Here is a 230,686-nt window from a genome sequence, read left to right as displayed (position 1 = left end):
CTTGCTCTTTTTCCCATTTCCCGTGGTCATTGATTTCGGAAATTATAGAAAACCCTGCTTGTTTCAATTCTTTTCTCACATAATCAATTGATAACGAATGCGCTGCAACCTGTTCTTTTCTGGTTTTTCCCTTTATTTTATCCTTTAATTTTTCTAAAACCATTAATTTCCCGTTAGGTTTCAGCGCATTTTTTACGTGCTCAAGGATTTTTACATAAGAATCCATTTCATGATAAGTATCTATGATAAAAACTGCATCCAAACTGCCCGTAGGCAATTTTGGATTATCATAATCTCCTAATATCGTTATTATGTTGGAAATATTTCGCTTTTTCGCATTGGCTCTCAATTTTTCCAGCCGATCTTCACGTACATCTATAGCATAGACCTTCCCATTATGTCCAACCAAACTGGATAGACGGGTACTTAGATAACCTTCATGGCATCCAATATCTGCAACCACATCTCCAAAGGAAACATCTCCCATTTTCAATAATGTAGTGGTCTTCATCCATTCATCCCGTTCTGCCCAATCAGATTCTGTATATTGACTTTGCATCCCAATGACTGAGAACAAAAGAACTATCAAAATATTATTTGCAGAGTTCATGGTAAACTTTTAATCCTGAATCAGTCCCTGTCCTTCAATCCACGGAGCCCCAGCAGCCTTTAGCTCTTCTTCCAGATTGGGAAATGTATCATCCACTATTGTTTTTAAATCCCTCTTTAAACTATTCAGCTGATTTTGTGATCTTTGCATTGCCATTTTGTGGTTTCCTGTTGGGCCGTACGTATTTCCCAGTGCTACAAAGCCTATAAAACTGCCATCTTCTGGAGAGGGGTTTGTCTTCTCCCCTACCTCATTTTTGGCAGGATTGCCCTTCATTTGTCTGTTCAGTGCCAAAAGTTTTGTTCTGGCGTTATTGATTTTGGCATATAGTGCCGAAGATGGTCTTTCGGCTTCATCCAAAGCACGTTTCATGGCATTTGTTTTCTTTATACTTTTTTCCAATATGGAATTTGTAGCAGCCAAATCTTGTTGAAATTTTTGGAACATACCTCGAAAAGCATCGATTTCCGAAGTAGGTTTAGCGGGTAAGGCACCTTCCTTTAAGGGTTTTACCTGAAAAGTCTGGGTATTGGAAAGTTGTTGTAACTCTCCATCAACACGTTTATGCAACTCAACCGAATATGTTCCTGGAGTTGCCAAATAAGGGGATCCAAAAAAATCATCATCATCGCTTTTTGGCACTTCCAAAGGTATTCCGGACCTATTGGCATACGTTAAGTTCCAAGCAACACGATTGAATCCTTTCTTGTTGGTCCCTTGTATGGAATTCAAAACATTGCCTTCGTTATCTTTTATAATCAATATCACAGCAGAATCTTCTTGATTTTTTTCATCTTCCAAAGCATCCCAACCAGGAAAAGAAATATTACTTTTTTGTTTGTTAAGCGCTTTTTCTCTTTCTGTTCTGGTTTCTTTTAAGGTCTTTAATTTCTCTGGCAAATAATAGGTAAATGTTGCTCCAAAAGGTGGATTTTTTGCTACGAATTGTGTATTCCCCTGTCCGCGAAGGGCACTTTTCTGAATGTACCAATATGCAGGTTTCACTTTAAAGAGCACGGATTCATTCATCTTGGAAGCGTCAAAATCCCGCAATGGTGATATATCGTCCAAAATATAGAAACCCCTTCCGAATGACGCACCCACTAAATCGTCCTCTCTTCTCTGTATCGTAATATCCCTAAAAGGTATTGTAGGGAGTCCACCTTGAAGTTGCACCCAATTACTCCCCCCATTATTGGTGAAATAAATTCCAAATTCCGTAGCCGCGAATAAAAGCCCTTTCTTCTTGTGGTCTTGAACGATACGCCATGTAAGCAAACGCTCAGGAAGATTACCCTTTATTGAATTCCAGCTTCTTCCTTTATCAGTGCTTTTTAGGAGAAATGGTCTAAAATCACCTTCTTTATGGTTATCGAGTACCAAGTAAACTGTGTTCGCGTCGTAAAGGTCCGCCCTAACATCGTTTACGAACACTCTATCGGGAACTCCCTTTATAGTTCCCAACATAATCTTGGTCCAAGTAGCCCCACCATCTTCGGTAACCTGTAGAATTCCATCATCCGTTCCCGCATAAATGAGTCCTTCTTGTATTGGCGATTCTGCCAATGAGGTAATGGTATTGTAATTGGACATTGCACCTACATCCCAAGGGTTGTCCCAGCTTTGCTGTCTTCCCATAATCGGTAAAGCCAATCGCTCTTCATTTCTGGTCAAGTCTTTTGAAATAGCGGTCCAATCATCACCTCTATTCTCTGATTTCCAAACACGATAGGACGCGAAATACAACCGTTTGGGATTGTGAGGGCTTACCAAAATAGGAGCATCCCAATTGAAACGCTCATGGGGCTCACCCATTGCAGGTTGTGGCTGAATAAAAACGGTTTCGCCAGTAGTTTGGTCAATTCGCCATAGCCAACCTTCTTGGAACTCGCCGTACGTAATATCTGGGTTGCCTGGCTCTATGGCTGATTGATGTCCGTCTGCTCCAAGGGTTTTCCACCAATCCGAACTTAAAATTCCTGCTTGGTTCGTAGTTTGTGAAGGTCCACCATGGGACCCATTGTCCTGTGTGCCACCATATATATTATAAAATGGTTCCGTATCATCCACGGCCAGCTTATAATACTGGGTGATCGGAAGATTTTCAAAGTATCGCCAAGTCTTGGTCAAATCATAAGATTCGTACAAACCGCCATCTGTACCAAAAAGGACATAATCGGGATCGGAATCCTTAAAAGCGATGGCATGACTATCGCCATGCTTGGTTTTTTCGTTCATTTTTTCAAACGTTTTTCCATGATTATCGGAAATCAGAACAGTGTTGCTCATTAAATACAACCTACCCTCTTGATGTGGCGAAGCATAAAGCTCTTGATAATAGTGTGGTCCTGTACCGCCTGATACAGCATCAGATTGTTTGGTCCATGTCTCGCCCTGATTATTGGAAATAAAAACCCCACCTTTCTTTCGGTCCAGTTCTATTGCTGCATAAATGATTTCATTATCGAACGGAGAGATTGCCAATCCAATTTTACCCAAGTTGGATTTTGGAATACCTTCGGTCAGTTTTGACCAAGTTTCTCCACCATCGGTACTTTTATGAATTCCGGAACCTGGACCGCCGCCCATATAAGCTGCTACTGTTCGGTGCCTGTCCCAACTAGCAGCGTATAGAATATCCGGATTTGTATGGTCCATTATAATATCTGTAACACCTGTCCATTCATCATCCCCCAGGGTTCTCTTCCATGTTTTCCCACCGTCTACGGATTTATAGAAACCACGTTCCCCGCCCTTATTCCAAAGTGGACCTTGTGAAGCGACCCATATTGTATTTGAATCCTCAGGGTGCACTATAATTTTAGAAATATGTTCGGAAGTTGTAAGTCCCATATTCTCCCATGTTTTACCTCCATTATGGCTTACATAGATTCCGTCTCCAAAGCCTACATGCCTACCTCCCACATTTTCGCCTGTCCCTACCCAGATTGTATTTGGATTTGTTGGGTCAATGGTTATACAACCTATTGAATAACTGGATTCATTGTCAAAAATCGGTTTCCAAGTCGTCCCCGCATTTTTGGTTTTCCAAACACCCCCGGAACCGACGGCAACATACCAAATGCTTTCATTTTTTGGATGAATTGCAATGTCAGCAATACGACCAGAAGTAAAGGCAGGGCCTATACTTCTAAATTCCAATCCTTTATAGGTTGTTGAATCGGGTTGTTGGGCTGATACTTGAAAAAGAATCAAGAAAATGGTAAGAAAGCAAGCTTTTGAAATGAGTTTCATGTGAGGATTATTTTGGTTGAATTAGCATTGTAAGTTAACCAAAAGAGATAGGTTCAATTCCAAAAAAAATGTGAAAATGAGTGGTTTTCGCTATAAAACTTCTTACTTTCTATCTTTCAGTCGATAAACAAATTTTAAACCGCTCCAATTTTCGTCCACTGCAGCCACTTTTATATCTACCAGCCCTATTGAGAGAAGATGGTCGCGCACAGGTTCGCGCTTTAAATCGGTATCAATTTTAGAACTTCCCTTTGGCCAGCTCGCCCATAGCATACCATCTTTTTTTAAGGCAGCCTTATATTTTTTTGCAATGTCATGGAGTTCAGCTATAGAAGTACAAAAAATATGAATAAAATCAACGTTCTCAGTTCCTGGTTTTTTTTGAACAGAAATATTTTCCGGTAAATCTTCAAAAAGGCTCCAATAATGACTCGGCTCCTTGTAAACCAGAATTGAATGACCTTCCTTAATGCCCAGTTTTTTTGCTAAAGGTGTTCTTGAATAGCCAGCAGATTTCTTCAAAATATTGAAAATTAAACAATTGTATAAAATTAAACATAAATTTACTCTTTAAAAAGCAACCAAATAGTTGCGCTTTAAATTTATTTGATTAAATTAGCAACCTTATAGTTGCATTATTAATTAAATATATTATAGCAAAATGAAAGATGTAATCAGAAAAGAGCATTTTTTTGCTCATTCAATCAAAACCGTTTGGGAAGCAATTTCCAAGGAAGAAAAGCTTTCAACGTGGTTTGTGAAAGCAGATTTTAAGGCCGAAAAAGGTTACAAGTACACTTTTTCCAGTGATGATGAAGATTGTAAGGATATCATGGGAGAAGTAAAGCATGCAGAACCGTATACCTTAATTTATTCTTGGATTGTTGAGGGTACTGATGTTGAGACAATCGTGAAATGGGAACTTACAGAAACCAATGATGGAACTAAACTTTTGCTTGAACATTCAGGCATCTCTAATTACGCTAAAGATTCAGCAGTAACTTTTTTCTCAAATTTCGAATCTGGATGGAACAAGTGCATCAACGATCTTCAATCTTATTTGCCAAAAGAAGCCCATGCAAGATAATATTACAAATATTTTAAAAGCTGTTGCTGACCCTAAGAGGCGTGAGATTTTTCACGCCTTAGTCATTGCTTCCTCCGCCCTATCCATAACACAGATATCAGGTCGATTTGAAATGAGTCGGCAAGGAGTTACAAAACATATAAAAACTTTGGAGCAGGCAGGGTTAGTGGGCATTACTACTAAAGGAAGGGAACGTTTCTGCGCGGCAGACGCCAAACCTCTACAAAAAATTACGGAGTGGGTTAAATTTTACGAAAAATTCTGGGACAGTTCTTTAAAGAATCTGGATTCTTTCTTAAATGAGGGAAAGTCTTAGCTCGTTTGATTTTTCACGAAATTTTCTAGGCCAATTAGAGCTTTTTCCAAGTTTTTTTGGAATATTCTTTTTGCAACCAATGCTATCATCATCTTTTTGAGAGGTGACTTTGCTTTCCAATAAAGTTCCATTTCCAATAAACAGCTTTCCTCACCTATTGGTGTAAAAATATAAAACTGATATAATTCATCAACTGGTGGTGGACTTGTAGTATACTCACCATAAATTAAGCTCCCGGAGCTTACCTCTTTGGTTACTGTAACAAAATCTAAATGTTTCCCATTAATAACACATACATGCTCGGAACCTATTCTTGTTACTTCGTTCGCATTAAATTCAAATTTATCTACGCCCTCAATCCATTGATGCCTAAAAGAGTAGTTTGTCACGTACTCCATTAGTTGTTCTGCACTTACAGGAAACTTTTTTTGAATCATTAGTTCTGGATTTCGGTTAAAAACAACTTTTCTGGGTTCTGAAAAAGTCCTGAGGTTTAATTCCTTTGGATCAATAAGCGAATAAATATATGCTACCTCCCTATCATCGTAAACATCTGTACCCTGTCTGAAACGAAAGATTTTGCTGGAATAGTACGGTGAAAGCTGTACATGCAAAGCAAGAGTCCTGCTGATAAGCACATAATTATTGCTGTCAACTGAGTTTTTTAATAATCTATGTGCTTCTATGACCTGCTCGCCAAAGGGCTTTCGGTTTCCATGCACCTCAATATGTTGCAGATTACCGCTGTGAGCTATAACTTTTAGCTGAAGATTACTAGCGGTTGCGCAGGCATTGCAAGGACAAATCCTGTTCTTTTCCAACATTTTCAAATGGCTATAGAATGCTGTAAACATAGATTCAACTTGAGCCAATAAATTCTCTTGAGACGGGATTTCATTTTCTTTATAAAAGAAAAGCGCATCCCCTTCGATTTCTGCAAGTTTTAGTTCTTGGGTATTTGCATTTACCAATACCTCCAATAATTCCGAGATAACATGCTGGCTATGTTCAACTTCTGTGGTTTGGATAAATTTAGTATACCCGGAAATATCCGGAATAAACAATAACGATTTTGACATTTGTGATGGGCGTTGGTTAGTTGGTCAGCGAAATTTACCAAAACTTACTCCATCGTTACTTCCATATCAGTGAGCATTGTTTTGAATGCGAGAGCGACCCCATTGGTCCAACCAAATCCATCCTGAGTTTCATATTCACCTCCTCCTGAGAGTAACGTAAGGTCTTCTACATTATATTTTTCCATCATCTTGCCTGTATTTTTATATACTTTTTCATTGAGTGCGAGCCAGCGTTCCATAACCTCCTTTGCTTCTTCTTCATAACCGTAGTTAAGTAATCCATTTACTGCAATCCATTGCAAAGGTGCCCATCCATTAGGGGCATCCCATTGCTGTCCGGAATTTTTCAATGTAGTTACCAAACCACCATCCTTTAGAAATTTATCCATTAGCACTGTTTTGACCTGTTCTGCTTTCTCAGTTGATGATAGATTAAAATATAATGGAAAGGCACCTGCCAATGTCAATTCTGGAGTCATTTCATCCAAAGTAAAATTATAATCGTGATAGAAACCAGTCCCTTCGTTCCAGAAGTACTTTTCAATGGCCTTCTTTCTATTATTGGCCTTGGATTTGAATTCTTTGGCCGCCCCATCATTTCCATTGAATTTATATGCTTTGGCGATGGTCGATTCCATAAAGTGTAGTAGACAATTTAAATCAATAGGAAGTATATTCGATGTTTTTGTTGAACCAAAATCACCATTTTTAGTATACCATCGTGAGCTAAAATCCCACCCTGATGCTGCAGCCGACCTTAAATCTTGATAAAGCATTGCTTTTGAGCTATCCGATTGTAGTTTGTTTGCCAAATGCATGTCTTCCTTATAAGCTTCGGGGCGAGGTGTGTTACCTTTGTCCCAATACCGATTTAATGTTACATCTTCTTGTATGCGAACAATATGTTGCTCGCTCTCTCCATTTTCGATAATATTCGCACCATCCATCCAAAATTCATATTCCTTTAATAACTGTGGCAAATAATTTTTAAGCTGAGATGTATCTTTTTTGGCAAGAGCATCTACCATAAGCGTAAAAAAAGGTGGCTGCGACCGTGTTTTATAATAATTTCGTGTACCGTTTGGTATAAAACCGATACTATCTATCAAAAACGCAAAATTGTCAACCATATCCTTGGCCAAATCATATCTGCCATCAGCCAACAATCCCTCTATAGTAAAATAACTGTCCCAATAATAAATTTCCTGAAAACGACCGCCAGGTACCACATACTTATTGGGGAGTGCAATTCTTGATGAGTATGCAATAACACTGTCAGGGCCTCTCGTCAATTTATCCCACATTAAGCTAATGTGTTCATACATAGTCTTGGTGGTATCGGTTTCAAATTCCAATGTTTTCATGGACCTATCTTCAAAATTCTGATCCACAAAAATTTTTAAATCAAAATCATGCTTTTCTTTTTCCTGAAGGTATTTGGATTCCAGTTCAGAGATATCGATTTTGGGAACTAAATCGACAAAAGTCTTTGAATCCTTAAAAATTGCTGCCAATTGAACATCTTTAAAAATCTGGGATTCGTAAAGAACAATTTCCTTGGCGGGTTTTCTACTTTCCTCACAGGCAAGGAGAAGATAAAGTAAACAGAATCCAAAATACCATTTTTGCATGTCGCTATAGTTTTAAACAAGTTAAATATAAGTGTAATAACCCAAATTTTTATACGTTAAATCGTATACGATTCATACTCTAATGCTATGAAAGAAAATAGAATTTTGAGAAATCAAATAAGAAAGCATTTATTGGAGCAAATCGGTCAAGGTAAACTACAAATAGGAAAAACAATCAACCTCGCCTCCCTATCTAGAGAAACTGGCATAAGTGTAACTCCGATTCGTGAAGCCTTAAGCCAATTGGAGCAAGCACGTATTATAGAAGCCGTTCCCAATCGTGGTTTTGTAGTTTCTAAACTTCGCAAGGATGAAGCCCGAAACTTATATGAAACGATAGCTCAACTTGAAATCCTGGCCTTGGAAAATACTTCTTTTTCCGAGGAAGATGTTACGTTTCTAAAAAGGCAACAATCCAGATTGCGTCAATACAATTCCTTTTCAAACAGATTGACCGAACGGTTCGAATTTCATCGATTACTGGTGAAAAATTGTAAAAATCTTATTCTACTTCAAATTCTTGAGGATTTGTTTGCCAGATTGCTTTTCTATGAGCATGGTTTTAAACATGACATTATTTTTTTGGAAAAAGTTGATAGCCAAAATGAAGCTATAATACAGGCCATTGAAGAGGATAATGTTCCTACAGCTAGCTTAATTTTAAAGATGAATTGGATGACAATATCGGAGTTTATTGAAAATCAAATCAATGAAAACTAAGCAACGAAATCCTTTTTTAAGAATAAAGTATGGAATATTTCGTTTTTATAAAAATACTTTCTACATGCAATTTTTAAACAAGGAAATCGAGGCTTTGGCCAAACGTAAAAAATCCAATTCCCTATTGAAAAAGCAGATTTCATGTGGCATTTTTCAAGATTTGGAGTCTGATAAACTACGGGCCATTACCAAAAAAAGATTAAGTGAGAGCTTATTCCCCAAAAAGGGATTTATCAATTCCAGGAATTAAGTTTAACGCATTTTTATAATATACTTTCCTTAGGACTTCATCAGGTAAATCCAGTCCGTACATGGCCCAAAAAGCATGGTACTTCTTGTAATAAGGAAAATATTCATCGTCTGTTTCCAAAACCCTAAAATACATTGGGAACTCTTCTGGTTTCCAGCTATCCTTACCAAAAAGTATCCTGTCTTGGTATTTAATGAAAAAACGCTTGGCGCTTCTGGGCTGCCTACCAAGTTCCGCTATTATTGCCCCAATACCTACGGACATATTGGGCATTTCATCCAATAGCTCTCCTAGCTTATCCAAATTATTGGCATACCAGCCCATGTGTGCATTGATAAATTTAGTATTTGGATGTTTTTGAACATTCGGTGCTGTTCATCAATAATCTGTTGCCAAGGGGCGGGATCGCTATTGGAACGTTTTCTTCTGGGCCTAGTCTTGAGTTCCAGCCATCTTTCATTGTTTTTATCCATCGGGTCCCAAAATGATTTGGGGTCTGCTGCGTGTATAAGCACAGGTATTGCAAGTTCGGCACATTTTTCCCAGATAGGGTTCAACCTAGGGTCATCAATGGCTATCCGATTGCCATTTATATCTTTATTTCGCAATCCAAGGCTTTTATAGATCTTCAGTCCTTTCGCACCTGTCTTTACATCCAGTTCCAGTTGTGCCGCGGCTTGTTCACCCCAATTGGAATTACCTACACCATTAAAATCTACATTTGCAAAAATAACGAAGCGATTGGGGTAGTTGTCGTTTACGTTTTTCAGCATGGCCCTAAGACCCTGTCCGGAACCACCGCTTAGATTGACCATGACCCCCATGTTCATTTTGTCCATATCGGTAATCAGTCCAGTTAAATTTTGTGTCGCCATCTGAAACTGGTGGCTATGAACATCAATAAAGGTATATTTTGCACGCTCCTTTGGATTTTCAGATACCACCAATGTAGGTTTTGGATTATATTCCTCAAATCCCATTTCTTGAGCTTTTGAAAAACTAAAACAAAGAAATAGTAAAGTAATAGTGTAGATTTTCATATTTAAGTATTCATTTTTTCAATGAGTTGCGAATAATCATTAGGAGTGTCAATATCGATTTCTTTTCCATTAGGCTGGACTGTAATCGTTGAGCACCTATATTTTTTAATAATATTTTTTGCGCCAAAATCTTCATTTAGGTTCAGTAACTCGGGAAGAACTTTAAAAGTGAATATTGCAGGTACTCCAACCCTTTCTTCATAAGCGGTAGCCACTATTTTCGGATTTTCGTTAATGAACATATCCATTAGCTTTTTTAGATAGGATGTATCAAGAAGTGGTTGGTCTGCCAACATAATTAAAAGACCATCAATAACCTGATTTTTCTTCAAAACAAATTCTATCCCCGCCGAAATAGAACTTCCAATCCCTAATTTCCAATTAGGATTAAAAACAATATCTTCTTTAGGTATTGTTGCTTTTATTGTATCTGCGTTTGCACCTAAAACAATATAAATGTTATCGGTAATCAGCCTGGCTTGTTGTATTGCATGTTTCAAAAGGGTGGTATCTTTCCAGCGTAATAATTGTTTTATCCTTCCTTCCATCCTTTTGGAAGAACCTGCGGCCAAGATTAAAATTGGAATGGATTTGGACATCTTAGCTGTGGATTTTACCAATCTTATCCTTTAAAAGCATGGGGTCTTTGCTATTGACAACGGCCAATATCTCTGCCATAACAGCTATTGCAATTTCTTGTGGAGTTTCTGCCCCGATATCTATGCCTGCTGGACCATGTATGCTTTCAATAAATGTATCAGAAATATCAGGATATTGTTCGATTAAAGCATCAAATAATTTTTCCCTTCTTTTAAAAGGTCCCAAGAGACCAATGTAGGCAGCGTTTTCGTCTTTTAATGCCTTAATAAATTGAAGGTCTTTCACAAAACTATGAGTCATTATTATTACGGCTGTTTGTCCATCAAGTTTTGGTCTAAAGGATTCAGGTTCCACAATGAGCAGCTTATCAATACCTGAAAAATCCTTTTTTGTCTTTTCTTCCCTAGGATTTGTTACTATAGTTACTTCCCAACCCGTTAAAGCTGCATATTTGCACAACTGTACTGCATCATGCTCTGCGCCTATTATAACCAATTGAAAACAAGGTTGCATTTGCTGTTCGAAACATAAAAGATTATCTGCTTCTGAAGCAGTTCTATTATTGAAGGTCAATTCTATATCTCCAAAACGAAAAGAAGACCCAAAACCGCTATTGGTTCCGTGTTCCTTTTTATAAAAAGATTTTATGGAAAGTTTTGAGCGGTTCTGTATACTTTCCCAAAAGTATTCAAGGAAACCTGGGTTTGGCTCAAAGACTTCCAATAGGATATACAGAATCCCTTCACAGCCCAATCGATATCTGCCATCGTACTCCATAATCTTTGCAATTCCATCGACAAAAACGGATTGTGCTTGCCTCAAAATTTCTTTTTCAACGCAGCCGCCACTTACTGCGCCTACCATAGTACCATTCCCATAAATCAGCATACGTACCCCAGGCCTACGATAGGATGAACCCTCTAAGGCAACAACGGTTGCCATAACTGCTTTTTGGGCAATTGGCTCATGTTTCTGGTAATGTTGAATAATATTCTTTAGCTCGTGGATCATTTAAAAGGGTTTCAGATTTCAGGTTTACAAATTTTTACAGCTCCCGATCCTAATATCTAATTTTTGGGATTATTGCTACATTTTAAACATCAAAATTCTTTGTGCGTATAAATGGTAGTTCAGCTCCATCCCCGTTTATGACTTGATTTGGTTCCAATTTCACAAAACCATCGGACCGGGACAAGCTTAAAATATCTCCAGAACCTGAGGTTCTCAACATATTTGCACATAGAATACCTTCTTTGATTCTAGTGTTTACACCCATAAAAACAGTTAATCCAGTATTGTTTGCTATAGGGTTTTCTAAAAATACGGTAAATTGAGAGGATTCAATTCCCAACGATTTGTTTAGCCAAGGTATAAAATGAACATGGTAGTTTACAAAAGTTGAAACAGGGTTTCCGGGAAAGGAAAATACTATCGCTTTTCTGGCTTCGTCCTTTCCAAACCAAAAGGGTTTACCTGGTCTTTGCAATACTTTATGAAATATTTTTTTTACACCCAACTCATCAAAAGCGGCTGGTAAGAAATCATATTTTCCTTTGGAAACGCCTCCGCTCAATAGTAAAACATCATAATCCGCGAGTAATTTTTTTAATCGCTGCTTTAAAATCAATTTATCATCAACGAGATGAAAGGAATCTGCATGAATATTTTTATCCCTTAAGAGTGCAACCAAGGAATACGTATTCGATTTTCTAATCTGATATGGTAATGGTATTTCATTTACTTCTACCAACTCATTTCCCGTAGCAACAACGGCAATCTTGGGTAGCTTTTTTACCTTGACTTGGGATTTCCCCACTGTTGCCAAAACCCCAATTTCAGCTGCACCAATCTTTGTCCCAATTTGTAAAAGTTCTGATTTTTCACTGATATCGCTTGCTCTGTAGTGTATGTTTTGCCCCCTTTTTATTGATTCGGTAATGGTGAAATTTCCATTTTCCTGAACCGTATTTTCATACATAACCACTGTATCGGTATTTATGGGTACCATCGCGCCAGTCATTATCTCAATACATGCAGAATGGTCTTTCAATTCAAGTTGGGTGCTACCGGCTTGCGCAATTCCTTCTGATTTAAAAGATTGTTTTTTGGTTTGGACCACTTTAAATTTTATTGCGATACCATCTTTTGTTGCTCTATCAAAAGGTGGAAAATCCCTATCCGCCAAAATCTGTTCAGCAAGTATGCGACCGTTCGATTCCAACAGATTTACAGATTCGGTTCCATAGTCACCAGTATTTTCCAACACCTTATCGAATGCCGATTTAAATGAAATCATTAGTTTTAATCGCCTTTTAAGATGACATGGCCATCAGTTCATCTATTCCACCTAAAACACTAAAAAATGTCAATTTAGGATAGCTCTGTTGAAGTTTTTCTGCTGCTATAGCACTCCTCTTTCCTGATTGGCACAAAATATAAATCTTACTATTATTTTTGGTTAAGTTACTGTCCAAATATAAGTTATCCAAAGGTACGTTAATCGATTCTTTAATATGATTTTCATTGAATTCTTTTGATGACCTTACATCAAGCAAGATAATTTTTTCATGGGAATCGCGTAGTTTTTGGAAGTTTTTTGCGCTTATGTTTTGTATTGCTTCACAACCCGGAAACTGATAGCTGTCCTTGAGTTTCTTTATTTTCTTATTTGGTGGATATGACTTAAATTTAATTTTGGTCGTTTGCTGAATTAATCCATTATAAATCATCAGTGTGCCTGATAGTACCTCTCCTACTCCAGTTAGTACTTTCGCCGTTTCCAATGCTTGCAAAGTGCCTATAATTCCCGGTAGAACACCCAAAACACCATTTTCATTACAATTGGGTATTTCTTCCATGTTTGGCATTATCGGGTACAAACAACGGTATGTTGGACCGTTTTGGAAATTAAAAACAGATATTTGACCCTCAAAACCGTGCAAGGCACCATATATAAATGGTTTGTTCAGCATTACACAAGCATCATTGATGAGGTATCTAGTGGGGAAATTATCTGTGGCATCCACAATGACATCATAATTCTTGATAATTTCCAGCGCATTGTCCCTAGTAAGAAATGTGTCATGTAATGTAAAATTGGTATCAGAATTCTGACTAAACAATTTTTCATGGGCAACCTGAAGTTTCAATCTTCCCAAATCCTTTTCAGTATATAATACCTGGCGTTGCAAATTATGTAATTCGACTATGTCTTGATCTACAAGTCCTAAAGTTCCCACACCCATTGCATTCAAGTATTGTAAAACAGGAATACCCAAACCTCCTAGGCCTACAACCAATACTTTACCACTAGCTAGCTTAGTTTGGCCTTCAGACCCAAATTCTTTTAGACGGGTTTGTCTCGAGTATCTAGATTCCATTAATGGGCGTAATTTTGGATTTAATGTACTCATAGTCCCCAGTAGAATTGGCATTGTACAAAACTTCGTCCATTGCCGGGTGTACTAAATTTGTAGCGTTATTAATAAGAAATTTTCTAGGACAGCTGCTTTGGGCTGTTTTCAGGTAGTTTATCGCTTCTTTTAATCCTTTAGGCTCCCAAATAGTAATAAGCGGTTCCGGTAAATTGGTTTTTTTGGTGGCAAAAGATGTTGCCACTTTAGAAGGATCTCTACTTTCAACCAAAAAGCTTAAAGCCCGTAAATCAATTAACGGGAGATCACAGGCAAGAACCAGCCATGCAACTTCCGGATATTTGTTGTGGGCACTTAATATTCCATTGAACGGACCTCTATACTTATCGCTATCGATAATCGTATTGAACTTTTTGGATATCAGAATTTTCTGTTCTTGACGTATACTAAGAAAAGTCTCATCACAAATATTCTGCAAAAGTCCGTAGAGGTATTCCTGTTGTGGCATTCCATGATATGAAATCAATCCTTTATCAGTACCCATACGAGTACTTTTACCTCCTGCCAATACCAAACCATATATAGGTGTGTCTCTAATGGATCCTTTCATACAATTGATTTTATTAACCCCCTATTGAGGTCATAGAGCTATCGAACACTGTAGCAGCATGTTCATTTTGTGCATCAAAACCTGTTTTGGCCCTGCTTCCAACTGCTTGCAAAATAGCTTTTTTAATATTTTCAGAACTATCTGCTTCGCGAATGATATTCCTAAGGTTCGTTTTGGGTTTTCCATACAAACAAGTGACTACATCACCAGTAGCCGTAACCCGTAATCGATTACAGCTTCCACAAAAGGTTCTACTAAAGGAAGGTATTATACCAAACGTTCCAACGTGACCCGTGATTTTATAATTTATGGAGGTAGAAGTTTCAGGGGATTCCAATTTTTTATACTTAGGATATTGTTTTGCAATATGCTCCAAAATAGCCCTGTAATTCCATTTGATCATCGAGAAATTCTTTGACCCACCATTAAAGGGCATTTCTTCCAAAAATCGCACAGAAACATTATGATGTTTCATTACATCAAGAATTGGCAGAATGTCCTGTTCATTTTGCCCGTCCAAGACGATGAAATTGATTCTGACATTGAAACCTTCCGTAATAAGTTTGATGAGATTATTATGGACAGTATCGAATTGTTTCCTTCGGGTAATTTTTTCAAAAGTTTTCCGATTGATGGAATCCAAGCTAACATTAATATTCTTTATGCCCAATCTCTTCAATTCATCAATATGTGGTCCGATCAACGTGGCATTGGTGGTTACGGAAATATCTTCCAAACCTTTCATTTTTGATAATTCCCGTAATAAAACCATTAAGTCCTTACGGACAAAAGGTTCACCACCGGTTATCCGTATTTTATCGATTCCCTGCTCTACCAGTATTTTACTGACTTGGGTCAGTTCAGATATAGTAAGTAGTTTATCATTCTTAACAAAATCGATACCTTCTGAAGGCATGCAATAATTACAGCGTAGGTTGCACCGGTCCGTTACGGCAAGTCTTAAATAATTGATTTTCCTATTGTGATTGTCTATCAACATACGTGTTCGTCATAAAATCAGTTGAAAGATAGCATTTTCCCAAACGATTAACCTCCGCTAACGGGTGGAATAAGCGCTATTTCATCGTACGAATTGATAGTTTTACTGTCTGCTGCATAATCATTGTTGACCGCGATTGCTAAAGAAGACAATTTCTTCAATTCTGGATATGCTTCGCCCAAAAACTGCTTCAATTCTTTTACCGTTTTTGGAATTTTTCTACCTGTAATACTGGATGTGGGGACGGACAATGTTGAACTGCCTACAATGTCCTTAGTAACCCCGAACAATAATATCGTCATAAATCAACCTATAATTTCTTTTTCCTGTACTTTTAAAAGTTCCGGTGTTTTGGTGAATGGTTGTTTATAGAGTCTATTGCCCGTTGCGGCCTTGAATGCATTTGCCACCGCTCCCCCTGCCGGCGGCAAGGTCGGTTCTCCAAGTCCTGTTGGGGAATATTCGTTTTCAATAAAATACGTTTCCACTATTGGAGCTTCTTTCATACGTATCAAACGATATCTATCAAAATTATTGGCCAAGGGTTTTCCGTCCTTAAATTCCAATTCGCCATACATTGAATGTCCTACACCATCAATAACTCCACCTTCAATCTGGTTCAATGCACCAAGAGGGTTTACCACTATGCCACAATCTACCACACATGTAATCTTCTTGACAACGGGTTCGCCATTTTCAATTTCAACGTCGGCCACTTCAGCCACATGCGTATTATGGCAATAGTAATTTACAAATCCTTGGTGTACATTTTTGGGTTTGCTCCCCCATCCGGACTTTTCCACAGCCATTTTTATAACATCTTTCATGCGTTCGGGAGAATACTGGATCCGTTCATCTTCTTCTGGTTTTACCTTGTCCAGCAAGTCCAATCGCAATTGAATCTTATCAACTTCCATCAACTCGGCCAATTCATCAAAGAAGCTTTGCTCTGCAAATGCCAAAAAATTGGTGTATGGTGCTCTCCAAGCACCTGTAGTGATATTGCTATCGTACTTTGCCATATCAACCTGATAATTTTCAATGGCGCCTGCGGGGAAAAAATTTGGAATGAGCCCGTACATGTTATCGTTGATTGCCGCTTCTTTTAAGTGATAGGCCGTTATTTTTCCATCCTTTATACCAGCTTTGATTCGATATTTTATTGCTGGTCTATAAACACCTGTTTGCATATCGTCTTCTCTGCTATAGACAACTTTAACAGGTTTTTTAATGTGGTTTGAAATCTCGGCGGCTTCAATCACAAAATCACCGTAAAGTCTTCTACCGAAACCTCCGCCCATTCGCGTCATCTCCAAGTAAATATCACCTTCTTCCCGACCCAGCATTTTCGCAACTAAACCAGCTTTCCAAGCTGGGGTTTGGATAGGTCCCGCCAAATGTACTTTCTCTTCTGTAACATTGGCAAAGAAATTCATGGGCTCCATACAATTATGAGGTAAGAATGGTGATTCATAAGTACGTTCCAGAATATCATCTGCTTGAGCAAAACCTTTTTTAATATCACCATCGGAACGTGGCGTTTCAAAACTATCTCCGTCCAATAAGTCAGTAAGAATTTTATCGTGTTCTTCTGTACTTTCAATAGTGGTATCTTCTTCCCATTCTGCTTTTATTGCTTCTTTGGCCTTTAATGCTTGCCACGTGGAATTGGCCACGACAACCACCTTATCGCTGGATGAAATTTTACTAGAGAAACTTGGGTCTTCTTCCAATAATCCTCGCACTTTATCTCCAATTTTAAAAATATCCACAACGCCTGACATGGAACGAGCCTCAGTATCATCAAAAGAAATTAATTTATGCCCAAAAGCTGGTGGCCTTACCACTGCTGCATAGACCATTCCATCAACTTTATAGTCCAATCCAAACAATGGCTTGCCAGTGACAATTTTATCAATGTCCACATTTGATGCATCCTTTCCAATTATTTTATAATCTTTTGGCTCTTTGAGCGCTACATCTTCGGGTACTTCCAATAATGCTGCTTCCCTAACAACATCACCATAGCCTAAGGTCTCTCCTGCAGCATTGGTAATCACTCCTTCACTCACTTTTAGTTCAGATGCATCTACACCCCATTTTGCAGCAGCAGCATTGACAAGCATTTGTTTTGCCGTGGCACCCGTCTGTCTGAGCGCATCCCAGCCTTGCCGAATGGATTGGCTCCCTCCTGCTACCTGTCTGGTGTAGTTCTCCGTGTCTAGAACACCTTGCTTAACATAAACATCCTTCCAAGCCACGTCAAGCTCTTCTGCAATGATCATTGGCATGGAAGTCTTTACGCCTTGCCCTATTTCTGGATTGGGTGAAAAAATGGTAACGGCTCCATTGTCCGCAATTTGTATGAACGCATTGAAATCATTATAATTCAATTGGGCTAGGTCAATTGGTGGTGCGGCCTTGGGCTTACACGCCTGGAATAAGTTGAAACCAATCAGCATTCCGCCTCCTGCCAATGAAGATGTGCGCATAAAAGCTCTTCTGCTGAATGTTAGTGTTTTATTTGTTGACATTTTGAATGTTTTAGTTGAAAGATGTAAACGTTTTTAATTAGTCCATATTCTCGGCCGCGGACATAACTGCCTTACGAATTCTGGTATATGATGCACACCTACATATGTTTCCGTGCATAGCATTTTTAACGTCGTCCTCGGTAGGCTTTGGATTGCTTTCCAATAAAGCGGAAGCGGTCATAATCTGTCCAGCTTGGCAATAACCGCACTGAGGTACATCGACTTCCTTCCATGCCTCTTGAACAGGGTGCTTGCCATCTTTGGATAATCCCTCTATGGTAGTTATGGACTTCCCGTCCACTTGGTCCAAAGTCATGGAGCAGCTTCTCATGGCGGTTCCATCAACATGTATGGTACAGGAACCGCACTGACCGATTCCACATCCATATTTTGTACCCACTAAATCCAAATGATCTCGGAGTACCCATAAGATTGGAGTATCCGCTGCAACATCCACAGTTTTGGATTCTCCATTTACTTTAATTTGATACGTTGGCATAGTATTTTAGATTGATTGAAGTTTGATTTGTTTATATGTTGAAGTTACCAAAAATTGATTGGATTAATTTTTTTTTAACAAATGGTCATTTTTTTTAACTTTTCTTTAATGCAATTGTCCATTTTGAAGATAATTTTCATGGAAATCAAGCGTTTTGCATGAAGAACCTCAACTTTATAAAAATGAAATATATTTTCAAGCTTATTTTTTTAGTTTTCTCAATTTCTTTACTGTCCATTCTTTCTTCTTGCGGAAATTCAGATGATGATGTCAATTTCGACATTAATCAAGAAGAATTGGGTCAAGGTAAGGAGCCCGATGATTGCTTAGGATTTGAAGAAAATGAATTATTGCTTTCCATTCAAGACCAATTCACATCATTGCCGGGAAAAGTTTCTATTCTTTTTAAGGTTTCCGATTCTTCCGGTATCCCAGTATCGGGTTTAACTGCCGACCAATTCACGATATACGAACAGGGACGAAACGATGATTGTTTCAATACGATTTCTTCTTCTGAATCTTCTGCTAGAATATCATCAAATTCACAAATTTTCAACAATACTACTTTGCTGGTTTTGGATTTGAGCAATAGTGTTCTGGAAAGTAGTCTGGATGAGCTAAAAACAGCTTCTACAAGCTTTATCGCCAATGTAATCCCCTCTCCGGAAACGGATTCTTTTAAAATGGCGATTTATTGGTTTGATGGAGAAGATGAATTGCACTTATTAAATGAGCCTACATCCTCCGCTACAGAACTTACTGCTGCAATTGAAGGTATTACTACAGAAATCAGTAATGACCCATCAACCGATTTATATGGAGCTGTCATAAAGTCTACTGATATCGCAGAGGACAGAATCAAAGAGAATAACGATGCATCGATAATAGGTGCCGCTTCCATCGTATTATTCACGGATGGTACCGACCAAGCTTCACGGTTTACGGAAGAAGCTGCTTTAAGCGCGGTGAATAATGCTAATCGAAATATTTCTTTTTTCACCATTGGTCTTGGTTCTGAAATAGATACAAATGTATTAAGTGCCATCGGTAAAACAGCAAGTGTCTTTGCGGGAAACAAGGAAGAATTGGAAACAACGTTCACACAAATCTCCCAGCGAGTTTCTGAACAGGCCAATAGTTTCTATTTATTTGAATATTGCACACCAAAAAGAGATGGCAGCGGGGATAACAATCTGGTAATCCAACTGACAAATGGGGGGTTACAGGGAGCTGTCCAAACTAAATTCAGTGCCAATGGCTTTACAGCTGGTTGCGAATAATTACATATCTCAAAAATAGTTGTGACTTTCTGAGTTTCTATAATTACCATCCATTTGAATCTAGTAGGGTTTTCGGCTCGATAGTTGTTTTAGACATATAAACAACAACTAATTACATCCTTTCGAACTGATTTAATTCTAACCCAAAAAATTGCTATGGATGTAGTAAAAGAAATTATTCAGAACAGTGCTATTGGGCCTTTATCCAATTTGTCAAAAGGTTTGGTACTATCGCTATTTTCCTTTATTGTAGGATTACTTTTAATGATGTTAGGGCTTTTGCTCAAGCATGGCAGTCAAATAAGTATCCAATTTGGCTATTAATGGTAAATTAAAGCGTTGCCGAAATTTTGGTTTTCTATTGGTTTTGATAAATCTATTAAAAAACCATTTATTACCGCATGTGTCAGTTTGCCCTGTTTTTCCAAAAAGAACGTCGGGTTGACACCAGGCCTAAGATTAAATTCAGGCAACTTGTAATCTTTGGAAACAAAATGCCCTGGCATTTCAGTATAAGGAAATGGCGGTAAAAAATTGGTCTTAAAGTAACCATAACCAGATTTGAACGGACTGTTCCCATCGTTCCACAATGCTCTGGAGTTTGTATCCATACTTTTAGGATATACTTTTGGAGGTACTATTTTATACCCCGTAGCATCAAAAGTCTCATAACCATAATAGGTAGATAAATCTCCTTGGTCGGCAATCATGCTTCGATAATAAAAAGACTCGTGATTTTCATCATCTACTTCTTGCCGATGGATTCCCAAATCCAAAATATAGTCCTTGCCCAAAAGCTCATACGTCACATTTTCAATTTTGAGGTCGAAAAGCTTACGGTCGTTCTTTGGGATTTTTTCATAATCCGCTATAGAAATGTCTTGATAGCTCCCTTTGGCGATGGTATATATGGCGGACAAAATAGAAACATAATTTAACTTTCGTATTTCCTGTTTCTCCACATCATTCGCATATCCGCCTGATTCTATTAAAATAGTACTTGTACCCCATTTCTGGATATTGTCCCCAAAGGCCCTAGGCTCAAAATCGTCATTATAACGCCCAACTTGCCCAGGGGCATATTTCTGTATGATGTTGTTCATAAAGACAATTATCTTCATTGCATCTGAACGGACTTCATTGATGTCTTTTTCATAGTTGAAAGCTGGTGCCAAATATGAGATTGTCGCTGGCTTACTGGTCAGTTCCGCATTGTAATAAGTGCTCTGGTCATGGAGATTAAAACCAAAATTGGCATTTAGACTATCACGGATTCTTTTTAACGTTCTTCCCTCAGGGGATTGCAATCGTAGGGCATCTCTATTAATGTCTATTCCCAACATATTTCTTCGTTGATAAACTTCTGCCCCATCTGGATTTAGCATTGGGAGAAAGTGAAGTTTCAATTTTGAAAGAATCGCCTCCTTCTCGGTTTTGAAATCAGAAGCATCCAGAAAATTAAGGATATCAAAAATTGCCTGTGTTGCGGTCGGCTCGTTTCCGTGCATTTGTGACCAGAGAAAAACATTGATGTCTCCAGAACCTGTACTTATTAAATTAAGATCACGACCTTCTATGGATTTACCTACTTTATGTACTTCAAACTTGGGGTTTGCGTTAAATCGTTCAATTAAAGGTTTTAACTGTTCGTGCTTAATACGCCTTTTGTGCAAGGATGTTTCTTTATAGGAATCATAGGTTTCATATAATTTGGTAGTAATCGCTTCTTGGGAAAATGAAATCAGGCTAAAAAATCCCGCTATAAATAGTACTAGTGTCTTCTGCATGTTATTATTTTGTTGGAACAGGTTTAAAGTTAAATCTTTTAGTAGCTTTTCGCACCTTGCTCATGAATTCGGGTCCAGGGTCGGTTTTAGTGGTTCGATAACCCTCATCAACTTCCAACCAGAGTGGGTGTCCTTCAAATTGTGTGTATTCATGATGCCCTATCACATATTCAATATCATATTTGGTTGCTAAATATTCCACTAAAAAAATATTGGCTTGGAGCTGTTTTTTGGTCAAAGGGGTGTCTTTGGTACCTCCAACATTTTCAACACCTATGGCGCAATGATTTAAACCGATAACGTGTCTAGCCATAGTGGTTTCAGGCATCAATCTATAAATTGTGCCGTCTTGGTCTACCAAAAATTGAGAAGACACATTTAGGCCGCTTACACTCTCAATATCTGGTCGCCAATTTGGAAGGGTCGATTTCTCAAAAGCCTCAAAGGATTTTTTAAGTGTTGGGATAGCGGTCCAGTGGAGCACAATCATTTTAGGAACGATTTCTGGCGTTTCCTGTTCTATATTGTAACGTTGCGAAAGATATTCTTTAGTCAGGTTTACACGTTCTTCATCAAAAGTAATTGGTCTTTCCACTATCTCTTTTTGAACTTTACAGGATACTATTGCTATTGTGGCAAAAATCAATACGCCTATTTTTTTCATGCTTTTTTATTTGGAAGTAAATATAGTATCTAAAGGAATGGCATAATGGATTTGTAATTTCTTTTTTCCCCACTGTCTAGCTTTTTTTACATCTAGCCCCATGTAAATATCGATTCTGTTTTTCCATTTGCGGTTCATCTTATCCTTCACGTAAAAAGTATCTGGAAAAGTATCGATTTTCACCATAGTATTGTGTTTAAGGCCCAACGCTATAAGATTTCTGGATACTGCAATACTTTTCATGCCTGGCTTTAATGTATCGCCCCAAGCCGCAATATTGGGGTTTGTACTAGTAGTCTGCCAAGCAACCGAATTATAGGCTGAAGCTGTGACCTCTATGGTTTTCCATTCCCATTTGGGTTCAGGAACGTTTTGTTTACATGCGGCAAATATCAAAAAGCAAAACAAAAATTTCTTCAAAGAGGTCGTGTTGATAGATTTCTAAAGATAGAAAATCCTTTATTAATTAGTTTGGTAGCGGCACGTAGGTATTGTCATTCGTCATCATTGGGAAAGTTTTGTCTCTCCATGCTTGTTTCGCTTCTTCAATTTTATCCTTATTTGAGGATACGAAGTTCCAATAGATATGCCGTTCTTCTGGAAAAGGTTCTCCACCAAATAAAAGGATGTGTGAATTTGGTTTGAGCGTAATCTTACAAGCATCTTCAACTTTGGATACCAAAATGTTTCCCTTCCCTATTTCTTCCTCGCAAGCAGCTATTCCTCCCTCAACAATACAGATACCGATTTCGCCTTTGAGGTTTTCTTTTACATCGAGTTCGTATTCCGATTGGTTTTTTATTTCAACCATAAAAAGTGGTGAATAGGTAGGGACGGGAGATTTTTTTCCATAACCTTCTCCTGCAACTAATTTAAACTCAGCATTTCCATCTTTCCATTTAGGCAAATCATTTTCACCTATATGATGAAATGTTGGTTCCATATTCTCCAATTCCTTAGGTAATGCTACCCAAATCTGGTAGCCATGGGCCGTAAAAGTTTTTCCATTCCGCATGTCCTTAGGGCTTCGTTCGGTATGGGAAACACCTTTGCCCGCAGTCATCCAATTTACGGAACCTGGACTTATGCGTTGATTTGTACCCAAACTGTCCTCGTGTGTCAATTCGCCTTCCAACATAAAGGTCAAAGTGGAGAGTCCAATATGTGGGTGTTGGTCCACGTCCATATAATTGCTTGGGCCCAATTTGGTGGGGCCCATATGGTCAATGAAAATAAAAGGGCCTATCATTCGTTTTTTACGAAATGGAATGAGTCTACCCACTAGAAAATCACCAATATCCCGACTTCTTTCCTCTATAATCAATCCAATGTTGGACATATAGTAAATGTTTATATTTAGCCACTGAAAGTTACAATAAATCCGAATTCATGAAGCTGTTCAAACGTATTTTAATACTTTTTATAATTATCATAGGTACAATCGTTTATTTAAATTATCCCAAGCTAAACATCATATCCGGTTACGCTGCAAAAAGTATGGCATCTTCCATTTTTGTAGCTCAGCGTTCTGCAACTTCCGTAACCCAGCAGGACAATAATGTACCGCTCATTAAATTAGCGACTACAGAAATTGATGAAAAAACTGAATCTGCTACTGCATCGGTTTACGGGCTTATGAAACGCAAGGCAATTTATAGGGACGGATTGGGAACTGTTCTTATAAATGATGATTACAACGAAAATGATTTTACCCTTAAACCTAATAGAATTTTTTCTAGTGATACCATTCCGTACCCTTATGGACAAGCAAGCCCAAAGGATACTGTATTTCCAGAAATCAATGAAGAACAACTTAGCAAATCAATAGCTACCGCCTTTAGTAATCCTGAAATTCAAAAAACACGAACTGTCCTGATTTTATATAAAGGTCATTTGATTGCAGAAAAATATGCGGAAGGCTTTACCAAAGACACACCCGTTTTGGGATGGTCCATGACCAAAAGCCTATTGGCAACGTGCTATGGAGTTTTGGAACATCAAGGCAAACTGGAAATGTCATGGCCCGCTCCTATCACAGCATGGAAACATGACGAACGAAAGGACATTACCTTAAATCATTTACTTCGTATGCAAAGTGGTCTGGCATGGGAAGAAGATTACACAAAAATTTCGGATGTCACTAAAATGCTTTTTTTGGATAGCGATATGACCCAAGCGCAAAAAGATAAAAAATCAATAGCCATACCAACGGAAATATGGAACTATTCTTCAGGGACCTCGAATTTGCTATCCGGTATCTTACGGCAGCAGTTTAGATCGCATCAAGCCTACTTGGATTTCCCCTATATTGCCCTAATTGATAAAATAGGAATGAATTCTATGGTATTGGAAGCGGATATAGCGGGCAATTATGTGGGTTCTTCTTACTCTTGGGCGAGTACCCGGGATTGGGCACGTTTTGGTCAATTGTATCTGGAACGGGGGAATTGGAATGGAGAGCAAATTTTTAGCCCTAGCTGGGTAGATTATGTCACAGAGCCAACTTTACATTCCGATGGCACATATGGTGCACATTTTTGGCTTAATGCAAACGGAAAGTATCCTGATGTACCCAGAGACCTTTTTTCCTGCAATGGTTATCAAGGTCAGTATGTGTTTGTAATTCCATCTAAGAGCTTAGTAGTAGTACGCACAGGATTGGCAGAAAATCCAGTATTTGATGTCAATGCGTTCTTGTCGGAGGTCGTAAAAATTGTACCATAAATCGATATGACTCTTCTAAAATCGTAGAAAACCACAATAAACTGCCACTTCACAACAATAATTTCGCTCGGGTAACCTCTAGCAGTACATTTACAGTGTAATAATGAAAGACATACAATTTAAAGACAAATAAATTTTTTCATTTTCATATAGTGTTCTCGTAAAAGAGTCTTGACCATAACCGGCAGGGCTCTTTTTGGTTTCTCAGGGTTTTAGAGGTGAGATGGCAGACAATAGACGATAGACAAAAAAGATTTCAAATTAAAAATTGAGAATTGTCAAGTCTTGATTCAAATACAAACTCAAACTCAAACTCAAGCTCAAAGTTCAAGTTCAAGCCCAATCCCTTTTCGAATCTAACCCCAAAACCAAAAACGAGAACCTGAGAACCGACAACTGTCATCCGTCATTGGTCATTGGTCATTGGTCAACCAAACTACGGTATCCATTTATTCTCCCCAAAGTTGGGTTTACGTTTTTCCAAGAATGCATTTCTTCCTTCTTTGGCTTCGTCCGTCATGTAGGCCAAGCGTGTTGCTTCCCCAGCAAAAACCTGTTGTCCCACCATGCCGTCATCTGTTAGATTCATGGCAAATTTGAGCATTTTAATGGAAGTTGGGGATTTTTCCAATACCTCTTGTGCCCATTCGTAGGCAGTTGCCTCCAATTCGTTGTGTGGAACCACTGCGTTCACCATACCCATTTCATATGCTTCTTGTGCAGAATAGTTTCTCCCCAAAAAGAAAATCTCCCGTGCCTTTTTCTGTCCCACCATTTTTGCTAAATAGGCCGACCCATAACCACCATCAAAACTAGTCACATCAGCATCGGTTTGTTTAAATATGGCATGTTCTTTACTTGCCAAGGTCATATCGCAAACTACGTGCAAACTATGTCCGCCACCAACGGCCCAACCGGGCACTACTGCAATGACTACCTTGGGCATAAAACGAATAAGCCGCTGCACCTCCAAAATATTCAATCGATGCATGCCATCCTCGCCTACGTATCCTTTATGTCCCCTAGCCTTTTGATCACCTCCGCTACAAAAGGAATAGATACCGTCCTTGGTAGAAGGTCCTTCCGCAGAAAGCAGCACCACGCCAATGGAAGTGTCTTCTTGCGCGTCATAAAAAGCTTTGTAGAGTTCGCTGGTGGTTTTTGGGCGAAATGCATTGCGCACATTGGGACGATTAAAGGCGATACGGGCGACCCCATTACTTTTTTTATAGGTGATGTCCTCAAATTCCATTGCGGTCTGCCAATTGGGTAATTTCATAATAGTAGATTTATTCGAATACAAAATAAGGGAATTTAGTTGTATTGCCGTACCAAGCTTGTAGAAACCGTTCTGTTAAAAACTCCATAGCATCTCTGTCTGGAATTTCTTTACTTTGGAGGGAAATTTTGTAAACTTCGTTATCAGTCGATATCGCTCATTAAAACAGAACAATATCTTAAAATGTTAAAAGTAATTACTAAAAATATGCGAAAACTATTAATGTTCCTTTTTTGTTTTACGGTATTAAATTCTTGTAAAGAAGAAGAAATTATCACTTCAGAAAAACAAAAAACAGATTATACTCAGTTTGTCAATCCATTTATAGGAACCAGCAAAATGGGACACGTGTTTCCTGGAGCAACTGCCCCTTTTGGAATGGTGCAACTGAGTCCGCAAACCAATTTTGAAGTAATGTTCAAAGATGATGCTAGTTACAATCCTGAAACTTACAAATATTGTGCAGGTTATCAACATCGTGATTCAACAATCATTGGTTTTGCCCATACCAACTTTAGTGGTACAGGGCATGCTGATTTAGGTGATTTTTTGATTATGCCAACTGTTGGCAGTTTAGTGCTCGACCCTTTAAAAACTGCTGATGGCAACAAAGGGTTTTATTCAACATTTTCACATACTAATGAGGAAGCTATGCCTGGATATTATAAAGTTGATTTGGACAGCTACGGAATCAAAGCCGAATTTACAGCTAGCGAACGTGTGGGTTTTCACCAATATTCATTTCCAAAATCTGATAATGCGCATATTATTCTAGATATGGTCTATAATGTGTATCATCACAACAATAAAAATATCTGGACCTTTCTTCGTGTTGAAAATGATTCTACGATAACTGGTTATAGACAAACTAAAGGTTGGGCAAGAGATAAGAAAGTGTTTTTTGCAGCTAAATTTTCAAAACCTTTTAAAAGTTATGGTCATAAAAAATATGATGATGTTATTTATGATGGTTTTTACAGACGCTTTAAGCAAGATGAAAACTTCCCGGAAATGGCTGGGAAAAATTTGCGTGCTTATTTCAATTTTGATACCGATGATGGTGAAAAAATCAAGATTAAATTTGCACTGTCCAATGTAAGTTCTGCCGGTGCCATGAAAAATTTAGAAGCTGAAATTCCGCATTGGAATTTCAATAAAACTTATGAAGAAACCAGTTATAAATGGAATGAAGAACTTTATAAAATTGAAGTTGAAACGTTAACAGAAAATCAAAAAACGACTTTCTACACAGCTATGTACCACACCAATTTATCACCAATTATTTATGAAGATGTCGATGGACAATACAGAGGATTGGACCAAAATATTTATACATCAAATGGTTTTACCAACTATACTGTATTTTCACTTTGGGATACCTACAGGGCATTACATCCGCTTTTCAACATTACACAACCAAATCGAAATAACGACATGATAAAATCTATGTTGGCACACCATGACGAAAGTGTTCATAATATGTTGCCAATTTGGTCGCATTATGCAAATGAAAATTGGTGTATGATTGGTTATCACGCTACGTCAGTTATTGCAGATGCTATGATAAAAAATGTTGGTGATTTCGATTATGAACGAGCTCTTGAAGCTTCAGTGAACACTGCTTCCGTTAGATATTTTGATGGGCTGGGAGATTATATTGATTATAAATACGTGCCAGATGATAAGAGCCATTCTTCTGTATCAAAAACATTGGAATATGCCTATAATGATTGGTGTATTGCGCAAATGGCTAAAGCTGTTGGTCATACTTCAAAAGAAAAAGATTTTAAAAAACGTTCAGAATATTATATAAACGTCTACGATCCATCCATAGGTTTTATGAGACCTAAACTTTCTGATGGAACGTTTAGAAAAAACTTTGATCCAATGGATACACATGGACAAGGTTTTATAGAAGGCAATGCTTGGAATTATGGATTATACGTTCCGCAGAATATAGAAAAAATGGTTGATATCATGGGCGGAAAAGAGCGTTTTTCACAAAGATTAGATTCACTGTTTACAATGGAAATAGAAGAGAAGTACATTGAAAATCATGAAGATATTACGCGTGATGGCATTATAGGAAACTATGTTCACGGTAACGAACCTGGTCATCATATTCCGTATTTGTACAACTGGACAGGACATCCTGAAAAGACACAATCCCGTGTACGCATGATTATGGACAGTATGTATGCCTCAACTGTTGAAGGCTTATGTGGAAATGATGATGCAGGGCAAATGAGTGCTTGGTATATTTTTAGCAGTTTGGGTTTTTATCCCGTTACTCCCGGTTCTCCATATTACGCCTTAGGAAGTCCTATTGTTAAAAATGCCAAAATTCATTTAGAAAATGGAAAAACACTCACTATTGCTACGAAGAATCAAAGTAAGGACAATGTATATGTGCGAAGTGTTTCCATAAATGGAAAGGTATTGGATGGCATACTATTATCACATCAAGATATTATGAATGGAGGTGAAATTGTTTTTGAAATGAGTAATAATTATAAATAAGAAAAAGTAACTACACCTAACAACGGTTAAATCTTTATTAAGTAACCAAATCAACAGCGTCATTCAAATGTGTACTTGCAACCTGCCCCAACATGCCATTTTGTAAAGGTGGGAATTAACTATTGCACCAAACAATTGCTCATAAGCAAAACCATCATAAAACTGCTTTTAAAACAATTGTATTTAGTATACGGGATTCCGATATAAAGTTCTCTAAATCTTATGTAAAGTCTTTATTGTATTTTTGAGATCTCTATATCAGAGTAAACCTCAACTATTTATTTACCAATAATTTTTAAGCTTCCCTAGTAAGGGTAAGGGTATATTGTTTATTGATAACGTACAAAATTAAAGATGATACAGAAATACAAGTATTTATATTTAGGATTATTTGCCTTTTTTCTGTTGGGAATAATAGGTTGTATCAGTAATCGAAAATCTACAAATAACGATTCTTCTACAATTTCGGACGGTAATGAACCACATGCGAAAAAACATGATTTGAATCCTTCAAAAGCTACATCAATGTCAAAAAAAAATGAAAATCATACAGATTACGAGATACCGGATGGGTTTATTATAATCGAAAAGAAATATGGAGATTTAAATGGAGATGGACTAGATGACAGTTTGGTTGTTGTTAGGGATACAAATAAGGAAAATATTATTCAAGATGAAGATCATGGGGAAATAAATACAAACAGATATGGTATTGCTATTTATTTTAATAAAAAAGGAGAAAACGAATTGGTATCCCAGAATTTACACTGTTTCCCTGCAGGAAGTGATGCTGGTAGATTTTCTATTTCTCCAAAACTCTCTTTGAAAATACACAACGGAAATCTGTATATACATCATGACCATGGCAGATACGGCTATTGGGAGCATGTCTTCAAATATATAAATTCTGACTTTGAACTAATACGTTATGAATTAAGTGAAAATTATGGCCCGGTCGTCAATCGCAGAACGATTATTGATTACTTAACAAAGAAGAAATTAGTCCAGGAAAATATGAACAAGGACGCAACAGAAAGTGGAAACGAGCTTTTTAAAGAACAATTGGAAGATATTGATATGGACCAACGTATCAAACTGTCAGCTATTAAAGATTTTGAATCCCGTAAAATGTTTTTGTAAATTTTATTCTGTAAGATTAAAACCTGATAACTGTACCGTATTAAAATGCTTTCCAAAAATTCCATAGCGATTTTCAGAAACAAAATGTATAAATCCAATAGATAAAAACCTACCCCCTATTTTTCGCTTCGATCCACTTTGCCATATATTTTGTGCTTGCCAAAGCTTCTTGCTGCACTAGTTTTCCAATAATATTTTCGTTTCTGTGGTTATCCAGATTATTTGATACTGTTCCCAGATGTGTTTTTAACCTTTCATCCCAAAGATTCTTGACAAAAATTTCATTGATTATTTTTACCCCATTTTCTTGGGCTTTTTTCCATTTGGCTTTATTTGTATAAAGATCTACTGCGGCTTCTGCAAACCCTTCCCATTCCATACTTGAAGTGATAGTTCCGTTCCAAATACTATTTTCATTAATGCCCTCTGCACCAATAATTGTTGTTATGCTAGGAGTACCGTTTTTCATGGCATCGACCAACTTTCCTTTGATTCCGGCTCCAAAACGCAAAGGCGCTAGCAGAACCCGCGCATTTTGAAGCGCAGCCTCTAAATCTTCAATCCAACCCATGATATAAAATCCTTCTTTTGGATTGTGCATTTCCAAAACCTGTTGTGGCAGGTATGCTCCATACACAAAAAGTTTTGCTTCTGGCAAAGCTTTTTTGATCAAGGGCCATATCGAACCTTTCAAGACCATTAAAGAATCTACATTAGGTGCGTGTTTGCCATTGCCAACGCTTACAAAATCCTTTCGCGCTTCAAATGTTGGCCAATTGGCACGAGTCATACTAAATATTCTTTTCAAATGAAAAGGAAGGTAAAGCAACAGCTGTTCTGAAATATGTAACTCAGTTTTTAATATTTCGGTTTCGTAGGAAGAAATCAAAAGAGTAATATCGGAGCGGTAGATGCTAGCAACTTCACGTAAGGTTTTGGGATGATTCTTCCATTTTTCCATCGTGAACTGCTCCCCTTTTTTCACACATACTTCGCGTACGGTTCTAAGCGAGTGCAGGTCTTCGGTATTCAAAATCCGAACGGAAATAGGAGAAAACTCGGCTACGCGCCAACCAAACTGTTCTTCTATCATAAATCGGTCAAAAACAACAAAAGTTGGCTGTAAATCTTTTATTAAGGTATCAAAACTTGAATGGTTGAGCTTTAGGAAAACGGTTTTTACACCTAAGGAATCCAAATCAAAACTATGCTCCGTCCGTACGGCCGTAGAACCAACAGTGATTTGATAATCTTGGGAATTGAAGAAATGTATCAGCTGGAGCATGCGGTGCCCCGCCGCAGTGGTGTTTGGCTCTGGCCAAATATAACCGATAATAAATACTGTTTTTTCCATGATCAATATAAAAACAGTGCCAGAACAATTGCTGTTAGTTACATCATTGCCGCAAATTTTTTGGAAATACTGGAGCGCAATTTACGCTCGTAGTCTTCCTCTAACCATTCTTTGTAATTTTTGGTGTTGTTCATGATGCAATAGGAATATTGGCGAACTCTATAAGCAATTTCTTCTTTTAGTTCCTTGGCCAAAATACGGGCATCAAAAACATCCTCACTGTTTTCTACACAGATTTGGGCGTGTTGTTCAATGCTTTGCTCCAGCACCAATTTCGATTTTTTTCCTTGTGCAAAAACTTTTTTGTACGCTTCCTTTATATTGAAGGTAATGTTTTCGGATTTACTAAACTTGGCCCTAAGTTCTTCCGGCATTTCGTATACAAAATCACGCTCTATCTCTTCATCGTTCTTGATATTTTCCAAATAAAAATCCGGAAAATGGAAAATTTCCTGCCAATCCAACGGAGAATCCCAAGGTCCAAACCTAGCGAGGTTATTCCCCATATCAATTACCGCAAATTCATCTTTGTCAGGCAAAATCCGCGACCCGCGACCGATCATTTGAAAATATAGCGTAAGTGACCGTGTGGCACGGTTGAGAATTATGGTCTGTACACTGGGCTCATCAAAACCAGTGGTCAGAATACTTACAGATGTTAAAATTGCATCCGGGGTTTTGGCAAACCAATCCAATATTTCCCTACGTTCCGTGGCGGTATTCTTATTGTCTAAATGGCGGATGTCATAACCTGCTTTTTTAAAGGTTTCATAAACATATAAAGAGGTATTGATTCCGTTATTGAAAATCAATGTTTTGGTACCTTTTGCTATATCTTCGTAAGCAGACACCAGTTTCCCCAACATGCTATGGTTGCCATACAGCTCATCTGAGGATTTAACGGTATAATCACCATGAATGCCAAGTTTCAATGTTTTAAGACTAACATCATAATTGTAGAGATTTGCCTTGGCCAAAAAACGCTTTTCAATCAATGATTTGATGGATTCCCCAATTATCAAATGCTTATAGTTGTCCTTCATGGGGAGCTTGATGTTCGAGCTCAATGGGGTAGCCGTTACGCCCAATATTGTAGAACCTTCAAAATATTTGAAGAGTTTTCTGAAAGAATTGTAATGTGCTTCATCAATAATCACCAGTCCGATGTTGTTAATGGTAATTTTTTCTTCTTGGAGCCTGTTGTTCAAAGTCTCAACCATGGCAACAAAGCACATATACTCGTCCTGATCCTGTAACTCTTTTACTTCGCTGTTAATAATCTTGTTGGCCACACCAAAACCATGAAGCATTTTAGAGGTCTGCCTGCTCAGTTCGATCCTATGGGTAAGCACGATGACCTTTTTGCCCGTATCTTGTATATATTTTCTCGTGATTTCAGAAAAAACCACAGTTTTTCCTCCACCAGTGGGCAACTGGTACAAAATGTTGGTGCCCATGGGGAGTTTGTTAATGTGTTCAAAAATCTTCTTTAGATCTTCTTGCTGGTAATCGTATAATGTTTTTTTGCCTACTGCTTTTTCTATCTCCAAAGGAAAACGGGATATTAAATGTTCCAAAATATCAAACCTTACAAAATTAGACGTTTTTTACACTTCTATGGAGCTTTATTGAATCAATTCTATCAAAATACTATTAACAATCGTTCAAAATGGTATTTGTCGAGTGATTTTTTATCATACTCATAACATTTTGATAACAATAACACTCACGGTTTGGAAAATAGCCTTTTATGATGTATTATGTAAGCTATAATCATTTAGAAACGACTTACACATATGAGGCAGCTTAAAATTATCAAGCAGGTTACCAATCGAGAATCAAAATCCTTGGACAAGTACCTTCAAGATATCAGTAAAATAGATTTGATAACTGCCCAAGAAGAAGTTGAACTCGCACAGCGGATAAGAGATGGGGACCAATTGGCTTTGGAGAAATTGACCAATGCCAACCTAAGGTTTGTCGTATCAGTGGCAAAACAGTATCAAAATCAAGGATTGACACTACCCGATCTTATCAATGAAGGCAATGTTGGTTTAGTAAAAGCTGCCAAACGTTTTGATGAAACACGAGGGTTTAAGTTTATCTCCTATGCGGTTTGGTGGATCAGGCAGTCCATTCTACAAGCTCTGGCAGAGCAATCCAGGGTAGTCCGACTTCCTTTGAACAAAATAGGTTCCATCAACAAAATAAAAAAGACATTCTCTTATCTGGAACAAGCGCATGAAAGACCCCCTTCTGCAGAGGAAATTGCAAAAGAACTGGATATGACGGTAACCGAGGTAAAACAATCCCTAAAAAATACGGGCAGACATGTATCTATGGACGCCCCCTTAAAGGAGGGAGAAACATCCAGTTTATACGATGTCATGAATTCCAGTGAATCGCCCAAACCGGATAAAGAGCTAATGCACCAATCCTTGAATACAGAAATCAATAGGGCATTGGAAACACTTTCTCCACGTGAGGCAGATGTAGTTCGTTTGTATTATGGTATCGGTGACCAGCAATCCATGACACTAGAAGAGATTGGGAGTACTTTTGACCTTACCAGAGAACGTGTTAGACAAATACGGGAAAAGGCCATTAGAAAATTAAGGCATACATCAAAAAGTAAGATTTTAAAATCCTACTTGGGTTAATTCCAAAAAGGTTAAAATAAAAAGGGGGATGTCTTTTGACATCCCCCTTTTTTTGTGCTATGCACATTGGTTTTTAAGTACGGTTTAATTGATTTATGTTATAGTCGGTTAACATATCGTTCAAATCCTTTAGAAAGTTTAGGTAGGCCGTGTTTTCTTGACTTTGGTTTTTCATTGGTGATAGTTTTAAAATTTGGGGGACTATAAGTAATCCAATTCGGCTAGTTCGTTAATGCTCAAAATCTCATTGAGTTCTTGAAGAAAGGTCAAATATTCTTCTCCGTAGGTATCGTATAACATAATAATTCGTTGTTAATTATTTGGGTTATAATTATAACGTAAACCTATTCGAAAGATTACAGAAGGACAATAATTTGTGGTGAAATTCTAATTTGGAGTTGTGAAACACGAAAAAAATCAATCAACACGGATGCCGTCAATTCTTTTATTGATTGGAATACTTTTAAAAGTAATTTATTTTTGGTAATCAGACAGTTCTGTATCAAATACAGCTACTGAAAGTTCAAAGTCAAGATCTAGGTCGTCGTCAACTTTTGGAGGTTTTATATTGAATTCATCATAAAGGAAACAAAGACTCATTGGCATTAAATCTTCATCTTCAGAATTGGCTAGACCCAATTTGGCGATAAGTTTTTCCTTGATTTCAAATGCCTTGTTACTAAGTAAAAGTTCTGTACAGTTTTCCAACTCTTCCAATAGAGGAATTTCTTTTTTATCTCCTATTTCTAAAATCTCGTCCAATAGAATAAGTTTGGAGTCCGTATCAGATGCATATTCAAGCAGCTGATGAAAGATACTATGGCAATGGGCGGGTAAAAAGATATCTTCCATAATTAAAGGTTTTTGGATTCTACATATTTTTTAGTGCAGCGATTTCAAAATCTACCATTTCTTCAATTTTTGGATATTCCATCAAAAATTGATCATATAGAAAGTTAAGGTGCTTAATATCGTTGTCTGTTTTGCAAACACTTATAATTTGATTCGCTATTTCCAATAGACTAACAGTATTCATCATCCGCAGAGATGGCTGTATTTTCTTGCATGCTGATTCTATGTCAATAAAATTTCGTGCCTGTAGGTGGGTCTTAAAACTGCCAATAAACTCGAATATATTTTGCTTGTAAAGTCTTACCAGTTCTTCCAATAATTCCATTTCACCCATACATTCAACCAAAACGTGTTTTAGATTTAACTTTTCTGCATGAGAAATATTTTCAAAATCTTTTTCTATTGACAAATTTTGTGGGGTCTTGCTCCTCTGTATATTCTTTTCTCCAACCGATTGATGCACTTTTGTTTTGAGCAGTCGTTGATTTATTTTCTTTAGTGATTCTACAATCTGACGCTGTCTATTGGATAATTGCGTCTCTTGCAGGGAATCTATCAACGAAAACAGCAGTTTAATCTCGTTCAGCTGGTTTTCTGGATCTCTATTGGTTTGCTTTTCAATTCCCACTTCATCATAAATCCTATCCAATTGCTCTAATTCTGGAGCTCCAAAAACTTTTCCCTCTAATCCCGATTTAAAGTAATCAAAGGATTTTTTCAATTCACCAGCCTCAACCGTTCCAAGTTCCTCGTATGAAAAATTGCTAAGTCCAATTTCCAATTTTTCCAAATATGATAGTAATTCCCGTGTTCCCAATTGCTTTATAATTAGTTCTTTTTTAGTTTATTAAATTTGGTGATATCACTAAGGTTTTACAACATAATGTTCTAAAGCACATATATTTTGTTGTCAAATTGCTTTATTTGTAGGTGTAAATAAAAATTATGAGATATTTCTACTTAGTGTGTTTTACAATTCTATTATTTTCTTGTGCCGAAAAGACACCAAAAAAAACAGAAACCTTGAAAGAAAAAGCAAAACGTATTCATGATAAAGTGATTACCGTTGATACCCACAATGACATCAACGTCAAGAATTTTACGGACAGTATCAACTATACCCAGAATCTTGATACGCAGATAAATCTCCCAAAAATGGTCGAAGGTGGTTTGGATGTTACTTGGTTGATAGTGTATACAGGTCAAGACTCCTTGAATGCTGAGGGATATGCCAAAGCTTCTGATAACGCAATTGCCAAGTTTGAAGCCATACATAGGCTTTGTGAAGAATATGCGCCTGATAAGATCGAGCTGGCATTGACCTCAGACGATGTTAGGCGAATAGATTCAATCGGTAAAAAGGTAGCCATGATAGGTGTTGAAAATGCTTATCCTATAGGTGAAGACCTATCCAAATTTGAAGAATACCACAAGCGCGGTGCCAGATATATTTCACTTTCCCACAACGGCCATAGCCAATTTTGTGATTCCAATACAGGGGAAAAAGACAGTATCTGGTTACACAATGGCCTAAGTGATTTGGGGATAAAGGCCGTGGAAGAAATGAACAGGTTGGGAATTATGATAGATATCTCCCATCCCTCCAAAGAATCGATGAAACAGATGATAGCCGTTTCAGAAGCTCCTATTATTGCATCCCATTCGTCTGCAAGGGCACTTTGCGACCATAGTAGAAATCTGGATGATGAGCAACTGATGCTGCTCAAAGAAAATGGTGGTGTTGTACAAACAGTTGCATTCAGTTCGTATTTAAAAACGGATAAGCATGATGCAAGGGCTGCTTATATGAAAAAAATCCATGAGCAAATTGCTGATTCTTTAGAAATTGATTGGTATGAACGTTCACAATTTTCCTCATTGACGGATGAACAGCTTACGGAGTTTATGACAAACTATCGCAAGGTAAAAAAAATGGGGGATGAGATGGCAGCAAAGGATGAAAATGCTCCAGAAGCTGTAAATGTATCAGACTTTGTGGACCATATCGATTACATGGTAGAGCTTATAGGTATAGACCATGTTGGTATCAGCTCAGATTTTGATGGTGGAGGTGGTATTGAAGGTTGGTCAGACGCCTCCGAAACATTCAATGTGACCCATGAGTTGGTAAAACGTGGATATACTGAAGAAGATATTGCAAAGCTTTGGGGTGAAAATCTATTACGGGTGTTGGACGAAGTACAGGAGATTGCTACTGCTAAGAATTAAGAATCTTCGATTTCTTTTTTAGCCAATCTGTCCTTAACATATTCTATTTTTGTCTTTCCATGGGGTGTGGGATTTCCATTCTCATCAAGATTGACCATGATAATATTATCAACGGTAACGATGCTTTCGTGTGTCATTTTGTTTCGCACTTCACAGTTCAATGAAATGGATGTTGTGCCGAATTTGATGACCTCGATACCAATTTCAACGATATCCCCTTTCTTGGCGGTGCTCATAAAATTAATTTCGGACATATACTTTGTGACCACTTTTTTGCTTTCTAGCTGAACGATACTGTATAGCGCAGCCTCTTCGTCTATCCAGGCAAGTAATCTTCCACCAAATAAAGTACTGTTCGCATTTAAATCTTCAGGTTTTACCCATTTTCTGGTATGAAATCTCATTGTAAAGTAATATACGTTATCTTCTTTGCACAAAATTTAGCTTTTTAATCAAAATGGTTTATATACTTTTAAATTTTAACATAACAATTTCATATTTAATAATATATGTTAATCATTAAATAAACTTTTCTTAATTGTTTGGGATAAAAAATACAATACAGATAAATTGGAGTATCAATCAAAATCAAACAGCCAAGAATGAAAGCTATCTCTGATTATTATTCAGACCCCAGCTTTACAGTTTTTTCCGTACCTACTTGGAGAGCAAAACTTTATAAATTTCTCTCTGTGAACCTATGGGGCAATATTCCAAGCAACATTCAAAAAAGAGCATCTGCTTGGTATAGTTCGTTTTATAACAAGCCTGTTTCAAAAAAAATCATTAAGCCTTACATTAGAATCAATTACGCTGACAAGAATTATCTAGACAAGTTTAAACCGCCCAATGGCAAAAATTCCTTTGATAATTTTCAAGACTTTTTTATAAGGGAATTTAGGGTTTTGCCAGAAAGTAAAAGTCCTTATGTATGGCCATGTGAAGGTCTTTTATGTGATGAGGGAAAAGTTGGCAACTTAGGCGCTGTTCGCGTAAAGACAGATGTGAGGTCGGTTTCTACAATTTTTGGGTTAGTTCCAGATCAAGTTCCCAAGGATTACACCTTCACGAATGTATTTCTACATAATAAAAATTACCATCGTATTCATTCACCCATTAATGGAACAATAAAACGAATTCAACATATACCTGGTGACCTAGTAGTGCTCAGACCTTGGATATATAAGCAAAATCCTTCTTTACCAGCTTTCAGAAACGAACGTTACAACATAGATATTGTAGATAATCAAGGGAAGGTCTGGTACATTTCCATTATTGGCGGGCCTGCCGTTGGAACAATACATATTCCTGAGAATATCCAGATTGGATATAACGTTACTAAACTACAACAGCTGTCTTTATTCTATTTAGGCTCCACTTGCTGTATGGCTGCTCCTCTTTCGCCAAGATATCATTCCAAAAATACTTTTGTGGAAGTAGGTGTTCCCTATTAAAATAATGTATTTGGCTTATTTTTCAACAAAGTGCTCGGAACCGTAAGTTTGGTTCCCAATTTTTTGTTCAAATTTTCGATAAAATAAGCTGATAAAAGCGGGGATTCAAGTTCCAGATTTTGATGCACAAAAAAATGGATGTTTTTTAAGCCCATTGCTTTCCATTCGGCTAATTTATCGACCCAATCATCCAACCGGGCATAATCTGATTCGTGATTTGCGCCTACATACCTTATAAAGGCTTCATCATTGGTCAATCGCATATGCATTATATCCCTCCTACCTGCTGTATCCACTAGGACATTTGCGATGTTGTTCTCCTCCAATAGGTGGTAGAGTTCTTGGGCCACCTTTTCATCGGTGAACCAATCCGTATGCCGAAACTCCATTGCCAATGGAAATTCTTTTGGCCAGTAATTTACGAACTGTACTACCCTATCCCAGTTTTTTGGTCCAAAGTTGTTATGCATTTGCAAGAAAATGGTTCCTAATTTTTCCTTCAGCAATGTGGTAACCTCTAAATAACGATCTGCAATTTCATATACTTTATCGTTCAACCTGCGTAAATGACTTACCTCGTTCGTCATTTTTGGAAAGAACTTGAACCCTTCAGGAGTTTTATCATGCCATTTTTGATATTGTTCTGCAGGAAAAATCCTGTAGAACGTGGCATTCATTTCTATACAATTAAATTGGGATGAATAATAGACCAATTCGTCCTTGGTCCCTCTGGGATAAAAGTTTTTAAGGTCTTGCCTGTTCCATTTGGCGCAGCCAACATAAATATTTGATTCTCCTTTGTCCTCTTGTTCTGAGAGTAGTATTTCGGTGTCCGGATGATTTTCGGGCATGCTAAAATCAATTAATTCCGGGTGCTCAACTTTTCCAAATTTCATGGATCAATTTTTACATTTCAGCTACTAAGTTAAAGATAAATGAATCCTGTTCATAACATCGTTAAAAACTATTGGCACTTCAAAACATGTGCATTTTAGGTTTATGTAATTTTAATAAAACTTACAACCATGGATTCAAGATCCAAGAATCTTTTGGACAGTCGTCCAGAGATTATCCAAGCTAGACTACATGACAATATGAGTCCTGACGAGCGTTTTCAAAACAAAACATTAAGACCCGTAATCAAACTTCAAAACTTCTTATTGATAGAGGTTTTCAAGAACTATATTGATAAACACAAGGGCGCCTTTCATGATCTTTCTTTAGAAAAAAGATTGGAATTTATTGAAAAATCCATTCAAAAGGATATTAAATTCCGAAACTCCCTTAAGGGAATGATTATAGGTCAATTTACCGTGGAAGAATATCATATTTATATTCAAAATTCGTCTGCATTGAACAAGCGCATGATGAATATGGTCATAGAAAGAATCAAGGATCAAGTACAATTATTAGAAAATATTGTACTACTCCAATATTGACTCTCCATCTAAGTTGGTCGTTAAAATGTCGCTCATCAAATCGAAGTAGGGTCGTATTATCTTGAAAGATTTATCGATCTCATCGATAAATGAATCGGAGAGCACTTCTCTATCTGAAAAATTGCGTACGAAAATAAATTGCTTCTTTTTGATCAGGTCTATATTATCGTGTTCTTTGTCAAAATTTTTTGGAGCAGTTTTTACTTCCTCTCCCTCAAGTGATCCCCAAATGTCTTTGAAAGATTTTTTATTGATTATTTCCCTAAATTCCGATGCATCCATTTCCAGTTCTTTTCGTATTCGGAACAAATCATCCTTATTTGGTCCCCAAAAACCTGTGGCAGCAAATGTTTCGCCAGGTTTTATCCTTAAATAATACCCTCCTCTCAAATGTGCCCCCAATCTGGAAAAAGATGCGGCAAAATGTGATTTATATGGTGTTTTATCTTTAGAAAAGCGGACATCCCTGTAAATACGAAACATTTTCATTTTTTCGATATCATCATGTGCTTCCAAACGTAATTGGATACTTGAATAAAATTCTTTCACATGTTCCTCGTGTTTTTTAAAGATGTCCTTATTTTCCAAGAACCACTCCCTGTTGTTGTTTTTCGCTAACTTTTTTAAAAAATCGAGAACCTCTTTTGAAATTTTTGGATTATTCACGGGACAAAGTTGATGTGTTATTTTTAAGCTAAAGTTAGCTAATTTCATAACTGTGTGATAAGGATTTAGCTATTTTTAAATTTATATTTTAAGTATGGACAAACAGAAAATAATTGCCGAACTCAATAAACACAAAAAATTACCCCACTTAGACTATAGATTAAAAGAGAAAACAGAGAGTTTTACAAATACGCTATTCTATACATTATTTGATGTTAATACTCCTGTATCTGAAAATCTTACTATTTTGGAGCAAGAATTCAGTTTGCTTATGGATATGGCTTGTTGGGATTCCCATAAACCATGTTCCACAGTTTGGGAAAATTATATACAGAAATTGCCAGGAATCTTGGAAAAACTCAATTTAGACGCGGAGGCAATCCTTAATTGTGACCCTGCCTCTCTTTCAATTCAGGAAATTTACATGGCTTATCCCGGTTTTTATGCAATAGCCATTTATCGTTTGGCACATGAACTTTATAAACAAGGATTTCCTTTGGTGCCTAGATTGATGACTGAATACGCCCATAGACAAACAGGGGTCGATATCAATCCAGGTGCACAAATTGGCAAGTCTTTCTTTATCGATCATGCTACTGGAGTTGTAATAGGGGAAACAGCTCTTATTCATGATAACGTAAAAATCTATCAAGGTGTAACATTGGGCGCTCTATACGTAGCCAAAAATCTTCAAAAAGTCAAAAGGCACCCTACTATCATGTCCAACGTAACAATTTATGCCAATGCTACTATACTTGGTGGTGAAACTGTTATCGGGGAAAACTCTGTAATTGGTGGAAATGCTTGGTTGACAGCTTCTGTCCCTCCCAATTCTACAGTTTTCCATACTCCTGAAATAAAAATAAAAACAACGTCCAATGTTTGATAGTGTCCTCGATTTAATAGGCAATACCCCTATGGTCCAATCGAAAGTCTTGAATACAAATCCTAATGTAAGATTACTTTTTAAACTAGAAGGTCATAATCCAGGCGGAAGTGTTAAAGACAGACCAGCTTTAAATATGATAAAAGCGGGCATGGAGCGAGGTGAAATAACCAAGCAATCGAAACTTATTGAAGCAACAAGTGGAAACACGGGCATAGCACTAGCTATGATTGCAGGAATATATGGGCTTGATATAGAACTGGTTATGCCTGAAAATTCAACAAAGGAAAGGATTCAGACCATGAGAGCCTATGGAGCAAAAGTTACTTTGACTTCTTCAGATGTAGGAATTGAAGGAGCCCGTGATTATGCTGAGTCTAAAGTTAGAGCGGATGGATATTTTATGCTGAACCAGTTTGCCAATGACGACAACTGGAAAGCGCATTACAAAACCACTGGACCGGAAATCTGGAACGACACGGATGGAAATATTACACATTTTGTTTCGAGCATGGGTACCACAGGCACTATAATGGGCACATCTACCTTTTTGAAAGAAAAGAACCCTAATATTGAAATCGTTGGGGTTCAACCTACCGATGAAGCAAAAATTCCTGGAATACGAAAATGGCCCAAAGCATATTTACCAAAAATCTTTGATCCACAAAAAGTAGATAAAGTATTGGAGGTAAGCCAAGAAGAAGCTCAATCAATGGCCAAAAGGTTGGCCAAGGAAGAAGGCATTTTCTCAGGAATGAGCAGTGGTGGTGCAGCTACCATAGCATTAAAATTGGCAAAAACATTGGATAAAGGAACCATTGTCTCTATTGTCTGTGACCGCGGCGATAGATATTTATCCTCAGATTTGTTTGGATAAAATCATTGAAGCTCTTTTTGAATTCCTTTCCGAAAGTTTTCAAATTCAATCAAATTATTATGATTGCCATCTTCAATGGTGTAGAGTTTTTTATCGGAATGCGGTATAGCTTCGAAGAGTTTTTTGCCTGAATCATAGGAAACTACCTTATCGGCCGTTCCATGAAAAATTCGGATAGGAGCTTTTACATCTTGTACATACTCGTTAGAGGTCATCTTATATTTCAACAAATGCTTTAGTGGCAAAATTGGGAAACGATCTTGCGCTACATCAAGTAAATTGTAAAAGGGGGTTTCCAATATCAGTTTAGAAGGTTCGTTTTTGGATGCTAGATGTGATGCAATTGTAGCTCCCAGTGATCTCCCGTATACTATAATTTCGCTCTCATTATATCTTTTCATGGCATAATTGTAGAAAAGTTGTGCGTCGCCATATAAACCCTTTTCAGAAAGCACACCAGTACTTTTTCCATAAGTTCTGTAATCCATGACCAACACATCATAACCAAGCTCGGTAAAACCGGAAGCGATATACCCCCATCTGGATAAATCACCTGCATTTCCATGAAAATATAGAATGAGTCCCTTTGGTTCTTCAACCTTAAAATGTACAGCGTTTAATTTGGCACCGTCCTCATTGTTCAAAAATACTTCCTCAAAATCTTGGGAAAATGAATATTCATAGTCAGCGGGTAATTGTGAAGGTAAAAAAATGAGTCGCTCTTGAAGAAAATATATCATAAGTACAATTGAGAAAAAGAGGATTAAAATGCTTAATCCAAAACGCTTAAGCTTTTGCATTGGATTTTCGTGTAGCGTGTTTTACATTGATACTTGAACCCTCTGTATTTATTTTTTTAGGTCTCACCGTTATAATTTCGGCTAACATTTCATGATAGGATTCAAACGTGTTCAAATCTTTGTGCCCACCTCCTATTACGGTATACAACTTGGAAAGTTCAGGTTTTATTTTGGATAGCTTTACACTTGTTTTATAGGGTATCAACCTATCGTCCGTGCCATGTATAATATGAATTGGGCAGTTAACGTATTTCAACCATTTATATGTTGGCATTGGAAATTTTATCAATAAGGATAAGGGCATAAAAGGAATGAATTTTTTGGCAACTTTGCTTAAACTATAATATGGAGCATCCAGTATTAGCATTCTAGGATTGTTCATAGACGCCAATTTGGCTGCAAAGCCGGACCCCATGGAGCGACCATATAAAATGATATAACGCTCTGATACTTTTTCTTTCAACTTGTTATAGATTACTTGCATATCACGTTTGACCGCTTTTTGTGTTCTCCTTCCTGTACTCTTGCCAAACCCACGATAATCTACCATGATAACGTCGTACCCATGTCTTGTAAAATCCACTGCAAATTTGCCCCAACCCTTTATACTCTTTGAATTGCCCTTAAGGTAAAAGACCAATCCTTTTGATTGCTTGGCCTTAAAATGTAGACCATTGATGGTTTCGCCATCCCTGGTTTCTATATTGTATTCCTGTATTTCTTGATTGTCATAATGAAACTGAAAATCCTTGGGAAGTTTCTCGGGTTTAAATAGGAAATAATCTTGTAGAAAATAGAGCAATACACTTATTAGAACATACACTGAAAGTATAATAAGTAAAATGTAAAGCCAGTTTGGCATATCCCCGTATTTGTCCCAAAATACAAAAATCTAGTAACACTTTTAATTTAGATAAGTTTCCTTCTTTAAAAGAACATGCTTGCACCAATAAACAATTGTATTTTAAGATGTTTTTGTCAGATTATCCTACATAATTCACTTCATATCGATTTCTTTGGATTTATATAGTAAGTTATACTTTCCTTTATATGAGTTATGTAGAACCCAAATCTGAAAATAACATGAAACTACTTTTGAATACTTTAACATGGAAAAGAAATGCTATTATCACTTTAATATTATTGTTTTCTCTGATAATATTAAATTTTTACGGGCTGTACACCGATAAATTCAACTTTTTGAAGCCTGGCAATTATGTGTTTCCTGTATTAAGTTTAGTACACTGTTTGTACTTATATGTAATCTGGTTTAAAATAACGGAAGATGAACTCCCTGATCCAAAAATGAGAAATCTAGAATATATTCTGTATGCGATAATGATTGTTTATTTTTTCAAAATTTATGATACTGCTAGCATATTGAGTTCCGCTTCACAATATCAAGAACATATTATCCCTGCAAGTTTTAAACCTATTGGGGGTTTCACACTTATTTTATATTGTCTATTGCCACTATTTACATTGGTATCGTTCTGGCAGCGAAAAGACCATATTGGCCAATATAACTTTGAAAATTACAACGATAATTTGAACATTTGGCAGTAAATCAAATTTTACAGCCCTCGAATATAACTACCATAAAGGTCTTTGAATTGATATCCTTCGGTAAATCGGTTCTTAGTGAGTTTTTTATGCGCCACAAGCCCCCAAAGCAACAACTCTTTCATAAAGTAAGAATCCTCTTTTGAAACCGAGGGCTGGTGCTCGGCAATGAGTTTGCTCAAGGGTTTTACAGCATCCAATTTAGCCCTGTACTCTTCATCTTTATCCTCATCAAGCAACTCAAAACCATCACCATCAAAGAACCAATGAACTAAATCATCGTATGCAGTTTCTGCATCTTTGTGTTCCAGTTTTGCTATCTCTGGGAAATAGTTGGGGAACAAAGACTTTATGGCATCCTCAATAAGAATCTCTGCTACGGCGCCTGCACCTTCCTGTTCTCCTTCATAAACCAATTCTATTTTTCCCGTGATCGATGGAACTACGCCCATAAAATCGCTTAAACGTACCGTAGTTTGTTTTTCCCCAGACCTAACAATTCTCCTTTCGGCAGTACTTAGTAAATTTTCAAATGCCGTTATGCTCATTCTTGCACTCACTCCACTTTTGGCATCTACATATTCACTGTTTCTTGCTTCAAAACTAATTTGTTCCAAAACATCCATGGCAATTTCTGGAACATATACTTTATTTTTTTGCCTTTCGTCCAGTTGTGCTTCCTGTTTGGTGATTTTTTTGGCAATTTCCAATGAATCAGGGTAATGGGTCAATATTTGTGAGCCAATTCTATCCTTTAAAGGGGTAACGATGCTACCTCTATTGGTATAATCTTCAGGGTTGGCGGTAAAAACGAACTGTAGGTCCAAAGATAGGCGTAGTTTAAATCCACGAATCTGTATATCACCTTCTTGCAAGATATTAAATAAAGCTACTTGAATTCTTGCTTGAAGGTCCGGTAGCTCATTGATAACAAAAATACAACGGTTTGCCCGTGGAATCATACCAAAATGAATGACCCTATCGTCCGCATAGGACAGTTTTAGGTTAGCTGCTTTTATGGGGTCGATATCGCCTATCAAATCGGCAACGGTAACATCTGGCGTAGCCAATTTTTCATAAAATCGTTCATCCCTATGAATCCAAACAATCTGGGTATCGTCACCCTTTTCTTTGATGAGTTCAGTTGCATACCTAGAAATAGGCTGAAACGGGTCATCATGTACTTCCGAACCTTCTACAACAGGAATCCATTCATCCAATAGTTGGACCATCAATCTTGCCAAACGGGTTTTCGCCTGACCTCTTAACCCCAGCAAATTGATATTATGCCGAGATAAAATAGCTCGCTCCAATTCTGGAATCACAGAGTTTTCATATCCCCAAACTCCATGAAAGGTCTCTTCACCATTTGAGATTTTCTCCAATAGATTTTCTCTCAGCTCATCTTTTATACTTTTAGACCGATAACCGGACTTTATTAATTCACCTAAGGTTCTTATTTTTTTTGTGTCTATTTTCATTCCTTTTCAATCAATTTTTTATTGGATTTTATCCTTCGGCAAGCTCAGGATTTTAGTTTTTTTGGCACTTATGAAATTGTACCTTGCATTTTCAACTTCATACCTATTTAATCCTTTTTCTTCTGTTTTGTTCGTAATCCTCAAATATCATTTCGCCTAAACCTTTTAAACCCGTATAAAACGCTTTTCCTTTATTGGCCTGTGTAAATTGCCGTACAAATTGCATAAGGTAGGGGTCTTGAGCAATCATAAAAGTAGTTATGGGGATATGAAGTTTTCTGGCTTGCTGTGCCATTGCATAACATTTCTCAACAATATAATCATCCAGTCCAACACTGTTTTTATAATAATCCCCATTCGGAAGCCTTAAGCAAGATGGCTTTCCATCCGTAATCATAAAAATCTGCTTATTGGTATTTCGCTTTCGCCGTAGCATATCCATTGCCAATTGTAATCCTGCAACAGTATTGGTATGGTAGGGTCCCACTTTCAAATAGGGCAAATCTTTAATCGGGATTGGCCAAGCGTCGTTTCCGAATACCAAAATATCAAGGGTATCCTTAGGATAGCGTGTTGTAATCAATTCAGCCAAGGCCATAGCTACTTTCTTGGCGGGGGTTATTCTATCCTCACCATATAGAATCATACTGTGGCTAATATCGATCATCAGCACCGTACTCATCTGGGCTTTGTACTGCGTATCTTCAACAACCAAATCTTCTTCACTCAACGAGAAACTGTCCAATCCATGATTGATCTGGGCATTTTTAAGACTTTCCGTCATAGAAATATGCTCTAGGCTATCTCCAAAACGATATTCCCTAAACTCCCCTGTATGTTCATCTCCCCTGCCAGATTTCCCCGTTTTATGGTTACCGGAACCGCTTCTCTTGAGCTTACCAAATATTTGGTCCAAGGCACGTTGACGAAGCATACGTTCCAACTTCGCAGTTATCAAAAGATTTCCACCGCCATCACCTTCCTCTCCATCACCTTCTCCTTGGTCGGCATCATTATCAAGTTCTTCTCGAATGAATCCTTTTGCCTTCAAATCTTCTATAAAGTCATCAATGGTATAATCTTCATCGGTAAGCTCATATTCCTTATCCAATTCGCGTAGCCAATCCAACGCCTCTTCCACATCCCCAGAAGTATGCGTGATGAGTTCTTGAAAAATCTCAAAAAGTTTTTCGAACGGAGTTTGGTCTGGAGCTTCATAGGTGGTAAACCGAAATCCCCTTCTTGTATTCATAGCCATTACATAAAATTAACACATTCTAGCCTTATGATCATAGCTTTAATGAAAACTTAACTTTATGCAAAGTTCAAGTTCAAACTCAAACTCAAACTCAAAGTTCAAATTCAAACTCAAACTCAAACTCAAAGTTCAAATTCAAATACAAAATCAAATATAAAGTTTGAACCCAGGTACAAGTACTATTTTAAAATGGGATAAAACTCATATATGTAGTTCAAAATTGGCTGATTGCTCACTGAAACCGAATTATTGAAATTTGATATGCATCTTTCGGCTAAATTTGTTTGGATGGATAAAAGACTATGTATTGGCTTTTACAATACCTTCCCATTGTGGGTCAAAGAACAATTTGGAGTTTCCCAATTTGAATTTCCACAAATAGCAATAGCTCAATTTGAACCTAAACCTATTAACAAAGCTTTACGGCTCGGTCATCAAATGGAAGAAGTATTCGAACAGTTGTTAATGGCTTCTGAAAAATGGAAAATAATAGCAAAAAACCTATTGATAGATGAGGGCAAAACACGATTGGGCGAGCTTGATTTTATCCTTCAAAATACTAATACGGGAAAGGTTCATCACGTGGAGCTGGCCTATAAATTCTACATTATTGATCCTGAAATATCAGAACCTGTCCACCGTTTGATGGGACCGAATAAATGGGATATGTTCTTTACCAAATTGGACAAATTGAAGGAAAAACAATTTCCATTGCTATACCATACAGCGTTGAAAAACAAATTAGGGGAACTGCAAATAAAGCTGGATGGTATCAATCAAGAGGCTTGCTTTAAAACGCAGCTTTTTATCCCTTATAGCAATAGTAATGTGTCTATTCGCCCATTGAACAATAAATGCATTCAAGGGAATTGGATTCGATTTAATGATTTTAATTCTGAATTATTTAAACGATTTGAATATTACATTCCTTTTAAAAGAGAATGGGTCATTGCCCCATCAATGAATCGAAAATATACATCCCATTACATGACGCTCCTTGAAGTTAACGTGAGAATGCTAAAGGAAAATTCACCAATGCTCTGGCTTAAAAAAATCGATGGAACTATTGAAAAATTGTTTGTGGTTTGGTGGTAGCTTCGTTGTTCAAATGAAATGTTCAACCTTCAACTAAAAAAATCTTATAGCTTCTTACAGTAACCATCAACCTTCAACCATCAACCATCAACCGTCTACCGACCCCTGGCATCCAACAATCATCAAAATCAATGTCTGCTCTCGAGAACTTTTACAATGTCTTTCAGTGTATATCCTTTGGCCTGCAATAAAATCAAATAATGGAACAATAAATCCGCGCTTTCGTTCAAAAAAAGTTCATCGTTATCGTCTTTGGCCTCAATCACAGTTTCAACAGCTTCCTCCCCTACTTTTTGGGCTATTTTATTAATGCCTTTTTTAAACAATGACGCAACATAGCTTTTTTCATCATCCTGGTGTTCTTTTCGGGAAGTTATAATCTCCTCTAGTTCCGTTAGAAATCCAAAATTCTGTGTGTTGTCCCCAGCCCAACAGGTATCGGTTCCTTTATGACAAGTCGGCCCTTCTGGATTTACCATAACGAGTAGGGTATCATTATCACAATCATTTTTTATGCTCACTAGATTCAAGAAGTTGCCACTCTCCTCGCCTTTTGTCCATAATCGCCTTTTACTACGACTAAAAAAAGTGACCCTTTTGGTTTCTTGCGTAACATCCAATGCCTCTTGGTCCATATATCCTAACATAAGGACATTTTTTGTTTTAACATCCTGAATTATTGCAGGTACTAATCCATCGTTATTTTTGTTGAAGTCTATTTTCATATTTATAGTCTAACGGGAATTCCTTCTTTCCGCAATTGTTGCTTTAAATCCTTTATTTCTATTTCCTTAAAATGAAAAATACTGGCGGCCAATGCTGCATCCGCCTTTCCATCAGTAAAAGTATCAGTGAAATGTGAAATTGCCCCTGCGCCGCCCGACGCAATTATTGGGATATTAACCAAGGTAGATAGTTTAGCAAGGCCCTCATTTGCAAAACCACCTTTTGTTCCATCATGATTCATGGAAGTAAAGAGTATTTCTCCCGCACCGCGCTCTTCAACTTCCTTGGCCCATTCGAACAAATCAATGTCCGTTGGTACTTTCCCTCCTACTAAATGAACTTTCCAGTTTCCATCGATTTGTTTGGCATCTATGGCAACAACGATGCACTGCGAACCAAACTTGGCTACCAATTCATTAATCAATTCCGGTCTTTTGACGGCTGAAGAATTAATAGAAACCTTATCAGCTCCATTTTGGAGTAATACATCAACATCTTCAACAGATGAGATTCCTCCACCCACAGTAAATGGAATATTAACTTTTTCCGCGACATGATACACCAACTCCGCTAAGGTTTTTCTTTTTTCCTCTGTTGCCGAAATATCTAAAAATACCAATTCGTCAGCGCCTTTCTCCGCATATATTTGGGCAAGTTCCACTGGGTCTCCCGCATCCCTAAGGTCGACAAAATTTACACCTTTTACAGTGCGCCCATTTTTAATGTCCAAGCATGGAATTATTCGTTTTGTCAGCATATATCAAAGTTAGATATTAGAAGTAAAAAGTTTGAAGTAGAATATATTTTCATCTTATCTATGTTTGTGCGACCCTGAAACGAGTTCAGGGTGACGGGGCCCGTCCCAAAAAATCCAAAGTGTTCAATCGCTGTTCTTCCACTTTTCTTTTTGCGTCATTCTGAACTTGTTTCAGAATCTCATCCCCATTGTCCTCTTTCCAGCTGTGCAACCCTGAAACGAGTTCAAGGTGACGTAACTATTCATTCTTAACATTTAGATCAATCCCATCGTAAAACCCTAAATCGCTATTGATTAAAATTTTGGTCCATAGCGCTATTTGCCCCGTATGATATGACAGGTGTTCCACTACATGAATAATATTACCAATTCCAGAGAATTCGAATCCTTGTACCGACCTTTTCTTTATCAATTCATCGTTTGTTGCCGAGTTAAACACAAACTTGGCTTTTTCTACGGTTGAAACCAGTTTTTGAAATAGTTCGTCTTTGTCCAAACCGGATAAAGTCATAAATTCTTCATTCCGGTTCCTGTTATCCTCGGTACCTTGAATCGAAGAAATCCCATATTGTGTGATATTGCCACATAGATGTAAAATGAGATTTCCAATGCTATTTGTACTTTCATTGGGTTTTTGCCAAATTACTTTGTCTGAGAGTTTCTCCAAGCAGATTTTGATCATGCGTAGGTTTTCCTCCATTCTATAGTTTGCATTGAGTACTACTTCTGTTTGCCACTGTTTATACATTTTCTAAAATATAGTTCTCCAGTTGTTTTAAACTGATTCTATTCTCATAGATAGCTTTTCCAATAATAGTTGCTTCGCAACCAATTTCCTTAAGTTTTGGCAATTCTTCAAAACTGGAAATACCTCCACTTGCAATCAAACTAATACCTATGACTTCGCTATCTTCTACGCCACTCCCAGTTATGGAAGTTTCTGTTTTCATGGTATTGGACAGAATCTTTTTGTAAAGTTCAAACGAAGGCCCTTCCAACATTCCATCTTTACTTATATCCGTACAGATGATATATTTGACTCCATTTTTTTGATAGGATTGAATAAATGGAATCAATTCCTTATCTGATTCTTCCAACCATCCTGAAACTGCAACTTTCTCATCTTTGGCATCTGCTCCCAATATAATTTTTGATGTGCCATATTTTTGCAACCAGGCCAAGAATATCTCTTTCTCTTTTACCGCAATACTTCCGCCCGTAATTTGATCGGCCCCGCTTTCAAAGGCTATGTGTAAATCTTCATCTGTTTTTAGACCGCCCCCAAAATCAATTTTAAGATTGGTATGTGTCGCTATATTTTCCAATACTTTGTGGTTGACGATGTGCTTCGATTTGGCACCATCCAAATCTACCAAATGTAAATATTGAATACCATGGGATTCAAATTTCTTTGCAATTTCCAAAGGACTTTCGTTATAAATCTTTTTGGTAGCATAATCTCCTTTGGACAATCGGACACATTTTCCTTCGATAATATCAATGGCTGGTATAATTCGCATTTAAGTATTCTTTTTTAGCATCCAGGTTTCTGGATTCGGTATTCTTTCAAAACCAAATTGAGCATATAAAGCATGTGCATCGTTCGTTCTAAGCCCTATTACGTTTACATTTTTAAACTCTGGGTATTCAAAAATAAATTTTAAGAGTATTTTTCCAATTCCTTTTCCTTGATACGAATCAAGTATGAAAACATCCATTAGCCATGCAAACACCACTAAATCACTCACTACTCTGGCAAAGCCGATTTGGTTGTTACTTTTATCAAAAATCCCAAAGCAAATTGAGTTCTCCATTGATTTCAATACCAAAGATTTACTTCTTCCTTTCGCCCAATATGATTTAGTGAGATATTTATGAATTAAATCAACATCCATTCTTGATTTTTCGGTAGTGATATAATAGTCGTTGTTCATTTTAATTCTAAAAAATTTTGTAAAATCTTTGCTCCAATAGTACTACTTTTTTCAGGGTGAAACTGGGTTCCATAAAAATTGGCCTTTCCAAGTGCGGCACTGTAAGGCAAAGCATATTCCGATGTTGCCAGGGTTTCTTTTCCAATAGGCGCATAAAAACTATGTACCAAATAGATGTGTGATTTCTCGGGAATATTTCTGAACAAATCCGATTTTAAATCACCTATCTGGTTCCAACCAATTTGTGGCACTTTTACGGATAGCGGAAATTTCACGACATCCAAATCAAAAATCCCAAGACCTTTTGTATTTCCCTCTTCGGATGCATTGCACATCAGCTGCATCCCCAAACATATTCCCAAAACGGGTTGTTTCAAGTCAGGAATAATCATATCCAGTCCGCTCGCCCGTAATTTTCTCATTGCAGAGCTCGCCTCACCTACCCCGGGAAAAATAACCTTATCCGCATTTTTAATTTCCTCGACATCATTCGTCAAACGCGCCGTGAAACCCAAACGCTGAATGGCAAATTTGATGCTCTGGATGTTTCCAGCGCCATAGTCTATGATTACTATTTTCATTTTTTTCAGTTATTGGATATTAGTATTGAGATATGAGACATTAGAATTGAGTTTTAGATGCTATAAACATATACTCATTACTTACAGCTCAATACTTACTACTATATATCTAAAGCATTCCCTTTGTACTTGGCAAGATCATTTTCTCAACATCTCGCTTCACGGCCATTTTAATCGATTTTGCGAATGCCTTGAATATAGCTTCAATTTTATGATGCTCGTTCGTTCCTTCTGCTTTTATATTAAGGTTCGCTTTGGCTCCATCCGTAAAAGATTTAAAGAAATGATAAAACATTTCTGTAGGCATGTCGCCTACTTTCTCTCTTTTAAAATCGGCGTTCCAAACCAACCAATTGCGACCGCCAAAATCTATGGCTACCTGTGCCAAGCAATCATCCATTGGCAAACAGAAGCCATAGCGTTCTATTCCTAATTTATTTCCCAACGATTTTGAAAAAACTTCGCCCAATGCAATTGCAGTATCTTCAATAGTATGATGTTCATCCACATCCAAATCACCGTCGACTTTGATTTCCAAGTCCATTTGCCCATGCCGAGCCAATTGATCCAACATATGGTCAAAAAAAGCCAACCCTGTCTTGATATCGCTTTTGCCCGAGCCATCAAGATTTAGTTTAATCTCAATATCAGTTTCATTGGTTTTTCTTGCTATCCGCGCTACCCGATTTTCCAATTTTAAAAACTCATATATTTTTTCCCAATCATTGCTCTCTAGAGCAATAAAATCGTTTAAAGCTTCTTGCGCCGTTGTAATCTCATCTGTTCCCAAATTCGTTTGATCGTTAATAAAAATTCCTTTTGCACCAAGATTTTTTGCCAACTCTATATCCGTTAAGCGATCTCCTATTACAAAAGAATTTTCTAAATCATAAGTTTCTGAAAAATAATCGGTTAACAAACCAGTACCAGGTTTTCGGGTATTGGCGTTGTCTTTTGGAAATGTTCGGTCAATAAAAACTTTATCGAAAACGACACCTTCATTCTCAAAGGATTTTAGAATGAAATCATGTACGGGCCAAAATGTTTCTTCAGGAAAAATATCCGTGCCTAAACCATCTTGATTTGTAATCATAACCAGTTCATAATCCAGTTCTTTTGCAATTTTTCCAAGAAAGGTAAACGATTTCGGATAAAAAATCATTTTCTCGAAAGCATCTATTTGCTCGTCAGCAGTTTCTTTGATAATCGTTCCGTCCCTATCAATAAAAAGTACTTTTTTGCCCATTATTCAATTTCTTTTAAAATTGCTATCAATTTCCTGTTCTCGTTTGGTGTGCCAACGGTAAATCTGAGCGTGTTTTCACATAAAGGTTGGTTGCTTCTGTTCCTGACCACAATTTTTAATGCCAACAGCTCTTCATACCTTTTGTTTGCATCATCAACTTTCGCCAAAACAAAATTGGCATCTGATTTATAAATGTGTTCCACAAAACTTAGCTGTTCCAATTCTTTGGTTAGGATATTGCGTTCAATAAGAATTTTCTTCACTTCTTCTTGAACCAGGGTTTCGTCCAAAACCCGTTTCAATGCTTGGTATTGCGTAAGTTGATTTACGTTGTACGGTGGTTTGATTTTGTTTAAAATCCCAATGATTTCTTCGGAAGCATAACAAATTCCCAACCGAATCCCTGCCATACCATAAGCTTTGGACATCGTTTGCGTAACGATAAGGTTAGAATATTTATTTAACGATTTGACCCAGCTTTTTTCCGATGAAAAATCCACATAAGCTTCATCTATGACCACTATTCCTTGAAAGTTAGTCAACAATTTCTCGATTTTCTCTAGTGAGAATGCATTGCCCGTTGGATTGTTGGGAGAACAAATAAAAATAATTTTTGATGATTTATTGACCGTATTCAAAATTTTGTCTACATCAGGTTCAAATCCCGTTGTTAATAATACCTCCTTATTTTCTACGGCATTGATTCCAGACAATACCTTGTACATTCCATAGGTAGGTGGTAGCGTGATAACATTATCTTGATTTGGTTCGCAAAAAGCCCTGAAAATTAAATCCAATACTTCATCGCTTCCGTTGCCCAATAGGATATTCTTTTCCGATACTTGTTTTTCCTCGGATAAGAGTGTCTTTAAACTTCGTTGTTGCGGGTCCGGATACCGATTTAAACCATTTTCGAAAGGGTTTTCGTTGGCATCTAAAAAAATCATTTCAGAACCATCCGAAACATATTCGTCCCTGGCCGAAGAATATGGTTTTAAATCCTTTACGGTATCCCTAACTAAATCTTGTATATTGAACGTGTTCTTCATTGTATCAAAACCGCAACTTTATTTTATTTGGAACGCAGCCTAAAATCCTGGCTATGTCACTGATTCTTTAAACTATCCAATCTAAGTGTAACGGCATTTTTGTGTGCCTGTAATCCTTCTGCTTCTGCCATTAATTCGACAGCCTTACCAATACCTAAAATACCTTCTTTTGATATTTTTTGAAAGGTCATGCTCTTCATGAAACTATCCAAGTTTACACCGCTATACTGTTTGGCATATCCGTTTGTCGGTAAGGTATGGTTGGTGCCAGAAGCATAATCACCAGCACTTTCGGGAGTATAATTCCCTATAAATACCGAACCTGCATTTATTGTATTCTGAATATAGAAATCTTCATCGGCAACACAGACGATATAATGTTCTGGACCGTATTCATTGATGATGTCTACCGCTACTTGATTGTTTTCGACTAAAATAAGTCTACTATTTTCAATCGCACGTTTGGCAATTGCCTTGCGGGGCAGTGCTTCTAGCTGTATGCCAACCTCCTTGCCGACTGCATCCAGTAGCTGTTCTGAAGTAGAAACCAAAACAACCTGACTATCCGTACCATGTTCCGCTTGACTCAATAAATCAGAAGCCACAAAGGCTGCCTCGGCAGAATCATCGGCTACGACCAGTAGTTCGCTGGGACCTGCAGGCATATCGATGGCCACTCCATATTTGGTTGCCAACTGTTTAGCTACTGTAACGTACTGATTTCCTGGACCAAATATTTTATATACGCTTGGAATGGACTCAGTGCCAAATGTCATCCCCGCAATGGCCTGTATGCCGCCAACCTTAAAAATTTGGGTCACCCCACATAATTGTGCCGTATATAAAATTGCCGGATGTATTGCTCCATTCTTATTTGGTGGAGTACACAGTACAATTTCTTCGCAACCTGCAATTTTTGCAGGAACGGCGAGCATCAGAATGGTAGAGAACAAAGGGGCCGTACCCCCTGGAATATACAACCCGACTTTTTGAATAGGTCTTTTTTCCTGCCAGCAAGAAACTCCCGGCATGGTTTCCAATGCTGTTTTCCCTGTTTTTTGGGCGGAATGAAATCTTTCTATATTGTTTTTTGCCAGAGATATGGCTTGTTTTAAATCTTCTGAAACCAAATCAGTAGCTTCAAGTATCTCTTCTTCTAAAACCTTAAAATCTGTAATGGCAACCCCATCAAATTTTTGGGTGTATGTTCTTAGTGCTTGATCTCCTTCATTTTGAACTTTCTCAAAAACCTCGTCAGCAATCGGTTCTAAGGCATCAAATGTCTGTGTAGGCCTTGAGAGAATTTTAGGCCATTCCGACTTATCTGGATTTTTATACTTTTTCATATTCCCGAACTTTTTTTGAAGAAGAAAAACTCATCTCACACCTCTATGTTTCGTTACAATAGTCGTTTTGCAAGTCATGCTGAACTTGTTTCAGCATCCCACAACAATTTCAATATATTGATTTTATGATGTGACCCAGAAATAAATTCTGGGTAACGGTTACATTACGATAGGACATAGATAAATTTAATCTTAACTGATTCATTTCTTACTTTGTATTTCCAACTTAGTATCTCTGCCTCGTACTTTTAGATTACCATTTTTTCTATCGGGCATACCAGAATACCTTCTGCACCAGCTTCTTTCAACTCATCGATGACCTCCCAAAAAGTATCTTTATTTAGAACCGTGTGTACGGAACTCCATCCTTCTTCCGCCAAAGGAAGCACGGTTGGACTTCGCATGCCTGGCAATATGGATATGATTTCATCCAACTTGTCATTTGGAGCGTTGAGCAATATATATTTATTATTTCTTGCCTGTAGCACTGATTTTATTCGAAATTGTAGCTTTTCGAGAATAACGGTACATTCTTCAGAGATTTTTGGGGAAACCGCCAATACCGCTTCACTTTTCAATATAACCTCGACCTCCTTTAAATTGTTCTTGAACAATGTACTTCCGCTTGAAACGATATCACAGATACCATCGGCCAGTCCAATATTCGGAGCTATTTCTACAGAGCCATTAATAATGTGAAGGTCAGCGGTAACTCCCTTGGATTTTAGGTAATCCAATACCGTATTGGGATATGAAGTAGCGATACGCTTACCTTCAAAATCTTTGACAGAGTTGTACTTAGTGGATTTTGGAACCGCTAAAGAGACCCTGCATTTTGAAAAACCAAGTTTTTCAACGATTGATATATCCCTTCCTTTCTCTATTAATACATTTTCTCCAAGCACAGCAATGTCAACAATGCCATCCCTTAAATATTGTGGTATATCACCATTCCTAAGGTAAAGAACTTCCAAAGGAAAATTACGGGCCGTAGCTTTGAGTTGGTCTTTTCCATTATCAATGGAAATGCCACAGTCTTTTAAAATTTTTAGGGAGTCTTGGTTTAAACGCCCACTCTTTTGAACAGCAATTCTAATTTTAGTCATTATTACAAATTTTGTTTGGTTTCCAAACAGGCACAAAAATAAAACCCGCTTGATTTCTCAAACGGGTTTAGAATATATTTTAAAAACAACAATACATTTCTATCTCGCCTGAGTGCAAGGATAAAAATGGTGATGTGTGTTGTTATTTCTCATTTCGATATCAAAAGTAAAATTTATTTTTATATCAAAAAAGGTTTATTTAGTTATTTCCCAATATCAAAGGTAATCCAGAGTCTCCGCTACCAACAATGACCACTTTTGAATTTGGGGATTTTGAAAGTTCCAGAGTAGCATCTATTCCTTTATCTTGAAGTATCTTATCCGTTAGTGAGGCACTTAGAATTCGGTTGGCGTCCGCCTTACCCTGTGCTTCAATGGTTACTTTTTCGGCCTCTTTCTTAGCAGTTACCAGACGAAATTCATATTCCAATGATTCTTGTTCTTGTTTTAATTTGCGTTCTATTGCCTCTTTGATAGTTGGGGGAAGCGTGACATCCCTAACAAGCACTTCGTTCAATTGAATATACTGCCCATCCACAATTTTCTTTGTTTCTTCAAAAATTTCTTGTTGAATGGCATCTCTTTTACTGGAATACAATTGTTCTGGAGTATAACGCCCCACAACACTTCTTGCAGCTGAACGAATAGTTGGAAGAAGTATACGATCCACATAGGATTCCCCTTTTTCTTGGTGCAATCTTCCCAAATCCTCAAATTTTGGCTGAAACCATGCGGAAGCATCCAGTTTTATTTCCAATCCGTTTGAGGAAAGCACTTGCATTTTTTCAAAAACTTCTTGTTGCCTTACCTCATATATATAGACCCGGTTCCAAGGAGCCACAATATGGAACCCTTCACCAAGTGCTGGCTTGTCCGTTACCACACCGCCGCCAAAAGTCTTGTACAAAACCCCGGCTTCACCAGAGCCTATGGTTACGGCCGACTTTGAAATTAAAATAATCAATACGATAATGACCGCTATTACAGGTAAAGCAATCTTTGGTAATCTATCCATGTGTTATGTTTTATATTAGTCCGTTATATTTCCTGATAAACCACTCCAATGAAAGCGTTGCTATTATAAAGCCCAAAAGCAGTCGAAAATCGATTAAAGATACGACATTTTGCTTGCTCTTTTGAATAGGTACGAACTGCTCCGATGTTGACAAATGATCTATCAACTTATCAATTTCAATGGGAGTATATATTTTTCCATTTGTCCTTACCGAAAGCCTGTTCAGTTTTTCATAATTGGAAGATAGCAGTTGTTTTTCCAGATTAAAATCGAGAATCTTGAATTTACCGGAACGTTTTATATTTTCACCTTTAACGGTAGCCGTAAAGTTATATGCTCCAGCTTGTAAATTGCTTAAATCAGCTTCAAAAAAAGAACCTTTTAAAAGCATGGGATATTCTCTGGAAAAGTCATTATCAATCCCTTCAATTTTAATATTTATGTTCGCGTTGAAATCAAAGCTATAGCTTTTATCATAGTAAGCACCCCTAATCCTAGCTAAACTTGCATTGTCAAAAATCAACTTATAGTCGAGTTCCAATCTGCTTCGTTGATTATTGGCTGCCAAATAGCGCATGAGTGTTCCCATAAAATTGTCAAAAGCTTGGAAGTTTTGGTCATTGCGATATGTTTGGGCCCTCCATTTCCAAATATTCTCTCCAAAAAGAACAGCTTCTTTTTGTCCATCTTCTGTTAAAAATGAAAAGAGAGGCTTGCTCAAGTCCACTCCCTTAATTTGTTGAAACAGCAATGTTTCAGCATTTTCATTCATTTGTATGTCACCCAAACCACTCTCGAGGGGCGGAAATCCGGCCACATCAAAATTTTCAATATTAAATATATTGAATGCACTATTTAAGATAGGCTGTACATCTTCACTCTGGTTAAAATTTTCTTTCGAAAAACTTTGCTGTATTTGATTTAGAAAATTCCAATCAGTATTACTTCCGGTAATTGTAAAAAAATTTGTCTTTGTTTTCTTTACTGATTGGTAGATGTTCTTGAATTTGCTATTGGGTTGGTAGAATATAAAAATATCAATTTCGTTTAAATTGGCTATCGGTGTATTCGGTTTGAATATCTTGACCTTCCTTTGTTCGTTGGCTTCAATAGATTTTTTCAACGTGCCAATATCAGGATGAACGATGTCGGATACAATAGCTATAGTAGTTTTTTCATCAATGACCTCAATCGCCGTTTCCTTAATATTGTTAAATTTGTTCTTTTCATTTTCCAACGGCTGCACCGCTACCATTATTGATTGAACACCAACCCTTGTCGCCTCCACCAAGGTATTTATCGATCTACTGTTTTGGTTTGGGCCAAATTCCAGATTTTCTTGGTAAACCCTTCTGCCGTTCACAGAAATAGTTACGCTTCTTGAAATTGATTTTGAACCTTTGTATTGAATTGTTGCCTCAATGGGAAACTTGTTTTTTAAAAATGCGTAGGTATTGCTATTAACCAAACCAACTGAAATATCCTCAAAAGCAGTGGTGTCGCCAACTACAATGGGATATACTGAAATGTTCTTGTTCAAATCAATGTAATCATAGTCTCTGCCCAACGTTTGATTTCCATCAGTAGGAATGATTACAGACGTGCTCCTGTTGGAAAAGATTTCAGCTATTTTAGTAAGGGCATTTGAAATGTCCGTATTCTTTTGTCCAAAACCCACGGAATCTGTCTGATGGATATTGACTCCAAAGGAATATTGCTGTATGGAAAACCGATTGTTTAGATCATCATTTTTAACGATGGCATCGATTTTATTTTGCATTGAGAACCCATCCGAAGCATTTTTCATGGACTCGGAGTCATCTAGCAGAAGTACCAAATTTGCTTTTTCTAGATAGTAATCCCGCTTGGTGAGTTTTGGATTTATAAGAAGTAAAAGTGAAGCGAACAGTACAAAAAAACGTAATGTGGCCAAAACCCATCTTAAGGAACCGTGTCTTTTGTTCTTATAAAAATACTGGTAAAATACGATGGATAGCGCTACTATTGCTGCTAAAATTATAAGGAGTAAAGTGCGTATTTCCATTCATTTTTAGGTTAGCATTCCGCCATCCACGTTCAGAACTTGACCCGTTATATAAGCCGATAGGTCAGAAGCTAAAAATACACAAGCATTTGCAACGTCTTCAGGACTTCCTCCCCTTTTTAAAGGAATTGCATTCCGCCAGCCCTGTACCGTTTTTTCGTCCAGTTTATCCGTCATTTCCGTTTCAATAAAACCTGGGGCAATGGCGTTGCAACGTATATTTCTAGAACCTAGTTCCAAGGCTACGGATTTTGAAAATCCAATCATACCCGCTTTGGATGCAGCGTAGTTGGTCTGCCCTGCATTTCCTTTCACTCCTACTACACTGCTCATATTGATTATGGAACCTTTCCGCTGTTTTAACATGGTACGCTGGACAGCTTTGGTCATATTAAAAACAGACTTTAGATTGATTTCTATTACCATATCAAAATCTTCTTCGCCCATTCGCATCAAAAGATTGTCCTTGGTGATTCCTGCATTGTTAATCAGTACATCAATACTCCCAAAATCTTCCAGTACATTTTTCACCAATTCTTCGGATTCCGAAAAACTAGCTGCATTACTTTTATAGGCTTTGGCATTGACTCCCATTTCAGTAAGCTCACGTTCCAATTCTAAAGCGGGTGCTTCGCTGGAACTATAGGTAAAAGCAACGTTAGCTCCGTGATTTCCAAATATTTGGGCTATACCCTTTCCAATTCCCCTGCTCGCTCCTGTTATAATTACGTTTTTACCTTCTAAAAGTTTCATGTCTTTCCAAGTTTTTTGAATGGCCTTTGACCAAATATAGTTTTTGTTTTGTGTATTGGACAAAAAAATCCCGCATAGCACGGGATTTATAATACTTTTAACGGTTGGTTATCCTATAACCTCTTTTACCTTCACTCCAATTTTTGCTGGAGAATCTACTACGTGTATCCCGCATTCTTGCATGATACGCTTTTTGGCTTGTGCAGTATCGTCACTTCCGCCAACAATAGCACCGGCATGGCCCATAGTCCTCCCCGCAGGTGCAGTTTCGCCAGCTATGAAACCAACAATTGGTTTTTTGCTTCCACTTTCTTTGTACCATTTTGCAGCATCAGCTTCCAATTGACCGCCAATCTCACCGATCATTACCACACATTCTGTATCTGGGTCGTTTATTAAAAGTTCTACGGCTTCTTTTGTGGTTGTCCCTATAATGGGGTCTCCGCCAATTCCAATGGCAGTAGTGATTCCGAGTCCTTGTCTAACGACCTGGTCTGCAGCCTCGTATGTTAACGTACCTGATTTAGAGACGATGCCTACGTTACCTTTTTTGAATACAAATCCAGGCATGATACCAACTTTTGCTTCATCTGGGGTTATAACACCTGGACAATTTGGTCCAACAAGTGTACAATCCATATCTTTTATATAGTTATTCGCTTTGACCATATCAGCAACGGGAATACCTTCCGTAATTGTAATAATCACTTTGATTCCTGCACTAGCGGCCTCCATAATGGCATCAGCAGCAAAAGCGGGCGGTACAAAAATGATAGTAGTGTCAGCCTTTACTTGTTCAACCGCATCTTCAACGGTATTGAATACAGGTTTCCCCAAATGTTCTTGACCTCCTTTTCCCGGTGTTACGCCACCTACCACATTGGTCCCATACTCAATCATTTGACCGGCATGAAACGTACCTTCACTTCCTGTAAAACCTTGGACAATTATTTTTGAATCTTTGTTGACTAGAACACTCATATTTTTAGTTTATTGTAAAAGGCAAAAATATACTTTTACCCCTGATTTTTAAAGTAAATTAATTGCTATTTCCCTTAGCTTTTTTAAGCAACGATGGAATGCTTTTAATAATTGACAATTCTTTCATTTTTGCCCTCGCTTCTCCAGCCGGACTTCCAAAATAGTTTTTTCCGCCTTCCAAACTTCCTGCAACACCTGATTGCGCATAAACGACCGCTCCTTTGCCAATGGTTATTCCGCTGATAACACCTACTTGCCCCCAAAGCGTAACTTCATCTTCAATAACAACGCAGCCCGCAATACCTGTATGGGAGGCAATCAGACATTTTTTACCAATAATGGTATCATGCCCAACCTGTATCTGGTTGTCCAATTTAGAACCTTCCCCAATGATTGTGTTTGCAGTTACGCCCCTATCAATAGTACATGATGCTCCTATATCTACATTGTTACCAATAACAACACTCCCACCCGACTTTAATTTATCAAAACCTTCTTGTCTCTTTTTATAATAGAAGGCATCCGCGCCGAGCACTGTACCACTATGAATGGTCACATTATTTCCGATGGTACAATTATCATAAATGGATACATTGGAATGGATAATACAACCACTTCCAATTTTTACATCATTACCAATAAAGACATTGGGCTGAACAATTGTTCCTTCTCCTATTTGTGCAGTTTTCGCAATTGCGCTATTCGCACTATTGAATGGCCTAAAAAATTGGGTGAGTTTATTGAAATCCCTAAAGGGGTCATCTGAAATCAATAATGCTTTACCAGGCGGGCAATCTACTTTTTTGTTAATGAGCACGATGGTTGCCTTGGAATGGATTGCCTTATCATAATATTTTGGATGGTCCACAAAAACAATATCCCCATTTTCCACCACATGGATTTCATTCATTCCAAAGACTGGAAAATCTTCATCTCCAATATATTCAGAATCAATGATCTTTGAAATTTCTTTTAGGGTATAAGGTTTTGGGAATTTCATTTAATCCTACTCTTTTACCCTTTCCATATAATCACCCTTCTCTGTGTCCACTTTGATTTTGTCCCCTTCATTAATGAACAAGGGAACATTTACTCGGGCACCGGTTTCCACTTTTGCCGGTTTTGTGGCATTGGTAGCTGTATTTCCTTTAACACCAGGTTCCGTATGTGTGACTTCCAAGATTACGCTAGCGGGCATGTCGACGGAAAGCGGCATGTTGTCCTCTGTGTTAAAAAGAATGGTCACTACCTGACCTTCCTTCAATAAGTCAGGTGCATCCAAAGAACTTTTCTGCAACGAAATCTGATTGTAATCATCAGTATTCATAAAGTGAAACGTATCACCCTCAGCATATAAATATTGGTATGAACGGGTCTCAACCCTTACGTCTTCTATTTTGTGACCTGCGGAAAACGTATTGTCAATAACTTTCCCCGTAGTGACGCTTTTAAGTTTTGTCCTTACAAAAGCTGGTCCTTTGCCCGGTTTTACATGAAGAAATTCCACTATTTTAAAAATATCATGATTGTATCTAATGCACAATCCTTTACGTATATCTGAAGTACTTGCCATAAATCTAATTTGAACTAAAATATCCTTTCATTATTCCACGCTGCGAATCCCTGATAAACTGAAGTATTTCATCGCGCTCGGGGGTTGCCTCCATCTCAGCTTCTATTATGGATGCTGCCTGTGAGTTATTATAATTTCTTTGGTAAAGTATACGATAAATATTTTGGACTTCTCTAATTTTTCCCGCTTCAAAACCTCTTCTTCGCAGCCCTATGGAATTTATACCTACATAAGAAAGTGGCTCCCTTGCCGCCTTTACAAATGGAGGAACATCTTTTCTAACCAGAGAACCTCCTGTTACAAAGGCATGATTCCCTATTGAAACGAACTGGTGTACAGCGACCATTCCGGCAAGTACAACATTGTTGCCAATGGTAACATGACCTGCCAATGTGGAATTATTGCTGAAAATACAGCCATCTCCTATAAAACAATCATGGGCTACATGGCAATAGGCCATAATCAAACAGTTTTTACCAATGACAGTTTTCATACGGTCTGACGTGCCCTTGTTTATGGTAGCACATTCTCGTATGGTCGTATTATTTCCTATATGAACCGTAGTCTCCTCACCCTTATATTTTAAATCTTGTGGAGTTGCAGAAATTACCGCACCTGGAAAAATATTGCAATTCTTTCCTATTCTGGCACCTTCCATTATAGTTACATTGGAACCGATCCAAGTTCCTTCACCAATGGTGACGTTGTTATGAATTGTTGTAAATGGTTCAATCACCACGTTTTTGGCAATCTTAGCTCCAGGATGAACATATGCAAGAGGTTGGTTCATTTATTACTAAATTATTATTTTGTTTTTACGATTTGGGCCATTAATTCAGCCTCTGATACCAATTTCCCATTTGCATATGCATAGGCTTGCATGTGACAGATTCCTCGTCTTATGGGTGATATTAAATCGCATTTAAATATTAATGTGTCTCCAGGAACAACCTGTTGCTTGAATTTTACATTATCTATCTTCATAAAAAAAGTAAGATAATTTTCTGGGTCAGGAACAGTACTTAATACCAAAATTCCACCTGTTTGGGCCATGGCCTCAACTTGCAAAACACCTGGCATTACAGGGGCGCCTGGAAAATGGCCTACAAAAAAAGGTTCGTTCATGGTGACATTCTTGACACCTACAACATGAGTGTCTGATAGCTCCAAAATCTTGTCAACCAATAAAAACGGAGGCCTGTGCGGCAACATTCCCATTATTTTGGTCACATCCATTAAGGGAGTTTGGTTCAAATCATAACTTGGTACCTTGTTTCTTTTTTCTATTTTGATGATTTTAGAAAGCTTTTTGGCAAACTGTGTGTTTACGTAATGTCCAGGCTTGTTCGCGATGACTTTTCCGCGAATTCTTGTTCCCGCAAGCGCCAAATCTCCTACTACATCCAACAATTTATGACGAGCGGCCTCATTTGGATGGTGCAATGTCAAGTTATCCAGAATACCATTGGGTTTTACGGAAAGCTTCTTTTTGTCAAATGCCTTTTCCAATTTTTTCATGGTGGATTCCGATATTTCCTTATCTACATAAACAATTGCATTATTGAGGTCTCCTCCTTTTATAAGCCCGTTTTCCAAAAGCATTTCCAATTCATGGAGAAAACTAAAAGTACGTGCATCGGCTATTTCATCTTTAAAATTTGAAATATTTTCTAGCGTGGCATTTTGTGTGCCAAGAACCTTAGTACCAAAATCGACCATAGTGGTCACTTGATATTTGTCTGAAGGTATTACAGTAATTTCGCTGCCGGTTGCTTCATCTTTATATGAGATGACGTCTTTTACAATATACTCCGACCTATCATGTTCCTGTTCCACTATGATGGCTTCTTCAAGTGCTTTTACGAAAAACTTTGATGATCCATCCATAATTGGAGGTTCAGGAGAATCCAATTCAATTAAAATGTTATCTATACCCAAACCAACCAATGCTGCAAGCACATGTTCTGAAGTTTGGATTTTGACTCCATTCTTTTCCAAATTTGTGCCACGTTGAGTATTTACCACATAATTGGCATCCGCCTCTATTATAGGTTCACCTTCAAGGTCTACCCGCTTAAATGCAAAGCCGTGATTTTCCTTTGCGGGAACAAACGTCATGGTAACGTTCTCGCCCGTATGCAATCCTACTCCTGTTAGCGTGACCCGATTTTTAATTGTTCTTTGCTTAGTGCTAATTTTTTCCACCCTCAACTTTTTTTTCTATGTTGGAGATTTTATCTACCAGTTTTGGTAAATTTTTAAAATGTACGTATGATTTATTATAGTCACCATAATTTAATGCTGGTGATCCTTGAAGTACTTCATCATCTTTTACGTTTCTACCGATGCCGGACTGTGCTTGGATCTTAACCCTGTCACCAATAGTAATATGGCCAACTATACCAACTTGCCCTCCAATGAGACAATTTTTGCCAATTTTCGTGGAGCCGGCAATTCCAGTTTGTGCTGCAATTGCAGTGTGTTCACCAATCTCAACATTATGTGCTATCTGAATTTGATTATCCAATTTTACACCTTTCCTAAGCATGGTTGATCCTAATGTAGCCCTATCAATAGTAGTTCCTGCACCTACATCTACGTTATCTTCTAAAATTACGTTCCCTGTTTGTGGTACTTTAGTGTATTCCCCTTTATCGTTTGGGGTAAATCCAAATCCATCAGCTCCAATAATTGCACCACTGTGAATAACGCAGTCATTCCCTATGATTGATTCAGAATAAATTTTTGCCCCTGCAAAGACAACGACATTATTTCCAATGGTTACGTTATCACCTATATATACGTTAGGATATATTTTAACATTTTTTCCAATTTCCACATTGTCGGCCAGGTATGAAAAAGCGCCTAAATAAAACCCTTCGCCATATACTACACTTTCAGCTATAAAAGAAGGAGATTCAATGCCTATTTTATTGTTCTTTACTTGATTGTAATACTCCAACAACTTAGAAAAAGATTTGTAAGCATCCTCTACTTTAATCAATGTAGTGGATATAGACTGTTCTGGAACAAAATCCTTGTTTACAATGGTTATTGAAGCTTTTGTGGAATATATATATGATGTATATTTTGGATTTGCCAAAAAGGTTAAAGAACCTGTTTCGCCTTCTTCGATTTTAGAAAGCTTATGAACAGCAATCTGAGGATTTCCGTCAACTTCTCCCTCTAAAATTCCTGCAATTTGGGTAGCTGTAAATTTCATTTCTGCAAAAGTAACAAAATTTGTTAAACGGTTTCTTTTGGGTAGCAGCTATAATATTTCGTGACTGTTTTGGACAGTGCCTTTAAACTCAGTTGGTCAGATTCTTTGAGAACATCCGTTACCTTGCCGTTTTTTTTAAGGATGTTTATAGCTTGTTCGTCATTATTATACGCTTTGTTTGATATTTCTCCTTTAAAAACAAAGTATGATGCTTCTTTGTTCGAAATAGCATAGAAATCCGCTACTTTTTTGAGTTTTAAAAGGATTTTATCAGGCTCTATGGTCCTGTTCTTTATTTTAACATTCAATAACTCTCTATTCAAGATCATTTTGCACAACTTGGAAAGAACAAAATCGCTATGGAATTGCCAAGATTTAATGGCGCTTAAAATATCGATGTCATCCAACCTAGAAAACTTTTCAAGTATTTGTGGGCCAAAAGAAATGGTTTCATCCTGTTTTAAAAAGAATAGGAAAGCATCAGTTCCTTCCAATTCTTGCTTCATTGATATGAGTTCCCGTGCTCTCCGCATGATTCGAACCAATATCTGTTCTGCAGCAAGACTTGTTTTATGCAAATAAACTTGCCAATACATAAATCTCCTTGCCATCAAGAATTTTTCGACCGCATAGATTCCTTTTTCTTCCAAAACTAAATTGCCGTCTACAACATTGAGCATGGAAATAAGCCTTTCAGAGTTGATGTTGCCTTCCGTTACCCCGGAATAAAAACTGTCCCTTTTTAGATAATCCAATCGATCCATATCCAGTTGACTTGATACCAATTGATTCATAAACGGTTTATGGTACTCCCCCTTAAAAATTGAGATAGCGGTTTCTAGACGTCCTTCAAATTTTGTATTGAGGTCGATCATGAATTCCAATGAGAGCCGCTCATGGTTTAAATCGTTTATTATAAAGCCTTCAAGTGCATGGGAAAAAGGACCATGACCAATATCGTGCAATAGAATTGCACAAAGCAAACCCGTTTCTTCATCATCTGTAATAGGAATTTCTTTCCATTTTAGCACCTGAATTGCCTTTGTCATCAAATGCATGCTGCCCAATGCATGATGAAATCTTGTATGGTGCGCACCGGGGTAAACCAGATAGGACATCCCCATTTGCGAAATCCTGCGGAGTCTTTGAAAAAAAGGATGGGCTATAAGACTAAAAATAAGTTCGTTTGGAGTTCCAATAAAACCGTAAATTGGATCGTTGAAGACTTTAAGCTTGTTGGTTAAGACCAATGAAGTTTGTTTTAATTCCACAAAGATAACTACTATATGAACAAGATAACAATTCTGTGGGTCGATGACGAGATCGACCTCTTAAAACCCCATATTCTATTTCTTGAGAAAAAAAACTACAAGGTAGTAACGAGCCAAAGTGGGCAAGATGCACTTGAGGAGATAAAAAATACTTTTTTTGATATAGTTTTTTTAGACGAAAATATGCCCGGTATTTCTGGTCTTGAAACCTTGACCGAGATAAAGAAATATGATGCTTCCATACCTGTTGTAATGATTACAAAAAGTGAGGAAGAATTTATAATGGACGAAGCCATAGGCTCTAAAATTGCAGATTATTTAATAAAACCTGTTAATCCCAATCAAATACTGCTATCCCTAAAAAAGAGTCTGGACAACTCAAGATTGGTTTCAGAGAAAACAACTTCCAATTACCAACAAGAGTTCCGAAAAATAGCTATGGATTTATCCATGGTAAATAGCCACGAAGAGTGGGCCGATCTATATAAAAAACTCATTTACTGGGAAATGCAACTCGAAGAGATAGAAGATTCAGGGATGTTCGAGATTTTGGAATCCCAAAAAGTAGAGGCAAATGCTCAATTCAGCAAGTTTGTGGATAAAAATTATAGCGATTGGTTTCAAGATAATGATGGCCCTGTAATGTCCCATACACTATTTAGAAAAAAAATTCAACCGGAACTGGAGGGAAACAAGACCTTATTAATCGTTATAGATAATTTACGCTATGACCAATGGTTGGCATTTGAAGAAACACTTTCGATTCATTACAAGAAAAAGCACGAAGCTTCATATTACAGCATTCTACCAACAGCTACCCAATATGCAAGAAATGCCATATTTTCTGGATTAATGCCTTTGGATATGGAGAAACAACACCCAAATTGGTGGAAAAACGACACGGACGAAGGAGGAAAGAATTTATTTGAGGCCGAATTCCTGGGCGCGCAATTAAAAAGGCTAGGATTAGATCTAAAATGGGAATATCATAAAATAAGTAATTTACGACAAGGAAAACATCTTGCCCAGAACTTTAAATCCCAAAAGGACAATGATTTAACCGTATTGGTCTACAATTTTGTTGATATGCTCTCACACTCCAAGACCGAGATGGAGGTCATCAAAGAATTGGCTTCTAACGATAAAGCCTATCGTTCCTTGACATTGAGTTGGTTTAAAAATTCGCCCTTATTGGAAATTATTCAGCAAGCACAGGATATGGGTATGAAATTGATATTAACGACCGATCACGGGACCATTAATGTAAAGCAACCCTCCAAGGTAATCGGGGATCGAGAAACCAGTCTTAATTTAAGGTATAAAACGGGGAGGAGCCTTACTTATGAAAAAAAAGATGTTTTGGAAGCTAAAGACCCCCAAAATGTGCATTTGCCAAACATAAATCTTAGCAGTTGCTTTATTTTTGCCAAGAATGATTTATTTTTCGCATATCCCAACAACTATAACCACTATGTTGGGTATTACAGGAATACGTACCAGCATGGAGGTGTTTCGCTCGAAGAGATCATTGTTCCCTTTATAGTTCTGGACGCAAAATAGACTTGGTTTGAAAATAACATTCACTATAGATGAATTACAGCGCATAGCCAAAAAAATTCTATCAGATACCGATAGCAAGACAATTTGCTTTTATGGAGAAATGGGCGCTGGTAAAACTACCTTGATAAAAGCTTTGGTAAAAGAATTGAAAGGCAGCGATATTGCCAGCAGTCCAACATTTGGTTTGGTAAACGAATACCATGACAAACAAGGGAATCCACTGGCCTATCATTTTGATTTTTATAGAATCCAAAGTGAAACGGAAGCACTTGATATTGGATTGGAGGATTACCTAAATTCAGAGGCATGGCTTTTTATGGAATGGCCAGAAAAAATAAGTTCCCTTTTGCCAGAAAATACTGCATCCATACAATTACAGCTTATCGATGAAAAGACCCGTTCAGTCGAATATAGTGGTTCATAAGACGATTTAAACTTATATTTCTCTAGAATTCGATAAACGGTAAATTCTTCGATAAATGGCATATTTTTAAGATAAAGTGCATTTTTTATCGGTGAAATGCGTCATAGGTCAAGAATTTTTCCTACATTTGTTATCGAAATAAATTGATTTATTAACCGAAAAATTTTTTACGATGAACACTAAAAAAGTTTTTTATGGTTTACTTGCTGTCGCATTTTTGGCAATGACTGCAGTATCCACAACTACAATTGACACGGACTCTTTAGAAGATGCTCCAAGTATTGAAAAAAGTAGAATTAGAAAATTGTAGTATTACTGATTTTAATTTAGGAAATGACCTTATAGCTATAAGGTCATTTCTTTTTTGCAATAAATCCTGCTTTTTTTTGTTATGTTGAGTAATGAGTGATAAAAAAAATATAAAGAAGAAATTTATTATAGAGGGATTATTTGCTATACTAATCGCTGTAACTCCAATAATATTTTATTGGTATAAGTATCTTCCTGCTGATTCTAAAACTTGGTCTTTATTGGCTATTGAATTTGGTGCTAACGGTTTCGATGACATAAGTGAGGCCTTTTATTATTATTGTACAAAAGTCGTTCCATTATTACTACTAATAATTTGGTTTATAACCTGTAAGAACTGGTGGTACTACGCTATACTCATACCTATTGCCATGTACAGTTTTCAATTGTTTGCTGTACTCACCTTTGAATCTAAAATAGTTGACGAAAACGAAATTTTATATGTCATTGCTGTGACAATGGTTGTTGTTCCTGTTGTCTATTTTATAAGGGTCAAATTAGTGGATAAACATGTTCATGGTATTGATTTAAAAGCAATGGATACGGAGCTTCAAATCCTTAAGGAAAAAGAAGAACTCCGGAAAGAGCGCGAGAAACTGGAACAAAGCCAAAAGACCCTTTCAAAAAAAATGTAAATTTGTTTCTTTACCGTTCGGTATAACATTCAGATGTACATTATATGAATCAACCATCCTCTCCCTTCAGCAAACAGCAACTACTACCGCAAGAGGAAACGTTGGAAATTCTAAAACAAAAAGGGGAACTTTTTATAGGTATTCCAAAGGAGAACCAATATCAGGAAAAACGGATTTGCCTTACCCCGGATGCAGTAAATGCCATTACGGCCAATGGACATCGAGTCCTTATCGAATCCGGCGCTGGGGACGGTGCCAACTTTTCAGATACTGATTATACGAATGCAGGAGCGGAGATTACCAGGGATACCAAAAAGGTTTTTTCCTGTCCGTTGATACTAAAAGTGGAGCCCCCTACCCTTTCGGAAATTGACCTAATAAACCCGCAAACCATCATAATTTCTGCTTTGCAGATCAAAACACAATCCAAAAAATACTTTGAGAACCTGGCAAAAAAACGCCTAACGGCCATAGCTTTTGAATACATAAGGGATGAGGACGGAAAGTACCCTGCGGTTCGTTCCCTGAGCGAAATTGCGGGAATTTCCTCAATTTTAATAGCTTCGGAATTAATGGCGATTACCAATAAGGGAAATGGATTGATGTTCGGCAATATTAGCGGCGTTCCCCCTGTAGAAGTTGTAATCATTGGGGCGGGTACCGTTGGTGAATTTGCTGCCCGTTCCGCTTTGGGACTTGGCGCCAATATTAAAATATTTGATAACTCCATTACCAAGCTACGGAACATTCAGACCAACCTTAACCAAACAGTTTATACATCCACGGTTCAGCCTAAAAATCTTTTGAAGGCATTAAAGCGATGCGATGTCGCAATCGGTGCAACAAGAGGAGAGGACCGCTCTCCCGTTGTAGTATCCAGCACCATGGTGGAAAACATGAAAAAAGGGGCCGTTATTATCGATGTCAGTATCGATATGGGCGGATGTTTTGAAACTTCGGAATTAACAACACATGCAAAACCGACTATTGAAAAATTTAACGTGACCCATTACGGCGTTCCTAACATACCCTCCAGATATCCCAGAACCTCTTCCATATCCATCAGTAATATTTTTACGCCCTATCTTTTAAAAATTGGTGAAGATGGCGGTCTGGAGCATTCCCTTCGTTTTGACAAAGGGCTGCGCAACGGCCTTTACATGTACCATGGTATTTTGACCAATAAATCCGTCGGGGATTGGTTCGGTTTAACGTACAACGATATTAATTTTCTTATTTTTTAAACAGGCATGGCATTTTTAAAGCGTTTGGGATGGTACCTGGTAGGGCTATCCATTGGAATTGTATTTCTTGTATTTTTTCTAAAGAAAAAATCAGGGGAGAACGGTATTGACTTTTGTTACTTTCCCAATTGTAGGGTATTAAAGGATATGCGTTCCAAGCCATTGGTATTTTCTGATAACGTTGGAAAAACTAGCAAGGACTCACTTTTGATCAAATCATTTTTAAGGGATGGAAATATAGATTTTGGCAATAGCGATACGAAGACCAAGCCCTGTAAGACGTATTTGATTGAATCAGAAATTGATGGTAGGGATTGGGTTTTAACCGCCAAGAACTGTAATGATAAAGTAATCATCGAAAAAATCAAACGTAAGGATTAACCATTTACTTTATTTCTCCTCTCTCCGCTTTCTTTCTTTTTTTATCAAGTCCAGTTCACGAGTCGTTTGTCCTGCAACAGAGGTGTTTTCCTCGGCTCTCCTGATCAAATAGGGCATTACATCTTTTACCGGGCCGTAAGGAATATATTTTGCTGCATTGTAGCCCGCTGCGGTAAGATTGAATGTAATGTGATCACTCATTCCATAAAGTTGTCCAAACCAGATACCATTATCAGAAGTTTTAATGGATGCATCGCTCATTTGCGAGATAAGTTTTAAACAGCTTTCTTCATTATGGGTTCCTGCAAAAATGGAAATCCTATCCAGATGCATCATCATATAGGAAATTGCCGCATTAAAATTTTCATCAGTTGCATTTTTGGAGTTACAGATGGGGCTCTGATAATTGTATTCTTCAGCTCTTTCGTTTTCCTTTTCCATATATGCACCTCGTACCACCTTTAGACCGATTTTAAAATTTTGCTTTACAGCAGTTTCGTGCAAGGTTTTGAGATAATCCATTCTATCCCAACGGTACATCTGTATCGTATTGAAAACAACAACTTTTTCTTGGTTGTATTTATTCATCATTTGCGTGGCAATGGCATCTGCGGCATCTTGCATCCAGCTTTCTTCAGCATCTATCAATAATGCCACATCCAAATCATGGGCTTTTTTGCAGACTTGGTCATATCTATTTACAATCCTGTTCCATTCTGCAGATTCATCTTCATTTAAATCCTCGCCCAAACTGACCTTTTCGTATAGACCAAAACGTCCAAACCCCGTGGGCTTAAAAACAGCAAAGGGGATTGCCTCCTTTTTCTTTACAAAATCAAGTACTTCCAAAACCTTTCCCAAGGTAAAATCGAACTGGTTTTCAATTTTCTTGCCTTCCACCGAATAGTCCAGAATGGAGCATACGCCTTTTTTGTACAAGGTATCGATTATGGACATACAATCCTCTTCGTTAACCCCTCCGCAAAAATGGTCAAAAACAGTGGCCCTTATAAGACCTTCCACTGGTAAATGCGCCTTTATGGCAAAATTGGTAACCGCCGTGCCTATTCTCACCAAAGGCTCATTGGCAATCATTTTAAAAAGAAAATAAGCCCTTTCTAGCTGCGAATCTGTTTTTAGCTCAAAGGCAATTGCGGTATTCTCAAAATCAGGAAGCATTTTTTTTAATTCATTAAAGATTCAAATATAAGTAGTGATTTTAGAACAATATCAATGAAAATAGTCTTTATTTATCATTGTATATTTGATTATGGAATCCATTAAATCCCATTCGTACGAAGTACATCTCAAAGAACTGGCGGAAGCTGCTCTTAAACAGCATATTGCGAAAAATGATTATTCCCAAGTTTTTGTTTTAGTAGATGAAAACACAAAAAAATATTGTTATCCTGTCTTCCTGAAAAAGATGGATAGTGAAGTAGGCTGTGTTTTGGAAATCCCATCTGGTGAAATACATAAAAATATTGCTACCTGCACGGAACTCTGGGAACAGTTATCCAAAAACGATGGGGACAGAAAAAGCCTCTTGATAAATTTGGGAGGTGGTGTCTTGACCGATTTGGGGGGCTTTGTAGCCTCTACGTTTAAAAGGGGCATAGATTTTATAAATGTCCCCACTACCCTACTCTCAATGGTAGATGCATCCATTGGTGGTAAAACAGGCGTTGATCTAGGGGCACTTAAAAATCAGATAGGGGTCATCAACCAACCGCAGATGGTACTAATTTTTCCAGAATTTTTACAAACACTTGAAATTAGACAGGTAAAGAGCGGATATGCAGAAATGTTGAAGCATGGGCTTATCAAAGATGAAGAATATTGGACGGCCCTGAAAGATGAAAAGAATTTTACCGATTCAAAATGCATCAAAAAATCCATTTCCATAAAAAACGAAGTAGTATTACAGGACCCGACCGAGCAAGGAATAAGAAAAATCCTGAATTTTGGCCATACACTGGGGCATGCCATAGAATCCTATTTTCTGGACAACCCCAATAAGATAACTTTACTGCATGGAGAGGCCATAGCCATAGGAATGATATTAGAAGGATATCTTTCCCATGAATTAAAAGGGTTGTCCAAATTATCCTTACAAGAAATAAAAGAGGTTTTTTTAAAACATTTTAACCGTGTTATCTTGGATGAAGAAGATATAGTCAGCATTATTGAGCTTTTGAAATATGACAAAAAGAATTCGCATGGCGATGTCAACTTTGTGTTGCTCCAGACGATTGGAAAAGCTGTTACCGATGTGAAAGTTCCGGACAATCTCCTTCATAAAGCTTTTGCATACTACAAAGAACAATAGGTTCAAGTACAAATAATTACCATTTACAACTCTTTGTCTCCGACCAGTATAAAAAATTTATAGTTTAGGATAGTAATTAAAATATCCTTTATTATGAAACGTATACTAATCGATTACAAAAAATTGGACCATAAGGTCGCAGCGATTCTAATAGATTCCTATCCCCATGGCTATGGTGATGAAGATATCATGACACTGAAGAAACCAAGTGGTGAAATCATTGAGGCTGTTGAAGTAAAAACCAACGACACCATTTATTTGGTCAAAATAAGTAAAAGCCTTTCAAATTTTATATCAAATTTTGAAGAGATCATTGAAAAGGAACTGGAAAAGAGCGATGGTGTTAAAGATGATTTGAAAAGTGATTTACCCGTTAATCGTGAGTTTGAGACGGATTCTGATATTGAAATAGAAGGCCTATACTAAAAAATTACTTGTTAAAATTTATAAATAGCGTTCGCCGATTATCTTTAGATGATGGGTCTGGTGGCCACATATAATAAACCCCATTGCCCTTACACTCATTCCAGAACCACTGGCTGTTCCCATTCGCTTTAATACAATGTCATCAAAGGAGGCAAATAGCGAAATAGTGGCTTCGCGAACTGTACGGTACTCATTTAGTATTTCTTTTTTCGTTCGTATATCTGCCGTAGATTCCAAAACAAAATTGTCCTGTTCAAATCCTACCAATGGAGTTTTGTCGTTCCTTGCAAAACGTAATGCTCTATATTGAAATATTCTTTCCGCATCTACAATATGCATCAATACTTGGGCAACAGTCCATTTCCCAACAGCATAAGCATAATTTAATCGTTCATTTGGAATTGTCCCAACAAAAGATAAAAGTTGCTCTTTACCATCTTTTAGCTCATCCATAAGGGCTACATCTGGCAAAGCAAGAATATAATTATGATAATACGAATTGTATTCAGAGGTTGATAAATCTGACCGTAGCAAAAGAAAAATGCTTAAAGTTCATTAAAAATTGTATGCATTAAACGTTTTTTGTCGTTGATGCTTTCTTCCAATGAAATCATGGTTTCCGTTCTGCTAATACCATCTATATCATCTATTTTGAAGATTATATTTTTGGCATGTGTAGTGTCCTTGGCCCTGATTTTACAGAAGATATTGAACTTTCCTGTTGTAATATGTGCAACGGTAACGTAAGGAATTTGATTTAAACGCTCTAAAACAAACTTAGTTTGGTGGGTCTTTTCAAGAAAAATACCAACATACGCTATGAAAGAATATCCCAGTTTAACATAGTCCAAGGTTAGTGAAGAACCTTTTATGATTCCCGATTCTTCCATTTTCTTTACCCTAACATGGACAGTTCCAGCGGAAATCAATAGTTTTTTGGCAATATCCGTGAATGGAGTTCGGGTATTGTCAATCAACATATCCAATATTTGGTGATCTATTTCGTCAAGTTTTACTTTACTCATTGCGTTATTATTTTCATCAAAATTAGTTAATTAAGAAAAAATATTTAAAAAAAACGCATTTTTTTTAAATAAAATGTAAGAATTTAATCTAATTGTCCATCTAATCCTTCGCAGAAAGGATTAAATTTAAGATATCCGGACGTTTGGTTAACCTTTGATAATCTTCCGTTAGCGTACAATCAAATGTCTGATGACCAAAGAAACCTTCTAAATGACCTACTGAGGTTAGTTCTGGTTGAAAAACAATGGTGTTGTTATTCAAAACTTCTTTAAATCTTATGCCAATTCTATCTTTTTCCATTAAATTTTGGTTGATTACCTTGGGATTTGCTATTAAGATATCAAAAAATTGTTTTTTGTTTTCTGGAATTTGGAAATAATCCGCTGTCTTGAAATTGTCGATACTGTCGGTGGCAATAATCTTCAAAGCGTCTATAATAGTCAAGAAAATAAGTTCCCGTGTTTTTTCTCTTTGGTAATCTTCTGGAAAATGTCCAGCTTCAATAAGTATGGTGGGCACCCCCTGCATCTGAAAAAAATCCCCAACACAATTATCGTTGAAGCCGTCATCATACCTTCCCACCTGCCCTGGAATCTTTTTCTGTAGTAATTCGTTCATCGCAACAATTATTTTCATTGCTATAGATCTTGTCTTATCAACACTGCGTTCTAAATTGGTGGAAGGTGACAAAAAGGATACCGTTGCGGATTTATTTGTGTTGCCGACAGAAAAAAGCGTTCGTTGATCATGGAGGTTAAAGCAAAAGTCAGGTTTAAAATCGCTAAAAAGCTTGTTTAATATTTTGCTTTCAGGCTGTGATCGCAGTTTTGCATCCCTGTTTAAATCCACGTTATTTGCATTATTCCTTGTATATGCTTTTGCGCCATCGGGATTAAGGATTGGTATTATCAATAATGTACAATTGGTCAAGATTGATTTTGCCAAAATTTCATCACTCTTCAAAAAGTTTATTGCGTCCAGTACTGCTTTTGTCGTTGTGGATTCATTCCCGTGCATTTGGGACCAAATCAATACACGCCTTTTCCCAAAACCAAGTTGGACCGAGAATATGTTTTCACCAAGCACAGAACGCCCTTCATATTTGATAAGCGACATATCCAATCCATCCATCCATTCTTTTTGAAGTTTGTCGAGATTTACATATCGGCCTTTAACTGATTTTTCTTTGTGTAATAAGTGCGCTATCATTTTAAGACTAGAAGATGTTTTTACAAAAGTAAATTTTCTTTAGGTTACAATTGTAACACATCGGTACATAGATTTAATTACATTTGTACTATAAATCATATATTAATTTTACAGATGTAAATAATTTTTATGGATATTTTTTATCAATACTTTAAATCTCTATAAAACAGTATTTTAAATACAGTTACTTCAATTATAAATTTGTATTTTAAGTATTGTTCTGAAGTCAATTTTCATAAATTCTATTTTTAAGATCAATACTTTTAGTGTTTTAATCAATTACAATTGTGAGTGAACAAATTAAAGAACGTATTAAGATAATTATTGACCATTATGGTCTAACGGTTTCTATATTTGCAGATAATATTGGGGTTCAGCGTTCGAGTATTTCCCATATTCTAAGTGGTAGAAACAAACCTAGTTTGGATTTTGTGATGAAAGTTATCCAAACGTATCCATCAGTAAATCTCTATTGGCTATTGAACGGTAAAGGACATTTTCCTGCCAAGGAGGAATCAAAGGAAAATTCCCCTACCCCAAATCCCTCCATGACAACCAATACCGATTCAAAAAATAAAATTCCAAAAATTTCACCACTAAAGGACAATATTCTAGAGCCCGTTAAAATTGTGATGTTCTATGCAAACGGAACTTTTGAGGCATTTGAGGTAAAAAAATAATGTGAGCCGTTTAACTATTTCGGTTCTTTACATTTACTTTGCAACCATGATCAAACAACTATGCCTTGCATTGCTAGCTATATTGTGTCTAAATTGCAGCGCACCACCGCAACGTAATTGTAAGGATTTTAAAACGGGAGAGTTTTCATTTACGAGCGTTATTGACGGTGAAAAAAAACAAACAACTTTTTCTAGAACAGAAGAGATTGAAATTGATTATTTTGAAGGAAAAAAAGACACATCTTCCATCAGATGGATAAATGATTGCGAGTATGTCCTGAAAAATATCAATCCCAAGAGTAAGGCAGAGGAAAAGTCCATACACATTAAAATATTGACAACCTCAGATTCTTCTTATACATTTGAATACAATGCCATTGGCGACAAACGTAGATTTAAAGGAACTGCATTTAAAACAAACTGACCATGCTTGACATTTTTACAAGTCCAGATGCCTGGATGGCATTACTTACGCTAACGTTCTTAGAAATTATCCTTGGAATAGACAATATCATCTTCATTTCCATTGCAGCTGGAAAACTCGAAAAAAAAGATAGGAAAAAAGCAACCAATCTTGGATTGATTTTGGCCATGGCCATGCGTATACTTCTTTTGTTCGGTATAACGTGGTTGACAAAAATGAAAAAGCCCTTTTTGGTTTTAGACGAATCTTGGGTAACAGGTGGGATAAGTTGGCAAGCAGTTATTTTGTTTTTGGGAGGACTCTTTCTGTTGTACAAGAGTACGAAAGAAATCCATGAAAAAATCGAGGACAGGGGCCATGACGAACGTGAGGTTACCAAGTCCCGCTCTTCATCCCTAACAAATGCAATTATTCAGATTACAGTAATCAATATTGTTTTTTCCTTCGATTCTATTTTAACAGCCATCGGCATGACCAATGGTATTTCTCCAAATCCTATGGATGCTCTGATATTGATGATAACCGCCGTTGTTATATCCGTGGTTATAATGATGGTGTTTGCAAATCCTGTCGGCGAATTCGTCAATAGACATCCTTCCGTTCAAGTGTTGGGACTATCTTTTTTGATTTTGATAGGCTTTATGCTCATTACAGAAGCAGCTCATTTATCACATCTTGTAGTATTTGATAATGAAGTCGGGGCTATTCCAAAAGGATACCTTTATTTTACGATAGCTTTCTCCATTATGGTGGAGTTCTTTGACCTGAGAATGAAGAAAAACAAGAAAAAAGCTACTGAAGTGAGTCAGGAATAGTTTTAATTAGGTCGATGAAAAGCCAATTCTGGATTTAGCTTTTTTTGTTGGTAATGTAATTTTTGCTGTTGCTTTACCGTTAGGGTGCTGCCATCATGGCTCCATCCCGGAGGTCCAAAAACATACATCAGTTTATGTGATAGTTTTTTCGATTTCTTCATATCGTTCCAAATATCCTTGAACTCATGCGTAAGTATTACAACAGGATTATAGGATTCCGGCGAATGGATTACTCCATATTTTACATCTATATCATCGTCCAATTCTTTCCAAGTTCCAAAAATCTTATCGAAGATATTTAGAAATCCACCATGATTTTTATCCAAATACTCAACATTCTGGGCATGGTGCACTTGGTGCATTGTATGGGTATTAAAAATTTTTTCCAAAAAACCCAGTTTGGGAACGTAAACCGAATGTAATTGAAACTGCCATAAAGCTTCAATTCCCAAACAAACGACTACCATTTCCGGTGGGAAACCAATAGCGGTCATCCACATATAAAAAAGTGGTTTGTACAAAATTGTAAACCATCCATTGCGTACCGCCGTTCCAAGATTAAAATTATCAGAGGAATGGTGTACAATATGTGCAGCCCATAAAAGTCGGATTTCATGATTCGCCCTATGAAACCAATAATACGTGAAATCATCTGCCAGTTGACACAAAATCCATACATACCAAGCATAACCGAAAGATTCATACCCTAAAAAGTTTTGGCGCACTCCGTCTACCAAAGGATTGCATAACTCATAAACTCCTTCAAAAAGCACTATAGCGAATATTACCTTAAACAAAGGACCCAATATTGCCGACCCTACTCCCATAAAACCGCTCGCGGCCAAATCCTTCCAATTGTATAAATGATTATCACCGTGGGCTTTGCTGTATGTAAGCTCGAATAGGATAAAAGCAATAAAAACGGGCACTCCGTAAACTAACGGGTTGGTGAAATCCATAAAAAATAATTAAGTAATGGGTTAGCGTGTATAATACATGAACGGTAAAATAGGTAGAATAATGCACTAAAACAAAGTTGTTTGATCAGAACCTTCATCTTTTGAATCTATACTATTATCGGTATTACTTATAGACTCTTCATCAACCACCTCAATCTCATTGGTTGGTCGTGTTTCCGGTTCTTCAAACGGCAAGGATTCCAAAATGTTAATATTTTTGATTTTTTCAGCGGTCAACTGATTCCCTAAGGCTTTTATTCCTTTTACCGTAATAAAGCTTTCCACATCCACCTGCTGATTTGGCTTCGCATCTTTACCCCTTGGTTTTGGAAATTCAATTTCAATAACGGGCCGCCAATCTGTAGAGACCAATTCCAAATAGGATTTTGGATGCTCGGATATTACCAATTCTTCCTTACCGGGATTCTCTATCAAAAAACGTTTAATGTAAAACCTGTCCTTTTCACCTTCATAGTGTACTATGGATATAGGTTTTTTTGGGTTCCATTTTTCCAGTACGATCATATCATCGCTAAAACGGGCCAATAGCTCGGGAAGTATGGTCTTCACCATTCCTTTTTGATCAATGACAAGCAACAAATCTTCAGCTTTGAAATCACCTAGCAATTCTCCCCTTCCATCAACATTCAATCGTCCTACAATTTCATCGAACCAGATTTTTCTTGGTTTTAGGGTAGATAGTCCTTTTTCTTTTAATTCGATTCGCTTTACGGGGTATTTAGTAACAATATTTCCTTTAGATCCCCTGCCCTTAATGAGAACATCGGCGAAATCTATATCCCATTTCAATTTCTTTATGCTCCCGGATTGACGCAAAAGCACAGTGATTACCTCGGCCTCCCCATTTGGATTTGCCGAAAAATAGAGAACATCCGAATTGGCTTTTCCGCTTGTTAGATTATACGTTTTGTCTCTGGTGATACTGGTGACATTAAATCTTTTAATATAGCTTGGTCCACCCCTGCCGTCCTTGTAGACCATATTGTAAATGGTTCTATTGTCCTTTTTCTTAAAAACTGCAACATGGATGATGTTCTTCCCAACAAATGTTTTTGAATCGACTTTTGTTATCATCATTTCTCCAATTTTGGTAAAAACGATAATATCATCAATGTCACTACAATCCGTTACATATTCATCTTTTTTGAGTGAGGTTCCTACAAAACCCTCTTCTCGATTTACATATAGTTTGGTATTTCTGATCACTACTTTGGTGGCCTCAATATCATCGAATACCTTTATTTCCGATTTACGCTCCCGCCCTTTTCCGTATTTCTTTTTAAGTTCTTTGAAATAGTCTATAGCATAATCCACCAAATGCTCTAGATGGTGTTTGGTCTGGGCAATTCTTTCATCCAAGCTATCGAGAAGCTGCTGTGCTTTTTCTAAATCGAATTTGGATATACGTTTGATGCGGATTTCGGTCAAGCGAACAATGTCATCTTCCGTTACGGCTCTTTTCAGATTTTCTGTGAAAGGCTTTAGACCTTTGTCAATAGCAGAAATAACCCCTTCCCAGGTTTCCTCTTCTTCAATATCCCGATAAATCCTGTTCTCGATAAAAATGCGTTCCAAAGAAGCAAAATGCCATTGTTCCTCAAGTTCACGAAGTTGTATCTCCAGCTCGGCCTTTAACAGTTCAACCGTATAGTCCGTAGAACGCTTAAGCATTTCCTTTACGCCTATAAACAAAGGTTTGTTATCCTCAATGATACAGCCCAATGGCGAAATGGAAGATTCACATGCCGTAAACGCGTATAGTGCATCTATGGTTTTATCCGGCGAAATTCCACTGGGTAGATGCACAAGAATTTCAACCTCTGCTGCGGTGTTGTCTTCAATTTTTTTAACCTTGATCTTACCTTTGTCGTTGGCCTTTAGAATGGAATCTATCAATGAAGATGTATTGGTTCCATACGGTATTTCGTTTATGACCAATGTGTTTTTATCAAACGTTGAAATTTTGGCCCTGACCCGAATTTTACCTCCTCGCATGCCTTCATTATAGTTGGTAACATCAATAATTCCGGCTGTGGGGAAATCCGGGAAAATCTGAAAACGTTGTCCTTTCAAATGTTTTATGGAAGCATCTATGAGCTCATTAAAATTATGGGGCAATACTCTTGTGGATAGTCCAACAGCGATACCTTCGGCTCCTTGCGCCAACAACAACGGAAACTTTACGGGAAGGCTTACGGGCTCTTTTTTTCTCCCGTCATAAGAGAGCTGCCATTCCGTAATTTTTGGACTGAAAACAACTTCTAGACCAAACTTTGAAAGTCTTGCCTCTATATATCGTGATGCGGCCGCACCATCTCCTGTTAAAATATTTCCCCAGTTGCCCTGCGTATCAATCAGCAAATCTTTCTGTCCTATCTGGACCATGGCATCTGCAATACTGGCATCTCCGTGCGGATGGTATTGCATAGTATGGCCTACCACATTGGCAACTTTGTTGTACCTACCATCATCCAGTTCTTTTAAGGAATGCATTATTCTGCGCTGAACAGGTTTAAAACCATCTTCAATGGCAGGTACCGCACGTTCCAGAATAACATAGGAAGCATAGTCCAAAAACCAGTCCTTGTACATTCCGGTCACTTTGGTAAGCGTATCTTGGGAACCGTTTTGGTTTTCTAGACCTTCATCATTCAAATCTTCATTCTCTTCCATTTAGAAGGATGTGCGTTTTAATTGTTTTGCAATTGGTTTTCGTCTATTAAATCAAGTTCTACTTTAAGGTTGTTTATTATGAATTCCTGTCTGTCAGGCGTATTTTTGCCCATATAAAATTTTAAAAGGTTATCGATACTCATGGCCTTGTCCAACATTACAGGCTCCAATCGGATATCATCTCCAATGAAGTGTTTAAATTCATCAGGGGAAATTTCCCCCAAACCCTTAAAACGGGTAATTTCCGCTTTACCGGTAAGCTTTTCAATCGCTGCTCTTCTTTCTTCTTCGCTATAGCAATAAATGGTCTCTTTTTTATTTCTTACCCTAAACAATGGGGTTTGCAAAATGTAAAGATGGTTTTCCTTTATCAGCTCAGGGAAAAATTGCAAAAAGAATGTAATTAATAACAATCTTATGTGCATTCCGTCAACATCGGCATCCGTGGCGATCACAATATTGTTGTAGCGCAAATCTTCCATTGATTCCTCGATGTTCAATGCCGCCTGCAACAAATTGAATTCCTCGTTCTCATAGACGATTTTCTTGGACATACCATAGGAATTCAGTGGTTTTCCCCTTAAACTGAAGACAGCTTGAGTATTGACATCCCTAGATTTTGTGATGGACCCTGACGCGGAATCGCCCTCCGTTATAAACAGCGTGGATTCCAATCTCCTATCCTTCTTCATGTCTTGAAGGTGAACACGACAATCGCGCAATTTTTTATTGTGCAAACTTGCTTTTTTTGCACGATCCCTAGCTAATTTCCGAATTCCTGAGAGTTCTTTTCGTTCTTTTTCCGCTTGTACGATCTTTCGTTGTATGGCGTCTTTTGTATCTTGGTTTTTATGCAGATAATTGTCCAGATATTTGCCAATAAAATCATTGATATAAGTACGGACCGTTGGTAAATTTCCTCCCATATCCGTAGAGCCCAATTTTGTCTTTGTCTGACTTTCAAATACGGGCTCCATAACTTTTATGGCTATAGCGGAAATAATGGATTTTCTTATATCCGAAGCATCATAGTTTTTTCCATAATGTTCTCGAACCGTCTTTACCAATGCCTCCCTAAATGCGGCTTGATGTGTTCCTCCCTGTGTGGTGTGCTGACCGTTGACAAAAGAGTGGTATTCTTCGCTATATTGTGTTTTGCTATGTGTTAGGGCTACTTCGATATCATCGCCCTTTAGATGAATGATGGGATATAGAAAGTCCTCTTGATTATTGTTGTCCTCCAATAAATCCTTCAAACCATTTTCAGAATGGAATTTTTCGCCATTGAAGACAATGGTGAGGCCAGGATTTAGATATACATAATTTTTGAGCATGCGCTCCACATACTCGTTCCTATACTTATACTTTTTGAAGATTGTTTCATCAGGAACAAAACTTACTTTGGTACCTCTCCGTTTCGAAGAATCCTCCAATTCCTCGTTCACCAGGTTTCCAGCCTTAAATTCGGCGATTTTTTGTTGGCCATCTCTAATAGAAGCTACTTTGAAGGAATTTGAAAGTGCATTTACAGCTTTTGTACCAACACCATTGAGGCCAACGGATTTTTTAAAAGCACGGGTATCATATTTTCCGCCAGTGTTCATTTTAGAGACGACATCCACGACTTTTCCTAAGGGGATTCCCCTACCATAATCACGAACGTTGACGGTATTATCCTTGATAACAATTTCTATGGTCTTGCCGGCACCCATGACAAACTCATCGATACAATTATCGATGACTTCCTTTAAAAGAATATAGATGCCGTCATCAGCAGAAGAGCCATCTCCCAATTTACCAATGTACATTCCAGGGCGCATACGGATGTGTTCCTTCCAATCCAGGGAACGGATATTATCCTCAGTATACTTGGTTTCTGCCATTAGATAAGGGTTAGCTTCGCTAATATAGAATTTAGACACAAAAATAAATGGACAGCCGCAATAAAGTAATTAACAAATACTGTTGATATGATAAAGTATTAGAGCTTTACACTAAACATTGAACCTAAAGTGCATGACATCACCGTCTTTTACTACATATTCCTTGCCTTCAACACGCATTTTCCCTGCTTCTTTCACTTTGGACTCGCTTCCGTAAGCTACATAATCATTATAGCTTATGACTTCTGCTCGAATAAATCCTTTCTCAAAATCCGTATGGATTACACCTGCTGCTTGAGGGGCTGTAGCGCCAACGGGAATCGTCCAAGCTCTCACTTCTTTGACTCCGGCAGTAAAATAAGTATCCAAATTTAACAAAGAATAAGCTCCTCGGATTAATTTGGCCGATCCCGGCTCTGAAAGCCCCAAATCCTCTAAAAACATTTGACGCTCTTCATAAGTTTCCAATTCTGTAATATCGGCCTCGGTTCCTACTGCTAGGTAGATTACTTCAGCATTTTCTTGGGCAACAGCGTTCTTTACTTTTTCAACATATGTATTGCCATCAACAGCAGCACCTTCGTCTACATTGCAAACATACATTACCGGTTTATCCGTAATCAACTGTAAAGGCTTAACATATTCGGTACGGTCATCTTCGCTGATTGTTATTGCCCTAACGGAAGTCCCAGCATCCAAACCTTCTTTTAAAGCAGAAAGAACAGCTGCTTCTTTCTGTGCTTCTTTATTTCCTGTTTTTGCGGCTCTTTTAACTTTATCAAGCTTCTTTTCAACACTTTCCAAATCTTTCAATTGGAGCTCCATATCAATTGTTTCCTTATCCCGAATAGGGTCAATTGAACCATCAACATGTACAATATTGTCATTATCAAAACAACGGAGCACGTGAAGAATAGCATCTGTTTCCCGAATGTTTCCCAAAAACTGGTTTCCAAGTCCTTCGCCTTTACTGGCACCTTTTACCAATCCTGCAATATCTACGATTTCAACCGTAGCTGGAATTACCCGTTCCGGATTCACCAATTCTTCCAGTTTTTCCAAGCGGGCATCCGGAACACTAACAACCCCTATGTTAGGTTCGATAGTGCAAAATGGGAAGTTGGCACTTTGAGCTTTTGCGTTGGACAAGCAATTGAACAAAGTCGATTTTCCTACATTGGGCAATCCTACAATACCGGCTTTCATATATTATTTGGATTTGAGATATTAGAATTAAGATATGTGATTTTATATACGAGGATTGACATTTCAAATTTTATGTAAAATATCAACCAACAATTACTGACTATTGACCACTAACCACTAAATTACTGACTACTGATTTTCAGCGTGCAAATATAAGTTGAAGTTTTGATGGTAACATGATTCTTTTAATACAAAATCTGACGGACAAAAAATACGTACAGCGCATATCCAATACTGGCCATAATGGTAAGGATTGCAATTAAGGAGAGGAAGCAACCCGCCTTTTTCCAAAATCCGTTATATATTTCTTCTTTTTCTTGCATAAAAAAGAGGCTGTCTAAAAAGCCTTTCCACAGTCAGTTAGAGCGGAGTCGAGAACTTTAACATATTGATTTTGAATACATCTCCATTCCGCTCGATGTGAAAGTTAATTTAAGATATATCTTTTTAGACAGTCTCCCAATTTAAAAGACTTTTATTCTTATTCCTCAGGATGCATAAATTTCTGTTTTCCTAGCAGTTCTTCTTCCGTTTCTACAATATCTTCATCCGGGACACAACAATCCACAGGACATACCGCAGCGCATTGCGGTTCTTCATGAAAACCCATACACTCGGTACATTTATCTGGGGATATATAATATATTTCATCGCTGATGGGAACTTGAACATCATCGGCATTAACAGCCTTTCCGCTGGGAAGAACCACATCTCCGGAGAGTGAAGTGCCGTCGCTATAACGCCACTCATCTGCTCCCTCATAAATTGCGGTATTTGGGCATTCAGGCTCGCAAGCCCCGCAATTGATGCATTCGTCTGTTATAATGATTGCCATAATTTTCTTTTTCTTGGTACGCCGTAATTATTTGGGCATGCTTACTTTTACACAAAAATAAACCCTAGTGGTTTAGTGTACAAATATAATGACGGCACATAAATCAATATTGGAAGCTTTTGTTAAACTTGGAAATTATATCCATGATCACTGCGATAATCACAATATAAAAACCAATAATAAATACAATGATTTGAATGATGTTATCATTCGAGCAGGACAGCAAAATGGTTGGTTTACCAAGGAAAGTGTATTATTCTCCCTTGAGCAGTGGTCAAAGCAATTGACCCATGAAAATTTGACCAAATGGTTATCAAAGTACAAGCAAAATCGAACAAGTGAGCCAAAAACTGTTGGTGTCATTATGGCCGGCAATATCCCTTTGGTAGGGTTCCATGATTTTCTATGTGTATTATTAACGGGCAATAAAGTTTTGGCAAAACTATCCTCAAATGATACCGTATTACTTCCCTATTTTGCCAATTATTTAATTGAGCAGGAACCATCCCTAGTAGACAAAATAGTATTCACAGAAGGAAAATTTGAAAACTACGATGCAGTGATTGCCACCGGAAGCAATAACACCGGTCGATATTTTGAGTACTATTTTGGAAGAAAACCAAGCATTATTCGAAAAAATCGTAACGCCGTTGCTGTATTGACAGGTAAAGAGACTAAAAATCAGCTTCGGGAATTAGGAGAAGATATTTTTAAATATTTCGGTCTTGGCTGTAGAAATGTTTCAAAAATATACGTTCCCAAAGCATATAATTTTGATGAATTCTTTAAGGCGATTTTTGGTTTTCAAAAAATTATATATCATCATAAATATGCGAATAACTATGATTATAACAAAGCCGTTTATTTGATGAGCGAGTTTAAGATTTTGGACAACGGATTTCTGATTTTAAAAGAAGATACGAGCCTTTCATCCCCTATTGCTTCCTTATTTTACGAATATTATGATTCACTTCCAAGATTAAGGGAACAAACAAACATTCAAAAAGAAGAAATCCAGTGCATAGTTTCTGAAGGATTATTTTCTAATGAAATACATTTTGGCGAAACCCAAAAACCAAGATTAAACGATTATGCCGATGGTGTTGACACTATAGATTTTTTATTACAGCTCTAAAAGATTTCAAATGCTAAAAGCTGTTTCTATATCAAAGATTTTTTAAGACCTTTATTGCTTGATTAAATTACAGAACACTGACTCAATTTTTATTTGAACTAATGAAATTTACTATTGATAAACCAACATATGAAAAAGCACAATTTTAGCGCAGGGCCTTGTATTTTGCCACAAGAGGTTATGCTGAAAGCTTCCGAGGCAGTTATGGAACTGGATGGAATAGGTCTTTCTTTGATAGAGATATCCCATAGAAGCAAGGAGTTTGTGGCAATTATGGAGAAAGCACGTTCTTTGGCCCTGGAACTTTTGGATTTAGAAGGAAAAGGTTATCAGGCGTTGTTCCTTCAAGGGGGTGCCAGTATGCAATTCCTTATGGCCGCTTATAACTTATTGAACAAGAAAGCAGGATATGTAAATACGGGAACCTGGAGTTTAAAAGCTATCAAAGAAGCCAAATTGTTCGGTGAAATAGTCGAAGTAGCTTCTTCACAGGACCAAAATTTCAATTACATTCCAAAGGGCTACTCGATTCCCTCAGATTTGGACTACCTCCATCTTACATCCAACAACACTATTTTCGGAACCCAGATAAAGAAATTTCCAAAAACCGATGTTCCTTTAGTTTGTGACATGAGTTCTGATATCTTCTCGCGTCAAATGGATTTTTCAAAATTCGATTTGATATATGCAGGTGCTCAAAAGAATATGGGCCCTGCAGGAACTACACTTGTTGTCGTTAAAGAAGATATTCTTGGGAAAGTTTCAAAAAAAATACCTTCCATGATGGATTACGGAGTACACATTGGTAAGGACAGCATGTTCAACACGCCACCCGTTTTTGCTGTTTATGTTTCCATGTTGACCATGCAGTGGCTAAAAGACCTTGGTGGTATTGCGGCAATCGAGGAAATCAATGAAAGGAAAGCCAATCTCATTTATTCTGAAATCGAACTCAACCCTGTTTTCTCAGGCTTTGCCGCCAAGGAAGACCGTTCTATCATGAATGCAACTTTTAATATTACAGATGACTCCCTAAAAAATATTTTTGAGGAAAAATGCAAAGAAGCAGGAATCAATGGAATCAACGGGCATCGTTCCGTAGGCGGTTACCGTGCATCCATGTATAATGCCCTACCCCTTGATAGCGTAGGGGTGTTGGTGGATATTATGAGTGAACTTGAGAAGAAAGGGTGATCAATCCATCAGTTTTAAGTGCAAAGTGTTAAGTTTTGAGTATTGATAGAAGAAAAGAGACAAGTCTACAAGACAAGCTTATACATAACAAAAGAGCAAGAATAAAGAAAAGAGAATTAAGAATAGAGAACCAAGAATTCAACACTTATGAAAATACTGGCCAATGATGGCATCGCTCAATCCGGAATCGATTTACTTGAAAAAAAAGGTTTTGAGGTCATTATGACCAAAGTTGCAAAAGAACAACTTGCCAACTTTATCAACGAACATAAAATTACAGTATTATTAGTGCGAAGTGCGACCGAGGCTAGAAAATCCTTAATAGACGCTTGTCCCACTCTTAAGTTGATTGGCCGAGGTGGTGTAGGCATGGACAATATTGATGTGGATTATGCAAGATCAAAAGGCATCCATGTAATCAACACACCTGCTGCTTCCTCGGAATCGGTTGCGGAACTGGTCTTTGCCCATTTATTGAGTGGAGTGCGTTTTTTGTATGATTCCAACAGAAACATGCCTTTGGACGGTGACAGTAAATTTAAGCAATTAAAGAAAAGCTACAGTGGAGGCTCAGAGCTCAAAGGAAAAACATTGGGAATCATAGGCTTTGGAAGAATTGGTCACGCTACAGCTAAAATAGCCCTGGGTTTGGGAATGAAAGTTCTTTTTAACGACCATCATACCACAGAACACACCTTGGAACTCTCTTTCTATGATGGACAAACCGTGAAGTTCACCCTAAAAAACTGTGAATTTGAGACGTTGCTCAAAACTTCCGACTTTATAACAGTTCATGTGCCATCACAAAAGAAATATGTATTGGGCAAAACGGAATTCGATAAAATGAAAACAGGTGTGGGAATAATTAATGCCTCTCGCGGCGGTGTATTGGATGAAGTGGCTTTAATTGACGCTTTAGATAATGAAAAAGTGGCTTTTGCAGGGTTGGATGTCTTCGAGTCTGAACCCAGTCCCGAGATTAGAATATTAATGCATCCAAAAATATCCTTGACACCTCATACGGGAGCTTCAACTGAAGAAGCCCAAGAACGTATCAGCTTGGAGCTTGCCCATCAAATAATAGATTTATTAAAGTAGTCCATTTTTGGTCAAAGAGCTTTTCTATAGGTTCTTTTTTGTATTTTGTGCTATTAACTAAACACTATAGAAATGTCAGGATTAATGGATTTATTAACTAGCCCAACGGGCAGACAATTAATTAACGGAGTTTCCAATCAAACGGGACAATCAGAAAATAAAACTGCAGAAGTTTTGAGCATGGCCATGCCCTTGATCATGGGAGCCATGAAAAAGAATGCAAATACTACCAATGGAGCACAAGGTTTGATGAGTGCTTTATCATCAAAGCATGATGGCAGCATTCTAGACAATTTGGGAGGTTTGTTTGGTGGAGGTGTCGATGATAGTGTCATAAATGACGGGGCAGGGATCTTGGGCCACGTTTTTGGCAATAAACAACCACAGGTGGAAAATGCGCTGAGCAATAAATCAGGAATTGATTCTGGTTCAGTTTCACAAATATTGAAAATTGCCGCTCCAATTTTATTGGGTTATTTGGGCAGACAGACAAGACAACAAAAAATAAGCAGTCCTGAGGGACTAAATGGGCTTTTAGGCGGATTGATGGGCGGTAATACTGCAGCTAACAAACAGCAGTCACTAATAGAAAGTTTTTTGGATTCCGATGGAGATGGCAGTATAATGGATGATTTGGCGGGAATGGTTCTAAATGGCGGAAATAAAAAAAGTAGTGGCCTCGGCGGTGTGCTCGGAGGACTTTTCGGCAAATAAAGCATCTTAACAATAATTAACAAAGCCATTTGGAATTCTGAATGGCTTTTTTTGTAAATTATAATCATGAAAAGAAAAGAATTACGCAAAATCATTATTTTTCTATTGATTCCGATAATAGTGGTATCATGTTCTACACATAAAGAGGCCATTAAAGTTTCAGAAGATGAACAAGCGTACTTTGATATGGAAGAAGGTGAGGCCGTGGAAATCAAGGATGAGGAATCTGAATATGAAATTATTATTTTGGAACCAGGTTTCAATGCTTGGCTGTTAAGTGTTGCACAGCCAGAAGGTTATTATTCCCAGAACTTTCTTGAGAATAGAAACGATATTTTGGTCATTAATTGGAACCAAAGAGTAATGCAACCACAACTGTTCGATCCAAATTTATATATATTTCAAATCGACTATGATCCCAATATTGATTACGGATACGAAGTAAATTATAAGCTTTACAATTATTTTATTTATTTTCAGAGAAAATACAATCAGCGGTTGGGACCTTTCTTTCCTAGAATTTAATATGCTATTTTTGCATTGAATAGCATTTGATGGAAAAATTAAAAAAACGCTGGGGCATTGAGTCCAACTTTCAAATAGTCGTCATTTTCATTGTCTTTGCCATAACAGGAAGTTGTGCAGCAAAATTGGCCGCTCCCTTAACTGATTTAATAGGGTTACAAAAAGGAAACGTTTCCAATTGGATTTACTGGCCCGTTAGAATCCTTTTGATTTTCCCAATTTACCAAGTTCTACTGGTTTTTTTTGGATGGCTTTTTGGCCAATTTCGATTTTTCTGGGATTTTGAAAAAAAGATGCTCAAACGCATGGGCTTGGGTTTCTTAATCTCTTAAATTATATTTTTATTAACATTATTTAATCTGTCAATTTGCATAGATTTGTATCATGTTGCAGATGAGAAAGATTATTGGTCTCTTGCTTTTTATCTTTTTGATGCTTATCAAAGTATCGGCTTTACATGTGTATGCCCATCAAAGTAATGATTGCGACACTATTGAAAATTGCGATATCTGTGACATCGCACTTGAAAATCAATCTTCTGATTTGGAGATTCCTTCCTTACCTATCCTCTCTAGTTCCAAAGAGATAGTACAAGTTAAACGATTTACAGAAAAGGCTCAAGTATTTTTCAGGGAGTCCAATACGTATCAACTCTTCTCTAGGCCCCCTCCTCTTTTATAAGAATTTATTAAAATTACCTAGTATCTAAATTTAGGACTGGGATAATTAGATCTTTTACAAAGATTCTTAAAATAGCTCTTTCAAGTTAATTTATGGTTTTTAATATAGAATTCGTCAACAACGTGAATTACAATAGTTTCATTGAGAACTATAACCATTCTATAAAAGATCATAAGACTGCTCAAACTCCTTTGTATAATAAAATATAATGAAGCTAAGGCCTTTATTGTTTTTTCTATTTATTTCATTTTTGACTATAGCACAAAATAAACCGTGTACATACACAATCAGTGGCAAGGTGCTGGATGCTGAAACCAAAGCAGCAATACCTTATGTGACCGTGAGGGTAAATGGCACAGAAAAATATGATCTGACCAATAAAGATGGTGCGTTTTACATTGAAGGACTATGTTCTGATACAAATACGCTAACAATTTCTTGTCTAGGATATTCTGATTCAACACACGAGCATAATCATGAACATGGTGCACTGCCCCATATCTTTTTAACACCAAAAGTGGTAGGGTTGGACGAGGTAACTATTCAAGCAGAAAAAAATAGGGAAAAAGGCACAAAATCAATTTCACAGATTACTTTGAATAAATCAGAAATCAATAGTGACTTTACCCAATCTTTAGCAGCTGTACTAGCAGAGCAGCAAGGCGTCACATTTGCCTCGACGGGTACTAATGTGCAATTACCTGTAATACATGGTTTGTTTGGAAATCGGATTTTAATCTTAAATAATGGCTTCAAGCATGGTTTTCAAAATTGGGGAACAGACCATGCACCAGAAATAGATATTAATTCTGCAAATAGTGTTACCGTCATCAAAGGCGCTTCAGGGGTCCGTTTTGGACCAGAAGCACTGGGTGGTGCCATTATTGTTGAATCCAATCCGTTGCTGCTCAACAATCCATTGTATGCCAATGTAGGAACTGGTTATCAAACCAATGGTCGTGGAATTAATGCTAACCTGGAAATAGGTAAAGGCTCTAAAGAGTGGAGTTATTTTTTAAATGGAAATTATACGAAAATCGGTGACCGTAGTGCCCCCGACTACAATCTTACCAATACAGGAAAAGAAGAGAAAGCTTTTAGCTTTGGCGTTTTACGCCATCTTAAAAATTGGGACTTTAAAATATACTACAGCTTCGTAGATCAGAATCTGGCACTTTTACGTTCATCCGTAGCAAGCAGCTCTAACGCTTTTATAAGAATCATCAATTCCGATGAACCTATCATTATCAATCCCTTTTCTTATGATATTAATGAGCCCAAGCAAGAAACCCAACATCATTTGGCCAAAGCGGAAATAAACTGGTGGTATTCCAAAGAAGGTAAACTTACCTTTCGTGGAGGAGTTCAACTAAATAAAAGAGATGAATTTGATGTAAGAAGAAATGCTGAGCTGCCTATTATCGACCTTGATTTAATGACCTATGATTATCAACTGGAATGGAAACATCCCAATTGGAACGGATTGGAGGGCTTGCTAGGCATCCAATACTTTGGTCAGAACAACGATAACAATCCAGGTACCCAAACTACTCCATTCATCCCAAATTACAATACAGATCGGTATAGTGCCTTTATAAGTGAAAGCTTGGAGTTTGAAAAAAATACTTTGGAAGCAGGCCTTAGGTTCGATTTTGAATCTAATGATGTACGAGGACGCGAAACCAATCAAGATATTTTTAGGGACAATTATAATTTTACCAACCTTACGGCATCTATCGGTTTTGTAAGAGAACTGTCTGAAAACAGTACTTTTAGAACAAATTTAGGTACCGCTTGGCGTACACCCAATGTAGCGGAACTTTTCAGCTTTGGACAAGAGGGCTTCAAGACTACCTTTGGACTACTTCGGTTTACCGATATCGATGGCGAACTTAGTACAGATGAAGTAACGCCTTTAAGTGAGAGTCAGGTCGACCCAGAAAGAGGATATAAGTTCATCAATGAATTTCAGACATACAAAAATGGCAATTTCCACAACCTGACCGTTTACTCACACTATATTGAGAACTACATTTTTGATAGACCTTTAGGTGTGTTTGGAACGATTAGAGGTCCTATGCCCGCATTTATTTTTGATCAAGCAGATGCATTGTTTCTTGGAGCTGATTACAGTTGGAAAAAAGATTGGACCAAAACCATCTCGGGAACTTTTGGATTCAGTTATCTATGGTCAAGAAATATAGGTGAAAACGAACCCTTGATAAACCAACCCCCTATTTCAACAAGTTTTGAATTACAATGGGACCAAGGAAAACTTTGGGAGTTTGAATCTTCAAAGTTTATGATTAGGCCAAGTTATACCTTTCAACAATTTCAAGCACCTCGAAGGGTTTCTCCAGAAAGTTTGGTCGATGGTTCTGTTACCATTACCACACAATCAGAAATCTTTGATTTTATAGATGCGCCTGAAGGTTATTTTCTGCTTGACCTTAGGTGGAGTTTTAAATGGAAAAATCTTAACGGAAGTATTACCGCCCAAAACCTTTTGAATACTGGTTATCGCGATTATCTCAATGAAATGCGATATTTCGCTGATGAACCTGGCAGAAATATTCTCTTTGTGTTGAATTATACCTTTAAAGCAAATAATAATGATTAAGAAAAATGCCCCTAAAACTAGGTCCACCACAACCAGACCTCCTTGATTTTTTTAAAATAAATGAAACCGTTATAAATAATTAAAAACAATTAAAAAAAAGTAAAAATGAAAACAATTGAAAAATTTATAAATTATCGTTTACTAGTACTTCTATTCGCCACTTTCGCTATAAGTAGTTGTAGTGATGATGACGATGCACCAGAAGAAGAAAATGATGAAGAAGTGATTACTAATGTAACCCTTATTTTCACCAATGATGCTGATCCCAACGATGTGGTTCGGGCAACAGCAGTTGATCCCGACGGAGAAGGTATAGCGGAATTAGCAGAACAAGATGAAATTACGCTTTCCGCGGATACTCAATATACTTTAACTTTTGAAATTTTGAATGCATTGGACCCAACAGATGTAGAAGATATTGGTGATGAAATTTCGGATGAAGACGATGAACACCAGATTTTCTTTAGTTTCACCACCGATGCTTTCGACAGTCCAGGAGGAAATGGCAACATAGATACAGCTTCCGATCCGATCAATTACAATGACCAAGATGAGAATGGAAATCCCGTAGGTTTGTCAACTTCTTGGACTACACCGGCCGCAAGTACAACAACAGGGGGAATATTTACTGTCAGACTTCAACACCAACCTGATCTAAAATCAGCTACAACAGGAGCTAACGATGGTGATAGTGATTTTGACTTGGATTTCGTTTTAAATATTCAATAAATACGTAAACTTAAATTAATTGAATTATTGGGGGTGGAGTTCATCCACTCCCTTTTTCTCATGAGAAGCAAAAGGACAAAAAAACGGTTTGGAATACTATTGACAGTGATACTCCTGTTTCAATTGTCATATCATACCGTACATCATGTCTTTGTTCAACATGATATTGGTATTCATGTTGAGCATAACGCTCATGATACCCAAATTGATAAAACTTCCCTAGCCTGCGAACTTTGCGCTAAATTATTGGGCCAAACCCTATACTTCTGGGTGTACCCTGCAATTTTATTAGGATTTGCGTGTGCTTTAATGCGTGTGAATTTTGATAAATCAGTTCTTAATCAGAGAGCGAATACAAATTATCTTCTTAGAGGTCCACCCTCGTCCCTAACCTAAAGACACTACTATTTCTTAAGGCAGTACGCCTTGACTTTAAAAAACGACGCTTTGTATATAAGTTCTATATATCAAAGTGATTGTAGTATCCTATCATTTAAAAATTTTAGCCACCATGATAATAACGACTGATCTTACAAAAAAATACGGTGATCAAACTGCACTTGATCATTTAAATCTAAAAGTCGATGAAGGCGAAATCTATTGTCTTCTCGGTGCCAACGGAGCTGGAAAAACCACTACCATCAATTTACTGCTTGGCTTTGTTGCACCCACGTCCGGGAGCGCTTTTATCAATCAGCTCAACGTAGCAAAAAAACCAAAAGCCACAAAACGTTTTCTGGCCTATATCCCTGAAAACCTAATGCTATACCCAAGCCTAACAGCTGTAGAAAATTTGGATTATTTCTCTGGAATTGCAGAAAAAAAGCTTTCAAAAATTGAATTAAAAGAATTTTTGGAAGACGCAGGCCTGCAACCGGAAGCCTTTAATAAACATATCTCTACTTTTTCCAAAGGAATGCGACAAAAAGTGGGCATAGCCATTGCTCTGGCAAAAGATGCCAAAGTATTACTGTTGGATGAGCCTACTTCAGGATTAGATCCCAAGGCCAGCAATGAATTTGGTCAACTACTTCAAAAATTACGTTCCAAAGGCGTCGCCACTCTAATGGCTACACATGATTTGTTCAGGGCCAAGGAAGTAGCGACTCGCATAGGTATTATGAAAAATGGCCTCCTGAAGCAAGAACTGATTGCCAATGATATATCCCTCGCATCATTGGAGCAGGCATATCTTGACACGATGAACTATAAAGAAGCGGTATTATGATTTTTAAAACATTCATCAAAGAAACCAAGGAATTTATGCGCGAAGGCCGTGTACGCATTGCTTTTGCCATTGTTTTATTGCTGCTTTCCATTGCAGTTTGGATCAGCGCAAAACAGTATCAAAATGTAAACGAACAATATGCCAGGGCCAAAACTACCGAGCGTGCTGTTTGGGACAATCAAGGAGAAAAAAATCCACATTCAGCGGCACATTATGGAACCTATGCCTTTAAACCAAAATATCCTCTTTCCTTAGTAGATCAAGGTGTAGATAAATATGCAGGAACTTCAATTTTTCTGGAGGCGCATAATCGCAATGAGGCACAATTCAGTGCAGCCGCAGATCAGACAGGTTTGGCTCGCTTTGGTGATTTGACCCCTGATTTCATTTTGCTGTTTATCATCCCCCTACTTATTGTTCTTTTAGGATATAACAGCTTTACAAAAGAGCGGGAAATGGGAACCTTGACTCTACTAAAAAGTCAGGGAATATCTAATTGGAAATGGCTAATAGGAAAGTGGACGGCTCTTTTCCTGCCAATTTTTATTATCACGGCGGTATTGTTTTTATTGGCAGGGGTTCTTTTGAGTAACCTAGATGACTTTGGAGTGCTCAATTGGAACGCGCTGCTTTTAATGTTTTTGATATATATAGGATATTATATGATTTTCACTAACATCGTTTTGATCATTTCCTCTAAAACTAAAAAATCCGGTATTTCTTTGGTCGCCTCTTTATGTGTTTGGATCATTGCTTGTTTGGTAGCACCCAAAGCAGCCAGTAACATTGCCGAAAGCAAGCATCCGTACCCGACCAGACAGGAGTTTGCTGCCAATGTGCTTCAGGATAAAAAAGAGGGGCTGGACGGGCATAATCCATGGAGCAAGGAATCCAAACTGTTGCAAGAACAGGTTTTGAGGGAATATGGCGTAGATAGTTTGCATCAACTGCCCTTTAACTTTGATGGATATCGTATGCAAAAGGGCGAAGAACACGAGGCCGAGGTCTATTTTAAGCATTATAATCATCTTAAGGACCAATACACCCAACAAGCAAGTGTCTACAAGAGTTTAGCTTTGATTTCACCTTATTTGCCCACACGGTTTCTAAGCATGGCCATTGCTCACACCGATTATGCCACACATTGGGATTTTGCAGATGCGGCAGAGGAATACCGTATTGCGACTCAAAAGTTTTTGAATAAGAATTTTGCTGAAAATTCGTCCTACGGGGACTGGAGCTATCAAGCGGATGCTGATGTTTGGGCAACATTGCCTGCTTTTGAGTACGACCCTCCTGAACTAGGTTCCATACTTTCCCGGAATACGTCCAACCTCGGAATCTTAGGAATTTGGCTTATAGCTTCCTTCGGCTTTTTATTCTTCACCACAAAAACTATCTGATCATGCTATTTTACAATTTTAAATATGAGTTAAAACTATTGCTGCGAAGCCGCTGGATACAGCTTTTGAGCATCATTTTGTTATTGCTTTTTGGTTTTGCCGCACGCAACGGTAAGGAAAAAGTGAACAAACGAACAGATAATATCGTTGCGGCCCACGAAGAAGTTAAAGAGAACGATGAAATGATGCTGAAACTATTGGATTCAGTGGAAAAAGGTTTAGAGGTAAGTGCATCGCCCTGGACCATTCCCACCAGTCCAATGGCAGTGGGCAATTACCACCCCAGGGTGGCAGCCATGGAGCCACAGCCCATGGCCTTTGTTTCTGTAGGGCAAGCGGATCTTTTTACGCACTATGTAAAACCAAAAGTATCGGGAGACGATTTTGCACTAAACTTTACTGAAATGACTAGTCCGGTTCAACTGCTCTTCGGCAGTTTTGACCTGGCATTTGTTATCGTCTACTTATTGCCATTGCTTATTATAGCCTTTTCATATAATGTACTTTCCTCCGAAAAGGAAAGTGGGTCGCTACGACTTTTGGCGGCGCAGCCTATTGGCATTCAGAATTGGGTGCTACAAAAATTTGGTCTCCGCTTTTTCTGGCTCTCCGTATTGGTCATTGGAGCGCTGATCTTCGTTTGTTTTGTATTTGGATACAATCCCTTTGCGCAGATAAAGGTGTTCTTCGGTTTGGTAGGAATCATATTGATTTATATGCTCTTTTGGTTTGCCCTAGGATTTTTGGTAAACCTTTGGGTAGGAAGTTCAGCAAAGAACGCCGTTGCACTATTGGGGCTATGGGTGATTTTCGTCCTGCTGGTACCTTCAGTGCTTAACCAGTTGGGCAATACATTATATCCTATGCCCTCGCGTACATTAATGATTAACGATATGCGTGCTTTAAAGGCAGAATCCACCAAGAAAGCAGATGAAATCTTGGATAATTACTTGCGAGACCATCCCGAATATGCACTGAATGATACTACCCAGTTTAGAGGATTCTACCATCGGTACATGGCTTCACAAAAATTAATAAGGGAAGAACTGGCCCCCGTGGTCAATACTTACGAAGAACAATTACAAAAGCAGCAAGATTGGGTGAGCAAGTTCAAATGGATTTCACCTGCCATCATTGTACAGGAAACCTTGAACCGAATGGCGGGTACTTCCACCAGAGACTATGAAAGTTATAGAAAACAAGTAGTGGCCTTTGCCAATAGTTGGAGGGAGCATTTTATGCCATTTCTTTATAATAATAAAGATTTCTCACAAAAAGATTATCCTGATTTGCCCAAGTTCACTTACATACCGCAAATTGCCTCACCCTCAATGGGAATGATAATTATACTGGTACTTTCCATTGTAGTATACCTCATGGGGATTATTGTTTATAGCAAGAAAACAAAAGCAAATATCATAACAACTTAGTAAGATGGACAAATTTAAAAGCATGCTATTAAAGCTATCACTCGTTATTGGGATGCTATCAGCATTTCAAACAGTGTTTGCACAGCAGTCTTTTCAAGGCAAAGTAATCGACGGGCTGAGCCAAGCACCATTGATGGGGGCATCTGTTTCAATAATAGGAGCAGAAAAAGGAACAGTAACCGATGGGGACGGAAACTTCGAGCTAAATGTACCCTCCTTTCCAGTAGCTATTGCGGTGTCCTATATTGGTTATGGAGCAGTAAGTATAACTCTTGAAACCAATCCAAAGGAAATTGTTATTCGTATGACAGCTGAGACCTTGAACCTGGACGGGGTGACCTTAACAGCATTGGAAGGTACAAGACGACTTTTGGAGACGCCTGCATCTGTTTCCCGTATTACTTTCGCCGATTTGGAACGTTTCGATTTTCGTTCTCCCCAACAGGCCCTAAGCACAATGCCGGGGGTTAAGGTGGAATCCACTACTATAGGTAGGTACCGAATTAGGATACGTGGGGGTAATCTGGGCATTGTTGGCCATAGTGATAGCTATAAAATGTATTGGAATGGGATACCATTAACTTCCGCAGGTGGTTTTCCACCCTTGGCCTACTTGGATATGGGTGCAGTCGGAAGCTTGGACATTATCCGTGGTCCTTCGGGGAGCATTTACGGAGGAGGTCTTGCGGGCGTTGCTTTATTTGAGAACAAAGTTCCCGAATTTGGAAAGACACAACTAAACTTAGATGGTTTTTCGGGGTCTTATGGTACTACTAGAGCTGGCATATCTTTCGCAACAGGTGGTAAAAATGGCGATTTAAGGTTGCAATACTCCAATGTGGAAACCGATGGGTATCGTGAGGAAGCATCATCTTCAAATGAATTTATCAATCTCTTCGGAAGAGTATTTCCCAACGATAAACAGACCATATCCATTGTTGGGATTTTTGGAGATAGAAGTTATGGCATTCCAGGCAACTTAACAGCGGAACAAGTAGCAGAGAATCCTAGACAATCCAATTTTTCACCAGAATTGGATAATGGATTAATCGGTCAACTTTTGATGATTGGAGCTGGGCATCAATATCGCTTTAACGATAAATGGAAGAATAATACCACATTCAACTATCAAGTATTGGAAGGATCCTTTCTTATAGGAAATGATTTTTTTGTTTCTGCCGATCAAAACACTACGACTACATTTTCACTAAGATCCGCCAACACTTATTCATTTAAACCGTTCAATTTACCGACAGATTTAGTTTTTGGAGTTGAGTATACCCGTGGTCTTGGTGATGTCGATGTATTCTCAAATGGTTTTGAAAGTCCAATAGTAAACAGTCGGGAAATCATCAATGAACTTGTTTTGGGCTTCGTCCAGGCCGAGATAAAACTTCCAGCAAGAACAACATTGACCATTGGTGGCAGCTACAATAATTTTAGATTGGATTTTCAGGAATTTCTAGATACAACTGGAATTCAGGAATTTGAGCGTAAGGTAAATGACTTTTCACCAAGAATAGGAGTGGTCAAACTACTGTCCGAAAAAATTGCTGTTCAGGGGAACATAAGTAAAGGTTTTGCACCACCACCTAGAGGCGCTTTTGAAAACAACAATCGCACAGTAAACAATGATTTGCAATCCACTATCGGTTGGAACAAAGAGTTGGGAATCAGGGGTTCCGTATTTGACGACAAGTTAAACTTTGACCTCACTTTTTACCGTATGGATGAGAATGATGTCATTGTACCACGAGTAGTGGGCACTGCGGGTAATCTTGACTTTATTGAAAATGAAAATGCAGGAGCCATTGACCGCCAGGGTATAGAATTGGCATTGCTATACAACCTGTTTGATGAAGAAAATTCGCTGTTCCCAAAAAGTCGGATATGGGCCAATTACAATTACATGGACCATACCTTTGAATCTTACAATTCATTGACCGTTGATGGAGAGGGTAATACAGTGCAGGTGAATTTTGATGGCAATAGGGTCCCTGGAATACACTTGCATAGCATTGTGGGAGGTTTAGATCTTGCTACAAAATGGGGTCTTTATTTTAATGGCACCTATAACTTCTATGATGATATATTCCTTAACAACGAAAACAGTACCAAAGACAATTCTTATCAATTGTTAGACCTTAAGCTGGGATACACCCAAGGACTGTTAGAGGGAATTCGTTTAAATGTATTTGTAGGTGTCAATAATGCCTTAGATGAAAAATATAGTCAAATGCATGGATTGAATTCGGGATTTGGTGGCTTTTTTGACCCTGGGATGGACCGGAATTATTACGTGGGAACTCGGATAGGATACACTTTCTAAATCCTCAGGAATATGCAATAATTCATAGAAATGATAGCAATTGATTTGAAAATTAATCTAAAGTATTGGATAATCAAACCTACTGATTTATGAACCGTTACAATCAATCAGAAAATATGATTACAAGTAAATATTATCGGCTTTTTTTGCTTTTCTTGTTTCTACCTGCTTTATGTGGAGGAGCTACTTTATTGGCTCAAGAAAAGGAAACTGACAATTTCCCTCCACCCGAAATACCCAGAACTATTTCAGCCACAAAAACTATAGGAAAGTTAATGATTGACGGTCGCTTAGAAGAAGCGGACTGGGAACGTGCCGAACCAATCACCAATTTCTTTCGGGTAGAGCCTGTTCAGGGCGGTCCTATAAAAAACCTGACTACGGTTAGGGTACTTTATGATGAAAAAAACCTATATGTGGGGGTATTTGCGGCAGACTCCTTAGGAAAAAAAGGAGTACGAATGCAAGATTTACGCCGTGATTTTGACAATGGGGAAAATGATGTCTTTGGCATACAAATCGATGCACAGAATACCAAACAATATGCTGTTTCCTTTCAGACCACGCCGCATGGAAATCAATTGGATTTGCAGAGTTTCAATGATAACAATACTGATGAGGACTGGAATGCTCTCTGGCGTGTACGTACCCAACGCACCGATAAAGGGTATTATGCCGAATTCGCAATTCCTTTCAAGTCTATTCGCTATGATAAACCCATTGAAGGCAAAGCTGTTGAGTGGGGCATTACATTTTATCGCCTGGCTAGAAAAGATTTCGAAAAAACAGTCTTCCCTGCTATTCCACAGTCCTTTTCTGAAAACCGGATGGTCTATGCCGCTAAACTTATAGGTCTTGAAGTGCCACCACCATCGGCAAATATTAGGGTAGAACCCTATGCGCTCTATCAATACGACGAAAACAAAACTGGAGAGGTCCTTACAGAAAAATTGAACGAACCAAAGATTGGGGGTGATGTAAAATGGGCCATAAACCCCAATGCAGTGTTGGATTTGACCATTAATACAGATTTTGCCCAAGCTGATGTTGATCGGGCCGTCAACAACCTTGAACGCTTCAATATCTTTTTCCCCGAACGGCGACAGTTCTTTTTGGAGAATTCCGGTATTTGGGCTGGAGGCGGAAATTTTCAGGTACGGCCTTTTTTCAGCCGAACCATCGGCTTGGAAAACACCTTTAATGCAGCTCCCGCACCATTGGACGCAGGGGCACGATATACCGACCGTAACGAAAATAGAACGATTGCGGCTTTGGCCGTTCGCCAAAGGGAAACCGACAACAGTACGGGCAGTACTTTTGGAGTAGCGCGTTATACCCAGAACTATGGTAAAGAAAATAACATAGGGGCGATGATCACATATCGACTGGATGATTCCTTTGATAATCTGGGTATTAATAGTCGAAACAATACCACCATCTCCATTGACGGATTGATACGGCCGAAAAGCGAGATTACCCTATCCTATTTGGTCTCCACTTCATTGGATAGTGAGACCGGGGATACAGGATTTTCGGGACGCCTCTTTGCAGGTAAACGTACCAACAATTATTATATGGGTTATCTCAATGCCTTTGTCAGTGAAGATTATGCACCTGATATGGGTTTTGTATTTCAAAAAGATGTGATGTACCATAGTCCAGGGGGTTATGCAATTCTCAGACCAAAATGGCTTCCCTTTGTACGCCGATGGGATCCTGGGGCTTTCTTTAACTATTACCATGATTTTGAGGATTTTGGTAATTTTCAGCAATCAAGCCTTTACATCTTTCCCATTTTTACTTGGTTTAAGGACAACAGTTTTGTAGAGGCCTCCTTTACCCCTACTTGGCAAAATATTAATTTTGATTTTGCACCACTCGGACTTCAAATTGCACAAGGCGATTACAGTTACACGCGATATGTTTTGAAATATAACACCGACCAGTCCAAGAAATTCTCGGGGTCTATCGGTTACGATTTTGGTGACTTTTATAATGGTACAAGAAATACTCTTGAAGGAGGTTTGCGATATGCCCCTTTGCCCCATATTGCGCTGACCGCCGATTATGAGTACAATAACATTAATAATGTGGGAGTGGCAAGCAATGACCTGGATACTCGATTGTACACTGGAGGACTGCGCGTAGCACTCAATCCAAGGGTACAACTCTCTACCTTTTACCAGTACAATAGTTTTGATGAACAAGGCCGCTGGAACGTACGCTTTAGTTGGGAATATATGCCCTTATCTTTCATTTATCTGGTATTTAATGATACCCAAACGGATTTATTCGACCCTATTCAGCAGAGTACACAATTTATCAGTAAAATCACTTTTTTAAAACAGTTTTGAGATGAATGTACGCGAACTTAGCTATCTGGTGATAGTACTGTTGTTGACTTCTTGTCAAGAAAAGGTCCGGAAAAGCTACGATGCTTCAATCGTTGATCGAGAGAAAATCGATGAAGCTTTTAATCATAACGTATCCCAAGTAAGCTTCAACCATTTGTATGTTGTCTTGGATAGCGTTACCTACAGCCAATTCACACAACATGATTTTTTAAAGGAGACTTATTCCTCCATTGATGGTGGATTACCCGATTTTAAGGCTGTTGACGACCGCACGACCTCGTGCTACCTCAGGGGGCATAAGCATTTTATAGAACTTTTGGGACCAAACAATGAATATAACGAGCCTGTGGGCAAAAGTGGAATCGGTTTTGCCCTTCGTAACAAAGGCGAGCATTTTCACTTAGGGGTGACACCTAAATTGAAACAAACGGGAAAACCATATTTAAATTTTTCCGAAACAGTTGAAGTGCCACTTCGGAAAGAAAACATTACGTGGTTCAAGGCTTTTTATTCCCCAACTTCCAGAACCTCTCTTCACACTTGGTATGCATTTTACAATCCAGCATTTTTGGATGGTCTACACCAAAAGGAACATCGAGAATACTCTCGGGAAGCCTTTTTAAAAGTATCCTATAGCAAAAAACAGTTATTTGAAGGTATCACCGGCATCATCATGACTTGTACGCTCAAAGATTATAAACGAATTGCTCAAGAAATGCGCCAACTGGGTTGCAAGCTACTATCAAAGAAAGACAAATCATTGAAGATTGCAAGTGGGGATATCTCCATTACTATCACACCTTCCGATACCATAGCATTCAGTCGTATTAACGAGATTCATTGCAGTTTAAATACCGCTGATACCAGTATCACCAAACTGGGCAACCTCACAATTTCCAATATGGGCAACCAATCTATATGGAACTTGAAAAACCTTTATAAAGATTATCCTTAAATACAATTCATAATACTAAAAACAACAAAAATGAAAATGAACACACCACAGATTTTTGCAATGCTACTTTTATTTGCCGCAACCATTTCTTGCAAGCAGCAGAAAAAGGATACCGTTGATAAGAAAGCTGCCGAGCAATCCCTTAAAGTTGCGGACGAAACCACAAATACAAGTATTGAATTGGTAAAACTAGAAGGCTCCCCGGCCTATGAAGATGCCACTTTGGAGCTGCAATCCCTGAGTGACGGCACGATTGCCAAAGGCGGAGAAGCCAAATTTGACTTTATGGTAAGTGACTATGAACTGGGCGCCCAAACGGATGGTCCCAATGCCGAACTATTAGCGAATTCAGGTAAGGGACAGCACATCCACTTTATTTTGAACAACCAACCCTATTCCGCACACTATGAACCTACATTTTCAAAAGAAATCCCTGATGGAGTGCATCATCTAGTGGCTTTTTTAAGCCGCTCTTACCACGAATCGGTAAAAAACGAAAATTCGATGGTCGTAAAAAAATTGGAAGTTGGTGAGAATCCAGTTGATTCTAATGGATTGGATATGGATGCCCCAACACTTATCTACAGTCGGCCCAAAGGGGAATATTTGGGAGCCGATACAAAGCGTCTGCTATTGGATTTTTTTGTGCTCAACACCACCCTTTCAGAAGACGGGAATAAAGTAAGGGCCACCATCAACGGTGAAGAATTTGTGATTACGGAATGGGCCCCACATATCATTATCGGGTTGCCGATGGGCGAAGTTATCATTCAATTGGAATTAATCGATTCACAAGGCAATCCTATTCCAGGCCCTTTCAACAAAGTCGTAAGGACGGTCACATTAAAGTCATAAAAAACACTTTCAAACAAACAATCAAATCAGATGGCCATTTCATTAAAATTTTCCGCTCAGTCAGACACATGGGGTTCTTTTGCCAGTAGCTTGTGCCTTGTACATTGCTTGGCCACCCCTTTTTTATTTGCTGCACATACAGGTCACGTGCAGGGTCATCACAGCAGTCCATTTTGGTGGGGGTTTCTGGATATACTTTTTATAATTATATCACTTTTAGCGGTGTTTTGGTCGGTAAGAAACACTTCAAAATACTGGATGAAATTTGCCTTATGGGTTTCTTGGATATTTCTTGCAACGGTTATCTTGAATGAAAAGCTGGAACTGGTTCTGCTTGCCGAGGAAATAATCTACGTACCCTCCCTCGCTTTGGTGGTATTGCATCTTTATAATAGAAAATACTGTCAATGTGGAAATAATGGATGTTGTGCCAATGCACTACCAACCAAGAATGAATAATAAAAAAACCGGCGGTCTTTGACTATTATAAAAGACCGCCGGTTTTTTATGTTAAGTGTAGCCTTTTTTATTCAGAAGTTTCTACACTATCAAGCTTACTCATCAATGTTTCATGGTCATCCATAATAACACCATGTTCATTTTCCATTTTTGAGTGTTCATCCATCATTGTTTGATGGGCTTTTTTCATTTCTTCAAGTTGTGCCCTCATTTCAATCGCAGTCATATCCCCAAAGTCAGATTTTAAATCTTTATGGGCTTTTATCATTTTATCATGACCAGCCAAAACTGCATCATGCTGTTTCAAAATCACTTCATGACGAGCAACATCTTCCAAAACAGTGGAATCCTTAATTTCCATGTTGTTTAGTTTAGATTTGAATTGTTCGTGCTTGTCCATCATCTGATTATGGGTGGACTGAAATTCGCTATGGATTTTTTCAATACTGTCATTTTGCATTTGTAACTCGTCCAATTGTTCTGAAAGCACTTTCTTTTCGTCGTTGCAGGCGGCGAAAACAAATAGAACCGTTAATGTGTAAATTATTTTTCTCATTGTTTTAATTGTTTATGTTTTGGGGTAATTTATAAAAAATTATTGAGTCGGCTTGCTCTTATGAAATTATGTTTAATTGATATAATAATCATACTTTACTTCTTTTCAATGAGATAAGTATAAATCCATGTAAGGGTAAAAGTGGGAATAATATCCAGGCCAGGTACTAATTCTTCAACAAAAGTAACTGCACCTGCTGCCTGACCAACTTTGCCCTCATACATTCGCGTCATAATCCAAGCTGCCAAGGGAGCCCAAATTACATCAGAAAACTCACCAATTCCAGGAATGGCAAAAGATAACATTCCGATGCCATCAAACAATAATCCTAAAAGAAGGTTTCGATACTTTAGGTTTTTTTCTATTGCCATTGAGGAAAAATAGCAAATAGGAACGACTTGAAAAAATTAACTAGGATAAATCCGATCCAATAAGTTTAAGAAACTCGTTCCTCGTTTCTATTTTTTCAAACTGTCCCCTAAATCCTGATGTGGTCGTAACGGAATTCTGTTTCTGTACGCCGCGCATCATCATGCACATATGCGAAGCCTCGATAACGACTGCAACACCTTTAGGTTTTAGTGTATTGTTGAGACATTCCAGAATATCATGTGTCAAACGTTCTTGCACCTGTAATCTCCTTGCAAAAACATCTACGATTCGTGGAATTTTGCTCAGTCCAACAATATGTCCATTGGGTATGTAAGCCACATGGGCTTTACCAAAAAATGGGAGCATGTGATGTTCGCACAAAGAGTACAGCTCAATATTTTTTATAATAACCATATCGTCGTATTCTTCCTCGAACATTGCACCTTTTAAAATCTCTGCTGCGTCTTGTTGATACCCCTGTGTTAAAAACAGCATCGCTTTGGCCGCACGTTCTGGGGTTTTTAAAAGTCCATCACGGCTGACATCCTCCCCTATCTCTCCGATAATTTTTGAGAAACGTTCTTTGATATCATTGGTAATAGTGATATTATATTCTTCCATGTTTTGATATGGTGCCATAGATCTATTTAACAGTATTTAGTTTATTTGAAAAATATTTATTCAATTTCTTGATTTTAGGGTCGATTATGAATTGACAATAAGGTTGATTTGAGTTATCATTATAATAATTCTGATGATCCTCCTCAGCTAGGTAAAATTCTTTTTCTTCAGAAATTGCAGTTACTATTGGAGAACTGAATACATTTTCCCTTTCCAAAAGTGCTATAAACTCCCCTGCCTTTTTTTCTTGCTCCCTATTTGTGTAAAAAATTTCGCTTCTGTATTGTGTGCCAACATCATTGCCCTGCCTATTTAGTGTGGTAGGGTCATGTGTGGCAAAAAATACTTCTAACAGCTCCTCATAAGAAATTAAAGTAGGGTCAAATTCTATTTTTATAGCTTCGGCATGGCCGGTCCTACCTGTGCATATTTCTCTGTATGCAGGATTTTTTATTGTTCCGCCCGTATAACCGGAAGTTACTTCTTGTACCCCATTAAGTCTTTGGAAGACAGCTTCAGTACACCAAAAACAACCACCAGCGAATATGGCGGTTTCTAAAGAATCTTTATTTTGTTCATTCATTTCAATGTAAAGTTAAACAAAGTTAGTGATTTCACTGCTCAAAAACTATGATAAAATTTTATAAGTAGTCGCACTATCACACTAAAACTTTAATTAAAACTTCCGATTTTTGTTTGTACAGTCGCTAGGGTTCATACCACAGCATTAAAAATACTTATGATAAAGGCCAGCAATATTAAAAAAAGTTACGGAAATCTACAGGTTTTAAAAGGTGTTGATCTAGAAATAAAAAAAGGCGAGATCGTATCTATTGTAGGAGCTTCAGGGGCAGGCAAAACAACTTTATTACAAATTTTGGGCACGTTGGATGCACCAATAAATATGGAGGACAGCTTTTTGTCCATCAATGATATTATTGTTACACAACTCAATGATAAAAATCTGGCACGTTTTAGAAATGAACATATCGGTTTCATTTTTCAGTTTCATCAATTATTACCGGAATTTACCGCATTGGAAAATGTTTGTATCCCCGCATTTATAAAGAGGACTCCAAAGACGGAAGCAGAAAAAAGGGCAAAAGAGCTTTTGGATTTCTTGGGGCTATCAGATAGATATCATCATAAACCCAATGAATTGTCAGGTGGTGAGCAACAGCGTGTGGCCGTGGCCCGTTCTTTGATCAACAACCCTTCTGTAATTCTTGCTGATGAGCCAAGTGGTAATCTGGATTCTGAAAGTGCGGACAATCTTCACAAACTTTTTTTTGAGCTCCGTGATGAATTTGGACAGACCTTTGTTTTGGTCACTCATAATCTGGAGTTGGCGGATATGGCCGATAGAAAGTTGACCATGGTAGACGGTTTGATCGTTTCTTGATTTTATATTATGACCAAAACTGAACTAAAGACTTTTTTGGACGAAAAGGTAGCACAATACAATCATCCCAAGTTTTTAGAAGAAGACCCGCTACAAATTCCACATCGCTTCTCCAAAAAAGAGGATATTGAAATCAGTGGTTTTTTAACCGCAACCATAGCTTGGGGAAACCGAAAAAGTATTATTAATAATGCGTCAAGATTAATGGAACTTCTGGACAATGCCCCCCATGATTTTGTACTCAACCATTCAGAAACGGATTTGGAAAAATTGATTCCTTTTGTGCATAGAACCTTTAACGGTCATGATTTACAGTATTTTATAAAAAGTCTTCAAAATATCTATATCAATCATGATGGCCTGGAATCAATATTTGTAAAACATCAGAATACAGACTCGCTACAATCTGCCATATCCAATTTTAAAATCCAATTTTTTGAATTGCCCCATGAGATTAGAACCATGAAACATGTTTCTGATCCCATTAAAGGCTCAGCAGCAAAACGAATCAATATGTTCCTGCGATGGATGGTAAGGGATGGAAGCACGGGCGTGGATTTTGGTATCTGGAAAAGTTTAAAACCAAATCAACTCTCATGTCCGCTGGATGTTCATTCTGGCAATGTTGCCAGAAAACTAAAATTACTGCGACGAAAACAAAACGATGCCAAGGCCCTGGAAGAACTCGATAGAAACTTGAGAAAACTAGATCCAATGGACCCGGTTAAATATGATTTCGCACTTTTTGGACTTGGGGTGTTCGAAAAATTTTAGTACTCCTCTCCTATTTCAACATCGGTTAGCGTTTTCATAAAAACAACTAGTGCCTTTTCTTCTTGTTTTGTCAATTGAAGGTTATCAAATGGAAGGGTTTGATAGGGCAAATCGAAACCTAGTCCTCCACCCCCGCCAAGATTGTAAAAATTCATGACTTCTTCCAAGGTATTATATACTCCATTGTGCATATAGGGTGCTGTAACTTCAGAATTCCTGACTGTTGGTGTTTTAAACATCCCCTTGTAGACTTCCAGCTGTGAATTTGGCAATAAATAAAATCCCAAGTCATCATCCAATTCATTATTGGCAGCAGTTTCAGGAACACCAATAACTTCTTTTTCATGTTCTGAAAAGAAAGGTGGAACGGTACCATTGGTCAATGGAATAAAATGACAGGTGGCGCATAATGCTTTTCCCATATACAAATTGAAACCCAATTTTTCTTGTTCAGTAAAAGAATCTTCTTCACCACGGATGTTACGGTCAAACTTGGAATTAAAACCTTTTAGTGTAGCAATATAAGAGGAAATGGCACGAACTATAGTTGTGTTTTTTGTTCCAATACCTCCATAGGCCTCTTTAAATAGTTCTGCATAAGTGGAATCGATTAAAATTTCTTTTGAAAATTCATGCACCGAACTATTGAACTCTTTTTTATTGTTAAATACCGCATTTATTTGATTCAGAATTGTTGGGGCCCTACCCTCCCAAAAAAAACTTTGTTGATATGCTGCATTGATCAACGTTGGTGTATTTCTTTTCAATGGTTTGCCAATATTGTCTTTGTTCACTACCATTCCGTCCGCCCAACCTTTTTTAGGATTATGGCAGGTAACACAGGCCATCTTTCCACTTTTGGATAAGTTGGCGTCAAAAAAGAGTTTTTTTCCTAGGGCAATTCGTTTTTCGGTAGGATTTCTATTTACGGGAGGTGTAAAAAATTCAACATTGAACGAATCTTCCTCAAAAAAGGTCGGCGCATCAAAATTAAAGGGCTTACTATTAACAGGTTTCCAGATATCTGCTGTTTTTCTAATTTCTACCCAGTTTCGGGTAATGGGATTCATGAAATCCCGAATAAAGGTAAATCTGTCAAAAGTTTCAAAGTTTGGATTGGCATTAAGATAATTTACCGCTTTATCAATATTTTTATGAAATGTGCTGTCAAGTTTCTGATTTTTGGCTGTTACAAGACTCCGAATACTGCTATTGTAAATCTCTTTTAGGCTTTGCAGAGAAATTGTTGTTTCACCTAGGCCCAATTGACTAACAGGAGTGTCGAATCCTGAAATTCCCAGACTTATTATCCGCATTAATTGTTGATGTGTAGCTATAAAAAAACGTTGTGGCGTCAATTCCCTTTTTTGAATATTTTTCTTAAGATTTTTGAAAAGACCGTGGGTAAGTCGTATTTCTTTTTGATATTGCTCTTTACTTTCTCCACCTTCATAGATGCTTTCCTCAATTTTTTGAAGTCCAAATGGGCGCAGAACTTTCTGGGTATCATCCGTTACTATGGGCAATGCCGGACCGTTGGCCCTATGCCCTACTTCAGGGTTTAGGTAAGAGGCATAAGGTTCAGCCCTTTTAAAAGCTTGTCTGGTTTTTATAAACCATTTTTTAGCTTGGGGACTGTCTGATTCAAATTTTGCAAGACTATCCAGATAAGACATTGCATCAGTCATGTTTTGTAGGTAGTGTGCCTGTGCCAAAGACCAATTTATTTCAACTTTAGAGGAAGTTTGTTGATTGTCTACCAGTGTGTATTTTTGCTCATTTTTACATGAGCATAATAGTATGCAAAGTGTAAGAATGAGAGCAATCTTTTGAAATGTCATTGTCTAGTACTTAATATTTGGTAAGCATGAAAAGACCTCCACCAAGTGAAGGTCTCTTTATTCAATAATATCGTTAAGGAATAGTTATCTAGGCAATCCTTTAAGCAGAACTATTTGTCCACCTTGGTCATCTTCACGGCCATTGACCAAATCCCCTGTCAAACCAGTTTTTGTTCTCCAATCATGACCATCAACGTTTTGAAAGTCAGGGCTCTCCCAATAATGGGGCTGAAGATTAAGAATAAATGTATTTGGCTCTCCAATTTTATCTGAAATATCTTCTAAATTGCCATATTCACCACTAAAGCCTGTGCTTCCTGTAGGATCTAAATCTTGTCGAACAACAAATTCGAGAACTTCTTTAATATTGTTCCCATTTAAATCCGACTGATAGATATAAGCTGAATGTCCTCTGGAAAAAGAATTTGGGTCTTCTTGGACATATACAAAATTTTCCGTGACACAGATATTGTCAGGGCTCTGCAAGCTTGCCAAGTTACCATCCATGTTGTTGGTATCTGTATTGCCACTGATAATCTGGGTCAATTTACCTGTTAAGGGAGAGTCCTCATCCAATTCCAGTTTGTAAACGGTACCCCAATCATTATAAGTATCCCTGCCCGGACCTCTACCGGTAACCGCGAAAAATACATTTCTGGCATTTTCATCAACTCCTTTTTGATAATCAACATCTTCTACTCTCATAAAAGCAGAAGCATTTATGTCTATACATGCTGTTTCCATTTCATCCTTGGTCAAGGATGCACCATTTTCTATTTTAACAAACTCTACGTCATAAGTAGTTCCTAAATCCAGATTTTCTTCGGTATAGATTGTACCGTCCAATGCATTCATCGTACCCCCTGCACCATCGGAAACTTGCTTAAACCTTAATACATAGATTTCACCACCCGTTAAGTCTGCATTACCATTTTTAGAATAATATAAAGTCACCTGACCTTCTGAACCGCTGGAGTCATCATCACCACCGACGATGACCGTTTTTCCAGAGTAGGTGTTTTTTGGCAATGGAACCGCATTTTCCCATGCAAATTCACCTAAAGCGTCCAAGCCAAAGTCTGCTGTTGGAGTGGCGGCTGCGTAAGGATCTAAACCTTTAACGTCATAGTGAAAGCGCTCCGACGCGGAAAGAAATAAATCTGATGAGCCACCATGTATATCAGCTTCCCACATGGTTCCTGAACACTGGCGTGCAAAATCTTCCACTCCCGAATTTAATATCCATTCTCCTTCGGTCGGGTTCATGTACTCATCAAAATAAATACGGGAAATTGCATAATCATCCTCGGCATTGGCAAGATAAATGTATCCCGACCCTGATGGGTTTCGTAAAAAACCACCACCATCTTGTGCACCTACCAATTTGAAACCATTACTGAGAGTTTCTGTTGAACTGATAAGAGAATAAGCTTGTACAAAATTGAACTGTGGTTTCATTGCGACCAAAGGTTCCAACTCAGACTTGTTTTCGAAAATGGTGCCTTTTGGTTCGTCGTCGTCACCGCCGCCTACAAAATCATCAATTTTGTCACAGGATGTTACAGCGACCAGGACTCCCATTAGTACTAAATTTTTAAGTGTTCTCATTTGTGTTTTAAGGTTTAGAAGTAAATTTTATTAAAGGATTCTTAACAAAAATACCACTGAGGACACCTAAGCATCGTTAACTAAATGTGGTCATAATCGAAACTAAACTTCATTATAATGTTAAAAAGTTAAGGAAGTGTTATTAATTAGACAAAGTCTTAATAGTGAGGAAAAATCATCCTCCAAAACCATATTCAGGTTTAAAATCAAAATCAATTTTCTTTCCACCCTGCGCGATAGACTCATAAATCGCCTCTACGATTACCATATCCCTTCTGCCCATTTCGCCTGGCGCCCTATTTGGTTTTCCGTACAGAATATGTTCTGCAAAGTCATCCATTTGTAGCTTTTGTTGGCTTTCCTGTGGAAATTCGAGTTTTCCATTTGAAGTTCTTCCTGCCAAGGGAATATAGGTGGACGCAGGGTCCAGCTCAAACCATCCATGATCACAAGAAGCATAAAGTCGGTTAGCCCGAGCATTATGCGAAGTCATGATATTTCCAACCGCGCCACTTGGGAATTCAAATTGGGCTGTAATGGTCTCATCGGTTTCTTTAAAGTATTCAGGTCGCGTACTAAATTCTTGAGCAGAAACTGAGTTCGGATTTTCCCCTGTTCCATAAATAATACTTTGAATGGCATAAACACCCATGTTCATTAGCGCTCCACCACCAGATAATTTTTTGTTCAAACGCCATTGGTCAGGGTTAGAAGAGGACCTGTATGCGGCATCCGCCGTAATATAATTGACAGCACCGAATGTTTTTTCCTTTACAAAACGTTTTACTTCTTGGGTATATGGTTCTGAATGTAAGCGATACCCCATGCCAAGCTTTACATTAGCTTTTTTACACGCATTTATGATGGCGTCGCATTCTGGAACGGTAATGGCCATAGGTTTTTCACAAATAACATGTTTTCCTGCTCTAGCGGCACGGATGCAAAAATCAGCATGCATACTATTCGGTAATACCACATATACAATATCGATAGTATTATTCTTGGCGATAGTATCAAAATTCTGATAGTTGTATATATTCGCTTTTGGAATAGCATAATTGTCTGCCCAAATCTGTTCTTTTTCTGAAGTACCTGTAACAATTCCCGCCAAATAACAATGTTCCGTATCCAATAAAGCAGGTGCAAGTTGATATGTACTATAGCTTCCTAGTCCAACTAAAGCAATACCTAATTTCTTTTTGTTTTGTGCATTACCCATTGCACATGCCATTGGAGTTGTAGCCAATAGGGCAGCACCTCCAACTCCTTTCGCCAAGGTTGTGCCAAAATCTCTTCTTGATATTTGTTTCATGGAAAGTTTTTTTATTGATGATCAATAAATTTAAAAAGAAATATGGTTAGCCGTCTTAAGACGGAATAGTATACATCGACCTAGACTCGCCTACTTTCCCTTTGGAGTGCTTTTAAGATGATATTGGAAACAATATTCAATTCATAAAGGAATATTCGTGAAGTCAATGAGTTGAAATAAAGGCAGATTTCAAAACAGTCGTAATTCTATACGTATAGGAAGATTGTCACACAAAATCCCTATTTTTAAGTCCATGCTAATTCAAAATATATATGAAAAAAATCAGCCTTACTCTTTGTGTTTTATTATGTAGTGCAATTACTGTTGCACAAAACAGGAAACTACCGATTGACACGACTATTACCACACAGCACAATGTAACTATAAACGGAACAAGTTTTGGTTATACCGCTACCACGGGAACCCAGCCTGTTTGGGATGAAATGGGAGAACCCACAGCTTCGTTGCATTATACCTATTATACAAGGAATAACGTTAAGAATAGAGCCGAACGACCCTTGTTGATTTCCTTTAATGGTGGACCCGGTTCAGGTTCGGTCTGGATGCATCTTGCGTATACGGGCCCACGTACACTTAAGATTGATGATGAGGGCTATCCCGTTCAGCCCTACGGTGTAAAAGAAAATCCATTTTCTGTTCTTGATGTTACGGATATTGTATATGTAAATCCAGCAAATACAGGGTATTCACGAACAATACCTGAAAAAGGCGAAAAGGTGGATAGGGACAAATTTTTTGGAATCAATGCGGATATTAAATATTTGGCTGAATGGCTTAATACATTTGTGACCAGAAACAACCGCTGGCGTTCACCTAAATATATTATTGGGGAAAGTTATGGAGGAACACGTGTCATGGGACTTTCTTTGGCGCTACAAAATCAACAATGGATGTACCTTAATGGCGTAATTATGGTTTCGCCTGCCGATTACAAGGTGATACGTGTTGGAGGACCCGTATCAAGCGCTTTGAATTTGCCCTATTATACCGCAGCAGCATGGCACCATAAGGCATTGCCGTCAGATTTGCAAAGCAAGGATTTGTTGGAGGTCTTACCCGAGTCTGAAGCATATACCATCAATACACTTATTCCTGCAATCGCAAAAGGTGGTTTTATTTCTGATGCAGAACGTAACAGTGTGGCTAAAAAAATGGCGCAATATTCCGGTTTGAAAGAAAAAGATATCCTAGATCATAATTTGGACGTACCTACCCGATTTTTCTGGAAGAACCTGTTGAAAGAAAAAGGTGGGTATACCGTTGGGCGATTGGACAGTAGGTATTTGGGAATGGACAAACAGCTTTCCGGAAACAGCCCGGATTACAATTCGGAAATTACATCTTGGTTACACAGTTTTACACCCGCCATCAATTATTATCTGCAAGAAGAGCTCAACTTTAAAACAGATATAAAGTACAATATGTTTGGGCCTGTTCATCCTTGGAACAATGAAGATGATGAGACCAGAGACAATCTTCGCCAGGCCATGTCACAGAACCCTTATCTAAATGTTTTGGTGCAATCAGGCTATTATGATGGTGCCACTACCTATTTTAATGCCAAATACACTATGTGGCAGGTTGACCCAAGTGGTCGCATGAAAGATAGGTTCGAGTTTAAAGGCTATCGCTCCGGACATATGATGTATCTGAGACGTGAAGATTTGCAAAAGGCAAATGATGATATAAGATCCTTTATTTTAAGGACTACCACAAAAGGAAAAAGTGCAAAATATTAAATATAAAGAACATGAGCAGGTATATTTTAACAATGACCAGTTTATTATTTATTTTTCAGATGGGATTTTCACAAGAAATTCCTTCTAAAGAATGGCAGATAGAAACAGCATTAATGGCAGTCCCGCTCGATTATAAAAAAGGTGCCAAAGTCTATGGATATGATGCCAATGGAAATTTCGTATCCTTACGTGAAGGAACCAACGATTATATTGCCTTGGCAAGTGATCCAAAAAAAGAAAAATTTTCTACGGCAGCTTATCATAAGGATTTAGACCCTTTTATGGCGAGAGGACGCGAACTGCAAAAAGATGGGAAAGACGGCAAGCAGATTTTTGATATTCGGGAAAAAGAAGTAAAATCCGGTCAGCTAAAAATGCCGGACAAGTCAACCTTATGTGTGTTCACGGGAGTTATTAATTCCGAAACAAAAGAAATAGAGAATCCGTACGTACGCTATGTTTTTTACATTCCCTTTGCAACCGGCGAGTCAACAGGCTTGCCCACGACACCTACTCCACCTGGCCATGCCTGGATTATGGATCCCGGAACGCACAAGGCCCATATTATGATTACACCACCGAAAAGTAAGTAGGATGAAAGTTTTATTGATAATCCTATGCTTGTCGGGTTTAACGGTGAATGCCCAAGACTGGCCAAACCTCTCCAAATATGAAAAACAGAATGATTCCTTAAAAACTATGGATGCTAAAAAGCCCCAACATCTTTTAGAAAAAGAAAAAAGGGTTGTTTTTATGGGTAATTCCATTACAGAGCTTTGGTCTAACAAAAGTCCTGGCTTTTTTGAGAATCCTTTATATGTGAACAGAGGAATCAGTGGACAGACCACACCCCAAATGCTGTTACGCTTTAGACAAGATGTAATTGATTTGAAACCTAAAATTGTTGTTATTTTGGCCGGCACAAATGACATAGCTGGCAATACAGGCCCAATGAGCCTAGAGCAGATCAAAGACAACATTCTTTCCATGGTAGAATTGGCAGAAGCAAATCATATAAAACCTATTATATGTTCCATACTTCCCGTTTTTGACTATTCATGGAGGCCTGGACTCAATCCCGATATTAAGATTCCAAAACTCAACAGCATGCTCAAAAATTTGGCAGAAGAAAAGAAAATTTTCTATCTCGATTATTTCAGTGAAATGGCCGACAATAGAAATGGACTTCCATTGGAGCTGGCAGAGGATGGCGTCCATCCGAATGCAAAAGGATACAAAATCATGGAAATTTTGGTTGAAAAAGCAATTAAATCTTTGGAGTAAGGATATGAGAATTTCAAGGACAAGCATCAAGTTCAAGTTTAATAATAGAGCCTAGTGCTTAGAGCCTAGAGATTGGAGATTGGAGATTGGAGCTTAGAGTTTAAAGCTTAAAATATTATAAAAACAGCTTCTAATTTAATAAGCTTCCCATTTCTAAAATCGATAATTTGCAAACAACTAGTTATTAGCCCCTCGCTATTAAATTATCTGCATGCAAAACTTTTTGGTAAGTATCCTAATTCCATTTAAAAATACTGCTCTCTTTTTACCTGAATGCTTGGATTCTATCATAAGCCAAACATATCAAAATTGGGAAATTATCGCAGTTGATGACCACTCGGAAGACAATAGCTTGGAATTGCTCATTTCTTATGCGAAAATAGATGAAAGAATAAAAGTTATCAAAAACACGGGGCAAGGAATCATACCTGCGCTGCGAACAGCATATTCTCAAAGTTCGGGTATTTTAATTACCCGAATGGATTCAGATGACATCATGAAACCAAGTCGGCTTAAAACCATGGCCGATTCTTTAGCTAAGACCGGTGTAGGAAATATAGCGGTTGGACAAGTGCGGTATTTTTCTGGTACGGGAATTAGCAATGGGTATGCTCGCTATGAAGCTTGGTTGAACCGATTGACCGAAAAGGGAACCAACTATAGTGAAATATATAAAGAATGTGTCATTCCGTCTCCATGCTGGATGGTATTCCGAAAAGATTTTGATGCATGTGGTGCCTTTAGTCCCAATCGATATCCTGAGGATTACGACCTTACTTTTCGGTTTTATGAAAAAGGATTAAACGTTATTCCATGCAGTGAAGTTCTACATTTGTGGAGGGATTATAATACCAGAACCTCCCGAACGAGCGAACATTATGCCCAAAATTATTTTCTGAATCTCAAACTATATTTTTTTTTAAAACTAGATTACAAAACCAAACGCCCTTTAGTCATTTGGGGTGCAGGATTTAAAGGGAAGAATGTTGCCAAATATCTTCTGAAAAAGGATGTCGATTTTGTCTGGCTATGTGACAATCCAAAAAAAATCAATAAAAAAATCTATGGACAAGAACTATTTCATTTTTCAGTATTAAAGGAATTGGTCAACCCACAGAGTATTGTAACTGTTGCCAATGAACAAGCCCAAAAGGAAATCAAGGAATATTTGAATGAGCTAAACCAAATTGCAATGCAAGATTACTTTTTCTTTTGTTAAGTAGCGTTGTTTGTTGTTTGTTGTTTGTTGTTTGTTGTTTGTTGTTTGTTGTTTGTTGTTTGTTGTTTGTAAGAAATAAAAAATTGAACCCAAAGTCAAAAGCCCTAAGCCCTAAGCCCTAAGCCCTAAGCTTAAAATATTATGCTTCACCCTTGACCCTTCAAGAATATCATCCAGATTCGTCCCCTGACCATTAACTATAATTTTAATCCCTATATTTGTTCAATCAAAGTTGGGAATGCAGTTTAAACATCCAGAAATCCTTTGGGCTCTAGTTCTTCTAATCATTCCTATTTTAATCCATCTATTTCAATTACGAAGATTTAAGAAAACTCCTTTCACCAATGTGGCCATGCTGCAAAAAGTGGTTTCGGAATCCAGAAAAAGCAACACTCTAAAAAAATGGTTATTGCTTATGGTAAGGCTGTTAATGCTTACAGCCATTGTTTTTGCATTTGCACAGCCTTTTTCTTCCAAAAAAACTGCACTGCAACAAAAAGAAACCGTGGTTTATTTGGATGACTCTTTTAGTATGCAGGCTAAGAGCAACGGTCTTTCACTATTGGAGAAGTCTACCCAGGAACTGATAAAAAATATTGATTCAGAAAGTGTTTTTAGTCTGTTCACAAACGAAAAAACCTTTAAGGATATAACCATAAAAGATATTCAGAATAATTTATTGTCGCTCCCTTATTCGCATAAACAATTGGATTTTAACGGTATTGCACTAAAGGCCAATACATTATTTTCAAATTCGGATGCCTCCATTAAAAATTTAATCCTATTATCAGATTTTCAGGAGCGAATGTATGCTTCAAATAGCACCTTGGATTCCACAGTCACTAACTATTTAGTGCCCGTTCGACCAAAAGAGGCCCAAAACATTGCAATAGATTCAGTTTTTTTAATTGAAAACCAAGCTACTCCGTCTTCGCTTTCTGTAATGCTATCAGGGAATAACGACAATGAAAATGTTCCCATATCACTTTATAATGGCGAACTTTTAATTGCCAAGACTTCTGCTAAATTCGATACCAATGGAAAAGCCAAAGTAGTATTTACTATACCGGACAATCAGCCATTGGAAGGAATTTTAAAAATTATGGACAATAGTTTAACCTATGATAATCAATTCTTTTTCAATATCGATAAAAAAGAAAAAATAAAAGTATTGGCAATAGCTAATTCCAATGATGATTATTTGGACAGATTATTTACGCAGGAGGAATTCATATTTAAAAAATATTCGCTTGGCCAATTGGACTATAGTTTTTTAGATGAACAAAATGTTATAATCTTGGATAATTTGCCATCTATTCCCAAAAGCTTGCAGAAAGTATTGAAGACTCTTAAAGAAAATGGCGGGACCGTAATCGTTATCCCCTCTTTGGAAAGTGATCTGACATCCTATAATCAATTTCTTTCAGGTTTTTTTGCAACACAACTGAATCAAAAATTGGTTGTCGATAAAAAAATAACCAATATTTCTTTTGAACACCCTCTTTATAAAAATGTTTTTGAAAAAAAGGTATATAATTTTCAATATCCCAATGTAAAACAGTTCTTCAAAACAAAATCTACGGCATTGAAGATTTTATCCTTAGAAGGAGGCGATGCATTTTTATCAGGTACCGATGGTTTTTATTTTTTTTCTGCTCCGCTGGAACGCGATAACTCAAATTTTAAAAATTCCCCATTGATTGTTCCTACATTTTATAACATGGCTACATTCGGCCTTAGGGTTCCTAGAACATACCACACCGTAGGAAGGCCAAATACAATTGATGTTCCAATAGATTTGGGAAGCGATGATATCTTGAATGTTTCAAAAGAAGGATATGAATTTATTCCCCTGCAGCAAAGTTTTCCACATAAAGTAAGAATCAGTTTTAGTGATAATCCCACAGTTGATGGTATCTTTAATATTAAAAGAAGTGGAAAACCCATTAAAAAAATAAGTTTTAATTATCCTAGAACCGAGAGTAAGTTAAATTATCTGGATTTGAATAACATAAATAGTTCCATCAGACAAGATTCAATTACATCATTATTTGATTTTCTTGAAGCTGAAAACAGTATAACGGCATACTGGAAATGGTTTATTATTTTAGCACTACTTCTGGCACTTATTGAAGTAATCATTCAAAAATTCATAACATGAACATTCTGCTGAAGTCCGCAAAAATAATATGCCCTGAAAACGGCTCCCTACATTTAAAAAAGCGCGACATTCTCATAAAAAAAGGAATCATTGAAAAGATTTCAACATCTATCGAGGTAAATTCCAATACAAAATGTATAGATTATAAAAATCTTCATATTTCCTTGGGTTGGATTGACAGTAGTGTGAGTTTTGGAGAACCCGGATTTGAAGAACGAGAAACCATAGAGAATGGTTTGGACGTAGCTGCACGAAGCGGGTTTAGCGATATTTTGTTGAACCCCAATACAAATCCATTGCCGGATACCAGTTCGGATATTGTTTTTTTGAAAGAAAGAGCTAAGAATAGTACAACCAACCTCCACCCGCTGGGATGTTTAACCATAAACTCCGAAGGAAAGGATTTGGCAGAGCTATTTGATATGAAGAATGCCGGTGCAGTAGCTTATTACGATTTTAAAAAGCAGATTTCAAATCCCAATATTCTTAAAATTGCATTGCTTTATGCTGAAAGTTTTGATGGACTTATATTTTCCTATCCGCAAAATGGTGATATTGCAGGTAAGGGTATTGTTCATGAGGGAGAGGTTTCTACTGCTCTAGGACTTAAGGCAATTCCTGCTCTAGCGGAGGAGTTACAGATTTCCAGAGACCTGTTTATTTTGGAATATACTGGTGGAAAGCTCCATATTCCTACAATTTCAACAGCAAATTCCGTTAAGCTTATTGCAAATGCCAAAAAAAGAGGGCTGGACGTAAGCTGTAGTGTTGCCGTCCATAATCTAATTTTTACCGATGAAAGCTTAAAGGAGTTCGATACAAATTTTAAGGTATCACCTCCCCTTAGAAGTAAATCAGATTGCAAAGCACTTATTAAAGGTTTAAAGGATGGTATTGTAGATTTTGTAACCTCGGACCATATTCCAATTGCTATAGAAGAAAAAATGGTTGAATTCGATAATGCGGTGGACGGAAGTATTGGATTGGAATCCGCCTTTGGAAGTTTAAACCATATTCTTGGTTTAGAAAAAACCATCTCGTTATTGACAAAAGGACGAGAGCGTTTTGGATTAGGGCAAACTGCCATAAAAGAAGGTGAAAAAGCTTGTATTACTTTGTTTGACCCTGATGATGAAAATGTTTTTATGGAAAAACAAATTCTTTCCAATACAAAGAACAGTATGTTTTTAGGAAGCCGATTGAAGGGAAAGGTTTATGGTACAATAAATAATGATAAACTTTTAATCCAATAAATTGGGAGAGGAAAAAAAAGGTAGAACAACGGCAATAATTAGCTACATTACAATAGTGGGGTGTCTTATAGCACTAACTATGAACATGGAACCAAAAAATTCGTTTGCACGTTTTCATATTCGCCAGGCATTTGGGGTTCATGTAATGTACCACGCATTGGCAATCGTCCTGACTTTCACCAATATCGCTCAAGCCGCTTTGGGACTATATTTTCTATATCTGGTTCTTGCTCTATACGGCTTTTTTGGGGCGATTAATTCAAAAAAGCAATTACTGCCCTTGATTGGAGCGTATTTTCAAAAATGGTTTACCTTTATTCCATAATTAAGAAAAATGTCCCCCACCCCATTATCTTTAGAATATCTCTATCGTGCACCAGTAACTAAAAAAGAAAAGAGTCCATGCCTTTTTATGTTTCATGGGTATGGCAGCAATGAAGAAGATTTATTTTCCTTCGCTTCTGAATTGCCGGGTGAGTTGGCCATATTATCCGTTAGGGCACCTTATGACCTAGAACCTTTTGGTTATGCTTGGTACGCTATTAATTTTGATGCAGAACAAGGTAAATGGAGTGATGATGAACAGGCACGTACCTCTAGAGATAAAATAGTTGCTTTCATAGATGAAGCTTGTAATGCATTCAATTTAAATATTGATAACATTACGCTTTTGGGATTTAGCCAAGGTACTATTTTGAGCTATGCAGTAGCGCTTTCATATCCTGAAAAAATTAAAAATGTTATAGCGCTTAGTGGATATATTAATGAAGGGATTTTGTCTGAAGGGTATGAAACCAAAGACTATAGGAATTTAAATATTTATGCTTCCCATGGTCAGGTAGATCAAGTGATTCCTGCGGAATGGGCACAAAAAATACCGGATTTTTTAAAACGTCTTGGAATTAACCATAAATATGAAGAGTTTCCTGTTGGTCATGGCGTATCTCCCCAAAATTTTTATTCGTTTAAGGAGTGGTTGATCCAACATATCTAATTACTTCTAGTATACAACAAATGGTCCACTAAGGTAAAATCTACGCCAAGGTCATTCTTGAGTTCGTATTTAATGATTAAATCGCCCCAATATTTTCCATCTGAAAAATCTGCCAACAACCATTTATGGTTGATAATCTTGATTTTGTTTATCTTAAAGTCACTTTCCATCCCCTCGTAGGGAATGAGTGGGTTGTCCCCTCTTTTTTCATTGGTCTCCAATAGTTTATCCTCAATATATCGCGTAGGGTTCTTAAGGTTGAGGTGGTCATAGTATGCAAGGGCATCGTCATTGTTCTCCAAAGAAAAATACTGCATGTCCAACATTTTAAGTTGGGATTGTTGCAAGGAATCTTTTAAATCCGAAATTTCATCTTTCAAACTTTCTGAATCGGAATAAAATGATTTTTGCATGTTGTTTGTACTTACAAATTGGTACAATGCAATCAACGCAGCGAAAATAAATAGGTAAAGAAAAATTTTACTTTTCATGTTTAAATCTTCAATTGTAAATTATCGTAGGCCAAAAGAATATTTTTGGGCAATTTTTTCTCAACTTCTTCATGAAATCCCAACAAATGGCTAATATGTGTAAAATACGTTTTATCTGCTCCCACCCTTTTGGCAAAAGCTATGGCTTCATCCAGATTAAAATGTGAATGGTGTGCTTCTTCCCTAAGTGCATTTACTACCAAGACCTTTGCTCCCATCATTTTATTCATTTCATTTTCATCAACACGTTTTACATCGGTCAGGTATATGAAATCGTTGAAACGATATCCAAAAACCTGTAAACGGTTATGGAATGCCTCAATGGGGATTACTTGTAGACCGCCCAAAGGAATAGTTTTATTGTTGACGACTTCCGTAACTTTTACCGCCGGGGCTCCAGGATATCTGTCTTCATCGGCAAAAATATAATCAAATCGTATCTTGAGGGATTCAATAACCCTTTTGTGGGCATAAACGGGAATATCTCCTTGTCTAAAAAAGAAAGGGCGGATATCATCGATTCCAGCAGTATGGTCGGCATGTTCGTGCGTAAAAAGAATTCCATCCAGTTTTGTGACGGAGTTTGTCAACATTTGTTGTCTAAAATCCGGTCCACAATCTATCACGTAATTGAAATTTTTCCACGAAATCAATACGGAAACCCGTAGTCTTTTGTCTCTTGGGTCGTTGCTAAGGCACACTGGATGATTGCTTCCGATAACAGGAATTCCCTGAGAGGTTCCCGTTCCTAAAAATGTGATGGTCATCATATCATCCATTAAAACCAAAATTATAACTTATTTATTTAATAGATTGAACTAAGAGTGTAACTTTGCTCATATAAAATACTGGTTATGTCCACCGCTACAAACAGCCAATACGCTTTTGAGAACATTCCTTCCATAAAGGCAAAAACCCTGAGGATAAATTTAAATTCCAACATCTATGGCACCTTTGCCGAAATAGGTGCAGGACAAGAAACGGCACGGCAGTTTTTTAGGGCAGGTGGCGCTTCGGGTACTATAGCCAAGGCTATGAGTGCCTATGATAAATCTTTTAGCGATGCAATTTATGGCACTGAAAAAGATGGCAGGTATGTTACACAGGCCAGGTTAAAACGAATGCTCGCTTATGAAATGCAACTGGTGGAAGAGCGTATAAGCCGTGAAAATAATCCTGATTATTTGTTCTTTTCGTTTGCCAATACCGTTGCAACCATAGATTTTTCAAAAAGATATAAGGGGCATGGGTGGATCGGTATTCGATTTCAACTTGACCCAAAGCAAAAGGAGTATGATGAAATTGTTCTACATATTCGCTTTAAACAAAATGAAGCGAGGCTACAGCAAGAAACTTTGGGAACTCTTGGGGTAAACCTTATTTATGGAGCATTTTTTAAAAACCACAAACCAAAAAAACTCCTAAAATATCTTTATGACCATATCGATAAGGATACTATCGAAATTGATATGGTAAATTTTACTGGTCCTCATTTTAAAGAGGTTGATAATAGGCTCATGAGCTTACAGCTTATTAGAAATAATATGACCGATGCTGTGATGTTTGGCCCAGATGGAAACAATTTACTACCTGCAGCAGTCCTTTATAAAAAGAATATTCTTGCGCTGCGCGGAAGTTTTAGGCCCGTTACCAAGGTCAATATGGATATGTTTCAAAAGTCATACGATATTTTTATACGGGAACAGACCGTTGAATATGAAAACACTATAGTTGTCTTCGAAATCACTTTGTCCAATCTAAAGGCATCTGGAGAAATTGACGAACAGGATTTTATGGACCGCGCGGAACTTTTAAGTTCGCTGGGGCACACGGTTATGATATCTAAATTCCAAGAATATTATAAGCTGGTCGAATATTTCAATAATTACACAAAAGCCAAGATTGGACTCACCATGGGGGTCAATAATTTGGTGGATGTTTTTGATGAGAAATATTACAGGGATTTGAGTGGCGGTATATTGGAAGCTTTTGGGAAACTCTTCTTCAAAGATCTTAAGGTGTACTTATATCCAATGAAGGATGCAGATACAGGGCAAATAATGACCAGTAACAATGTTAAGGTCCATCCAAGAATGAAGGAGCTGTACAAATTCTTCAAGTACAATGGAAAGGTTATGGACATTATTGATTATGATCCCGATATTATGAATATTTTTTCCAGAGAAGTATTAAAACGTATTATTAACGGAGAAGACGGATGGGAAGAAATGTTGCCAGAAGGAATTGCAGAAATAATAAAGGATAAAAAACTTTTTACCAGAAAGTTACTTAAAGAAAAAGAAGAGGTTTAAATCTCCAATACATTCTAAACAAAAACGGCACTTTCCATCATGGAAGTGCCGTTTTTGTTATTACTAAATATTTAATCCAAAAGCTGTGCAGCGTGGTCTTTTGTCTTTACTTTTTCAATCACCCTTTCAATGGTACCGTTCTCATCGATTACAAACGTGGTTCTGTGCAACCCATCGTATTCCCGTCCCATAAATTTTTTCGGTCCCCAAACACCAAATGTTTCAATTACTGTATGGTCTTCATCCGCTAACAACGGAAATTGAAAGTCATACTTATTTCTAAAATTGCTTTGTTTCTTTTCGGAATCTTCGCTAACACCCAAAATTTCATAACCTTGCTCCTGTAAAAGTTTATAATTATCTCTTAAGTTACAGGCTTCGGCCGTGCAGCCAGGGGTGTTTGCACGTGGATAGAAAAAAACAATCAATTTTTTTCCCTTATAATCATTGAGATTAATAACGTTTCCATCTTGGTCTTTTGAAGAAAATTCAGGTACTTTATCCCCTACTTTTAGCATATTCATAAATGTAAATCTTTAGATTTATTGTTTAACTTATTTTTTATAAAATTAAACAAAAATGACCAAACAGGATAAAGTAAATTTTGTTATCGATACTTTGGAAAAACTTTATCCTGTGATTCCTGTACCGCTCGATCATAAGGATCCATATACTTTACTGATTGCCGTATTGCTATCTGCCCAAAGTACAGATGTGCGGGTAAATAAGATTACGCCCCTACTTTTTTCAAAGGCAAACAATCCGTTTGATATGGTAAAGCTTACAGTAGATGAAATAAGGGAAATTATTAAACCCGTGGGTCTCTCCCCAATGAAATCCAAAGGTATTCATGGATTATCAGAAATCTTGATTGAAAAATATAACGGAGAAGTACCCAAAGAAATGGAGTTATTGGAAGAATTACCTGCGGTTGGTCATAAAACTGCCAGCGTTGTGGTTTCACAGGCATTTGGTATTCCGGCATTTCCTGTGGATACACACATTCATAGACTTATGTACCGTTGGGGATTCAGTAATGGAAAAAATGTTGTCCAAACTGAAAAGGATGCCAAACGTCTGTTTCCAGAAGAACTTTGGAACCGATTGCATCTACAGATTATTTGGTACGGAAGGGATTATTCTCCTGCAAGAGGTTGGAATCTGGAAAAAGATACGATTACAAAAACCATTGGAAGAAAAACAGTGATTTCTGCATACCATAAAACAAAAAAGAACCGCTGATAGCGGTTCTTTTTTGTAAAATAATAAGATAGATGTGTTTTAATTTAACACAACTTCAAATTTGTGATTTTTGTAATCAACTACTTGCATCGATTTAGAGTAGCTCAATAAGAAATCTACAGTTTCTTTACTTGCTTTTACCGTTTTTACGGTACTTTGTTCTTCAGAGTAAATGTTTTCCATATTCTAGCATTATTGTTACATTTAGATAACGCCACTAGTATGGAAATATTGCTATGTTCGTCCTAATGCAGATTAATTCGTTAAAACGATATTATTTCGCTCAACTATTTTTCTAAGGTTTATCAAGGCGTATCGCATTCTGCCTAAAGCGGTATTTATGCTTACTCCCGTGTTTTCAGAAATTTCCTTGAAACTCATATCCTTATAGATACGCATTATCAATACTTCTTTTTGATCGTCCGGCAATTCTTCAATAATGAGCGTAAGGTCACTGTCTATTTGATTTTTTATAATCTGTTTTTCAGCATTGAGCTTATCATCATGAATGACCGAGAAGATATTGAAGTCATCGCTTCCTTCAAACTTGGGCATTCTTTTGTTTTTACGAAAGTGGTCTATAATAAGGTTATGCGCTATTCGCATTACCCAAGGCAAGAATTTGCCTTCTTCACTATATGAGCCCTTTTTTAGAGTTTTGATTACCTTAATAAAGGTATCCTGGAAAATGTCTTCTGCGACATCCCTATCCAATACTTTGGAATAAATAAAGCTGGAAATTCTTTGGTTGTGCCTGTTAATGAGTTTTTCAAGACATTTCTCATCACCTGCAATGTAGTTTTTTACTAATATCGAGTCATCAATCTGTAGTTCCATACAAATTACTTTTTTTTGGTTAAAGTCCCAGCCCTCCCTTAACGAGAAAGACTCAGAGTTATAAGTTTTAATTTTAAAAAAGTAATTATTTCTGTATAGGCCTATCAGCTTTTTAATTACACATCAAATATAGAAAAACGGGATGCCCGTGAAAAAACTATGTTGTGATCTGTGCAATTTTAGATGTTAACTGATACAATATACGTATTAAGTGTGGTGTAGCGTATCTTTGAAGTTCAAATTTTAACATATGGCGACTATCAATAAGGTTGATTCAAAAGAGAATATTATCATTAAAGGAGCTAAACTACACAACTTAAAGAATATAGATGTTATAATTCCCAGAAATAAACTCGTCGTCATCACCGGGCTTTCAGGTTCTGGCAAATCCAGCCTTGCATTTGATACGCTGTATGCAGAGGGGCAACGTCGTTATGTTGAAAGTCTTTCTTCGTACGCACGTCAATTTTTGGGGAAATTGGACAAACCAAAAGTAGATTATATTAAAGGTATAGCTCCCGCCATAGCCATAGAACAAAAAGTGAATTCCACCAATCCTAGATCAACGGTAGGAACAACAACGGAAATATATGATTATCTAAAATTATTATATGCTCGCATTGGAAAAACAATATCGCCCGTATCTGGCAATGAAGTAAAAAAAGATACGGTCACCGATGTTATCGATTATATAAAGACCTTAAAAGAAGGGAGCAAGCTTTTATTATTGGCACCTATTACAATTACCAAAGAAAGGGAGCCTTTAAAATCTTTGGAGCTTTTTTCCAAACAAGGATATGCCAGGATAAAATACAAAGGGGAAGTGCTGCGAATTGACAATGCTCCTAAAAATATAAGCAGAAGTTTTGATTTAGTGGTAGATAGAATAATCATAAAAGATGATGAAGATTTTTATAATCGTTTGGGGAATGCGGTCGATAATGCTTTTTTTGAGGGGAAAGGGCAGTGTATCATAGAGAATTTGGAAAATGGACAAACCAAAACGTTCAGTAATCAATTTGAGCTGGACGGCATAAAGTTTCTAGAACCCAACGTACACCTTTTCAGCTTCAACAACCCTTATGGCGCATGTCCTAAATGTGAAGGCTACGGTGATGTTATAGGTATTGATGAAGACTTGGTGATTCCCAATACTGCTTTATCGGTTTTTGAAAATGCCGTTTTTCCATGGCGAGGCGAAAGTATGGGCTGGTATCGCGATCAATTGGTCAATTCAGCTTATAAATTTGATTTTCCAATCCATAAACCATGGTTTGAATTATCTGAAAATCAAAAGCAGTTGGTATGGGAGGGCAACGAACATTTTATAGGAATCCACAAATTTTTTCAACAACTTGAGGAAAAAAGCTATAAAATCCAAAATAGGGTCATGCTTTCGCGTTACCGCGGAAAAACAAAATGCTCGGTCTGCAAAGGAAAAAGGCTTCGTGAAGAGGCAAATTATGTAAAAATCGATGGCAATTCTATGTCAAATATAATAGAACTACCCATTAAAAAGCTGATTCCATTTTTTGAAGAGTTGACACTTTCTGACCATGATACCACTATTGCAAAAAGGTTATTAACAGAGATTACGACCAGACTGGGTTATTTAAATAAAGTAGGTTTAAGCTATTTGACATTGAACCGAAAATCCAATACCCTATCCGGTGGAGAAAGTCAACGAATCAATTTGGCAACATCACTGGGGAGCAGTTTGGTAGGTTCCATGTATATATTGGATGAGCCAAGTATTGGCCTGCACCCCAAGGATACCGAAAATTTAATCGAAGTGTTACTATCGCTTCGAGATTTGGGCAACACCGTTATAGTGGTTGAACATGATGAGGATATTATGAAGGCCGCGGACGAAGTCATCGATATTGGCCCAGAGGCAGGAACATTGGGCGGCGAGGTCGTAGCTACCGGAAATTTGAGTCAAATCTTAAAATCAAATTCCTTAACGGCCGATTACTTAAATGGTAGCAAAAAAATTGAGGTGCCAGCGGAACGTAGAAATTCCAAGCACTACATAAAAATAATAGGAGCCCGGGAAAACAACCTTAAAAATATAGATGCCATCTTTCCTTTAAACGTACTTACAGTTGTGACCGGTGTTTCAGGAAGTGGAAAAAGTACTTTGGTCAAAAAAATACTATACCCAACAATACTAAAGGAAGTAGGTGGTTATGGTGAAAAGGCAGGTCAATTTACCAAAATAGAAGGCAAGTATGGCCATGTTAAACATGTTGAGTTTGTGGACCAGAATCCAATAGGTCGCTCATCAAGATCCAATCCGGTTACTTACATTAAAGCTTATGATGATATACGTACCCTTTTTTCATCACAAAAGCTGAGTAAATTGAGAGGTTACCAACCGAAACACTTTTCATTTAATGTAGACGGTGGTCGTTGTGAAAAATGTAAGGGCGAAGGTGAGATTACCGTAGAAATGCAATTTATGGCCGATGTACATTTAGAATGTGATGTCTGTGGGGGCAAACGTTTTAAAAAAGAAATTCTAGAAGTACAGTTTGAAGGTAAGAATATAGATGATGTCTTGAGTTTAACCATTGATGAAGCCATAGAACATTTTAAAAATTATAATCAGAAAAAGATTGTAACCAAATTACAACCGCTCCAAGATGTGGGTTTAGGATATGTAACCCTAGGACAGTCCTCCTCCACCCTATCTGGTGGCGAAGCGCAGCGCATAAAACTAGCATCATTTCTGGTAAAGGGGAATACAAAAGAAAAAGCACTTTTCATTTTTGACGAACCTACCACGGGACTTCACTTCCATGATATCAAAAAATTGTTGAAATCCTTCGAGGAACTTATTGCAAAAGGACATTCCGTAATTGTAATCGAGCATAATATAGAATTGATCAAGTGCGCAGACTACATCATTGACCTTGGCCCCGAAGGTGGAGAAAATGGCGGATATCTTATTGCAGAAGGCACTCCTGAAGAAATTGTTCAAAATGAAAACTCTTTTACTGCTCAATATTTAAAATTGAAAATTTAAGGAATTCGGCAAATTTTGAATCTATCTAACTTTAATATCCTCAAGAAAAAATACTTCTTTTCCTTCCATTTTTAAGTATCGTACACTTACTGTATCTAAAAAAATAGTATTGGCGCTCAAAAGCGATTTCTCTTTTTCATTGAATAAAGTGTAGAAATTAACCTACAAACGTACTTTGTTCGTGAACTCAAATGGGCAATCCGTCAATTAGTTTGCTTGGTTCATGAATTTCCCCACTTCAATATTGTAAACAAATTCCAAATTTGCGCATCTGAAAAATCTGTTTGACCAATAAAGATTGTGTGTCGATTAATGATTCATATCAAATTCAAACGTAATAGATTTTTTAATTAATAAATATTAACTCTTCTATAAACTATTCCTCAGTTGAAATTGGGTGTTTATGGGTGAATGCATTTTTTCTGACCGATCATGATTTTCAACAACTTATTAGTTCAATTAGAATTCAAGAATTTTTTTCGGACATCAATTAAGGTCTAAATATGTATAAACTCAAAAAACTATAATATTACCTAAAGCTTTTCAACAAATCCAATAAATAATCCAACATATATGTATTTAAACAACCATTGTTCATCAAGAAATAAAAAAAAGGGATTTTCGCAGCTTATATACTTTTTTATTTATTTGAGTTTTCTGTGTACATCAGATATTCTAGCGTTTGATATAGGAAAAGAAAAAATAAATGAGAAAGTTTTTGGTAATAGTTATACAACAACACCTCTGGTTTCTTCAAAAGAAAATCTATCCCGTAGTAGATTAGAAAATTTTGTTGGTGGAATTGGGCTTGTTAAGACCGGTTCTGCATCTGATTCCGCTGGAGTTCCTAGTTGTGCCACAATACAATACACATATACTGTAACCAATGAAAGTACAGAAAATGAAGCATTGGAAAACATCATAGTTACTGATGATGTGCTTGGCGATATTCCAGGCCTTCCCGCTGGGGATGTTGGCAATGATGGTATTTTGAGTGTAGGTGAGATTTGGGTTTTTGATGCTGAATACAATATTACGCAAACCGATATTGATGATGGACAAGTTGAAAGCAGTGCTACTGTACAAGCTAATGTGGTTGGCGATGCAGCAAACATTGTAAGTGACATTTCAGATGATGAAAGTGTGTTGGAAAATGACCCAACCATAATTAACATTGAAGAATGCCAGCCTAATATAGGACTGATAAAAACTGGGGAAGCATTGGATTTTGCTGGGTCACCCGGGTGTGAAATTATACAATATACCTTCACACTTACAAACGAAGGAGGAGGGCAAATACTTGAAAATATTGTTCTTACCGATCCACTTCTTGGAGCAGATCCAATTCTAGGACCAAACTCTGGAGATGACAATAATGATACTTTTTTAGACCCAGATGAAATATGGATATACACAGAAAACTATATTATTACTCAACCTGATATAACTAGTGGTGAAGTAGAAAACCAAGCAACTGTAACTGCAGATGTCCAAGGACAACCAGGGGATTCCGTAAGTGACCTCTCTGATGATAACAGTATCTTGGAAGATGACCCAACTATTGTTGATCTTTCCGCATGTCAGCCAAATATTGGTCTTATAAAAACTGGAGAATTAGGAGTAAATGCAGATGGATCTCTTGGATGTGAAGTGATTAATTATACTTTCACACTTACCAATGAAGGCGGTGGACAAGTACTTGAAAATATTGTTCTTATCGATCCACTTTTGGGAGGCATCATTCCCGGACCTGACTCTGGAGATGATAACAATAACACATTCTTAGATCCCGGTGAAACATGGATATTTTTTGCAAGTTACAATATTACCCAAGCTGATTTAAATATTGGAGAGGTAGAAAACCAAGCAACTGTAACCGCAGATGTCCAAGGACAACCAGGGGATTCCGTAAGTGATGACTCCGATGACAACAGCGTGCTCGAGGATGACCCAACTATAGTTGACCTCTCTGATTGTCAAGAACCTAATATTGGGCTAATTAAAACAGGTGAACTTGTTGACGTTGATGGGGATGGCTGTATCGACAGTATACTGTACACCTTTACTGTTACAAATACGGGCAACGTTGACCTAGAGAAAATCGTCCTCAAAGACGTTCCGTTGTTTGGCAATATTGAGATTTTTGGCCCCTTAGAAGGAACTGACGTAGGTGAAGACGGTATACTCTCCGTTGGCGAGACATGGACCTATCAAGCGCTCTACGGTATCACTCAAGAAGATATCGATAATACTATAGTGGTAAATCAAGCAACAGTTACAGGCTTCCTGTTGGAATCTGACGCATCGGTTTCTGATTTCTCGGACGATGATAGTCTATTCGAGGATGGGTTCACTAGAACAGAAGTTCCGGATGATGCCTGCCCTAACGGATCGGCGGATATTGGACTTATCAAGGAAGGTGAACTTGTTGATGTTGATGCGGACGGTTGTATCGACAGCATATTGTACACCTTTACAGTTACCAATATAGGAGATGTTGACCTCGAGGAGATTTTTCTCGAAGATGAACTGCTCGATGGTGAGGTGCCCGGTCCAGTACAAGGAACTGACGATGGTAACGATGGTATACTCTCCGTTGGCGAGACATGGACCTATCAGGCAATTTATACTATTAATCAAGTGGATATCGATAATGGCATAGTGGAAAACCAAGCCCAGGTTAATGGATTTCCAATAGGATTCGACGCAGCTGTATCTGATCTTTCAGATAACGATAGTCTATTTGAGGATGGGTTCACTAGCACAGAAATTCCGGATGATGCATGCCCTAACGGTTCTGCCAATATTGGCCTGCTAAAAACGGGTGAACTAGTGGATGTTAATGCGGACGGTTGTATCGACAGTATACTCTACACCTTTACAGTGACCAATAACGGCGATGTAGACCTAGAGGAGATTTTTCTCGAAGATGAACTGCTCGGTGGTGAGGTGCTTGGCCCCATAGAGGGAACTGACGTAGACAATGATGGTATACTCTCTGTTGGCGAGACATGGACCTATCAGGCAACCTACGATATTGAACAACCGGATATTGATAATGGCATAGTGGTAAACCAGGCGCAGGTTACTGGATTTCCAATTGGATTTGACGCGGCTGTATTTGATCTTTCAGATGATGACAGTTTCTTTCAGGACAATCCCTTAAGAACAGAAGTTCCAGATGACGCATGCACCGAAGGGTCTGCAAATATAGCTCTGATCAAGGAAGGTGAGCTCGTGGATATTGATACGGATGGTTGTATCGATAGCATACTCTACACTTTTACCGTGACCAATAACGGCGATGTGAATCTGGAGGAGATTTTCCTAGAAGATGAACTTCTAGGCGGTGAGGTGCCCGGCCCCATAGAGGGAACTGACGTTGGAAACGATGGCACACTCTCCGTTGGCGAGACATGGACCTATCAGGCATTATATGGTATTACCCAAGAGGATATCGATTTTGGTTCGGTAGTAAACCAAGCTTTGGTTACAGGGGCTCCAGTCGGTTTTGATGTGGTAGTGTTCGATTTCTCTGACAATAACAATTTCTTTGACAACAATCCTACAAGGATAATTGTTCCTGATGATGCATGCCCGAATAGCTCTGTTCCCATAGCTTTAATTAAAGAAGCTATTGTTCTGGACTTGAACAATGACGGGTGTGATGATACAATCAGATATGATTTTAGGGTTTTCAATGGCGGTAGTGCAAGCTTGGAGAATGTGGTTATCATTGATGAGCTCTTAGGAGGCGAAGTTGGTGGATTAGTCATAGACAACGAAAGTGAAGATGGGATTCTTGCAGCTGGTGAAGAATGGACATACAGTGTACTTTACGATGTTACCCAAGATGACATTGACTCAATTTTTGTTGAAAATCAAGCACGAGTCACTGCAAGCATTGTTGATTTTGATGTTCTAGTATTCGACGATTCTGACGACGATAGCTATTCAGAAGATGACCCGACCATAGTCGATGTTACAGGTTTCTGTGCAGATGGAGGTGGTGATTTTGAAATCTTCAATGGTATAACTCCAAACGGTGACGGGTTCAATGACTATTTCCAAATTGTAGGTATTGAAAATTATCCCAATAATAATGTTAAAATATTCAATCGTTGGGGTGTAAAAGTGTATGAGACTGATAATTATGGTCAAGGAAATAATCTTTTCAGGGGTATATCCGAAGGTAGAAATACTATAGCTCAAGATAGAGAGCTGCCAAGTGGAACCTATTTCTATACATTGACCTTCCCAGCTGAAAATCCAGGTGAGGATAGTTATAACGGATACCTATACATCAACCGTGATTAGAAAGCCAAGAAAGTCGATCATGAAAAAGCAACGTTTTTTGAACAAGATAATAATCAGCATGCATAAAAATCATTTCATAGCAATTGTCCTTGTGCTACTGGGGGTCTTTTCCTCCAGTGCGCAACAGGATGCACAGTACACGCAGTACATGTACAATACCCAGATCATTAACCCGGCCTATGCCGGAAACCGGGACGCCTTAAGTTTTGGCGTCTTGGGAAGAATACAATGGGTCAATTTTGAAGGCGCGCCCAAAACGGGAACCTTTACGGTAAACTCACCCATAGGGTTGTACGATAACATGGGACTCGGTCTTTCTATCGTTCATGATGAAATCGGGCCTGCGTCGGAATCCAATCTTACCGTTGACTATGCGTACAGCATCGAAGTTTCCCGTAACAGCGAGCTTTCCTTTGGTCTGAAAGCTGGAGTGGATTTATTAAATGTGGACTATACTAAGTTGAATATACTCGATGACGCGGATATTCTATTTCTAAATAATGTCAACAACAGATTGCAACCACAGGTTGGGGCGGGACTCTACTTTAATACCGATAGATTTTACATGGGAGCTTCGGTTCCAAATTTTCTGAATACCAAGCATTTTGATGAAGACACACTCAATGATTTAGAGGATTTTGACGGAGATGGCGTAGCCATAGAGCGTTTACATTATTTTTTGATTGCAGGTTACGTTTTTGATTTGAACCCAAACTTAAAGTTCAAGCCCGCTACCCTTTTTAAAGCGGTAAGTGGCTCTCCTTTACAATGGGATTTTTCCGCAAATTTTATGTTCAATGAAAAGTTCACTTTTGGTGCATCTTATCGTTGGAGCGCCTCGGTTAGTGCCATGGCTGGCTTCCAGGTTTCAGATGCTATTTTTATTGGCATGGCTTACGATTACCAATCTACGGATATAGAAGATTATAGTGATGGGTCATACGAAGTTTTTTTACGATTCGATATTTTCAAAAAAGCAGACCGAATATTAACCCCAAGATTCTTCTAAAAACATAAAGACACATACTATGCTACAAAAATTGAGAATATGTTTACTGTTTATATGCATTACAGGAAGCATTTTTGGACAAAAGGATAAAGTAAAAAAAGCGGACGAGGAATTTGATACCTACTCCTATATAGATGCCAGAAAAATATACCTTAAAGTTGTTGAGGATGGATACGAATCCGCACAGGTATTTAAAAAGTTGGGCGACACTTATTATTTTAATAGCGAATACAAGGAAGCATCCATATGGTATAAAAGACTATTGGAAAAATTTCCAAACGAGGTAGAACCTATCTATAAACACAGAGCCGCTCAATCTCTTAAAAGTATTGGAGCCTATGAAGAGGCTAATAAGATAATGGGTTCTTATGCCGATGCGGCACAAAATAGTTCAATAGCCGAAAGCTATCAAAAAAATAAATATACACTGGATAGCATTATCGATTTTGAGTCAAAGGAATATAAAGTCCTAAATGCTTCAAACGGATTGTCCAGTTCGGACTTTGGCCCTTCATTTTTCGGAAATAGTATCGTATATGCTTCAACTTCCAAAAACACACAAGGCGATAAAATCCATGATTGGAACGGACTGCCCTACCTAGATCTATATGTAGCGGATTTGGACGAAAATGGGCTATTTTCCAAGTCTGCATCGCTTAAAGGTGATATCAATACGCCATACCATGAGTCTTCGGCCTGTTTTACAAAAGATGGTAGAACCATGTACTTTACTAGAAACAACTATATAGACGGAAAGAAAAAAAGAGGAAAAAATAAGTTGGTAAGCCTAAAAATTTATAAAGCTACCAAAAGCACGAACGGTAGTTGGGGCAATGTAAGCGAATTGCCTTTTAATAGCGATTCGTATGCCGTGGCCCACCCTGCATTGAACAGGGATGAAACCAGACTTTACTTTTCTTCGGATATGCCGGGCACTTTGGGAATGTCAGATATCTGGTATGTCGAAGTACTGAAAAATGGAAGTTACGGGAGTCCAGTAAATTTAGGTTCCAGAGTAAATACCGAGGCAAGGGAAAGTTTTCCTTATTTGAGCGATAACAACAACTTATATTTTTCAAGCGATGGACACGTAGGCCTTGGTGGATTGGATGTTTTTGTCATATCCTTGAACAATCCAGGTACTTTTAAAGCAGTAACAAATCTAAAAAAACCTATTAATACAAATCAAGATGATTTCGGTCTCATTATCAACGAAGAAAAACGGTTTGGATATCTGTCTTCCAATAGAAATGGTAATGAAGGGAGCAAGTCAGACGACATTTATAGGTTTGCTGAAAGCTGTTCCACTCTAATCAAAGGATTGGTCGTGGACAAGGACACAAAAAAAATCTTACCTGGCTCAAGAGTTATGCTGCTTGATAAGAATAATAATGTAGTTTCACAGACCGTAGCCGATAGTAAGGGTTCATACAATTTTGATGGAATCTCAGATTGTAACAACCAATATTCTGTTAGAGCTACGAATAGTGAGTTGGATTATCAACCAGATGAGAAATTGATCAACACTCCTGTAGGTTCTTCAACTTTAGAGGTTAATTTGGAATTAACACCCCCCGATTGTCCAGTAAACGATTTAGGTTGCAGACTTGATTTACAGCCCATCTATTTTGATTTTGACAAACACAACATTAGGCCTGATGCAGAAGTGGAACTTGCCAAAATTCTTTCGGCCATGAAGGAGTATCCTCAATTGGTCATACATATAGAATCCCATACAGATTCCAGAGGAAATGATAGGTACAATGAACTTCTTTCGGATAGGAGAGCTAAGTCTACATTAGAATGGCTGGTTAAGAAGGGGATAAATAGAAGTAGACTATCTGCTAAAGGTTATGGTGAATCCCAGCTTCAAAATGAATGCTCCAATGGCGTGAAGTGTTCAGAAAAAGCACATCAACTCAACAGAAGATCTATGTTCATTATAAAAAATTAATTTCTTTAAGTTTATTAAAAAATGAAATAAGTTCCTGATAAACAGTTGTTTATCAGGAACTTTATTTTTTTGGCACGCTGTTTGGTATTAAGTAAATGGAAAGTAAATAGTTACTTCCAGAACTTAAAACCTTATAGTATGAAAAAGTCAGTACTTATTATTGCAGCGGTTTTTTTTGGTACAGTTTTTACCAAGGCCGCAACGGTTGAAGATAAGGTTGCTACCGTCAATTATCGTTACGGAAATTCGTTCATTTTTATTGAGGATGGCGTAACGTTTTCAGTTTATCCTGACGGGGAATTCGATTTTTACGTTGATAATCGCGTTAATGTAGGTATCGGTGCCCAGGTTGGGAACGTCGGTATCACCTTTAATTCAGGTTTCGATTATAATCCTTTTGTTCAGTTTGATGATTTTGGAGCTGTAATCCAAGTTGAAAATACTCCAATATTTTATGATTTCTATGGTCGTGTTTCTCAAATTGGTAGTGTAGATGTATGGTACAGGAATGGTAGGGTCAGAAGACTTGGTGGATTGAATGTTTTTTACAATGGTGGAGCTTTTAGTCATCATACGGGATTCATTAATATTTATAACAGACGTTATGTGTATAGACCATTTCACAGATGGTTTGCCAGACCTGCAGTAAATTTTTGCAATGTTTGGACCACTCCTTATAGAAGATATTATGCACCTGTAAGATATACATGGCACAGACCATATAGGAACAATGTTCGTAGAGCTTACGCACAAGTTGGAAGAGAATATAGATTTAATAGAAATAGAAGATCTGATATCTATAGAAATGATAGAAGGGTTGCAGTAAGAAATGACAATAATGTAAGAAGAGCGGGTGTTGCATCCAGAAGCAATAGATCTACAGGTCGAAATGTCGGTAAGTCTAATAACAATAATAGGTTTAGTAGTGCAAACAGAAGTTCTACTACACGAAGGTCTGTAGCTCAAACAAACAACAGACGAGGTACTACCGCAAATCGTTCCAGTAATACTGTAGCTAGAAATAATAGAAGTACTAGAACAGTAAAACAGAGTGATTATAGAAGAGGAAATGTTGCATCTAGGAGTAATACCAGTAGAACGGTAACCAAGAAGGAGGTTGCACAAAAGCCAAACAGCAGGACTGTTACCAGAAGACAGGTTACCTCTACACCAAGAAGTAAAACAGTGACTCGCAGTACTAAAAATACGTACAAAAGGCCAGAGGCCAGAAAGAGCACAAGCAGTAGGTCGGTTGCAAGCAGAAGTAGTTCTCCCAAAAGAACTGTTTCCAAAAGCACAAGAACTACTACAGTAAAAAGGAGTACTGGAAACAATAGTTCTAGAAGAAGTAATACTTCAAGTACTAGAACAAGAAGTTCTAGAGTTCAGTAAATTTTTGGGATAGCCCCATAAATTAGTGAGATAACCATATAGTATTATCGAAGTAAGTTTCGGAGCTTTTAAATCTCGATTATCGAATAACGATAGTTTTTAGGTTGGTTAGTTGTTTACCCCGTAGTTGGATTTATCCGCTACGGGGTTTTTCTTTAAAGGATGGTTTAATAGTTCAAGATTCCCCTAAGCCCAATTTTGATTACACCCCTTATGTCAAACCCTGGAACGAAACAAGTGTAAGGTTTCAAGTGTTAAGATGCAGGAACCAAGAACCATTACAAAAAATCCAGCTTCTTTGTCCTTTTAGCAAAGCGACCTTGATTCTTCAAATACTTTGATCGCCCTGTTCATCTACTCTTCCCTCCTTTTCAACCACTTCGAAAGAATACCTGATACATCCTCTGAGATTTGAAAACGGAACAAAATACCCAAATAGGTCACAACGATTAAAATCGATTTTATCATGATATTGACTATGGGATGAAACGGAAACTGTATGGTATAGAATAATACGGCCAAAAACACAAGCGTTACAAAAATCTTGAACGTAGCGTGCGTAAACGGCAAAAAACCGAATTTTACCTTTACGAAAATCAGTTTTACCAAATTGAAAATAAATATCGAAATAAAACTGGCCAATGCTGCACCTTCAAGACCCAATACAGGTATAAGAATATAATTGAGAATAATGGTCAACAACGCAAGACAGACTCCAAAAATTAAAACCGTCCTATAATGTTTTGAATTGTATAAAATAGAATTATTGTTACCAAGCACAGAATCGAATACCCTGGCAAGTCCGATCAAGCATACAATGTAGAATCCATTTCGATACGCTTCGGGCAAAAGTAGGTACAGATCGTTCAGATTCAGTAGTATTAAAATAAAAAGAATACCAGAAGCAATAAATAGGGTCAGCGATGTTTTCTTGTACAAGATTTCCAGCGCAAAATGATTTCCGGAATTCAAAAGTTCGGCGGTCAATGGGTACGTTATTTGGTGCATTGCCCTAGAGGGAACAATAATAACAGTGGCGATATATGCAGCTACTCCATAGTAGGCCACATTTTCAATTTTAATAAATTGATTGAGCATTACCTTATCTATTTCCACTAATATCAATGCGGCGGAGCCCCCAAGAATGATTAAAAAAGTGTATAAAAGAATCTCCTTTGTATTGGACGGAAAGTTGAAATCCAACCTGAGTTTACGAATACTAAATGCATAAATTTTAATGATAACAGCTCTCAAAAGATATAGACCGACCAAGAGTTTAAAAAAGATAGCCAAAGAAATTACCTCATAATACAACAGCAGCAACAATACGGAAACCCCTATCCTACCAAAAACTTCTTTCATGAAATTTCCAAAAACAGATTTAAGATGCACTTTGCACCATGCGTAGAACACCTCAAAATATCCCATGGACAAGCCTACAAAAAACACATACCAGATATAGTGTTTGACCATCGGATTAACTTTTGAAACCAGATCTCCGATGGCATTATTAAAAAAAAATGTAATCAAAGCCAGAGGTATGATGGCCAGCAAGGGAGTCAACAGCATCAGCGTTAAAAAACCATCCTTTTCCTTATCTTGATAGTTACTGTAAAACTTGACCATTGTGTTTTGCACACCGAAGGCCATAAGTGGCATTAATATCGCACCCGATGCTAGGATAAATGTCACCAGACCATAATATTCATCAGGTAGAATTTGAGTGTAGAGAAAAAGCGTATTTACAGCTCCAAAAGCAAAGCCCACATAGGTAATCGTTATATTTTTTAAAGATTGTTTTAAAACGATTCCCATTAGATATAATTTGCCAATACTTTGGTTAATTCTCTTCTGTGATATTGCTCTATCTTACTAGAACTTATTTTTAGTTCTCCGTTTTCAAAAGCGGAGAACCATTTTAAAAGTACATCTTTTAAGGCATCTTCGTTTTGTTGTAGAAAAACTGCTCCTGCCTTGGAGTCTTCAACAATTTGTCCAGCTTCCCAACCTTGGGGGCCAATGGCCAGGATAGGCCGTTTCGCGTTCAAGTATTCAAATAACTTTCCTGGGATGATACCCGTGGTTTCTTCCGAATCGATTTCCAATAGTAACAGTACTTGTGATTTTTGCTGCACTTTTAATACGTTGTCATGGGAGAGATAGCCCAGACATTCAACATACGGACGCAAACCATACATGTGAATAGATTCCATTACCTCTTTCCCTACTACACCGGCTAATTGAATCTTTAATTTCCTTTGAAAAGAATGGTTTTCATTGACAAGACTTTTTAAGACCTTCCAAAGTACCATTGGATTTCGTCCTGTTAGCAGCGAACCAATATGTGAAATCGTAAAATCGGAATCCAATTCGATTTCATTGAGTTCATTATCAAATCCATTCGTAATGACCTTAATCGGTTTACTAGTAATTTCTTCAAATTCTTTTTTGGTCGTGGCACTGGTCACTATTATTTTATCCGCTGATTTTAGAACCGTGCGTTCCAGATTTTTATGCTTTTCTTGAGAGGACTTTGATAATCTTAACTTGTTGTGGTACCCTATGGATGTCCATGGATCTCTAAAATCGGCTATCCACATAATTTCAGCTTGTCTTTTTTTTAATCCCAATCCAATCAGATGAACACTATGTGGTGGCCCAGTTGTAATTACGGTATCGATTTGTTGTTCTTCCAAGACACCCAACACATACTTTATTGATGGCTTTACCCAAAATACACGTGCATCCGGAATAAAAAGATTACCACGAATCCATAAAAGCAGTTTCTCTATAAAGGAGGGTTTCTTTTCTGGGATGATTCCAGAACTGATGGTCTTTGTTTTTCTTTTTGATAACAATGAAGCCCAGGCATAAGGTTCATGAATTGGCTGTTTTAAAACTTGTATGCCATCGGGGACTTCTTTCACCAGATTCGTATCGGTAATGGGATAGCTAGGGTTTTCAGGCACGTAAACGATAGGTTCAATATCAAAATCCCTCAAATATTTTACGAATTTCAACCATCGTTGTACACCTGGCCCGCCAGCTGGCGGCCAATAATAGGCTATGACCAAAACTTTATGCATCAGGGCTTGGTTTTAGCTTTTTTGGAACGGAACGAAAATCCTATGCCACCAACAATGATAAGTCCCAATAAAATGCAACTGGCCAAGGAAATCTTGCTTCCCGTCTCAACGACTTTTGGTGTAAACTTGAATTCTATTTCATGTTTTCCCGCGGGAACTTTAAGTCCTCTCAATGCATAGTTGACTTTGTAATGCTCCTTTAAATCCCCATCTATATAAGCTTTCCATCCATTTGGATAATGCATCTCGGAAAAAACGGCAAAACCATCGTTCGCGTTATCGGTTTTGTATTTAATATAATTGGGCCGATGGTCGACCAAATCGATAGTAGCCAAGGAATCTATATCATAACGAAGTTTGGTCAGGGTCGGATAGGAGTTTGTATTGACGACCGCCTGTAATTTTGAATCAAACCCCTCAAGTTTCTGAATTTCTTCGTTGGCGGATTTTACCGGGATCAAACGTTCCACAAACCAAGCATTTCCGTTTGCGTTATCATTTACTGCAGGAAAACTATTGCCCTCCTCATCTTGCTGAATGATGTACTTAACATTCAACATATTCAAAACCTCTATATTATTTTGATATAAATGATATTCAAAAAGATTTTGCAACTGCCTCGGTTTTGCGGCATGGTATCCTCCAATGGATTTATGGAAATACGAAGTTCTTGCCCCATTCAGACCTTCCTGCGGGTCAAAGACCCTAAATGTTGTGTTATCTTGCTGGATCATTTGATCTAACTGACTGGTCTGGAACGGTGTGTTTACGTTTCGTTGGCGTACAAAATCACCTTCGTTGACGTAACGTAGGTTCACTCCTATTAAATCGAACAAAATCAAAGCGCCAAGAACAAGTACCACTAAGTTCTTTCCTATTTTCTCTTTTATTAAAAACCAAAGTGCCATTGCCGTCAAAATGACAAACAGCAATGAACGAATCGTATCGCTAATATATACTGCTTCACGATCACGATGAATCATTGTCATTAATTCATCTCCAAAATAACCTCTGTAGGTTTCATCCCGTAAGCCCTCAAAATCAAAGAAACCTTTCAGCAAGAAAATCAAGATACCTAGGCCAAGGGTAATGAAAAAGCTAAATTTCAATGCCGTTAGTTTTTTAGTCGTATCTACTTTCGATTTGAATAGCTCCCGTATTCCCAAGATTGCCAATATTGGGAAACAAAGTTCCAACACCACTTGAATAGATGATACTGCTCGGAACTTATTATACAACGGAAAGTAATCGATCATAAAATTGGTCAGAGCAGGAAAATTTTTGCCCCAAGATAAAAGCAATGCCAGAATTGCACCCGTTAATATCCACCATTTCTTTTTTCCTTTCACCAAGAAAAGCCCAAGCAAAAACAAAAAGAAAATAATGGCACCAATATAAGCTGGTCCTGCTACTATAGGCTGATTTCCCCAATATAAAGGGATTCCACTAGAAAATTCCAATGCTTTGGAAGGCGAAAGCCCTTGCTCGATCAAATACTCATACGCTTTAGAATTTTTTCCTAAATCTTCACTGCCTGAACCACCAAATAATCCAGGGACAAACAAATTCAACGATTCTGCAATACCGTAACTATACTCTGTAATGTACTCTTTATCAAGACCCGCTTGGGATGTTTTGGCACTACCATCAGGATTAATGGTCAATTCAGATGTGCCCCGTGTACTCCAATCCGCATATTCTTTGGTAGCCATCAGCCCTGTTGCATTGGTAGCAATGGACAACGCGACGGCGGCGAGCATGATTGCTACAGAGACAAAATAATGTTTTAGCTGTTTGTTTTTTATGGCATAGATGAGGTAGACCAATCCCAATACCAAGACCAACAGCATAAAGTAATAGGTCATTTGGTAGTGGTTGGCACTTATTTCCAAAGCCATGGCAAGTGCTGTCAGTATAAATCCAAGGATATATTTCTTTCGGAATACGAGAATGATTCCTCCCAAAACCATAGGGATGTATCCTAAAGCATGTGCCTTCGCATTGTGCCCAACACCAAGAATTATGATTAGGTATGTAGAAAAACCAAAGGCCAATGCACCTAAGATGGCGAGTCGGTAGTCGACCTTCATGCAGAGCATCAAAATGTAGAATCCCACCAAATACAGAAAAAGATAATCTGCGGGCCTGGGCAAAAACCGTATGAGCCTATCTAGCTTTTTTATGTAGTCATGGGGGTAATTTGCACCTAACTGATATGTGGGCATGCCTCCAAAAGCACTATTCGTCCAGTAAGATTCCTCATCCGTCAATTCTTTAAAGTCATTTCGCTCTTTGGCCATACCTTTATACTGCGCAATGTCCGATTGGAAAATGGCCTTGCCCTGAAGGACGGGATAAAAATAAACCAAGGAGGCAAGGATAAAGAAAGTTATAACACAAATATGGGTGATAATCGCTTTTGGAGAAAGATTCATGGATTGATTTTGAATAGACAAATATTAGTCAATTTCTTCAAAATCTATATATTCTCCAACTTTTTTTGAAGGGTTGGATTTTTTAAATGGTTTTTTAAAAATTTTGGTCTCACCTTTTTGTTCGGGTCTGGGTCCAAAATCCTGATGATTACCGAATTGTTGTCCAAAGCGTTCCTGTGTTTTTTTTATTGCATAACTGAAAAGCTTAGGAACCAACCATTTCGCCAGTAATTTAATAGTGTAGTATACTAATACAAGTATTAAAATCGTTTTTAATAAAACCATATAATAAAAGCTATTGCGTCAAAATTACATTGTTAGTCCTTTAAAAACCTTGAAAGTATCTTAAAATAGTATTAAAATCAGTTATATGGGTTTCCAAAACATTAAAAAATGTCTTCTAATAATTTTAATTGTGCCGCTGTTTTTAAATGCACAATATACGGATGTCATAAATTCCAATAGACCTGGAAGAGCTGTCAGTGCTTATGCCGTGGGAAAAAACGTTATACAGGCTGAAATAGGAATCCTTTACGAGCAACAGGATAATGCTAATTTTAATTCTGACTCTAATATTTTTGGTTCTGATTTTGCTTTTAGATACGGTTTGCTTTTTGAAACTTTGGAAATTAAATGGGAAGGATCTTTTATCAACCAAAATATTACGTTTCCAGATTTAGATACCGAAGAAACAAGGACAGACTTTTCAAGAAACCGATTGGGTTTGAAGTATTTGGTTTTTGACCCTTTTAAAAATCCAGAAAACAATAAGCCAAATCTTTACAGCTGGCGTGCAAACAATAAATTTCAATGGAAAAATCTGATTCCAGCAGTTTCGGTGTATGCAGGGGCCACATTTAATTTAGGTGAAAACCCCTTTTATCCCACTGACCCAACTGTATCCCCAAGAGCTGCCATAGCGGCACAAAGTAGATTAACTCCCAGATTTGTTTTAATTTCCAACATAGCCTATGACCGAATCGGCACAGATTTTCCTGAATTGAGCTATGCGGTCTCCCTTACCCATTCGTTTAGAGATCCCAAATGGAGCGTTTTTATTGAAAATCAGGGTATATCAAGTGATAGATATTCCGATATTCTTTTACGTACTGGCGTGGCCTACCTTTTTAATCCCAACTTTCAAGCAGATTTTCATTTAGGCTCAGGATTCAAAGATTCGCCTTCACGTATTTTTGCAGTATTGGGTGCTTCGTACCGATTGGATTTCCATAAGGATAAGCTGGTTGCCATTCAAGATCAAAAAGCAGGCGAAAACGGAAGTATCCCAAGAAATGCCCAAAAGAAAAAAGAAAAGAAAAAGAAGAAAAAGGGCAAAAAAAATAAAGATGATGTAGACTTTTAAGTTTTGACCGTATCTATTTTTCTTCTGAACAGAATATTCCTAATATTGACCTTTCAAAAGTTGATGCATGGTCACCGTAAAAGAAGTTCAATCCAAAGTTGATTTAAAGAAATTTGTCAAGTTTCCCTTTTCGCTATATAAAGGTTCCCCTTACTGGGTACCTCCCATAATCAAGGACGAACTGGAATCTTTTAATCCAAATAAAAATCCAGTTTTTAAAAATGCCGAGGCCACTTTCTTTCTGGCATATAAAAATGGAAAGATTGTGGGGCGGGTCGCGGCAATCATCAATTGGTTGGAAGTAAAAGATCAGAACCTTAAAAAAATGAGGTTCGGTTGGTTTGATTTTGTAGATGACTTTGAGGTGTCCCAAGCTTTATTGGAAAAGGTGGCCGATATTGGAAAGAGCCATCAATTGGATTATATGGAAGGCCCTGTTGGTTTTTCCAATTTGGACAAAGTTGGCGTACTTATAGAAGGGTTTGACCATATTGGCACCATGATTACGTGGTACAATCATCCATACTATCAATCCCATTATGAAAAACATGGCTTTGTAAAGGAGAAGGAATATTTGGAGAACAAGTTTTTGGCGTCAAATGCAGACCCAAAACTATTTGTAAAAGCCAATCTTTTAATTAAGAAAAGATATGGTCTACGAGAAATGAATTTTGAAAAGAGTACGGAAATTATGCCCTGGGTGGATAAAATGTTTGATCTTTTCAATAATACGTATTCCAGTCTTGCTTCTTTTGTAAAGATAACAGATGTTCAAAAGGAGTATTTTAAAAAGAAATACATCAGCTTTATTAATCCGGAATACATAAAGTTCGTAGTAGATGCACAAAATGAGTTGGTAGCCTTTGCCATTGTAATGCCCTCTTTCTCAAAGGCATTGCAAAAAGCAAAAGGGAGATTGTTTCCCACCGGTATTTTTCACCTCCTGAAAGCAAAAAAACAAAGCAAAGACGTTATTTTTTATCTTATCGGTATACATCCTGATTACCAGAACAAAGGGGTTACCGCCATTATCTTCAACGAATATCACAAAACCTTTTCAGAAAGGGGCATTGTTAATTGCATCCGTACCCCAGAATTGGAAGAGAATACGGCCATACGGCAAATGTGGAAACACTTTGACCCCATTATCCACAAACGTAGGAGGACCTACAAAAAGGAACTTTAAACTTTCAATGAAAGAACGAAGCTTATGTCCTACTAACCTTTCCCCACTCTCTTTGATGATTTAGTATGATAGTCAAAACAAAAATCGGCACAATTGAATACAGCGATTTAGGTAAAGGGAAACCAATTCTTTTCTTGCATGGAGGACATAGCAATTGTGATGAAACACTTTGGCACAAAGGTTTTGATTTAGATGAATTCAAATTGATTACACCTTCAAGACCTGGCTACGGAAAAACACCATTGTCAACTTTTGAATCACCTAAAGAAGCTGCAGGTCTGGTCATCTCGCTACTAGACAAAATAAAAATAGAAAAGGTAGTGGTCATCGGTATATCCGCAGGAGGTCTTACAGCTCTTGAGTTGGCGGCAAATTATAAAGACCGTGTGAAGAAATTGATTCTATTATCCGCGGTAACCAAAAAATGGTTACAGCCATCGGACGCTTTATACAGAAAAGGGAAAATTTTATTTTCCCCTGCCATGGAGAAGTTCACTTGGACAATGTTCAGAATTTTTTTTAAGTTGACGCCCCTAACAATGACCAAAACCTTGTTCAAAGAGCTTTCTACCGTTAAAGGCGCTAGCTTTGACCGGAAAGAAATAGAAACCATAAAAGAGATGACTTCCAAGCAAAGTTCGGGTAATGGATTTGTAAATGATTTAGAGCAAGATATAACCAGTGGGACACACTTGAAAATAGAATGTCCTACTTTGATAGTGCATAGCAAAAATGATAAAACGGTTTCTATAGCTATGGCATATCACGCTAAAAAAAACATACTTTGTTCGCAACTAAAACTTTACAACAATAAATGGGGACATTTACTTTGGGTCGGTACGGATAGCACAGAACCTATAACGGAAACCCTCATATTCATTAATAAAGCACAGAACCAAATTTATCGACCATGAAAATTAGCATCCTAGCTCTATTAACAGCTTTTATTTTCACAAACACCTTAATCGGGCAATTCATGGAAGAATCAATTACGTTGACAACGGAAAAAGGAGCTATAGAAGGGACATTATTGATTCCGGAATCATCTGGTAAGATTCCTGTGGTATTGATTATTGCAGGGTCAGGACCTACGGATAGGGACGGAAATTCTCCAATGTTCTCCAATAACTCCTTAAAAATGTTGGCAGAAGGGTTACACGAGGACGGAATTGCGTCTTTACGTTTTGACAAACGTGGTATTGGTGAAAGTAGAAGTGCCGGATTGGTTGAGGAAAAGCTACGATTTGAAAATTATATAGAAGACGTTATTGACTGGATATCACTTTTAAAGAAAGATAAAAGATTTAGTGATTTAATTGTATTGGGACATAGTGAAGGTTCGTTGATAGGAATGATTGCTTGTGAGAGATCCAAAGCAACTAAATTCATATCCTTGGCGGGAGCTGGGTTTCCAGCAGGCGAAATTATTATGAATCAACTAAATGCAGAACAACCTGAATCTCTTATAAAACAGGTATCTCCGATAATAAAAAGTCTTGAAAATGGTGAAACCGTTGAAGATGTCCCTCAAATACTGTTTTCACTATTTAGACCAAGCGTGCAACCCTATATGATTTCTTGGTTTAGGTATGATCCGGCTCAGGAAATTTCAAAATTAGATTGCCCAATTCTAATTATTCAAGGAACCACGGACATCCAGGTTAAGGTAAAGGATGCTGATATGTTGGCAGGAGCCAGTAAAAATCCAGAAAAAATTATCATTTATGGAATGAATCATATCCTGAAATCAGCTAAGTTGGATAAGATGGAAAATATTGCTACCTACAACAATCCGGATTTACCTTTAAATGAAAAGTTGATACCAGAAATTACGGCCTTTATTAAATCTGAAAACTAACTTAGTAAAAGCTTAGGAATCAAGACTCAAGGCTTAGAACTTAGGACTTAGTAAAAATTATTCCCCCATAGCCGCAGCGACGGCAGCAGATAACCTTTTATAAGTGCCATTTTGTAAACGCTCCCTAATCGCCGAAAACGCATCCAACGTTTCAAGAATATCTTGCATGGTGTGCGTTGCTGTCGGAATCATCCTGAGTAGAATCAATCCTTTAGGTATAACTGGGTAAACCACTATGGAACAGAATATTCCGTAATTCTCTCTAAGATCTTTGACCAATGCCATTGCTTCTGGAATACTCCCATTTAAATAGACAGGTGTTACACAACTTGTTGTAGTCCCAATATCAAAACCACGCTCTTTTAGACCGTTTTGTAACGCATCTACGTTTTCCCATAGCTTAGCTTTAAGCTCGGGCATGGTACGCAACATATCCAAACGTTTCAATGCTCCTTTTACATAAATCATAGGTAATGACTTAGCGAACATTTGTGACCGTAGATTGTATTTTAAATAATCAATGATTTCTTGGTCGGCTGCTAAAAAAGCTCCAATACTTGCCATTGATTTTGCAAATGTGGCAAAATATACGTCAATATCATCTTGAACGCCTTGCTCTTCTCCTGCCCCAGCACCTGTTTTTCCAAGAGTTCCAAAACCATGGGCATCGTCGACCAATAACCTGAACGTATATTTCTGTTTTAAAGCAACAATTTCCTTTAATATTCCCTGCTCTCCGCGCATACCGAAAACACCTTCGGAAATAACCAAGATTCCACCGCCTGTTTGCTCGGCCATTTTAGTGGCACGCTCCAAGTTTTTTTCAAGACTTTCAACATCATTGTGCTTAAAGGTAAATCGTTTACCCATGTGCAAGCGAACGCCATCAATAATACAGGCATGTGAATCAACATCATACACGATGATATCATCTTTGGAAACCAAAGCATCAATAGCGGACATGATTCCTTGATAACCAAAATTCAGTAGATAGGCCGCTTCTTTATTTACAAATTGAGCCAATTCTTGTTCCAATTGCTCATGATGGTCTGTGTGCCCGCTCATCATACGGGCCCCCATTGGGTAGGCGGAGCCGTATTCGTAGGCAGCATCACCGTCTACTTTTTTAATTTCTGGCAGATTCGCGAGTCCCAAATAGTCATTGACACTCCAAGTTATGACATCCTTTCCTTGAAATTTCATTCGATTGGAGATTGGACCTTCAAGCTTTGGAAATACAAAATAACCCTCTGCTTGTGACGCCCATTTTCCCAAAGGACCTTTGTTTTCAATGATTCTATCAAATAAATCTCTCATCTACCCTTAGTTTGATTCAATTGCAAAAATATAGATTTTTGCCAACCTCACATAATGAATTTACCATATAAAAAAGCGGCAATGATACACATTGCCGCTTTTAGTTGGTAATCGAGTTTTAAATGCTCCGATTTTTATCTTGGTATTTTGATGCTTTTATTAAAAAAGACTTATAGGCTTGCCATGTACTTATTTACTTTCAATATAAATACTATAAACTACTCAATGTATTCTATTTCTTCTGGAACCTCGGCATTTTTGGTATCAAAAAATCCTTGGTTCTCCATCCATTCATTGCTATATACCTTACTCATATATCTTGAACCATGGTCTGGAAAAATAACCACAATATTGCTATCTTCTGAAAACTCGCCTTCTGTATCCAATTGATAGATTGCTTGCATGGCGGCACCACTGGTATAACCTACAAACATACCCTCTTTGTGTGCTAATTTTCTAGCCATATGTGCACTTTCACCATCCGAGACCTTAACATAGCGGTCAATGGTTTCAAAATCAGTAGCGGTAGGAATAAGATTTTTCCCCAATCCTTCAATTCTGTATGGATAGACTTCATTATGGTCAAACTCACCGGTTTCATGAAACTTTTTGAGTACTGAACCATAGGCATCCACACCAAGAACTTTAATATTTGAATTTTGCTCTTTTAAATATCGTGCAATACCGGAAATTGTTCCTCCAGTGCCACTACAAGCCACTAAGTGGGTTATGTTGCCATTGGTTTGATTCCAAATTTCAGGACCAGTGGTTTTGTAATGGGCTTCAATATTTAATGCATTGAAATATTGATTGATGTAGATGGAATTATTTGTTTCGCTATGCAATCGTTTAGCTACCTCGTAATAAGACCTTGGATCATCTGCACTTACGTGCGCAGGGCACACATAAACCCTTGCACCCATAGCGCGAAGCATATCTATTTTATCCGGTGAAGACTTTGAACTAACGGCCAATATACATTTATACCCCTTAACGATGCTTACCATGGCGAGACTGAATCCTGTATTTCCAGATGTTGTTTCAATGATAGTACTACCTGGCTTAAGAATACCTTTGCGCTCAGCTTCCTCAATGATATAGGCTGCAATCCGATCCTTTGAAGAGTGTCCTGGATTAAAGGACTCTATCTTTGCGTAGAAATTTCCTGTGAGGGGCGCTGTAATCTTGTTAAGCTTAACTAAGGGGGTATTTCCAATTAAATCTAGAATATTGCTATACGCATCTATCTGTTTTCCCATAACTGGTTTTAGGTAAGGAACAAACCTTAAATTGTTCAAAATTTATTCGGTGCAAAAATAACATTTTTTTATTTTACAGGAATTTTACCTTCCAAATCTAAAATAAAGGTATATTCCTTTACTGTTTCCCTTAATGCTTCGAAACGCCCTGAAGCACCTCCATGCCCTGCATCCATATTGGTATCCAAGAAAAGAAGGTTATTGTCCGTTTTGTGCTCCCTTAGTTTAGCGACCCATTTTGCCGGTTCCCAATATTGTACCTGGGAATCGTGCAATCCTGTTGAAACATACATGTTTGGATAATCCCGTGCTGTAACATTATCATAAGGGGAATACGATTTCATATAATCATAATAGGTTCTGTCGTCTGGATTCCCCCATTCATCATATTCGCCTGTAGTCAAGGGAATGGTCTCATCCAACATCGTAGTAACAACATCTACAAAAGGAACAGCCGCAATTATACCTTTGTAAAGTTCTGGAACCATATTAATGATGGCTCCCATCAATAATCCCCCTGCAGAACCTCCACTGGCATACAAATGTTCGGGACTTGTATACTTTTTTTCAATCAAAAACTTGGAACAATCGATAAAGTCCGTGAAGGTGTTTTTCTTGCGCAGTAGTTTGCCGTCTTCGTACCAAGGTCTTCCTAAATACTCCCCCCCTCTTACATGTGCAATGGCAAAAACAAAACCTCTATCCAACAAACTCAGACGAATCGACGAAAAATAAGGGTCGATGGTACTACCATACGAACCATAGGCATATTGAAACAAAGGGCTTGTTCCATCCAACTTCGTGTCCTTATGGTATACAAGTGATATGGGAACTTTTACCCCGTCACGCGCTATGGTCCACAAACGTTCTGTCCGATAATTCTCCTTCTTAAAAGTACCACCCAAAACTTCCTGCTCTTTCAAGATTGTTTGGGTTCTGGTTTCCATGTTAAAATCGATGATAGCATAGGGAGCTCCCATTTCATTATAGTAATAGCGGAGTTCTTTAGTATCAAAATCTACATTTACCGATGTACCCGCTACATACGTTTCGCTCTCAAAAGGTAGATTATAACTGTATCTGCCATCCCATTTGGTGATTCTCAATTTATTCAGTCCGTTTTCCCGTTCGGAAAGTACGTAGTAGTCCTTGAATATTTCCACATCTTCCAGCAGAACATGCTTTCTGTGTTTGATGAACTCCCCCCAGTTATCGGATGTAGTTTTATCCTCGGAGGTTTTCATCAATTTAAAATTGGTGGCATTGTCCTTATTGGTAAGTATATAAAAATTGCCATCGTAGTGGGCAATGGAATATTCAACCCCAATTTCTCTAGGGGAAAATATTTTGAAATCCTTTTCGGGCGTGTCCGCATTCAATATCTGGTACTCAGAAGTCAACGTACTGACAGAGCCGATTACGATAAATTTTCTCGATTTGGTCTTGTACACAAATGTATTGAAGGTTTCATCTTCTTCATGGTGCACCAATACATCTTGCTTCGATGGAGTTCCCAGCGTATGTCTATAAATTTTATTCGAGCGTAGGGTTACGGGGTCTTTTTTGGAATAAAAGAGTGTTTTTCCATCATTTCCCCAAACCGAATTTCCCGTCGTCTTTTCGATCTTATCCGGGTAGACCTGTCCTGTTCTTAAATTTTTGATTTGGATATCATACTCTCGCCTAGATACGGTATCCACACCAAAACATGCCATGGAATTATCAGGACTTACGGAGATTCCTTTAAGATTGAAATAATCGTGTCCCTTTGCCAGTTCATTGCAGTCGAATACTATTTCATTCTCGGCATCCATACTTTCCCTTCTTCTGGAATAGATGGGATACTCTTGCCCTACTTTATATTTGGTTATGTACCAGTACCCGTTGTATTTATATGGAACCGAAGAATCGTCTTCCTTTATCCGAGACTTCATTTCTTGAAAAAGTTTTTCCTGAAATTTTTTGGTATGCGCAGTCATCTTCTCATAATACGCATTCTCGGAATTTAGATAGTCGATTACCTCTTGATCTTCCCTATCGTTCATCCAATAGTAATCATCTATTCTAATGTCGCCGTGTTTTTCCAATTTTATTGGTTTTTTTTTGGCTATCGGGGCTTTTATGTTCATTGATTCTTCCTTCAGGATTTATTAAGAGGCTGCAAAAGTACGTGATAATGTAAAAAGGACAGTATATAATGATTCAGTTAAAAGATAGAATATATTTCAATTCATTAATTTTGAATCTTAGAAATCAATACCACAAAAATATGTTTGGAGATATGATGGGAATGATGGGCAAACTGAAAGAGACCCAACAAAAAGTAGAAGCCACAAAAAAACGAATGGATACGGTACTGATCGATGAAGCCTCTTCGGATGGTCATCTTAAAATAACTATCACCGCAAATAGAGAGATAAAATCCATAACGATCGATGATACTTTATTGCAGGATAAAGAACAGCTCGAAGATTATCTTGTTATTACGTTGAACAAGGCCATTGCAAAAGCTACGAACGTCAATGAAACAGAGTTGGCCGCAGTTGCAAAGGAAGGAATGCCGAATATTCCTGGTATGGATTCAATGTTCAAGTAATGTATTGCCAATTCAAAATAACCAATAGCATTCATGCCTTTCATTGAGCGTAGTTGAAATGAGAGTTAGGTACTTCGGCTACGCTCAGTACCCGCTTTTGGTCAAGAGCAATCAACCTATTTTTTGCAGAATTTTAAGAAAGTGCTTGTGCATCTGCGCTGTGTAATCCAAGTGCGTCACAATACGTAGTTTGCCTTGTCCCATTCCAATGATCGAAATATCATTTTCTTCTAGCTTGGACAGGAAAACAGCTGAAAACATTTGGGATTCATCCAGCTCAAAAATGATAATGTTGGTTTCAATAAATTCTACTTTTTTGATGAATTCCAGTTTCCCGAGCACACTCCCAATTTCCTGCGCTTTTTTGTGATCTTCGGACAATCTCCCGATATTGTTTTTTAGGGCATACGAACCAGCTGCCGCCAAAAAACCGGATTGGCGCATCCCTCCACCCAGCATTTTTCTTACGCGTAACGCATCAGAAATCAATTTTTCATTTCCTATAAGAACCGAACCTACTGGACACCCAAGACCCTTGCTAAAACAGACACTAATGGAATCGAACAAGTTTCCGTAGTCCTTTGGGTTTTCATTCTTAGCTACCAATGCGTTCCAGAGTCGTGCACCGTCCAAATGATACTTTAATCCATTTTCGTCACAGACCTTTTTTATTTCTTTTAGTTCATTAAAATCCCAGCAGGCACCTCCGCCCTTATTTGTTGTGTTTTCAATACAGACCAAAGAAGTCAAGGGACTGTGATAAAAATCGGGAGGATTAATGGCCTCCACAACTTGTTCAGCGGTCATCATGCCCCTATTTCCATCGACCAATTTGCACGAAACACCACTGTTAAAGCTTACACCGCCTCCTTCATAATTATAAATGTGTGCATACTTATCGCAAATCAATTGTTCCCCAGGCTGTGTATGTAACTTAATGGCGGTTTGGTTTGTCATGGTACCACTAGGAAAGAACAATGCGGCTTCCATACCAAAATAACGGGCAACTTCTTCTTCAAATGCGTTAACGCTAGGATCATTCTTAAAGACATCGTCCCCTACTTTAGCGTTCATCATGGCATCTAACATACCAGCACTCGGCTGGGTGACCGTATCGCTTATCAAATTGATTTTCATAAAATGGATATGTCTTTAGTTCATACAGTCCATACCGATAGGGGAACCATCTGGAATTTTAGGTGCAGGAATTACCTTAAAGCTAGCTGGCGCCTTTAGGAAAGCGTCTATCCTTCTAACCATTTCCGAAGCTATCACATCATCTCCAGTATTGTTCAGAGCGGTTTTTAATTTCTTTAAAAATGCATTTGCGATGGCATTCACCTGCGGATGAACGTCTTTATGCGCTGCAAGATTCATAATATGAAACAACACCCTAAAATTTATAGTTTGCTGAACTTCGTTTAGATAAGAATCCTTATGTGAGTTTTCAATCGTGGTTTTTCCCAAGGCTGTAAAAACCTGTGCCAATCCAACTTGGTTTTTATCCAGGCTCTTTTGCTGTACCAATCGCGATGCACGTTCTGGATGCAGCAATAGTCCCAATGTCATATCAGCGGAAGTTTCAGCTGCCGAAAGCGCATCAAAACTAATACCCGTCCTTCCCTTTATGGACTCGCGAGATCTGCCATATCCTACCGCTCTTGGTGGAAAAAGGTCAAGCTTGTTTTTGGGTATCGCTATTTCCGATGCATCCAAAGTAGTTAAAATAGTTTTTAGCGCATTTTCTTGTTCAGCACGGTTTATTGGAGCTACCGTTTGTTGTCCATCTCCTTTTACGGCATAGTTATAATCCAATCCTCCGATCATTTTGGAAACTGCTTCTGTTTGGTACCTATGAAAAAAGTATAAAGGTGCAAATACATCTTCAAGAACCGAATTGGGCTCTCCGTTACGTATGTTATCCACAGAAAAATTATCGATTGCTATCTTTCGTATTTCCAGTACTTTTTTCAACTCCTCTGCTGCATTTGCCCCATTGTCCCAAAGATGGGCCAGTGCGTGTGCACTTCCCATTGGTCTGGCATCTTGGTCCGCCATATACCTGAGACCCGCCGATTGTGCTTTTTGAAGAATTCTATTCAATCCTTCCGCTTCTTTGGCATCATTCGGGAAATCAGTATAAGAATAGGCAACCGTTATTTTGTCCCATTCCCCTATTCCCGTATCATAGGCATTTGAAAAGTCTATCGTATTTCCCTTTAGTTCAAATTGTGGATGTGGGTAATCCATTACGGAGGCCCTACCATTGGTACTTGCTGCAAAATTGTGCGCAAAACCCAGTGTGTGTCCTATTTCGTGTGCAGACAGTTGTCTGATTCTTGCCAAAGCCAGTTCCAACATAGGCTGGTAGTTATCATCACGCTCGGCAAAAGGTTTGTCCATCAATGCTTGGGCAATCAGGAAATCCTGACGTATCCTAAGGCTTCCCAGACTAACGTGGCCTTTCATGATTTCCCCTGTCCTGGGGTCGGTGATACTGCTACCATAACTCCAACCTCTCGTTGAACGATGTACCCATTGGATAACATTATAACGCACATCCAACGGATCGGCGTCATCCGGTAAAATCTTTAATTGAAAAGCATCTTTATAGCCAATGGACTCAAACGCCTGGTTCCACCATCTGCCACCTTCAAGGAGCGCGGAACGAACAGGTTCCGGGGTACCATTGTCCAGATAGTAGATTATGGGCTCCACAGCTTCGCTTACTGCCGCTCCAGGATTTTTCTTCTCTAAACGGTGACGTCTAATAAATTGCTTCAAAATAGGTTCCTGTACTGGTGTGGCATAGTCATAATAGGTAATGGGATATGAACCGCAGCGAGGATCAAAAACGCGTTTTTTATAATCATTATCGGGTAATTCTATTAAGGAATGATGCTGGGCCACGGTAACCAATGATGGATTCGGTACTACGGAACGGATGTAATCGCCCTCGGGAGTTCCCGAAAAGGTTAAGGTAAGGTCAAATTCCACATTTTTTGGAAAAGCTCTGGTACGATCGAATGCCATGGCACTTTTGGATTTGTCCAAACTGTAAGTGCCCTGTTTGGTACGTTTCAATCTGGCCGAGACACCATGGGCATCCCGCATTAGAAAATCCGTAATATCGATTAAATAACTCCCATTCGATTCTTCTTCAATCTTAAATCCGTGCAGCACGGATTTTGCGAATGCTTGTTCCACAGATTTTTTTTCCAATTTATTTTGGGTGAGCGCCCTAAATTTCAAGTTGGGCTGAATAAGCAGTAATTTGTTTCCAGCCTTTCTAAAGAAAACTACTTGTTCGTTCCCCAATTGCCCCCTATCCAATCCGATATCGTTACTCCCTATTCCGCTGCTAAGCGAATACACGTACAGAAATTCTTTTTCAAGCTCTTCCACTTCAAGATAAATCTTATCCGTATCATCATCATAGTAAAAATTGAAATACCCATTGAATTTTTGAAATTCCTTTGTCCTATCAAAACTTTGAGCGGATACGAAACAAATACAGAATTGTACGACAAGAAAAAAATAAAGATTTTTCATAGTGTTGGATTAGTCCTTAAAAATAATGAAAACATCGCTAAAAAATGTATGCACATGCGATTGCATAATACATATTTATATGCTGTCTGCTCTGCGAAAAATTATTTTATCTGTCTTATTTTTTATAGAATAACTAGTGTTTTTACTAAAAAAATGTATTAATTTTTAGGAATGGCAATAAATACTGACGCAAACCATCAAATTTTTTCCTCATACCTTAAGAAAGAAGGTTTGTTCGATGAAGTTTTCGATACCAATGGAAAAGTAAAATCCATTTATACAAAATTGTTCGACCTATACGGCGAACATTCCGTAGAGGATTATGTACATCTCAATGGTAAGGCCAAAGCATCGTTCTTTAACCAAGGAATAACTTTTCAAGTTTATGGCGAAAAGGAAGCAAAGGAAAAAATTTTCCCTTTTGACCTGTTTCCAAGAATAATCGACGCGACAGAGTGGGAAACCATTGAAACCGGTTCAATACAAAGAAGCAAGGCCCTAAATTGTTTTCTGTGGGATGTTTACCATGACAAAAAGATTATTAAGGATAAGGTTGTTCCTCTGGAACTTTTAAGCTCTTCCTCCAACTACCTGCATCAAATGGTAGGTGTAGACCCACCCAATGGAATATACAACCATGTTTCTGGAATCGACATCATCAAACATTCCGATGGAAAATACTACGTGTTAGAGGATAACATTAGATGCCCTTCCGGGGTTAGCTATGTTATTTGCAACCGTACGGCTTTAAAAAGAGCGCTTTTTGGAGTTTTCAATCATTACCAAGCACATACTGTAACCAATTATGCCGAAAATCTGTTGAAAGTTTTGGAGAGTGTAAAACCTCATGGTGTCGATATACCAACTTGCGTGGTCATTACTCCGGGAATGTTCAATTCTGCCTATTACGAGCATTCGTACTTAGCCAAGGCCATGGGCGTTGAGTTGGTAGAAGGACGGGATTTGTTCGTGGAGAATGATTTCGTCTATATGAAGACCATTAATGGCCCAAAAAAGGTAGATGTGATTTATAGAAGGATAGATGACCTTTTTATGGACCCCATGGAGTTTAATCCAAATTCCACTTTGGGCTTACCTGGACTCTTTGCTGCTTACAAAAAGGGAAATGTATGCATAGCCAATGCATTGGGCACAGGTGTTGCGGACGATAAGGCGATTTATACGTATATGCCCGAAATTATTAAATACTATCTAGGTGAAGATCCTATTCTCAGCAACGTCCATACCTATCATTGCAGTAGACCCGATGAACTCAACTATGTTCTTGAAAATGTAGATAAACTTGTCGTTAAACCAGTAGATGAAGCTGGCGGGTATGGAATATCCATTGGTAACAAGTTGACCAAAAAAGAGATTGAGGTTGTAAAAAAGCAAGTGAAGGAAAATCCAAGAAAATATGTGGCGCAACCTATATTATCCCTATCCGTACATCCCACCTATATAGAACAAAAGGATTCTTTTGAGCAACGTCATATCGATTTGAGGACCTTCACCCTATTGGGAAAGGATAAGGAATTTGTTTTAAAGGGCGGCTTGACCCGAGTTGCCTTACAGGAAGGAAACCTTATAGTGAACTCTTCGCAAGGAGGTGGCTCTAAAGATACATGGGTACTAAAAAAATGACATATGCTGGCAAGAGTCGCTAACAATCTTTTTTGGATGGGACGCTACATTGAACGTTCCGAACATATTGCAAGATATCTAAGTGTAAATTACTTTTCTTCTTTGGACGCTCCCAATGAGCTTTCCCAATCAAGACAGTTCGTTTTAAAGTCCATGTTGTTTATGGTAGGGCAGCCAGTTAATGGAACAAAAATCGTTGCGGAAGAAATGGTGCTATTCGATATTGGTTTGAACAAGAATAACCCCATGTCCATCATCAATAATGTAAAAGCTGCAAGGGAAAATGCCAATGGGGCAAGGGACCTGATCTCTACGGAACTCTACGAATCCATAAATCGTTTTTATCACTTTGTAGTGAATTACGATACGGATTTTTTTGTTAAAAAGGGACTTTACGATTTTACCATAAAGGTAACGGAACGTTCGGCCATCCTTAGAAGTAAAATAAGAAGTAGTTTGTTGCACGATGAGATATACGCCATAATCATGTTGGGCATCAATATAGAAAGGGCGACCCAAATCATCAGGATTATCAATGCCAAATACCACGATTCCCTCGAAGCTAAAGGAAGTCATAGTGATATTGCCAGCAGTTTTGAATGGTCCACGCTATTGAGATGTGCCGAAGCTTACGATATGATGCGACGCTACTATAAAAAACCGCCCGAGAGTATTTCTACCTTGGAATTTTTAGTGCTCAATCCAGATTGTCCACGTTCGGTCATGAACAGCTTGAACCAAATATGTAACCATATGCAGGTTTTGGACCAGTCTAAATATCCACAGAAAAATTCTACTTTTTTTTTAGTAGGAAAACTTAGGGCAAAGTTCAGGTTTATGCAGGTCGAAGAGATTCAAGAAGATGTACAAGGCTTTATCGACAAAATTTTGGAAGACCTCTTTAAAATCAGCAAAAGAATGGAAGAGGAGTTTTTTAATTACTAATTTTGCTTTGTATTCGTTAACAAGTCAATCCAATTTAATATGTCCCTTGAATATACGGTCACGTACAGTGCCAAAAATACTTATGAGAATAGCGTATTCAAGGCTTTTTGGCAATTTTGTATTATTCCGGAAGACAATGGCACACAGCAACTTGTGCATTGGAATTTTGAAAATAGCCTCAACGTATTCAATGGTTTGTCAATAAATGGTTTAGGTTTTAAGGTGATTCGGGTGCATCCAGAAGTAAGTTTCAAGACCATTTCGTTCAAAGCGAAATTCAAGGTCATCAAACAAGAGATCAATCCTTTTAATTTTGAAGTCGATCAAGATATTGCCAAAGGTTATAAAAGTATTCTGGAGATAGCCTTTAAAACAGAACACGAACCTTTCTTAAGAAAGACGAGGTTTACCAAACTGCCCCTAAAAAATACGTCATTGTTCAGTTTTGATAAAACGAAATCGATTTTCGATAATTTAATCGAACTGAATACTTGGACGTTCGAGTATATAGATTTTAAAGCTGGGGTTACCGACGTAGATACTACACTGGACACTATAATTCTAAAGAAAAATGGCGTCTGCCAGGATTTTAGTCACCTATTTTGCGCCATAGCGCGGGAGAACCACGTTCCAACACGTTACGTTTCTGGATACTTACATCAAGGCAACGGATATTTTGGAGATTCCCAAATGCATGCATGGGTAGAAGCATTTGTTCCAGATGTTGGTTGGATAGGGTTCGACCCAACAAATAATCTTTTGGTGAACGAGAATCATCTTAAAGTGGCGCATGGAAAAGATTATTCGGATTGCCCTCCAATTAAAGGTGTGGTTTATTCGAACGGTTGGAACGAAACGGAACATAGTGTGGAAGTGCAAGCATCACAACAACAATAGACACTACATATATCCATAAAGAAGCGTATTTTTGCCCAAAATTTTATTGAATGATAACTACAGATCAGCAGAAGGGTCTTATTGAGCGCCTTGGTGCGTTAAGGAGGTATCTTTGACATTGATGCCAAACTTATTGAAATAGAGAACGAGGAAGAAAAGACCCTTGCCCCAGGGTTTTGGGACAATCCGCAAGAAGCACAGGTACAGATGCAGGTACTCAATTCCAAAAAAAAGTGGGTAGAGGACTTTAACGCTGCCAAAACCCTGATTGCAGATTTGGGTGTATTGCTGGAATTTCAAGAAGCTGGGGAAGTTTCTGAAGAGGAAGTGACCCAACAACACGATAAAGCGGTTCTTGCCATCGAAAATCTCGAGTTCAAGAACATGCTTTCGGACGAAGGCGATGAACTCACCGCAGTTTTACAGATAACGGCTGGTGCCGGTGGTACAGAAAGTTGTGATTGGGCCGCTATGCTCATGCGAATGTATCTAATGTGGAGTGAAAAAAATGGCTATAAGGTAAAAGAACTCAACTACCAAGAAGGCGATGTGGCAGGCATAAAAACCGTTACGCTTCAAATTGATGGTGAATTTGCCTTTGGTTGGCTAAAGGGAGAAAATGGTGTACACCGTTTAGTACGAATCTCTCCTTTTGACAGCAATGCCAAGAGACACACCTCTTTTGCCTCTGTTTATGTATATCCATTAGTTGATGATACTATTGAAATTGATGTAAATCCGTCTGACATTGAAATTACGACTGCACGATCCAGCGGAGCTGGTGGACAAAATGTGAACAAAGTAGAGACCAAAGTACAGTTGGTCCATAAGCCTACGGGCATTCAGATTTCCTGTTCGGATTCACGTTCGCAACATGACAATAGAGCTACCGCAATGAAGATGCTAAAATCTCAGTTATATGAAATTGAGCTACGCAAAAAACAAGAGGCCAGGGCGGAAATCGAGTCCTCTAAAATGAAAATCGAATGGGGCTCACAAATCAGGAACTACGTAATGCACCCCTATAAACTTGTTAAAGACGTTAGAACGGCAGAGGAGACCGGCAATGTCGATGCCGTTATGGACGGTGATATAAATGCGTTCTTAAAGGCATTCCTTATGATGATGGGGCAGCGCGACGACTAAATATAAAAGCTATGATAAAAATTTACCATAATCCAAGATGTAGAAAATCCAGGGAAGGGCTGGAAGTTTTAGAAAAATCCGGTCAAGAATTTGAAGTGGTACGGTATTTGGAGAATGTTCCATCGAAGGAAGAATTAAGGGAAGTGATACGTTGTTTGGAAATAACACCTGAAAATTTGGTCCGTAAAAACGAAACAATCTGGAAAGAAAACTATAGAAATCGTCTCTTGTCTGATGATGAAGTACTGGATGCCATGGTAGCAAATCCAAAATTGATTGAAAGACCCATTATCGTAAAAGGAGAAAAAGCTGTGATTGGTAGACCGGCTGAAAAAATCAAAGATTTGCTGTAAAATGCGCTTAACATAAGTTTAACCAAATTGGATCAAACCTTCACTTAACTTTAAAGTCATACTCAAGATCAACATCATGAAAAATGTACATTCTGTTTGCATTATCACATTTTTATTGGCAGTTACCTATACCTCGACCGTATCCGCACAGTTTGGGAATAGATTTGGCAGACAACAACAGCGAAACCCCATTCCACAAGCACAGCAAGCACCGGAAAAACCGGAACCCCTTACCGCTGAAGAAATGGTGGAACAGCGTATGCCTTCTATTACAGAAGCATTGGAACTTGATCCATTTGAAGAAGCAGTAGTCAAAACTACGTTAGTCAAATATGTTCAGCAGCGTATAGAGCTTCAAATATTGAAATTAGAGCCTCAAAAAATGAGGGAAGAATTGGAGAAAATCGGTAAAAGCCAGAACGAAGAAATTAAGAACGGACTTCCAGAAGAAAAGTACGAAGCTTATTTAGACCTTCAAGAAAACAAGTTCAAGGCCAAAAAGAAAAAAAAGAAAAAGAAAAAATCCAAAGACTGAAATGAAAAAACTGCTATTGTCCTTTTTACTGCTAACCACATTTTTAACAATAGCACAAAGACCACAAAGACAGGGCAGCCGACCTTCCCCCATAAAAATAACAGGCAACGTCATAGATAAGGATACGGGACAATCTCTAGAGTATGCAACTTTGGTATTACAACGAGTCGGAAACCCTGAAAAAATAACCGGGGGAATTACAGATGAGTCCGGCCGTTTTGATATAGAAATATTTCCAGGCGTTTTTAATATACGTGTAGAATATATTACTTATAAAACTTACGAACTCAAATCACAAACATTAAGAACCTCTACCGATTTAGGCACTATAGAACTCACTATTGATGTAGAGCAACTGGAAGACGTAGAAGTTGTGGGCGAGCGTACTACGGTCGAGCTTCGTCTGGATAAAAAAGTATATAATGTTGGGAGCGACCTTACCGTAAAAGGCGGTTCCGTAACTGATGTACTGGACAACGTACCTTCCGTTACCGTAGATGTTGAAGGAAATATTAGTTTAAGGGGCAATGAAAGTGTTCGGATATTGATAAACGGAAAACCCTCTGCCCTATCGGGCCTAAGTCCAGATGCGTTACAGCAATTGCCGGCAGATGCCATTGAAAAAGTCGAGGTCATCACAAACCCTTCTGCCCGTTACGATGCGGAAGGCACGGCAGGTATTCTAAATATTATTTTAAGGCAGAACAAAACTGCTGGACTTAATGGTTCTATAAATGCGTTTGCAGGATATCCAGATAATTTCGGAAGTGCCTTGAGCTTGAACCTTAGACGTGATCGTTTCAATATTTTTACCACTACCACGTACCGCTACAGAAATGCTCCCGGAAATGCCCAGTTTCTTCAAGAAAATTTTGATGCAAATGAAAATACGGAAAGCTTTCAAGATGAGTTTAGAGAGTACCAACGTGAAGATGACGGAATCAATACAAATATTGGTTTTGAAATATTCCTGGATGAAGACACGCAAAGCAGTATTACAAATTCATTCGTATACCGAAGGTCAAACGGCGATAATACGGTAGACGTAGATTTCTTCAATTTTGATGCATTACGAAATCCGACCATAGAACGTAATCGTTTCACCAACGAAAATGAATTTGACGAGAATATCCAATACTCCGTAAACTATCAGAAAAAATTTAAAAGAGACGGAAAGTTATTGACCGCCGATTATCAATATTCCAAAGGATTGGACATTGAAAACTCGGTTATCAGGGAAGTTGTACTTGGTGATAATATCCAGCTCCCAACGGAACAGACCATAAATGATGAAAGCCAGATAAACCAATTGGCACAATTCGATTATGTACATCCTTTTGGTAAGGACAACGAATCACAGTTCGAGGTAGGCTACAGAGGTACTTTCAATACCTTCACCACCGATTTCGTTTTTGGTATTCTAGATGATGATATATTGAACCCCGATCCTGATTTTAGCAACGAACTCATCTATAAGGAATATGTGAACGCTGCCTATGCCCAGTTGGGAACCAAAATTGATAAGTTCAGTATTCTTGGGGGTATGAGAATGGAAGCTTCAGATATCGGTATAGCGCTGGTGAATACGAACGACGTATCCGAAAAAGACTATATTGATTGGTTTCCCTCTTTGTTTTTTGGTTATGAACTATCAGAATATGAGCAATTTACCGTCAGTTATAGCAAGAGGTTAAGAAGACCTCGCTCTAGATTTATAAATCCTTTTCCTTCGCGATCCAGTAATACAAATCTATTTCAGGGAAATCCAAATCTGGACCCAACATATACCAATGTGTTTGATCTAGGATATATAAAACGATGGGATAAAATCACATTGACGACTTCTGGATATTACAATCGTTCTACGGGGGTTTTTCAATTTATTACCCAAGAAACGGGAGATTTTGTTGAAATCGAAAACCCAGATGACGCGGCAAACCCTATAATTGTTCCCATACAGGTGCGAACCCCCATCAATCTGGCCACCGATACGAGATTTGGTGGTGAATTGACAACGACCTATACTCCAAAAAAGGATTGGCGGTTAACTTTGAACCTGAATTTATTTCAACAACAGCTACGGGGCAATTTCACATTTACAAACTTTTTGGGCGAACAGGTTTCCCAAAATTTCGATGCGGATAACTTTACGTGGTTTAGCCGCTTGAGTGCTAAAATACCGTTTCCTGGAAAAATTGACTTTCAGACCAATGCACTATACCGTGGAAGAAGAGTCGATGCACAGAATGTCAACAAGGGGATATTGAGCACTAACCTGGCACTCAGCAAAGATATCGTAAAAGATAAGGCCACACTTTCCTTGAATGTGAGTGATGTTTTTAATTCAAGAAAGCGTATTACGGAAACCAGAACGGAAAACGTTTTAACGGATAGTGAGTTTCAGTTTAGGGAAAGACAGCTAACGCTATCGTTTTTGTATAGGTTCAATCAAACCCAAAACGAGAGAAATAGACGGGAAGGCCGAGGTAGAGGTGACGAGGATATGGAATTTGATGGATAAAAAGAAAGAGGCAAAAAGCCTCTTTTTTATTCGTTGCGCGCAGCTCTTTTAGCTTCACGTCTTTCTTTGTACATCTCCATTAAATTCCCGAACAACCAATAAGGTACTACAAATGTCAATAAGAAAATCATTAACCAAAAACCTATTGTCAAAATAGTCAAAAAAGCTAAAAAACCTAAATATTGGTCAAATTCAAACATGTTTTTTCTTTTGTTGTACAAAGATAGTTTGAAATCCTCAAAAAAAACAAATCTCAAAATAAAAAATTTTGGTTGCCGATTGTCGTCGAGAACGAAAATTTTATATGGTACCTTACCCTAAGCTGCCTAAAAAGTTAGTTCCCACTTCTCCCTAGGAGAGGTAAATCAGAAATCCCGAAGTAGAGTCTTCGAAGAAATTTTCAAATAAAAATGTACAAATGTAAAGATGTCATAAAATTTTAACGTACAACACCTAACTTTGTACATATAAAATTTGAGAAATGAGCTTTAGAATAGAAAAAGATACGATGGGCGAGGTAAAAGTGCCATCTGATAAATACTGGGGAGCACAAACAGAGCGTTCCCGCAATAATTTTAAAATTGGTTCTCCTGCCTCTATGCCCTTGGATGTAATCTATGGTTTTGCCTATCTTAAAAAAGCGGCAGCGTACACCAATCACGAGCTTGGAGTACTTACTGTGGAAAAACGGGATTTGATAGCTAAAGTATGTGATGAAATTCTGGATGGGCAACATGACGAACAATTTCCCTTGGTGATTTGGCAAACAGGCTCGGGTACGCAAAGCAATATGAACGTCAATGAGGTAATAGCGAATAGGGCCCATGAAATATCAGGCAAAAAAATTGGTGAAGGCGAAAAAACCATTCAACCCAATGATGATGTAAATAAAAGCCAATCTTCCAATGATACCTTCCCTACAGGAATGCATATTGCTGCATACAAGAAGATTGTGGATTTAACGATTCCGGGAGTTGAACAGTTGCGGGACACAATGAACAGGAAATCGAAAGAATTTAAAAAAGTGGTCAAAATTGGCCGCACCCATTTAATGGATGCCACTCCCCTTACCTTAGGACAGGAATTTTCCGGTTATGCATCTCAATTAGACCACGGGTTAAAAGCATTAAAAAACACTTTGGAGCATTTAAGTGAGTTAGCACTCGGGGGTACTGCAGTAGGAACTGGATTAAATACTCCTGAAGGATATGATGTTATAGTAGCCAAGTATATAGCACAGTTTACCGAACTTCCATTTATTACAGCAGAAAACAAATTTGAAGCATTGGCAGCGCATGATGCTATTGTGGAAAGCCACGGAGCTCTTAAACAATTGGCCGTTTCCCTAAATAAGATTGCCAATGATATACGTATGATGGCCTCTGGGCCACGTTCTGGAATCGGTGAGATTATTATCCCCGCAAACGAGCCTGGCAGCTCCATTATGCCCGGTAAAGTAAATCCCACGCAATGTGAAGCTTTGACCATGGTATGTGCGCAGGTAATGGGTAATGATGTAGCCGTAAGTGTTGGCGGTACTCAAGGACACTACGAACTCAATGTCTTCAAACCGATGATGGCGGCAAATATTTTACAATCAGCACAACTTATTGGTGATGCCTGTATTAGTTTTGATGTCAATTGTGCTATTGGAATCGAGCCAAACCACGAAGTAATCAAAAAACTCCTCAATAATTCTTTGATGTTGGTTACCGCGTTGAACACTAAAATTGGATATTATAAAGCAGCTGAAATTGCCAATACCGCTCATAAAAATGGTACTACTCTGAAAGAAGAGGCTATTAATTTGGGCTATGTTACCGAGGAAGAATATGAAGCGTGGGTGAAACCTGAAGATATGGTCGGTAGTTTAAAATAACCGCTAATTCCTATTAAAAGAAAAAAGCCCAGTTTATAAAAACTGGGCTTTTTAATTAAATGTGGATAGTGTATATTATTTTAAAGCGAACTTTGAAGTTCCCAATAATTTTAAACCGCTATCATAAACATTTACCATGTAATTTCCTTTCTGGAAATCTGAAGCAGGTTTGTTAACGTAATCACATACATCCAAAGAGCTGTTTTCATAGTAAAAATTAGTTCCTTTACTATAGGTAATCGAAGATCCTTCTTCGCTTGACTTTGTAAAGCTGTCACCCATAACGTTGCCCTGCGGATCAAGTACTTCAATAAAGAATTCTCTGTCACCGGCCTCAGCAATTACATTGTCAGCTATAGTAAAACATACTTTAAACTTATCAGTTGACTTGGCTCTGGACGTAGAAACCAATTTGCCATTGTTTCTTTCTTTAACAGCGTCAACAGTAAATGTAGAAAGACTCAAAGCAGAACCTCTTTCAACTGCATCTGCGAGTTGTGTATTCTGTACGACCAAAGAATCATTGAATACTGTTTGTTTTTCCAATTCAGTGAAAGTACTGTCTCTTTGCATGGCCAAAAATGTATTTGAAGTAGTCAAGGAATCTACTTGCTTCAATAATTTTTCTCTTTCAGCTTTTAGGACACTTACTTGTCTTCTATATCTGGAAAGAGAAGCAATATCAGCTTTCATGCCCTGTACAGAATCGATATATTTAGCAATATTGTCCCTTGCAGCTACCAATTCTTCATTTGTGGCATTACTTTCCAAAATAGCCTTATCGTATTCAGATTTTAAGCTATTTAAGTCTTCTACAACAAGTTCCTTTTCTTGGGTAAGTGCATTAGTAGTCTTTTTCTTATCTTGGTATAAGCTCACAGTATAGATAATGGTTCCTAAAAGAACTACACCAAGCAAACCAGCTATTACCTTTAATCCGTTGTTACTTTTTGTTTCAGTCATAACTTTTTAATTAATTGATCTATTCGTTAAATGTTTTAATCAATTGAGTTTAGGTTATATACGCAACAGATTTTATTTTGGATTTTTTCAGATCAAATATTGTTAAAAAATTACGCTCACATTGTTACAAAGCTTAATTTTAAAGGGCTCAATAAAAACTACTCGGCATGAAAAAAAAATATATTTCTATAATTTCTTGTTTGTTACTTCTTTTTGGATGTAAAAATATTAATAGCCAAAAAAGTAAGGATGACTCGAATAAATATAATTTAAATAGCATAACGGTTATTCCTATAGAACATGCCACAGCAGTTCTGGAGTGGAAAGATATTACCATATATATAGATCCCGTAGGTGGCAAAGAAGCATTTAAAGGCCAAAAACTTCCTGATCTGATTCTAATCACAGATATACATGGTGATCATTTTAGTTTGGAGACACTTCAAGAACTTAATACTGAAAAAGCAAAAATAATAGTCCCACAAGCTGTGGCCGATAAAATGTCCGAGGACTTTACTCCTCAAATCGATGTTTTGAACAATGGTGATTCTAAAGAGCGTTATGGTATTACGGTCCAGGCCATACCCATGTACAATCTACGCGAAGAAGCTTTAAAGTTTCATATAAAGGGGAGGGGTAACGGTTATATATTGAACATGGGGGATAAACGAATTTATTTTTCAGGTGATACCGAAGATATTCCTGAAATGCGGGAATTGGAAAATATTGATAAGGCATTTGTGTGCATGAACCTTCCCTACACGATGACCATTGAAAGTGCCGCTGATGCCGTTTTGGACTTTAATCCAAAGGAAATATACCCCTATCATTATAGAGGAAAGCCCGAGGTCAGTGATGTAGCCAGGTTCAAATCCCTGGTGAACAATAAAAATCCAGATATAAATATTGTACAACTTGATTGGTATCCGAACGATGAATTTTGATCAAATGAAATATTGAGGCATAATTAGCGTTACTACTAAAGATTCAAACCAAATCATAACTTAACCATGGTACCCAAATCCTATGTGTTGTTTTTATATGTGTGCATTTTTGTCACAAATATCTCTTTTTCCGGTCAATGCGATAATTTTTACGCAAAAGTAACTTACGGTCTCAACCATACTAAAAGTGCTTTAAAAGCAACTAATTTTGAACATCAAACCTATTATGCAGAAAGGGCTTTGATAGCTCTGGAAAAGTCAAAAGCATTTATGGAGGAGTGTGGTTGTCCAAAAGCAAAAGATAAAACTCTTGATGCCATGGAAGCCTTGAAAAAAGCAATCGATCCCGTCGACTGGGATGCAGGAAGGTATTTTTCAAAAAAATCCAAGGGTATCATCAATGAACTGATTACCATTTTAGATGAATGTACTCTAGGTATGCCCCAAACGGTGGTGGTTGAAGATAATGCTGAAAGTACTATAGAAAATGAAGCATATGCCAATACCGAAGAAAACGAACAGGTATCCATGGAGGCAGAAATGATCAAGGTTTTTGATAAACATTCCGCAGAGCGGTTGTCCTCACTAGAAAAATCCATAGAGCAAATTACGGTACTTTCAAAATCCTTTGTTTATGACCCCACAAAAAAAGAAAGTGACCCAAACAGTTTGGAAGCACACCAAAAAGCATACTTGGCAGAAGCTAGGCGCTTGCTGGAAAAAGGGCTAAAGGAACTTGATAGATAAAATATCGAATTTATCGAATCAGTTTTTTGTATTTGATTCTTTTAGGCATAATATCGGTCCCGAGACGTTTCTTTTTGTTCTCTTCATAATCAGAAAATGAACCTTCAAAGAAATATACTTGCGAATCTCCCTCAAAAGCTAAAATATGGGTGCAAACCCTATCCAAGAACCACCTATCATGAGAGATTATGACAGCGCAACCGGCAAAGTTTTCGAGGCCTTCTTCCAATGCCCTTAGCGTGTTTACGTCCAAATCGTTTGTGGGTTCATCAAGCAAGAGAACATTTCCTTCCTCTTTAAGGGTCATGGCCAAATGCAGTCGGTTTCTTTCTCCGCCAGAAAGCATGTTGACTTTTTTGTTCTGCTCGCTTCCTGAAAAGTTAAAACGGCTAAGGTATGCTCTTGAATTTACTTGTTTCCCTCCCATCATTACCAACTCCTGTCCGTCGCTAAAATTTTCCCAAATGGTCTTGTCTGGGTCTATATTGGAATGACTTTGGTCTACATAGGCCAATTTGGCCGTATCTCCTACAACAAATCCTCCTTTCTCCGGAGTTTCCTCCCCCATAATCATTCTAAAGATTGTTGTCTTACCTGCTCCATTTGGACCTATAATCCCGACAATACCTGCTTGTGGAAGATTGAAATTTAAATCTTCATACAATAACTTATCACCATAAGCTTTGCTTACTCCCTTGGCTTCAATAACATTGGTGCCAAGCCTAGGACCGTTTGGAATATAAATTTCCAGTTTCTCCTCCAATTGTTTTTGATCTTGGCTAAGTAGCTTGTCATAATTTTTTAAACGTGCTTTTTGTTTGGTCTGCCTTCCCTTGGCACCTTGCCTTACCCATTCCAACTCACGTTCAAGAGTTTTTTGACGTTTAGAAGCTTGTTTGCTCTCTTGTGCCAGACGTTTTGATTTTTGGTCCAGCCAACTTGAGTAATTTCCTTTCCAAGGTATGCCCTCTCCCCTATCTAGTTCAAGAATCCACCCAGCTACATTATCTAAAAAGTAACGGTCGTGTGTAACGGCAATTACCGTTCCCTTGTATTGGGCCAAGTGGTGTTCCAACCAATGAACGGACTCTGCGTCTAAGTGATTCGTTGGCTCGTCCAGCAATAGCACATCGGGTTCTTGCAATAATAATCTACACAGTGCCACTCTTCTTTTTTCACCACCGGACAGTACACCTATTTTCTTATCAGATTCCGGAGTGCGAAGCGCATCCATGGCAATTTCGAGCTTAGTGTCCAGTTCCCAAGCATTTGAAGCATCGATTTGATCTTGTAATGCAGCTTGTTTATCCATCAGCTTTTGCATTTTATCTGCATCTTCGTAAACTTCTGGCAGCCCGAACATATCGTTAATTTTGTTATACTCGTCCAAAATGGCGACTGTTTCCGCTACTCCTTCCTTTACAACTTCTAGAACGGTTTTACCGTCGTCCAACTGTGGCTCTTGCTCTAAGTATCCTACTGAATATCCAGGAGAAAATACCACGTCCCCCTGATAGTTTTTATCGACACCTGCAATTATTTTTAGTAAGGTCGACTTTCCTGATCCGTTAAGACCTAAAATCCCGATTTTGGCCCCATAAAAAAAGCTTAGGTAAATATTCTTTAAAACAGGAGTATTGGCAGTTTTGAACGTCTTGGTTACCCCTGACATTGAAAAGATGACCTTTTTATCGTCTGACATTTATATGTTTTTTGAATAGGTGGAAAACTATACTCTACCTTTTAAAGCGTTAAAGACCCAGGCAATTGCAAAGAAACCTACACCGACCGCCGCAAAGCCCCATCCGGCAATATCATCGTACTTAAATGCACCTAATGCTATCATACCCATTCCCACAAAAATCATAATCCATGTAGCCCATGCCAGCACTGTATTTTTATTCATTACCATATAGTTAGTTAGTATAAAATCAAATATCGTAAAAAATTGATATAATCATAATCCCAAAACAATAGATTATGCCTCAAAAGGATATACAACTCCCGTTTGGAGTCTGATTTTATCTATAAGACTTATTAAATCCAAACTATTTTGATGGCTCCATAGATCGCTTTCAAATTTCCCCGTTTTGAGACAATCATGGACTTCCCTTATCTCATGGACGAAACCATTACCCTCCATAGAAAGTTTAAAATCTATGGATCTTGAGTTCTTTGTCAGGGAAAAACCATTGGCTTCATGCCATCTTGGATGTATAAAAAGTTCTCCTTTCTGCCCCGAAATTTCAGCCTCCATTTTAGACTGGCTAGTCAATCCCGAATATAAAACAGCTTGGGCATTCGCGTATTGAAATATTATAGAAGTTTGAATCTCTGTACCATTGGAATGAAAGTTTGAAAACGCACTTATTTCTTTAGGATTACCTAAAATAAGATAGGCTAGAAAAATAGGATAGATCCCTATATCCAACAAAGACCCGGATGCCAAGTTTGGGTTAAGAATCCTAGAATCCTCTCCCCTATCCAAACCATAAAAAGCAAAATCCGCATGCAAATATGATACGTTTCCTATTTCGCCATCATCAATCAATGCTTTTATCTTTTTAATGGACGGGTTAAATCTTGACCATAGGCCCTCCATTAAAAAAACTTCATTTTTTCTCGCAACGGTTATCAGCTCTTCTACCTCAGACCTGGAAACTCCAAGAGGTTTTTCGCATAGAACGTGTTTGCCATGCTCCATGGCCATTATAGCCAAATCTTTATGAAAATTATGTGGAGTGGCAATATAAATGATATCCGCGGTTTTGGCCTTGAAAAGTTCATCGTAGTTTCCGTATGCATTTTCAATTTCATACTTGTTGGCGAACTTTTGCGCTTTTGCCAAACTTCTTGAAGCTACGGCCCCAATTTCAACATCGTCAAAAAGTTGAAGGTCTTCAGTAAATTTTTTGGCAATGTTTCCAGGGCCTATTATCCCCCATCTAATTTTAGTTTTCATATCAAATCAAAAGTAATGATTATAACTTCTTATCTTTAACCATCAAGATAAAACCGGTTTAATAGTTATGGATATTAACTTCAATAAAAATGAAGACCACAATAGATTAAAGCTTTCAGAGCTTCGGAAAAAACTAACTGAAGTAAAACTGGGAGGAGGCAAGAAACGGATAGAAAAACATCATGCCAAAGGCAAGATGACTGCTCGCGAACGTGTTGAATATCTGTTGGACCCCGATACAGAATCGATAGAAATAGGTGCTTTTGCAGGTGATGGAATGTATGAAGAACATGGAGGATGTCCATCAGCGGGAGTTGTTGTCAAAATCGGCTATATTCAAGGCAAGCTGTGTGTTGTGGTTGCCAATGACGCCACAGTAAAAGCAGGCGCATGGTTCCCCATTACAGGAAAAAAAAATCTGAGAGCCCAAGAAATTTCCATTGAAAATAGATTACCAATTATTTATTTGGTTGATAGTGCTGGTGTTTACTTGCCCATGCAGGATGAAATTTTTCCCGACAAAGAACATTTTGGACGGATTTTTAGAAACAATGCTGTTATGAGCAGTATGGGTATTACTCAAATATCTGCTGTTATGGGTAGTTGTGTAGCCGGAGGCGCCTACTTACCTATCATGAGCGATGAGGCTCTAATAGTAGATAAAACGGGAAGTATTTTTTTAGCTGGCAGTTATCTTGTAAAAGCAGCCATTGGTGAAAGCATAGATAATGAAACATTGGGCGGTGCGACCACACATTCTGAAATTAGTGGTGTTACGGATTACAAAGCCAAAGACGACAAAGATGCCCTAAATAAGATAAAGAATATCGTTTCCAAAATCGGTGATTTTGATAAAGCGGGTTTTAATAGAATTGAAAGTAAGAGTCCTTCAGAAAAAATCAACGATATCTATGGAATTCTTCCAGCTTCGAGGGGAGATCAATATGACATGTTGGAAATTATAAAACGTTTGGTCGATGATTCGGAATTTGAGCAATATAAAGAAGGGTTTGGTAAAAGTATTTTAACGGGCTATGCACGGATCGATGGTTGGGCGGTCGGTATCGTTGCCAACCAGCGGAAAGTTGTAAAGACCAAGAAAGGCGAAATGCAGTTTGGCGGGGTTATTTATTCCGATTCTGCCGATAAGGCGACAAGATTCATTGCCAACTGCAACCAAAAGAAAATTCCATTGGTTTTTTTACAGGACGTAACTGGTTTTATGGTCGGCAGTAAAAGTGAGCATGGTGGTATAATTAAGGATGGAGCCAAAATGGTAAATGCCGTAAGTAACTCCGTAGTGCCAAAATTTACTATTGTAATTGGTAATAGCTACGGGGCTGGAAATTATGCCATGTGCGGAAAAGCTTATGACCCACGGCTTATCGTTGCATGGCCAAGTGCTGAACTTGCCGTTATGAGTGGAAATTCTGCAGCAAAAGTCTTAATGCAAATTGAAAAAGCCTCATTGGAGAAAAAAGGAGAAAAGCTCGATGCCGACAAAGAAAAGGAGCTATACGATGAAATTAAAAAGCGTTATGATAATCAGATTTCGCCATATTATGCTGCTTCACGTCTATGGACAGATGCTATAATAGACCCTTTGGATACTAGAAAATGGATTTCTATGGGAATTGAAGCAGCCAACCATGCACCTATTGAGAAGCAATTTAATATGGGGGTTTTGCAAGTATAAAGAGGTCATGGCAGTGATGAATACTTTGATTTTAACTTTACATTTAAAGTAAGTCTTCTCTTGACTCTCCAGCTAGCATTAAAATAGCCTTTTTTTGTAAATATTAATCTATCAGTTGGTCTAGCATGCAATGTGTACCTGCCGTTTTCATTTGTTGTTGTCCATTCCTTTGTTCTTAGGTTGCGTACCGTAACATTTGGAACCATCCTTCCATTCTCAATCACAAAACCCGAAATTATCGGAAGTCTTTCTTTTCTTCTTTTTTCCCGTTTTCTTATCCTCTCCGCTTCTTTTACTGGGACGAAATGAGCGGTTTCAAGAAAAAATGCCAAACTTTTATCAGATACCTTTTCCCACTTATCTTGACTTGCGTATCTTCTAAAAGAACCATTCCCAAATGATACCCCAGCCAACGCCATTCTAGGCTCTTTTTTACCATATACTTGGAGAAGTTCAACGGATACTATAAAATCATCTCTTACAAAAATGGAATAAGGCATCAAATCGATATGGGCGAACATATCATTTTCTTTGATGGTATGTAGCATATTCAGTCCAGATTCATTTAAATTGTTTCCAGGTAACCCGAATGAGCCGATATCATAGATATTTATCCGGAGCAACACACTATCGGAAACATTTTCCCAAACTTCGAATCCAAACGATTTTAACTGTCTTAAACCTTTGGCAACACGGATATGGGACGCCAATTCACCACCAAGCGCAATATTGTCCTTCCAATACCCGTATACTGGTTCACCAGTATTTTTATACCCAGCGGATTTTTGGACAAATTCTCCTTTTTTATCCGTTACAACGACCTCGTTCAATTCTAAAATCGATGGGTTCAGTTTTAGAATAGGATACTCGTTATAAACAAATTTCAAATCAGATATAGGAATCTCCAGTTTTTCATATCCTAAAGAAGAAAACAAGACGACATCACTTGATGCGTACAGGTCAGGATTAAATTCCAGATGAAACATACCTTCCTCGTCACTAACGGTACCTATGCCCTTTTCAACAATTCCAACATTTACGTACGGTATAGGATGACCACTTTTCCCATCGATGATTTTACCCTTATAATCAAGTTGAGCAGCTAGAATGTTTGAAAAAAATATACTACATAGCCCAAAAAGGCCATAGAACCATTTCATACTATTTTGAGGCCACGGCGACATTCTTTGTTATCCTGAAAAGTTCCCTATTTGCATTTTTGACATCAAGCTTAAACACTTTTGTTTCGCTATATTGGGATTTCTCCCCATAATTATGGTAAATTTTTGCCTTTAGATAGGTCGGTGTCAAACTTTTGTTGCCCAGATACTTTATATTAACTTTCCATGTGCCTGAAAGCGATTCATCAATCAAATATTCAGAGCATGAATACCCTAAATTCTTTTCCGTGGCAATGGTATCCGGATTTGCTTCCAAACTATGGTTCCATGTATAGTATTGGCTATCTGGGTTTAGGAATTGTAAATCGAACTCGGCTTCACTATCGTTCCACTCAAATACCAATCGAGTTCCTTTAAAATCATCATCCTCCACTTTTATTTTTTTACCAGCGGAACGATTCATCATATCGGTTTTTTCCAAGGCCAACAAGTTATTGAACTCTCTATTTATTATCTTGGAAAAGCTGCTCGTATCCACTTTCATAAAGTTTTCATCCAACAAATAAAAGTAACGGGCATACATCATAGCGGCTTTCTTGGGCTCATTTACGGCTCTATTGCTAAGTGCCAAGTCCCTATAGGATTGCGCATAGTTCGGTCTAAGTATAAAGACTTCTTTATATATTTCATTGGCAAGTTCATAGCGTTTTTGCGACTCATAAATATAAGCCAGTGCCTTTAGATGGAGGGGATTATTGTCCAAAACTGTAAAACCATCTTCAATAATTGCATCTGCATACGCTTCTTTATTCCATTTTTCAAAAAAATATTGGTAAGAATCTAAAATAAAATATGATGAATTTTTATATTTTTTGAGGTTGAATTCATAAATGGATTTAGCCTCTCCGAAAGAATCGGCACTCTTTATTTCCTTTAAATAATTGGGTGCATTTTCAGAAATATCTTTATCTGTAAGTACCGTTCCCCTATAATAATTATTTGAGAGCCTTGCACTATCCATGATAAGATTGTTCTTGTCCCGTGGAAAAGTCGTTCCTATTTTTGTATTAATTACGACCACGCCTCCGCTACCTATACTTCCGTAACGAACAGTTCCTGTTGCCGATGCAATTACTGCAATACGCTCTATGTTTTGAACATCTATAAAATCAGGGAAATCAGTTAATATTTGACCATCAATGTCGAATATGGCCTTTTTTTCCCGTATTAGAACCCTTTTGCCATTTGATTGTGTATTCACAGAATTAAACTCCGGATTACCTGGGATGGACAGTACTCCAACATTGGAATTCCTTAAAACCGAAACACCCGCAAACCTTCCTCGCAAAATATTTACCAAGTCATATTCTCCAGGTAGAATAGTATTACCGTCCAAAATACGCATAGAGTAGGATACCTTATCTTTATTCAAATATCCAAATGCCGTTTTAATAATATTTGGATTACTGGCATAGTCCATTTCCAGCTCTTTTTGACTATTACGCCTTTTTTTGGTCACCGTTACATTTTTCAATTTCTCAACTCTCGGAAACATTTCCAAATTAAGTGTTCTGGTTACATCCTCTGCCCGTATTTGAACAGATTCCATTCCTGGAGAACTATAAAAAAGAATATCTCCTGGCGATGCAGCTATTGTGTAATATCCATTTTCATCTGAATTTGTGGAAACATCTTGGTTTATAATTTGGATTTTTACGTTTTGGAGAAAGTTATTGTTCCCATTGGTAATTTTTCCGGTAATCAATCGCTCCTGCGATAAGGCAACTGTAACAATAAAAAAAGACAAGAAACCAGTAAATAGTATTTTCATAGCATGTAGATTTAAGAAATCTCTTTGGATTGTTATTAACCAAAGCTTACATAGAACTCATCTTAAGTTCATACTGTAATTTACTGAAAAGCAACTATTTGAACAATATTAATTTCCTAAATGTTCCTTAATTCTCGGAATCAACAGAAGTTCCGTTTGCCTTCCGTTCACATAGCGAAATCCATCCTCACCAAAAAATCCCGCCTCTTCTAGCATAATTCGAATATCGCGTTTCCATTCTGGAATTGTAATCGTAGTATTCAGCTCAATAGCGTAAACCGTATTGGGATTTAATGGATAGTTATCGCCGTCATCTTTCATTACGCCGCCCTGTGAATCCCACATCCCAATCGTTGTACCTGCGGAATGTCCATAGAGTCCAAGAGGATGGGTATAAATAGCAGGGCGTAAACCAGCATCTTTAGCTTCTTGCAGAGATTTGGCCAAAATTTCGTTCCCTGTTTTTCCCTTTATCATATTTTGTGTAAGAAAATCTTGAACACGGTTTCCGTCTTTCAATCCATCGACCAAGAATTTGGGTGCAGCTTTTTCATTCGGTTTTAGCACATAAGCCAGTTCTTGACAATCTGTGTTCAACCGTAAATAGGTTATCCCAAAATCGCAATGCAAGAGATCACCTGGCTGGATAATCAAATCGTCCGGTCTACCGGAGAATGAATACAAGTGTCCCACCAATTCTTCACTGGTTCTTTGTACATCTACCGTTGGATGAAACCATGTTTCCAACCCCAAATCCGTTACTTTTTGGCGCATCCACCACTCTACTTCCGTTGTTGTGGTGACTCCAGGCGTAATTATTTTTTCCGAAAACGCTTCTGCAATAATATCATGGGTAATATCCACCAATTGATTGTAGATAACCATTTCTCTCTCTGTTCGAGTTTCAATCCAGCGTACCGCCAATTGCTCTGCTGAAACGATTTTGGATCGGTATTTTTTAGGCAAATTGGCCATAAATTCATCATAATCCGTTTTGTCCAAGCCATCCGCAATATTGTGGTCTTTGGAAAAATTAAGTCCTATTTTTGCAGGGTTTCGCTCTTCTATAAGCTGCATTAGGCGTTTCCATTGATTTGGCTCTTTTTCTTTATCCCATGCCGATTTAATACTTTTTCCAACATTATAACGTGCCACTGCCAGTTTATCAATGGAATCATCGCTTTTGTTTCTGTAGAAAAGTAAAATAGTTCTCCTACGGGCATTCAACCAAGTAGCGGGAAGCATCGTTTTTATGACAGGATCTTCATTGTATTCCCTGGAAATCACGACCCACATATCTATTTCCGTATCGTCCATAAGTTTTGGGAGAAGATTATTGAAGCGTTCTTCCAATATTTCGTCCACTACTCTGGCACGTTCAACTTCAGGTAAAATTTGCTGGGAATATGAGATAATAGAAAGAAGAGCAAAAAGGTAGAGTAACGTTTTTTTCATGGATATTTTATTTACTCTTTGAATTTACGAAACTTAACTTATTTCAAGTAGTGTTTTTTTTCGATCTATTTTACCGCTGGGAGTTTCAACAAAAGGTTGAAGGCTGTAGATTTCCTTTGGAATTTCATACTTTCCAAACCCTTCTAAAGCTTTTATTTTATGAAATAGGTCTTGATTATCGGTCGATATATCTTCCACAATCAATATCAATTTTTGCCCTAAGGATTCATCTGGGATACCAGCAATAAAAAAGCGATGTCCAATTAGGTGGGATAATTTCTCTTCAATCTGTTCCGGAATTAATTTGATACCGCCCGAATTGATTATGGAATCGTACCTGCCCAACCATTTAAACTTTGAATCATTCAATAACTCCACAATATCATTGGTTACGATTTTACTATCGGAGATTTTGGGGGCATTTATCACCAAGCAGTCCCTAGCATCTTGATAGACCGATATATTGGGCAATGTTTCAAAATAAGTCTCGACTGCGCTCGACTTGACTTGGGCACTACCAATTTTTTTCATTGCAATATGGGTAATGGTTTCGGTCATGCCATAAGTCTCAAAAACAGTACTCACAGATTGCTCCAAAGCTTTTCGAAGGGAAGTGGATATAGGTGCGCCACCAATTATAATAGTATTGATTTGAGAAAGCTGTGTTAGTGATTTTTCAGCCTGTAGGGGAACCAGTGCTACAAAATCATACGGTTTACGGGTAAATGCCAATGGCGTTGCCGATGGTTCCACATAGTCAAGTTCCAAACCCAAGACCATAGCTCTGACCAGCATCATTTTACCTGCTATACTCGAACAGGGCAGGCAAAGTAAGGAAGTGTCACCAGCTTTTAAACCAAGATATTCTCCTGTAGCCTGTGCAGAATTTACCATGTGCGCTTTCTTAAGCGTAATTTTCTTTGGATTCCCAGTTGAACCCGAAGTGAAGACGTTGACTGTTGGTGTATCACTTATCCAATCCAATAAAAAGTCACCTATCGAATTCTCGAAAACCTGACCTTCTTTGATTAGGCTGTATCCGATTTCCGATAATTCCGCATGGGAACATGGAACCCCGTTTAACTTAAAATCTGTATGTATTTTACGCCACGTTGGATTCATTTTCATTGAGGGCTACAAATTCTTCTTTGGTCATTACACGTCCAAATAATTTTTCTTTCCAATTTCTCCAATTGTATTTTTTGGAAAAAACAAATAACAAGATTGGAAATATGATAAAAACAGGAATAAGAACATCCCAACCTAAAACAGGTTCCGAAATGTCTTTATATATGGAATTGGTCTGAAAAGCGGTCCATTCCGCAGTGACCAACAAAGCAGTAATCAGGTTATTGGCAGCATGAAAACCGAGTGCTAACTCCAATCCCTCGTCCATCAATGTCAAAATGCCAAGAAAAAAACCTGTACCTATATAAAAAATCATGATACCATAACCTAGTTTTTCTACTTCTGGATTAGCAATATGCATAATGCCGAATAAAATTGAGGTCACTACTAGGGGAACCCAACGGTTCTTTGCCAAAATCCCCAATCCTTGCATCATATGCCCCCGAAATAAATATTCCTCAAAACTTGTTTGCAATGGTATCAACAAAATTCCGATGAAAGCCAATATCAAAAACTTTTTTAAATCAAAATTGAGAACATAGTCATCTGGAGAAAAATATATATCAAGGGCAGTTAGGAGAATAGTTAAGCCGCCCCAAAGGGTAAATGCAAAAAAAATACGTTTCCAATCGATTTTTTTTCTTGATGTTGTCAGCGAAGTGATCGATTGTTGGTGAACAAGCCATGTCCAACCTAAAACCACAAAAAGGCCTACTGCCAATGGGACCAACAAAATAATCAATACAATATTGGAACCTAATTGATCAATTAATTGTTGCATGGTATCTTCAATGCTTACCGGAGAGTTTATGGTGAGAATATAATTGATTACCATAAAGCCCATGAATGCCAATGGAATGATAAAATATTTCCAAATCCCTATATTTCCTTTATACCCTTGTTCTATATACATATTAATTTATTAAGTCTATTTCCCAGTTTTTGGTTTTTCTATAAAAAAGTTTTCCATCGGCGACATCCAAAGGACTGTCAATGTTGTTTATGAACAAGCTCCCAGTACCCAAGCCTTGGGGCATTTTTGATTTTAAGGTGAAGGTCCACTGCGCTATGGCATTAAGGCCTACATTGCTCTCCAAAGCGCTGGTTATCCACCAACCTATCCCAAATTTTTTAGCTATATCAATCCATTCTTGACTGGAGGCATACCCCCCTATTAAACTAGGTTTTAATATGATGTACTGTGGCCGTATGGTTTGTAGTAATTCTTGCTTTTTTGTTACACTGTGTATACCAATAAGTTCCTCATCCAAAGCTATGGGCAAAGGTGTAGTTTGACATAGCTCTGCCATTGTTTCCCAATTGTTTTGTTTAATGGGCTGCTCAATGGAATGTATTTTATATTCGGATAGCTGTTTAAGTTTGTTTAATGCCCCATCTTTGGAAAATGCCCCGTTCGCATCAACACGCAGTTCTATTTCATCTGCGGTGAATCTAGAGCGAATAGACCTTAGCATACCAAGTTCAGTTTGAAAATCAATGGCACCAATCTTCATTTTGATACATTTGAAACCTTGCGCCAATTTTTGTTCTACTTGTGCAAGCATAAAGGCTTCATTGCCCATCCAGATAAGACCGTTTATCGCAATCGGGGATTCGTTCGCAATAAATTTTGAAGGGTATAATATAAAAGGATTATCAGATTTTAATGATAAAAATGCCTGTTCAAGACCAAATTGAATCGACGGGAATCCTACCAGTTGCCTCAGTAGTGCTGTCTTGCCCAAATGTATGTTATTACAAGTCCACGAAAGTTTCGATTCGTATTCAGGCACATCATCTATACTCAATCCCTTTAACATTCCGCACTCCCCTATTCCATATTTACCATTACTATCCAACAAGAGAAACCAAGTCTCTTTCTGGGTCATAATTCCGCGTGAAGTGCCGCTGGGCTTTTTAAAATTTAGTATATGCTTTTTATAGGTAGCTTTCATCCAATGGTCTCAAATTTAGTTATATTTTAAAACTAAATAAGAGTTGCTAAAAAAGTATCTCACAAAATGCTGAACACTACTTTCAAAAGTTTAGTATTGGAAAAATTACGCAATCCGATTAATTAAAATTGAACCAAAAGCGTACGCCTTCGCTCTCTTTATCAATATTCAGTTTGGATTGCAATTGATTTACGAGCCTGTTCATTAAGCGTATGCCCATTGAAGAATGTGTACGTTCTTCGGTATCTTCAGGAAGCCCTACGCCATTATCCGTATATTCAAAATAGCCCTGATCACCATTTTTACGGAGATGAATATATATTTTCCCGTTCTCGTCATTTTCAGGAAACGCATATTTAAAGGAGTTGGATACCAGTTCATTTAAAATCAGTCCAAAAGGAATTGCACGATCTATGTCCAATTCTGTTCCTTCGGCATCTATGGTAATACTGATATTATGTCCTCCTTTTTTATAAACGGATTGTACACTGTTTATAAGACTTTCTATATAACCCTGCATCTCTATAACAGATAAATCATCATTCTGGTAAAGCTTTTGATGAATCAGTGCCATGGCCTTTACCCTGCTCTTGCCTTCTTCCAAAGCGACTATGGCAGCTTTGCTACGGGTGTTCTTGGTTTGTAGGCTTAAAAGGCTGGAAACCATTTGCAGGTTATTTTTTACTCTATGATGAATTTCCTTAAGTAAAGAATCCTTTTCAACAAGTGCGTTTTCTATAATGTACTTCTGATCAGCGATCAAACGTTGGTTTTTTATACTCTTAAGATAAGCGTAGACCAAACCTGCAAAGCCCAATAATGTGAAAATTAATGAAATGAATACTAAATTGATTCGTTCATCCTTGGCTTTCATTTCATTACGGGCCAGCTCGTTGATTTTTTTCTGCTCATCTATTAGACGTTGGGAATTCTCCAGGTCTTCATTGGCGACTATCGTTACCAACTGCTGTTTTATGATGGACGACTGTTTTTCGTTTAAGGAATCTTTGATTCGCTCGTTACGTTTATAGTAGGTAGCAGCATTTTTAAAATTTTCGACCCTATCATAATAGGCAGCCAACAAACTATTTCGTTTAATGTTCTGTAGCGTGCCCATATTATCAAAATCGATGTCCAAGTTTTTTTTGGCCTTGAAAAATCTTTCCAGTTGTAGATTGGCATCTGCCAGGTATAGGGTATTTTCAATAACTTCACCTCTATAGTTGTTGTTTGGTGATGTTTTTAGAACCTCGATACTGTTTTCAAGAAGTGGAATCGCCTCTTCGTACTCATTAAGAAGAACGTGACATTTACCAATGTTACCTTCTATTTCAGCTTTTAATAAATCACTTTGAAAAAGTTGTTCTTCTGTTTTTTGTATTGAGATATCGTTTATGAACACATCTAAATAAGCTTTTGCCTTTTTAAGCTCGCTTAGTGCTGTCGGTGCAGAGTTATCCAGCCTTAGATAGTTCCCTACTTTACTGTGATATTTTGCCAAACCATAAGAATCATTATCGGCAATGGTCGGCTTTACTTCCATTATGTATTGGTTTCTAGCTTTTCTATGCAATCCTAAATTGCTATAAATATCGTAGAATGCAACATTTTCCGTTAAACCCAGTTCCCTTTTCTCCTTTCGTATCTCTATTTGTTTGTCGAACAACTGCAGATTTGCATAATTATCATCCAAAACATTTAATACAATTCTTCTTGAAGTAGAATCCAATGAATCCTTGGAAGCGTAAAGTTCTTTGGCAAGTGTGGTACTCTTATCATATTCCCCCAAATCATTATATACCTGGGTTTGCATTACCCTATATAATTTTGAGGCCAAAGTATCATTGGTTTTTTGGGCATTGGAGAGATAAATCTTAATAGTGTCGAGCCAATCATAGGCTGAATTCACATTATATCTATCAATAGCATTGAAAAAAAAATTGAATCGCTCTTGGGGAGTATTGGTATTTTGGAACTGTTTTAATGAAGTAGTTTCCTCACCTTCTTCTGACTGTGCCGACACAACCAATAAAAAGAGAAAACACAGTATGGATAAAACATTTTTGAGGTTGTGTATCATTAATTTTATAAGCGATAATTATATAGGAAACAATGGATTTATATTCGTATTCTATTTTTAGCCCCTTATCCTATATCTTAAAGGTTATATATTGATAACGCAGCTTTATCCACAAAATTAAATCCAATCTGATGGATTTGTTCAGTATTGTTGTGAAAGTGCATATTTCTGTTGTGAAAATTATATAACCATATGTGAAATAGCCTTTTGTCGATGTTTTGTGTATTTCATGGACATTCAATCATGCCTATTATTTAAAAACATAAAAAAAGTCCTGTCAAATTTGACAAGACTCTTTTACGAGAACACTATATGAAAATGAAAAAATTACTTTCTGAATTATTTACACTGCTAAAGTATATGCATGCTTTGGAACAGTAAAAATATTGTTGTGAAGTTGGTCAAAGTTGTGGTTTTCTGCTTAAAACATATCGATAATAAAAAAAGGTGCCTTCCGGCACCTTAATATTTTATATTATTTCAACAACATCTACTAGCTGTTCATAGAAGAAATAATAAACTCTTTGAAATCCTTTGAAATAGGAATTAAATTATTGTTTATCATTATATCTTTTGAGTTGATCGCGTCTATATGGTCCACATTAACGATATAGGATTTATGGGCCCTATAGAACTTGTTTTTGGGTAATTTTTCCAAATAGTCTTTTAACGGTGAACGCACCAAGAATTTCTTATCGACGGTATTCACCTCCAAATAAACATTGTCTGCTTTTATAAATTGGATATCACCAAACTGTATCCTGTAATATAGATGTTGTTTTTTTACAAAAATGGAATCCTTCAAAACAGAATTCGAGGTAAAAGCATCACCTTCTGTACCCGCAATTTCTTTACTATTCTCTTTCTTTGAATAATTGAAGTTTGAAAGAGCGATTTCTATTGAGGTATATAAATCCTGCTGCTCAAAAGGCTTTACCAAATAACCGTCTGGCTTTACTGTTTTGGCATTTTCAACAGTGGCTCTATCTGAATTGGAGGTAACAAAAATAAATGGAATGTTATAAGCTTCCCTAATATGTTTTCCAAGGTCTATGCCTGTTTTATCAGAGGCAAGGATAATGTCGATGAGCACAAGGTCTACCTGGTTGTTCTTTAAAACCTCAACAGCTTGTTCATACACTATTACGTTGTCAACAATCTCATAACCTATCTCTTCTAGCATGGATTGCATGTCATCTGCAATAATTACATTGTCCTCTACAATAAGAATTTTAATGGGTTGTTCCAAGTTTTGAAAGGTTTAGTATGTTGCCTATCAAAATTACAAAAAATTATTAACTGTTAAATAAAATAAAACAGAGAGAAGAAAAGTGCTGAGTGCCAACTTTTTAAGCTCTCCGTCCAATTTGAAAGGCTCCTTGGTGTCCCTGACTTTCTTTAAATGGATGAAAATTGGTACGAAAGCCAGCAAGTAGAATGAACGCAATATATCACTTACATCAAGCCAAGCATAGCTGAGTAGACATAAAAAGGATATTAATAGTAAAGAGGAATGATAGTATTTGCCATTTTCGAATCCCATTTTGACGACCAAAGTATTCTTGCCGTATTTTTTATCTGAAAAAACGTCCCTTAAATTATTTAAGTTGAGTACGCCAACGCATAACAATCCAATGGATACGGCTGGTAACACTGAAACCAAATCCAATGATTTAGTATATAGAAACATACTGCCCAAAACGCCAAGTAAACCAAAGAACAGGAACACAAAAATATCACCAAGGCCTTTATATCCATAAGGATTGGAACCCATGGTGTACTTTATTGCCGCCCAAATACTAAAGGTGCCCAACACAAAGAATACAAGAATATATGCAAAGCTTTCCCCCTTAAAAGATATATAGATAAGCCCGATAGCGAGCAGCATGCTAATAATTACTGAAATTATAATGCCCTGCCTAAGTTTTGAAGGTGTTAGCAATCCGCTTTGTAAAACTCTTGCCGGTCCTACCCTATCCTCATTATCGACTCCTTTAGTGCCATCCCCGTAATCATTTGCAAAATTGGAAGTGATTTGAAATCCGATCGTAGTAAGTATGGCCAAAACAAATATTGAAATGTCGAAGAAACCTTGTTTTCTTGCCAACGCAGAACCAACTATTATTCCTGATAAGGATAATGGCAATGTTCGCAATCTTGCAGCTTGTACCCAAGCCATTAAAGCAGCCAAATTAGAACGGGTCTTCTATTTTGACTCTTTTTCCATCTTGGTAAGAAGCTACAAAAGCATCCTTAAAACCCATATCGACCAATTGTTTTCTAAATGATTGGGCTTCGTCCAAAGTCTCAAAAGTACCCAGTGAATATGCGTAAAAAGGATTTGTTTTAACAAATAATGTGTTTGTCAATGCTTCAGATGCCAAGGTCATATTATTATCAACAAAAGATTTAACTTGAACGGAATAAATAGTTTCCTTATCCAAAAAAGCTTTTGCAAGGTAAAATTCCTTTACCAAACTTAACTCTTCATTTTGTAGTCTTAAATTATCGATTCTATTCTTGATTGCATCCAAGCTGTCGATGGAAACCAATAGATTATTTTGATTTTCGAATGAGTTCTTGCTACTAAGGCCAGCAGTGAAAGAAGTTATCGCCAAAATGCTTATTACAAAAAGTGCAGTAACACCAAGTAGTATGTTACGTTGCAACTTTACCTTGTTCAAATCCTTATTCTTGAACTTTATTTGGTCCAAAAGTCTTTCATTAATAATTTGGGCCTTGTCAACGTCCTTGTGCAGATCCAGTAAATCACTCTCTTCAATAAAAGGCATATTAGGTGGGTTGAGTTTATTGATATTTGTCTAAAAGCGTAAATCTCAATAAGTTAATATACGATTTCTACAAATGTAAAATTTTTGTAGTAAGAAAAAAATTAACCTTATTAAATATTTCAGATTAGTACCATTTTTAAAATAGTATTGAGGGAATTTAATTACAATAAATATATTCCGTCATCCTTGATTGCTATTTTTCGTTCTTTGTAGAGTGTTCCAATAGCTTTTTTGAATGACTTCTTGCTCAGTTGTAAGCCGTTTTTGATTGCTTCTGGAGAAGATTTATCGTGCAAGGCCAAAAACCCGTTCTGTTCCTTCAATTTTTCAAAAATCAATTTAGCTGTAGGTTCCAACATTTTGGCTCCGATGGGCTGAAGGGAAATGTCTATTTTATGGTCTGGACGAACATTTTTGATATATCCTTTTAGCTCGTTCCCCACAGCAATAGATTTAAAAACATCGCTTTCAAAAATCAATCCTTTGTATTTATTTTCGATTATTGCTTCCCAACCCAACGGTGTTTTTCTACTTACCAGTAGATTCACTTCGCTGTTTAAATCAATATCAAAATTTTCATTGGATAAAAATCTTTTTATTCTGCTGGAACCTGTCAACCTAAAAGTTTCTTCGTCCAAATAACAATGAACAATGTATTTTTTTCCTTCTTCCATTTCAACCGCTTGTTCCCTAAAAGGCACAAGTAAATTCTTTTCTAAGCCCCAATCTAAAAATGCACCATATGGCCCAACCTCGACTACTTTTAAAAAAGCAAAACCATTGCGAACTATGAGTGGTTCAAGTGTAGTAGCGACTGGTCTTTCACTGCTATCCAAATAACAGAAGACCCTTAAATCATCATCTATCTGAAAATTTTCCGGAACATATTTGTTGGGAAGTAGAATTTCTGTATCCTCATCATCGCCCAAAAATAATCCTACACTGGTACTCCTAAGGACTTTTAATGTATTGTAATTTCCCAATTCTATCATGTGGCAAAAGTAATGTGAAATATGAGTATAAAAAAAGCCGCTAAAAAGCGGCTCTAATAATATATTGATATTTATTTATAAACGGCTTCTTTGTTAAAATGCTTTGCCAGCATATAATAAATAACCGCACGGTGCTTGTTCTTGTCCGATCTTCCATATTTGTCGATTACACTATTAATGGCATCCATTAAAGAAGGGCTATCTGAAAGACCCAATTTTTTAACCAAGAAGTTATTCTTTACAGTCTCCAGCTCTTTTTCGGAAGATCCTGAAACTTTGGAGGCATCCAAGTTATAGATAGCAGGGCCTAATCCAACAGCGACTTTGGTCAATAGGTCCATATCTGGATCTTCACCAAATTTTTCCTTAATGTCAGCAGCATACTTTTCAATTAATTCATCTCTTTTACTCATGGTTGTTAGTGTTCTATAGTGTTAAAAATTAACTTAGCTTCTAAGATATAAAATCAAAGTAAGTAAGCAAAATTTTGTCGTTCTGGGTTTGTGGTGTAGCTATTTCCAATATTTTAGGTTTTTTTGAAGCCTCATAAAAATCTGGAATGCAGTCACTAAGCTGTTGTTCATCTGTAACTTTTAAATATTCAAAATCGAACATCTTGGCTAAATGCTCGCCCGTAAGTTGATGTGCTGTCTCAAAAAAGGTAGCAAACGCTTCAGTATTTTCTTTACCTGGCAAAATCCTAAAAATACCTCCGCCAGAATTGTTAATGAGTATTATTCGAAAATCCGGCCTTATGTAATTGTTCCAAAGTCCATTGCTATCGTAAAAAAAGCTTAAATCGCCCGTAATCAGCAAAGTAGGCTGCTCAAAATTAATCGACGCTCCAATTGCAGTAGAGGTGCTACCATCTATTCCACTTGTTCCGCGATTACAATATACTTTTAAAGATTCATCCATGGGAAATAACTGGGTATATCTAACGGTAGAGCTATTGGCCAAATGAACCTGATATTTCTTTGGGATTGCTTTTTGTATTTGATTGAAAGCCATGAAGTCTGAAAAACCAATCTGTCCCAAATATTCTTCTCGTTTAGCTTCATAAACTTCCTTTATCTTGGCCCAATGTTTTTGATAGTTGCTTTTGACTACCAATTTTGAAGTGTAAAGTGTTTTAAAAAAAGAACTTGGCGCCATTTTTACATGCTCCCTTAAACAAAAAAAAGTGTCATAGGCTTTTTTCGTATCGATATGCCAATGAAATTTGGGTGGATATGTTCTTAAGAAAGCCTTTATTTTTTTGGAAACAATCATTCCACCGAAAGTTACCAATACATCAGGTTGAAGCTCCGCAAAAAGTTCTTGACGGTCATCGGATTTTTCAATGGGCGCTATGATGCTATCTATACTGGGGAAAAAGTTTGGATGGTGAAGATTGGAAGTAGTTTCGGTAAAAACCAAAACACTACTATCATTTGCCAATTCTTCTATAACCTCTTTTTTAATTGTGTCAGGGTTATTTACGCCCACTAAAACCATTTTGCGGTCATGGTTGTTCCAAATGGATATAAACTCTTCCCAATTCTCTATTTCGTTATGTTTATCAACAAAATTTTCTGAAACATTAATTGCCACGTCCAGATTTTCTACAGTTCCATACAGCGGTTCTTCAAAAGGAATATTGATATGGACCGGGGAATTCTCGTGAATCGCAATTGCTAAAGCCTGTGCAATTTTTTCTTGGTTATACTTTTGAATGTCTTCTTGGGTTTCTTTTCCGTATCCATTGTCAAAAAATTGAACCGCATCTACTGCATGTGTGATATCTTGTTTTAAATTGGCAGAATAGCCAATATGTGCATCAAAAATGTTCTTTTGTCGAATGGTTTGACCATCTCCGACATCGATTTTATAGCTAGGTCTGTCCGCCGATACAATGACCAAGGGGATATCACTATAAAATGCTTCTGCAACTGCGGGATAATAGTTTAAAAGTGCACTACCGGATGTACAGATTACAGCCACAGGTTCGCGTAACTGTTGCGCCATGCCCAAAGCAAAGAAAGCCGCACACCTTTCATCAACAATACTGTAGGATTTAAAAAACGGATTTTTTGAAAAGCTGATGGTCAGCGGAGCATTTCTTGACCCCGGTGAAGTCACAATATTTTTAATTCCCCTAGATTTAAAGTATAGAACAAGAGTTTGTGCCGAGGGAATATCCGAATACATCATGGAAAACAAAAATACGTATCAAAAATATATTCTTCGCACATTATGAAGTATCAAATTAAATGATAGAAAGCATTGTTTTGCTTTTGTTCTGGGTTTCGGTCCATTCACTTTCCGGTTCTGAGGCCGAGGTTATTCCCCCGCCAACAAAAATGGAAGCCATGCCGTCACATATTTTCATACAGCGCAAGTTCACGAACAAATCAATATTTCGTTTTTTTTCCAAATCTAATTCGCCCAGAAAACCCGTGTAAAAGGTACGCTCGTAACCCTCATTATTTTTGATAAAAGACTTTGCTTCTTTGCTAGGTATCCCACAAACTGCAGGAGTTGGGTGCAAGCTATCGATTACCTGTTTTATTGAGGTTTTTTCAGATAAAATTCCACTTATCGTTGATTTTAAATGCCAAAGTTTCCCAGCCTTTACTGATTCCAATTCGCCAATATCAATACTTTCCAAACTGCTTCCCAATGTCTCTTTTATATATCGCGTAACCATAGCTTGCTCTTCGAATTCTTTACTTCCCCAACCAGGTGACGAGCTTTCTTTTATTGGCAATGTTGCCGCCAAAGCCATTGTACGCAATTGTCTGTCTTTAATTTGAACCAAAGTTTCTGGCGTGGCCCCGCACCAAACTCCTATTTGCGGATGAAAAAACAAGTAACAGAAGGCATTTTGATAACGCTCCAAAAGGTTTTTAAAAATTAGCGAAGGAGAACTCGAAACTGGCCTTGAAATTTTTCGTGATAAAACAACTTTCTTCAGGGAGCCTTCCTTAATTTCATTCAAGCCTTTTTTGATAAGTTCAATGTGAAAATCCTTTCCTGAATCTTTAAGTTCAACTTCTGTATAAATATTTTTGGTTTCAGGAAGAAAATCAACTTCTGCCAATTCATCGGCCTTTATCAAAACAATGGCTCCATTGTCATCAAATGGGGCGAAAACAAATCCTTTCTCTTCAAAATTGATTGCTGTTTTAAGTTTGTCGCCAGATTGAAAAACACCTTTTACTTTATTTTCCAAAGGTTTTCTATAAATAGAAAATGGCATTCCCGTTTTTAGACATGCGTCAACTTTTTGAAGAAGTCTGTAAAAGTTTTTATTTTTTTGGTAAGGCAATTGTAGTCAATTTACAGTTGGAAATTAAATCACCCTTTTCATTTGTAACTTTTATTTCCCACAGTTGCGTTGTTCTTCCTTTGTGAATGATTGAAGCTTTGGCATAAACATATCCTTCACGTATACCCTTAACATGATTTGCAGCAATCTCTATTCCCCTAACATAAAACTCCTGTCCATCCAGAAAAATATAAGAAGCTGCACTACCAACACTCTCCGCCAAAGCAACGGATGCGCCGCCATGTAACACACCATCAGGTTGATGCACTTTTGGGGTAACTGGCATTCTTGCCACCAAAAAGTTGTCCCCTACGTCTACATAACTAATATCCAGGGTTTCCATCAAAGTCCCTTTGCAGATACCATTGCATACGGATAGAATTTTCTCTTTATGTTCATTCATCCTTCATTTTTTTGTAAAATTACGTAAAGGTTCATCAATACCGAACCAAATTGGTAAACAGCATATTTTATATGGAAAAAACAGTATCATATACTACGCAAAATACGTACGCTACCTTAAACATCAAATCTGCAAAGACAAAAAACATATGGATTGTCTTTCATGGTATCGGATATTTGAGCAAATATTTCATCAAATATTTTGAAAGCCTCAACGCTTTGGAAAATTATATCATAGCACCACAGGCGCCATCCAAATATTATTTAAAGAACGAGTACAAATATGTAGGTGCAAGTTGGCTAACAAAAGAAAATACATTAATGGATACCGATAATTTGCTCAACTACTTGGATGCTGTTCTTGAAATGGAACAGATTACCAGTGATTCAAACCTCATCCTATTTGGATTCTCACAAGGCGTATCTATCTCCACTAGGTGGATGACAAGAAGGAAATTTAAATGTAAAACCTTGGTTTTATATGCGGGAGGCATTCCCAACGAATTGGAAATGAAAGATTTTGAATATTTGGATTGGGATTTCACCAAAATAAAAGTGATTTATGGTGACCAGGATGAATACTTGAACACAGAGAAACTAAAGCATGAAGAAATGAAAATCTCAAAACTTTTTCAGGGAAATGCAGAAATCATCACTTTTAATGGTGGGCATGAAATGAGACCAGAGATTGTACGAACGCTAGCATAAATTTATGGTATCCCAAAGAAAAACCAAGGAAAGAAAGTTATGGAACCATGGTCGTTTTTAAAGATTTATACGGGAACTTATGGGATATGTTGCAAAATCAAAACGTAAAAATGCATTAAATGAAGATAGGCCTATAAAATATATAAGGTTTTTTCATACGGGAAATAGTAGATATGAGCATAGGAATAAAAAAAATACCCAACAGAAAACCAGTAAAATTTTAGTTTTTTAAAAAAATGGTGATAAGCAAAAACTTACCAAACTATTAAACTCGATAAAAACTCTATCCCTCTTCAGTTTCATCATCAATATAGTAGGTTATTTTACGCGTAGTGTACGTATTGTTCGGAGTAATGATTTGCTTGATCCAGTTTTTTTCTTCGCTACTATCAAACTGAAAGATGTACTCTTCAACAGCTTCTGAATTTTTTGTTTTTGTAGTAATCTTATTCAACATGCCATCTGAATCATAGGAATAAAATAACTTTTGTTCCATTACAAATTTCTTCTGGTCCATACTGTGCCTAAAAACTTCTTTGGAAACCAGTTTATCATCTGCATTGTAAATCTCCTCAACGGCCCTATTCGGCTCTCCATCAATATACTCCTTAGTGAGCACGACTTTTTGGGTTCCATTTTTCCCCTGTCTTTTGGAGGTCCTTATTGATTTTTCTATAACTGAATTAAAGAAGAAACTGATTGTAAGTTCATTTTTGTAGGGTGTATATTCAACAGTAGTTTCGTCAACCCCATCTTCATTCGATGTAACAATTTTGGTCAGCCTGTTTTTGTCGTCGTATTGATACTCTTGTTGTTCCAAAAACTCCTTGTCATAAGAAATGATTTTTTCCAATATTTTTCTTTGTGGAACTGTATCTATAGTGTAGAAGTTCGCCATTGAAGTAGAAGCGTCCAAAACATTGTTTTTGTAGCTTTCCATGCGCTTTTCCAATAATTCACCATTACTATATTTGTAATAGGTAATATCTTGGTCGGTATCATTGTACTGGGTTACTGTTTTTGCCAAATATCCATTCTCATTGAACTCAAAAAGTTCTTTACCATAATCGGTAATTACCAAGCATGTCTTTACCTTCCCTTTTAGATCAAAATCCTCTACGGTAAATATTTGTATTTCTTGCGACTGCAATACAGTTGTAAGAAGAAAGAAAAAAGAAAGAAATGTACCGTAATTTTTTACCATACTGCAAAATTACTTCTAAATGAGGCAATTAAAAAAATAAAAGTAACCCTAAAGTTGAAATTAATTTAAAGGAAAACTCCAATTAAAATTTTCTCTGGGGATTAAAAGGAGTAATATCCATGGATAATTTCTTTTCTGAAATCATCTCGGAAATCAATTTGCCCGTAGCAGGTCCCAAACTCCATCCCATCATTGCATGACCAGTCGCAAAAATAAGGTTCCCATATTGTTGGGATTTTCCAATATAAGGTAATCCATCCGGTGTTACTGGCCTCAACCCACATTGCGCATTAGTTTTATCTTCGTCCGAAATCTTAAGCCCTTTATAATAGCGCTCTGCACCTTTTGCAATGGCCTCAACACGTTCTTTTCGTATTATTTTATTGATTCCGGAAAATTCCATTGTTCCTGCAAAACGTGTAAATCCTATCATTGGGGTGACGGCCATTTTCGCTTCCATCAAAATAGCTGGCATAACAATGTTTGTAGCGTTCTCAACATTTATTCTGTAGCCCTTGCCTGCTTGTAATGGTAAGTCAATATTCAATTTTTTAGATAATTCTGAAGTCCATGAACCCGCAGCAAATACAACGTTATCTGCTTGATAGGAAGATTTATTCGTTACGATACCAGTAATTTTATCTGTATTGATTTCCACATCCAATAACTCTTCACTGGTTTTTATATCGACACCCACTTTCCGCAGATAGCCTACCATACGCTCCATAAATTGTGAAGGGGTTGTATGGCCATCGCATTCATAATGGATAGCCCCTAAAGCATCCACTTCAATGTGAGGCTCTATATTTTGTAGGTCCGTACTATCCAAATAGTTTACTTCTAGACCCAGATTACCTGCTTTTTGGGCAATTTCCATTTCATGGTCTCTAGCTTTTTCTGTTTTATAAAGCATCAATAATCCTTTCCGCTCCAAATGGAAATCTCCCAAATCGCCAGAAGTTTTTATGCTTTCGTAAAGTTCCCTGCTCAACAAATTAATGTCGCGAATAATGGGCATTGCCCTCTCAACTTTGGCCTTTGTTGAGGATTTTTTGAAATACCATGCCCATCTCATGAAATCCAGATTCAACCTTGGTTTCATATAAAAAGGACTGGACGAGTCAAACATGTACTTGATGCCTTTGGAAATCATTCCCGGAGCCGCCAAGGGAACAATATGGCTGGGGGTTATGTATCCTGCATTCACAAATGACGCTCCAGAAGTAATATTGCTTTTATCCACAACGGTGACCTTGTATCCTTCTTTTTGTAGAAAATATGCAGTGGACAAACCAACGATACCACCCCCGACAATTAATATACTTTTGCTCATTTTATATTACTTGAAATCCATAGGCGTAGGGGTCATCGTCCGTATCAATTGTTATGGTGTTTGTACCGTATATTTTAGCCCAACCTTTAATACTGGGGATGATGGCCATTTTACGCTTGATGGTTGTTTCGGCTTCGATTTTCCCGACAAATTTAGAACCAATATAACTCTCATGTACGTATTCTTCGCCTATTTTCAATACTCCTTTTGTGAATAATTGCGCCAGTCTTGCCGAGGTTCCCGTGCCACAAGGAGATCGGTCAATTGCCTTTTCGCCATAAAAAACTGCATTCCTGCCCTGTGAGCTTTTATCAATGGGATTTCCTGTCCAAAGAATATGGGTAATTCCGTTTATATTCGAGTTTTCTGGATGGATGAATTCGTTGGGGTATTTGCGATTGATCTTTTTACGTATTTCTTGTGACAAATGAATCAATTCACTAGCAGTATAATCATGAATTCCAGAGAAGTTCTTTTGAACATCGACAATGGCATAAAAATTCCCGCCGTAGGATACATCAAAATATAAATCCCCCAATTTTGAAGAATTAATCGTAAGGCTTTCAGCTGCCAGATAACTTTTAACATTGGTCAACTTTACCCATTCCACTTTATCTTTCGGTTTGCAATAATCTATTTCCACCAGACCAGCCGGGGTTTCCATTTTGACTTTTCCCTTTATTTTGGGCTGAAACAAATTTTTTTCCAAAGCAATTGTTATAGTTCCAATAGTGCCATGGCCGCACATGGGCAGGCAACCGCTTGTTTCAATAAAAAGAACTGCGATATCATTTTCGGGATTATGGGGCGGATAAAGGATACTTCCGCTCATCATATCATGTCCACGCGGTTCAAACATTAATCCTGTACGAATCCAATCAAACTCCTGCAAAAAATGCTGTCGCTTTTCCTCCATTGTATTGCCTTCAAGCCTTGGTCCGCCCTTGACAATCAATCTAACAGGGTTTCCACAAGTATGTGCATCTATACATTCAAAAATATGTGAAGCCATTTATAGTAGTGGTATTTTAGGTCTCGTCCTCACTCCTTGTTCAATTATAGCAAGTACCCTTTTGCGCTCTTTTCCTTGTAAGGGCATTCTTGGCAATCTCACAGGTTCCGTTCCTATCCCAGTGGCTACCTCGGCCAATTTTATATTCTGTACCAATTGTGGGTTTATGTCCAGTTCCAATAAAGGCATAAACCATCTGTAAATTTTAGCAGCCTCTTCTACCCTTCCCGCCTTTACCAACTCGTAAATAGCAACTGTCTCTCTTGGGAAAGCACAGACCAGACCTGCCACCCACCCTTCAGCGCCCATTAGAAGACTTTCCATCGCCAGGGTATCTACACCGCATAAAATTTTCAATCGTTCTTCAAATCTGTTCTTTATGCGGGTAATGTTGGTAAGGTCTCTCGTTGATTCCTTTACCGCTTGTATGTTTTTATTTTTTAGAAGTTCCTCAAACATATCTAGTGTCACCTCAATCTTATAGTCGACAGGATTGTTATAAATCATTATTGGAAGGGAAGTACTTTTAGCAATTGAATCAAAATAAGCCAGTGTTTCATGATCCGTTGCCTTATATTGCATTGGAGGAAGAATCATTAGACCGGATGCCCCATTGTTCTCTGCACTTTCAACAGGAAGAATTGCATTTTTTGTCGTCTTTTCTGCAATGTTCATTATAACTGGAACCTTTTCTTGGACAAAGTCCACCGTATGTTCAATCAATGCTTTTTTTTCTTCTTTTTCCAACGTGCTTGCCTCGCCCAATGACCCTCCTAATATTATGGCATGTACACCTGCATCCAATTGGGCTTGAATGTTTATCGAGAACATCTCCAAGTCCAGTTTATCATCTTTTGTGAATTTTGTCGTAACTGCGGGCATTACACCTTTCCATTCTATTTTCATGTATCGAATAAGGATTGATATTGAATTGAAAGATACATAAAAGGGTACAAAAAAGTAAACCGGGTCAATATCATTTCTTTAGTTATCTTTTGATTATTTTTGGGAAATTTTGAAATTTTTACCATGAAGAAAATTAGCTTTATTGCTATAGGTTTGGTTTTGTCTTGCAATACTCAGCAAAAAACGATTTCTGAACCTTCACAAAAGGCAAAAGAAATTAATCCTGCAACATATGCACAGACCATAACGGAAGAAGAGCTTAAAGAACATTTATACATATATGCCTCTGATGATTTTGAAGGACGGGAAACAGGAAAACCAGGGCAAAAAAAAGCTGTTGACTACCTAAAAGCCCAATACGAAGAAATTAACGTTCCCGCTGCAAAGCAGGATGGCAACTATTTTCAGGAAGTACCTTTGGAAGTTTCGAAAGTTCCCCAAGGAACTCTCGCCATAAATAATACAAGTTTCAACTTAGGTGAAGATGTTTTAACCTTCACGGCCGCTGAAGGTGAATACACTTCAATTGTTTATGTTGGCTATGGTATAGAAGATGGAGATTATTCAGATTATAACGATTTGGACGTTAAGGACAAACTGGTACTCATCAAATCCGGTGAACCTGTAAAGGAAGATGGAAGTTTTGTGCTTTCGGGAACCCAAGAAAAATCGCCTTGGAGCAACATGTCGGAAGCTATGGGAAAAAAGTCAAATCTTGCCATTGAAAAAGGCGCTAAAGGTGTTCTATATTTCGATACACAAAATTTTGCCAGATTCAATAAATATTTTGAATTCATGAAGAATAACAATAGTGGAAAAATGGCTCTAAAAGCAGAGGTAAACGACAACTTTATCGTGCTTCTAAACCAAAATGCCGTATCCGCTTTAAAAAGTGATATTGAAAATGACAATACTCCATCTTTGATTACTGCTGATATAGCCCTGAATATAACCAGTGGCAATGATAAAGTGAACTCTGAAAATGTTGTCGCCATATTAAAAGGCTCTGAAAAACCCAATGAATATATTGTAGTTTCATCACATTTAGATCATATAGGCGTTACTGCAGATGGACAGATAAACAACGGAGCGGATGATGATGGCTCAGGTACCGTAGCCCTCCTTGAAATTGCCGAAGCTTTCAAAAAGGCCGCTGAAGCTGGTGAAGGACCAAAGCGATCTATCGTTTTTTTGCATGTTACCGGGGAGGAAAAAGGATTGTTGGGTTCAAAATATTATACAGATTACGATCCCATTTTCCCATTGTCCCAAACTGTTGCCAACCTCAATATTGACATGATTGGCAGAATTGACCCAAAGCGTGAAGGTGATAGAAACTACCTTTACCTTATCGGTTCTGATAAATTAAGTACAGAACTACACACTCTTTCCGAAGAAGTCAATGAAAAGTATACCAATATTGAATTGGATTACACCTATAATGATGAAAACGACCCCAATAGATTTTACTACAGGAGCGATCATTACAATTTTGCCAAAAATAACATTCCCATCATTTTTTATTTTAACGGCACCCATGCGGACTATCATCGCCCCGGAGATACTCCTGATAAGATAAATTATGATCTATTGGAAAATAGAACAAGACTTGTTTTCCATACTGCTTGGGAATTAGCAAATAGAGATGCTAAAGTAGTTGTAGATAAAGCTTCTAAATAGATAACGATCAAGTCATAAAACAAAAGAAGCCTTCCAAAATGGAAGGCTTCTTTTTGGGTGGAAGACGGGATTCGAACCCGCGACCCTCGGTACCACAAACCGATGCTCTAACCAACTGAGCTACAACCACCATCATTTAAGCGGAGGCAAAAATACTTTTTTTTATCAATTCAATCAAATGAAATTGAACTTTACCCAATTAAAAATTTAAAATTTACAAGAGGCAGATATATACGTCTTGAACTGAAGAGCCCAACCAAAAGCTTTGTTTGCTAAAATGAACAAAATCCATTTTTTGATTATTGGTTGGATTTAGTATAAAACATCGATGAAATACATCTTTTCGAGATAAAACACACAATTTTCAACGATTCACAACATTTAATTCTCAAAGGACAAAACCAAAACTATTTTTACATATCAATATTTTTATATTGTATGCCTCAAACAATCGACCTTTTTAAATTAAAAATAGTACTGAAAAATGTAGTACTTGTTTTCTGTGCTTTATTTTTAGTTGCAAATCTTCAGGCCCAAAAAAATAAAAAGGATAGCTTAACATATAGATTACGGTTGCTTGAGTCTACGAACCAATTTGATGCAAAAGACAGTACACACATAAAATTGTTGATAAATCTGGCCCAGGCTTACCGTTTCATTAATAAAGATAGCCTTTATACTATTTCGAACAGAGCCCTTGATTATAGTAATGAAATTGGCTACAATACTGGAAAGATAATGGCTTGGGAAGCAATGGGTTGTTATTATTCCGATGAAGGCAATACCACCGAATCATTGCAATGGTTTAAAAAAGCGTTAACATTGGCAAGAGCCAACAATAATAAAAAACGTGAACTCAATATCATCAATAATTTGGCTTATGACTATAAGTATGAGGGAAACTATGCCGAAGCTTTAAGTCTATTTTTAAAGGGTATCGACGTAGCCGAACAAACCGATGATAAACTGATGTTATCTATACTAAATGAAAGTATAGCAAGTTTATATGCAGAACAAAAAGACTTTAAAAATGCATTCGCTTTTTATGACAAGGTGCTTATTATAAATAAAGAACTAGGTAATGAAATAACCAGTGCCGAAACGCAGAGTAACATCGCCACGTTATATAAGGACGCTAAAAATTTTGAATATGCAATGTTCAATATTAATAAAAGTATTTCAACATTTGAAAAACACAAGATATATGATTGGTTGGCATACGCATACGAAGTAAAAGGTAGCATTTACTTAGCACAAAATAAATATCAATGGGCATTATATTGGTATGACCAAAGCAACCTGTTACATGAACAAAGGCTTGATGATGAGAGGGAAGAAATACAATTGCTCAATGGTATGGCCAAGGTTTATTTGGGTCTTGAAAGAGACAGTATCTCCTTACAATATGCAAAAGATGGTTTTAGATTGTCCAAAAAAATAAAATCACTTCAGGGTCAAAAAGACTGTTCGGAAACTCTGTACAAAATCCATAAAAATAAAGGAGATTTTGATAGTGCGCTCGGATACCTTGAGGTTTTTAAAAAACTTTCTGATACATTATCCAAAGATAAGAGCAAACAGAGTCTTTCGCTGTTGGAAACAAAATTAAAGTACGAAAAAGAGAAGCAGGACCTCATCGCTTCCAATAAGACAGCTCTGGCAAAACAAAGAAATTACATCTACCTAGGTTTGGTACTTTTATGCATATCATTGATAATTACTTTTCTTGTAAAACGTAGTGCGCGGATACAAAAGAAATTGAATAAAGAGCTTAAAGAGAAATCAAAGGTAGTTATTGAAAGAGAATCCGAATTGCACGAAATAAACAAGACCAACACAAAACTTTTTTCAATCATAGGACATGATCTAAGAGGTCCTATAGGTGCTTTGCAGGGTATTTTAAAGCTCTTTACAGATGGAGACATGGCCAAAGAAGAGTTTCTTTCATTTATTCCAAAATTGAAATCTGATGTTGATAATATAGCATTTACGCTAAATAATCTGCTGTCATGGGGACAGACACAGCTCAATGGGGTCATTACAAAACCAAAAAGGGTTTCTTTGGAAAAAATTGTATCCAGTAACATACAGCTACTATCAGAAATAGCCTCAGGAAAGTCCATAAAGATTATGAATCAACTTCCTGAAAATCCTCTCATTTTTGCCGATCAAAATCAAATTGATATTGTTGTTCGAAATTTATTGAGCAACGCTATAAAGTTTACCCCTGAAAATGGTCTGATTACAATTGAAGCTCAGGAAAAATCTGATATGTGGGAAATTATAATCAGGGATACCGGTATTGGCATGAATAAAGAAATCCAGAATAAAATTTTTAAGAATACGACCAATATTACTACTTACGGCACCAACAATGAAAAAGGTACTGGACTCGGACTTTCCTTGTGCAAGGAAATGATTCTTAAAAATAAAGGTCAAATTTGGGTAGAAAGTATATTGCGCAAAGGTTCATCTTTCCATTTTACCTTACCAAAAGCGGAAAAAAAGTATCAACAAGCAAGCTAATCAAATCAAATCATCCAAATTATCTACGGCTAAATGCCTTTCCGCAGTAAACCCTTCCGCATGTTCCACACCTATTAATCGCCCTAAATCCCTAGCTCTGTAATTTACACTGTCTATAAAATTTTTGCTACTTATGGGAGTTTCCGGTTCATCACTGTCCGGGTCAAAAAATTGGGAACTGTATGCAAGGATGGAGTCTGTTTTTTTTTCGATAAAACCTGAAACATCGACTGCAAAATCAGGTTCTATATTTTTCCATTGTATGTAATGATAAACAACCTTGGGACGCCATGCATTCTGCCATTCTTCATCACCGTCCATTTTAGTATCAATTTTCACCAAACCGCTTAAAAAACAGGCGTCACTGACCAATCGACTCCCCTTTGCGTGGTCGATGTGGCGATCATCTATTGCATTACAGAGCACAATATTGGGGCGGTATTTTCTTACCATTTTAATGATTTCAAGTTGATGGGCTTTGTCATTGACAAAAAAACCATCGGAGAATTCCATATTTTCCCGGACAGTAACACCCAAAATTTGACCAGCTCTAGTAGCTTCCTTATCTCTAATCTCTGCGGAACCCCTTGTTCCAAGTTCACCACGTGTTAAATCAATAATTCCAACTTTTTTTCCTCTGGAAATTTCTTTTGCGATGGTTCCCCCGGCACCCAATTCCGCATCATCAGGGTGAGCACCAAATACTAAAATATCTAATTTCATAAATTTCTTTTATACAGGTACAGATATTGATTTTACCTTGGCAATAGCTTGTTCAATATCTTGAATCAAATCCTCCATTTCTTCAATCCCCAAGGAAAATCTTATAAGTGTGTCCTTAATGCTTTGTTTTTCCCTGTCTTCAGGGGTCATTAATGCATGTGATGTCTGTGTTGGTGAAAGCATTGTACTTTCTATTCCTGCCAAGCTCATTGAAGGTTTTACGAGTCGAAGATTTTTAAAAAATAAAGATGCATCGATACTGGAATCCAATTCAAAAGAAAGCATTCCACCAAATCCCCTCATTTGTGATTTGGCCAATTCGTGGTCTGGATGGGTTTCAAGACCAGGATAATAGACATTTTCAACATCTCTGCTTTCACTTAGATAAGTGGCCATCTTCATGGCATTTTCATTTTGGGCCTTGACCCGAATCGCCATAGTCTTGATGCTCCTTTCCAAAAGCCAAACCGTGTAATCACTTAAACTGCCACCGAAACAGATTGCCGTCTGAAAAATCATATCCATGTTTTCTTGGGACGAAGCAATTACTCCTGCACAAATATCCGAATGTCCGCCCATATACTTTGTAGCACTGTGGAGTACTATGTCAATCCCAAAATCAATCGGGTTTTGGTTTATGGGGCTTGCAAACGTATTGTCTATCATGGATAATATACCATGCTTTTGTGCCAACTGACCAATTCCTTTTAAATCTGTTATCGTCAATAATGGATTAGAAGGGGTTTCTATATAAATCACTTTCGTATTCGGTTTGATTTCTTTTTCAAAATCAGCAACGGTCCATCCATTGGTAAAAGAATAGCTTATCCCATATTTTTCAAACTGGGTAACGGCAAAGTTGTAAGTTCCTCCATATAACGTTTGCTGGAGCACAATATGATCATCCGCTCTTAAAAATGCCATTAAGGCCGTGCTGATCGCCGCCATTCCACTACCAAAAATCAAAGCGGCTTCGGCATGTTCCAAAGCCGCTAATTTTTTACATAGTGCTTCTTGATTGGGTGTGTTGAAATATCTTGGATATCGTTTTATAGCTACATCTTCAAATTGATACGAAGTACTCATATACAGTGGAGAAACAGCCCCTTTAAATTGTAGATCTTCCAACTCTCCCGTATGGGTACACGTGGTATTTATACCTTTTTGGTCCATAATAGAAAAACTTTAGGTTAAATATACAAAACACCTACACTTGTACCTGCTTCCAATTTCCTTTTTTAAACCATATAATTGCCATAATGGCCAATAGAACCTCGGCCGCCGTTATTGCGACAAAAACACCCATCGCTCCCCAATCCAAAACTATGGCCGCAATGTATGCCAAAGGCAACTGGAACATCCAAAAAGAGAAAAAATTGATTTTTGTGGGGGTCTTGGTATCGCCAGAACCATTAAACGCTTGCGTCACCACCATCCCATATGCATAGAATACATATCCTATTGCAATTACCTGAAGACATAAAGCTCCATTCGCTACGACACTTGGTGTTGCATTGAACCACGAAATAATACTCTTGGCAAAAATCAAATAAACTAAGGAAACCAATCCCATGAAATAAGCATTATACTTTCCTGTTTTCCAAACAGATACTTCAGCCCTTTCAGGCTGTTTGGCTCCAAGATTCTGTCCTACCAATGTTGCAGCAGCATTGCTCATTCCCCATGATGGCATTAGTGTAAACATCATCACTCTAATGGCAATAGTGTACCCTGCCAGAACTTCACTACCAAACTCGGACATTATCCGCATTAAAAATACCCAGCTTGAAGTTCCAATTAAAAATTGTGCAATACCTCCCAACGAAACCTTAACTAAATTGACCATGACCTTCATATCGAGTATCAGGTCTTTCAAAACGAGTTTTATCTTGCTCCACCCAAAGAATAAAATTCCCAATTGGAAAAGTACTGCTGTTCCACGGCCTATATTGGTTGCAATGGCAGCTCCCATTACTCCATATTCCGGAATAGGTCCCCAGCCAAATATAAATATTGGGTCTAAAACTATATTTAAGCCATTGGAAAGTACCAAAGCCCACATTGCTATTGAGGCATCTCCTGCTCCCCTAAAAATAGCATTGATCATGAACAATAGCATAATCGTAATGTTACCGCCAATTAAAAATTTAGTGTAGCCGTAGCCTTCTTCGATTAAATCGGGCTCACCCCCCATCAATGCCAGAATCTCCTTGGCATAAAATATACCCACTATGCCCAGCATAATTGAAATAAGAACCCCTAGACCAATGGCCTGTACTGCGGCCACTCTAGCACCTTGAACATCCTTCTCCCCTATTCTGCGGGCAACTATAGCGGTAGCAGCCATGCTTAGGCCTATTGCCAACGCATAAACCAATGTAATTACGGATTCGGTCAAACCTATGGTAGCTACAGCGTTTACACTGACCTGTGAGACGTAGGCAATGTCCACAAGAGCAAAAATGGATTCCATCAGCATTTCCAGAATCATGGGAATGGAAAGCATAAAAATAGCTTTGCGTATACTCCCAGTAGTAAAATCTGTTTCTTTCCCAGAAATAGCAATCCAGAAATAGCGAAGTGATTTTTTAAAAAAAGATATATTGATATGTGTCATTATAAAAAATTATGTGTGAAAAAAGAATAAAAATGTCATGTAGTCCGAAAAGTTTTTCGGTTACTTTCTTGGCTTTAAGCCCATGACATCTATAGTGTACATAATTCTTATAACTTCATGATGGTACAAATAAAGTAAAAAAATTTGAAATAGGCTTTGGTATGTGTCTTTAGTTCAAAATTTTGTACAATCTTACAATATTCGTAGTTTAATGACCAAACCAAAGAACCGCTGAGCATGCGATATACTCCAATATTTTCTTTTTTTGTTTTGATAGCCCTAATTTCCTGTAAAAATACTGCTGGACCCATCACTAAGGAAAGTACTGATGCACCCTCAGGCTATCAAGGACAAGGAAAAAATCCTATTGTCCCTACCGTGAACAAACCTGTGCAAAAGCAATGGAAAGGTGTTTGGTCTTTTGATAATGATACTACATATTTTACCAATGATTTTGATGGTGCCCGTTTGAACGGGGTCGCTGCCGATGGGAACGACCATTACACTATATGGATTACCGCTGAGAACACTCCGATCAACGTTAGTCCATGGTATGCCTTTAAAGTTTGGACGAAAAATCCTAGGGAAATCACCATTAAGCTTTCTTACCAAGATTCCCGAAGCCGTTACTATCCCAAAATAAGTACCGATGGTATCAATTTTAAACCTTTGGACAGTACTGATTTCAAAGCTATAAACCCGGGCGAAGGCGATTTTGGTATCAAGGCCGTTCCAGAATTTGTTGAACTCAAAGTTCGAATTGACCAAGAACCAACTTGGATTACAGCACAGGAACTTTATTCTTCAAAACGTGTAAAAAGCTGGATAGATTCCCTTGCAACAAAACCTTTTGTTACTTCTTATGAGATTGGAAGAACTTCAGAGAAACGCCCTTTACACCTCATGGAAATAAGTAAGGACAGTACCGCGAAAAAGGCCTTGATGATCATATCCAGACAGCATCCACCAGAGGTGACAGGTTTTATTGCCATGAAATCCTTTATTGAAACTATTGCCGGGGAAAGTGCACAGGCCAAAAAATTCAGAAAGAGCCATTCCATTTTTGTTGTTCCATTAATGAACCCGGATGGTGTGGATAATGGACATTGGAGACATAATATGGGCGGGGTCGACCTAAATCGCGATTGGGAAAACTTCAATCAGCCAGAAACTAAAAGTGTTCGCAATTTTCTAAATAATAAAAGTAGCGAAGGCTATGAATTTGTTTTTGGAGCAGATTTTCATTCCACGTGGGATGACATTTATTATCCCTTGGATACTATCGCTACTGGAAGCAAAGGTAAAATTGTATTCGATTGGATTGAAAATATTAGCAAAAGGCTCCCCCAGAAAAAGAGTAACGTAAAACCCTCCGGCCAACTGGAACCTACCATGGTTTCACGAACCTATTTCTTTGTGGAACACAAAATGCCTTCCATTGTTTTTGAACTGGGCGATGATACTCCACGGGATTTCTTAAAATTAAAGGGACGGGTTGCGGCAGAAGAGCTGATGCGGCTTTTAGATATTGATTAATCTTATGGGGGTTGATTTAAAATGAGAGTAGTATAGTACCTAAATTACTTGACATAGTTCACCCGATATCTCCAAAAGCTCACTCCTCCTAAAATAAATACTCCCAAAACGGTATACCAAATAAAACTTGGTGTTATTACCTGGTCGCCACTGGCATAGCTATGTAAGCCAACCAAATAAAAGTTAACTCCAAAATAAGTCATCATTATACTGGCAAACGCAATGATACTGGCAAAACTAAAGGTCCATTTCCCTCTTAATCCAGGCACTAGACGCATATGCAACACAAAGGCATAAACCATTATTGAAATCAGCGCCCAAGTTTCTTTTGGATCCCAGCCCCAGTAACGCCCCCAACTCTCATTGGCCCATTGCCCTCCCAAAAAGTTACCTATGGTCAACATAATAAGACCTACGGTAAGCACTAACTCGTTTATGATGATTAGCTCTTTTATGTTAAGGTCCATTCGTTTCTTGTTCTTTTTTGTAGTGAGTATAATCAATAATAGCGATACAACACCTAAAATCATTCCTACGGTAAGCGGACCATAACTTCCAACGATTACAGCAACATGAATCATAAGCCAATAGCTGTCAAGAACAGGCTGCAAGTTTGCAATTGAAGGGTCAATCCAACTTTGGTGGGCTATCCACAAAAGCATGGAGGTAACAAATGCGCTTGCGGCAATGGTCAGTTCACTTTTTCTACCAAACGCCAAACCCATTGCCATGGTGGCCCAAGAAACATAAAGAATACTTTCATAGGCATCGCTCCAAGGTGCGTGTCCAGAAATATACCATCTTAGAACAAGCCCTGCGGTATGCCATAGAAAAAATAGAATAATTATACCTTTTAAAAAGTATGAGGAGGCCTTCCAAATCTCTCTTTCCTTGAAAATCCTAAATATTAAAACAAATAATAGGAAAGCTCCAACCATTGCGTAATATTTATAAAGGCGATTAAAAATATCGAGCTTATTATAAATAATCTCCGTTTTCACTTTTTGTTCGCTCGGTAATACTTCAGAACCATGATTTTTTTGATTTTGTTTAAAAGCTTCCAATAACTTATCAGCTTGTGAATAGTCACCTGAAGCAATGGCGGTTTGGAGCGATCTTAAATAATAAGGTATCGCATTTCTAATGAAATTGGCATATAAGGAATCTGAAACCTGATATTGTCCTCCGCGATACTCCACAGCGGATATCCATTTGTTATTTTCATGATTCAATAACGGAAAAATCTTAATGATTTTTCCGCTCAAGGCTTGATCCAGAAGATTTAAGCGAATATTGGCATCTTTTAAATCCTGTTGAAATTTATTCGGATTAAGTGCTTTGGTTGCTTCATCTAAAAATGGCCCCAACTTATATACACCCCTGTCATCAAAAAAGTCAGTTGCTTTAATAAATTTTTGATCTTTGGGAATACCCAAAACATTGCGAATGCTATCGTTCTGTCCTTTTTTATCTACCGCAATAAATTCAGTATTGTACCAAATAGGTGGATTGAGCATCATAGATAAAAAAACCTGGTCAGGATTCATATCCCCGAACTTGTCCTTTAGACTCAATTTTCGGAGCATCTCAGAAGCGAAAGTATGTATAGGCTTCATACGCCCTCCTTCATCTTGAATGACCAAAGCACCAAATTTTTCTGCGTGCTCCTCGTCTACCATTGTAGTATTTATCATGGAGTCGACTTGGGTCTGGTTTGGAAGATTTACATGTAGATGCTCCTCGGAAGCGCTTTCTTGTGCTTCAGCAAAAGCCGTCATAAAGAAGAAAGCAACAGCTGTTAGAGTAGCTTTCTTTGCTTTTACTTTTTCCAAAGATTTTGCCAGATCTTTAAAACGAGTTTTCCCAAAGAACATGATACCCATTAAGCCGAGATACAATAAAAAGTAGCCTATATAGGTAATCCAAGTTCCCCAAAAATCATGGTTTACCGATAAAACCGTTCCTTTTTCATCAGGATGGAAACTAGATTGAAAAAATCGGTATCCCCTATGATCCAAGACATGGTTCATATAAATGTCATAATCAAAAGGCCGTTCGTCATCCACAGTAATTTTACTCATGAAAGATGCATAGCCCGCTTCGGTACCGGGATATTTTTCAGCAATAAAGTCATTTAATTGAATAGAGAACGGAAGTTCGTATACTTTGGAGCCATAACTCAATGAAAAATCCAATCCGCCTACCCGTATTTTATCAGAAAAATTGGAAGTCCCCTGTCCACCCAATAATTTTTTTTCAACCGTTTCCCCATTTGCTGATATGGCAACTACCAGAGCATCTTGGGTAGCGTCGGTAATTTCTTCTTCCGGCACCTTAACAACTCCATAACTTCCTTTTATTAGGGGTTCTGGGATAACAAATTGCATTCCCGCCATATTATAAAGGGAGCGCAACTGCAACGTCTGCAAACTGTCTTTACTAACCTCTCCTTTAAATTGGTCGGCCATACGCATAAAATCTCCTGCAAAAGGAGATTTGATTTGATAATTATTCCCGTTGGTATAGAAATTTATTGCTCCATCCGTTTCATTGTTCAAAGAAAATAACACATTGTGAATGCTGGCGACCTTACCATTTTCCAAATAATGCTCATGTCGTTGACCATCACCCGCCTCTACGATTTTTAGATACTCCCCTCCATTTTCATTTGGAACAAGCCCTTCTTTGGCACCATCTATGAAATCCACATAAGCAATGGAAAAAGGTTGACCATTAAAATCTGATTTCCATGGCAAACTAGATCGCATTCCTTCCGGAGTGACAATTATATCATCTTCCAAAATCCTACGCTTGGTTTCACCACCAATATCGCCATCAACAAAAGCAGTTAAATATGTTTTATCGGAGTAAAATCGCTTTTCGGTGTTTCCTTCACGTATGGGCATCATTCCCTCATAGCTAATATATCGAGTTACAAAAGCTCCGATAATGATTAGAATCCATGACAAATGCAGCATTAGCACAGGCCATTTTTTAAAGCTGAAAAGATTGTACCGAAACATGTTGCCGATAAAATTGATGACGAAAAAAACCATTATAGCTTCGAACCACGTAGCGTTGTATATATAAATTCTAGCTGTTTCCGTGCTATAACTACTTTCAACAAAAGTCCCTATGGCCATTGCCGCAGCAAAAACCAAAAAAAGAACCGCCATAAGTCTTGTGGAAAAAAGAGTTTTTTTAAGAGTTTCTATCATCTAACTGAAGATGGGTTTTCAGCACGCAAAAATACCACCTTTTTACGATTTATTGATGTGGCTTTGCTTAGAAAAGGTTAAACAAAATTGTTAATTATTACAAAACATATCTACTGCTAAATTTGTAGTTTTGATGATGCTTACTGTCGTAATTTTAGGTACAGGGAACGTGGCCGAACATCTCTTTGTCGCATTCACACAATCCGAGAAGATCCATGTTGCACAGGTTGTTGGCCGAAACATGGACAGGTTGAAGGAGTTTGCAAACAATACATTGATATCCGATAATTTCAATAAAATTGTTGATGCCGATTTTTACATCATAGCAGTAAAAGATGATGCTATACCGCTCGTTTCCCAATATCTTTCAGATAAAGAAAATATTGTAGTGCATACTTCCGGTGCAATATCAATGGACATTTTAAAACAAAAAAACAGCGGTGTGTTTTATCCTATACAAACTTTTACAAAAGGTAAAAGCCTAGATTTTAATTCTATCCCAATATGCATTGAAGCCAAACAGCAATCAGGACTCCAAATGCTTCACAAATTGGGAAGCTCTATATCAAATAAGGTTTACGAAATATCATCGCCCCAAAGAAGAAAACTTCACCTTGCTGCAGTATTCGCCAACAATTTTGTAAACCACCTTTATTACGTAAGCGAGAAGATATGTGCTGAAGAAGATTTGCCCTTTTCCCTTTTGCATCCCCTTATCAAAGAAACCGCCGATAAAATAAATTACTTTTCCCCTTGTGAAGCACAGACAGGCCCTGCTTTAAGAGACGATATAAAAACTATGGAAAGTCATTTACATCTATTGAAAAACAAAAAACAAACCGAACTTTACACCTTATTGAGTGAGGCTATAAAAGAGGAACATGAAAAAAAATTATAAAGAATTATTAAGTGCTATCAACACCTTTGTTTTTGATGTGGACGGGGTTTTTACGGACGGTTCCATATTGGTGACCAGTAAAGGTGAAATGCTCAGGAAAATGAACGTTAAGGATGGTTACGCCCTAAAAACCGCTTTGCAAAAAGGCTACAATGTCTGTATAATCTCCGGTGGCACAAATGAAGGTGTCAAAGAACGGTTAAAAGGTTTGGGAGTTACGGATATCTACTTGGGTGCACATCATAAACAGGAACCTTTAGAGGAGTACTTGGATATTTATAATATTGACCCCGTGAATGTTCTTTACATGGGTGATGACCTACCTGACATCCCTCCCATGAAAATGGTTGCTTTGGCAACTTCTCCACAAAATGCGGTAGCTGAAGTAAAAGCTATTTCAGATTACGTATCCCACAAAAATGGTGGTGAAGGGTGTGTCCGGGATATTATTGAACAAGTTCTAAAAGTAAGAGGGGACTGGAACGATAATTATAGCGCAAAGAATGATTAAGGATAACCCTTTGAAAGAAAAGCTGAAAGGTCATAAGCTGATTCTGGGTTCAGGTTCGCCACGGCGCAAAAAATTCCTTGAAGAAATGGGGTTGGATTTTGAAGTAAAGACCAAGTCCATCGATGAAATCTATCCAGAAAAACTTCAAGGCAAAGATATATCGAATTATTTGGCCCAATTAAAAGCTGTGCCTTTTAAACGGGAACTAAAAGATAATGAAATTGTGCTTACTTCGGATACAGTGGTATGGCATAATGAAAAGTCACTTGCCAAGGCTTCGAATGAGATAGAGGCTTTTCAAATGTTGCGCACACTATCCGGGGATTGGCATGAAGTGATTACATCGGTTTGCTTCACAACCAAGACCAGTCAGAAAACTGTTTGTGAAAAAACTTCAGTAAGTATTATGGATTTTACCGATGCTGAAATAAAATATTACATAAACAACTACAAACCTTTTGATAAAGCGGGAGCCTATGGTATTCAAGAATGGATAGGAATGATAGGTATTTCCGGGATAAGGGGGTCATACAATAATGTAGTTGGCTTGCCCACACACTTAGTTTATAAAACGTTAACGGATATGGTTTCTTAGCCCATGATGCTTAATTTTACAGAAACCTTACTTGCCATGAAAAGAGTATTTCAAATTAAGATATATGCTTTTACGTTATTCTTAGTGTTATTGGCTCTAGCTTCTTGCGTAAAGAAAACTGATGCTTCCAATAAAGAGCTTGTCCTAAACAATGAAGAAACTAAAGAAAAAACAGCGCTTCCTAAAAAGCAACTTTCAGAAGATTTTAAAACATACTGGTATGCTGGCGATGCAGAGATCACTTCTTACACATTGGAGCAAGCAAGATATGGTGAAATAAGGAATGGGAATTCGGTTTTGATTTACGTTACAGAACCTTTTTTAGCGGGAAAGCAAGTAAAGGCCGATAGAAGTAACCCCGATAATATCCCCGTTTTAAAACTCAATGCCACTAAGAATTATTTGACCGGTATTTACCCCTATTCTGTAATGGGCAGCACTTTTTATCCGGTTTATGATAATCAACATGCCATAAAGACCAGTTTATCAATTCAGGAATGGTGTGGCCATGTGTACTCGCAAATCAACAACAGGGATACATTTGAGTTTACTTCCCACTCTTATTTTGAAGGAGAAGCCGACCAAAATTTGACTCTGGATAAAAATATGATGGAGAATGAAATTTGGACAAAAATCAGAATAAATCCGAACGATTTGCCGATAGGAAAATTGAAGATGATCCCCTCATTGGAATTTATTCGGCTTAGACATAAAGAAATTAAGGCCTATGATGCAAATGCATCATTAAATTCCAAAGACGGAATTACAACCTACGCTATCAACTATCCCGAACTAAAAAGAACACTCAATATAGATTTTTCTACTGACTTTCCATATACTATTGAGGGTTGGACAGAAGATTTTACAAGTGGGTTTGGTCCAGGTGCAAAACAAATGACAACAAAAGCTACAAAATTAAAATCTTTAAAAACTCCCTACTGGGGCCAAAATTCAAACAAGGATGTAATATTAAGAGATAGTTTAGGCCTTTAAAATCAGTTATTCCCTGTTAAAGATGTTCTAAAAATATCCTGCGTTATTTGAATCTTTCTATATTTGGTGCAACCACTAAAAAACTTCCTATGCGAAACTTTTGGATCAGCTTATTTGCTGTAGTAGCCTTCGCTCCAAATTCTTTTGCACAAAAGCCAAGCAAACCATCATCTACAGAAATTCATCATAACCTACAAAAATTAAATTTTTTGGGAACAGCGCTTTACATTGCAGCACACCCAGATGACGAGAATACAAGATTGATTTCCTATTTATCCAACCATAATAAAGCACGCACCGCTTATCTATCGCTTACGCGAGGTGATGGGGGACAAAATCTTATTGGTTCTGAGCTGAGAGAACTTCTTGGTGTTCTAAGAACGCAAGAGCTATTGGCGGCCAGAAGAATAGATGGTGGGGAACAATGGTTTACCAGGGCCAATGATTTTGGGTATTCAAAGCATCCTAAGGAAACACTTAAAATATGGGATAAAGATGAAGTTTTGGGTGATGTAGTTTGGGCCATCAGAAATTTAAAACCAGATATCATCATAAATCGGTTTGATCATAGAAGTCCTGGTTCCACTCATGGTCATCATACCTCTTCTGCCATGTTAAGTATGGAAGCTTTTGATTTGGCTAACGATTCCAATGCCTACAAGAAACAGTTGGACTTAACTTCGACCTGGCAACCCAAAAGGATTTTCTTCAATACATCATGGTGGTTTTATGGAAGTAGGGAAAACTTTGAAAAGGCTGATAAATCAAACCTATTGAAATTGGATATCGGTACTTTCTATCCAGAATTGGGTCTTTCCAATAATGAGATAGCATCAATGGCGAGCAGTCAACACCTATGCCAGGGTTTTGGTAGATTGACCACTCGTGGTTCAGAGGATGAATATGTTGAGCTTTTAAAAGGTGAATTTCCTTCCAATGGCAACCTTTTCGATGGCATTGATACGACTTGGTCAAGAATAAAGGGAGGTAAGGCAATTGGTGATATTTTATATAAAATAGAAGATAACTTTGATTATTCCGACCCTTCAAAACACATTCCCGAACTAATAAAAGCTTATCAATTATTACAAAATATTGATGACGAGCACTGGAAGAAACTAAAATCCGAAGAATTGGCGTCCATCATTCTAGACTGTGCAGGAATGTATTTGGAACTAAATGCGGAATCACCTTCAACAACTCCTGGAAGCATTGTTAATGTGAACGTAGAGGCATTGAACAGAAGCCCCCGGAATATCCTTCTCAAAGAAATAAGAATTGATGGGGCAAATGTAACTATTACCCCAAATAAAATTCTTGGAAATAATAACAGGGAAGACTTAAAAATGGAATTTTCTGTTCCAACTTCCTTTAAAACTTCAGGACCATATTGGCTAAACGAAACAGGTAGCTTGGGAATGTACAGTGTAAAAGACCAAAACATGATTGGTAAAGCTGAAACACCAAATGCATTCAATGCATATTTTATTCTTGATTTTAGCGGCACCGAGATTACATTTAAAAAGCCAGTTATCCACCGCTATTCAAAACCGGACAAAGGTGAACTCTACGAACCCTTTGTTGTTTTACCATCGGTCACTACGAAGATTACAGAAAAAGTCTTGATTTTTTCTGATGAAAACACCAAAAATGTAACTGTAAACATTAGGGCGGGCAAAAACGACATTAAAGGTAAAATAGAACTAAGACACCCAATGGGCTGGAGTGTAGTCCCAGAAAGCATTGACTTTTCAATTCTTCAAAAAGGACAGGAACAATCCGTTACATTTAAGGTTACTCCGCCTTCAAACGATAGTGAGGGTAAACTATTACCAATAGCAACTGTTGATGGTAAAACCTATACTCGTGAGCTTGTGGAGATTACTTATGATCACATTCCAAAACAATCGGTCTTATTGCCCTCTGAAGCCAAGGCAGTTCGTATGAACATTCGGAAAACCGGGGAACATATCGGTTACATTATGGGTGCAGGTGATAAAGTTCCAGAAAGTTTGGAACAAATAGGATATCAAGTCCACATGATTGATCCTAGTTCTGTTCAAAAAGGAGAACTGGAAAAATATGATGCCATTGTAGTCGGAATTAGGGCTTACAATATCGTGGACGACCTAAAATTTAAGCAACCTATTCTTTTTGACTATGTTGAAAATGGCGGAAATCTCATTGTACAATACAACACCGCCGGTAGATGGAGCAAGCAATTTGAAAATATAGCTCCGTATGGTCTGACCCTATCAAGAAATAGAGTAACTGATGAATCGGCAGAAGTAAATATCATCGCGAATGATCACGCCTTGGTAAATTTCCCAAATACCATCAACAAAGGTGATTTTGATGGATGGGTCCAAGAACGAGGATTATATTTTCCAAAAGAATGGAGTCCGGAATTTACACCTATATTATCCATGAGCGACGAAGGTGAAAGTCCCACAGAAGGTAGCCTTCTGGTCGCGCCATATGGAAAAGGACACTATATTTACACGGGTTTGAGTTTTTTCAGGGAACTGCCCGCTGGAGTATCAGGTGCCTATAAACTTTTTGCCAATATGCTTTCCATAGGTAAGAGTGAAGTTAAAAATGAAAGTAATGTCAAAGGATAATATAAACGATAATAAAGCAGATTGGAAGAAAGAATATACCATCGTCCTTTTGCTGAACATTTTTTATATTTTGGTCTTTTACTTCATCATGATACTAAATAACTAAACCTTAATGGGTATACTTGATTGGATTATTCTTGGTAGTGCACTGCTGTTTATCGTTGTTTTTGGTGTTTGGAAAACCCGTGGAAGCAAAAATGTAAATGACTATGTGCGTGGCGGAGATGATACCAAATGGTGGACCATTGGGCTTTCGGTAATGGCTACGCAGGCCAGCGCCATTACTTTTCTGTCCACACCAGGGCAAGCTTTCCATGATGGGCTGGGATTTGTTCAATTTTATTTTGGCCTGCCCTTGGCAATGATTTTTATATGTTTGGTATTTATTCCCATCTACAAGAGACTCAAAGTATTTACTGCATATGAAATGTTAGAGGGAAGGTTTGATTTAAAGACCCGTACCCTAACTGCCATCCTCTTTTTAATTCAAAGGGGGCTTGCGGCTGGTATCACAATTTTTGCCCCATCCATTATCCTATCTGCAGTATTGGGCTGGGATTTGAGAACCTTAAATATTATTATAGGTGTTTTGGTAATTATCTATACCGTATCCGGTGGAACAAAAGCAGTAAGTGTTACACAAAAACAACAAATGTTCATTATTATGGTGGGCATGTTCTTTGCCTTCTTTTTTATATTGGGGTCACTGCCCACAGAAGTTTCGTTTGGCGACGCATTGAAAATAGCGGGAGCGAACGATAAATTGAAGATTTTGGATTTCAGCCTTGATACCAATAACCGCTACACATTTTGGAGCGGTATAACGGGTGGATTCTTCTTGGCCCTTGCTTATTTTGGGACCGATCAAAGTCAAGTACAGCGTTATTTATCCGGTAAGTCCGTTAGGGAGAGTCAACTGGGATTGGTATTCAATGGTATTTTTAAGATTCCCATGCAATTTTTTATCCTATTGGTCGGTGCCATGGTTTTTGTTTTCTATCAGTACAATTCATCGCCATTGAATTTTAACCCTGCTGCAACAAAAGCTGTAATGGAATCTGAATATGTTGAAGAATATAGGGCACTTGAACTGGAACATCAATCTTTGGAAAAAGAGAAGAAAATGGCCCAAGATGCTTTTTCGGCAGCATTGGAACTAAAGGAGTACAATGCCGTGGAACAGGCAAAACAAGATATTGTCAAAATCAATCAGAAGGAAAGAGCCAGTAGGGATACTGCCAAAATATTGATAAATAAAGCTGATGATTCAGTTGAGACAAATGATAAAGATTATGTGTTCATCCATTTTATCTTAAACAATTTACCAACAGGTCTTATCGGGTTGCTGCTTGCGGTAATTTTATCTGCAGCAATGTCATCTACAGCTTCTGAATTAAACGCACTGGGAACCATAACTGCATTGGATTTATATCGGAGGAATCTCAAAAGAGATATGGACGAAAAACATTTTGTAACAGTTACAAAAATTTTCACGCTCATTTGGGGAATTATAGCTATACTAATTGCCTGTGTGGCCAATCTATTTGATAACCTTATACAGTTGGTAAATATTATCGGTTCTATTTTTTATGGAAATGTACTAGGTATTTTTCTATTGGCATTCTTTTTAAAATTCATTAAAGGAAACGCAGTTTTTATTGCTGCATTGATAACTCAGGTTATCGTAATCCTTGGATGGTATTTAGATTGGATGTCTTATTTGTGGCTCAACGCTTTTGGATGTATCTTGGTCATTTGTTTGGCAATACTCCTACAAAGTTTTGATAGTCTCAGCAAGAAATCTGAATTAAAAACATAAAAAAACCCACTGGTAAGTGGGTTCTTGAATTTTGTTTTACAACTCTTAGAGAGCTCCCCATTCCTTTAAGGAGTCTTTATTCATTTTAACGTAATCATCATTACCGGCCGCCTCTGCTGCAGTAAGAGATTTTTTTGCCGTTTCTATCGCTGCTTTTTTATCTCCTGCCTTTGCATATATCAATGACTGCTGACGTAATTGCCAAAATCTAGGTTCTTTTGTCATGGACATTGCTTTATCCATCCATTCTTTGGCTTTGGAAATATCCTTGTCCTCATCCAAATAATAGACTGCCGCAGTGTAGTAATCGCCAGCACTTGGACCTGCCATTGTTGACTCGATATCTTTCATCACAGTAGTATCCGTAGGAACGGTGAAAGGAATGCCAACATATGTTTTTTCCCACATCATTCCTAAATTCGCGCCGTTGTTCGTTAAATCATCAATACTTATGGTGAATGTCTCAATATCCATTGGTATAGGATACGTTTGAACTGTGGTTTTTGCGGCTACTTTACTCTCATCCCAATCTCTTGGAGTTCCACCACCTTGGGTATCCGTATAAAAGAATACTTCCCAGTTGGATGCGGTCGGTTTTGTAAAAATAGAATATTTTCCCGCTTTTAGCTCTTTTCCATCTATGGTCACATCAGTGCTAAACTCAATCGTAGTGTACGCATTGGCACCCGTTCGCCATAATTTGTCATAAGGAACCAAATTGCCAAAAATAGTTCTTCCACGCATTGAAGGTCTAGAATAATCCACAGTAACATCAGTTAAGCCAACTTTTTGCTCAATTTTTGAAGCAGGACTAGGTGCAGGAGTCGTAATCTGTGCATTCATGCTGAATGATACAGATACAACACATAATAATAAAATTAATTTTTTCATTTGAAAGTGTTTTAGTATTGTTAGTAGAGCAAAACTAAATATAAAGGCATGTTCGCTTTGTTAAGAAACCCTTAAAAGAAAAATCTGTTATCGAACAACAAATGGCTTCGCCACTCTTTCTTTCTGCAAATAAAAAGATATGAAGTATACAGATGGTCTTAAAATAGAAGTATCAATCGCACCGGTTTTCAAAAAACTTTGTGGATTATAAAGGATATTCTTGCCAGTACTATCAAAAACACCATACCCAAAAGAATTATCTTCCGTAGTTAATAGATAATGTAAAGTATGAGTTTCAGGTTGATGGTACAATAATAATTCAGTATTTGAATTTGAACTTTCAGGTATTATTTTTGGTTCAAACTCAAAAAAAAAAGACGTGACGGAGATTCAATTTGAAATGAAGAATTCACATATTTTTCAGATGTAAAAAAATAGGTGTTTTCAAAATGTGCAATGGATTCTACCTGTGCAATGCCTAGATTGAATGAAGTTTTTGAAACAACTCCCGAAAAGATAGCAGAATCGCTCAAACCCGTTATCTCTACAAAAAAAGGCAACAACAATCGTGAATAACCTACCAAGACCAAACGTTGTTGGATGTCACTATAGGTTGCGCCTGTGATCAAACCCTCAACCTGATAAGAATCCAATCTTTCGGCCACATAGTTTCCAGAAGTTTTAGGCAATTTGTATGCAACTGTTCCTGCACTTTCCCACTGTTTGGTCAAAATGATGAGTGTATTTTCAAAAACAAAGAACGCTTCTGCATCCCAATCACTATTTGGCATGTTTGCAAAATCTGATTGGTCTTCATAGTTGAAAGAAATTGTTTCAGCAATCACATCATCCGAACTTATATAGTCTGTCTTGGAGATTCTATAAATTCGTAAATCCCTTCTGTTTCCATTAAAATTTCCAAAATCTCCTATATAAATATAATCTTCATCTTGGGCAAGATCCTCCCAATCGGTGTTTTCAGCATTGGTAATAGTTACAGTCCTTAAAATTCTGCCGTCCATAGGGTCGATTTCAAAAAGCTCGGCACTGTTTCCAGAATCGTTATGTGTTATCAATCTTCCATCCAGATAAATCAATCCTGATGTTTCTTCAATTTGTTCTTCTAAATTGGAAACCTCAACAACATCAGTTTGGGCATAAATACCCGTACCAATGAAAAGAAACATTAGAGAGATGCTTTGTACTATATTTTGCAAAAAGTTGTGCATGGTTTCAAAGTAGCGATAAAACCTGAGACTATGTTCAAAAAATATTAGCTAAAATGATTATGTTTAACTTCTTTAGTTTTTTGTTAAACAATTTGAAAGTATATTTGTAAAAACTGTTCAATGAAATTATATCAATTGCACGCTAAGCAACAATTACCCATACCCAAGACCACAGCATGGGAATTTCTATCGGACCCAAAAAATCTAAAGGTCATTACACCTGAAAAAATGGGATTCCATATTCTATCTGGAGCAGATAGACCCATGTTTGAAGGACAAATCATTCAATATAGCGTTTCCCCGTTTCTTGGTTTTAAAACAAAGTGGGTATCGGAAATTACTCATGTAAAAGAAGGGGAGTATTTTGTGGACGAACAGTTATTTGGTCCATACGCACTTTGGCACCATAAACATTTTATATATGAAATTGAGGGTGGTGTAGAAATGGAAGACATTATCGACTACAAAATACCGTTGGGCTTTTTGGGACAAATAGCACACCCATTATTGGTAAAAGGTCAGTTGGAGTCAATTTTTACATTTAGAGAGCAAAAATTAACAGAATTATTTGGTTCTATTGCAGGTTCCAAAACAGACTTACAATTTAAATCATTTTAATCTATGGAAAAGAATATTCTTTTAATAGGAGGATCACATGGTATCGGTTTTGCAATGGCAGAACGGTTACAAAAAGCAAATAATGTGTATATAGCTTCACGTACCAACGAGGAAATGGGAAATATAAATGTGACCCATATTCCTTTTGACGTGACTACGGATACATTGGATGTCTCCAAACTCCCTAATGAAATACACGGGTTTGCCTACTGTCCCGGTAGCATAAACCTAAAACCTTTTAAAATGATGAGTTTGGAGACTTTTCAAGAAGATATGCAGCTGAATTTTTTTGGTCTGGTAAATACAGTAAAGAATATTATAGGAAGAATGGCAGATGACAGTAGCATGGTATTTTTTAGTACAGTTGCGGTTGGTACGGGTATGCCTTTCCATACTAGTGTAGCTTCCGCTAAAGGAGCTATTGAAGGTTTTGCAAAGTCCATGGCCGCAGAATATGCCCCAAAAATCAGAATAAATGTTGTAGCACCTTCATTGGTTGACACGCCATTGGCAAAACGTCTGCTCAGCAATGACAAAAAAGTAGAAATGATGTCGCAAAGACATCCACTAAAAAGAGTGGGGAAACCTGAAGATATAGCAAACATAGCTTTGTTTCTACTTGGGGAAGAAAGCTCATGGATGACAGGACAAATTGTAGGTGTGGATGGCGGAATGTCCACTTTAAATATTAGCTAAAATGGATAAAGAAGTTTCAGTTTTTTGGTTTAGAAGGGATTTACGGCTAGATGACAATGTCGGCTTTCTTGAAGCCTTGAAAGGAGATTTCCCTGTTCTTCCAATTTTTATTTTTGATTCGGAAATTCTGGACAAACTTCCCCAGGATGATGCCAGGGTCACATTTTTGCATGAAACACTTCAAAAAATGAGAAACGAGCTTCAAGACCAATACAACAGTTCCATAGCGATATACCATGGAGACCCAGAAACTGTTTTTAAGAAATTAATAAATGATTTTACAATTAAAACAGTATTTACAAACCATGATCACGAGCCCTATGCCAAAGAACGCGATGAACAAATAAAAAAGCTGCTTTCCAAGAAGGACATCGAATTCAAAACTTATAAAGATCAAGTAATTTTTGAAAAAGATGAAGTTGTTAAAGACGATGGAGATCCCTATGTTGTTTACACCCCTTATAAAAATAAATGGAAGTCAATCTTTAAAGAGGATAACCTAAAAATCCACTATACAAGCCAGTATATGGATAATTTGATAGAACATTCGCGCTTGCCCAATCTTTCACTTTCGGATATTGGTTTTAAGACTTCTTCGATCAAAGTTCCCGACTATACCGTTACCCCTACCCTTATTGAAAACTATGAGGATACCAGAAATTTTCCCGCAAAAGAAAACGGTACTTCAAGATTGGGGCCACATTTGCGCTTTGGAACGGTTTCTATCCGCAAAATGATTAAAAAAGCAATTGCGGAAAAAAATGAGGTCTTTTGGAGCGAACTTATATGGCGTGAATTTTTTATGCAGATTCTTTGGCATTTTCCACATACGCAGGAAGAGGCATTTAGACCAAAATATGATCGTATTGAGTGGCGTAACAATGAGAATGAGTTTGAAAAATGGAAGAATGGTGAAACAGGCTATGCGTTGGTCGATGCAGGTATGCGGGAATTAAACAAGACCGGATATATGCACAACAGAGTACGAATGCTCGTAGCAAGTTTTTTGTGCAAGCACTTATTAATAGATTGGCGCTGGGGCGAGGCCTATTTTGCCGAGAAGTTGTTGGATTACGAAATGAGTTCCAATGTAGGCAACTGGCAATGGGCAGCAGGTAGCGGTGTGGATGCTGCTCCCTATTTTAGAATATTCAACCCAATGACCCAAGTAGATAAATTTGATAAACAGAAGGAGTATATCAACAAATGGGTGCCTGATTTACAGGAAATGACATACCCTGATAAAATGGTAGACCATAAAGAGGCAAGGGAACGCTGTTTGAAGGTTTATAAAGAAGCTGTAGGGTAATTTATACAAAGTCTATTTGGAGAGTTGTCTTTCTATTTCTTGGTGATCTGCTACTCTCCTTCTCAGAATATTGATATAACGAAGACCTTCCCTAATCCCAAAATCAGAGTAGGATTTAGAAGCCCAATCAATGGCTTTTTCCAGATTCCCATTAATTTCATTGATTATCGCCATGTTATAATGGGCTCTTCCAGCGATTTTTCTTTTTGGATGTTCCACTTCTGTATTCCATAAAGCTGCTGCACCATCCCAGTCGCCTGTTTGTGCTCTTCTTTTGGCAATAACAAAGTTATCCGTGCCTCTAACAAAATAATCTCTTGCAACCCTTCTGCGCATTTGTCTTAAATTGAGCCCATAGTTATTCCCCAACTGGTTGCTAAGCTGTATAACAGCCTCTTTTCTTGCCATTACAGCTTCAATAGCTTTTACAGGATTGATTCCCTCACCAGTGGAAACTATCTGGTCTTTGGAAATAAATTCGTCCAAGATTTGTTTGTTAATGGGATTGTAAACACGCCATCCGTTTTTAATCATGGTTTGTAGGGTAACCCTATGACCAGGAACTTTGGCATTGATACCAAAATTGTTGGGTATGTTCACTATGGTGGCTTGGTAATCCGCTCGAGTATCCGTATCATAGAATTCCAGTGAAAACAATACATCAACATTGTTTTCATTACAAATCTGTTCTACTAGCTCCCAAGATAGCTGGGCAGGAAAAACGCTTAACCCTTTTCGTATGACATCAATAGAATCTATTATTTTTATTGTTTCAAACTGGCTATTCCTTTCTAGTTCGGTATATAGACCTGTAATGGCAGCCAATGCTCCTTCCCTATCCAAATTCAATCCTTCTAAAGAAAGAATCTTATCAAGTTTATCAATAACATTGTTCTTTTCCGAAGCTAAACTTCTGTTAATGATTCCAATAGTGCCAACATCTGAAGGCAATGAAAGAATCGCGGGTTCGGTCACTCCAAGGGTCAATTTATTCGTAGCACTACAACTAATCAATGTGTAGGTAAATATGAAGATTAAAAAGATATGGGCAAAAAGTTTCATGGTGGTCAGGCTTAAAATTAAAACGATTACAAACAGTTGATGTCTAACGCAAAACACGCTTCTATATTGTCTGATTATATACTAAATAATTATAAATCAGTACATTATGTTATAATTCTAGTTACTCCTATAAAACGACATAAAATGGTATATTTACGTAAGAACATTTTTTCTTTCAAAACATACGCAGAACCAACTAATTCCATTTAAAAATGAGGAAAATCGTATTATTATTACTGACTTCACTAACCATATGTGGCATATCGGCCCAGAAAATGAGCAATAGCAAAAAAGGAGTCATTGCATCAGTAGAAAACCATAAAGAGAATCTTATTAAAATAAGTGACTCTATTTGGACCTTTGCAGAAACCGCGTTCAACGAATCTAAATCGGCAGAGGTTTTGGCCAGTTATGCGGAAAAAAATGGTCTCAATGTTACCAGGGGTGTGGCAAATATTCCTACGGCATTTACCGCCACTTACGGTTCTGGGAAACCGGTAATCAGCGTTCTAGGGGAATTTGATGCCCTGCCAGGCCTTTCACAAAACACGGTCCCAACCAAAAATCCAAGAATTGATGGTGCCCCAGGGCATGGATGTGGCCATAATATGTTCGGTGCTGCCAGTTTGGGAGCTGCCATCGCAATCAAGGAACAGATTGAAGCAGGAAAATTGAAGGGGACGGTTAAATTTTTAGGTACACCTGCCGAGGAAAAATATTTTGCAAAAGTTTGGATGGTAGAAGCTGGTCTTTGGGATGATGTAGATGTTAATGTTAGCTGGCATCCAAGTTCCAAAATAGAAGCAGACGTACAGAGTGGTCTTTCTTTGATAGATTTTATAGTGGAGTTTACAGGACAAGCGGCCCATGCTTCTGCTGACCCTTGGAACGGTCGCAGTGCGTCTGATGCATTGGAACTTTATACCACCGGCATCAACTACTATAGAGAACATATAAGGCCTACTTCGCGTATCCATTACCATATTCAGGATGGAGGCCAAGTTGTCAATGTAGTACCGGACTATTCTAAAATTTGGGTACGGGTACGAGATCCAAAAAGAAAAATTATGCTGCCAACTTATGAGCAGGTCAAAAAAATGGCCGAAGGTGCAGCTATTATGGCCAATGTGGATTATAAAATATCATTGGTTTCAGGAATTTATGAAACATTGGTGAATCGTTCAGGGGGTGAAATCATGCAAAATAATCTCGAATTGTTGGGTCCAATCTCCTACACGGACGAGGAAACCGCTTTTGGAAAGGCGATTCAAAAAGCGACGGGAAAGCCAGAAATTGGAATGGACAGTAAAATTGAACCGTTACGGGATACGGAAGAGAACCCTGGGGGAGGCTCTACCGATGTTGGTGATGTAAGTTGGAACGTGCCCAATATCAATTTGGGCGTGACTGTTGCACCAAAAGACACGCCTTGGCACTCATGGGCCGTTGTTGCTTGTGGAGGTATGAGTATCGGTCACAAAGGAATGGTCTATGCTTCTAAAGCTATGGCAATGACCATGGCAGATCTTTTTGAAAATCCAAAGTTGGTTGAGAAGGTAAAAGAAGAATACAAGACCCGTAAAGGGGACGAAAAATACGAAGCCATGATCGATGGACCACCACCGATTGGAGAAAATTAAAAAAAGTAGCTGTTCAAAAACAAGAAAATACTATTCTAAATTATAGAAACTTCCATGGTTTTAAACTTACCGGAATAGTTTCTCACCATTGTTTATGATGAAGAAAATTATAATTTTATTTGCCCTGGTTTTACTTATGCAATCTTATGGTCAAGAAAACGGACCAAATTTTAATTTTACTTTTGATCACCAGTCGCTCGTCGTAACCAAACTGAGGGAAACAGGTGATTTTTATAAAAATGTTTTTGGTTTTGAAGAAATACCGCATCCAGAAAAAAAACTTGGCTTTAGATGGTTCAGCATTTATGGAAATTCTCAGTTGCACCTTATTAAAAAGGATATAGTTGAATTCAAAAAGGACAAGAGCATACATCTATGCTTGGCCATAGGGAGTTTAGAAAAATTTATTGAACACTTAATCAAAAATAATATTGATTTTTATGATTGGCCAGGTAATAAGGGCTCGGTCACCGATCGGGCGGATGGCGTAAAACAAATTTACATTCAAGACCCCGAAGGTTACTGGATAGAGATAAATACCGCAACGCATAAGTCATGAGTAGTGCTATTGTAAACATCATTCCTTTAGGTTTTCCTTGGCAGACCCAAGACCCTTTTCTTTTCTGTGTGTATCATTTAGATCACTATACAAAAGGAAACGAAACAATGGGTCCCGACCCTGAATTGTTGGAAGGTAGGGATTTAGGCAATGATTTTACCTTGAAAGACGGATGGCGGATGTATCACGGGCAGACCATCCCAGGGTTTCCAAATCATCCTCACCGAGGGTTTGAGACGATAACTATTGTAAATAAAGGATATTGTGACCATTCAGATTCGCTGGGTGCCGCTGGAAGATTTGGTGAAGGCGATACCCAATGGATGACAGCAGGTAGAGGCGTTCAACATTCTGAAATGTTTCCTCTACTGAATATGGAGAGTGGTAATACCCTAGAACTTTTTCAGATTTGGCTAAATCTTCCAAAAGCGGATAAATTTACAGAACCCCATTTTAAAATGCTATGGCATGAGGACATTCCGGTCATTAATGAAGAGAATGCACAAATAAAAGTGATAGCTGGAAATTATAAGGGTTCGCAGGCCAATGAGCCAGCGCCCAATTCATGGGCCGCAAATACTGATAACGAAGTCGCTATTTGGAATATTCACGTGGATGCAGATCAGGAGTTTGTCTTGCCAAAAGCGAAAACAAATGTAAATCGTACACTTTACTTCTATGAAGGATCCGAAATTTATATCGGAAACCGAAAAGTGAATCCAAATTTTGGAATACTATTGGATGCCTCTCAAGAAATTACCATTAAAATAGGAGATAAAAAGGCACATTTTCTAATGCTACAGGGAAAGCCCATTAATGAACCTGTTTCAAAATATGGCCCTTTTGTAATGAATACCGACGAAGAGATTCAAAAAGCTATGGAAGAATATCAATTGACCCAATTTGGTGGTTGGCCATGGCCTTATGCGGATAACGTTCATGATAGGGAAAAAGGGCGTTTTGCCAAATACCCAGATGGTACTTTGATTGAAAAATAAATGAAGCTTACGTTAAAACTAGCCGCAATCTATAACGTACTCTGGGGAGCTTGGGTAGTTTTATTTCCTGACCACTTTTTTGACCTTGTGGGTATGAACCCTTTAAATCATCCTATGGTATGGCAAGGAATGGGCATGGTCATTGGAGTTTATGGTCTTGGCTATTGGTGGGCTTCTTATGATCCCATGAGACATTGGCCTATAGTCGCCGTTGGGTTTCTTGGTAAAATATTTGGGCCGTTGGGATTTCTCTTCAACTATCTGCAAGATATAGTACCATTTGAATTTATCTATACATTGATCACAAACGATTTTATCTGGTGGGTTCCATTTTATCTCATTTTAAGAAAAGTACATATTGAATACAAATGGAAATTGACGGAATGAAAATAGAATTGCTCAGGCTGTTGTTTGATTTTGGTTTATTTGTACTTATTTGGATGGTACAGCTTATTATTTACCCAAGTTTTATCTTTTATGAAAAGAACAATCTCATAAAATGGCATCAGACTTACGTTAAACGTATCTCCTATGTAGTTGTTCCTTTAATGTTTGGGCAATTGTTTGTGAGCTTATGGCAGCTATATCAAATTACATCTTTGTATACTATTGGGAGTTTCGTATTGATAACTTGTGCATGGATTTCTACGTTTTCCCAATTTGTACCAATACACAATCAAATCTCATCGATAAAATTTGATTCAAAAATTTTAAAAGGTCTTGAAAAGAACAATTGGTTACGAACGTTTTTATGGTCTTCCGTATTCTTTTGGACTGCGATTACGGTTTTTACACGCGCGTAATAGCTGCTCCAATAGCCCTTAAACGTTCATCGATATTCTCGTAACCGCGATCTATTTGTTCAATATTGTGAATTGTAGAGATGCCTTTTGCAGAAAGTGCAGCTATCAAAAGTGAAACCCCTGCCCTAATATCTGGCGATACCATGGTAGTAGCTTTCAAAGTAGACTTAAAATTGTGTCCAATGACCGTGGCACGATGTGGATCGCATAAAATAATCTTTGCCCCCATGTCTATTAGCTTATCCACAAAGAAAAGCCGACTTTCAAACATTTTTTGATGGATTACCACCTCTCCTTTTGCTTGAATTGAAACAACCAACAGTATACTTAATAAATCTGGGGTCAATCCTGGCCATGGTGCGTCCGCGATGGTAAGAATTGAACCATCAATATAATTCTGCACTTCATACCCGTTTTTGTGCTTGGGAATATAAATATCATCTCCCTTACGCTTCACTTGTATTCCCAATTTTTGGAAAGCATTGGGTATTTGTCCCAAATCATCCCAACTCACATTCTTAATGGTCAACTCACTACGTGTCATAGCAGCCAACCCGATCCAGCTACCTATTTCTATCATATCCGGTAACATGGTATGTTCTGTACCACCCAAGGTTTCCACCCCTTCCACCTTTAATAGGTTTGAACCGATTCCGGAAATCTTTGCCCCCATCCTATTCAACATTTTGCACAATTGTTGCAAATAGGGTTCGCAAGCTGCGTTATATATTGTCGTTGTTCCCTCGGCCAAAACCGCGGCCATTAAAATGTTAGCGGTCCCTGTTACGGAAGCCTCGTCCAAAAGCATGTAGGTTCCTTTCAACTTTTCAGCTTCAACTCCATAAAAGTATTCCTCTTTGTTGTATCGGAACTTGGCTCCAAGTTTTATAAACCCTTCAAAATGAGTGTCCAAACGCCTTCTCCCGATTTTGTCCCCTCCCGGTTTTGGAATGTATCCTTTACCAAATCTGGCCAGTAATGGCCCTACCAACATAATGGAACCTCTTAGACCACGCCCATCCTGCTTAAATTGGTCGGATTGTAAATAATCCAAATTAATGTCATCCGCTTTGAACGTATAGGAGCCCTTGCCTTTCTTTTGGATTTTAACTCCTAAATCTTCCAATAAACTGATGAGCTTATTTACATCGATTATATCGGGGATATTGTTGATCGTAATTTTTTCACCTGAAAGCAATACCGCACAAAGAATCTGTAGTGCTTCGTTCTTTGCACCCTGAGGGGTAATTTCACCATGTAGTTGGTGACCACCTTCTATCCGAAATGTTCCCATGGATTCCTTTGGAATTTAATACCTTTTTTTACCTCTGTTGTTGCGCTGTCCTTTTTTATTGTTGCTACCGTTCCTATTTGACTTGGCAGAACGGTTTTTAAGAAACTGCCCACTATCGGTCAGGCTTTCACCATTTGGGGCTAAATCAATTTCGCCATTGCTCAGTTCCTTTAAATGTGCAAATATTGCGGAATCTTCAACAGTATCCTTGTTCCAGTTTAAGTAGCATTTTTTCATATGGTTCGCTATGGCATATTCCAACCCGGAACGCATATCGCCTTTTTCCCATTTTATGGCTACATCTATCATTCTTTTGATGTTGTTTCCATAAAATCGATATTTTGGAAAGTTCTGTGGATATTCCAATGGTTCAGGACGCTGTTGCAAAACTTCTTTTGGAGTAATCGGGAACGGTGATTCTACATCCAATTTAAAATCGGACATAATAAAGAGCTGATCCCATAGTTTATGTTGAAAATCGGCAACATCGCGCAAATGGGGCTGCAAATTGCCCATTACGCTAATGATTGACTTTGCAACTTTATTGCGTTCTTCCTTATCTTCTATGGAGACGGCGTGGTCTACCATTTTTTGGAAATGACGACCGTATTCAGGAATAATGAGCTTAGTTCGCTCTGTATTATATTGTAAATTTTCTACTAGATTCAAATTGAAAGAGTTTAATGAAATTAAATTATCGGGAAGTATATCCAATAACGTCCGCAAAATACTAAAATTATGGCAATTGGAGCTTTTATAAAGAAATTACTCCTTCGACCGAGGAAACTTCCTTATACTTTGCAATAACTTCGTCTGGATTTTTTAAATGTATCGTAATGGAAACGCTTGTATAAGTCCCTTTTTTTGATTTTTTCGATTCAATGACAGCCCCGGGCATGTTGAAGATATTCGTAATCTGCTCAATTCTTTTTTTATCCGTTGGAACTATGAACTTATATAGATAGTTTGAAGGCCATGAAGTACTCTCCAACAATTGTTCCTTTAACCTGGCATAAAATTCGTCGGATTTCT

General features: G+C 37.7%; 213 protein-coding genes and 1 tRNA gene (2 of these 214 running past the window's edge). 96 read left to right on the top strand and 118 right to left on the bottom strand.

The genetic code is table 11. The features are described 5' to 3' along the window. The 3 genes from HME9304_RS15375 to HME9304_RS15365 form a co-directional block, all read right to left on the bottom strand. Window positions 1-610, bottom strand: the 5' portion of a protein-coding gene (locus HME9304_RS15375; RefSeq protein ID WP_112379419.1) for a class I SAM-dependent methyltransferase. The gene continues 44 nt to the left of window position 1, outside the view; 610 of the gene's 654 nt are visible here — the first part of the coding sequence; it begins with the start codon at window positions 608-610; its stop codon lies off the left edge, out of view. A gap of 9 nt (window positions 611-619) precedes the next feature. Beyond that, window positions 620-3,865 (bottom strand): WD40/YVTN/BNR-like repeat-containing protein, encoded by a 3,246-nt coding sequence (locus HME9304_RS15370; RefSeq protein ID WP_112379418.1) that lies wholly within the window; start codon window positions 3,863-3,865, stop codon window positions 620-622. Window positions 3,866-3,967: 102 nt separating this feature from the next. Then, on the bottom strand, window positions 3,968-4,387 hold the full coding sequence (locus HME9304_RS15365; RefSeq protein ID WP_112379417.1) for a DUF3052 domain-containing protein: 420 nt from the start codon (window positions 4,385-4,387) through the stop codon (window positions 3,968-3,970). Between the two features lie 139 nt (window positions 4,388-4,526). Between HME9304_RS15365 and HME9304_RS15360 the strand changes: the two genes are divergently transcribed. Both HME9304_RS15360 and HME9304_RS15355 read left to right on the top strand, forming a co-directional pair. Beyond that, a complete protein-coding gene (locus tag HME9304_RS15360) occupies window positions 4,527-4,952 on the top strand; it encodes an SRPBCC family protein (protein ID WP_112379416.1) in 426 nt (141 codons plus the stop codon). Beyond that, entirely contained in the window at window positions 4,942-5,268 is a 327-nt protein-coding gene (locus HME9304_RS15355; RefSeq protein ID WP_112379415.1) for an ArsR/SmtB family transcription factor, read from the top strand. Before HME9304_RS15360 ends, HME9304_RS15355 begins: the two co-directional genes overlap by 11 nt. On the opposite strand, the gene HME9304_RS15350 is transcribed toward HME9304_RS15355, so the two are convergent. Continuing rightward, window positions 5,265-6,347 carry a DUF2652 domain-containing protein gene (locus tag HME9304_RS15350; protein WP_112379414.1) on the bottom strand — a complete coding sequence of 361 codons (1,083 nt, stop codon included), beginning with the start codon at window positions 6,345-6,347 and terminating at the stop codon, window positions 5,265-5,267. The two genes, HME9304_RS15355 and HME9304_RS15350, sit on opposite strands and share 4 nt — an antisense overlap. Before the next feature lie 44 nt (window positions 6,348-6,391). After that, window positions 6,392-7,978, bottom strand: a complete 1,587-nt coding sequence (gene treF, locus HME9304_RS15345; RefSeq protein WP_112379413.1) for an alpha,alpha-trehalase TreF — start codon at window positions 7,976-7,978, stop codon at window positions 6,392-6,394. Window positions 7,979-8,065: 87 nt separating this feature from the next. On the opposite strand from treF, the gene HME9304_RS15340 reads away from it, so the two are divergent. After that, entirely contained in the window at window positions 8,066-8,698 is a 633-nt protein-coding gene (locus HME9304_RS15340) for a GntR family transcriptional regulator (protein WP_112379412.1), read from the top strand. Then, a complete protein-coding gene (locus tag HME9304_RS15335) occupies window positions 8,688-8,948 on the top strand; it encodes a hypothetical protein (protein ID WP_112379411.1) in 261 nt (86 codons plus the stop codon). The genes HME9304_RS15340 and HME9304_RS15335 overlap by 11 nt, the downstream gene beginning before the upstream one ends. Here HME9304_RS15335 and HME9304_RS17220 read toward each other — a convergent pair. The 11 genes from HME9304_RS17220 to HME9304_RS15285 form a co-directional block, all read right to left on the bottom strand. Further along, the gene (locus HME9304_RS17220) at window positions 8,910-9,272 is read right to left on the bottom strand and encodes an amidohydrolase (protein WP_262510367.1); all 363 of its coding nucleotides are present in this window, start codon (window positions 9,270-9,272) and stop codon (window positions 8,910-8,912) included. The two genes, HME9304_RS15335 and HME9304_RS17220, sit on opposite strands and share 39 nt — an antisense overlap. After that, entirely contained in the window at window positions 9,239-9,988 is a 750-nt protein-coding gene (locus HME9304_RS17215) for an amidohydrolase family protein (protein ID WP_262510366.1), read from the bottom strand. Before HME9304_RS17215 ends, HME9304_RS17220 begins: the two co-directional genes overlap by 34 nt. A 2-nt stretch (window positions 9,989-9,990) precedes the next feature. Further along, window positions 9,991-10,587: a nucleotidyltransferase family protein gene (locus HME9304_RS15325; RefSeq protein WP_112379410.1), complete on the bottom strand. Its 597-nt coding sequence runs from the start codon at window positions 10,585-10,587 to the stop codon at window positions 9,991-9,993. A 1-nt stretch (window position 10,588) separates the two neighbouring features. Continuing rightward, window positions 10,589-11,599, bottom strand: a complete 1,011-nt coding sequence (locus HME9304_RS15320) for an XdhC family protein (protein ID WP_112379409.1) — start codon at window positions 11,597-11,599, stop codon at window positions 10,589-10,591. 82 nt (window positions 11,600-11,681) lie between these two features. Then, window positions 11,682-12,884: a molybdopterin molybdotransferase MoeA gene (locus HME9304_RS15315; protein WP_112379408.1), complete on the bottom strand. Its 1,203-nt coding sequence runs from the start codon at window positions 12,882-12,884 to the stop codon at window positions 11,682-11,684. 16 nt (window positions 12,885-12,900) lie between these two features. After that, window positions 12,901-13,968, bottom strand: coding sequence for a HesA/MoeB/ThiF family protein (locus HME9304_RS15310; RefSeq protein WP_112379863.1), 1,068 nt, complete (start codon window positions 13,966-13,968; stop codon window positions 12,901-12,903). Further along, window positions 13,958-14,572: an NTP transferase domain-containing protein gene (locus HME9304_RS15305; protein ID WP_112379407.1), complete on the bottom strand. Its 615-nt coding sequence runs from the start codon at window positions 14,570-14,572 to the stop codon at window positions 13,958-13,960. Before HME9304_RS15305 ends, HME9304_RS15310 begins: the two co-directional genes overlap by 11 nt. Before the next feature lie 13 nt (window positions 14,573-14,585). Beyond that, window positions 14,586-15,572, bottom strand: coding sequence for a GTP 3',8-cyclase MoaA (moaA, locus tag HME9304_RS15300; protein WP_112379406.1), 987 nt, complete (start codon window positions 15,570-15,572; stop codon window positions 14,586-14,588). 47 nt (window positions 15,573-15,619) lie between these two features. After that, a complete protein-coding gene (locus tag HME9304_RS15295) occupies window positions 15,620-15,874 on the bottom strand; it encodes a MoaD/ThiS family protein (protein ID WP_112379405.1) in 255 nt (84 codons plus the stop codon). Window positions 15,875-15,877: 3 nt separating this feature from the next. Next, a complete protein-coding gene (locus HME9304_RS15290; protein WP_112379404.1) occupies window positions 15,878-18,106 on the bottom strand; it encodes a xanthine dehydrogenase family protein molybdopterin-binding subunit in 2,229 nt (742 codons plus the stop codon). 37 nt (window positions 18,107-18,143) lie between these two features. After that, window positions 18,144-18,605 (bottom strand): (2Fe-2S)-binding protein, encoded by a 462-nt coding sequence (locus HME9304_RS15285; protein ID WP_112379403.1) that lies wholly within the window; start codon window positions 18,603-18,605, stop codon window positions 18,144-18,146. A 182-nt stretch (window positions 18,606-18,787) separates the two neighbouring features. On the opposite strand from HME9304_RS15285, the gene HME9304_RS15280 reads away from it, so the two are divergent. Then, a complete protein-coding gene (locus HME9304_RS15280) occupies window positions 18,788-19,885 on the top strand; it encodes a vWA domain-containing protein (RefSeq protein ID WP_112379862.1) in 1,098 nt (365 codons plus the stop codon). A 156-nt stretch (window positions 19,886-20,041) separates the two neighbouring features. Further along, window positions 20,042-20,209, top strand: coding sequence for a hypothetical protein (locus HME9304_RS17045; protein ID WP_164674858.1), 168 nt, complete (start codon window positions 20,042-20,044; stop codon window positions 20,207-20,209). Here the strand turns inward: HME9304_RS17045 and HME9304_RS15275 are convergent. The 4 genes from HME9304_RS15275 to HME9304_RS15260 are packed head-to-tail and all read right to left on the bottom strand — an operon-like array spanning window position 20,206 to window position 23,675. Continuing rightward, entirely contained in the window at window positions 20,206-21,672 is a 1,467-nt protein-coding gene (locus HME9304_RS15275; RefSeq protein WP_112379402.1) for a M14 family zinc carboxypeptidase, read from the bottom strand. The two genes, HME9304_RS17045 and HME9304_RS15275, sit on opposite strands and share 4 nt — an antisense overlap. Window positions 21,673-21,676: 4 nt before the next feature. Beyond that, on the bottom strand, window positions 21,677-22,336 hold the full coding sequence (locus HME9304_RS15270) for a peptidoglycan recognition protein family protein (RefSeq protein ID WP_112379401.1): 660 nt from the start codon (window positions 22,334-22,336) through the stop codon (window positions 21,677-21,679). 6 nt (window positions 22,337-22,342) lie between these two features. Further along, window positions 22,343-22,756: a 3D domain-containing protein gene (locus HME9304_RS15265; protein WP_417935236.1), complete on the bottom strand. Its 414-nt coding sequence runs from the start codon at window positions 22,754-22,756 to the stop codon at window positions 22,343-22,345. A gap of 46 nt (window positions 22,757-22,802) precedes the next feature. Beyond that, window positions 22,803-23,675, bottom strand: coding sequence for a pirin family protein (locus tag HME9304_RS15260; protein ID WP_112379400.1), 873 nt, complete (start codon window positions 23,673-23,675; stop codon window positions 22,803-22,805). 50 nt (window positions 23,676-23,725) lie between these two features. On the opposite strand from HME9304_RS15260, the gene HME9304_RS15255 reads away from it, so the two are divergent. After that, window positions 23,726-25,060 (top strand): serine hydrolase domain-containing protein, encoded by a 1,335-nt coding sequence (locus HME9304_RS15255; RefSeq protein ID WP_112379399.1) that lies wholly within the window; start codon window positions 23,726-23,728, stop codon window positions 25,058-25,060. A 436-nt stretch (window positions 25,061-25,496) separates the two neighbouring features. On the opposite strand, the gene HME9304_RS15250 is transcribed toward HME9304_RS15255, so the two are convergent. Further along, window positions 25,497-26,339 (bottom strand): 1,4-dihydroxy-2-naphthoyl-CoA synthase, encoded by an 843-nt coding sequence (locus tag HME9304_RS15250; protein WP_112379398.1) that lies wholly within the window; start codon window positions 26,337-26,339, stop codon window positions 25,497-25,499. A 207-nt stretch (window positions 26,340-26,546) separates the two neighbouring features. On the opposite strand from HME9304_RS15250, the gene HME9304_RS15245 reads away from it, so the two are divergent. Further along, window positions 26,547-28,859: a GH92 family glycosyl hydrolase gene (locus HME9304_RS15245; RefSeq protein ID WP_239023323.1), complete on the top strand. Its 2,313-nt coding sequence runs from the start codon at window positions 26,547-26,549 to the stop codon at window positions 28,857-28,859. 354 nt (window positions 28,860-29,213) lie between these two features. Next, window positions 29,214-29,999, top strand: coding sequence for a hypothetical protein (locus HME9304_RS15240; protein ID WP_112379396.1), 786 nt, complete (start codon window positions 29,214-29,216; stop codon window positions 29,997-29,999). 109 nt (window positions 30,000-30,108) lie between these two features. Here HME9304_RS15240 and HME9304_RS15235 read toward each other — a convergent pair whose 3' ends face one another. Continuing rightward, the gene (locus HME9304_RS15235; protein WP_112379395.1) at window positions 30,109-31,353 is read right to left on the bottom strand and encodes a glycosyltransferase; all 1,245 of its coding nucleotides are present in this window, start codon (window positions 31,351-31,353) and stop codon (window positions 30,109-30,111) included. A gap of 38 nt (window positions 31,354-31,391) precedes the next feature. Beyond that, on the bottom strand, window positions 31,392-32,930 hold the full coding sequence (locus HME9304_RS15230; RefSeq protein WP_417935235.1) for a DEAD/DEAH box helicase: 1,539 nt from the start codon (window positions 32,928-32,930) through the stop codon (window positions 31,392-31,394). A gap of 219 nt (window positions 32,931-33,149) precedes the next feature. Between HME9304_RS15230 and HME9304_RS15225 the strand changes: the two genes are divergently transcribed. After that, window positions 33,150-34,013: a sigma-70 family RNA polymerase sigma factor gene (locus tag HME9304_RS15225; RefSeq protein WP_112379394.1), complete on the top strand. Its 864-nt coding sequence runs from the start codon at window positions 33,150-33,152 to the stop codon at window positions 34,011-34,013. A 474-nt stretch (window positions 34,014-34,487) separates the two neighbouring features. On the opposite strand, the gene HME9304_RS15220 is transcribed toward HME9304_RS15225, so the two are convergent. Both HME9304_RS15220 and HME9304_RS15215 read right to left on the bottom strand, forming a co-directional pair. Next, window positions 34,488-34,865 carry a hypothetical protein gene (locus tag HME9304_RS15220; protein WP_112379393.1) on the bottom strand — a complete coding sequence of 126 codons (378 nt, stop codon included), beginning with the start codon at window positions 34,863-34,865 and terminating at the stop codon, window positions 34,488-34,490. A gap of 19 nt (window positions 34,866-34,884) precedes the next feature. Continuing rightward, complete coding sequence (locus HME9304_RS15215) at window positions 34,885-35,682, bottom strand: hypothetical protein (RefSeq protein ID WP_112379392.1); 798 nt, start codon at window positions 35,680-35,682, stop codon at window positions 34,885-34,887. Between the two features lie 128 nt (window positions 35,683-35,810). On the opposite strand from HME9304_RS15215, the gene HME9304_RS15210 reads away from it, so the two are divergent. Continuing rightward, window positions 35,811-37,094 (top strand): dipeptidase, encoded by a 1,284-nt coding sequence (locus HME9304_RS15210; RefSeq protein WP_112379391.1) that lies wholly within the window; start codon window positions 35,811-35,813, stop codon window positions 37,092-37,094. On the opposite strand, the gene HME9304_RS15205 is transcribed toward HME9304_RS15210, so the two are convergent. Continuing rightward, a complete protein-coding gene (locus HME9304_RS15205) occupies window positions 37,091-37,498 on the bottom strand; it encodes an acyl-CoA thioesterase (protein WP_112379390.1) in 408 nt (135 codons plus the stop codon). The genes HME9304_RS15210 and HME9304_RS15205 overlap by 4 nt on opposite strands. Before the next feature lie 198 nt (window positions 37,499-37,696). On the opposite strand from HME9304_RS15205, the gene HME9304_RS15200 reads away from it, so the two are divergent. Then, on the top strand, window positions 37,697-38,548 hold the full coding sequence (locus HME9304_RS15200) for a phosphatidylserine decarboxylase (protein WP_112379389.1): 852 nt from the start codon (window positions 37,697-37,699) through the stop codon (window positions 38,546-38,548). Here the strand turns inward: HME9304_RS15200 and HME9304_RS15195 are convergent. Continuing rightward, entirely contained in the window at window positions 38,545-39,444 is a 900-nt protein-coding gene (locus tag HME9304_RS15195) for a DUF72 domain-containing protein (RefSeq protein WP_112379388.1), read from the bottom strand. The two genes, HME9304_RS15200 and HME9304_RS15195, sit on opposite strands and share 4 nt — an antisense overlap. A gap of 129 nt (window positions 39,445-39,573) precedes the next feature. On the opposite strand from HME9304_RS15195, the gene HME9304_RS15190 reads away from it, so the two are divergent. Further along, window positions 39,574-39,987, top strand: a complete 414-nt coding sequence (locus tag HME9304_RS15190; protein WP_112379387.1) for a glyoxalase — start codon at window positions 39,574-39,576, stop codon at window positions 39,985-39,987. Here HME9304_RS15190 and HME9304_RS15185 read toward each other — a convergent pair. Next, window positions 39,973-40,701: a DUF2461 domain-containing protein gene (locus tag HME9304_RS15185; RefSeq protein ID WP_112379386.1), complete on the bottom strand. Its 729-nt coding sequence runs from the start codon at window positions 40,699-40,701 to the stop codon at window positions 39,973-39,975. The two genes, HME9304_RS15190 and HME9304_RS15185, sit on opposite strands and share 15 nt — an antisense overlap. A gap of 46 nt (window positions 40,702-40,747) precedes the next feature. Here HME9304_RS15185 and epsC point away from each other — a divergent pair, with 46 nt between their 5' ends. After that, complete coding sequence (gene epsC, locus HME9304_RS15180) at window positions 40,748-41,539, top strand: serine O-acetyltransferase EpsC (RefSeq protein ID WP_112379385.1); 792 nt, start codon at window positions 40,748-40,750, stop codon at window positions 41,537-41,539. Beyond that, window positions 41,532-42,416 carry a cysteine synthase CysM gene (gene cysM, locus HME9304_RS15175; protein ID WP_112379384.1) on the top strand — a complete coding sequence of 295 codons (885 nt, stop codon included), beginning with the start codon at window positions 41,532-41,534 and terminating at the stop codon, window positions 42,414-42,416. Before epsC ends, cysM begins: the two co-directional genes overlap by 8 nt. A gap of 2 nt (window positions 42,417-42,418) precedes the next feature. Here cysM and HME9304_RS15170 read toward each other — a convergent pair whose 3' ends face one another. Next, window positions 42,419-43,156 carry an alpha/beta hydrolase gene (locus HME9304_RS15170; RefSeq protein WP_239023322.1) on the bottom strand — a complete coding sequence of 246 codons (738 nt, stop codon included), beginning with the start codon at window positions 43,154-43,156 and terminating at the stop codon, window positions 42,419-42,421. Between the two features lie 46 nt (window positions 43,157-43,202). Further along, window positions 43,203-44,078 carry an alpha/beta hydrolase gene (locus HME9304_RS15165; protein WP_112379382.1) on the bottom strand — a complete coding sequence of 292 codons (876 nt, stop codon included), beginning with the start codon at window positions 44,076-44,078 and terminating at the stop codon, window positions 43,203-43,205. A gap of 443 nt (window positions 44,079-44,521) precedes the next feature. Here HME9304_RS15165 and HME9304_RS17195 point away from each other — a divergent pair, with 443 nt between their 5' ends. Further along, on the top strand, window positions 44,522-44,782 hold the full coding sequence (locus HME9304_RS17195) for a hypothetical protein (protein WP_239023317.1): 261 nt from the start codon (window positions 44,522-44,524) through the stop codon (window positions 44,780-44,782). Window positions 44,783-44,790: 8 nt separating this feature from the next. On the opposite strand, the gene HME9304_RS15155 is transcribed toward HME9304_RS17195, so the two are convergent. Together HME9304_RS15155 and HME9304_RS15150 are read right to left on the bottom strand one after the other, a co-directional pair. Then, window positions 44,791-46,260: a magnesium chelatase gene (locus HME9304_RS15155; protein ID WP_112379381.1), complete on the bottom strand. Its 1,470-nt coding sequence runs from the start codon at window positions 46,258-46,260 to the stop codon at window positions 44,791-44,793. A 103-nt stretch (window positions 46,261-46,363) separates the two neighbouring features. After that, window positions 46,364-47,518, bottom strand: a complete 1,155-nt coding sequence (locus HME9304_RS15150) for a vWA domain-containing protein (protein ID WP_112379380.1) — start codon at window positions 47,516-47,518, stop codon at window positions 46,364-46,366. A 288-nt stretch (window positions 47,519-47,806) separates the two neighbouring features. On the opposite strand from HME9304_RS15150, the gene HME9304_RS15145 reads away from it, so the two are divergent. Then, complete coding sequence (locus tag HME9304_RS15145) at window positions 47,807-48,613, top strand: DUF1853 family protein (protein ID WP_164674857.1); 807 nt, start codon at window positions 47,807-47,809, stop codon at window positions 48,611-48,613. Between the two features lie 128 nt (window positions 48,614-48,741). Here the strand turns inward: HME9304_RS15145 and hisIE are convergent, their stop codons facing one another. From hisIE to HME9304_RS15045, 21 genes are all read right to left on the bottom strand, one after another. Beyond that, the gene (gene hisIE / locus HME9304_RS15140) at window positions 48,742-49,338 is read right to left on the bottom strand and encodes a bifunctional phosphoribosyl-AMP cyclohydrolase/phosphoribosyl-ATP diphosphatase HisIE (RefSeq protein ID WP_112379378.1); all 597 of its coding nucleotides are present in this window, start codon (window positions 49,336-49,338) and stop codon (window positions 48,742-48,744) included. A gap of 2 nt (window positions 49,339-49,340) precedes the next feature. Then, window positions 49,341-50,096, bottom strand: coding sequence for an imidazole glycerol phosphate synthase subunit HisF (hisF, locus tag HME9304_RS15135; RefSeq protein ID WP_112379377.1), 756 nt, complete (start codon window positions 50,094-50,096; stop codon window positions 49,341-49,343). A gap of 85 nt (window positions 50,097-50,181) precedes the next feature. Then, window positions 50,182-50,307 (bottom strand): hypothetical protein, encoded by a 126-nt coding sequence (locus HME9304_RS17210; protein WP_262510365.1) that lies wholly within the window; start codon window positions 50,305-50,307, stop codon window positions 50,182-50,184. A gap of 27 nt (window positions 50,308-50,334) precedes the next feature. Further along, the gene (locus tag HME9304_RS15130) at window positions 50,335-50,844 is read right to left on the bottom strand and encodes a DinB family protein (protein ID WP_112379376.1); all 510 of its coding nucleotides are present in this window, start codon (window positions 50,842-50,844) and stop codon (window positions 50,335-50,337) included. Continuing rightward, complete coding sequence (locus HME9304_RS15125) at window positions 50,837-51,616, bottom strand: 1-(5-phosphoribosyl)-5-[(5-phosphoribosylamino)methylideneamino]imidazole-4-carboxamide isomerase (protein ID WP_112379375.1); 780 nt, start codon at window positions 51,614-51,616, stop codon at window positions 50,837-50,839. Before HME9304_RS15125 ends, HME9304_RS15130 begins: the two co-directional genes overlap by 8 nt. Beyond that, on the bottom strand, window positions 51,617-52,030 hold the full coding sequence (locus HME9304_RS15120; protein ID WP_112379374.1) for a GNAT family N-acetyltransferase: 414 nt from the start codon (window positions 52,028-52,030) through the stop codon (window positions 51,617-51,619). Further along, on the bottom strand, window positions 52,027-52,611 hold the full coding sequence (gene hisH / locus HME9304_RS15115) for an imidazole glycerol phosphate synthase subunit HisH (RefSeq protein ID WP_112379373.1): 585 nt from the start codon (window positions 52,609-52,611) through the stop codon (window positions 52,027-52,029). The genes HME9304_RS15120 and hisH overlap by 4 nt, the downstream gene beginning before the upstream one ends. Window positions 52,612-52,720: 109 nt before the next feature. Further along, entirely contained in the window at window positions 52,721-53,857 is a 1,137-nt protein-coding gene (hisB, locus tag HME9304_RS15110; RefSeq protein WP_112379372.1) for a bifunctional histidinol-phosphatase/imidazoleglycerol-phosphate dehydratase HisB, read from the bottom strand. Then, window positions 53,857-54,906: a histidinol-phosphate transaminase gene (hisC, locus tag HME9304_RS15105; RefSeq protein ID WP_112379371.1), complete on the bottom strand. Its 1,050-nt coding sequence runs from the start codon at window positions 54,904-54,906 to the stop codon at window positions 53,857-53,859. The genes hisB and hisC overlap by 1 nt, the downstream gene beginning before the upstream one ends. A 56-nt stretch (window positions 54,907-54,962) precedes the next feature. Beyond that, window positions 54,963-56,252 (bottom strand): histidinol dehydrogenase, encoded by a 1,290-nt coding sequence (gene hisD, locus HME9304_RS15100; protein WP_112379370.1) that lies wholly within the window; start codon window positions 56,250-56,252, stop codon window positions 54,963-54,965. 248 nt (window positions 56,253-56,500) lie between these two features. Then, window positions 56,501-57,358, bottom strand: coding sequence for an ATP phosphoribosyltransferase (gene hisG, locus HME9304_RS15095; RefSeq protein WP_112379369.1), 858 nt, complete (start codon window positions 57,356-57,358; stop codon window positions 56,501-56,503). 199 nt (window positions 57,359-57,557) lie between these two features. Continuing rightward, complete coding sequence (locus HME9304_RS15090) at window positions 57,558-58,373, bottom strand: prohibitin family protein (protein WP_112379368.1); 816 nt, start codon at window positions 58,371-58,373, stop codon at window positions 57,558-57,560. 10 nt (window positions 58,374-58,383) lie between these two features. Then, on the bottom strand, window positions 58,384-60,417 hold the full coding sequence (locus tag HME9304_RS15085; protein WP_112379367.1) for a vWA domain-containing protein: 2,034 nt from the start codon (window positions 60,415-60,417) through the stop codon (window positions 58,384-58,386). Between the two features lie 6 nt (window positions 60,418-60,423). Beyond that, the gene (fabG, locus tag HME9304_RS15080; protein ID WP_112379858.1) at window positions 60,424-61,170 is read right to left on the bottom strand and encodes a 3-oxoacyl-[acyl-carrier-protein] reductase; all 747 of its coding nucleotides are present in this window, start codon (window positions 61,168-61,170) and stop codon (window positions 60,424-60,426) included. 108 nt (window positions 61,171-61,278) lie between these two features. After that, a complete protein-coding gene (gene sucD / locus HME9304_RS15075; protein ID WP_112379366.1) occupies window positions 61,279-62,151 on the bottom strand; it encodes a succinate--CoA ligase subunit alpha in 873 nt (290 codons plus the stop codon). Between the two features lie 58 nt (window positions 62,152-62,209). Beyond that, a complete protein-coding gene (locus tag HME9304_RS15070; protein ID WP_112379365.1) occupies window positions 62,210-63,151 on the bottom strand; it encodes a UDP-3-O-(3-hydroxymyristoyl)glucosamine N-acyltransferase in 942 nt (313 codons plus the stop codon). A gap of 6 nt (window positions 63,152-63,157) precedes the next feature. Further along, the gene (gene efp, locus HME9304_RS15065; protein ID WP_112379364.1) at window positions 63,158-63,724 is read right to left on the bottom strand and encodes an elongation factor P; all 567 of its coding nucleotides are present in this window, start codon (window positions 63,722-63,724) and stop codon (window positions 63,158-63,160) included. A 4-nt stretch (window positions 63,725-63,728) separates the two neighbouring features. Further along, window positions 63,729-64,514 (bottom strand): acyl-ACP--UDP-N-acetylglucosamine O-acyltransferase, encoded by a 786-nt coding sequence (gene lpxA, locus HME9304_RS15060; RefSeq protein ID WP_112379363.1) that lies wholly within the window; start codon window positions 64,512-64,514, stop codon window positions 63,729-63,731. A 14-nt stretch (window positions 64,515-64,528) separates the two neighbouring features. Then, window positions 64,529-65,929, bottom strand: coding sequence for a bifunctional UDP-3-O-[3-hydroxymyristoyl] N-acetylglucosamine deacetylase/3-hydroxyacyl-ACP dehydratase (locus HME9304_RS15055; protein WP_112379362.1), 1,401 nt, complete (start codon window positions 65,927-65,929; stop codon window positions 64,529-64,531). Further along, window positions 65,916-66,947, bottom strand: a complete 1,032-nt coding sequence (gene lpxD, locus HME9304_RS15050; protein WP_112379361.1) for a UDP-3-O-(3-hydroxymyristoyl)glucosamine N-acyltransferase — start codon at window positions 66,945-66,947, stop codon at window positions 65,916-65,918. Before lpxD ends, HME9304_RS15055 begins: the two co-directional genes overlap by 14 nt. Window positions 66,948-66,970: 23 nt before the next feature. Beyond that, window positions 66,971-68,197, bottom strand: a complete 1,227-nt coding sequence (locus tag HME9304_RS15045) for an HD domain-containing protein (protein WP_112379857.1) — start codon at window positions 68,195-68,197, stop codon at window positions 66,971-66,973. A 36-nt stretch (window positions 68,198-68,233) separates the two neighbouring features. Between HME9304_RS15045 and porX the strand changes: the two genes are divergently transcribed. The 6 genes from porX to HME9304_RS15020 all read left to right on the top strand — a co-directional run bounded on the left by porX (window position 68,234) and on the right by HME9304_RS15020 (window position 72,771). Beyond that, entirely contained in the window at window positions 68,234-69,778 is a 1,545-nt protein-coding gene (gene porX / locus HME9304_RS15040; RefSeq protein ID WP_112379360.1) for a T9SS response regulator signal transducer PorX, read from the top strand. A gap of 7 nt (window positions 69,779-69,785) precedes the next feature. Further along, window positions 69,786-70,202: a tRNA (adenosine(37)-N6)-threonylcarbamoyltransferase complex ATPase subunit type 1 TsaE gene (gene tsaE / locus HME9304_RS15035; RefSeq protein WP_112379359.1), complete on the top strand. Its 417-nt coding sequence runs from the start codon at window positions 69,786-69,788 to the stop codon at window positions 70,200-70,202. A 172-nt stretch (window positions 70,203-70,374) separates the two neighbouring features. Further along, the gene (locus HME9304_RS17040; RefSeq protein ID WP_164674856.1) at window positions 70,375-70,512 is read left to right on the top strand and encodes a hypothetical protein; all 138 of its coding nucleotides are present in this window, start codon (window positions 70,375-70,377) and stop codon (window positions 70,510-70,512) included. Between the two features lie 91 nt (window positions 70,513-70,603). Beyond that, on the top strand, window positions 70,604-71,146 hold the full coding sequence (locus HME9304_RS15030) for a hypothetical protein (RefSeq protein WP_112379358.1): 543 nt from the start codon (window positions 70,604-70,606) through the stop codon (window positions 71,144-71,146). A 44-nt stretch (window positions 71,147-71,190) separates the two neighbouring features. Continuing rightward, window positions 71,191-72,390 carry an alanine dehydrogenase gene (locus HME9304_RS15025; RefSeq protein ID WP_112379357.1) on the top strand — a complete coding sequence of 400 codons (1,200 nt, stop codon included), beginning with the start codon at window positions 71,191-71,193 and terminating at the stop codon, window positions 72,388-72,390. A gap of 6 nt (window positions 72,391-72,396) precedes the next feature. Next, window positions 72,397-72,771 carry a DUF4258 domain-containing protein gene (locus HME9304_RS15020; protein WP_112379356.1) on the top strand — a complete coding sequence of 125 codons (375 nt, stop codon included), beginning with the start codon at window positions 72,397-72,399 and terminating at the stop codon, window positions 72,769-72,771. Between the two features lie 9 nt (window positions 72,772-72,780). Here the strand turns inward: HME9304_RS15020 and HME9304_RS15015 are convergent, their stop codons facing one another. Beyond that, entirely contained in the window at window positions 72,781-73,950 is a 1,170-nt protein-coding gene (locus HME9304_RS15015; protein ID WP_112379355.1) for a proline dehydrogenase family protein, read from the bottom strand. A 91-nt stretch (window positions 73,951-74,041) separates the two neighbouring features. Between HME9304_RS15015 and aroB the strand changes: the two genes are divergently transcribed. Next, window positions 74,042-75,100, top strand: a complete 1,059-nt coding sequence (gene aroB, locus HME9304_RS15010) for a 3-dehydroquinate synthase (RefSeq protein ID WP_112379354.1) — start codon at window positions 74,042-74,044, stop codon at window positions 75,098-75,100. Between the two features lie 93 nt (window positions 75,101-75,193). Continuing rightward, complete coding sequence (locus HME9304_RS15005; protein WP_239023315.1) at window positions 75,194-75,526, top strand: hypothetical protein; 333 nt, start codon at window positions 75,194-75,196, stop codon at window positions 75,524-75,526. Window positions 75,527-75,544: 18 nt separating this feature from the next. On the opposite strand, the gene HME9304_RS15000 is transcribed toward HME9304_RS15005, so the two are convergent. From HME9304_RS15000 to HME9304_RS14990, 3 genes are all read right to left on the bottom strand, one after another. Beyond that, on the bottom strand, window positions 75,545-76,060 hold the full coding sequence (locus HME9304_RS15000) for a DinB family protein (RefSeq protein ID WP_112379353.1): 516 nt from the start codon (window positions 76,058-76,060) through the stop codon (window positions 75,545-75,547). An 11-nt stretch (window positions 76,061-76,071) separates the two neighbouring features. Continuing rightward, the gene (locus tag HME9304_RS14995; RefSeq protein WP_055392737.1) at window positions 76,072-76,551 is read right to left on the bottom strand and encodes an Lrp/AsnC family transcriptional regulator; all 480 of its coding nucleotides are present in this window, start codon (window positions 76,549-76,551) and stop codon (window positions 76,072-76,074) included. A 100-nt stretch (window positions 76,552-76,651) separates the two neighbouring features. Then, window positions 76,652-77,761, bottom strand: a complete 1,110-nt coding sequence (locus HME9304_RS14990) for a M14 family metallopeptidase (RefSeq protein WP_112379352.1) — start codon at window positions 77,759-77,761, stop codon at window positions 76,652-76,654. A 287-nt stretch (window positions 77,762-78,048) separates the two neighbouring features. Here HME9304_RS14990 and HME9304_RS14985 point away from each other — a divergent pair, with 287 nt between their 5' ends. Genes HME9304_RS14985 through HME9304_RS14975 form a run of 3 tightly spaced genes read left to right on the top strand, consistent with a single transcriptional unit; the run spans window position 78,049 to window position 79,680 of the window. After that, window positions 78,049-78,441: a helix-turn-helix transcriptional regulator gene (locus HME9304_RS14985; RefSeq protein ID WP_112379351.1), complete on the top strand. Its 393-nt coding sequence runs from the start codon at window positions 78,049-78,051 to the stop codon at window positions 78,439-78,441. 46 nt (window positions 78,442-78,487) lie between these two features. Beyond that, window positions 78,488-78,865, top strand: a complete 378-nt coding sequence (locus tag HME9304_RS14980; protein WP_112379350.1) for a DNA topoisomerase IV — start codon at window positions 78,488-78,490, stop codon at window positions 78,863-78,865. 2 nt (window positions 78,866-78,867) lie between these two features. Next, on the top strand, window positions 78,868-79,680 hold the full coding sequence (locus HME9304_RS14975) for a TerC family protein (protein ID WP_112379349.1): 813 nt from the start codon (window positions 78,868-78,870) through the stop codon (window positions 79,678-79,680). A 2-nt stretch (window positions 79,681-79,682) separates the two neighbouring features. Here HME9304_RS14975 and HME9304_RS14970 read toward each other — a convergent pair whose 3' ends face one another. The 5 genes from HME9304_RS14970 to HME9304_RS14950 all read right to left on the bottom strand — a co-directional run bounded on the left by HME9304_RS14970 (window position 79,683) and on the right by HME9304_RS14950 (window position 87,257). After that, complete coding sequence (locus HME9304_RS14970; RefSeq protein WP_112379348.1) at window positions 79,683-80,639, bottom strand: sterol desaturase family protein; 957 nt, start codon at window positions 80,637-80,639, stop codon at window positions 79,683-79,685. A gap of 66 nt (window positions 80,640-80,705) precedes the next feature. Then, a complete protein-coding gene (locus tag HME9304_RS14965) occupies window positions 80,706-83,333 on the bottom strand; it encodes a DNA gyrase/topoisomerase IV subunit A (RefSeq protein ID WP_112379347.1) in 2,628 nt (875 codons plus the stop codon). A gap of 17 nt (window positions 83,334-83,350) precedes the next feature. Further along, window positions 83,351-85,216, bottom strand: coding sequence for a DNA topoisomerase IV subunit B (locus tag HME9304_RS14960; protein WP_112379346.1), 1,866 nt, complete (start codon window positions 85,214-85,216; stop codon window positions 83,351-83,353). Between the two features lie 111 nt (window positions 85,217-85,327). Next, entirely contained in the window at window positions 85,328-86,422 is a 1,095-nt protein-coding gene (gene ychF, locus HME9304_RS14955; RefSeq protein ID WP_112379345.1) for a redox-regulated ATPase YchF, read from the bottom strand. Between the two features lie 481 nt (window positions 86,423-86,903). Further along, complete coding sequence (locus HME9304_RS14950; RefSeq protein WP_112379344.1) at window positions 86,904-87,257, bottom strand: 4Fe-4S dicluster domain-containing protein; 354 nt, start codon at window positions 87,255-87,257, stop codon at window positions 86,904-86,906. A gap of 88 nt (window positions 87,258-87,345) precedes the next feature. Here HME9304_RS14950 and HME9304_RS14945 point away from each other — a divergent pair, with 88 nt between their 5' ends. The 17 genes from HME9304_RS14945 (at window position 87,346) to HME9304_RS14860 (ending at window position 106,966) form a co-directional block, all read left to right on the top strand. Beyond that, window positions 87,346-88,392: an acyl-CoA reductase gene (locus HME9304_RS14945; RefSeq protein ID WP_112379343.1), complete on the top strand. Its 1,047-nt coding sequence runs from the start codon at window positions 87,346-87,348 to the stop codon at window positions 88,390-88,392. A gap of 129 nt (window positions 88,393-88,521) precedes the next feature. Further along, entirely contained in the window at window positions 88,522-89,586 is a 1,065-nt protein-coding gene (gene serC / locus HME9304_RS14940; protein ID WP_112379342.1) for a 3-phosphoserine/phosphohydroxythreonine transaminase, read from the top strand. Window positions 89,587-89,733: 147 nt separating this feature from the next. Next, the gene (locus tag HME9304_RS14935) at window positions 89,734-90,684 is read left to right on the top strand and encodes a D-2-hydroxyacid dehydrogenase (protein WP_112379341.1); all 951 of its coding nucleotides are present in this window, start codon (window positions 89,734-89,736) and stop codon (window positions 90,682-90,684) included. Between the two features lie 72 nt (window positions 90,685-90,756). After that, window positions 90,757-91,398 carry a DUF937 domain-containing protein gene (locus HME9304_RS14930; protein ID WP_112379340.1) on the top strand — a complete coding sequence of 214 codons (642 nt, stop codon included), beginning with the start codon at window positions 90,757-90,759 and terminating at the stop codon, window positions 91,396-91,398. 66 nt (window positions 91,399-91,464) lie between these two features. Continuing rightward, window positions 91,465-91,923 (top strand): DUF6146 family protein, encoded by a 459-nt coding sequence (locus HME9304_RS14925; RefSeq protein ID WP_112379339.1) that lies wholly within the window; start codon window positions 91,465-91,467, stop codon window positions 91,921-91,923. 29 nt (window positions 91,924-91,952) lie between these two features. Continuing rightward, a complete protein-coding gene (locus tag HME9304_RS14920; RefSeq protein WP_112379338.1) occupies window positions 91,953-92,255 on the top strand; it encodes a DUF6787 family protein in 303 nt (100 codons plus the stop codon). 61 nt (window positions 92,256-92,316) lie between these two features. Then, entirely contained in the window at window positions 92,317-92,604 is a 288-nt protein-coding gene (locus HME9304_RS14915) for a hypothetical protein (protein ID WP_123877537.1), read from the top strand. A gap of 208 nt (window positions 92,605-92,812) precedes the next feature. Further along, on the top strand, window positions 92,813-95,224 hold the full coding sequence (locus HME9304_RS14910) for a TonB-dependent receptor (protein ID WP_239023314.1): 2,412 nt from the start codon (window positions 92,813-92,815) through the stop codon (window positions 95,222-95,224). Between the two features lie 105 nt (window positions 95,225-95,329). Continuing rightward, window positions 95,330-95,953, top strand: a complete 624-nt coding sequence (locus tag HME9304_RS14905; protein ID WP_112379336.1) for a GTP cyclohydrolase — start codon at window positions 95,330-95,332, stop codon at window positions 95,951-95,953. 511 nt (window positions 95,954-96,464) lie between these two features. Continuing rightward, window positions 96,465-97,181 (top strand): ABC transporter ATP-binding protein, encoded by a 717-nt coding sequence (locus tag HME9304_RS14895; protein WP_112379334.1) that lies wholly within the window; start codon window positions 96,465-96,467, stop codon window positions 97,179-97,181. Beyond that, window positions 97,178-98,584, top strand: a complete 1,407-nt coding sequence (locus HME9304_RS14890) for an ABC transporter permease (RefSeq protein ID WP_112379333.1) — start codon at window positions 97,178-97,180, stop codon at window positions 98,582-98,584. The genes HME9304_RS14895 and HME9304_RS14890 overlap by 4 nt, the downstream gene beginning before the upstream one ends. A 2-nt stretch (window positions 98,585-98,586) precedes the next feature. Then, complete coding sequence (locus tag HME9304_RS14885) at window positions 98,587-100,014, top strand: DUF3526 domain-containing protein (protein WP_112379332.1); 1,428 nt, start codon at window positions 98,587-98,589, stop codon at window positions 100,012-100,014. A gap of 4 nt (window positions 100,015-100,018) precedes the next feature. Then, window positions 100,019-102,343 (top strand): TonB-dependent receptor, encoded by a 2,325-nt coding sequence (locus tag HME9304_RS14880; protein ID WP_112379331.1) that lies wholly within the window; start codon window positions 100,019-100,021, stop codon window positions 102,341-102,343. 89 nt (window positions 102,344-102,432) lie between these two features. Continuing rightward, window positions 102,433-104,697, top strand: coding sequence for a DUF5916 domain-containing protein (locus HME9304_RS14875; protein WP_239023313.1), 2,265 nt, complete (start codon window positions 102,433-102,435; stop codon window positions 104,695-104,697). Window position 104,698: 1 nt separating this feature from the next. Further along, the gene (locus HME9304_RS14870; RefSeq protein WP_112379330.1) at window positions 104,699-105,652 is read left to right on the top strand and encodes a DUF5829 family protein; all 954 of its coding nucleotides are present in this window, start codon (window positions 104,699-104,701) and stop codon (window positions 105,650-105,652) included. Between the two features lie 30 nt (window positions 105,653-105,682). Further along, window positions 105,683-106,507, top strand: coding sequence for a hypothetical protein (locus tag HME9304_RS14865; RefSeq protein ID WP_112379329.1), 825 nt, complete (start codon window positions 105,683-105,685; stop codon window positions 106,505-106,507). Between the two features lie 30 nt (window positions 106,508-106,537). Next, window positions 106,538-106,966, top strand: a complete 429-nt coding sequence (locus HME9304_RS14860) for a MerC domain-containing protein (RefSeq protein ID WP_112379328.1) — start codon at window positions 106,538-106,540, stop codon at window positions 106,964-106,966. Between the two features lie 67 nt (window positions 106,967-107,033). Here HME9304_RS14860 and HME9304_RS14855 read toward each other — a convergent pair whose 3' ends face one another. From HME9304_RS14855 to msrA, 4 genes are all read right to left on the bottom strand, one after another. After that, entirely contained in the window at window positions 107,034-107,522 is a 489-nt protein-coding gene (locus HME9304_RS14855; RefSeq protein ID WP_112379327.1) for a hypothetical protein, read from the bottom strand. A gap of 95 nt (window positions 107,523-107,617) precedes the next feature. Beyond that, window positions 107,618-107,893, bottom strand: a complete 276-nt coding sequence (locus HME9304_RS14850; RefSeq protein ID WP_112379326.1) for a hypothetical protein — start codon at window positions 107,891-107,893, stop codon at window positions 107,618-107,620. Between the two features lie 40 nt (window positions 107,894-107,933). Next, window positions 107,934-108,533 carry a GTP cyclohydrolase I FolE gene (gene folE / locus HME9304_RS14845; RefSeq protein WP_112379325.1) on the bottom strand — a complete coding sequence of 200 codons (600 nt, stop codon included), beginning with the start codon at window positions 108,531-108,533 and terminating at the stop codon, window positions 107,934-107,936. Window positions 108,534-108,537: 4 nt separating this feature from the next. After that, entirely contained in the window at window positions 108,538-109,098 is a 561-nt protein-coding gene (gene msrA, locus HME9304_RS14840) for a peptide-methionine (S)-S-oxide reductase MsrA (RefSeq protein WP_112379324.1), read from the bottom strand. Between the two features lie 156 nt (window positions 109,099-109,254). Between msrA and HME9304_RS14835 the strand changes: the two genes are divergently transcribed. Both HME9304_RS14835 and HME9304_RS14830 read left to right on the top strand, forming a co-directional pair. Further along, complete coding sequence (locus tag HME9304_RS14835; RefSeq protein WP_112379323.1) at window positions 109,255-109,917, top strand: ABC transporter ATP-binding protein; 663 nt, start codon at window positions 109,255-109,257, stop codon at window positions 109,915-109,917. 9 nt (window positions 109,918-109,926) lie between these two features. Next, the gene (locus HME9304_RS14830; RefSeq protein WP_112379322.1) at window positions 109,927-110,691 is read left to right on the top strand and encodes a TIGR02757 family protein; all 765 of its coding nucleotides are present in this window, start codon (window positions 109,927-109,929) and stop codon (window positions 110,689-110,691) included. Here the strand turns inward: HME9304_RS14830 and HME9304_RS14825 are convergent. The 3 genes from HME9304_RS14825 to HME9304_RS14815 all read right to left on the bottom strand — a co-directional run bounded on the left by HME9304_RS14825 (window position 110,688) and on the right by HME9304_RS14815 (window position 115,452). Beyond that, entirely contained in the window at window positions 110,688-112,532 is a 1,845-nt protein-coding gene (locus HME9304_RS14825; RefSeq protein ID WP_112379321.1) for a cytochrome-c peroxidase, read from the bottom strand. The two genes, HME9304_RS14830 and HME9304_RS14825, sit on opposite strands and share 4 nt — an antisense overlap. Before the next feature lie 84 nt (window positions 112,533-112,616). After that, on the bottom strand, window positions 112,617-114,140 hold the full coding sequence (locus HME9304_RS14820) for a PhoX family protein (RefSeq protein WP_239023312.1): 1,524 nt from the start codon (window positions 114,138-114,140) through the stop codon (window positions 112,617-112,619). A gap of 175 nt (window positions 114,141-114,315) precedes the next feature. Continuing rightward, window positions 114,316-115,452, bottom strand: a complete 1,137-nt coding sequence (locus tag HME9304_RS14815; RefSeq protein WP_112379320.1) for a Gfo/Idh/MocA family protein — start codon at window positions 115,450-115,452, stop codon at window positions 114,316-114,318. A gap of 272 nt (window positions 115,453-115,724) precedes the next feature. Here HME9304_RS14815 and HME9304_RS14810 point away from each other — a divergent pair, with 272 nt between their 5' ends. The 8 genes from HME9304_RS14810 (at window position 115,725) to HME9304_RS14775 (ending at window position 124,123) form a co-directional block, all read left to right on the top strand. Then, entirely contained in the window at window positions 115,725-117,212 is a 1,488-nt protein-coding gene (locus tag HME9304_RS14810) for a S10 family peptidase (protein ID WP_112379319.1), read from the top strand. An 11-nt stretch (window positions 117,213-117,223) separates the two neighbouring features. Beyond that, window positions 117,224-117,805, top strand: a complete 582-nt coding sequence (locus HME9304_RS14805) for a hypothetical protein (RefSeq protein WP_239023308.1) — start codon at window positions 117,224-117,226, stop codon at window positions 117,803-117,805. A 1-nt stretch (window position 117,806) separates the two neighbouring features. Then, window positions 117,807-118,496 carry an SGNH/GDSL hydrolase family protein gene (locus tag HME9304_RS14800; RefSeq protein ID WP_112379317.1) on the top strand — a complete coding sequence of 230 codons (690 nt, stop codon included), beginning with the start codon at window positions 117,807-117,809 and terminating at the stop codon, window positions 118,494-118,496. A 211-nt stretch (window positions 118,497-118,707) separates the two neighbouring features. Then, window positions 118,708-119,715 (top strand): glycosyltransferase, encoded by a 1,008-nt coding sequence (locus HME9304_RS14795; RefSeq protein ID WP_112379316.1) that lies wholly within the window; start codon window positions 118,708-118,710, stop codon window positions 119,713-119,715. 238 nt (window positions 119,716-119,953) lie between these two features. Continuing rightward, window positions 119,954-121,876, top strand: a complete 1,923-nt coding sequence (locus HME9304_RS14790; protein WP_239023305.1) for a BatA domain-containing protein — start codon at window positions 119,954-119,956, stop codon at window positions 121,874-121,876. Then, window positions 121,873-123,129 (top strand): dihydroorotase, encoded by a 1,257-nt coding sequence (locus HME9304_RS14785; RefSeq protein ID WP_112379314.1) that lies wholly within the window; start codon window positions 121,873-121,875, stop codon window positions 123,127-123,129. The genes HME9304_RS14790 and HME9304_RS14785 overlap by 4 nt, the downstream gene beginning before the upstream one ends. A gap of 1 nt (window position 123,130) precedes the next feature. After that, window positions 123,131-123,454 carry a hypothetical protein gene (locus HME9304_RS14780; protein WP_112379313.1) on the top strand — a complete coding sequence of 108 codons (324 nt, stop codon included), beginning with the start codon at window positions 123,131-123,133 and terminating at the stop codon, window positions 123,452-123,454. Between the two features lie 9 nt (window positions 123,455-123,463). Then, window positions 123,464-124,123 carry an alpha/beta hydrolase gene (locus tag HME9304_RS14775; protein WP_112379312.1) on the top strand — a complete coding sequence of 220 codons (660 nt, stop codon included), beginning with the start codon at window positions 123,464-123,466 and terminating at the stop codon, window positions 124,121-124,123. Here HME9304_RS14775 and HME9304_RS14770 read toward each other — a convergent pair. Both HME9304_RS14770 and HME9304_RS14765 read right to left on the bottom strand, forming a co-directional pair. Further along, entirely contained in the window at window positions 124,120-124,614 is a 495-nt protein-coding gene (locus tag HME9304_RS14770) for a hydrolase (RefSeq protein WP_112379311.1), read from the bottom strand. The genes HME9304_RS14775 and HME9304_RS14770 overlap by 4 nt on opposite strands. A gap of 2 nt (window positions 124,615-124,616) precedes the next feature. Continuing rightward, on the bottom strand, window positions 124,617-125,381 hold the full coding sequence (locus HME9304_RS14765) for an MBL fold metallo-hydrolase (RefSeq protein WP_112379853.1): 765 nt from the start codon (window positions 125,379-125,381) through the stop codon (window positions 124,617-124,619). Window positions 125,382-125,468: 87 nt separating this feature from the next. Between HME9304_RS14765 and HME9304_RS14760 the strand changes: the two genes are divergently transcribed. Next, entirely contained in the window at window positions 125,469-126,926 is a 1,458-nt protein-coding gene (locus tag HME9304_RS14760) for a TonB-dependent receptor (protein ID WP_112379310.1), read from the top strand. Between the two features lie 71 nt (window positions 126,927-126,997). On the opposite strand, the gene bcp is transcribed toward HME9304_RS14760, so the two are convergent. After that, window positions 126,998-127,450 carry a thioredoxin-dependent thiol peroxidase gene (gene bcp, locus HME9304_RS14755; protein WP_112379309.1) on the bottom strand — a complete coding sequence of 151 codons (453 nt, stop codon included), beginning with the start codon at window positions 127,448-127,450 and terminating at the stop codon, window positions 126,998-127,000. A 55-nt stretch (window positions 127,451-127,505) separates the two neighbouring features. Here bcp and HME9304_RS14750 point away from each other — a divergent pair, with 55 nt between their 5' ends. Further along, window positions 127,506-128,168 carry an endonuclease III domain-containing protein gene (locus tag HME9304_RS14750; RefSeq protein ID WP_112379308.1) on the top strand — a complete coding sequence of 221 codons (663 nt, stop codon included), beginning with the start codon at window positions 127,506-127,508 and terminating at the stop codon, window positions 128,166-128,168. Window positions 128,169-128,207: 39 nt separating this feature from the next. On the opposite strand, the gene HME9304_RS17035 is transcribed toward HME9304_RS14750, so the two are convergent. Further along, a complete protein-coding gene (locus HME9304_RS17035; protein WP_164674855.1) occupies window positions 128,208-128,351 on the bottom strand; it encodes a hypothetical protein in 144 nt (47 codons plus the stop codon). A 72-nt stretch (window positions 128,352-128,423) separates the two neighbouring features. Then, window positions 128,424-129,005, bottom strand: a complete 582-nt coding sequence (locus tag HME9304_RS14745) for an RNA polymerase sigma factor (RefSeq protein ID WP_112379307.1) — start codon at window positions 129,003-129,005, stop codon at window positions 128,424-128,426. 250 nt (window positions 129,006-129,255) lie between these two features. On the opposite strand from HME9304_RS14745, the gene uvrA reads away from it, so the two are divergent. The 5 genes from uvrA to HME9304_RS14720 all read left to right on the top strand — a co-directional run bounded on the left by uvrA (window position 129,256) and on the right by HME9304_RS14720 (window position 140,705). Beyond that, complete coding sequence (gene uvrA / locus HME9304_RS14740; protein WP_112379306.1) at window positions 129,256-132,033, top strand: excinuclease ABC subunit UvrA; 2,778 nt, start codon at window positions 129,256-129,258, stop codon at window positions 132,031-132,033. A gap of 648 nt (window positions 132,034-132,681) precedes the next feature. Then, entirely contained in the window at window positions 132,682-136,350 is a 3,669-nt protein-coding gene (locus HME9304_RS14735) for a gliding motility-associated C-terminal domain-containing protein (RefSeq protein ID WP_123877533.1), read from the top strand. A 58-nt stretch (window positions 136,351-136,408) separates the two neighbouring features. Then, complete coding sequence (locus tag HME9304_RS14730) at window positions 136,409-137,359, top strand: PorP/SprF family type IX secretion system membrane protein (protein WP_112379304.1); 951 nt, start codon at window positions 136,409-136,411, stop codon at window positions 137,357-137,359. A gap of 19 nt (window positions 137,360-137,378) precedes the next feature. After that, on the top strand, window positions 137,379-139,313 hold the full coding sequence (locus HME9304_RS14725; protein WP_112379303.1) for an OmpA family protein: 1,935 nt from the start codon (window positions 137,379-137,381) through the stop codon (window positions 139,311-139,313). 138 nt (window positions 139,314-139,451) lie between these two features. After that, window positions 139,452-140,705: a hypothetical protein gene (locus HME9304_RS14720; protein ID WP_112379302.1), complete on the top strand. Its 1,254-nt coding sequence runs from the start codon at window positions 139,452-139,454 to the stop codon at window positions 140,703-140,705. Between the two features lie 354 nt (window positions 140,706-141,059). Here HME9304_RS14720 and HME9304_RS14715 read toward each other — a convergent pair whose 3' ends face one another. The 4 genes from HME9304_RS14715 to HME9304_RS14700 are packed head-to-tail and all read right to left on the bottom strand — an operon-like array spanning window position 141,060 to window position 146,511. After that, window positions 141,060-142,520: a lipopolysaccharide biosynthesis protein gene (locus HME9304_RS14715; RefSeq protein WP_112379301.1), complete on the bottom strand. Its 1,461-nt coding sequence runs from the start codon at window positions 142,518-142,520 to the stop codon at window positions 141,060-141,062. Continuing rightward, window positions 142,520-143,791: a glycosyltransferase gene (locus HME9304_RS14710; RefSeq protein ID WP_112379300.1), complete on the bottom strand. Its 1,272-nt coding sequence runs from the start codon at window positions 143,789-143,791 to the stop codon at window positions 142,520-142,522. Before HME9304_RS14710 ends, HME9304_RS14715 begins: the two co-directional genes overlap by 1 nt. Beyond that, window positions 143,791-146,226 carry a YfhO family protein gene (locus HME9304_RS14705; RefSeq protein ID WP_112379299.1) on the bottom strand — a complete coding sequence of 812 codons (2,436 nt, stop codon included), beginning with the start codon at window positions 146,224-146,226 and terminating at the stop codon, window positions 143,791-143,793. The genes HME9304_RS14710 and HME9304_RS14705 overlap by 1 nt, the downstream gene beginning before the upstream one ends. 24 nt (window positions 146,227-146,250) lie before the next feature. Then, window positions 146,251-146,511 carry a DUF4834 family protein gene (locus HME9304_RS14700; RefSeq protein WP_112379298.1) on the bottom strand — a complete coding sequence of 87 codons (261 nt, stop codon included), beginning with the start codon at window positions 146,509-146,511 and terminating at the stop codon, window positions 146,251-146,253. 85 nt (window positions 146,512-146,596) lie between these two features. Here HME9304_RS14700 and HME9304_RS14695 point away from each other — a divergent pair, with 85 nt between their 5' ends. From HME9304_RS14695 to HME9304_RS14680, 4 genes are all read left to right on the top strand, one after another. Beyond that, window positions 146,597-147,589, top strand: a complete 993-nt coding sequence (locus tag HME9304_RS14695; RefSeq protein ID WP_112379297.1) for a transporter — start codon at window positions 146,597-146,599, stop codon at window positions 147,587-147,589. Between the two features lie 67 nt (window positions 147,590-147,656). Then, window positions 147,657-148,775 (top strand): GTP cyclohydrolase, encoded by a 1,119-nt coding sequence (locus HME9304_RS14690; RefSeq protein WP_112379296.1) that lies wholly within the window; start codon window positions 147,657-147,659, stop codon window positions 148,773-148,775. A 65-nt stretch (window positions 148,776-148,840) separates the two neighbouring features. After that, entirely contained in the window at window positions 148,841-149,689 is an 849-nt protein-coding gene (locus HME9304_RS14685; protein WP_112379295.1) for an alpha/beta hydrolase, read from the top strand. Next, window positions 149,686-150,633, top strand: a complete 948-nt coding sequence (locus HME9304_RS14680; protein WP_112379294.1) for an alpha/beta hydrolase — start codon at window positions 149,686-149,688, stop codon at window positions 150,631-150,633. Before HME9304_RS14685 ends, HME9304_RS14680 begins: the two co-directional genes overlap by 4 nt. A gap of 57 nt (window positions 150,634-150,690) precedes the next feature. On the opposite strand, the gene HME9304_RS14675 is transcribed toward HME9304_RS14680, so the two are convergent. The 3 genes from HME9304_RS14675 to HME9304_RS14665 all read right to left on the bottom strand — a co-directional run bounded on the left by HME9304_RS14675 (window position 150,691) and on the right by HME9304_RS14665 (window position 155,338). After that, window positions 150,691-151,950 carry a cysteate-C-fatty acyltransferase gene (locus tag HME9304_RS14675; protein WP_112379293.1) on the bottom strand — a complete coding sequence of 420 codons (1,260 nt, stop codon included), beginning with the start codon at window positions 151,948-151,950 and terminating at the stop codon, window positions 150,691-150,693. Window positions 151,951-152,168: 218 nt separating this feature from the next. Further along, entirely contained in the window at window positions 152,169-153,209 is a 1,041-nt protein-coding gene (locus HME9304_RS14670) for a cysteate synthase (protein ID WP_112379852.1), read from the bottom strand. 68 nt (window positions 153,210-153,277) lie between these two features. Beyond that, window positions 153,278-155,338 carry a S9 family peptidase gene (locus tag HME9304_RS14665; RefSeq protein ID WP_112379292.1) on the bottom strand — a complete coding sequence of 687 codons (2,061 nt, stop codon included), beginning with the start codon at window positions 155,336-155,338 and terminating at the stop codon, window positions 153,278-153,280. 140 nt (window positions 155,339-155,478) lie between these two features. Here HME9304_RS14665 and HME9304_RS14660 point away from each other — a divergent pair, with 140 nt between their 5' ends. Continuing rightward, window positions 155,479-155,805: a YbaB/EbfC family nucleoid-associated protein gene (locus tag HME9304_RS14660; RefSeq protein ID WP_112379291.1), complete on the top strand. Its 327-nt coding sequence runs from the start codon at window positions 155,479-155,481 to the stop codon at window positions 155,803-155,805. Between the two features lie 111 nt (window positions 155,806-155,916). Here HME9304_RS14660 and HME9304_RS14655 read toward each other — a convergent pair whose 3' ends face one another. Both HME9304_RS14655 and HME9304_RS14650 read right to left on the bottom strand, forming a co-directional pair. Next, on the bottom strand, window positions 155,917-156,942 hold the full coding sequence (locus HME9304_RS14655) for a threonine aldolase family protein (protein ID WP_112379290.1): 1,026 nt from the start codon (window positions 156,940-156,942) through the stop codon (window positions 155,917-155,919). Window positions 156,943-156,957: 15 nt separating this feature from the next. After that, window positions 156,958-159,357 (bottom strand): zinc-dependent metalloprotease, encoded by a 2,400-nt coding sequence (locus HME9304_RS14650; RefSeq protein ID WP_112379289.1) that lies wholly within the window; start codon window positions 159,355-159,357, stop codon window positions 156,958-156,960. 171 nt (window positions 159,358-159,528) lie between these two features. Here HME9304_RS14650 and HME9304_RS14645 point away from each other — a divergent pair, with 171 nt between their 5' ends. The 7 genes from HME9304_RS14645 (at window position 159,529) to HME9304_RS14615 (ending at window position 167,398) form a co-directional block, all read left to right on the top strand. Further along, window positions 159,529-161,001: a circularly permuted type 2 ATP-grasp protein gene (locus HME9304_RS14645; protein ID WP_112379288.1), complete on the top strand. Its 1,473-nt coding sequence runs from the start codon at window positions 159,529-159,531 to the stop codon at window positions 160,999-161,001. Between the two features lie 3 nt (window positions 161,002-161,004). Beyond that, window positions 161,005-161,946 (top strand): alpha-E domain-containing protein, encoded by a 942-nt coding sequence (locus HME9304_RS14640; RefSeq protein ID WP_112379287.1) that lies wholly within the window; start codon window positions 161,005-161,007, stop codon window positions 161,944-161,946. Window positions 161,947-161,985: 39 nt separating this feature from the next. Then, window positions 161,986-162,843: a transglutaminase-like domain-containing protein gene (locus HME9304_RS14635; protein WP_112379286.1), complete on the top strand. Its 858-nt coding sequence runs from the start codon at window positions 161,986-161,988 to the stop codon at window positions 162,841-162,843. Between the two features lie 50 nt (window positions 162,844-162,893). After that, window positions 162,894-163,989, top strand: a protein-coding gene (prfB, locus tag HME9304_RS14630; protein ID WP_112379285.1) for a peptide chain release factor 2 whose coding sequence is annotated in 2 segments (ribosomal slippage) — window positions 162,894-162,956 and window positions 162,958-163,989 — 1,095 coding nt in all. Because the reading frame shifts where the segments join, the coding sequence is not laid out codon by codon here. A gap of 11 nt (window positions 163,990-164,000) precedes the next feature. After that, window positions 164,001-164,342, top strand: a complete 342-nt coding sequence (gene arsC, locus HME9304_RS14625) for an arsenate reductase (glutaredoxin) (RefSeq protein ID WP_112379284.1) — start codon at window positions 164,001-164,003, stop codon at window positions 164,340-164,342. Between the two features lie 76 nt (window positions 164,343-164,418). Next, window positions 164,419-164,877, top strand: a complete 459-nt coding sequence (locus HME9304_RS14620; protein WP_239023301.1) for a hypothetical protein — start codon at window positions 164,419-164,421, stop codon at window positions 164,875-164,877. 1 nt (window position 164,878) lies between these two features. After that, on the top strand, window positions 164,879-167,398 hold the full coding sequence (locus tag HME9304_RS14615; RefSeq protein WP_112379283.1) for a TonB-dependent receptor: 2,520 nt from the start codon (window positions 164,879-164,881) through the stop codon (window positions 167,396-167,398). A gap of 26 nt (window positions 167,399-167,424) precedes the next feature. Here HME9304_RS14615 and HME9304_RS14610 read toward each other — a convergent pair whose 3' ends face one another. Next, window positions 167,425-167,655 (bottom strand): hypothetical protein, encoded by a 231-nt coding sequence (locus tag HME9304_RS14610; RefSeq protein ID WP_112379282.1) that lies wholly within the window; start codon window positions 167,653-167,655, stop codon window positions 167,425-167,427. Window positions 167,656-167,879: 224 nt separating this feature from the next. Here HME9304_RS14610 and fumC point away from each other — a divergent pair, with 224 nt between their 5' ends. After that, a complete protein-coding gene (gene fumC, locus HME9304_RS14605; protein WP_112379281.1) occupies window positions 167,880-169,277 on the top strand; it encodes a class II fumarate hydratase in 1,398 nt (465 codons plus the stop codon). 75 nt (window positions 169,278-169,352) lie between these two features. On the opposite strand, the gene HME9304_RS14600 is transcribed toward fumC, so the two are convergent. Beyond that, window positions 169,353-170,240, bottom strand: a complete 888-nt coding sequence (locus HME9304_RS14600) for a hypothetical protein (protein ID WP_112379280.1) — start codon at window positions 170,238-170,240, stop codon at window positions 169,353-169,355. A gap of 167 nt (window positions 170,241-170,407) precedes the next feature. Between HME9304_RS14600 and HME9304_RS14595 the strand changes: the two genes are divergently transcribed. Next, complete coding sequence (locus HME9304_RS14595; protein WP_112379279.1) at window positions 170,408-171,184, top strand: MBL fold metallo-hydrolase; 777 nt, start codon at window positions 170,408-170,410, stop codon at window positions 171,182-171,184. Window positions 171,185-171,250: 66 nt separating this feature from the next. Beyond that, a complete protein-coding gene (locus tag HME9304_RS14590) occupies window positions 171,251-171,931 on the top strand; it encodes a hypothetical protein (RefSeq protein WP_112379278.1) in 681 nt (226 codons plus the stop codon). A gap of 10 nt (window positions 171,932-171,941) precedes the next feature. Here the strand turns inward: HME9304_RS14590 and ettA are convergent, their stop codons facing one another. From ettA to HME9304_RS14575, 3 genes are all read right to left on the bottom strand, one after another. Beyond that, window positions 171,942-173,633 (bottom strand): energy-dependent translational throttle protein EttA, encoded by a 1,692-nt coding sequence (gene ettA / locus HME9304_RS14585; RefSeq protein ID WP_112379277.1) that lies wholly within the window; start codon window positions 173,631-173,633, stop codon window positions 171,942-171,944. Between the two features lie 27 nt (window positions 173,634-173,660). Continuing rightward, the gene (locus HME9304_RS14580; protein ID WP_112379276.1) at window positions 173,661-173,843 is read right to left on the bottom strand and encodes a CAL67264 family membrane protein; all 183 of its coding nucleotides are present in this window, start codon (window positions 173,841-173,843) and stop codon (window positions 173,661-173,663) included. Between the two features lie 66 nt (window positions 173,844-173,909). Then, on the bottom strand, window positions 173,910-174,893 hold the full coding sequence (locus HME9304_RS14575; RefSeq protein WP_112379275.1) for a Gfo/Idh/MocA family protein: 984 nt from the start codon (window positions 174,891-174,893) through the stop codon (window positions 173,910-173,912). Between the two features lie 67 nt (window positions 174,894-174,960). Here HME9304_RS14575 and HME9304_RS14570 point away from each other — a divergent pair, with 67 nt between their 5' ends. Continuing rightward, the gene (locus tag HME9304_RS14570) at window positions 174,961-176,589 is read left to right on the top strand and encodes an acyl-CoA carboxylase subunit beta (RefSeq protein ID WP_112379274.1); all 1,629 of its coding nucleotides are present in this window, start codon (window positions 174,961-174,963) and stop codon (window positions 176,587-176,589) included. 5 nt (window positions 176,590-176,594) lie between these two features. Here HME9304_RS14570 and HME9304_RS14565 read toward each other — a convergent pair whose 3' ends face one another. From HME9304_RS14565 to HME9304_RS14495, 15 genes are all read right to left on the bottom strand, one after another. After that, entirely contained in the window at window positions 176,595-177,749 is a 1,155-nt protein-coding gene (locus HME9304_RS14565) for a carboxypeptidase-like regulatory domain-containing protein (RefSeq protein ID WP_164674854.1), read from the bottom strand. 1 nt (window position 177,750) lies between these two features. Beyond that, on the bottom strand, window positions 177,751-179,541 hold the full coding sequence (locus tag HME9304_RS14560) for a hypothetical protein (RefSeq protein WP_112379272.1): 1,791 nt from the start codon (window positions 179,539-179,541) through the stop codon (window positions 177,751-177,753). 108 nt (window positions 179,542-179,649) lie between these two features. Next, window positions 179,650-180,996: a M24 family metallopeptidase gene (locus tag HME9304_RS14555; RefSeq protein ID WP_112379271.1), complete on the bottom strand. Its 1,347-nt coding sequence runs from the start codon at window positions 180,994-180,996 to the stop codon at window positions 179,650-179,652. A gap of 33 nt (window positions 180,997-181,029) precedes the next feature. Next, on the bottom strand, window positions 181,030-182,118 hold the full coding sequence (locus tag HME9304_RS14550) for an AMP-binding protein (protein WP_112379850.1): 1,089 nt from the start codon (window positions 182,116-182,118) through the stop codon (window positions 181,030-181,032). Then, a complete protein-coding gene (locus tag HME9304_RS14545) occupies window positions 182,099-183,037 on the bottom strand; it encodes a CPBP family intramembrane glutamic endopeptidase (protein WP_112379270.1) in 939 nt (312 codons plus the stop codon). Before HME9304_RS14545 ends, HME9304_RS14550 begins: the two co-directional genes overlap by 20 nt. Before the next feature lies 1 nt (window position 183,038). Next, window positions 183,039-184,079, bottom strand: coding sequence for an o-succinylbenzoate synthase (locus tag HME9304_RS14540; RefSeq protein WP_112379269.1), 1,041 nt, complete (start codon window positions 184,077-184,079; stop codon window positions 183,039-183,041). A 118-nt stretch (window positions 184,080-184,197) separates the two neighbouring features. After that, a complete protein-coding gene (locus tag HME9304_RS14535; protein ID WP_112379268.1) occupies window positions 184,198-186,159 on the bottom strand; it encodes a sensor histidine kinase in 1,962 nt (653 codons plus the stop codon). A 493-nt stretch (window positions 186,160-186,652) separates the two neighbouring features. Further along, window positions 186,653-187,408 (bottom strand): LytR/AlgR family response regulator transcription factor, encoded by a 756-nt coding sequence (locus tag HME9304_RS14530; protein WP_112379267.1) that lies wholly within the window; start codon window positions 187,406-187,408, stop codon window positions 186,653-186,655. A 33-nt stretch (window positions 187,409-187,441) separates the two neighbouring features. Next, complete coding sequence (menA, locus tag HME9304_RS14525) at window positions 187,442-188,338, bottom strand: 1,4-dihydroxy-2-naphthoate octaprenyltransferase (RefSeq protein WP_112379266.1); 897 nt, start codon at window positions 188,336-188,338, stop codon at window positions 187,442-187,444. A 13-nt stretch (window positions 188,339-188,351) separates the two neighbouring features. Then, window positions 188,352-188,951 (bottom strand): SPOR domain-containing protein, encoded by a 600-nt coding sequence (locus HME9304_RS14520; protein WP_112379265.1) that lies wholly within the window; start codon window positions 188,949-188,951, stop codon window positions 188,352-188,354. A 161-nt stretch (window positions 188,952-189,112) separates the two neighbouring features. Next, window positions 189,113-189,943, bottom strand: coding sequence for a CvfB family protein (locus tag HME9304_RS14515; RefSeq protein WP_112379264.1), 831 nt, complete (start codon window positions 189,941-189,943; stop codon window positions 189,113-189,115). A 71-nt stretch (window positions 189,944-190,014) separates the two neighbouring features. Beyond that, window positions 190,015-190,356 carry a DUF2853 family protein gene (locus HME9304_RS14510; RefSeq protein WP_112379263.1) on the bottom strand — a complete coding sequence of 114 codons (342 nt, stop codon included), beginning with the start codon at window positions 190,354-190,356 and terminating at the stop codon, window positions 190,015-190,017. A 40-nt stretch (window positions 190,357-190,396) separates the two neighbouring features. Next, entirely contained in the window at window positions 190,397-192,136 is a 1,740-nt protein-coding gene (menD, locus tag HME9304_RS14505) for a 2-succinyl-5-enolpyruvyl-6-hydroxy-3-cyclohexene-1-carboxylic-acid synthase (RefSeq protein ID WP_112379262.1), read from the bottom strand. Between the two features lie 55 nt (window positions 192,137-192,191). Next, window positions 192,192-193,184 carry a chorismate-binding protein gene (locus HME9304_RS14500; protein WP_123877529.1) on the bottom strand — a complete coding sequence of 331 codons (993 nt, stop codon included), beginning with the start codon at window positions 193,182-193,184 and terminating at the stop codon, window positions 192,192-192,194. A gap of 49 nt (window positions 193,185-193,233) precedes the next feature. Beyond that, window positions 193,234-193,656 carry a PaaI family thioesterase gene (locus tag HME9304_RS14495; RefSeq protein WP_112379260.1) on the bottom strand — a complete coding sequence of 141 codons (423 nt, stop codon included), beginning with the start codon at window positions 193,654-193,656 and terminating at the stop codon, window positions 193,234-193,236. A gap of 71 nt (window positions 193,657-193,727) precedes the next feature. On the opposite strand from HME9304_RS14495, the gene HME9304_RS14490 reads away from it, so the two are divergent. Beyond that, window positions 193,728-194,363 carry an alpha/beta hydrolase gene (locus tag HME9304_RS14490; RefSeq protein ID WP_313789983.1) on the top strand — a complete coding sequence of 212 codons (636 nt, stop codon included), beginning with the start codon at window positions 193,728-193,730 and terminating at the stop codon, window positions 194,361-194,363. A 283-nt stretch (window positions 194,364-194,646) separates the two neighbouring features. On the opposite strand, the gene HME9304_RS14480 is transcribed toward HME9304_RS14490, so the two are convergent. From HME9304_RS14480 to HME9304_RS14465, 4 genes are all read right to left on the bottom strand, one after another. Beyond that, window positions 194,647-195,567, bottom strand: coding sequence for a hypothetical protein (locus HME9304_RS14480; protein WP_112379259.1), 921 nt, complete (start codon window positions 195,565-195,567; stop codon window positions 194,647-194,649). Window positions 195,568-195,649: 82 nt separating this feature from the next. Continuing rightward, a complete protein-coding gene (locus HME9304_RS14475; protein WP_112379258.1) occupies window positions 195,650-196,900 on the bottom strand; it encodes an NAD(P)/FAD-dependent oxidoreductase in 1,251 nt (416 codons plus the stop codon). Window position 196,901: 1 nt separating this feature from the next. Beyond that, complete coding sequence (locus tag HME9304_RS14470; RefSeq protein WP_112379257.1) at window positions 196,902-197,912, bottom strand: 4-hydroxyproline epimerase; 1,011 nt, start codon at window positions 197,910-197,912, stop codon at window positions 196,902-196,904. Next, window positions 197,913-198,818 carry a dihydrodipicolinate synthase family protein gene (locus HME9304_RS14465; protein ID WP_112379256.1) on the bottom strand — a complete coding sequence of 302 codons (906 nt, stop codon included), beginning with the start codon at window positions 198,816-198,818 and terminating at the stop codon, window positions 197,913-197,915. It abuts the gene before it with no gap. A 123-nt stretch (window positions 198,819-198,941) separates the two neighbouring features. On the opposite strand from HME9304_RS14465, the gene HME9304_RS14460 reads away from it, so the two are divergent. Further along, window positions 198,942-200,498 carry a M28 family peptidase gene (locus HME9304_RS14460; protein ID WP_112379255.1) on the top strand — a complete coding sequence of 519 codons (1,557 nt, stop codon included), beginning with the start codon at window positions 198,942-198,944 and terminating at the stop codon, window positions 200,496-200,498. A gap of 55 nt (window positions 200,499-200,553) precedes the next feature. On the opposite strand, the gene HME9304_RS14455 is transcribed toward HME9304_RS14460, so the two are convergent. After that, window positions 200,554-200,629 (bottom strand) — tRNA-His (locus tag HME9304_RS14455). Between the two features lie 307 nt (window positions 200,630-200,936). On the opposite strand from HME9304_RS14455, the gene HME9304_RS14450 reads away from it, so the two are divergent. After that, window positions 200,937-203,024, top strand: coding sequence for a tetratricopeptide repeat-containing sensor histidine kinase (locus HME9304_RS14450; protein WP_112379254.1), 2,088 nt, complete (start codon window positions 200,937-200,939; stop codon window positions 203,022-203,024). On the opposite strand, the gene bshB1 is transcribed toward HME9304_RS14450, so the two are convergent. The 3 genes from bshB1 to HME9304_RS14435 are packed head-to-tail and all read right to left on the bottom strand — an operon-like array spanning window position 203,025 to window position 206,364. Further along, on the bottom strand, window positions 203,025-203,747 hold the full coding sequence (bshB1, locus tag HME9304_RS14445) for a bacillithiol biosynthesis deacetylase BshB1 (RefSeq protein WP_112379253.1): 723 nt from the start codon (window positions 203,745-203,747) through the stop codon (window positions 203,025-203,027). 9 nt (window positions 203,748-203,756) lie between these two features. Beyond that, window positions 203,757-204,920 (bottom strand): trans-sulfuration enzyme family protein, encoded by a 1,164-nt coding sequence (locus tag HME9304_RS14440; RefSeq protein WP_112379252.1) that lies wholly within the window; start codon window positions 204,918-204,920, stop codon window positions 203,757-203,759. A 34-nt stretch (window positions 204,921-204,954) separates the two neighbouring features. After that, window positions 204,955-206,364 carry an MATE family efflux transporter gene (locus HME9304_RS14435; protein WP_112379251.1) on the bottom strand — a complete coding sequence of 470 codons (1,410 nt, stop codon included), beginning with the start codon at window positions 206,362-206,364 and terminating at the stop codon, window positions 204,955-204,957. A 237-nt stretch (window positions 206,365-206,601) separates the two neighbouring features. On the opposite strand from HME9304_RS14435, the gene HME9304_RS14430 reads away from it, so the two are divergent. Next, entirely contained in the window at window positions 206,602-207,900 is a 1,299-nt protein-coding gene (locus tag HME9304_RS14430) for a M14 family metallopeptidase (RefSeq protein WP_112379250.1), read from the top strand. A gap of 44 nt (window positions 207,901-207,944) precedes the next feature. Here the strand turns inward: HME9304_RS14430 and ccsA are convergent, their stop codons facing one another. After that, window positions 207,945-211,118, bottom strand: a complete 3,174-nt coding sequence (gene ccsA, locus HME9304_RS14425; protein ID WP_112379249.1) for a cytochrome c biogenesis protein CcsA — start codon at window positions 211,116-211,118, stop codon at window positions 207,945-207,947. A gap of 133 nt (window positions 211,119-211,251) precedes the next feature. Here ccsA and HME9304_RS14420 point away from each other — a divergent pair, with 133 nt between their 5' ends. The 6 genes from HME9304_RS14420 (at window position 211,252) to HME9304_RS14395 (ending at window position 218,555) form a co-directional block, all read left to right on the top strand. Further along, window positions 211,252-212,016 carry a Rossmann-like and DUF2520 domain-containing protein gene (locus HME9304_RS14420; protein ID WP_239023298.1) on the top strand — a complete coding sequence of 255 codons (765 nt, stop codon included), beginning with the start codon at window positions 211,252-211,254 and terminating at the stop codon, window positions 212,014-212,016. After that, a complete protein-coding gene (locus HME9304_RS14415; RefSeq protein ID WP_112379247.1) occupies window positions 212,000-212,527 on the top strand; it encodes a KdsC family phosphatase in 528 nt (175 codons plus the stop codon). The genes HME9304_RS14420 and HME9304_RS14415 overlap by 17 nt, the downstream gene beginning before the upstream one ends. After that, the gene (locus tag HME9304_RS14410) at window positions 212,520-213,122 is read left to right on the top strand and encodes a Maf family nucleotide pyrophosphatase (protein WP_112379246.1); all 603 of its coding nucleotides are present in this window, start codon (window positions 212,520-212,522) and stop codon (window positions 213,120-213,122) included. Before HME9304_RS14415 ends, HME9304_RS14410 begins: the two co-directional genes overlap by 8 nt. Before the next feature lie 36 nt (window positions 213,123-213,158). Next, window positions 213,159-214,115, top strand: a complete 957-nt coding sequence (locus HME9304_RS14405) for a septum formation inhibitor Maf (RefSeq protein WP_112379847.1) — start codon at window positions 213,159-213,161, stop codon at window positions 214,113-214,115. Between the two features lie 89 nt (window positions 214,116-214,204). Next, window positions 214,205-216,736 (top strand): PIG-L family deacetylase, encoded by a 2,532-nt coding sequence (locus HME9304_RS14400; RefSeq protein ID WP_112379245.1) that lies wholly within the window; start codon window positions 214,205-214,207, stop codon window positions 216,734-216,736. A 112-nt stretch (window positions 216,737-216,848) separates the two neighbouring features. Next, complete coding sequence (locus tag HME9304_RS14395) at window positions 216,849-218,555, top strand: sodium:solute symporter family protein (protein ID WP_112379244.1); 1,707 nt, start codon at window positions 216,849-216,851, stop codon at window positions 218,553-218,555. 45 nt (window positions 218,556-218,600) lie between these two features. Here HME9304_RS14395 and HME9304_RS14390 read toward each other — a convergent pair whose 3' ends face one another. Next, on the bottom strand, window positions 218,601-219,446 hold the full coding sequence (locus HME9304_RS14390; RefSeq protein ID WP_112379243.1) for a DUF2911 domain-containing protein: 846 nt from the start codon (window positions 219,444-219,446) through the stop codon (window positions 218,601-218,603). A 347-nt stretch (window positions 219,447-219,793) separates the two neighbouring features. Continuing rightward, on the bottom strand, window positions 219,794-220,633 hold the full coding sequence (locus tag HME9304_RS14385) for a T9SS C-terminal target domain-containing protein (protein WP_112379242.1): 840 nt from the start codon (window positions 220,631-220,633) through the stop codon (window positions 219,794-219,796). 162 nt (window positions 220,634-220,795) lie between these two features. Here HME9304_RS14385 and HME9304_RS14380 point away from each other — a divergent pair, with 162 nt between their 5' ends. Genes HME9304_RS14380 through HME9304_RS14370 form a run of 3 tightly spaced genes read left to right on the top strand, consistent with a single transcriptional unit; the run spans window position 220,796 to window position 223,298 of the window. Then, window positions 220,796-221,293 (top strand): SRPBCC family protein, encoded by a 498-nt coding sequence (locus HME9304_RS14380; RefSeq protein WP_112379241.1) that lies wholly within the window; start codon window positions 220,796-220,798, stop codon window positions 221,291-221,293. A gap of 3 nt (window positions 221,294-221,296) precedes the next feature. Next, window positions 221,297-221,989, top strand: a complete 693-nt coding sequence (locus HME9304_RS14375; RefSeq protein ID WP_112379240.1) for an SDR family NAD(P)-dependent oxidoreductase — start codon at window positions 221,297-221,299, stop codon at window positions 221,987-221,989. Window position 221,990: 1 nt separating this feature from the next. Continuing rightward, window positions 221,991-223,298, top strand: a complete 1,308-nt coding sequence (locus HME9304_RS14370; protein WP_112379239.1) for a cryptochrome/photolyase family protein — start codon at window positions 221,991-221,993, stop codon at window positions 223,296-223,298. Window positions 223,299-223,310: 12 nt separating this feature from the next. Here the strand turns inward: HME9304_RS14370 and HME9304_RS14365 are convergent, their stop codons facing one another. Beyond that, a complete protein-coding gene (locus tag HME9304_RS14365; protein ID WP_112379238.1) occupies window positions 223,311-224,360 on the bottom strand; it encodes a DUF6340 family protein in 1,050 nt (349 codons plus the stop codon). Between the two features lie 212 nt (window positions 224,361-224,572). Here HME9304_RS14365 and HME9304_RS14360 point away from each other — a divergent pair, with 212 nt between their 5' ends. The 5 genes from HME9304_RS14360 to HME9304_RS14340 all read left to right on the top strand — a co-directional run bounded on the left by HME9304_RS14360 (window position 224,573) and on the right by HME9304_RS14340 (window position 228,360). Then, complete coding sequence (locus tag HME9304_RS14360) at window positions 224,573-226,000, top strand: amidohydrolase (protein ID WP_112379237.1); 1,428 nt, start codon at window positions 224,573-224,575, stop codon at window positions 225,998-226,000. A gap of 94 nt (window positions 226,001-226,094) precedes the next feature. Further along, window positions 226,095-226,559: a VOC family protein gene (locus tag HME9304_RS14355; RefSeq protein WP_239023296.1), complete on the top strand. Its 465-nt coding sequence runs from the start codon at window positions 226,095-226,097 to the stop codon at window positions 226,557-226,559. Next, the gene (locus tag HME9304_RS14350) at window positions 226,556-227,557 is read left to right on the top strand and encodes a pirin family protein (protein ID WP_112379236.1); all 1,002 of its coding nucleotides are present in this window, start codon (window positions 226,556-226,558) and stop codon (window positions 227,555-227,557) included. Before HME9304_RS14355 ends, HME9304_RS14350 begins: the two co-directional genes overlap by 4 nt. After that, entirely contained in the window at window positions 227,558-227,944 is a 387-nt protein-coding gene (locus HME9304_RS14345; protein WP_112379235.1) for an alkyl hydroperoxide reductase, read from the top strand. Continuing rightward, complete coding sequence (locus HME9304_RS14340; protein ID WP_112379845.1) at window positions 227,941-228,360, top strand: hypothetical protein; 420 nt, start codon at window positions 227,941-227,943, stop codon at window positions 228,358-228,360. The genes HME9304_RS14345 and HME9304_RS14340 overlap by 4 nt, the downstream gene beginning before the upstream one ends. Here the strand turns inward: HME9304_RS14340 and murA are convergent. From murA to HME9304_RS14325, 3 genes are all read right to left on the bottom strand, one after another. Continuing rightward, window positions 228,347-229,654, bottom strand: a complete 1,308-nt coding sequence (gene murA / locus HME9304_RS14335) for a UDP-N-acetylglucosamine 1-carboxyvinyltransferase (RefSeq protein WP_112379234.1) — start codon at window positions 229,652-229,654, stop codon at window positions 228,347-228,349. The genes HME9304_RS14340 and murA overlap by 14 nt on opposite strands. Window positions 229,655-229,669: 15 nt before the next feature. Beyond that, window positions 229,670-230,323 (bottom strand): DUF4290 domain-containing protein, encoded by a 654-nt coding sequence (locus tag HME9304_RS14330; RefSeq protein ID WP_112379844.1) that lies wholly within the window; start codon window positions 230,321-230,323, stop codon window positions 229,670-229,672. Window positions 230,324-230,408: 85 nt separating this feature from the next. Next, on the bottom strand, window positions 230,409-230,686 hold the 3' portion of the coding sequence (locus HME9304_RS14325) for a DUF493 family protein (RefSeq protein WP_112379233.1). The gene runs 10 nt beyond the window's last position; only the last 278 of its 288 coding nucleotides appear in the window; its start codon lies off the right edge, out of view; the stop codon is at window positions 230,409-230,411.

This window comes from Flagellimonas maritima (assembly GCF_003269425.1).
Classification (GTDB): Bacteria; Bacteroidota; Bacteroidia; order Flavobacteriales; family Flavobacteriaceae; genus Flagellimonas; species Flagellimonas maritima.
This window is presented reverse-complemented; position numbering and strand designations above follow the sequence as displayed.

Bases quoted from the DNA above. Each gene is read 5' to 3' on its own strand.
- HME9304_RS15370 (WP_112379418.1), bottom strand. From the start codon at position 3,865: ATGAAACTCATTTCAAAAGCTTGCTTTCTTACCATTTTCTTGATTCTT.
- HME9304_RS15360 (WP_112379416.1), top strand. From the start codon at position 4,527: ATGAAAGATGTAATCAGAAAAGAGCATTTTTTTGCTCATTCAATCAAA.
- HME9304_RS15355 (WP_112379415.1), top strand. From the start codon at position 4,942: ATGCAAGATAATATTACAAATATTTTAAAAGCTGTTGCTGACCCTAAG.
- HME9304_RS15350 (WP_112379414.1), bottom strand. From the start codon at position 6,347: ATGTCAAAATCGTTATTGTTTATTCCGGATATTTCCGGGTATACTAAA.
- treF (WP_112379413.1), bottom strand. From the start codon at position 7,978: ATGCAAAAATGGTATTTTGGATTCTGTTTACTTTATCTTCTCCTTGCC.
- HME9304_RS15340 (WP_112379412.1), top strand. From the start codon at position 8,066: ATGAAAGAAAATAGAATTTTGAGAAATCAAATAAGAAAGCATTTATTG.
- HME9304_RS15335 (WP_112379411.1), top strand. From the start codon at position 8,688: ATGAAAACTAAGCAACGAAATCCTTTTTTAAGAATAAAGTATGGAATA.
- HME9304_RS17220 (WP_262510367.1), bottom strand. From the start codon at position 9,272: ATGGGCTGGTATGCCAATAATTTGGATAAGCTAGGAGAGCTATTGGAT.
- HME9304_RS17215 (WP_262510366.1), bottom strand. From the start codon at position 9,988: ATGAAAATCTACACTATTACTTTACTATTTCTTTGTTTTAGTTTTTCA.
- HME9304_RS15325 (WP_112379410.1), bottom strand. From the start codon at position 10,587: ATGTCCAAATCCATTCCAATTTTAATCTTGGCCGCAGGTTCTTCCAAA.
- HME9304_RS15320 (WP_112379409.1), bottom strand. From the start codon at position 11,599: ATGATCCACGAGCTAAAGAATATTATTCAACATTACCAGAAACATGAG.
- HME9304_RS15315 (WP_112379408.1), bottom strand. From the start codon at position 12,884: ATGATTTCATTTAAATCGGCATTCGATAAGGTGTTGGAAAATACTGGT.
- HME9304_RS15310 (WP_112379863.1), bottom strand. From the start codon at position 13,968: ATGGAATCTAGATACTCGAGACAAACCCGTCTAAAAGAATTTGGGTCT.
- HME9304_RS15305 (WP_112379407.1), bottom strand. From the start codon at position 14,572: ATGAAAGGATCCATTAGAGACACACCTATATATGGTTTGGTATTGGCA.
- moaA (WP_112379406.1), bottom strand. From the start codon at position 15,572: ATGTTGATAGACAATCACAATAGGAAAATCAATTATTTAAGACTTGCC.
- HME9304_RS15295 (WP_112379405.1), bottom strand. From the start codon at position 15,874: ATGACGATATTATTGTTCGGGGTTACTAAGGACATTGTAGGCAGTTCA.
- HME9304_RS15290 (WP_112379404.1), bottom strand. From the start codon at position 18,106: ATGTCAACAAATAAAACACTAACATTCAGCAGAAGAGCTTTTATGCGC.
- HME9304_RS15285 (WP_112379403.1), bottom strand. From the start codon at position 18,605: ATGCCAACGTATCAAATTAAAGTAAATGGAGAATCCAAAACTGTGGAT.
- HME9304_RS15280 (WP_112379862.1), top strand. From the start codon at position 18,788: ATGAAATATATTTTCAAGCTTATTTTTTTAGTTTTCTCAATTTCTTTA.
- HME9304_RS17045 (WP_164674858.1), top strand. From the start codon at position 20,042: ATGGATGTAGTAAAAGAAATTATTCAGAACAGTGCTATTGGGCCTTTA.
- HME9304_RS15275 (WP_112379402.1), bottom strand. From the start codon at position 21,672: ATGCAGAAGACACTAGTACTATTTATAGCGGGATTTTTTAGCCTGATT.
- HME9304_RS15270 (WP_112379401.1), bottom strand. From the start codon at position 22,336: ATGAAAAAAATAGGCGTATTGATTTTTGCCACAATAGCAATAGTATCC.
- HME9304_RS15260 (WP_112379400.1), bottom strand. From the start codon at position 23,675: ATGTCCAACATTGGATTGATTATAGAGGAAAGAAGTCGGGATATTGGT.
- HME9304_RS15255 (WP_112379399.1), top strand. From the start codon at position 23,726: ATGAAGCTGTTCAAACGTATTTTAATACTTTTTATAATTATCATAGGT.
- HME9304_RS15250 (WP_112379398.1), bottom strand. From the start codon at position 26,339: ATGAAATTACCCAATTGGCAGACCGCAATGGAATTTGAGGACATCACC.
- HME9304_RS15245 (WP_239023323.1), top strand. From the start codon at position 26,547: ATGCGAAAACTATTAATGTTCCTTTTTTGTTTTACGGTATTAAATTCT.
- HME9304_RS15240 (WP_112379396.1), top strand. From the start codon at position 29,214: ATGATACAGAAATACAAGTATTTATATTTAGGATTATTTGCCTTTTTT.
- HME9304_RS15235 (WP_112379395.1), bottom strand. From the start codon at position 31,353: ATGGAAAAAACAGTATTTATTATCGGTTATATTTGGCCAGAGCCAAAC.
- HME9304_RS15225 (WP_112379394.1), top strand. From the start codon at position 33,150: ATGAGGCAGCTTAAAATTATCAAGCAGGTTACCAATCGAGAATCAAAA.
- HME9304_RS15220 (WP_112379393.1), bottom strand. From the start codon at position 34,865: ATGGAAGATATCTTTTTACCCGCCCATTGCCATAGTATCTTTCATCAG.
- HME9304_RS15210 (WP_112379391.1), top strand. From the start codon at position 35,811: ATGAGATATTTCTACTTAGTGTGTTTTACAATTCTATTATTTTCTTGT.
- HME9304_RS15205 (WP_112379390.1), bottom strand. From the start codon at position 37,498: ATGAGATTTCATACCAGAAAATGGGTAAAACCTGAAGATTTAAATGCG.
- HME9304_RS15200 (WP_112379389.1), top strand. From the start codon at position 37,697: ATGAAAGCTATCTCTGATTATTATTCAGACCCCAGCTTTACAGTTTTT.
- HME9304_RS15195 (WP_112379388.1), bottom strand. From the start codon at position 39,444: ATGAAATTTGGAAAAGTTGAGCACCCGGAATTAATTGATTTTAGCATG.
- HME9304_RS15190 (WP_112379387.1), top strand. From the start codon at position 39,574: ATGGATTCAAGATCCAAGAATCTTTTGGACAGTCGTCCAGAGATTATC.
- HME9304_RS15185 (WP_112379386.1), bottom strand. From the start codon at position 40,701: ATGAAATTAGCTAACTTTAGCTTAAAAATAACACATCAACTTTGTCCC.
- epsC (WP_112379385.1), top strand. From the start codon at position 40,748: ATGGACAAACAGAAAATAATTGCCGAACTCAATAAACACAAAAAATTA.
- cysM (WP_112379384.1), top strand. From the start codon at position 41,532: ATGTTTGATAGTGTCCTCGATTTAATAGGCAATACCCCTATGGTCCAA.
- HME9304_RS15170 (WP_239023322.1), bottom strand. From the start codon at position 43,156: ATGATATATTTTCTTCAAGAGCGACTCATTTTTTTACCTTCACAATTA.
- HME9304_RS15165 (WP_112379382.1), bottom strand. From the start codon at position 44,078: ATGCCAAACTGGCTTTACATTTTACTTATTATACTTTCAGTGTATGTT.
- HME9304_RS17195 (WP_239023317.1), top strand. From the start codon at position 44,522: ATGAGAAATCTAGAATATATTCTGTATGCGATAATGATTGTTTATTTT.
- HME9304_RS15155 (WP_112379381.1), bottom strand. From the start codon at position 46,260: ATGAAAATAGACACAAAAAAAATAAGAACCTTAGGTGAATTAATAAAG.
- HME9304_RS15150 (WP_112379380.1), bottom strand. From the start codon at position 47,518: ATGGCTATGAATACAAGAAGGGGATTTCGGTTTACCACCTATGAAGCT.
- HME9304_RS15145 (WP_164674857.1), top strand. From the start codon at position 47,807: ATGGATAAAAGACTATGTATTGGCTTTTACAATACCTTCCCATTGTGG.
- hisIE (WP_112379378.1), bottom strand. From the start codon at position 49,338: ATGAAAATAGACTTCAACAAAAATAACGATGGATTAGTACCTGCAATA.
- hisF (WP_112379377.1), bottom strand. From the start codon at position 50,096: ATGCTGACAAAACGAATAATTCCATGCTTGGACATTAAAAATGGGCGC.
- HME9304_RS15130 (WP_112379376.1), bottom strand. From the start codon at position 50,844: ATGTATAAACAGTGGCAAACAGAAGTAGTACTCAATGCAAACTATAGA.
- HME9304_RS15125 (WP_112379375.1), bottom strand. From the start codon at position 51,616: ATGCGAATTATACCAGCCATTGATATTATCGAAGGAAAATGTGTCCGA.
- HME9304_RS15120 (WP_112379374.1), bottom strand. From the start codon at position 52,030: ATGAACAACGACTATTATATCACTACCGAAAAATCAAGAATGGATGTT.
- hisH (WP_112379373.1), bottom strand. From the start codon at position 52,611: ATGAAAATAGTAATCATAGACTATGGCGCTGGAAACATCCAGAGCATC.
- hisB (WP_112379372.1), bottom strand. From the start codon at position 53,857: ATGGGCAAAAAAGTACTTTTTATTGATAGGGACGGAACGATTATCAAA.
- hisC (WP_112379371.1), bottom strand. From the start codon at position 54,906: ATGAAGAACACGTTCAATATACAAGATTTAGTTAGGGATACCGTAAAG.
- hisD (WP_112379370.1), bottom strand. From the start codon at position 56,252: ATGAAAAAGTATAAAAATCCAGATAAGTCGGAATGGCCTAAAATTCTC.
- hisG (WP_112379369.1), bottom strand. From the start codon at position 57,358: ATGACTAAAATTAGAATTGCTGTTCAAAAGAGTGGGCGTTTAAACCAA.
- HME9304_RS15090 (WP_112379368.1), bottom strand. From the start codon at position 58,373: ATGGATAGATTACCAAAGATTGCTTTACCTGTAATAGCGGTCATTATC.
- HME9304_RS15085 (WP_112379367.1), bottom strand. From the start codon at position 60,417: ATGGAAATACGCACTTTACTCCTTATAATTTTAGCAGCAATAGTAGCG.
- fabG (WP_112379858.1), bottom strand. From the start codon at position 61,170: ATGAAACTTTTAGAAGGTAAAAACGTAATTATAACAGGAGCGAGCAGG.
- sucD (WP_112379366.1), bottom strand. From the start codon at position 62,151: ATGAGTGTTCTAGTCAACAAAGATTCAAAAATAATTGTCCAAGGTTTT.
- HME9304_RS15070 (WP_112379365.1), bottom strand. From the start codon at position 63,151: ATGAAATTCCCAAAACCTTATACCCTAAAAGAAATTTCAAAGATCATT.
- efp (WP_112379364.1), bottom strand. From the start codon at position 63,724: ATGGCAAGTACTTCAGATATACGTAAAGGATTGTGCATTAGATACAAT.
- lpxA (WP_112379363.1), bottom strand. From the start codon at position 64,514: ATGAACCAACCTCTTGCATATGTTCATCCTGGAGCTAAGATTGCCAAA.
- lpxD (WP_112379361.1), bottom strand. From the start codon at position 66,947: ATGAAATTTACAGCTACCCAAATTGCAGGAATTTTAGAGGGAGAAGTT.
- porX (WP_112379360.1), top strand. From the start codon at position 68,234: ATGAACAAGATAACAATTCTGTGGGTCGATGACGAGATCGACCTCTTA.
- HME9304_RS17040 (WP_164674856.1), top strand. From the start codon at position 70,375: ATGAACACTAAAAAAGTTTTTTATGGTTTACTTGCTGTCGCATTTTTG.
- HME9304_RS15030 (WP_112379358.1), top strand. From the start codon at position 70,604: ATGAGTGATAAAAAAAATATAAAGAAGAAATTTATTATAGAGGGATTA.
- HME9304_RS15025 (WP_112379357.1), top strand. From the start codon at position 71,191: ATGAATCAACCATCCTCTCCCTTCAGCAAACAGCAACTACTACCGCAA.
- HME9304_RS15020 (WP_112379356.1), top strand. From the start codon at position 72,397: ATGGCATTTTTAAAGCGTTTGGGATGGTACCTGGTAGGGCTATCCATT.
- HME9304_RS15015 (WP_112379355.1), bottom strand. From the start codon at position 73,950: ATGCTTCCTGATTTTGAGAATACCGCAATTGCCTTTGAGCTAAAAACA.
- aroB (WP_112379354.1), top strand. From the start codon at position 74,042: ATGGAATCCATTAAATCCCATTCGTACGAAGTACATCTCAAAGAACTG.
- HME9304_RS15005 (WP_239023315.1), top strand. From the start codon at position 75,194: ATGAAACGTATACTAATCGATTACAAAAAATTGGACCATAAGGTCGCA.
- HME9304_RS14995 (WP_055392737.1), bottom strand. From the start codon at position 76,551: ATGAGTAAAGTAAAACTTGACGAAATAGATCACCAAATATTGGATATG.
- HME9304_RS14990 (WP_112379352.1), bottom strand. From the start codon at position 77,761: ATGATAGCGCACTTATTACACAAAGAAAAATCAGTTAAAGGCCGATAT.
- HME9304_RS14980 (WP_112379350.1), top strand. From the start codon at position 78,488: ATGATCAAACAACTATGCCTTGCATTGCTAGCTATATTGTGTCTAAAT.
- HME9304_RS14975 (WP_112379349.1), top strand. From the start codon at position 78,868: ATGCTTGACATTTTTACAAGTCCAGATGCCTGGATGGCATTACTTACG.
- HME9304_RS14970 (WP_112379348.1), bottom strand. From the start codon at position 80,639: ATGGATTTCACCAACCCGTTAGTTTACGGAGTGCCCGTTTTTATTGCT.
- HME9304_RS14965 (WP_112379347.1), bottom strand. From the start codon at position 83,333: ATGGAAGAGAATGAAGATTTGAATGATGAAGGTCTAGAAAACCAAAAC.
- HME9304_RS14960 (WP_112379346.1), bottom strand. From the start codon at position 85,216: ATGGCAGAAACCAAGTATACTGAGGATAATATCCGTTCCCTGGATTGG.
- ychF (WP_112379345.1), bottom strand. From the start codon at position 86,422: ATGAAAGCCGGTATTGTAGGATTGCCCAATGTAGGAAAATCGACTTTG.
- HME9304_RS14950 (WP_112379344.1), bottom strand. From the start codon at position 87,257: ATGGCAATCATTATAACAGACGAATGCATCAATTGCGGGGCTTGCGAG.
- HME9304_RS14945 (WP_112379343.1), top strand. From the start codon at position 87,346: ATGACGGCACATAAATCAATATTGGAAGCTTTTGTTAAACTTGGAAAT.
- serC (WP_112379342.1), top strand. From the start codon at position 88,522: ATGAAAAAGCACAATTTTAGCGCAGGGCCTTGTATTTTGCCACAAGAG.
- HME9304_RS14935 (WP_112379341.1), top strand. From the start codon at position 89,734: ATGAAAATACTGGCCAATGATGGCATCGCTCAATCCGGAATCGATTTA.
- HME9304_RS14930 (WP_112379340.1), top strand. From the start codon at position 90,757: ATGTCAGGATTAATGGATTTATTAACTAGCCCAACGGGCAGACAATTA.
- HME9304_RS14925 (WP_112379339.1), top strand. From the start codon at position 91,465: ATGAAAAGAAAAGAATTACGCAAAATCATTATTTTTCTATTGATTCCG.
- HME9304_RS14920 (WP_112379338.1), top strand. From the start codon at position 91,953: ATGGAAAAATTAAAAAAACGCTGGGGCATTGAGTCCAACTTTCAAATA.
- HME9304_RS14915 (WP_123877537.1), top strand. From the start codon at position 92,317: ATGAGAAAGATTATTGGTCTCTTGCTTTTTATCTTTTTGATGCTTATC.
- HME9304_RS14910 (WP_239023314.1), top strand. From the start codon at position 92,813: ATGAAGCTAAGGCCTTTATTGTTTTTTCTATTTATTTCATTTTTGACT.
- HME9304_RS14905 (WP_112379336.1), top strand. From the start codon at position 95,330: ATGAAAACAATTGAAAAATTTATAAATTATCGTTTACTAGTACTTCTA.
- HME9304_RS14895 (WP_112379334.1), top strand. From the start codon at position 96,465: ATGATAATAACGACTGATCTTACAAAAAAATACGGTGATCAAACTGCA.
- HME9304_RS14890 (WP_112379333.1), top strand. From the start codon at position 97,178: ATGATTTTTAAAACATTCATCAAAGAAACCAAGGAATTTATGCGCGAA.
- HME9304_RS14885 (WP_112379332.1), top strand. From the start codon at position 98,587: ATGCTATTTTACAATTTTAAATATGAGTTAAAACTATTGCTGCGAAGC.
- HME9304_RS14880 (WP_112379331.1), top strand. From the start codon at position 100,019: ATGGACAAATTTAAAAGCATGCTATTAAAGCTATCACTCGTTATTGGG.
- HME9304_RS14875 (WP_239023313.1), top strand. From the start codon at position 102,433: ATGAACCGTTACAATCAATCAGAAAATATGATTACAAGTAAATATTAT.
- HME9304_RS14870 (WP_112379330.1), top strand. From the start codon at position 104,699: ATGAATGTACGCGAACTTAGCTATCTGGTGATAGTACTGTTGTTGACT.
- HME9304_RS14865 (WP_112379329.1), top strand. From the start codon at position 105,683: ATGAAAATGAACACACCACAGATTTTTGCAATGCTACTTTTATTTGCC.
- HME9304_RS14860 (WP_112379328.1), top strand. From the start codon at position 106,538: ATGGCCATTTCATTAAAATTTTCCGCTCAGTCAGACACATGGGGTTCT.
- HME9304_RS14855 (WP_112379327.1), bottom strand. From the start codon at position 107,522: ATGAGAAAAATAATTTACACATTAACGGTTCTATTTGTTTTCGCCGCC.
- HME9304_RS14850 (WP_112379326.1), bottom strand. From the start codon at position 107,893: ATGGCAATAGAAAAAAACCTAAAGTATCGAAACCTTCTTTTAGGATTA.
- folE (WP_112379325.1), bottom strand. From the start codon at position 108,533: ATGGCACCATATCAAAACATGGAAGAATATAATATCACTATTACCAAT.
- msrA (WP_112379324.1), bottom strand. From the start codon at position 109,098: ATGAATGAACAAAATAAAGATTCTTTAGAAACCGCCATATTCGCTGGT.
- HME9304_RS14835 (WP_112379323.1), top strand. From the start codon at position 109,255: ATGATAAAGGCCAGCAATATTAAAAAAAGTTACGGAAATCTACAGGTT.
- HME9304_RS14830 (WP_112379322.1), top strand. From the start codon at position 109,927: ATGACCAAAACTGAACTAAAGACTTTTTTGGACGAAAAGGTAGCACAA.
- HME9304_RS14825 (WP_112379321.1), bottom strand. From the start codon at position 112,532: ATGACATTTCAAAAGATTGCTCTCATTCTTACACTTTGCATACTATTA.
- HME9304_RS14820 (WP_239023312.1), bottom strand. From the start codon at position 114,140: ATGAGAACACTTAAAAATTTAGTACTAATGGGAGTCCTGGTCGCTGTA.
- HME9304_RS14815 (WP_112379320.1), bottom strand. From the start codon at position 115,452: ATGAAACAAATATCAAGAAGAGATTTTGGCACAACCTTGGCGAAAGGA.
- HME9304_RS14810 (WP_112379319.1), top strand. From the start codon at position 115,725: ATGAAAAAAATCAGCCTTACTCTTTGTGTTTTATTATGTAGTGCAATT.
- HME9304_RS14805 (WP_239023308.1), top strand. From the start codon at position 117,224: ATGAGCAGGTATATTTTAACAATGACCAGTTTATTATTTATTTTTCAG.
- HME9304_RS14800 (WP_112379317.1), top strand. From the start codon at position 117,807: ATGAAAGTTTTATTGATAATCCTATGCTTGTCGGGTTTAACGGTGAAT.
- HME9304_RS14795 (WP_112379316.1), top strand. From the start codon at position 118,708: ATGCAAAACTTTTTGGTAAGTATCCTAATTCCATTTAAAAATACTGCT.
- HME9304_RS14790 (WP_239023305.1), top strand. From the start codon at position 119,954: ATGCAGTTTAAACATCCAGAAATCCTTTGGGCTCTAGTTCTTCTAATC.
- HME9304_RS14785 (WP_112379314.1), top strand. From the start codon at position 121,873: ATGAACATTCTGCTGAAGTCCGCAAAAATAATATGCCCTGAAAACGGC.
- HME9304_RS14775 (WP_112379312.1), top strand. From the start codon at position 123,464: ATGTCCCCCACCCCATTATCTTTAGAATATCTCTATCGTGCACCAGTA.
- HME9304_RS14770 (WP_112379311.1), bottom strand. From the start codon at position 124,614: ATGAAAAGTAAAATTTTTCTTTACCTATTTATTTTCGCTGCGTTGATT.
- HME9304_RS14765 (WP_112379853.1), bottom strand. From the start codon at position 125,381: ATGACCATCACATTTTTAGGAACGGGAACCTCTCAGGGAATTCCTGTT.
- HME9304_RS14760 (WP_112379310.1), top strand. From the start codon at position 125,469: ATGTCCACCGCTACAAACAGCCAATACGCTTTTGAGAACATTCCTTCC.
- bcp (WP_112379309.1), bottom strand. From the start codon at position 127,450: ATGAATATGCTAAAAGTAGGGGATAAAGTACCTGAATTTTCTTCAAAA.
- HME9304_RS14750 (WP_112379308.1), top strand. From the start codon at position 127,506: ATGACCAAACAGGATAAAGTAAATTTTGTTATCGATACTTTGGAAAAA.
- HME9304_RS17035 (WP_164674855.1), bottom strand. From the start codon at position 128,351: ATGGAAAACATTTACTCTGAAGAACAAAGTACCGTAAAAACGGTAAAA.
- HME9304_RS14745 (WP_112379307.1), bottom strand. From the start codon at position 129,005: ATGGAACTACAGATTGATGACTCGATATTAGTAAAAAACTACATTGCA.
- uvrA (WP_112379306.1), top strand. From the start codon at position 129,256: ATGGCGACTATCAATAAGGTTGATTCAAAAGAGAATATTATCATTAAA.
- HME9304_RS14730 (WP_112379304.1), top strand. From the start codon at position 136,409: ATGCATAAAAATCATTTCATAGCAATTGTCCTTGTGCTACTGGGGGTC.
- HME9304_RS14725 (WP_112379303.1), top strand. From the start codon at position 137,379: ATGCTACAAAAATTGAGAATATGTTTACTGTTTATATGCATTACAGGA.
- HME9304_RS14720 (WP_112379302.1), top strand. From the start codon at position 139,452: ATGAAAAAGTCAGTACTTATTATTGCAGCGGTTTTTTTTGGTACAGTT.
- HME9304_RS14715 (WP_112379301.1), bottom strand. From the start codon at position 142,520: ATGGGAATCGTTTTAAAACAATCTTTAAAAAATATAACGATTACCTAT.
- HME9304_RS14710 (WP_112379300.1), bottom strand. From the start codon at position 143,791: ATGCATAAAGTTTTGGTCATAGCCTATTATTGGCCGCCAGCTGGCGGG.
- HME9304_RS14705 (WP_112379299.1), bottom strand. From the start codon at position 146,226: ATGAATCTTTCTCCAAAAGCGATTATCACCCATATTTGTGTTATAACT.
- HME9304_RS14700 (WP_112379298.1), bottom strand. From the start codon at position 146,511: ATGGTTTTATTAAAAACGATTTTAATACTTGTATTAGTATACTACACT.
- HME9304_RS14695 (WP_112379297.1), top strand. From the start codon at position 146,597: ATGGGTTTCCAAAACATTAAAAAATGTCTTCTAATAATTTTAATTGTG.
- HME9304_RS14690 (WP_112379296.1), top strand. From the start codon at position 147,657: ATGGTCACCGTAAAAGAAGTTCAATCCAAAGTTGATTTAAAGAAATTT.
- HME9304_RS14685 (WP_112379295.1), top strand. From the start codon at position 148,841: ATGATAGTCAAAACAAAAATCGGCACAATTGAATACAGCGATTTAGGT.
- HME9304_RS14680 (WP_112379294.1), top strand. From the start codon at position 149,686: ATGAAAATTAGCATCCTAGCTCTATTAACAGCTTTTATTTTCACAAAC.
- HME9304_RS14675 (WP_112379293.1), bottom strand. From the start codon at position 151,950: ATGAGAGATTTATTTGATAGAATCATTGAAAACAAAGGTCCTTTGGGA.
- HME9304_RS14670 (WP_112379852.1), bottom strand. From the start codon at position 153,209: ATGGGAAAACAGATAGATGCGTATAGCAATATTCTAGATTTAATTGGA.
- HME9304_RS14665 (WP_112379292.1), bottom strand. From the start codon at position 155,338: ATGAACATAAAAGCCCCGATAGCCAAAAAAAAACCAATAAAATTGGAA.
- HME9304_RS14660 (WP_112379291.1), top strand. From the start codon at position 155,479: ATGTTTGGAGATATGATGGGAATGATGGGCAAACTGAAAGAGACCCAA.
- HME9304_RS14655 (WP_112379290.1), bottom strand. From the start codon at position 156,942: ATGAAAATCAATTTGATAAGCGATACGGTCACCCAGCCGAGTGCTGGT.
- HME9304_RS14650 (WP_112379289.1), bottom strand. From the start codon at position 159,357: ATGAAAAATCTTTATTTTTTTCTTGTCGTACAATTCTGTATTTGTTTC.
- HME9304_RS14645 (WP_112379288.1), top strand. From the start codon at position 159,529: ATGGCAATAAATACTGACGCAAACCATCAAATTTTTTCCTCATACCTT.
- HME9304_RS14640 (WP_112379287.1), top strand. From the start codon at position 161,005: ATGCTGGCAAGAGTCGCTAACAATCTTTTTTGGATGGGACGCTACATT.
- HME9304_RS14635 (WP_112379286.1), top strand. From the start codon at position 161,986: ATGTCCCTTGAATATACGGTCACGTACAGTGCCAAAAATACTTATGAG.
- arsC (WP_112379284.1), top strand. From the start codon at position 164,001: ATGATAAAAATTTACCATAATCCAAGATGTAGAAAATCCAGGGAAGGG.
- HME9304_RS14620 (WP_239023301.1), top strand. From the start codon at position 164,419: ATGAAAAATGTACATTCTGTTTGCATTATCACATTTTTATTGGCAGTT.
- HME9304_RS14615 (WP_112379283.1), top strand. From the start codon at position 164,879: ATGAAAAAACTGCTATTGTCCTTTTTACTGCTAACCACATTTTTAACA.
- fumC (WP_112379281.1), top strand. From the start codon at position 167,880: ATGAGCTTTAGAATAGAAAAAGATACGATGGGCGAGGTAAAAGTGCCA.
- HME9304_RS14600 (WP_112379280.1), bottom strand. From the start codon at position 170,240: ATGACTGAAACAAAAAGTAACAACGGATTAAAGGTAATAGCTGGTTTG.
- HME9304_RS14595 (WP_112379279.1), top strand. From the start codon at position 170,408: ATGAAAAAAAAATATATTTCTATAATTTCTTGTTTGTTACTTCTTTTT.
- HME9304_RS14590 (WP_112379278.1), top strand. From the start codon at position 171,251: ATGGTACCCAAATCCTATGTGTTGTTTTTATATGTGTGCATTTTTGTC.
- ettA (WP_112379277.1), bottom strand. From the start codon at position 173,633: ATGTCAGACGATAAAAAGGTCATCTTTTCAATGTCAGGGGTAACCAAG.
- HME9304_RS14580 (WP_112379276.1), bottom strand. From the start codon at position 173,843: ATGGTAATGAATAAAAATACAGTGCTGGCATGGGCTACATGGATTATG.
- HME9304_RS14575 (WP_112379275.1), bottom strand. From the start codon at position 174,893: ATGAAAACTAAAATTAGATGGGGGATAATAGGCCCTGGAAACATTGCC.
- HME9304_RS14570 (WP_112379274.1), top strand. From the start codon at position 174,961: ATGGATATTAACTTCAATAAAAATGAAGACCACAATAGATTAAAGCTT.
- HME9304_RS14565 (WP_164674854.1), bottom strand. From the start codon at position 177,749: ATGAAATGGTTCTATGGCCTTTTTGGGCTATGTAGTATATTTTTTTCA.
- HME9304_RS14560 (WP_112379272.1), bottom strand. From the start codon at position 179,541: ATGAAAATACTATTTACTGGTTTCTTGTCTTTTTTTATTGTTACAGTT.
- HME9304_RS14555 (WP_112379271.1), bottom strand. From the start codon at position 180,996: ATGAAAAAAACGTTACTCTACCTTTTTGCTCTTCTTTCTATTATCTCA.
- HME9304_RS14550 (WP_112379850.1), bottom strand. From the start codon at position 182,118: ATGAATCCAACGTGGCGTAAAATACATACAGATTTTAAGTTAAACGGG.
- HME9304_RS14545 (WP_112379270.1), bottom strand. From the start codon at position 183,037: ATGTATATAGAACAAGGGTATAAAGGAAATATAGGGATTTGGAAATAT.
- HME9304_RS14540 (WP_112379269.1), bottom strand. From the start codon at position 184,079: ATGAAAGCTACCTATAAAAAGCATATACTAAATTTTAAAAAGCCCAGC.
- HME9304_RS14535 (WP_112379268.1), bottom strand. From the start codon at position 186,159: ATGATACACAACCTCAAAAATGTTTTATCCATACTGTGTTTTCTCTTT.
- menA (WP_112379266.1), bottom strand. From the start codon at position 188,338: ATGGCTTGGGTACAAGCTGCAAGATTGCGAACATTGCCATTATCCTTA.
- HME9304_RS14520 (WP_112379265.1), bottom strand. From the start codon at position 188,951: ATGCCTTTTATTGAAGAGAGTGATTTACTGGATCTGCACAAGGACGTT.
- HME9304_RS14515 (WP_112379264.1), bottom strand. From the start codon at position 189,943: ATGATAGAATTGGGAAATTACAATACATTAAAAGTCCTTAGGAGTACC.
- HME9304_RS14510 (WP_112379263.1), bottom strand. From the start codon at position 190,356: ATGAGTAAAAGAGATGAATTAATTGAAAAGTATGCTGCTGACATTAAG.
- menD (WP_112379262.1), bottom strand. From the start codon at position 192,136: ATGATGTATTCGGATATTCCCTCGGCACAAACTCTTGTTCTATACTTT.
- HME9304_RS14500 (WP_123877529.1), bottom strand. From the start codon at position 193,184: ATGCCATTTTCTATTTATAGAAAACCTTTGGAAAATAAAGTAAAAGGT.
- HME9304_RS14495 (WP_112379260.1), bottom strand. From the start codon at position 193,656: ATGAATGAACATAAAGAGAAAATTCTATCCGTATGCAATGGTATCTGC.
- HME9304_RS14490 (WP_313789983.1), top strand. From the start codon at position 193,728: ATGGAAAAAACAGTATCATATACTACGCAAAATACGTACGCTACCTTA.
- HME9304_RS14480 (WP_112379259.1), bottom strand. From the start codon at position 195,567: ATGGTAAAAAATTACGGTACATTTCTTTCTTTTTTCTTTCTTCTTACA.
- HME9304_RS14475 (WP_112379258.1), bottom strand. From the start codon at position 196,900: ATGAGCAAAAGTATATTAATTGTCGGGGGTGGTATCGTTGGTTTGTCC.
- HME9304_RS14470 (WP_112379257.1), bottom strand. From the start codon at position 197,912: ATGGCTTCACATATTTTTGAATGTATAGATGCACATACTTGTGGAAAC.
- HME9304_RS14465 (WP_112379256.1), bottom strand. From the start codon at position 198,818: ATGAAAATAGAATGGAAAGGTGTAATGCCCGCAGTTACGACAAAATTC.
- HME9304_RS14460 (WP_112379255.1), top strand. From the start codon at position 198,942: ATGAAGAAAATTAGCTTTATTGCTATAGGTTTGGTTTTGTCTTGCAAT.
- HME9304_RS14450 (WP_112379254.1), top strand. From the start codon at position 200,937: ATGCCTCAAACAATCGACCTTTTTAAATTAAAAATAGTACTGAAAAAT.
- bshB1 (WP_112379253.1), bottom strand. From the start codon at position 203,747: ATGAAATTAGATATTTTAGTATTTGGTGCTCACCCTGATGATGCGGAA.
- HME9304_RS14440 (WP_112379252.1), bottom strand. From the start codon at position 204,920: ATGGACCAAAAAGGTATAAATACCACGTGTACCCATACGGGAGAGTTG.
- HME9304_RS14435 (WP_112379251.1), bottom strand. From the start codon at position 206,364: ATGACACATATCAATATATCTTTTTTTAAAAAATCACTTCGCTATTTC.
- HME9304_RS14430 (WP_112379250.1), top strand. From the start codon at position 206,602: ATGCGATATACTCCAATATTTTCTTTTTTTGTTTTGATAGCCCTAATT.
- ccsA (WP_112379249.1), bottom strand. From the start codon at position 211,118: ATGATAGAAACTCTTAAAAAAACTCTTTTTTCCACAAGACTTATGGCG.
- HME9304_RS14420 (WP_239023298.1), top strand. From the start codon at position 211,252: ATGATGCTTACTGTCGTAATTTTAGGTACAGGGAACGTGGCCGAACAT.
- HME9304_RS14415 (WP_112379247.1), top strand. From the start codon at position 212,000: ATGAAAAAAAATTATAAAGAATTATTAAGTGCTATCAACACCTTTGTT.
- HME9304_RS14410 (WP_112379246.1), top strand. From the start codon at position 212,520: ATGATTAAGGATAACCCTTTGAAAGAAAAGCTGAAAGGTCATAAGCTG.
- HME9304_RS14405 (WP_112379847.1), top strand. From the start codon at position 213,159: ATGAAAAGAGTATTTCAAATTAAGATATATGCTTTTACGTTATTCTTA.
- HME9304_RS14400 (WP_112379245.1), top strand. From the start codon at position 214,205: ATGCGAAACTTTTGGATCAGCTTATTTGCTGTAGTAGCCTTCGCTCCA.
- HME9304_RS14395 (WP_112379244.1), top strand. From the start codon at position 216,849: ATGGGTATACTTGATTGGATTATTCTTGGTAGTGCACTGCTGTTTATC.
- HME9304_RS14390 (WP_112379243.1), bottom strand. From the start codon at position 219,446: ATGAAAAAATTAATTTTATTATTATGTGTTGTATCTGTATCATTCAGC.
- HME9304_RS14385 (WP_112379242.1), bottom strand. From the start codon at position 220,633: ATGTTTCTTTTCATTGGTACGGGTATTTATGCCCAAACTGATGTTGTT.
- HME9304_RS14380 (WP_112379241.1), top strand. From the start codon at position 220,796: ATGAAATTATATCAATTGCACGCTAAGCAACAATTACCCATACCCAAG.
- HME9304_RS14375 (WP_112379240.1), top strand. From the start codon at position 221,297: ATGGAAAAGAATATTCTTTTAATAGGAGGATCACATGGTATCGGTTTT.
- HME9304_RS14370 (WP_112379239.1), top strand. From the start codon at position 221,991: ATGGATAAAGAAGTTTCAGTTTTTTGGTTTAGAAGGGATTTACGGCTA.
- HME9304_RS14365 (WP_112379238.1), bottom strand. From the start codon at position 224,360: ATGAAACTTTTTGCCCATATCTTTTTAATCTTCATATTTACCTACACA.
- HME9304_RS14360 (WP_112379237.1), top strand. From the start codon at position 224,573: ATGAGGAAAATCGTATTATTATTACTGACTTCACTAACCATATGTGGC.
- HME9304_RS14355 (WP_239023296.1), top strand. From the start codon at position 226,095: ATGATGAAGAAAATTATAATTTTATTTGCCCTGGTTTTACTTATGCAA.
- HME9304_RS14350 (WP_112379236.1), top strand. From the start codon at position 226,556: ATGAGTAGTGCTATTGTAAACATCATTCCTTTAGGTTTTCCTTGGCAG.
- HME9304_RS14345 (WP_112379235.1), top strand. From the start codon at position 227,558: ATGAAGCTTACGTTAAAACTAGCCGCAATCTATAACGTACTCTGGGGA.
- HME9304_RS14340 (WP_112379845.1), top strand. From the start codon at position 227,941: ATGAAAATAGAATTGCTCAGGCTGTTGTTTGATTTTGGTTTATTTGTA.
- murA (WP_112379234.1), bottom strand. From the start codon at position 229,654: ATGGGAACATTTCGGATAGAAGGTGGTCACCAACTACATGGTGAAATT.